The following is a 207,136-nucleotide window of genomic DNA, read 5'->3' as shown; positions in this document are numbered from 1 at the left end:
AATCCACCTGGTCCCGCTTCTTCCGTTCATTGCAACTGGCAGACACTCCAGTGTGCAAAAGTACTTTTCTTCACACAAAGGTCATCAGCCCGGGTCCATTAGGCACCCGACCATCCGTCCTTTGGACCTATTCAGAATGACCATATCAGCAGCTTACATCCCAAAGAAGGGATTGGCGCAGGATGCCGGACATGGTCGTCCGCGACTCAAATACACAACAGGGCAAATGTGCTGGCAGCATCATCTGCAAACCGAAAGGCGGACTTTTTGTATGTCCGTCCACACGCCCCCAAAATCAAACATAGTACGCTTTCGCGTGTGTTTGAGACCGAAGCCTGTCCCCCATGCGACCTGAATCGCACTCCCTTGGTAGCAAGTTGTCTGGGTCGCCTACAACACATCTTCAAACTTGACTCGGTGTTTCTTGGAAAAGAATCTATCTGCCAATTTTGAGACTCCGTACCAAACGAAAAAGGCGACGCAGTGCGCCGCCTTTTTTATCAACTGATTAGCCGATAACAGATCGGTGATCGCCGCCGTTATGCCAGCGCTTTGACCCGTGCCGACAAACGCGACATTTTCCGTGACGCTGTGTTTTTGTGGAAAACGCCCTTGGTAACACCACGCATAAGCTCTGGCTGGGCAGCTTTCAGCGCTGCAACTGATGCATCTTTGTCACCAGATTCGATCGCTTCTTCTACTTTGCGCAGATAGGTGCGGATGCGCGAACGACGTGCTTTGTTGACCGCAAAACGCTTTTCGTTCTGGCGCGCGCGCTTTTTGGATTGTGGTGTATTTGCCATGAGTCTCAACCTTCGGGTTCATAATTTCGATTCTGGCGCGTGACGCCAAACCCGTGCCGGATGTCCGGTAAGGTGATTCTAGCCAGAGCGGGCTGCACGCGCATGTATGGTGCGGGCTATAGTCCAAGCCGCCCGGGTTTGCAAACCATAGATTATTTGTCGCGAAACTGTGCTTCGCGCTTTTCAAGGAAGGCGGACATGCCTTCTTTTTGATCCTCGGTCGCAAAGAGCGCATGGAACGCGCGACGTTCAAACAACAGGCCCTCGCGCAGGGGCACCTCATAGGCGCGATTAACGGCCTCTTTGACAACCATCACGGCAACCATGGATTTTTCAGCGATCTTGCCTGCTGCACCCAACGCCTCATCCATCAGCTTCTTGACAGGTACAACGCGCGAAACCAGCCCTGAACGCTCTGCTTCGGTTGCGTCCATGAACCGACCCGTCAGGTTCATATCCATCGCTTTGGATTTGCCGACCAGCCGTGTCAGCCGCTGCGTGCCACCAATGCCCGCGACCACGCCAAGATTGATCTCGGGTTGACCAAATTTTGCGGTCTCTGAGCAGATTATAAAGTCGCACATCATCGCCAGTTCGCACCCACCGCCCAGCGCATAACCTGATACTGCCGCAATGATCGGCTTGCGAACGCGCATGATCTGATCCGTTTCGGGGGTAAAGAGGTCGCCCGTGAACGCTTCGACAAATGTCTTGTCACGCATCATCGCAATGTCTGCCCCGGCGGCAAACGCCTTTTCAGATCCGGTAATGACGATGCAACGCACCTTTTCATTTTCCTGAGCAGCTTTCAAAGCGGCAGCCAATTCCGTCATCAACTGGTCATTCAGCGCATTCAGCGCGTCAGGCCTGTTCAGGGTGATCAGGGCCACGTGGTTGTCCACGTCTACGATGATTGTTTCATAAGCCATCAAGTATGCTCTCGTTTGTTGCGCTCAGACCGTTGTGCATATCACGGGTTCACCCCGTTTCAAGTCATCTTTGACATGTCGGGCAATAGAAGGACGAGCGCCCTGATTGCACGATACGTCCTATGACATTGCCGCAGTCTGGTGTTCGGCATGCCTGGCCCTCACGTCCATAGACATCGAAACGGTGTTGGAAGTAGCCCAGTTCGCCATCCGCCTGTCGAAAATCCCGCAACGATGATCCCCCCGCCTCGATCGCCTCTGACAATACCTGTCGAATGATCGGGACCAAAGCGGCGACCCGCCCCGCTGAAATGCGTCCGGCCTTGCGGGCAGGGCTGATGCCTGCGCGGTAAAGCGTTTCACAGACATAGATATTTCCCAACCCCGCAATAATGCGCTGATCCAGCAGCGCCGATTTGATTGGCATGTTCCGTCCCTTGAGCGCCGCAATCAAATGCGCCTCGTGAAAGTCGTTGCCAAGCGGTTCTGGCCCCAAAACAGCAAGCAGTTTGTGCTGATCCGCTGTGGCCGTGTCCATCAGGTCCATCGCACCAAAGCGACGGGGGTCGTTAAAGGTGATCCGCGCGCCATTGGACATGTGAAAAACAACATGGTCGTGTTTTTCAGGGCTGGGGTGATCGTGGACAAATTTTCCCAGCGGATCGCCAGAAATCAGCATACGCCCTGACATGCCCAGATGGATCAGCAATGATTCTCCTGACGCCAGATCGGCCAGAATATATTTGGAACGTCTGCGCAGCCGCTCAACCTTTTGCCCGTTCAGGCGTTCAGCCATGCGTTCAGGGAACGGCCAGCGCAGGTCTGGCCGGTTCACATCAGCGCGCGCAATCACGGCATTTTCCATGACGGGGGCCAATCCGCAACGGACTGTTTCTACTTCGGGAAGTTCGGGCATCAGGTCCTGACGTTCATGTCCTCTAGATCTGACATGAATGTAAGGAAGGTGTGGATGCCGACAAGGTGTTTCTGCAAGGACATCTTTCCGTCGGCAAATTTCAGGACGTAGAGGTAATGCCCATTGTCGCGGATGGTGATGAAATCCTCCCAGGCATAATGCTTTTGCTGAAACAGCCAGTTGGGTGCAGTGATGCCTTGGTCATCATACCGCGCCTCATAGGCAGAAATGTACATCACCGTGTAAAAAATTATCGCCGTCATCATGATGGCCCCCAAACCGCTGAGCATCGGTTGAAAGATCGTGCAGCCCCAGAGACAGAACAGAATAAACCCGCCCGAGCCAAGGCTGATGATGCGCAAACCCTGTGTTGGCCGCATCACAACAGTACCAAGTGTCATGTGCACTGGCCTATCCATGCCGATATTTGCGATCCTGCTGGTGACAGGATCCAAATTGACAATGCCCATGCGGCCCGTCTCGGTCAATTTGATGTCAGGATACGAGCGATTGCAGGAGATGCGCCGACGAATATGCGTCACAACGATCACAGTGAGGATCGCAAGCGCCCCAACCGACATTCCAAAAAGAACAATCCATGTCAGAAAGCCCATATTGTTCTAGCCCCTGCGTCATAATGAGGATTTGTTTCTTGGCGCTGGGCAATATAACCCCAAATGGACCACAGTGAGGCAGGAAGGTGTCATGGACACGGATAAGACAACGCATTTTGGTGCCCAGACCGTTCTGGAAAGCGAAAAGGCGGGCAAGGTCAAATCGCTGTTTGGCGATGTGGCCAGCAAATATGACATCATGAATGATGTGATGAGTGTCGGCATTCACCGCATCTGGAAAGAGGCGATGATGGATTGGCTTGCGCCGCGCGCAGGTCAAAAGCTTTTGGATGTTGCGGGCGGTACTGGGGATGTTTCCTTCAAATTCCTCAAGCGCGCGGGCAGTGGCCATGCAACCGTGCTTGATCTGACCGAACAGATGCTTGTTGAGGGCCGCCAGCGCGCCGAAGCTGACAGCCTCTCAGACAGTCTGGATTGGGTCGTGGGCGATGCAATGGCATTGCCGTTCGCCGATAACACCTTTGACGTTTACACAATCAGCTTTGGCATCCGAAATGTGACCAGGCCGCAAGAAGCGCTGAACGAAGCGTTTCGTGTGCTACGGCCCGGTGGACGTCTGATGGTTCTTGAATTCAGCCAACTGCCGAACCCGATGATGCAAAAAGCCTATGATCTATATAGCTTTAATGTGATCCCCCGCATGGGTCAGATGATCGCGAATGACCGTGACAGCTATCAATATCTGGTTGAATCCATACGGAACTTTCCAGATCAGGAAACCTTTTTGAGCATGGTGCGTGATGCAGGTTTTGAGCAAGCGAAGTATCGTAATATGACGATGGGTATTGCCGCACTGCATTCGGGTTGGAAGCTGTAATATGCGCGGCCCGCACAATATTTGGCGTCTGATCCGCACTGGCGCAACACTGGAACGCACCGGGGCGATGAATGTCGTGCTTGATGCGTTTGAGGCAACACCGGCGCTGCGTTTTGTTGCACGGGGGCTGGGCCTGCCATTCAAATGGTTGGGCTACAAAGGCGATCCGACAATGCCGCCCGCGACGCGCGCGTTAACGGCACTTGGTCCCGCATACATCAAGTTTGGACAGGTGCTTTCGACCCGACCTGATGTTGTTGGCGACGAACTGGCCGTTCAGCTGCGGGTGCTACAGGACAAACTGCCGCCTTTTTCTATCGAAGAAGCGAAGGCGGAGGTCGAGCGTGAACTGGGCGAACCGGTTTCTGCCATCTTCTCCGAATTCAGCGAATCCGTTGCGGCGGCGTCGATTGCGCAGGTTCACAAAGCGCGGTTGATTGATTCAGGCGAAGAGGTCGCTGTAAAAGTTCTGCGCCCCGGCATTGAGCGCGCGTTTCGCAAGGACGTGGATGCCTTTTACCTTGCCGCCCGGATGGTCGAGGTTTTCTCACCCGGCTCGCGCCGCCTGCGCCCGACGGAAGTGATTGAACACTTTGACGGTGTGGTGCGCGGCGAGCTCGATCTGAGACTGGAAAGTGCTGCGGCTTCGGAATTTGCGGCCAACACCAAGAACGACGAAGGCTTTCAACTGCCGGACATCAAGTGGAACCACTCAGCGCGGCGGGTGATGACGTTGGGCTGGGCCGATGGGGCCGCGATGGGGGACAACGCCGCAATTGATGCGGCTGGGCATGACCGCGTTGACCTGTCGAAACGGGTACTACACCTGTTCCTGAATCACGCGCTGCGCGACGGGTATTTCCACGCGGATATGCATCAGGGCAACATGAAAGTCGCGGCAAACGGCGATATTATTGCCTATGATTTCGGGATCATGGGCCACATCGACGAATACACGCGCCGGGTCTACGCCGAGATCCTCTATGGGTTTATCCGTCGCGATTACATGCGCGTTGCAAAAGTCCACTTTGAGGCCGGATATGTGCCAGCCGACAAAGATGTTGATGAATTCGCCCGCGCATTACGCGCAGTAGGTGAGCCGATCTTTGGCATGGACGCGACGCATATTTCGATGGCACGCTTGCTAAGCTATCTCTTTGAAGTGACAGAGAGATTTGGCATGGAAACCCGGACCGAACTGATCTTGTTGCAACGCACAATGGTGGTGGTCGAAGGGGTTGCGCGGTCTCTCAACCCGCATATCAACATTTGGGAAGTCGCAAGCCCCATCGTCACGGATTATATCACCAAATCGATCGGCCCACGGGCCATTCTGACCGATCTGAAAAGCACGGCCATGGTATTGGCACGGTTTGGTCCACGTTTGCCTGGCCTGGTTGAAAGCGCACTGCTGCGGCAAAGCAATGAAGCCTTGCCCAAGCACCGCCCCTTCTGGCGTTGGGTCGCATTGTCGCTGATGATCGGCGCGACCTTTGGGGCTGTGGTGGTGATGGTGCTGGACCGGATCGGTTAAAGACGCTCAATCGCAAGGGCGATGCCCTGTCCGCCGCCAATGCACATGGTGATCAACGCGCGTTTGCCGCCGGTCCGCTCCAATTCATAAAGCGCCTTGACCGTGATGATCGCCCCGGTCGCCCCCACCGGATGGCCAAGCGCAATGGCACCACCATTCGGGTTGACGCGGGCCGGGTCAAATCCAAGGTTTTTGGTGACGGCACAGGCTTGCGATGCAAAAGCTTCGTTGCTTTCGATCACATCAAAATCATCGACGGTCAGGCCTGTTCTGGACAGCAGATTTTGCACGGCTGGCACCGGCCCGATGCCCATCACCTCCGGGCGGACGCCCGCATGCGCATAGCCAATGATGCGGGCGCGGGGTTTCAGGCCCGCTTTTTCTGCAGCATCCGACGTTGCCAGCACCAAAGCTGCGGCACCGTCGTTGATGCCGCTGGCATTCCCAGCCGTGACGGTCCCGTCCTTTTGGAAAACCGTGCGCAAGCCGGCCAATGCGTCAATCGTGGTGGTTTTGGGGTGTTCGTCGGTATCAAACGGCACCATGTCCCGTTTCACACGCACCTCAACAGGCACGATCTGTTCCTTGAAATATCCCGCCTCAATCGCTGCAGCAGCGCGGTTCTGGCTTTCCAGCGCAAAGGCGTCCTGATCCGCACGGCTGATGCCATGCTCTGCCGCAACATTTTCCGCCGTTACCCCCATGTGACCCGTGCCAAATGGACAGTTCAGCGTACCCAGCATCATGTCGAGCGTGCGCACATCGCCCATTTTCTGACCCCACCGCGCATCTGGCATGATGTAGGGCGACCGAGACATGTTTTCCGCCCCCCCTGCCAAGGCAAAGTCCGCATCACCCAGCATGAGGTTCTGAACGGCCGATACGATGGCCTGAACGCCGGATCCACACAAACGGTTCACATTCATTGCGGGCACTTCATCCGGGACACCTGCCTGCCGTGCGGCGACGCGGCTGAGATACATGTCGCGCGGCTCTGTGTTGATGACATTGCCAAAGACCACATGCCCGATCTGTGCCGGATCAACACCGGCCCGCGCCATCGCCTCGCGGGCAACGGCTGTACCAAGATCCGTCGGGGGTGTACCCGCAAGCGCACCGCCGAATGTACCAATGGCCGTACGCGCGCCACCCAGAATAACGATATCTTTGGTCATGGTGATCTCCTGTTGCTATTCATAGACTATGCGATGCCAAGCAGAAGAAGTCAGCCCAAACGTCCCGTCAATCCAGGTGCTGGTATCTGGATTTGTCAAAAATCCGTCATACAAGACAATTTCCTCTATTTCGGAAATCTGTCCGGCATGCTAGATCCCCCGCACCAAGGAGTGTGATTCATGACCCAAACCTATCTCAGCCACATCACTGAAACCCTCGCCGGAATCGAAGCCGAAGGGATGATGAAGCGTGAGCGTCTGATCACTTCGCCCCAAGGCGGTGAGATCACCGTCGGGGATCGGGACGTGATCAACCTTTGCGCAAACAATTACCTTGGGTTGGCGGATCACCCTGAGCTTATCAAAGCCGCCAAAGCCGCGATGGACCCCCGCGGTTTTGGAATGGCCTCCGTCCGCTTTATCTGTGGGACGCAGGACATCCACCGCGAGTTGGAACAAAAGTTGGCGGCCTTCCTCGGCAAAGACGATTCGATCCTGTTTGCGGCCTGTTTTGACGCCAACGGCGGGCTGTTTGAACCGCTTTTTGGACCCGAAGACGCGATTGTGTCTGACGCACTAAACCACGCGTCGATCATTGACGGTATCCGCCTTTGTAAGGCCAAGCGGTATCGCTATGCCAACAGCGATATGGATGATCTGGAAGCGCAGCTTATCAAGGCCCGCGATGACGGCGCGCGGTTTACCCTGATTGCGACGGATGGGGTATTCAGCATGGATGGCTATCTGGCCAAACTGCCCGAGATTGTTGCGCTGGCCGAGAAATATGAAGCGCTGGTGATGGTGGACGATTGCCACTCAACCGGGTTCCTGGGGCCCAAGGGCGAAGGCACCCCAGCCCATCACGGTGTTGACGTGGATATCCTGACCGGGACATTGGGCAAGGCGCTGGGCGGTGCAATCGGTGGATATATCGCGGGGCCGCAGCCGGTGATTGATCTGCTGCGCCAACGGGCGCGGCCCTATTTGTTTTCAAACTCCCTGCCGCCGTCGATTGTGATGGCGGGCATCAAAGCGTTGGAACTGGTTGAACAGGGCGACGACCTGCGGACACGGTTGTTTGAGAACACCAAATATTGGCGTGCGGGTCTGGAGGCACTTGGGTTTGACCTGTTGCCCGGCGAACACCCGATTGTGCCTGTCATGCTGGGTGAGGCACAGTTGGCGCAGGATATGGCTGCGCGACTGTTTGAAGAAGGCGTTTATGTCAGCGGGTTTTTCTTTCCGGTGGTGCCGCGCGGACAAGCCCGGATCAGAACGCAAATGAACGCGGCATTGAACCGGGATGAATTGGACCGAGCGTTAAAAGCGTTTGAGGTGGCTGGCAAAGCATGTGGGGTGTTGAAATGACGACCAACGAAATGAAAGCACTGTCAAAGCTGCACGCCCGCGAGGGATTGTGGATGGTCCAAGCGCCGGTGCCGGAAATCGGCCCCGACGACGTGCTGATCAAGATCAACAAGACCGGTATTTGCGGGACGGATATTCACATCTGGAACTGGGACGAGTGGGCCAAGAAAACAGTGCCTGTTCCGATGATTACCGGGCATGAATTTGCGGGTCAGATTGTTGAATTGGGCCGCAATGTCGAAGGGCTGGAGATTGGCCAGCGGTGTTCCGGCGAAGGACATCTGATCGGAAAAAAATCCCGTCAGAGCCGCGCAGGCAAATTTCACCTCGACCCGGCCACACGGGGCATTGGCGTCAATGAACAAGGGGCCTTTGCGCAATATCTGAAGCTACCCGCGTTTAATGTGGTGCCCTTGCCAGATGAAATTTCCGATGACATCGGTGCGATCCTTGATCCCTTGGGCAACGCCGTGCACACCGCGCTAAGTTTTGATCTGGTGGGCGAAGATGTTTTGATCACCGGTGCCGGGCCGATTGGCATCATGGCTGCTGCAGTGGCGCGGCACGTGGGCGCGCGGCATGTGGTGATTACGGATGTGAATCCCGACCGCCTTGCGCTGGCTGAGAAGGTGACGGACGTGATCCCCGTCAATGTCGCCTCTGAGGAACTGCGCGATGTGTTCCCAAAGCTGAAGATGAAACAGGGCTTTGACGTCGGATTGGAAATGTCCGGCAACCAGCGCGCATTGGATCAAATGGTGGATGCGATGACCATGGGCGGCCGTATTGCGATGTTGGGTATTCCGCCCGGCAAATCACCCGTCGACTGGAGCGCGATCGTGTTCAAAGCCATCACAATCAAAGGTGTCTATGGGCGCGAGATTTTTGAAACCTGGTACAAGATGATTGCCATGCTTGAGAATGGTTTGGATGTGTCCAAGATCATTACCCACCGTTTTGCGGTCGATGATTTTGAGGCTGGGTTTGCTGCGATGAAATCGGGACAATCGGGCAAAGTTGTTCTGGACTGGACGTAAGTCTGATCCGACAGATGAACCATCTGAGGTTCTGCCGCGTTAGGGACCATGATCAAACGCATTATTCATTCTTTTGCCTGGCGCACAGAGTACATATTGGACCGTTTGCGCGGCCAGAACGATAAACGGCGCATCATTGAACCCTATATCGGCTACGCGACTCCTGACAATTTGGTGGTTCGCGGACGGGTGCTTGCGGCACTTAGACGAAACAAGCCGCTGCCCACACAATCGGTTTGGGTCAATTTTCGTCAGATGGTGTCGCTGTTTTTGACCGATGAAGTGGCTGGTGTCGAGGTGTCGGCCCAGGGCGTCACAGCCCTGACAGACGATGAAGGCTATTTCAGCCTGATGCTTCCGCGTTGGACCGCTGAGGGCTGGATCGATATCGAAACGTCAATCGAGGGTCGGACAGGCGTGACCACCTGTCCTGTGCTGGCAACACGTCAAGATGCAGAGTTTGCGGTGATTTCTGACGTTGATGATACGATGTTGGAAACGGGGGCCTATTCACTGGTACGCAACCTTTGGACCTCGCTGACCGGCAATCTGCTGACCCGCCGCATTTTCCCCGACGCGGTCAGGTTTATCGCGGCGCTGTCCGACAGCGGCCGCAATCCGGTCTATTACGTCAGCTCCAGCCCTTGGAACCTTCATCATTTCCTGACCGGAATATTCGAACGCGCAGGGCTGACACGCGGACCGATGTTCTTGCGGGATCTGGGGCTGAGTAAGACACAATTCATAACTGGCACCCACGGCGACCACAAAGGCGGCAGCATTGATATTCTGATGGCCGCCAATCCTGACCTGACATTCGTCTTGGTGGGCGACACAGGGCAGCACGACGCCTTCGTTTACCGCGATGCCATTGCCCGTCATCCCGGACGCATCCGCGCGGTTGTGCTACGCGAACCGGGGCCGGGGCCAGACGCCAAAAGCGCTGCCGCGATGAAGGAGATCGCAGCATCAGGAACAGCATTGTATCATGCGCCGGATTTTACGGGTTTTGCAGAAAAGATTATCGCGATCTAGGTCAGCGTCATCGGGGGAAAGAATGTGTCTGCGCGCGGCAAGGGCATGCTGTCTTGGGATCCGGTTATTCCGGTGCGAGCGGCATGCGCCCCGAAGCAGTCAAAGCCCAACACTTAACCCCCTCAAAAACCGCAGCAGTCAGGGGTTCGCCATAACCCGCGCCGGTATCCAGGTTGACGCGATTGCCATAGTGGGTTGGATGATCGATGGGCGTATGACCATGCACGATCAGCTTGGGATGTGGTTTTTCATGTTTATGAAACTCCTGCCTGATCCAAAGCAGGTTTTCTTCTTTCTGTTTGCTCAGGGGGACACCGGGGACAATTCCGGCATGGACAAGAAACAGATCTTTGGTCTGGTATGACAACTCCAGTCCTGCGAGAAAATCCAGATGGCTTTGCGGGACCACGGCAAGCGCTTCGGCCTGCACGTCTTTGTTACGGCGGCCTCTGAAGGCGTCAACGCCGTAGGATTGCATCGTCGTGTCGCCGCCCAGCCGCTGATGCAGCCAATAAAGTTCAACCATCAGATAAGGATCATTGCGCAATGGCTTTTGCATGAACCATTCGAACATGCGGTCGTGGTTGCCCTTAAGAAAGGTCCAGTTGCGCGATTTTGCCTGTCCCTCGACCAACAGATCCATGACGCCGCGGCTGTCCGGCCCTCGGTCGGTATAATCGCCCAGAAAGATGATTTGCGCATCCTTGCCGCCATCTTTCTCGATGAGGTCCAGCACGCGGTGAAGCTCGGCCAGCTGACCATGAATGTCGCCGATGGCATAAAGGGGCTGTGAGATGGGAACGTTCCTCATGTTGCGCCCGCCCCACCGGGGGCGAACGCAGGTTGTTTAACATCGCTGTCCGGGTCAGGCCACGTCGAATTGCAGTGGTTTGACCTGGGTAAACATGCCGGTGTCCTGCAGTTTCTTTATGACCGGCGCGGGAACCTCTGCATCGACATAAAGCAGGGCAATCGCCTCGCCCTTCACAGCGGCGCGGCCAAGGGTAAAGTTGGCGATGTTCACGCCGTTCTCGCCCATTGTCTGACCCAAGGTCCCGATGATGCCGGGCACGTCCTCGTTGGTGGTATAAAGCATATGTTCGCCTACTTCGGCGTCGATCTGGATGCCTTTGATCTGGATGAACCGTGGCTTGCCGTCCGAAAAGACAGTCCCGGCAATCGACCTTTCACGCTTGTCTGTCACCACTGTCACCTTGATGTAGCCGTCAAAAACACCAGACTTATCTTGATTGGTCGTGCTGATCTGGATGCCTTTCTCGCGGGCAACAACGGGTGCGCTGACCATGTTCACATCCGGGTTGGCCCGTTTCATGATACCCGCGACCACACCGCAATTCAGGGCGTTGAGGTTCATCTCAGCGACGCAGCCATCATAAAGGATGTTGATCGCTTTGATCGGCTCATCCGTCATCTGCCCGATGAATGCGCCAAGATGCCCTGACAGCTTGAGCCATGGACCCATGACCTTGGCTTCTTCTGCCGTCACCGACGGCATGTTGAGTGCGTTGCTCACGGCACCTGTCAGCAGATAGTCAGACATTTGGTCAGCGACCTGCAGGGCCACATTTTCTTGTGCTTCGGTCGTGGCCGCGCCCAAATGGGGGGTGCAGACAACGTTTGGCAAATTGAAAAGCGGGTTCTCGGTTGCGGGCTCTACCGCAAAGACATCGAAAGCTGCCCCAGCAACATGGCCAGATTTCAAAAGATCCGCGAGCGCCTGTTCGTCCACCAGACCGCCACGGGCGCAGTTGATAATCCGCACGCCTTTCTTGGTTTTCTCAAGGGCCTCACGGCTGAGGATGTTGGCGGTTTGATCGGTAAACGGGACATGCAGCGTGATGAAATCAGCGCGCTCAAGCAACGCGTCAAGTGTGACCTTTTCGACACCCATTTTCTCGGCTTTTTCTTCGCCGAGGAAAGGATCATAGGCGATAACCTTCATTTTAAGGCCGCGGGCGCGGTCACAGACGATACCGCCAATGTTGCCTGCGCCAATCACACCAAGGGTTTTTCCGGTCAGTTCAACCCCCATAAATTTCGACTTTTCCCACTTGCCAGCGTGGGTCGATGCAGAGGCTTCGGGAATTTGGCGGGCGACGGCAAACATCATCGCGATGGCGTGTTCGGCGGTGGTGATCATATTGCCAAAAGGTGTGTTCATGACGATCACACCCTTTTTGGATGCGGCGTCTTTGTCGATGTTATCAGTGCCAATTCCCGCGCGGCCAATCACCTTGAGGTTTGGCGCATTGGCGAGAATCTTTTCGGTCACTTTGGTGGCGGAACGGATGGCGAGGCCATCGTAGTTGCCGATCACTTCGGCCAGCTTGTCCTTGTCCTTACCCAAGTCAGGCTGGAAGTCGACGTCGATGCCGCGGTCTTTGAAAATCTGTACGGCAGCGGCGCTGAGTTTGTCGGAGATGAGTACTTTGGGGGCCATTTTTTGGTCCTTTTGAATGTCGGTATTACGTCGGTATTGCGTCGGTATGTGAGGTTCGCTCAGCCCGCGTTAATCTCGGTCTCGAATGCCCATGCCAGCCAAGGCAGCATCGCGGCGATATCTGAGGTTTCCACAGTCCCGCCACACCAGATGCGAAGACCCGGAGGCGCGTCACGGTAAGCGCCGATATCAAGCGCGACGTTCTCATCCGCCAGCCGCTTTGCAACCGCTTTGGCAAAGGCGGTCCCGTCGGCGATGCGGTCATCTGTGAACTTCAGGCACACGGATGTATTGGAGCGGGTCGCTGGATCCGTTGCCAGAAAATCGATCCAATCGTGATCCGCGACAAAGTCGGCAATCGCTTTGGCATTGGCATCTGCGCGCGCGATCAATCCCTTCAGGCCGCCTACGGATTTGGCCCAGTCCAAGGCGACAAGGTAATCCTCAACGCAGAGCATCGAAGGCGTGTTGATGGTCTCACCCTTGAAGATGCCTTCGATCAGTTTGCCGCCTTTGGTCAGACGGAAAATCTTGGGCAGGGGCCATGCGGGGGTATAGGTTTCGAGCCGCTCAACCGCGCGGGGCGACAGGATCAGCATGCCATGCGCCGCTTCACCGCCCAACACCTTTTGCCAGGAGAAGGTTGTCACATCCAGTTTGTCCCACGGCAGGTCCATCGCAAAGGCAGCCGATGTCGCATCACAGAGCGTCAGGCCCTCACGGTTCGCCGGGATTGTATCGCCCGTTGCCATGCGCACGCCGGAGGTGGTGCCGTTCCATGTAAAACAAACGTCATTGTCATAGTTCAGCGCCGCCATATCGACGATGTCGCCATACTCAGCGGTGTGCACCTGTGCGTCGATCTTAAGCTGTTTGATCACATCTGTGACCCAGCCTGCGCCAAAGCTTTCCCATGCGACCATTTCAGCAGGACGTTCGCCCAGCATTGACCACATTGCCATCTCAAACGCGCCTGTGTCGGACGCCGGCACAATGCCAATGCGGTAATCTGTCGGTACGCCGAGGATGTCGCGGGTGGTTTCAATCGCCTCAAGCAGCTTGGCCTTGCCGGGGGCGGCACGGTGGCTGCGGCCCAAGGGTGCGTCGCTGAGCTTGTTGAGATCAAATGTGGGGATTTTGGCACAAGGGCCAGAAGAAAAACGCGGATTTGCCGGCCGCGTGGCCGGAAGTGTCGTGCTCATGTCTGCTATCCTTACAGATAAATGCCCTTCGTTGGGGAAGGGTGTCCCGCTGATGGAGATACGGGCGCGCGTGGTCTGGCACAAGCGGCAAAACGCAGCTAGAACGCCGCTTCAGTCATTTTTTGCGACATCTTTGGCGCGGATAGGAAACCTTGCTGATGTTTACCGTTGTTTTGCTTACCTCCCCAATGAACGCGGCCCTCGACCCGGCGCTGGTCGAAAGCCTGCGCAACGCCTGGGGCGGGGGCGATGCCATCTGGTTGGCCCCTGACGAGGCCGCTGAATTTGTCGTTGACCAGGTGCCCGGCAACCGGTGGGAGGTTTGGAAAGACTGTCAGGCGATCGGTGTTGATATGGTGGTGATGCCCACCGAGGGACGCCGAAAAAAGATGCTTTTGGCGGACATGGACAGCACAATGATCCAGCAGGAATGTATTGACGAACTGGCGGATGAGGCGGGCGTCGGGCCCCGCGTCAAGGACATCACGGCAAGGGCGATGAACGGCGAGCTGGATTTTGACGGTGCGCTGCGCGAACGTGTGGGTCTGCTGGCGGGGCTGGACGTGGGTGTGATCGACAAGGTGTTGGCCGAGCGGATCACCCTGATGCCGGGGGGCAAAGCCCTGTTGGCGACCATGAAGGCCCAGGGCAGCCATGCGGCGCTGGTTTCTGGCGGGTTCACCGCGTTCACCGCGCAGGTCGCGGCGGAGTTGGGGTTTCATGAAAACCGGGCCAATACCTTGTTGGTGTCAGACGGCTTTTTGACGGGCGAAGTTGGACTGCCGATCCTTGGCAAACAGGCCAAGGTGGATGCCTTGGCCGAAATCACGAAAAGATTGGGAATACAGGAATCCGATGTCATCGCCGTGGGTGACGGGGCAAACGATCTGGGCATGTTGCACCGGGCCGGATTGGGTGTGGCGCTGCATGCCAAGCCGGTGGTCGCGGCGGAATGTGATGTGCGGATCAATTTCGGTGATTTGACAGCGTTGTTGTTTGTACAGGGGTATCGCAAGGCCGAGTTCGCCGCGTGACGCGGCGACCGGCTGGGGGCTGCAGGCCCCCAGACCCCCCTGGAGTATTTTTGGCGAAAAGAAGCTGGGGCAAGGGGTCGTGGAATTTCGGTCTTTACTTAATTAACAATATTGTTAAATTATAGATATGACCCAGCTTGCTGCCACCTTTGCCGCGCTGTCTGACCGGACCCGTCTTGCGGTGGTAGAGCGGCTCATGGCGCAGGGCGAATTGGCTGCGGGTGATCTGGTGGCGCATGTAGAGATGACGGCACCGGCCGTGTCGCGGCACCTGAAGGTTCTGCGCAAGGCAGGGGTCATTCAACAGCGTGTGGCGGGGACGAAGCGGTATTATTCGGTTCAGCCTGATGCGCTGAAGGCTATTTCAGACTGGACCATTTCGCATCGTGCGTTTTGGGAAGCGGGGCTTGACCGGCTTGATGCGCTATTGGCGCAGGACGGGGGGACAGAGGATGGCTGACATCCGGCTTGAACGCGAATTTGCGGCCAGTCCGGCGCGGTTGTTCGAAGTGATTTCATCGCATGCCATGCTGATCCAATGGTGGGGGCATGACGGGATGACCTTGCCCGAAGAACAGCTTGATTTCAGTAAGCCTGGCCCGTGGTACGCCGTGATGTTGAGCGGCGAGGGCAATCGGTTCAAGATGTCCGGGCAGGTGACGCGGGTCGATCAAGGTCACAGTATCGGGTTCACCTGGGGTTGGCATGACGATGGCGACCAGCGCGGTGCGGAAAGCCATGTGACATTTACCGTGGTCGAAACCGGGATTGGCTCAAAGTTGATCATTGATCACCGTGAACTGCCTACCGAGGAAGTGGCTGCGCGCCATTCGGCAGGGTGGAACGGGCCGCTAACCCGGCTTGCGCGGTTTCTTGGTTGAGAATTTCAAACCCAGCAGAGGAGAAGATCATGCCAGAATTCATGTTTGCCTATCATGGTGGTGCCATGCCTGAGACACCGGAGGAAGGGGCCAAAGCCATGGCCGCATGGGAGGCCTGGATGAAGGGCCTTGGTGACAAGATGGTGAACCCAGGCAATCCGGTTGGCATGTCCAAGACGGTCAGCGCCAAGGGTGTCGAAGACAATGGCGGTTCAAACCCGTTATCCGGGTTCACCATCGTAAGGGCGGCGGATATCGACGAGGCCTGCAAAATGGCGGCTGGATGTCCAATGGTTGCGGACGGAACCGGGACCGCAGAGGTCGCGCCTATCGTCGAAATGTAACCCCAAACGGGCCCGTGATTACATCAGGCCTGCCGCCGGTTTGATCATGCCTGTCTGAATGCCACGGCAGTTTGTGATCGGCGCATTCATCCGCTTGAGTGCGGCAGGGTGATAGGCATCCAGCGCGCCCAATCTGACCAGCAGGGCGGTGATCGCACATTCAGCGGCGCGGGTGGTGCCGCAGGCGGCCTTGAGGGCGATGCCAAGTTTGCGCTCTGGCAGAATGGCGGTAAAATACCCTTCGGCCCCTGTTTTCAGGGCAACTTTGCCGTCCATGGCGCGCATCAGTTCAGTGCAGGCGCGGGTTTCGCCCGCGACCAGTTCGGGGTGCAGGCGCATCGCCTGATGCAGCCGTGCTTCGGCGGACCCTTCGGGTGCTGCTGCGAAATGGGCCATGGCGCGGGCCATGCCGTGCAGGGTGCTGGCGTGGTTAGGGGCGGAACAGCCGTCGATGCCATAGCCCGGTGAGGTTTCTTGCGTCACGGTTTCGAACGCGTCGAGACAGGCGCGTTGTACGGGGTGTTTAATGTCAACATAGTCAGCATCGCCCCCAAGGTGCTGATTAAGGGTCAGAAACCCGGCATGTTTGCCAGAGCAATTGTTGTGGATCTGGCAGGGGCTTTCGTCTGATTTGATCAGGGCCACATCGGCCGCGCGGGAATACGGAATATGAGCACCGCAGCGGAAATCATCGTCCCCCAGACCCAGCGTCTTGAGCCAGGTGCCGACACGGTCCGTGTGGATCTTGTCCCCCTGATGTGACGCGCAGGCCAGGGCCAAATGTTCGGTGCCAAGACCTGCCTTATCTGCGGCACCGGAAGTGATCAGAGGCAGCGCTTGAATCATCTTTGAGGATGATCGTGGCAGGACCACTGCATCAGGATTTCCCCATGCCTGGACGATTTGACCGGTGTCATCACAGATGACCGCATGCCCGGAATGAACGCTTTCAAGGAAGGGGCCACGCCAGATTTCGGTGAAAGGGGCTGGATTGACCATGAATTGTTCCTTCTATTGCGCTTTTTGTGGGCGAAAACCTGCCAATCAGGCTTTCGCTGGTCGCGTGTTTGACGTTATTATGATTGTTGTCGGAAAGAATACAGGCACTTGCAAGAGAACAACCATGATAAGGGTTGCCGACGGGTGTTTGGGACAAAGATTGAGGTTAAGGACGGCTGGAGGCTGTAAAGATGGGAATTTTGAAATCGCTGGGGTTGGCAACAGGTGTTGCCGCGCTTTTGGCAAGCGGCGTTTCGGCGCAGGAACAGAGTAACAACAGAGTTGCGGCAAAGACCGATTGGAGCGTTTTTGTCGAGGACAATCCGACGGAATGCTGGGGTGTTTCGACGCCCAAGGAAACTGTGAACTCACGCGATGGGCGCGTGGTTGCAGTGAACCGGGGTCAGACGTTGTTGATGGTATTTTACCGTCCCTCGGCCGGTGCCAAAGGTCAGGTGGCCTTTACCGGCGGCTATCCTTTTGCGTCTGGGTCGACCGTCAACATGAACATCTCAGGCAACACGTTTGAATTGTTCACCGAAGGCGAATGGGCATGGCCTGCGACCGCCGAGGACGACAACAAGATCATCACAGCGATGAAGCGCGGTTCTGATGCAATCCTGACGGGCCGGTCCGGTCGGGGCACACAGACCAAGGACAGCTTTTCATTGCTGGGGTTCACGGCAGCTGTGGAAGATGCGGCCAAACGCTGCGGCGGCTGATCCTTTTTTGAAAAACTGGCAAAGCAGCCCTGCACTTGCGGGGCTGTTTGCTTTTGATTTGGTGGCCAAACCCTATATAGAGGCACATCGCCGCTCGTTGGAGAATCGCTTATGTCCGCGCCCATAACCCAAGACGTTCACACCATCCCGCGCAAATTGCCGGAAGGGCCTGCGAACCTTGTCGGGATGACCCGCGATGCAATGCGCGATGCGTTGATTGCGATGGGCACGCCGGAAAAGCAGGCCAAGATGCGGGTCGGACAGATCTGGCAATGGATCTATCAGTGGGGCGTGCGCGATTTTGAGGCCATGACCAACCTGTCCAAGTCGTTTCGGGCCGAATTGGCTGAGAACTTTGTCATTGCCGTACCCGACGTCGTGACCAAACAAGTGAGCGAGGATGGCACGCGCAAGTATTTGGTGCAGATCGCGGGCGGTCACGAGGTTGAGGTTGTCTATATCCCCGAAGACGGGCGTGGTACTCTTTGTGTCTCAAGTCAGGTGGGTTGTACGCTGACCTGTTCTTTCTGTCATACCGGCACCCAAAAATTGGTCCGTAACCTGACGGCGGCAGAAATCATTGGTCAGGTGATGGTGGCACGGGACGATCTGGATGAATGGCCCCAAACCGGCACGCGGACCTATGAGGCGCGGTTGCTGTCCAACATTGTGCTGATGGGCATGGGCGAGCCGCTTTATAATTTTGAAAATGTGCGCGATGCGATGAAAATCGCGATGGACCCTGAGGGCATACAATTGTCGCGCCGCCGGATCACGCTCAGCACATCTGGCGTGGTTCCTGAGATTGCGCGCACGGCTCAGGAGATCGGGTGCCAGTTGGCAGTGTCGTTCCATGCAACAACCGATGAGGTCCGCGATACGCTGGTCCCGATCAACAAACGCTGGAACATCGCGGAACTGCTGAGCGCCCTGCGCGAGTACCCCAAAGTCAGCAATTCGGAACGGATCACATTCGAATATGTCATGCTGGACGGGGTGAACGACAGCGATGCAGATGCGCACCGGTTGGTCGATCTGATCCGTGGGATCCCGGCCAAGATCAACCTGATCCCGTTCAACGAATGGCCCGGCGCGCCCTATAAGCGGTCGTCGAACAACCGCATTCGGGCATTTTCGGAAATTATCTATAAAGCGGGTTATGCCAGCCCGGTCCGCAAGCCACGCGGCGAGGACATCATGGCGGCCTGTGGTCAGCTGAAATCAGCCACGGAGCGTGCACGCAAATCACGCAAGCAGATTGAGGCAGAGGCAGGGGTGACCCGGTGAGCCGTGACGCCTGAAATCTACCTTGTCGCGGCGGACCTGCCCGGAAGCCTCTTCATCATGCCCTGCCCGAATGGGGATGACCTGCACAGCGACATCAAGGCCTATCGGGCCCAAGGGGTTGATACGGTGGTCTCCATGCTGGCGCTCAAAGAGGCCGAGATGTTGGGGCTTGCGGCGGAACGTGTGGCCTGTGAAGGCGCGGGCCTTGCGTTCATCTCGTCCCCCATCAAGGATTTTGGCCTGCCCGAAATTTTGGTTTTTGACCCGCTGGTCCGGCGCATTGCGGATATGCTGCTGGATGGAAAATTTGTCGCGGTGCATTGCCGTGCGGGCATCGGCCGTTCTGGCATGGTAACGGCGGCAACGCTCGTCGCGCTGGGCAGTGATAGCGGGCTGGCCATAAAGCAAATTGCCCGTGCACGGGGTGCTTTGATCCCTGATACGATGGAACAGGGCAGGTTCATCGCAGAATATGAACAACGCATCAGACCGTGACATCAGGTAAGATCGAACAAAACGTGTATTCTGACACTCTGAAGCGCCGCGCAATCTGAGATTTCGTCGATGTGAGGTCAGTCTGTCAGACCATTTCCTGATGCGGAAACAAGTGCGAAACCCAAGGGCTGATTGCCAGGTTGCCAGAGGATATTGACGAGAAGGGGCCAATGTCGCCCGACGCTCGCGTCAGGACGTTCTGTGATTTGTACAAGACGTCAAAGTCAGCTTCCCCACTACGTGTCTGATTTGCACTGTATAGATCAGGTGCATCCATGCATTTGGTCCCTGACCTATGGTCCATTGAATGTGAAAATATACAAAGCACCCTTGCAGAGGCGCGCATTGCGCTTTCAATACTGCGATACGCATGGCGGGAAATTCACATGAGACTGGTTACTTACAATATTCAATATGGCTTTGGCGTGGATGGACGTTATGATCTGGGTCGCATCGCAGATGTTATTGACGGCGCTGACATTATCGCTTTGCAGGAAGTTGAGCGGAACTGGGCGCGCACAGGCTTTGATGATCAGCCGGAAATTCTGTCCAAGCTTTTGCCAGAGTACCACTACGTCTATGGCCCTGCATTTGACATGGATGCCAGCACCGTTGGCCAAGGACGTGTGATCAACCGACGCCGGCAGTTTGGAACAATGATACTGTCGCGGACGCCAATTGTCTGGTCCCGCCTTCACCTGCTGCCAATGCGCCGCGTCCTTAACCCGCTCAATACTCAAAACGCGGCACTGGAATGTATGGTCCGAACCGCATGGGGGCCAATTCGTTTCTTGTCGGTTCACCTTGCCCATATCGGTGTGGAAGAGCGGCTTGATCAGATAGAATTTTTGCTGGAACGCCACCGCCGCATCCCTTTTGAGGGTGGCCCCTGGAGTGGTGTTGACTATGAACCCCACCGGAACTGGACGCAGGGTGAAACCGAGCCGGATTGCCCATTGGCCGCCATTTGGATGGGCGATTTCAATTCAGAACCGGGCAGTGCGGAATATCTCCGCATCGTCGGCGACGCACCATATCATGAAAACGTCGCGTATCATGATGGTTTCGTCGATGCCGCTATTGCCGCAGGTCACCCTGCGCAGGCGCTTCATACCCATGTCAAAGAGATCGGCGGAAAGCTTCAAAAACGGCAACTGGATCATTGTTTTGTCGGCGGAATGCTGGCCTCGCGCGTGCAAAGCGTGCGGGTCGATAACGATGAGACCGCATCGGACCATCACCCGATGTTTGTCGAACTGGATTTAAGCTAACCGTTTTCTGCGAGACTTTCGACCGTCTCGGCGGACGGTTTCAGCGCGATGGCTGATGCGTGCATGTAGCGACAGGGGGCCCCGTGCACCCGGGGCCCCGGTGCAATCAACCTTTGTGGTGGACCTCTTGCAGGCCATAGACAGGCGTGTCGATGCCTTCCATCCGCGCCTTGATTTGCAGGGACAGGAACTGCGAATAGTGGCGCGACTGGTGCAGGTTGCCGCCATGGAACCAAAGCGCCTCTTGCTGGGTCGGCTTCCACATATTGCGCTGTTCACCTTCCCACGGGCCGGGATCCTTGGGCGTGTCAGAACCAAGACCCCAGCATTTGCCGACCTTATCAGCGGTCGCTTTGTCAACGATGTCAGCGACCCAGCCATTCATTGAACCATAGCCCGTGGCATAGACGATCACATCGGCCTCCAGCTTGGTGCCGTCATCAAGGATCACACCGTCTTCGACGACCTCGGTGACCTGCCCGTGGGCAAGTTTGATCTTGCCGTCAATGATCAGCTGGCTGGCACCCACATCAATGTAATAGCCCGAGCCGCGGCGCAGATATTTCATGAACAGCCCGGAGCCATCCGAGCCCCAGTCAAGCTGGAAGCCTGCCTTTTCCAGCCCTGCATAGAAATCGGCATCCACCTCTTTGATCTTGTCATAGACGGGGATCTGAAACTCGTGGAGGATAGCGTAAGGCAGCGAAGCAAAAATCATATCGGCCTTGTTGGTGGTCATGCCAGAGGCCACCGCACGTTCAGAATAGAGATCGCCGATGCCGATCTCCATCAGCGGTTCAGAGCGCACGATATGGGTTGTCGAACGCTGCACCATGGTGACATCCACATCGTTTTCCCACAGCGCCGCACAGATGTCGTGGGCGGAATTGTTGGAGCCAATGACCACTGCCTTCTTGCCTTTATAGGCATCGGGCCCCGGGTGTTGGGACGAATGGTGCTGGTCACCCTTGAAGGTGTCCATACCCGGCAGTTTGGGCATGTTGGCCTTGGCGGACATGCCGGTGGCAAAGACCAGATGCTTGGGCTTGAGGATAACTTTTTTGCCATCGCGGTTGACGGTGACGGTCCATTCCTTTTTGGCCTCGTCAAAGCTGGCGCTCTCGCAGGTGGTGCGCGTCCAGTAATTGAGCTCCATGATCTTTGTATACATCTCAAGCCAGTCGCCAAGCTTGTCCTTGGGCGCGAACACCGGCCAGTTGGGCGGAAAGGGCAGATAGGGCAGATGGTCATACCACACCGGATCATGCAGACAGAGAGACTTGTAGCGGTTGCGCCAGCTGTCGCCGGGGCGGTCGTTTTTTTCGATGATGATCGTCGGAACGCCAAGCTGGCGCAGCCGCGCGCCGAGCGCGATGCCGCCCTGACCGCCGCCGATGATGACGGTATAGGGTTGGGTTTCGTAGCCAAGCTCTGCGGTCTCTTTTTCGCGCTCTTCCTTCCAGGTGGGGCGGTGTTTTCCTGCGCCGTGTTTGGCCCCCATGGGGCGGTCCATGCCAAGCGGTTCTTCGTGACCCTTGAGTTCGACCATCGACGTCAGCAGCGTCCAGATCAACCCGTCACGCAGGCGGATCAATCCGTACCCGCGCGCCACAGCGGTCTCAAAGCTGATCCAGGCCGTGGTGATGCCGCCATCCTCGGTGGCGACTTCTCCGTCGGCGATACGCCAGCCTTCAGGTTCAACGGAGGACAGTTGCGACGTCAGCATATCGGCAATCGCCTCTTTACTCTCCAGTGTTTTGATATTCCAGGTAAAGGTCACCAGATCGCGCCAATAACAATCATCTGTAAAAAGATTTGCCGCGGCCGCGGCATCGCCTGCGATCATCGCCTCATTAAGCGCTCCAAGAACCTGTTCCACCTGGGCGTCTGCATTGGTATCAAGCATCTTATCCTCCCGATCTCACTATTCAATTATGTTGCGGATACGTCTTAAATTTTCAGCAATCCTAAGCGGCGGTGTTGGATTTTGGCAAGCTTGGGGTCAAATACCTTGTCTCAGGGCTCATGATTTGAATGTCCTGGCCCATGTCACAACCCCGCGTCTTTGACTTTCTGAACGGTTCCGGTGGCGGAAAAGCGACCGCGCCTATGCGTCGCTCGCGGGTGCTTTGACCCGGAAGACTGCCAGATAAAGTGCCGGAACAAAGACCAGAGTGATCACTGTGCCGGCGATGATACCCCCCATCATCGCATAGGCCATCGGCCCCCAGAAAATCTGTCGCGAAATCGGGATCAGCGCAAGGCTGGCGGCAGCGGCGGTCAACAGGATTGGTCGCGCGCGACTGTCCGACGCCTCGAATACCGCATCCCACTGGCTGCGCCCGGCGCGGCACAGCTCTTCGATCTCATGCACCAGAATGATCGAATTGCGGATCAGGATGCCGACCAGCGCCAACACCCCCAGGATCGCCACAAAGCCCAACGGCGCACCGGAAGGCACCAGCGCGGCCACCACACCGATCAGGCCCAGAGGTGCGACGCAAAGCACAACAAACGTCAGACGGAATCCCTGCATCTGCACCATGATCAGCGACAGCATGATCAACATCATCAATGGCACCACGGCGGCAATCGGGCCCTGACTGTCCGCACTGGATTCAACAGTGCCGCCCACAACGACGCTGTAGCCAAAGGGCAGGGCGGCGCGAAAATCGGCGATCTTGTCAGCCAGATCGTTTGCAATGGTGTCTGGCTGATCATCGGTGGCAATGGCGGCCTTGACGGTGATCGTTGGCATCCGGTCACGTTGATGGATCACGGGTTGTTCGGTGCCGAAATCAAAGGTGGCAACGGCACGCAGCGGAATGACCGCGCCGTCGGTTGCGTTCAGTTGCAAGTTCGCCAGCGCCTCTACCGATGTGCGGTCATCGGGCGCGCCACGCGCCACAATATCCACAAGGTACGTGGCATCGCGCAGCTGCGTGATCTGGGTGCCATCATAGATCGCGTTTAACGCGCCCGCGATGTCGGCGGCGGAAATGCCCAGTTGTCGTGCCTTGTCTTGCAGGATGTTGACCCGGATCACCCGCGCCGGTTCGTTCCAGTCCATCACAATGCTGGTCAATCGGTCATCTGTGGCCATAAGCGCAGCAAGGTCGCGCGCGGTATCGCGTACCACGTCGGTGTCCGGTCCGCTCAGACGGTATTGCACCGGACGTCCCACCGGCGGCCCGATCTCAAGCAGCTTGACGTAGATGTCGGTCCCGGGAAACTCCTGTGCGGCAATCTCTCTGAGTTGGGTGCGCAGGGCATCGCGGTCCTGAACTGAGGGGGTTTGAATAACGATCTGTCCGGTATTGGCCCCGGGTGTCAGAACATTGAACGACAGCAAGAACCGTGGCGCACCACGCCCGACATAGGAAGACCAGAACAGCACATGGTCGTTGCCTTCCAGATGGCGCTCCATGCGGTCCATTTGCGTTTGCGTGGCGGTGATAGACGCGTTTTGCGGCAAGGTGAAATCCACCAGCAACTCGGGTCGGTCAGAGTTGGGGAAGAACTGGTTCTCGACAAAACGCATTCCCCAGATGGCCCCGCCAAAGACCACAACGGTGGCCATGATGGTCAGCCAGCGAAAACGCATGGCGCTGTGTAAGATGCGGTGAAATCCACGGCGCAGACGGCCCGGCCCGGCATCGTGCGCTTTCATCTTGGCAGGCAGCAGCGTGACCCCTAAAAGCGGCGCAAAAAGCACCGCAACGATCCAGGAGATCAGCAGCGAAACAGCAATCACCACAAAGAGCGAGAACGTGAATTCCCCCGCCGCCGATGTGTTCAGCCCGATCGGGATAAAACCTGCGACAGTGATCAGCGTGCCGGTCAGCATCGGTGCCGCGATCGAGGTCCACGCATAGGACGCGGCGCGCGTCAGTGTTTCGCCCTTTTCAAGCTGGGAGATCATCGTTTCAATCGCGATCATCGCGTCATCGACCAAAAGGCCAAGCGCAATGATCAGCGCTCCAAGCGATATCCGCTGCAGGGTGATGCCGTAGTAGTCGAGGATCACAAAGGTAATCGCCAGCACCAAGGGAATGGTGATGGTCACAACCAGACCCGCTCGCACGCCCAGACTGATAAAGCTGACCGCAAGCACGATCAGCACCGCCTCGATCAGTGCCTGTATGAAATGTCCCACCGCCTCGTCCACCACATGGGGTTGATCGGCGACCTGATGAATGGTGATCCCAATTGGCATATCGGCCTGCGCCAGTGTCATCACCGCCGTCAACTCAGCGCCGAAATCGATGATATTGGCCCCTTTGCGCATCCCTACCGACAGGCCCATGGCTTCGGTGCCGTTATAGCGGAACATGGTCGAGGGCGGATCGACATACCCGCGCTTGATGTCGGCCACATCCGTCAGGCGAAAGAACCGCTCACCCACACGCAGATTGATGTCTTCAAGGCTTTCGGTGCCCTCAAACTGGCCGCCGACCCGCACAAGGACCTGTTCATCACCGGCGTCGATGACCCCGGATGGAATAATTGCATTCTGTGCTGACAGGGTGTTCAGCACCGCCTGTTGGTTCAGCCCAAGTGCCGCCAGCCGCTCGGTCGAAAACTCAAGATAAATGGTCTCTTCCCGAACGCCAAAAATCTCGACCTTGCCGGCATCATCCAGCGCCTGAACGGCGCGCCGCACCCGTTCGACGTAATCGCGCATTTCCCGTGGGGAATAGCCGTCGGAGGTGAAAGCGTAGATATTGCCAAACACGTCGCCAAAGTTGTCATTGAACTGAAAGCCCGCAAATTCCTGTGGAAACTCGCCCCTGATGTCGCCCATATAATTGCGCACGGTCTGCCAGATACGGGGCAATTGATCGGCCTTTGTTGTGGGCAGCAGTTCGACATAGACAATCGCAAGCCCCGGCCCAGTGACGGACCGGGTGAAATCCAGCGATTCGAGATCTTCGAGCTTTTTCTCAATCCGGTCAGTGACTTGTCGCAATGTTTCCGTCGTGGAGGCACCGGGCAGGGCGGCCTGAATGATCATCGTCTTGATCGAGAAATCAGGATCTTCCTCGCGCCCGATATTCACATAGGAAAGCGCCCCGGCCACCAAAGAAATGATCATTAGAAACCAAACGAATGACCGGTGCTTGAGTGCCCAGTCGGACAGGTTGAACGATTTCATGGCAATGCGACCTGCGGGCCAACGACTTGCCCGTCCTTCAACGAATGAATGCCTTTCAGCACGACTTCATCCCCGACCTTGAGGCCCTGTGCGACGCGGATGCGGCCGCCGAAATCCTCGCCCAGTGTTACGGGGCGGGCGTGGACGGTGTTGGTGCTGCGGTCCACAACCCAGATGTGCGGTGCTGTTTCAGGGGTCAAAATCGCGCTGCGCGGCAGGCTCAGCACGCCATCGGCCTGTGCGTCGGGCGTCACCACCGCCAATGCCCCCAATCTGAAACCGTCGGCTGCGGACTGATCCAGCGACAGGTGCAGGCGGCGGGTGCGGGTGCTGCGTTCGGCAACTGGATCAATCCGCGTCAGCACGGCGGTGGCAGTCATGCCGGGAATGGCGATCAGTTCAGCCGTAAAAGGCGCGCCGATGTCAAAGTTCGCCACATCCTGCTCACTCAGGTCGATCACGACCTCGCGGCCACGGGCCCCGGCCAGCGTCACAATCACCTCGCCCGCTGCCAGTGTCGCCCCGGCTTCGGCATGCACGCTGGTGATGACGCCATCCTGCGGGGCACGCAGCGCGGCGTAATTGCGGATTTCACGCGCACTGGCAAGCGAGGCAAGCGCCTGATCGTGGCGTGCCTGTGCAGCGGTCAATGCGCGGTCGGTGTCTTCGAGGCGGGTGGCAGCATCGACGCCACGTCCGGCCAGTTGCTTGGCCCGGTTCTGCGCATCGGTTGCAGATCGCAGATTGGCCACCGCGACAGCGACACCTGCCTCGGCGGCGCGCACATCGGCGTCAAAATCTTCCGGGTCAAGCTGCGCAAGCAGATCACCACCGATGACAATATCGCCGGTATCCACCAGCCGCGCGGCAAGTGTGCCATGCACAGGAAACCCCAGATCGATCTCGGTCTTGGCAGCAACAACCCCGACAAAGCTGGCGCGGGCCGACGCCGACAGGCTGACAATATCCGAGATGACCGGCCGCGGCGTGTCGATTTGGGGCAGGCCTTTTGGCCCGCCCGTGTTTTCGGCAGCCCCAAGCGGCAGAGCGGTCACAAGCAGGATTGGTGCGAGCAGCAGCAGTTTCACTTTGTGGGCTCCTGATAGGTGACAGTCCGGCCAGGATAGAGCAATTGCGCCCCGTCGGTGACGACGATAGTGCCTTCCTCCAGCCCGGCCTTCAAAATCATGCGGGCTGTCTCGAAACGGTCAATATCGACCTGCTGCAGCGAGACAGTTCGCGTTTCGGGATTGACCACCCAGACGGCGGGCCCGTCCTTGGTGGCTGACATCGCGGTAAAGGGCAGGGCCATCCGGTCATCGACCTGCAGCCGCACGGTACCGCGCACGGCATCGCCATAGCTGGCACCCGCCGGGGCATCCTGAACGCTCACAGTCACCTCAACCGTGCCTGTTGAGGCATCGACCAGCGGCGAGACCTCGCGTACTGTTCCGGAAAAGCCAGCGTCGGTGGAATCGAGCAGATCAAGCTGGATCGTCTCGGAATGTGTTTCGCTTGTTAACAATGCCTCTGGCACATCAAATATCGCATCAAGGTCGGTTCCAAGCGCCAGTTTGACAACCGGTTGTGCCGCGCCCAGAACCTGACCCGGTTCGCCCATCCGGTCCGTGACTTCGGCGGCGGCGGGGGCCAGCAAAACGGTATCGTCCAGCGCCTTGCGCGCCTGATCGAAATCAGCCTGCGCCTGTGCCAGCACCCCTTCTGAGATGGTCAGCGCATCTTCGGCTGCGTCGCGGGCGATGCGGGTTGTGGCACCGCGTTCGATCAAGGCATTCTGGCGCACAAGGTCTGCCTGGGCCTGACGGAAATCAGCCTGCGCCGTTGCAACACCTGCCTCTGCCGCACGCAGGGCTTGTTCCTGTCGCACCGATTCCATTCGCGCCAGCACCGCCCCGGCGGCAACCTTGTCGCCCTGTTCAACATCGACGCTGGCAAGCCGACCGCCTGCGGGAAATGATGCGGTCAGCGTGTTGCGGGCCACGATTTCGCCAATGAGGGCATTAACGCGCACATCTTCCACGCTTTGGGCGACGACGACGTTCACGGCCAGCGGTGTCTCAGCATAGACAGGCAGGGAAAAGATGAGGCTGGCAAATAACGTCCGTCCGGAAATCATCATAAACCTCATCGGGAAATTGGTCGGAACAGTAAAGGGCCACAACGCGGCAACCGCAAGAGCCCGGCGGAATGTGAAGGGTAGTTCTATAATACGTAAACTAAACTAATCAGTTCACTTTGGCCAGATGCTTTCTGCGCCGAGTAGTTCAGGCACGCCTGTTACGGATGCATGAACGCCACAACAAAGTGTCAGTTTCAAACCCATTTTGCCGCCGCTCATGCCAGGATCATCTCAATTGTGCCGGTTGGGTCGATTGCCGGGTGGAAAAAATGGCCGGTTCAAACTTGCCTCACATGCTTCGGCAAATTCATCAGTCTGGCCCTTTGGTTTAATCGCTAGACATACCGCCGGATTCTCGCGAACATGTGTTTCTCGCGAGGAAAAATGATCTGGCGCGTAATTCTGTCTGCCAGCGGCCCGGGCATCGGGTCTGTCATAAGCAGGCTGCCAACTAGAGGGAATACTATGAAACTTTCACGTCGTATCTTTATGAGTGGCGTCGCTGCAGCACCGCTGCTGCATTTGACCACCTTGCCCGCCTTTGCTGCAGAGCGGGTGTTTTTCGGTATCGCAACCGGTGGCACCGGGGGTACTTATTATCCTTTGGGTGGCATGCTGGCGCAGCTGATCTCGAACACGGCGGAAATCCCAGATACCAAACTGTCGGCTACCGCCGAGACCGGTAATGCATCTGTCGCCAACGCGCAGCTTCTTGGCCGTGCCGAAATCGAATCTGCCTTTGTCGCGGCGGATATTCTGGACGCCGCCTATAAGGGCGTGAACCAGTTCGAGGGAGAAAAGGCCGAGAGCATCCGCGCCATCGGCGCACTTTACCCCGAGACGGTTCAGCTTGTTGTGCGCGCCGATTCAGGGATCGAGACATTCGCGGACCTCAAGGGCAAGACCATCTCTTCGGGCTCTCCGGGGTCCGGCCAATGGCAGTTGCTGGGTGACCTGATGATCGCGCATGGCATGACCCGCGAAGACGTCACCGAAGACTTTTCGTCGTTCTCGCAGTCGGTGGACAAGATCAAGGACGGCAACCTCGACGCCTCTTTGATCACCGCAGGTTCGCCCACGTCGTCGGTCACTGATCTGGCCAACGGTCATGACATCCGCATCGTGCCTTTGAACGGGCCCGCGATTGTGAAATTGCAGGAAACTCAGCCGTATTACGCGAATGCGATCCTCGCAGGCGGTACCTACAAGGGTCAGGACAATGATGTTGAAACGCTCGCCGTGCGGGCGATCTGGGCAACCCATGCGGATGTGCCGGACGACATCATCTATGCGGTGACCAAGGCGCTTTACGAGAACACTGAAACTTTGGGTAACGTGCACCCGAAGGGTAAGGAAATCTCGCTTGAAAAGGCATTGGAAAGCGTGTCGGTGCCACTGCATCCGGGTGCCGAGAAATATTATGTGGAGAAAGGCATCAAGTGATGTCGACACATGGCACTTTTGGTGCCTTTGGGGTGGCCTTTTTGGCCATCCTGACCTTGCCTGACGCGGCCCGTTCGGACCCCTCTTTGTGCCTGAACAGCCATCCGTCGAACGAGATAGTGAAGACCTATCCGCTTGACCCCGGCGGGACCTTTGCATTGGGGTTCATCCATTCCGTCTCGCGCACACCTGTTGTGGATACCTACGAGATCGCTGCAGGGCAAATCATCCAGACGGCGGAAATTTTCAAAGCGCACGGCGCTGGCCTGCCGTCCACGACAAATGAGATGCACGCAACCGGATGGCGGCACGAGAATGGCCATTTCATCCTTGACCTTGAACGTCCCATCGGTGCGATGATTGTGCGGGTTCAGCCCGAATACGAAAATACCCTGCATATCAATGGCCAATCTATTGCGCTTGCATCACTGGGTCATGTCGCCCTTCGGATCGCGGCCTGTGAACCTTCGGAGTAATTATGTCTGACACAACGCACACCGCAGCTCCTGATGATCGCGAACTGACACCCGATGAAATCGAAGCGCTGGTGCGTGAATACGATTCAGAATCGAATTTTCGCGACCTTAAGGGCGCGGTTGCCTGGCTTGTCACGATCGCTTGCGTCACGCTGTCGCTCTTTCATGTCTACACCGCTGGTTTTGGTCTGCTGAACGAAGTCACGCACCGCACCATCCATCTGACCTTTGTGATGGGGCTGGTGTTTCTGGTTTTTCCACGCCGCCGCGCCGAACCAACGCGCCGCCTGTGGATTGACAGTGCAATTTTCGGGGCCTTTTACCTCTACATCATTTACGATCTGGTAAGGGCGCTTCCGCCCACCGCGCTCACCTATGCCTTCGCCGCTGCTATGGTGTTGTTGACCGTGCTGACCCTGCCCATCAAGGGGCGCGGGTTGCCGGGCAGTAAGGTCGCGTTGCGGGACTGGCTTTTTGCCATCCTCGGTGCCGGTTTCTCGCTTTACCTGGTGGTCTTCTTTCGCGATGTGTTCATTGAAAACGTGGGGTCACCGCGCCCGCAGGAATACATGATGGGCTTTATCGCCATCGTCATGACGCTTGAGGCGACGCGCCGCACCATGGGACCGACGCTTGCCTTCATCGGCGTGTTCTGCATCATTTATGCTATGTTTGGCCCCTACATGCCCGGCATCATGGGCCACCGTGGTTACAACATCCTGCGCATCATCAACCATCTTTATGTCGGTACCGAAGGCATCTATGGCGTCGCCGTCGGTGTTGTGGCGACCTACGTTTTCCATTTCGTACTGTTCGGTATTCTTGCCCAGATGAGCGGTCTGGGCCAACTTTTCATCGACCTTGCCACAATCGTCGCGGGCCGTGCGTCGGGCGGCAGTGCAAAGGTGTCTGTAGTGTCTTCGGGCTTTTTTGGCATGATCTCTGGCTCTCCGATCGCCAATACGGTGACGACAGGGGCGTTCACAATTCCACTGATGAAGAAATCCGGATTTACGCCCCGTTTCGCGGGTGCCATCGAAGCGTCGGCATCCTGCGGCGGGCAGGTCACGCCCCCGATCATGGGGGCCTCGGCCTTTGTGATGACCGAAATGCTGGGCGTGCCGTATAACGAGATCATCCTGATCGCCATCATCCCCGCCGCCTTTCATTATCTGGCGATCATGTTGATGGTCCATCTCGAGGCCAAGCGCCTTGGCCTGGCTGGATTGTCCGCCGACAAAATCCCTCAATTCAAGGCGGTGTTGCGCAAATCATGGCATTTGTTCGTGCCGTTGGGTGTCATGGTGGCGTTGCTGTTGATGCAATACACGCCGTTTTTGGCGGCCTTCTGGGGCATCATCCTGACAATCGTGTTTTCCTATGTGCCGCTGCTGATGCGGGCGGTTGGCAATACGTCGATGGATATGGATACCGTGCTGACCCCACCGCGCCTTGTGCGCGGGTTTGAGGATGGTGCGAAATTTGCGCTCGCCATCGGGGCCGCCTGCGCGTGCGTCGGTTTTCTTCTTGGGATCACGACGCTGACCGGACTGGGGTTTAAGTTCTCCGCTGCGGTGGTGGAACTGGCCTATGATCTGGCGGGCTTCATGACCGCGATAGATTTTACCGGACTGTTGAATGAAAAAAGCATGGCGCTGTTCTTTGGTCTCGTATTCGTCGCAATCGCCTGTATTATCATGGGCGCGGGCATCCCGACGACACCGACTTACATCATCCTTGCCTCTATCGCGGCCCCCGCGCTGATGGAATTCGATATCCCGCTCATCGCCACGCATTTCTTTGTGTTTTACTTCGGCGTTCTGGCCGATGTGACACCGCCGGTTGCTCTTGCTGCCTATGCCGCGGCTGGCCTCGCGCGCTCTGACCCGATGCAGACCGGCATGACGGCATTTCGACTGTCCATGGGCAAGGCGCTGGTGCCGTTCATGTTCATTTACGCACCCAGCTTGCTGTTCGTTGACTTTTCGCTCATCGAATTTGTTGCCGCGCTGATCAGTGGGATTGTCTGTATTATTGCGCTTTCTGCCGCCTATATCGGCTTTTTCAAAGCACCTCTGAACGTGCTGGACAAAGTTGCACTGACCATTGGGGGACTGCTGCTTATCTCGACCTCGTGGCTGGCAATGGCCATCGGCAGTGCGCTGGTCCTGGCGATCCTTCTGCGCAACACCCAAAAGGAGATGCCAGCGCTGAGTTGACGGGCCAGATGCCGATCCTTGAGGGCTGAACAGGAGCGACCAGATGCGCATTCTAAGAGCCGCCGACCTGATAGAGGTGCCTTGGAAAAATGGTGGCGGCACGACGCGCGAAATTGCCACCGGCATCACAGATCAACATGTTGTCTGGAGGATAAGCCGCGCGGATGTTGCACAAGACGGTGCCTTTTCAGACTTTACCGGATTTATCCGCATACTGACTGTGGTTTCTGGGGGTGATATGGTGTTGGAGCACGCAAACGGTACGCTGGATGCAGAATTGTGGAATCCATTGCGATTTGATGGAAGCCTGAGGATCAACTCACGCCTCACAAAAGGCCCTTTGACCGATCTGAACTTGATGTTTGATCCGACCTTTTGCGAAGGGGACGTAATCCTGCGCAGGGGGCCATTTGAACAGGTCATTTTGCGCCCCGCATCCGGCATTGTCGCGTTTCATGTGCTGTCAGGTGGTCCAACGATGAATGCGGCGCAACTGACCACTGGCGATACCGCATTTTTTGATGAAGCAGATGCGGCACTGAGCCTGGGCGATGGGGACGCCATGCTTGAAATAAGACTTCGCTATCTGGACCAGAGTGACGACGTTAAGCTCTGCATTGGCAAGCGCTAAGGCGATGCTCTCTCGTTGCGACCAAAAGACGCCTGTTTGGCAAATCGTGATCCTAAAACATTGGACATCACGATAGAATTGCCCTCTTGCTAATGGCAACACTGGGAGGATGAATGATGGCACTTACGGCAATAATTGAGGCGCATGGCGGACCAGAGCAATTCAAATTGGTGGACGTCGAAGTTGGTGAACCGGGGAAAGGTGAGGTCCGCATCGCGCACAAAGCGGTCGGTCTGAATTTCATCGATGTGTACCAGCGTACCGGGCTTTATCCGATGCAATTGCCCCATGCGATGGGCATGGAAGCCGCAGGTGTGATTGAAGCCGTGGGCGAGGGGGTGACCCATCTGAAAGTCGGTGATCGTGCTGCCTATGCGTCGAACCCCCCGGGTGCCTACACTGAGGCACGTGTGATGCCTGCCGCTCAGGTCTGTCCGCTGCCCGATGGTATCTCTTTCGAGGAAGGGGCCGCGATGATGCTCAAGGGCATGACGGTGGAATATCTCTTTCACCGCACCACGCCGTTGAAGTCAGGGGATACGGTATTGTTTCATGCGGCGGCCGGTGGCGTGGGCCTTTTGGCCTGCCAATGGGCGCGCTCCGAAGGGATCACCCTGATCGGCACTGCGGGAACGGACGAGAAATGCCAGCTCGCGTTGGATCATGGCGCAACTTATTGCCTGAACTACCGCAGTGGTGATTGGGTGGCGCAAGTGCGCAGTCTGACCGGCGACAAAGGTGTCGATGTGGTGATGGACGCGGTCGGCAAGGACACGTTCGACGGATCGCTCGAATCCCTGAAGCCGCTTGGCATGATGATCAGTTTCGGAAATGCATCTGGGCCGGTGCCGCCCTTCGACGTTGGCATTCTTGGGAAAAAAGGGTCGCTGAAAATAACCCGTCCAACACTGTTCACCCATATTGGTGACCACGCAACCTGTCAGGCGATGGCAAAACACCTTAGCGAAAAAGTGCTGGCCGGAGACGTGAAGATCAACATCGGGCAGCGGTTCGCCCTGCGAGATGTGGCAAAAGCGCATGAAGCCTTGGAGGCGCGCAAGACAACTGGATCCACTGTGCTGGAAATTTAGGGCACCGCGGAATGCCGCGATCGGTCATGCCCGCCCTCTGTTGGCAATTTCAGGTGTGGGTCCCGGCAAAAACATCAGCGAACTGATCGCGCAGAATATTCTTTTGTAACTTGCCCATGGTGTTGCGCGGGAACGCATCCATCACGACAAGTTTCTTGGGCTGTTTGAACCGTGCAAGTTGTTTGCCCAATGCGGCCATGATATTGTCGGTTGAAAGATCGGCACCAGGTTCAGCCACCAGCAACCCGATTACGCTTTCACCAAAGTCCGGGTGCGGCACACCGATAACAGCGCTTTCCAGCACACCGGGTTGGTCGTCCAGGATCAGCTCAATCTCTTTGGGATAGATGTTGTAGCCGCCAGAGATGATCAGGTCTTTGTTGCGTCCGACAATCGTCACATAGCCATCGGCGTCGATCAGGCCCAGATCACCAGTGATAAAGAAACCATCGCTGCGCAGCTCTTCAGCCGTCTTTTCGGGCATCTGCCAATACCCTTTGAACACGTTTGGCCCGCGTACTTCGATCTGGCCAATCTCGCCTTGCGCGACCTTTTCACCGGTTGCAGGATCGGTGATTTTGAGATCCACGCCGGGAAGCGGAAAGCCGACCGTCCCGGCGCGACGTTCACCATCATAGGGGTTCGAGGTGTTCATATTGGTCTCGGTCATGCCATATCGTTCAAGGATGCGGTGACCGGTACGCTTTTCAAACCGGACATGTGTTTCGGCCAGCAAAGGCGCGGAACCGGACACAAAAAGCCGCATATGCGCGGTCAGTTCGGCGGTAAATCTTTCGTCGTCAAGCAGCCGCGTGTAAAAGGTTGGCACGCCCATCATCGTGGTGGCCTTTGGCATATGGGCGATCATCTGATCCACATCCAATTTGGGCAAAAAGATCATTGACCCACCCGCCAACAGTGTCGTGTTGGTGGCCACAAAAAGCCCGTGGGTGTGAAAGATCGGCAAAGCATGCAGCAAGACATCAGCATCGGTGAACCGCCAATAATCTGCCAGCGTCTGCGCGTTAGACAGCAGATTGGCCTGCGTCAGCATCGCCCCTTTGGATCGGCCTGTGGTGCCTGAGGTATACAAGAACGCCGCGAGGTCGTCGGCAGTGCGGCTAACGGTTTCAAATGTATCGGGCAGGCCTGCGGACATATCGATAAAGCTGCCTGTGCCATCTGGATTGAGGGTCTTAAGCGTTGCGCCATAAGCGTCGGTAACCGGGGTGAGTGCTGCTTTGGCCTTGTCCGTTGCCAGCACAAGCTTTGCGCCGGAATTGCCGATGAAATAGTCCAGTTCTGCCGCTGTATACCCGGTGTTGAGCGGTAAAAAGATGACGCCGGTTTGAACGCAGGCGGCATAGACGGCCAAGGCCTCGGGCGACTTTTCAACCTGTGCCGCCAACCGATCGCCGGGTGCCAAGCCCAGCGTCGTTATCGCCTGGGCATAGCGCGCTGCCATGCGCAGAAAGGCATCATGGGTCAGCGTCGGTGCATTTGCCAAATGCAGGAAGGGTGTCGATTTTCCAGCATGGCACCCAAACAGAGCATCATAAAGCAGATTGGCCATAGCACTTCCCAGTTTGTCAGGCGTTCGTTTCCAGGCGCTGTTAGTTATCGCCTTGCGCGTCAAAGAGCGCAATGCAGAAGAATATGCCACCTTCAGGCTGGTCCCTAAGGAGGTTCACCATCGTCGCCGCCAGATTGCGCCCTGCGGTTCGGTGCCGCCCATTTGGCCGCATTGCCTCAAACAGGTCGCGGCGCTGTTGCGTGGACCCGAACCGGCACCTGTCCTCAACTAAAGTGACGCCGCGAGCAGTTGTTGTGAATAGGGCTGGACCGCTTTCATAGCCCGAAGCGCGTCCACGCCTAGAATCTCGACGATTTCACCGTCTTTCATGACGGCAAGCCGATCACACATATGTCCGACGACGGATAGATCATGTGACACCATCAAATAGGTCAAATCCCGATCTGCCCTCAGATCCGCCAGCAAATTCAGGATTTCGGCCTGCACCGACACATCCAATGCGGACGTCGGTTCATCCAGAAGCAGCAGACTGGGTTCCGGTGCAAGCGCGCGGGCAATTGCCACACGCTGACGCTGACCACCAGACAATTGATGGGGATAGCGGAAGCGAAACTTCTGACCCAGCCCCACATCGTCGAGCAATTTCACCACGCGACCATCTATGTCTTTGAACCCGTGCAGGTGCAGCGTTTCGCCCAGAACCTGATCAACGGAATGACGCGGGTGCAGCGAGGCGTAGGGGTCCTGAAACACCATTTGCACGGTTTTGAAAAAGGCCTTGGGCCGCTTCTTACCTATGGTCTGACCTTCAACAGAGATTGCGCCCGACCAATTTGGCGCAAGACCGGTTATGGCGCGCAGTATCGTCGATTTGCCTGACCCGCTTTCACCGACAAGTCCGAAACTTTCGCCCAGACCTACGTCGAAAGTGGCACCTTTCACCGCGTCGACACGGTCGCGGTTTCGGCCAAACCAGACGTTCAAATCACGGATTTCGAGCATGTTCATATGCGGCCACTCACGCTTGGGGTGACAGACCATTCCGGGTCACGCTGCAACACGTCCAACCGGTCTCTTGGTGCGTCCAGCCGTGGAAGCGAGTTTAGCAGACCACGGGTATAGGGGTGCTTTGCCTCATGCAGTTTGTCAGCGTCGCAAACCTCGACAATGCGGCCCGAATACATGATCAGCACCCGGTCGCAGAAATCAGCCACGAGATTCAAATCATGGCTAATAAAGATCAGGCCCATCCCGCGCTCTTTCACCAGCTTGTCCATGATGTCGAGCACCTGACGTTGCACAGACACATCCAAGGCGCTGGTCGGTTCATCAGCGATCAGGATTTCCGGGTTCGGGATCAGCATCATGGCAATCATGATCCGTTGCCCCATGCCGCCAGACATTTCGTGAGGATAGGCGCGCATCACCCGCTCGGCGTCACGGATTGACACAGCTTCGAGCATTTCAAGCGACTTGTTGTAGGCGTCGGATTTTGACGCAGAGTTATGCAACCGGTAGGCCTCGATGATCTGGTCGCCGATGGTCATCACCGGATTGAGCGAGAATTTGGGGTCCTGCATCACCATGCTGATGCGTTGTCCGCGCACCGCCCGCATCTCTTTTTCAGACTTCTGGAGGAGGTCCACACCGTCAAGGCTGATCTGATCCGCCTCGACAATACCGGGGGGGCGGATCAGGCGTAAAATGGCGCGTCCGGTCATTGATTTGCCCGAACCGCTTTCGCCGACGATACCAAGACGTTCCCTGCCCAAGGTAAAGGACACACCGCGCACTGCGTCGAATACGCCGTGGCGTGAAGGAAATTTCACCCAAAGGTTCTGCACATCCAGAAGCGTTTGCATCATTCACCTGCCTTGGGGTCAAGGACGTCACGCAACCCGTCGCCCAATAAATTGAAAGCCAGCGAAACCGTAAAGATCGCCAGCCCCGGCACAGTCGCAACCCACCAGTGATCCAAAATAAAGCGCCGCCCCTCAGAGATCATCGCGCCCCATTCCGGGCTGGGCGGTTGCGCGCCAAGGCCAAGGAAACCCAATCCGGCAGCGGCAAGGATAATGCCCGCCATGTCCAGCGTGACCCTGACAATAAGCGACGAGATACACAGCGGCCAGATGTGTTTGGTGATGATCCTGAGCGCCCCCGCACCCTGCAATTTGATCGCACTGATATAATCAGACGACCGGATTGTCAGCGTTTCCGCACGTGCAATGCGGGCGTAAGGGGGCCAGGCCGTCAGCGAGATTGCAAGCACTGCATTTTCGATCCCGGCCCCAAGGGCGGCAACGAACGCCAGTGCCAGAACCAGACGCGGGAAGGCCAGGAAAATGTCGGTGATGCGCATCAAAACCGTATCAGTCCAGCCGCCGACATAGCCCGAAACGGTGCCCACCAGAAGACCGGCAATTGGCGCGATCAAGGCCACAAGGGCGACAATATATAGCGTGATCCGCGCACCATAGATCAGTCTGGACAGAATATCGCGCCCAAGGCTGTCCGTGCCAAAGACATGCCCGTCCGTCCACAGCGGCGCGAGCCGGTTGCCCAGGTCTTGGACGAAGGGGTCATGCGGTGCGAGGATTGGGGCGGCGGCGGCGATCAGGACCAAGGCAACAAGTATCCCCAATCCAATCATCGCCATCGTATTTGACTTGAACGACAGCCAGCCCTGATAAAGCGCCGACAGCTTGGCGTGGCGTCGGGATGTAGGCGTCTCGGTGACCAACCATTGGTGCAAAGTCTGTGTGTCGGCCATTATTTCGCCCTCGGATCGAAGACCTTGTAGAGCAGGTCAGAGAAGATATTGAGCAGGATGAAAATGAGACCAACAACGACCGTGCCACCCAAGACCGCATTCATGTCCGCACTCAGCAGGGCGGTGGTGATATAGCTGCCAATGCCCGGCCAGGAAAAGATGATTTCCGTCAGCACCGAGCCTTCGAGCAGGTTCGCGTAGCTCAACGCAATCACGGTGATCAGTTGCACGCGAATATTCTTGAAAGCGTGCTTCCAGACGACATCCCATTCAGACATGCCTTTGACCCGCGCGGTAGTGATATATTCCGCGCTGAGTTGTTCCAGCATGAACGACCGCGTCATGCGGCTGACGTAGGCCAGTGAATAGTAACCCAGCAGCGACGCGGGCAGTACGATGTGCGAAAAGGCATCTTTGAAGACATCCCAGTTTCCGTCCAGTGCGGCGTCAACAAGGATCATGCCCGTCACACTTGGCACCACATCGACGTAAAAAATGCCAACGCGTCCCGGTCCACCAACCCACCCCAGAATGCCATAAAAAACCAGAAGGCCCATCAGGCCCAACCAGAAGATAGGCATGGAATACCCAACCAGCGCCACAACGCGGGCGATCTGATCTATCCAGGAGCCTTTGCGCACAGCCGCCAGCACACCCAAGGGCACGCCAAGCACAACGCCAAAGATTATCCCAAGTGTCGCGAGTTCCAAGGTGGCGGGAAAGACGCGCGCGATGTCCTCTGAGACGGGGCGTGCATTCAAAAGCGAGGTGCCAAAATCCAGATGCAGCACATCCCAGAGATAGTAGAAAAATTGCACGACAAGCGGCTTGTCCAGCCCCAGCTGAAAGTAGACCGCGTCATAAGTTGATTGTGATGCCCGCTCGCCCACGATGGCCAGTACCGGGTCGATCGGCATGACGCGACCGATGACGAATGTGATGAACAAAAGGCCAAGCATGGTGACCGCGACAGAGCCTGCTGTCAGCAGCGTCGTGCGCAAGAACGGCCAAACCTGCTCTGACAGAGGCGCCCGCGTGGGGCGCCTCTGATTGTTGTCCTCCGAAAGGGCCACTTACTTGGTGACCTGCCAGTAAGCAGCCGATGTCACAGCCTGACCAGTGGACCAGTTGGTCACATTGTCACGCAACGCGGACTGCTCAATCTGTTGGAACATGATCACAAAAGGAGAGATTTCCCGGAATTCTGCCTGAATATCCAGATACATCTGCACCCGTTTGTCGCGATCTCCTTCGGTCACTGCCGCGTCGACTTTTTCGGTCAGACCGCCCGCGTCCCAACCCGTACGCCAAGCCAGAAGGCCTGTTGCATTGGCTTCGTCCGAGTTGTCGGGGTTATAGGCAAAGGTGCCGGCATTGGTCTGTGGATCGGGATAGTCCGGTCCCCAGGCCCCCAGATACACATCCAGTTCCCGCGCACGATACCGCGCAAGGATCTGCTTGGCGGTACCCACGGTGATGTTCACCTTGATGCCTGCCAATGCAGCAGCGTTTTGGAAGGATTGACCAATCTCGATGCGTTCCTGCGCCTCACGGACGCCGATTTCGACCTCAAGGTTTTCCACGCCCGCCGCTGCCAAAAGTTCTTTGGCTTTTTCGATGTTATACGAAAACGGGTTTTCCTCGGATGCGCCCAGATATGTCGCGGGCAGGAAGTTCTGGTGAATGGTGTACTGACCCTTGAGGAAGCTGTCGCGCATGCCTTCGTAATCGATCAGGTATTTGAACGCCTGACGGACTTCGGGTTTCGACAGCACGGGATGTTTCTGGTTCAGCGCCAGATACATCAGACGGCCTTTCAACTCATCCGTGATCTTCACCCCATCCGCTGCGCTTGCGCCTGCGATGTCTTCTGGGTTCAGGTTACGCGCGATGTCGATGTCGCCGCGCTCCAACAGCAGACGCTGGGACGCGCTTTCGATGACATGACGGACGATCACACGCTCCATCGCCGGGGCACCGCCGTAGTAGTCGGGGTTCGACGACAGTGTCACGCTTTCATTGGGCTTCCAGCCGTCCAGCTTGTAAGGACCAGAGCCTGCTGAATTGGTTTTCAGCCAAGTGTTGCCCATATCGCCATCAACTTCGTTGGCCATCGTGACCTCTTTGTCGACGATGCCGCCAATGGTGGCCGTCAGGCAGTTCAGCACAAAGGACGTCGCATATTTCTTGTCCGTGGTGATCATCAGCTTGTTGCCGTCGGCCCTGATGGTCTCGGCCACATTCTCAGGCGTAAATCCGAATTGTGTCAGGATGAACGCTGGCGTCTTGTTCAGGATGACGGCGCGCTGCAACGAGAAAGCGGCATCTTCTGCCCGCACCGGATTGCCCGAATGGAACGAGACACCATCGCGCATCGTGAAGGTGATCGTCTTGCCATCTTCAGAGACTTCCCAGCTTTCTGCCAGATCAGGTTTATAGCCTGCGGCCAAATCCAGCGGGTCGAGATTGACCAACCTGTTATAGACATTGCGGCTGATGTCGGAGCCGGCAAACTCAAAGCTCTCTGCCGGGTCCAGCGTCGTCACATCGTCGATGCGGTGCGCGATCACCAGCATGTTTGCCGGTGTCTCAGCATGAGCTGAGAACGACGTCACGCTGACCGCCAGGCCAATCGCAACGCTCGTCAGTAGTCTGTTAAATGCATTCATCGTAAGAACCTCTCCTGTTCCGTTTCAATTATATCTACGTGCGTCTTGGCGGGTCATTCGCCCCAGGTTTTCTTAAGCACACGCAGCCAGTTCCCGTGGCATAGCTTGGCCATCAACGCGTTGTCATAGCCGTGCCTTGCCATTGCTTGCCTCAATTTAGGCAAAGATGCACAAGAGGTAAGCGCCTCCGGTACAATCGCCCCGTCATAGTCTGAGCCCAGGCCCACACGGTCTTCTCCCAGATGCTCGATCAGGTGATCGAGATGCCTGATCATCTGTTCCAACGGCACTTCCGCAACCATACGCCCATCGTCACGCAGGAAAGCGACCGCAAAATTCAGCCCAACCATGCCATCACTTTCGCGGATCGCAGCAAGCTGTTTGTCGGTCAGGTTGCGGCTGTGCGGGCAGATCGCATGTGCATTTGAATGGGTCGCGACCAGCGGTTTGCTGGAATGTCGCGCCACATCCCAAAACCCTGCCTCATTCAGATGCGACAAGTCCACCATTATCCCCAATTCATCGCACCGCTGGATCAGCCGCAAACCGTGATCCGTCAGCCCGCTGCCGATGTCAGGTGTGCTTGGATAGCGAAAGGGCACGCCGTGCCCGAAAATCGTGGATCTGCTCCAAACCGGACCGATGGAGCGCAGACCAGCCTGATACAGGACCTCAAGTGTATTGAGATCTGCATCAATCGCTTCTGCGCCTTCGATGTGAAAGATCGCGGCGATTTTTCCGGTTTTCAGCGTCTCTTCAATGTCCCGTGTTGTGCGGCAGATCGTCAGCGCATTGCGTTTTTCCAGATCAAACAGGATTGCAGCCTGAGACATGACCACCGGAAACGCGTCCTCCCAGTCAATCGGTTCAGGCAGAGGGAGATCGTAGGACGGTTTGACCATCTCGTTGAACTTGAAATCGAGATCGGCAGGAGATGGCACATAGACCGCAAAGAACCCGCCAGCAAATCCGCCAGTTTTTGCGGAGGGGACATCAATTGCGCCATCCCGCCCGGTCACAAAGCTTTCTGCCGCTTTTGCACCGCCATCGCGGTACAGTTTCAAAAGTACATCGTTATGGCCATCGAATATGGCAGGTGATGTCGGATCACTCACGTCGCTTTTGCCCCCAGAAATATCAAATCAGCTTATCCCATAAATTCTCATGGACCAGCCTCAATGACTTGATATTATCTCATACTATGATGATACTTATGTAGAGGCTTGGATGGGCACCAAAATATGGCATAGCCTGCCGGAATATCAGGCCCTGCGCGCACTGATGGAAAGTGGAACAACGTCAAAGGCGGCCGTTCGGCTGGGTCTTTCGCAATCCGCAATCAGCCGGTCCATCGCGAGCCTTGAGACCCGAACCGGTCGGACATTGTTCGAACGCGATGGGGGCAGGCTGCGTCCTACGAACGAGGCCGCGCAGATGAATCGGCGTCTGGACCCCTTGTTTGAAGCGTTGGATCGCATTGATGGGCCACCGGAAGTGGCGCGGGAAACGTTGCGCATTATCGCGCCACCGACCTATGCGCATCGCTTTCTGGTCCACCACATTGCGACCTTTCTCAAACTCAACCCTCACTTTTTTGTCAGCCTTGAGGTGGCACCCTCTGAGGACGTCATTCGCGGCATACTTGACCAGCGTTTTGATCTTGGCGTTACGGGTGTGGAATTGTCCCGTGACGGCGTGAAATTAACACCCTACCGCAGATCCAGCGCTGTCTGCGCCATGGCGAGCGATCATCCATTGGCCGGCCGTGATGAAATCCACCCCATGGATTTGGATGGTCAGGCGCTGATTGCACTGACCCACCGACACGCCCGTCGCGCACAGCTTGAGAAAGTTTTGCATGGCAGCGGTGTCACATCTCATATCGTGGCCGAGGTATCGACGTCGGTTGCTGCCGTAGATCTGGCCAAGGAAGGGCTTGGCATTGCGATCGTCAATCCCTTTCCGATTGTGCAGTATCGATCAGAGGGCGTTGCGTTCCGTTCGTTTGCATCGCCAATCGAATATCGGAGCTATTTCGCGACACCCGATCATGGTCCGACATCCAGCATGGCCCGGTCGTTCATGCGCCACCTGAGATTACATACCGCGAAAGATTTCTTTTCAGAAAAGGCCTGAAAGATGTCGTCGCAATCGTCTGCCCTTGTTTGCAGATAGCGCTGAACCGTCGGATACAAATTTGATTTAGGCGCAAGGGGAAAAATACGTAATTCAGGTCATTTTAGGAATTTCGTGCCGAGGTAGATCCGACGCCGGCACTCAAAAACCTCACCGTGGCGCGCGCGTTATCCCAAAATGGAGGCTAAACACCCGGCTTTTGTCATTTCTTGCGCCGCAGAAATTTGAGGCCGGACCAATCCCCATCGACGGCACAGACTTTGACATCAACCCAACCCGTCGGCAGAACAACCTCGCGAAGGCCATCTTCGGTCAAGTCGACAAAAAGTTTGGACGATTTCTTGGGCCAGGATATCCAGACCATCCCGCCTTCTTTGGTACTGTCCAGCGCGTGTTGGATGCCATCCTCAAGATCGGCGCGGGTATCGCAGAAAAGATGCACCATATCGGCCTTGGTTGCGTTTTGAACAAAAGCCACCCCATCGACGCCAGCCACCAGTGTTAGGTAATTTTCGGGCGCATTGACCAGCAAACAGGTCATGCCGGGCTTCAGACCAAGTTTCTGAAACAAGGGTTTGCCAGAATAGCCAAATTGCTCTGTCTTTGTGCCTTTATCTGTCACTGGCTTGCTCCGGGATATCTTTGTGTCAGGCGCGTGTGTCGGATCCATTAACTCTCGCGCAACAGCAGTTCTGAGACAGCGTCGGCTACAAGGAATTCCATCATGCGGCGCGATCCTTTCAAACACCAAAAAGTCTTAGGCCGATTAACGCAACAGATCTCTTTCTACTTTCTGGCACCGACGGCACCGTAATGCGCCCAAATCAGCGTCCGGGAATTTGATCTCGTGCTGTGGGTGTTTCCCAGTTTTCGATCAGCTCCATTGCTTCGGCGGCCGTTTCGACGAAACGAAACAGGTCGAGGTCTTCGACCGAAATGGTGCCTGCGTCTGCCAGCGCATCCCAGTTGATGATCTTTTCCCAAAAAGCGCGGCCAAAGAGCAAGAACGGAACGCGTTGCATCCGTCCGGTTTGGATTAGGGTGAGGGATTCAAACATTTCATCCAAGGTCCCAAAACCACCGGGAAAGACACAGATCGCCTTGGCGCGCATCAGGAAATGCATCTTGCGAATACCAAAGTAGTGAAAGTTGAAACAAAGGTCAGGCGTGACATATTCATTTGGGGCTTGCTCGAACGGCAGCACAATGTTCAGCCCGATAGATTCCCCACCGGCATCCATAGCCCCGCGATTGCCAGCCTCCATCACACCGGGCCCGCCACCGGTTACGATGACGCCTTCCTTCCCGCCGTTTTCCATTGATTTTAGCGTCATCAGCCGGGCGAATTCGCGCGTCTCGTCATAGAAATGCGATAGCTCGGCCAAAGTTTCGGTGCGCGCCATCGCCTTTTGTGACGGCTCCGGAATGCGTGCTCCGCCAAACAGGACGATGGTTGATTTGATGCCATGCGCATCCAGGCCCATTTCTGGCTTCAGCAGTTCCAGCTGCAGTCGAACGGGGCGTAATTCGTCCCGGCACATGAATTCGCCATCGGTAAAGGCGAGCCGATATGCGGGCGCGCGGGTCTGTGCGGTATCAGGGGCTTCGGCAGCGGCGGTGCGGTCTGTGTGCGCGTCACGCAAGGGGTGACGGCGGTTGGCGTCGTTCATGGGTATCTCCGGTTATACGTTGGGTCCAAAGTGGCCCGGTTGTGCGGAACATGCAACGGGTCTGCGTCATTCACACCTGCTTCGTGCTTTTGAAAAAAGCGGTGATGTCGCCACCATCCGAGCGGGAATGATTGCGCCAACCCAAGCTGAGCGTTATAGCGCGGTAACAGATATTTAGCAGTCGGAGACGAACCCCATGTCCAACGCCCAACTCGAGACCGCAATTGAAGCCGCATGGGATACCCGTGACCAGATCACCTCAGCCACAACAGGTGAGACGCGCGATGCGATTGAGGACACGCTGAATGCCCTCGATTCAGGCAAGCTGCGCGTGGCGGAAAAGCAACCGGATGGCAATTGGCATGTGAACCAATGGGCCAAAAAGGCTGTACTCTTGGGGTTTCGGATCAAAGACATGGAACACCAGGAAGGCGGTGCACAGGGTGCCGGTTGGTGGGACAAGGTTGACAGCAAGTTCAAGGGCTGGGGCGATAACCAGTGGAAAGCCGCAGGTTTTCGTGCCGTGCCGAACTGCGTCGTACGCAAATCCGCATTTATCGCGCCGGGCGTTGTTTTGATGCCATCTTTCGTGAACATTGGTGCCTATGTCGACAGCGGCACCATGGTCGACACCTGGGCCACTGTCGGCAGCTGTGCACAGATCGGTAAGAACGTGCACCTGTCTGGTGGTGTTGGCATTGGCGGCGTGTTGGAGCCGATGCAGGCCGGACCAACAATCATCGAAGACAATTGTTTCATTGGTGCGCGGTCCGAAGTGGTCGAAGGCTGCATCGTGCGTGAAGGCTCCGTTTTGGGCATGGGTGTGTTCATTGGCCAATCCACCAAGATTGTGGATCGTGAAACCGGTGAAGTGATGTACGGTGAAGTCCCATCAGGATCGGTTGTGGTTGCTGGATCAATGCCGTCAAAGAACGGTGTGCATCTGTACTGTGCCGTGATCGTGAAGCGTGTTGATGAACGCACCCGGTCCAAGACCAGCATCAATGAGTTGTTGCGCGATTAAGAGTGTATCTCGACGGCGGGAACCAAATGCCATGTTGCGCAGTTTAACAGGCTGAGGGCCAACGTCGGCCGGACATCTAAGGGAATAAAAATGGGTATCGGAATTATCGGAGCCATCATCGTAGGTGGCCTTGCGGGGTGGATCGCCAGCATGATCATGAAGGCGGACACTGGCCTGATCGCAAACATCGGCCTGGGTATTGTGGGCGCGGTGGTCCTGAACTTCATTTTGGGGCTGTTTGACATTTATGCCGCTGACGCATGGATGCCACAACTATTGGTCGGATTGGTCGGTGCGTGCCTCGTCATCTGGGCATGGCGCGCAATACGCGGGCGCGGCTGACCCTTTTCAAGGTCGCATGGACACGCTAGGGCTGCTGCGAATTTATTTGCGGCAGCTTTTTCATGTCTGACACCAAGAAACCCAAAAAACCGTCTCGCCAGCAGGTCTATACGCTGTTGGTTGAGATCGGACGCAAGGACGGCGATGGCCTGCCTGAAAATGCGACCGGCGCTGCGCTGATGTGTTTTGCGTCTGGCGTGGATGAGGCAGAAGCCGTGCGCGAGACGGTTGCGATCCTAAAGCAGGCGGATACCAACCCGTTGGATGTCACCGGCTATGGCACCTTGGCTGATCGCGAGGCCGAGGGACACGAGATTGACGATGAAGAACGCGGCCTGATGCAGCGCGCGCTGGAAGAGAATTCCGTGATCGTCGCGCAGATGACGCCGTTTTTTGACTGAGAATATTTCGGCCCGAAGGACACACTCTGCCCGCATAGTTAAATTCCACCCGTGATTGGCGGGATTTCAGCCTTTTTCTGGATCAATTCGCCCGATAGTATCGCGAAGTTCTAGCTCAAACCCGACCTATATAGTTGCTTTTGCCAAGGTCGACCTCGCGGGGCTTCGCCGCCGTTCGAGTACCTCAAATGAATGCCTGCATTGGAGACCCCTAGCCTGCAAACCGGACTAGAGCAGTTGTTTTGCGCGCTCTTGCAGGGCAGGGACGACATTTGCTTCGAACCATGGGTTTGTCTTTAGCCACCTGTTATTTCTAGGGCTCGGGTGGGGCAAGATGAGTTGTTTTGGCCAGATATCGCCCCATGATCTTACCGCATCTGTCACAGTACGCCCGAAATATTCTGGCAAGTGCCAGTCAATGGCGTATCGACCAATAACCAGCGTTAGCTCGATGCCGACTAGCATCTCCAAGATGCTGTCCCGCCACGCAGGCGCACATTCGGCACGCGGAGGCAGATCGCCACCCTTCCCTGTGCCGGGGAAACAGAACCCCATGGGTAGAATTGCGATCTTTGAAGCGTCGTAAAATGTGCCTCGACTGACCCCCAACCAACGCCTTAACCGGTCGCCCGATGGATCGTCGAAAGGAATGTTTTTTTGGTGTGTTATGCGCCCTGGTGCTTGCCCAACAATCAAAAGCTTTGCCGTTGAACTGATTTGAAGGATCGGGCGCGGACCAAGCGGCAGGTCTTTGCAGATCTTGCACGCACGCACATTCTTCAGAAGTATCTTAGTAGATGGCTGTTTGGCCATGCCTAGCCCTCAAATTCATTGGGCCGCACCATGCGCGCGGCCCTTTGCAATTGCCAGGACCTACGGGGCAATAGCGGTTTGATCTTCGGGCTGGTGCAATCCAACCACCGCCAGAACGGTGAGACCGAGGACCATGTAGTACCCGAAGTCCACTCCTGTGAAGCCAAGAAAGAAAGGCGCGGCCACAAAGGTCAGCCCGACCAAGGCATCCACTGTTAAATGGAGGCTGTAGGGCAGAACCCGAACAATACCCAGATGATGATCTGTCAGTGCGGTCAAGACAAAGGCGGCAACGCCCGTAACAACCGACAGCCAAAAGGCCAATGGGGCCGTTTCACCCAGCCCGAACAGGAATGGCATGGCGATCAGACCGAGGGCGACAGGGTAATCGAGATAAGCGTGGATCGATTTGGTGATGAAGCGTGGGAACATGATTTCGTCTTTCTCTAGCTGGTGCTGATATTCAGCGTTGATAGAGAAAATCTAGTCTCGGAGAATGTATCCATCCATGTCCACCCATCCAAGATGCCGTGCAGATCGTTCAGGAATTGGAACGAGCGGGCATTTTTAGCTTGCGAAACTCTGCTGGGGTCTGGCCTGTCTCTTTCTTAAAGGCCCGCGTGAAGGCGCTGTCTGAGGCATACCCCGCGCTTTCGGCTGCATCCGTCAGCGAACACCCCAATTGATGCAAGACTTTCTTGGCGATTTCCATCCGCCATCCGGTCACATATTCCATTGGTGACATCTGCATGAGTTTTTGAAATTGAACCGCAAAGCTTGTGCGCGACATACCGGCTGCATTGGCCAGGGCCTCAACGGTCCAGCGCTCTGCCGGGGATTTGTGAAAGGCGTCCAACGCGCGGCTTAGCTGCTTGTCGGAAAACGCACCCAAAGCCCAGTCGTCAGCATCCCGACTTTCGATGAAGCTACGGATCGCCTGCGCCAGGATCGCCTCAGACATCTTCAGCGCGATCAGGTCACCGCCCATTTTGCGCCCGCCGGCCTCATCGCCAATAACGCGCAACGAGGCCTCCATCCATTTTCCGGCGGTTTCACCATAGTTCTTAAGGTGGATGATTGGTGGAAGGCGCTCCATCAAAACATGTTTTGCGTGAGGTTCGAACGAGAAATGTCCACAGATTAGCTGCGTATCACGGTCATCATCATCGCCGCCGTAAACCAACACACCGTTTCCGTTATAGCCAGACTGCTCAATCACCGTTTCAAGCGGCAGGGCCGCGTGCCGCGTTTCGGGCGCGCAGTAGAGCTTGTGGGAGGCCCCATGAGGTATGATGACAAGGTCACCTTGTTCCAGACATACCGGTTTTTTCGCGCCTTCAACTTCGACCAGGCAATTGCCCCGATGGGCGAAATGAAAGCGCGCAACATTTTCGAATTGGGGCACTTCGATGCCCCAGGGAGATGTCAGGGACGTGCGGAAATACAGCGAACCGCGCATGGACAGGTTGGTGAGGATGTCACTCAGAAGATCAAGCATGGATTGAACATACACCACTTGTAATAACTGTACAGATATCTGAACGATCTGCACGAAAATTGGGATGAATGAGCATGTATTGAACGGATCATTTGGGGGTACTCAATTCCTATCGAAACATACAATGGAGTTCCCAAAATGAAGAAATTGCTTCCCGCACTCGCCGTCACATTGGCCATGACAGGTGCTCAGGCATCTGCACAAGAGGTCGCTGACATGAGCGACCTTGAATACGCCCATATTGCCTATACCGCTGACAACATCGATATTCGTTATGCGTATCTGGCGCTGGCGCTCTCGGCCAATCCTGACATCCACGCGTTCGCCAACACAATGATCCGTGACCACTCGGCTGTAAACGAAGCGGCCCTTGGCCTGCTGGACAAGCTGGGGGCGTCGGCGCAGGACAATGCGTTCAGCCAAACACTGAATGGAAATGCAGAAAAGATCATTGATGGCATTGTCCAGCTGCGTGGCGCAGAGTTTGACGCAGCCTATGCCGCCAATGAGCTGGCCTATCACCAAGCCGTGAACGATCTGGTTGAGAATACAATGATCCCCAATATCGACAACGCCGAAGTCAAGGCACTGTTCGAGCAGGGGCTTGGCATTTTCAAGGCCCATGAAGCGCATGCTGAAATGATGGTAAAGGCGCTGCAGTAATGGCAAAATCATACCCACGCCGGGACGTGATTGGCGGGGCGGCTGCATCAGCAGTCGTCCTGACCACATCTCCCCTTTTTGCCGCTGAGCCAATTGCGCATGACATTGCGATCAAGGCGTTGAAATTTGAACCGGATGTGGTGCAGGTTCATGTCGGCGACACGATCCGTTGGACGAACCATGATCTGGCACTGCATACGGCAACCGCAGATGAGTTTGGCTGGGACACGGCAGAAATCGCAAAGAATGAAACTGCGGAAATCACCGTTATTGACGGTATGGAAAACACTTATTTCTGTATTTTTCACCCGCATATGAAGGGTTCAATTGAAATTTTATAGCTGGAAAAAATAGACCTCCAACTTCGACAGTTCGGTGAACCTACAGGGCGTGCAAGCAGGTTATCGAATGTCCTGGAAAATGCTTGCCCATTCTGTTGGAAACCCTCGAAAAATTTTCCGACAGCGTGAACGCCACTATTAGCCGTGCGGAGAGGACATCAAGTTTTCAATTTGTAGGAGCGGACATTCGCAAAGGGCCCGGCATCGGTTACAATGGTCTCAAAAGGAGCCATCGGCTCACAAGGACAGATACCTAGGTACAATTCGGTGATTTGTTCATTTTATGAACCCTTTTGAAACTCTTTGGTGCGCCTCCTTATGAGCATTTAGGTCGGCTATGCGGGACAAAGTGTGAATTCGCTGCAACCGCCCCAATGAACGCTTTCGAGCGGACGACCAAACGGATCGTTTTGGCAAGTAACGGCAACCTGCGGGTTTGGGTGAAACCATGCCGCTATGGGCAAAAGGCCGTCAAACTGATAGTTTCGCTGGAATTTCAGATAGATTGAGGCTTTCCATATGGCAATTCACCGAAACGATTTTCCGCAACTTGACGGCGGCCTTTATGTGGCCTCCACTGGCATGGAAACCGACCTCATATTCAACCAAGGTGTCGATCTGCCGGGGTTTGCCTCTTATCCATTGCTGGAGTCTAAAGCGGGACGCGCTCAGCTGAATGGCTACTACCGTGATATGATCGCAGTTGGAAAAGAACACGGTATCGGCGTTATCCTCGAAAGCCCGACATGGGTTGCCAACAGGGATCGCGGTGCGACCATTGGTTACTCACCCGAACAACTGGTTGACCTGAACAAGCAGGCCATAGCCCACATGAGCGAAGCGAGAGACACGTTTGGCGATCTGCCAACGCTGATCAGCGCCAATGTCGGACCACGCGCCGATGCATACGCGCCAAGCGAACAAATGAGCGCAGAGGAAGCCGAAACATATCATACAGAGCAAATCGCAGCGCTGGCAGAAACGGAGGTGGACGTGATCAGTGGATACACACTTGCCTACCCTGCTGAAGCCGTCGGAATTGTACGCGCAGCCAAGCGCTTTGGCCTCCCGGTGATCATTGCATTCACGGTTGAGACCGACGGGCACTTGCCGACAGGAGCCTCACTTAAAGAGGCGATCACTCAAGTGGACGCGGAAGCGGACGGTTATGCTGCATACTTTATGATCAATTGCGCGCATCCTGATCACTTTGAAAACGTGTTGTCCGATGATCCCTGGATGCAACGTTTGCGTGGGATCGTCGCCAATGCGTCGCGATGCAGCCATGCACAGTTGGATGAAGCCGAAGAGCTTGACGATGGCGATCCGGTTGAACTCGGGCAACAGCTTGCGGAAATTCGGCGCAGATTCCCACAGATCAGCGTTCTTGGAGGATGCTGCGGGACAGATATGCGCCACATGTCTAGCATTGCGAGATCTGCAAAAATCGCCGAAGCAGACCTTCGCTGCGCCACGGAAAATCGGTAAAGTGGGCTCGGAGCGGTCATCTGACGATTTTTGTCGGATGACTGGTTCGCGATGGATAGCAGACCTTGCAATGGCCGTTTCCATTCCCCCATCCCACATGACACCAAGATTTATCGAAACCGCCACAAGATTGAGAACTTGTTTGGGCGGTTGAAGGATTGGCGCAGGGTCGCGACCCGCTATGATAGATGCCCTGTCATCTTCATGTCTGCCATCGCCCTGGCGGCCACGGTAGTGTTTTTGTTATGAGACCAGAGCTACGCAGGATCAAAATAACGGCCTCTCAAACAAGAGGGGCCGCTTGGGCGCTATATCACAAAATCAATTGCGGATTGCGCTTTGGCTGCGGCGGTGAAAATGGCCTTCTTGTCACTCTTCAGAACAGGCAACCAGTTGCCCAGGTATTGTGCATGATCTTCGCGTGGGGATGAGGAGATACCGAGCCTGGCGCAGAAGAACGCAGAGCCGATCTCGGCCACAAGTTCTTCCATTGCGTAGGCTGCATCTCCGAACCTGTTGCGCAAATCCCGATCGCATCGGGACGGATGCCCTGTCCAGTGCGTCAGTTCATGCAGCAACACTGCATAGTAGTTTTCGCTGCGCGTGCCAGAGACGGTGTCAAAGAACCGGCTACTCTCAGGCATGGTGATCTGGTCTTCGGTGGGGCTGTAATATGCTTGTGCACCAGCCTCCCGAATATCCACACGGGTCTTTGCGATCATCGCATCAATCGCCGTGATACGTTCAACGGGCTCGGCAGAATCCGATAGCGTGGGCAGGTCGTACCCGTCCACCTGATCGGCATTGAAGACATTGAAATACTTCAACACGCGGTAGATCTCATCTTCACCATCGGCGCTCTCTCTCGTCACTTGTTTGTAGACGATGACAGGGGTAGATTTCTGCCCCTTCTGTACTGACGCGCCTTTTTCGCGCCACTGCCGATACGTGCCCCAAGTGCCGGTTGCGAACCCGTGCACCTGTGCCGTGATCCAGAGATTGATGATGTTTACACCGCTGTATTCACCGCCAGAAGCGATGTTACTCGGCACCGTATTTGTGCCAGTTCGGTTCCAGGGCATGATTGGCTTCTCAGGATCAGCCTCGATGGAAGACACCAACGCATTGGTGACTTCCGCGTATATATCGCGTGCCATTGCAGTCTCCGATTTTTGTGGGGAACACCTGCACATATGATACCATTTCGGGGGAAATCGCGCCATTCCGCCAAGCGGCTCAACAATGAAGCAACACATTGTAGTTAATGTAGAAAACCTACGAAATGGCTGACCCTTTTTTCACTCATAGAACCCTTAAGGCTCTGGTTGGATCGATGTCCGAAAGATGTGAGGCACATCCAACGTATGGCGACGAATTACTGAGATTGCAGCCAATAACGTGCCGAGAGCATCACGGTGAGACTGGTCGGGCCATACGACTTAGCCGTCGACAATTAGAACCGCCATCGAGAGCGCCTCGAAGTAAATTGCATTCACGGGTTCCGCTTCCCATATTTTGGGCGTTTTCGGCAGCCAGGGGGTGATTGCAGGAAAACGTTTGGCCAAGGCCAGGGCTTCGTCATATTTGTTGGGAAACTGCTGGTTGCGTTGAACCAGATGATGCGGGGTGGCGCTGTCGGTCAATTCCTGCACCAGGGCATTTAGGATATCTAGTGAGCTCCCGGATTTGCGCGTTGGCTTGAACGGATCCTCGGTCACCACAATATCTGGCTCAAAACGGGCCACAGCTCTGCGCAACAGGGATCGGCCCTTGGGCGCTGACAGGCTCGCCGCCCGTGAGCACTGCCAATCCTTCAACTTGCCATCGATCAGAAATATGTAAGCCACTTTGCCGGAGGCAACGGCGACACTGAGAATGCGCTTTCGGTCAGTCGTCATAGACCTCGCTGTGATCTTCTTCCAAACGTGCTCTCAGACCGTCCAATGTCCGTTTCCTGTTGGTGGCGGGCCCATAATGGGACTGCGGCTCTGGCAGGTCTGAGAGGTGACAAAAGACATCTGCTTTGACCTCATCAAATATCCCGGCAAAGAGACTTTCAAAGCTGCGGCCATAGATCATCGACAAGGTGCAGATGTCACGCACGCTTGGACGCTGGCGGCCATTCTCAAGATTTGAGATTTTGGTTTTGTTGACGCCCATGAGATGAGCGCAGTCGACCTGTCTGAGCCCCGAATTTCGTCGGGCCGCCCTCAGGTCGAGGGTGAATTCCTGGATCATAAAAATGAACTTATGTGAAGCTGGTATATCCCCAGTTTACAGCAAGTAGAAAAATCGCAAAGCCCCGACCGGATTCAAAAACGGCAACCATCCCAATCTGTCTTACCTACTCCGATCACTCATGGCGTTCGGTTTGGTATCGGAATGGTGAAACCATTCCGAACGCCAGGAATCAGAGCAGGCAGTGGTTCTAGAGCGTTAAGGTTTTCAGAGGAAATCTTAGTCGATTGCAGGGCAAATGCTACAGGTATTGCGGCCAATGGACCGCAACAGGCACAACGCATGCCACCAGCAAAGATGACTCTTTGCCAAAGACTCGGTAGAATGTGTAACGGAGCCAAACGGCGGGCAGGCCGCCTGAACAGCTTCAAATCTTCCTCGTCAATGTCCGCGATCCGAATTACCGTCCTTGCACCTAAGCCGGTGTTTTCGACACCTTCATGAGCCAGTATTCTGGACCCATGACTGAAGAACAACGCTTTGAACAATTCATTGAGCTGTGCAAACGCATCTTCGAGCGCATGGAGCGCGAAGGGTCGTGGCCCTGGCCGGAGGAAGAGATCGACAAGCCGCCCAAAGAAGGCGGCACTATTACCAGTGAATAACGAAAACCACATATGACCACATGTTTTGGATACACCCGCGTATCCACCGCCAAACAAGGCGAAGGGGTTTCCCTGGAGGTCCAGAAGGAAGAAATTACCCGCTACGCTGAAAAGCACGGGCTGACGATATCGCGCTGGTTTGAAGAAAAAGAAACCGCAGCCAAATCCGGGCGACCGGTCTTCAATGCCATCATGCGCGATCTCAATAATCACAAGGCTGATGGGCTGATCGTCCACAAGATTGACCGCTCTGCGCGCAACTTTCGCGACTGGGCAAGAATCGGCGAATTATCAGATCAGGGCGTTGCCATCCATTTCGTCACGGAGAGTCTGGATTTCCAATCCCGTGGTGGCAGGCTCACAGCAGACATTCAGGCGGTGATTGCATCTGATTATATCCGTAACCTGCGAGAAGAGGCGAAGAAGGGGCTTCGCGGCCGCCTCAAGCAGGGGCTTTACCCGTTTCGTGCACCAATCGGTTATCTCGATCAGGGTCGAGGTAAAGCCAAGATCCCAGACCCTGAGAAAGCGCCGCTGATCCAAGAGATGTTCGATCTCTACAGGACCGGCAATCACGGCATTCGTTCTCTACATGCTGAGATGAGCACGCGTGGGCTCAGAAACCACAGCGGTGGCGTATTATCCCGCCATGGGATTGAAACCATTCTCTCAAACCCCTTCTACACCGGCATAATCCGGATAAAGGAGACCGGAGATACCTATGACGGCATTCATGAGCCGCTGATATCCACATCTTTGTTTCAGCGGGTTCAGGAAATGAAGGCCGGAAAATGTGGAAAGAAGACCACCCGGCACATGCATACATATCGGGGCTTGTTCAAATGCGGGTTGTGTTCGTTGGCGATGATCGCCGAACGTCAGAAAGGGCATGTGTATTATCGTTGCCACACGCCGGATTGTCCGACCAAGGGCATCCGAGAAGAAACGATCGAACAGGCCGCCCTTGCTGAGTTTGACAGAAGCACCATTCGCCCAAAACCCTTTGCCGAATTGGTTGAAGTGCTGGAGGCTTGGAAAGTTGGCCGGCAAGATCAGCACGACGAAGCTGCGTCGCTCAAGATGCAGCTTGGCAAACTTGAGGCGCGTCTAGATACCTTGATGGACGCGCTGATTGAAGGTCTCATCGACAAAGAGGCCTATTCCAGAAAGAAGGCGGGCCTCAACTTCGATATTCGGCGCATCAAGGAAAGCCAAAAAGACAGTGCCGGAATAGAGGCTGAGCAAATCTATCTTGAGAAATTCCTCGAACTGGTAAAAAACCTTGCCCCGCTTTACCAGATCGCAAATTCGGAGGAAAAACGCCTGTTCGTCAGTTTGGCGACCTCGAACCGCACAGTCGTCTCAAAGTCAGTATATTTTGAGCCATCAAATTGGCTTGGGGCAGCCCAATCTATCTTAGCTGACCCTGTTGGTGCACCATGTCGACCCACTTCTCGAACCTCCCCTGACACACTGTTACGACAACTTGATACTTTGGCTGAAACGCTGCGTGAACCAACGGTCAAGGAGTTGGTGGCTCAGCTGAGCGATATTATGGGCCGGTATAATGGGACCGAGAAGTGAGATCATTGGATGATACGGTGCAGAAAGGTTCAGTCAAACACCCCCTGAGTTGCATTTGCGGCAATCACAAAGCGGTACAGATTTTGGAAAATCGGAACCGACGTTAAGCGGCTAGAAGGCCCGAGGACGTGGTGAATATGTCAAATCGATATGCACGGCGTAGGTTTTCGGTATTGAAAGTAAAAGCCTGTCCCAATTGGGACAGGCCTGCCACTCAAAACAACGCCATCTGCTCCTCATCGGGGTCGCCAATCCCATAGATGTGCCGGGCCATGGCAAGGGTTGTTGCGCCCGAATAGAGTGGTTTCTCTATATGGTGGTTCACAAGATGCCACCCGCCCCAAATCTTCAGGCCGGCCGCCTGACGTGCGACGTCCAGACGGCCCGGCCCGCAACTGCCACCGAAGATTCCGAGGACGTGGCCAAGAGCGGATGTCAGCACTGCGTCCGACATCCCTTTGGCAACCTCTTCCGCATACCATTTGGGTAGAGCGCGTGTGGCAATCCTGAACTCCTCTTCCTTATCGGCTTGGGATAGCGGGCGTAGTTCGCGCACCGTCAATACTCGCTCGCCCGCATGATGGTCAGGACCCGATGGGTGATATCCGGGTTCGCCTTGTCCGGTGAATGTGCGCTCAAGGTCAGATCGAAATAATCAATCTTCCAAAATAGCTTTTCGCCATTGAGGATGATTGCGCCGAAATCATGCTCGCCATGCGGGTCGTTTTCCCCGTTGAACTGGTCAAAATCAGCGACGGCTCGTCTTGCTTTGATCAGGTACTCTTCACCCCTGTTTTTGAGGCCTGCTGTCACCACGACAGTCACATGCTCCCCGTGACCTTGTCTGACGGCATCATTAAGCCGCACGATGCGGTTCAGGCGGAACTCTTTGTCGAGCTTCCAGAAAGGTGCGGCTTCAGACCCGCAGTCATCGCAGACGTAAGTGTCACAGATCGTTTTGAGGGTCCATGTGCGGGTTAGCAGGCTCCAACAGGTCTCACCATCGCGAACGATATGGGTTTGACCACAATCACTGCAGACCGGGTAGACCCCGACAAAACCCTCGATTGTTGCCTCAGCAATTTGTCCCATAATAATCTCCTTCTCGTAGGGTGGCCGCCCGAAACCATTTCAGGCGCACCCCTCGACAGGAGATGTGCGGAACCAAAGATCTGATCTGACCTCAGGATATCAAAGGCCCGACATCCACAAAGTCCCCCTAAGGTGCAGATACGACAACCGCCGGATTGAAACGGGAGGCAGTGTAGTGTGCTAAGCGGGCATACCTCACACTGAAGGCATGACTTGGAACCGAGACAGCGTCACCACAATCGGGACCGCCTACAGTCGCTATGGGAACAGGTCCTTTGGCATCCGCCTCGTGGATCGACTTCAGCATATCTACATCCTGGGTCAGACCGGCACTGGAAAATCCACTTTGTTGGGCAACCTGATGCGCCAGGATCTGCACCAGGGCCACGGGTTTTGCCTGATTGATCCGCACGGCGATCTGGCCCAGCAGATTGCACAAGTTTCACCTCCCGATGCCATCATCTGGAATATTGCCGATCCCGACTGCCCTTTTGGCTACAACCCGATGACACGGGCGTCGGAAAAGTTCCGGCCCCTGATCGCATCTGGCTTGATTGATACGCTTAAAAAGCAATGGGCCGATGCCTGGGGGGCGAGAATGGAGCACCTTTTGCGCTATTCAGTCTTGGCGCTGCTGGATCAGCCAAGGACCGATGTCCGCGACATCATGCGGATGTTTCTAGATGATGGGTTTCGCAAAGAGATCCTGAGGCAAGTTACCGACAAACAGGTTCGCCTCTTCTGGCAGAAGGAATTCCCGGCGATGAATTATAAGAATGCCGCCGATGGCGTGGCCCCAATTGCCAACAAGCTTGGCGCGTTTCTGGCCCATCCTGTGGTGCGTCGCGCTTTATGTGAGCCCGAAACCCCATTGCGGCTGCGCAAGATCATGGATGAGGGGCAAATCCTGATCGTCAATCTCACCAAAGGTCAGCTTGGAAGCGACACTTCAAACGTGCTGGGCGGAATGATAACATCCGGTTTGGCACATGCCGCCTACAGCCGACACAATGTCCCGGAGCCAGAGCGCCGCCCGTTTTTCCTCTACGTTGATGAGTTTCATTCGTTCACCACCGATGCGATGGTCGAAATGTTGTCTGAGCTGCGCAAATACGGCCTGTCGCTCACCCTCGCCAATCAGTATTTCGGGCAGATTGAGGGCGATGTATTGGATTCAATCCTCGGCAATGTCGGCACGGTGATTGCGTTTCGCACCAGCCCGATGGATGCACCACGCCTCACCCGGCACTTTGATGGAGTCGAGCCGCGCGATCTTATCGCGATGCCAAACTATAGGATGATGGTGAGGCTGATGGTCAACGGAGAGCGGTCGAAGGCGTTTACCGCGTGGGGTACTTGAGAAGGGTTGTGCAGGCCGGATCGCACAGCGCCACCATTTGATGGAATGCATTTTAGCTTCTCGATGGTTCGAAGGCCGACTTCAGTTGGAGCGAGCAGTATATGCTTTGAGGGAAGGGGACGTATTGGTCATCGCGGAATTGGATAGGGTGACACCACAATGCTAGCACTGATTGCGAAAACCTGCGACAAGTACCCGGGTGCGATTTGTTTAGAATTCGCAGATAATCGCTTATGTTAGGTCGTCATCGTCGAGAGTTTGTTTACTATTTTCTGCAAGCCGCGCACATATCGGTGGTCAATTTAATCGTTTCGCGGTAGCGAGGTCGCTCGCTACTGCCCTTTCACCTTCACACAGCAGCGTTGCAACCTCAGATCCCAAAGGGAGCTCTGAAACATCTCCGAAATGATGCGCGCAGGGTGCCTGCTTTGTCAAAAATCAACATACTTGGTGTACCGCGCATCTGAAAATGCTTCCATTGTTTTTGGCAGTGAACTTGTTCCAGGGGCATCTACGCCCACAGGAAAGGTGATCCGGTACTCTTGCAGAACCGCAGCCAGTGACACTGGTGTCATTGCGTCGTGATGTTAAAAAACTGTCTGCAGCCCAATGATAGCCACAGACTGTTCTGGGAAAGATTGCCGTACTTTCTGAGCCAAATGCAGACCGTGCAGTACACAACCCGGGCATAACATTTGGAATGCCTCGACAACTACAACAACTTTGCCCAGAAGTGAGGCAAGAGTGATGTCCTGGTCCGTGTTGAACCATCGTGAAACCTGAAGTTCTGGTGTGGTCATCGCACGGCATCCCGATTCCAAAGGTGATCTGCCCGGTCTGCCTGTGGGCACGCTGCTGCGTATCTTGCCAAATCACGCATGTGCACCAGCGGCGCAGCACAGCCATTATCATGTTGTCCCGTTAACGCCTGATGCGCCACTGATGCTGTGGTGCCGCTTTGGCGGCTGGTGAGTGCAAAGGCTGTGACCACCGCTGGCCTCGTTTGATCAGCGGCAGTCCCTAGCCCCTATTCGTCGTAAGCAGCATCAACGATGATCTCGACCTTCAGTTCTGCACGCGCCAGTTTGGCCTCGCCGCAAGCGCGGGCTGGGGCATGACCCGCTGGCACCCAAGCATTCCAAATCTCGTTCAGCCCGTCGAAATCCGCCATATCCGCCAGCCAAATCGTGGCGCGCAGCATCCGTTCGCGGGACGAGCCAGCCTTGATCAGCAGCGCCTCGAGGCGGCTCAGACACTCGATTGTCTGATCTTGTATCGTTGGACCTTCGCCAACTTGTCCTGTGATATAAGCAATACCACGGTGTTTGACGATCTTCGAGGATCGTGCCCCTGTTTCAATACGCTCAATCATATCCGGTCCTTGTTGCTGTTGAATGCCGCGCCTGTGCGCTCAGGCGCTTTTGACCTTGGTGCGGCGCTGATGTCCATAAAAACCTCGTGGGCCAACCCGGACGCAAGCAAGGGATGTCGGTTAAGTCCTTAGATATCCGATTTCAGCCACTTCATGAAAAACTGCGCCATGCAATCAATGCCCGCGACAATCTGGTATATGCTTTGGGAAATGATCATTGAGATCGAAGCCGATAGGGTAGGAAACTGGCCGTGCATAAGGAATTCCTCCGGTTGGTTGTTTGATGAATGTGTCTGCACTTCACTAGCCGTTTGACAGGCCACTCGACAAACTGCGTTTTCTAATCTTATAGTTAAGACAATCTAACATATGTTTCGGACCGAAGGCTTTATGCGCAGGCTACCGCCGCTCAAATCTCTTCAAGCATTTGAAGCCGCCGCCAGATGGTTGAGTTTTTCTAAGGCAGCTGACGAGCTTTTCGTGACCCCTGCAGCCATCAGCCAGCAGATAAAGCAACTTGAAGGCTTTCTTGGCATTCCGCTTTTCCACCGGATGACGCGGTCGGTCCGCCTGACTGAGGAAGCCAAGACAGTGCTGCCACTGGTAACCGAAGGGTTTGACAATCTGGCAGAAGCTGTCGACAGGCTGAAGCTTGAGGAAAAGTCAGGTATTCTGACCGTCAGCACTGTTCCTACATTTGCGGTTAAATGGCTGGTGCATCATCTTACCGGCTTTTCCGAGAAACACCCCGACATTGACGTCCGGCTGGACGCGTCACTAGATACCCGAGATTTTAATCGTGACGGAATTGATGTCAGCATACGCCTTGGGGCGGGTGAGTATCGAGGTCTTCATGTCAGCAAGATTTTTGATGAAGAGGTGAGCCCGGTTTGCAGTCCAAAGCTATTGGAAGGATCATTTCCATTGACTAGCCTGAAAGACCTAAAATCGCATCGTTTGCTACATGTTGATTGGGGATCGCTGACCAGCCAGTCGCCTGATTGGCAGATGTGGGCGCAGGCGGCGGGTTTGGACGACGTTTCAGTCAATCGCGGTCCGCGTTTCACTGTCGAAAACATGGCGATCGAAGCAGCAATCAACGGGGATGGTGTTGCATTGGTCAGCCACTCTGCGGTCGTCGAGGATTTAAAAGCCGGTCGCCTTGTCAGGCCATTTGATTTGACCGTCCAAAGTGATCTTGCCTATTGGCTTGTGTGTCCACATGCGCATTTGCGTAAGGCCAAAGTCAGCGCATTTTGTGATTGGTTGTTGGCAGAAGCAAATCAAACTCCAGTTTGAAGTGTTGGGCTTTGCGAGTGGTCTCACACCAAAGCGCTCTGCTGAAGTTCATGGTATGTTGCGAAGCGGGCCTCTACAAGTTCTAGAAATCGGTGCGCCATTCGAGAAGGCTTTCGAACAGCTGGAAGCAAAAGATCATACCGAAACGGTTGCTGCGGTTGATCAGCCCCACCTAAGTGGTCCAGTTTGAATGTTAGTGCATGATCGGCCTGGGTTCCATCGGAACGATGACCTTGGGGGCCGGTGATCCGGGACGCAGACCGCAAGGGGCTGATGCAGATCAGCAAGGAATTGGGTGATCTGAGCGCGCAGGCGCGTGACGGCAAGCTGAAAGGCCCCGACATGCAGGGCGCGACGTTCACCATTTCGTCGCTTGGCGGCATTGGCGGCACGTCGTTCACCCCAATCGTAAACGCGCCCGAGGCTGCAATTCTGGGCCTCACCCGATCCAAGATGGCCCCGGTCTGGGACGGCGAAGCGTTTCAGCCGCGCAACATGCAGCCCTTGTCACTGGCGTATGATCACCGTGCCATCGATGGCGCGCTGGCCGCACGGTTCTGTGCGACGCTGAAACACCTGCTCGGCGATGTGCGCCGGCTGATGTTGTAAGGGAGCGCTGATCATGGACTTCAAAGTTCCCGATATTGGCGATTTCGACGCAGTGCCGGTTGTTGGCATTCTGGTTTCGGTTGGTGACACCGTCGCTGTCGAAGACCCGTTGGTCGAATTGGAAAGCGACAAGGCGACAATGGAAGTGCCATCCCCGGCAGCGGGTGTGGTCAAGGAAATCAGGGTTGCGATGGGTGACAAGGTTTCTGAGGGCACCGTAATTGTGGTGCTTGAGGGGGCCGAAGCGGCGGAGGCACCAAAGACGGAAGCTGCGGCACCCGCACCTGCGGCGGCCCCGACAGCAACAGCGGCTACAGGCACCGCAACTGGTCCCGGCGATATCCACGCCGAAGTGGTTGTGCTTGGCTCTGGCCCCGGCGGTTACACGGCGGCCTTCCGTGCCGCCGACCTTGGCAAGAATGTCGTGTTGATCGAGAAATACCCGACCCTTGGCGGTGTTTGTTTGAATGTGGGCTGTATCCCGTCCAAGGCGCTGTTGCATGTCGCCAAGGTGTTGACCGAAGCCGATGAAATGTTGGCCCATGGTGTGACATTTGCCAAACCCAAGATTGATCTGGACGCCCTGCGCGGTTGAAAGGACGGGGTTTTGGGGCAGCTTACCGGCGGTCTTGACGGGTTGGCAAAGGCGCGCAAGGTCACGACCGTGCGCGGCACGGGTAAATTCACCGAGCCGAACATGATTGAGGTCACGGGTGATGACGGCACCAAGACGGTCAGCTTTGAACAATGCATCATCGCGGCAGGATCCGAACCGGTTGAATTGCCGTTCATTCCGCATGATGACCCGCGTGTGTTGGACAGCACCGGCGCGCTGGAACTGAGCGATATTCCAAAGCGCATGCTGATTCTTGGCGGCGGTATCATTGGGCTTGAAATGGCCTGTGTCTATGACGCGCTGGGGGCCAGGATCACGGTTGTTGAATTCATGGACCAACTGATGCCGGGCGCGGACAAGGACATGGTGAAACCGCTGCAAACGCGGATTGCCAAACGGTATGAAAATATCTTTCTCAAAACCAAAGTCACCGCGATCGAGGCTCAAAAAAAGGGCCTTAAGGTCACGTTTGAGGACGATAAAGGTGAGACCAGCACCGACACGTTCGACAAGGTTCTGGTATCGGTTGGCAGACGCCCCAATGGCAAGCTGATCAACGCAGAGGCCGCTGGTGTGGCCGTGGATGACCGTGGCTTTATCGCTGTGGACAAGCAGCAACGCACAGGCGTGCCGCATATCTTTGCCATTGGCGATGTGGTCGGTCAGCCGATGCTGGCCCACAAAGCAGTGCACGAAGGCAAGGTCGCCGCAGAAGTCTGTGCCGGTCAAAAGCGCGCCTTTGATGCGCTGTTGATCCCGTCGGTGGCCTATACCGATCCCGAAGTTGCATGGGTGGGTATCACTGAGACTGAAGCCAAGGCCAAGGGTCTGAAGGTCGGCAAGGGGGTCTTTCCCTGGGCTGCATCGGGCCGCGCATTGTCCAACGCGCGCTCTGAAGGCATGACCAAGGTGCTGTTTGATCCGGCAGACGACCGCGTGGTCGGCGCGGCCATCGTTGGCACCAATGCCGGTGATCTGATCGCCGAGGTGGCGCTGACCATCGAGATGGGTTGCGACGCGACTGATCTGGGCCACACGATCCACCCACACCCGACACTGTCAGAAACGGTGAATTTTGCCGCTGAGATGTTTGAAGGCACAATCACTGATTTGATGCCGCCCAAGAAACGGCATTGATTTTTCAGATCATCAAAGTACGGATGAAAAAGCGCGCCTCTGCAGGGCGCGCTTTTCTATTTTGAGATGCTGAATAAGAGAATCATGCCCGGCATCCATCCGGTGAAAACGCCGCAAAATAACGTGAAATATGCTGTCTGTTTGAGGATTGGCATCTGCACGGTGAGCAACAAGAAATACATGAACCACAGCACAGCCCATGCCGCCCAGCACAGGCCGAGCCAAATGAACATAAACCCGGTTCCCTGTGCTAAAGTAGAAGCTGCCATAGGGATGACTGTTATCGCGACGATCAGGCAAAACCAGCCTAGGCCCCGACCATCGCACCCTGTAATTCTATTGTAGGCCACCCAAAGATAGGTGATGGCAAACAAAAGCACCATTGCAGCACTTCGAACATCCCCGACTGCCTGGGCAAAGAGTGCAGCATGTAACGCCACCAGAAATGAAATCCCTGCAACGCAAAGGTTTATTAGGATGATTTCCCGATCGTCGATGCGGCCTCTAAGCCAGAGTCCGTTGAGTATCAGGACCACGCCTACATAGAGCAATGGCAAGCCAAGCATCATGGGCCTTTTTCCAGTAACTTTTGTGCCCCAAGTGGTCTTGGTATAGAAACCGAGGTGCCCGGAGGGTGATTCAAATCTGTCCGTGTCGTTTTTTAGCCGTAGCTAGAGACGTCCGATCCGGCGAGTGCCGCAATATTGAGCAGCCCCCGTGCCGTGACGCCGGGTGTGACGATATGAGCGCGGTTTCCCATCCCCATCAAAATCGGCCCAACCTCTAGCCCGCCCGCAACCGCTTTGAGCAGATTACGTGCGGCCCCTGCGGCATCGGTATTGGCATAGATCAAGACATTTGCTTTTCCTGCGAGGCGATTGCCGGGGAAAAGCCGTTCCCTGAGATCAGGATCAAGCGCCGCATCGGTGTGCATTTCGCCCTCATAATTAAAGTCAAGGTTTTGTGCGTCGAGGATATCCATCGCGGCGCGCATCACCCGGCCAGACGCACATTCGCGGTTGCCGAATTGCGAACCCGAACACAGCGCAATCTGTGGTTTGATCCCAAAGCGGCGCACGTGACGTGCGGCGGAAATAGTGGTTTCCACCAATGTTTCAGGCGTCTGTTCGGTGTTGATATGCGTGTCCGCAATAAACAGCGGCCCAGCGTCGAGGATCATCAGCGACAGGGCTGCAACGGGGTGCAGACCATCCCCGGCCAGCATTTGCTGCACATATTTGAGGTGCCATAAATATTGGCCAAACGTGCCGCAGATCAGGCTGTCCGCGTCGCCGCGCGCCACCATCACGGCGGCAATCGCGGTTGTGTTGGTCCGCAAGACGGCCTTGGCGATATCAGGGGAGACGCCACGACGTTCCATCCTTTGCTGGTAGGTCTGCCAATAGTCGCGATACCGATCATCACTTTCGGGGTTCACAATCTCAAAATCGCGCCCCGGTTTGATCTTGAGGCCCGCGCGGTCGATGCGGGTTTCAATGATTTCAGGACGTCCAATCAGGATGGGTGTGTCCACGCTGTCTTCGATCATGGTTTGGGCGGCGTGAATCACCCGGTTATCCTCACCTTCTGCAAAGACGATTTTGCGCTTGGATTGCCGAGCGGCGGCGAACACCTGACGCATGATCAATGATGATCGGAACACCTGTGCCTCAAGCGTGCGTTTGTAGGCCTCCAGATCAATCGGCTTCTGCGCTACGCCTGACTCCATCGCGGCCTTGGCGACGGCCAGCGCAATTGTCGGCAGCAGGCGTGGATCAAACGGTTTGGGGATCAGGTATTCGGGACCGAAGGTCAGCGTTTCACCTTGATAGACGACGCCCACCTCGGCTGAGGTTGTTGCACGCGCAAGGTACGCGATGGCATCGACGCAGGCCAGCTTCATCTCGTCATTGATATCGCTGGCAGCCACATCAAGCGCACCGCGAAAGATGAACGGGAAACACAGCACATTGTTGACCTGATTGGGAAAGTCAGAGCGGCCTGTGGCCATCATTGCGCCGGGTGATGCGGTGCGCGCATCGTCAGGCTTGATCTCCGGCGTGGGGTTGGCCAGGGCAAAGATGATCGGATTTGGGGCCATGGCACTGACCAGATCAGCGGGCAACAGTCCCGGACCAGATAACCCTAGAAACAGGTCCGCACCCTTGAGTGCTTCATGCAGCGTCAGGTTTTCGTCAGCATTGGCAAAATCCATCTGCTCAGGGCACAGATTGGTGCGTCCTGGATGTAGAACCCCGTCTTTGTCAAACAGCGTGGTGGCCGTGACAGGCACACCCATCTTGCGCAGCATCGTGTGACAGGCGATCCCGGCAGCCCCGGCACCCAATCCAACCACCCGAATGTCCTCGGGCTTTTTCCCCGCAATATGCAGCGCGTTGGTCGCTGCCGCAGCCACCACAATCGCGGTGCCATGCTGATCATCATGGAATACGGGGATGTTCATCCGCTCACGGCAAATCCGCTCAACAATAAAACAATCGGGGGCTTTAATATCCTCCAGATTGACAGCACCAAAGGTTGGCTCAAGCTTGCAGACCAGATCGGCCAACGCATGCGGATCAGGTTCGTTGACTTCGATGTCAAAGCAATCGACGCCTGCAAACTTCTTGAACAGGACCGCTTTGCCCTCCATCACTGGCTTGCTGGCCTGAGCGCCGATGTTGCCCAGACCGAGGACGGCGGTGCCGTTGCTGATTACAGCGACCAGATTACCCTTGGCAGTATAGCGCACTGCGTCCAACGGGTTGGCGGCGATTTGAGTGCAGGCCTCGGCCACACCGGGGGAATAGGCACGCGCCAGATCACGTCCTGTGGCCATCGGTTTTGTTGGCCGTATCTCCAACTTGCCAGGGCGCGGAAACTCATGATAATCCAGCGCGGCTTGCCGTTCCATGTCAGCCGTCGTTGTATCGTGTGGCATATGTATTCTTCCCTTCTAATTCGTGCGTGCGGCAAGTCTGCGCGCCATATCAATCATGCGAGCTGAAAAGCCCCATTCGTTGTCGTACCAACCAAAGACCCGCAGTTGTTTGCTCGCTACCATCTGTGTTTCTGGCAGTGCAAGGATCAGCGAATCTACGCGCGCGCGCATATCACGCGACACGCAATCATCCTGCGTCGCGCCGATGACGCCGCCACGTTTCACGATCGATTCCAAGAACGTGTTTATTGACGGTCCAACAGGTGATGATAGCTGGAGCGTGGCATCAATCGCAGAGACGCTCAGGCTGGGAACACGCACAGCTGCAACGCTTGTCAACTTACCAACCTGCGGCAGCACTTTTAGAAGCTCTTTCATTGCGCTGGTGGTGGTTGGTACCATAGATTCCGCGCCCGCCCGGCTGCGCGCCAGGCTACCGCGCGGCGCGTCAACCAACGGTTGGCTGTTGGTATAGCAATGGATGGTGGTCACATGAGCGCGTTCAATACCCAACTTCAGGTCGATTGCACGCAGCAGTGGTGCGATCGCATTTGTCGTGCAAGACGAATTTGACACGATGCGCGCTTCTCCCAAAGTCTGGTCATTCGCGCCAAGAACAATAGTAGAATCGGCGAATTCTGAGGGACCAGAAATGAGCACCGCCCTCGCCCCTGCATTCAGCCCACGCTCTGCCACGTCGCGAGATTTGATCTGACCGGTGCACTCCAAAACAACATCCGCGCTTGAGAAATAAGCGCTGGACAGAAATGGCGATGAAGAAAATGGAATGAGCCTGTCGCCCACCAGCAATCCTGTCTTATCCGCAACAACATCGCAGGGCAGTGGGCCGAAAGTGCTGTCATATTTGAACAGATACGCGCAAGTTTCACGCGGGGCGATGTCATTGATCAGCACGATATCGATATCGTCATGGCCCGGCTGGGTCAGTATCTGGCGTAGAATAGTCCGCCCGATCCTTCCAAACCCATTGATGACGATCCGCATTTGTCTGTCCTTTGGCACATAGCGCGCGTTAGCGGCCTTTGATGTAATCGAGTACTGCTGCCGCGTTGGCAGCCGGGTCTGTGATGTTTTCGAACAGGTGTTCGATTTTTCCGTCCTGCACGATCAACGTCAGGTGGTGCTGTAAGGTCATGTTCGCAGCTTCAAAAAACGGCAGATTCAGCGCATTCTTTAACTTGAGGTCCGCATCTGACAGGAGGACAAACGGAAGACGATGCCGTTCTATAACTTCGGCCTGATAGGTTGAGGTTTGCGTAGACAGACCAAAGACTTGGGCGACACCCGCGTCCGTCAATTCGGCATGATGATCGCGAAATCCACACGACTGTGGCGTACAACCCTTGGCCCCAGGAATATCGGACCAACCCGCAATGGCATTGCCATCCGGCGGACTGGTGCGGGGGTAGATATAGATGACCGTTAGCCCCACAAGGCCAGACATTGCCACATCACGCCCGTCAGAAGGCAGCAGCGTGACGTCAGGCAGATGTTGCCCAACCAAGGCCTGAGTCATTAGAAATCAACCTCAATTGCGACACCTTTCTTGACGGCCAGATCGACAACGCTTGCCGCCACTGCAAGGTCCTGAAGGCCAACCCCTGTGCCATCGAACAAAGTGATCTCGTCATCTGAAGTGCGGCCCTTATGCGTGCCATTGATCACAGCACCCAACTGGTGCACGTCGCTTTCTTTGATCAGACCTTCGGCAATTGCATGTTGCGCTTCACCGATGCTGATGGATTGCGCCACTTCATCGGTAAACACGGTTGAACGGGCCAACAATGCGGCTTCGACCTCTTGCTTGCCTTTGGTGTCGGTGCCCATGCAGGCGATATGGGTACCAGCGGAAATGTGCTCGGCCATGATGGTGGGCGCGAAGGTGGACGTGATTGAAATAACCGCGTCAGCCTCTGTCATGCCCTCAAGCTCGACCGCTTCAAATGGCAGCCCGGCCTCATTGGCGATTTTCTCGATATTGGGCAGCATTTCAGGGTGATAGTTCCAGCCAATGACTTTCTCGAACTGGCGTTGCTCCAGCGCGGCGCGCAGTTGGAATGTGGCTTGGTGGCCCGCGCCAACCATGCCCATGACCTTTGCGTCTTTGCGTGCCAGATGTTTGATCGACACCGAAGACGCCGCCGCAGTGCGCAAGGCCGTCAGCAGGTTGCCACCGACAATAGCACGGACCATGCCGGTGTCCGGATCAAACAGAAAAATCGTGGACTGGTGGTTGATTGCCCCGTGCTTTTCGAGGTTGTTGGGCCAGTAGCCGCCCGCCTTGAGGCCCAGAGTCATGCCCGCTTTGTCGAACCCGCCTTTGAAGCCATAGAGCGCGTCTTCGTGGCCAATGGCTTCACGGATGACCGGAAAGTTGTACGCATCTTTGGATGCCATCGCGGCAAAAACACTTTCGACGGCATCAAAGGCGGCGTCTCGGGTCATTAGGGCGGCAATCTCGCGTTCGGGGACGATCAACATGGGAGTTCTCCTTTAAATACATGCGCCCGCGCGCGCCGACAGGGAAGGCGGGCGCGCGGGCGTCTTGCACTCCGGCTACCGAAAAGCTGCCGGAGAGATCTGATCAATATGCTTTGCCGCGTGCAGAGACAGGCCAGACGGTTTCGACTTTGCCGTTACGCACGCCGACATACCAATCATGCACGTTACAGGTCGGGTCACAGTGACCGGGTACCAATTTCAGCTTGTCGTTGACCTTGAGCGCGCCGTTTGGATCACCGACAACCCCATGTTCGTCAGAGCACTTGAGGTATTCAACATCTGTGCGACCAAAGACAACTGGCAGACCGCTGTCGACAGATTGAGCCTTTAGGCCCGCGTCAACGATGGCTTTGTCCTTTTTGGAGTGGCTCATTACGGTGGTCAGGATGAACAATGCGTTCTCCCATTCTCCATCGTCGATGCGCTTGCCATTCTCATCCAGAATCCGGCCATAATCCGCGTCCATGAAAGCGTATGATCCACACTGCAACTCATTATAGACGTTGGATGCGCTCTCGAAGTAATACGAGCCGGTTCCGCCACCGCCAACGATGTCACATTCAAGACCGTTGCTTTTCAAGCCGTTCACGGCATCGCCAACTTGGGCGATTGCCGCATCCAGTTTTACCTTGCGATCTGCATAAAGATCCATGTGCTGCATTGCGCCCTGATATGCTTGGATTCCAGCGAATTTTAGGCCTGCCGCACTGTCGATCATCTTCGCAATGTTCACAACGTCTTGCGTTGTGTTTACGCCGCAACGGCCCGCGCCGCAGTCGATCTCAACCAGTGCTTCAATTTGTGTGCCAGCCGCAACAGCGGCTTCTGACAGAGCTTTTACGTTTTCAGGATCGTCCACACAGACCAGAACACGGCAGCCAAACTTTGGCATTTCGGCGAGGCGTTTGATTTTGGCAGGCTCTGTCACCTGATTGGACACCATCACATCTTTGATGCCACCGCGGGCGAAAACCTCGGCCTCGGATACTTTCTGACAGCACACACCGATGGCGGCACCCAGGTCTTGTTGCAGCTTTAACACGTCTACGGATTTGTGCATTTTGCCGTGGGCGCGGTGACGCATCCCATGTGCTTTGGCGTAGTCACCCATCTTTTTGACATTCCGCTCAAGCGCGTCCAGATCAAGGATCAGGCAAGGCGTTTGAATGTCTGCTTCATCCATGCCTGGCTTGGCAGGAATGTCGAAACCGACTTCGAATTCTTCGAGATTTACATGCGTTTTCATAGCTTGGTTTCCCTTTACTTAAGCCAAGGCAGCAGGTCGAGATCGACATTGCCGCCTGTGATGATGATGCCGACTCGCTTGCCAGCGAACCGTTCTTTGTTTTTCAGAATGGTGGCGAGGGGGACCGAAGAACTAGCCTCTGCCACGATACGCAGATGTTTCCAAGTGAGTTTCATCGCATCTATAATTTCTTGCTCGGAGGCAGTGAGTATGTCGCTCACGTGTTTGGACACGAAATGCCAGGTAAGATCCTTCAAAGGTACCAGCAGACCGTCCGCAATCGTCTTGGGCGCGTCGTCCGCGATGATGTAACCTGCCTTGAAGCTGCGGTAGGCGTCGTCGGCCTGTTCTGGCTCTGCTGCGATTATCTGCGTTTCAGGTGCCTGATGTGACAGGGTCAGACAGGTGCCTGAAATCATGCCGCCGCCACCGATGGGGGCCATTACGATTTCGAGGCCATCGGTTTGCTCCATGAATTCACGCGCGCAGGTGCCTTGGCCCGCAATCACGCGCGGATCATTGTAGGGATGCACAAAATCTCCACCCGTGGCGGCCTGAACCTTCGCAAAGGTTTCTTCGCGCGAGGTTGTAGACGGCTCGCATTCGGTGATCTTGCCACCGTATCGCGCCACGGTGTCTTTCTTGGCCTGAGGGGCGGTGCTTGGCATGACTACGTTGCACGGAATACCCCGGCGGCTGGCTGCATAGCTGAGGCAAGACGCGTGGTTGCCCGAAGAATGTGTTGCAACACCCAGTTTTGCCTGCTCGTCGCTAAGCCCGAATACCGCGTTGCTGGCTCCGCGCACCTTGAAGGCACCCGGTGTCTGGAAGTTCTCACATTTGAAGAACAGTTGCGCGCCTGTCAGCTCATTCAAATATTCGGAGGTCCGCACAGGCGTGCGGGAGATATAGTGCTCGATACGCTCATGCGCTTCCAGCATGTCTTGGTAGGTTGGAATATACATCGGTTGCGTCCTTGTTCAGGCGGCGTTCTTGAGTGCTGCAGCAGGGTTTGTGCGGTAGAATTCTTGTGCAGCCGCAACGCCAGAGCCAAGTTTGATGTCCATCCCAAGATCGACCATGCACATCTCAGCTGTGGCCAACCCGCTCAGCATCATCACATCTGTCAGACTACCGAGGTGGCCGATGCGGAACACTTTGCCAGCAACTTCGCCCAGACCCACACCGAATGCCACGCCGTAAACTTCGGCCGCATGGGTGACGATATCTGTCGCGTTGAATCCTTCGGGTGTGCGGATCGCTGACACTGTATCAGAATATACGTCTGGTGAGACGGCACAGAGCTCCAAGCCCCAAGCAGATATTGCATGGCGCACGCCAGTTGCGATCCGAGTATGACGCGCGATCACATTGTCCAGACCTTCGTCCAGCAGCATTTCGAGCGACAGCTTTAGGCCGTTCATCAGGCCCACAGGGGGCGTGTAGGGAAACGCGTTGGCGTCATAGCCTTTCTGCATGTCTTTGATGTCAAAAAAAGTACGTGGCAGATCGGCGGTCTTGGATGCCTCTACAGCCTTGTCCGAGAAGCCAACAATCGCCAGACCCGCAGGCAACATAAAGCCTTTCTGGCTGCCGGTCACGGCAACATCGACGCCCCATTCGTCAAAACGGAAATCCATTGACGCGATCGAGCTGACCCCGTCGACAAACAACAGCGCAGGGTGATTGGTTGCATCCAATGCGGCACGCACGGCGGCGATGTCTGATTTCACGCCAGTCGCTGTTTCATTGTGGGTGGCCAGAACCGCTTTGATCTTATGGCTGGTGTCGCCTTTCAGGATCTCTGCGTATTTGTCAGCGGGAATACCGTGACCCCACGGTGTTTCAACAACCTGTACATCCAACCCATGGCGCTGACACATGTCGATCCAACGGTGGCTGAACATGCCGTTTCGTGCGGCCAGAACTTTGTCGCCTTTGGAAAGGGTGTTCGTCAGCGTTGTTTCCCAACCGCCTGTTCCGGTGGAAGGGAAGATAAATATATGAGCCGTCTCAGACTTCAGAACCTGGCGCACGCCATCAAGGCAAGGGTGCAGAATTTTGCCAAATGTGGGTGAACGGTGGTCAATGGTCGGCATGTAGCAGGCTTGGCGGATTGCCTCAGGCATGTTTGTCGGGCCAGGAATGAAAACGGGGTTCTGGAAGCTCATGATCGTCTCCTTGTGAGTGTTAAGATCAACTTAGAGGTCTGCTTGAACTCAGGATACTTTTTTGAAAACATTTTTCATTTATGAAATGGTTGGAAAAACCTCATATTGTCAGACCCTTATATTTTTCATATAGTGAATAGGTCTTTCGCATAAAATGGAACGCATCTTATGGATTCTCAGAACAGTGCTAAAAAGAGTTCTCGAAAGTCCCGTGGCAGGCCCCGTGACTGGGACGACAAGACTGCCCAGAATACCATAAAATCTCTAGATCGAGCGATGGGGGTTTTTGAGTTCTTGAGCGAGGCACAAGGCAAAGCTCTCTCCACTCTGGCTTCTGATTTAGGAGAGTCCCCCGCAACGGTCTATCGGATCTTAGTCACACTCGAGGGCAGGGGGCTGGTTGAGTTTGATCAGATGGATCAAGTTTGGCATGTTGGACCGCGCGCCTTTATTATTGGCGCTCGATTTCTCAAACGCACCTCACTGGTGGAACGTGCACGCCCGATCATGCGACACCTGATGGAGGCTACAGGAGAGACCGCGAACCTGGGGATTGAGCAGAACGGCTACGTGTTGTTCGTCAGCCAGGTCGAAACCCACGCCAGCATCCGAGCGTTCTTCCCACCAGGGACATTGTCGCGGCTGCATGCGTCGGGCATTGGCAAGGCGCTGCTGGCGCAGATGGACATACCGCGCATCGACAAGCTTTTGTCTGCAGCACCGATGGAACAGTTCACAGAATTTACCCTGACTGACCGTGACGCCTTAATGGCCGACCTGTCCGAGACCCGCGCGCGCGGTTATGCCATCGATGGCGAAGAGCGCAATATCGGCATGCGATGTATCGCGGCCCCGGTTTTTGATATCCACGGCGAGGCGGTGGCAGGCATATCCGTGTCCGGCCCGACATCACGTGTTGGAACAGATCAGATTGCCGAATTTAGCAAGGAGGTCGTGGCCGCCGCACAAGAGTTATCGGCAGCAATTGGCGGCGGTGATGCCAAACGCTAATCCGAAATGGTGCTACAGTTTACCGACAGGACGCAGGGCCATTTGGCGGTTCACGTTTTTGTACAGCAGATAGCGGAAACGCCCCGGCCCGCCCGCATAACAGGCCTGCGGGCAAAACGCGCGAAGCCATATGTAGTCGCCCGCCTCAACCTCAACCCAATCAGCAATCAAACGGTAGGCAGCCTTACCTTCTAAGACATACAGCCCGTGTTCCATCACATGGGTTTCCAGAAACGGGATCACTGCGCCTGGTTCAAACGTCACCACGGTGACATGCATGTCATGGCGCATATCGCCGGGATCAACAAAGCGCGTTGTTGCCCATTTGCCGTCCGTGCCGGGCATCACCGTGGGTGCGATGTCTTGTTCGTTGGCGATGATCACTTCAGGGCAAGCAAGCCCCTCAACGGCCTCATAGGCCTTTCTGATCCAGTGAAACCGGAGCATGTCGTTGCTGCTATTGCGCAGGGTCCACCCTGAATTCGGCGGCAGATATATCCGCCCTGTGCCAGTTCGTGGGTCTTGCCGCCCACGGTGAGGGTTGCGGTGCCTTCGACAACAAACAGCACACCTTGGGCCACCGGATCGGTTTCTGCGCGATCATCTGAACCATATGTCCACACGCAATGTAATCTTACTACTAAACCTGGATCAGCTTTAGCGGTTAATAAGTGGGAATGTTGTTAATGCAACATTCCCCATTTAGGACATTTCCGATTGTTCTATCATTCTGAGAGGTAATTGTCTGACTAAGCTCTAATCTGAGCGTGTTGCTCAATGGTAAAAGGTGGTTGCATTTAATCGTTGTTCCGTATGGCGCACTCTCTACGGACTGCCCGTAGAATTACGGATTGGCGTTTGTTGCTCCACCTGCGATTAGTACGAATGGCAGTATCAAACTCAAACAACATCTGGCGGTATCTGTGGTTTTGGGCCCTTGCGGTAAGTTTAGTGCTTTGCGGATTGGCGTTGTTCGAACGGCAGAGTTTGGTTCGCGAACTGACCGATAAAAGTGTAACGCTACATCGTCTGGCCTCCCAACGCGCGGATCAGCATGATGCCCATTTGACGTCACTGTCTGCAATTTTTGTGGCAGGCGGGGTCAAGCGTCAGGATTTGTTGTTAGATGTGGCAGCAACAATCATGCGGTTTTATCCGCGCATTACATCCGTGAATGTGATCCCGTTCGATCCGTCAGAACCAGTCATTCAAACACTTCCGGGTCTTGCCGCTGAAGAAGCATCGCTAATTGCTGCGATGGCAAGAAGATCAACAGGTGCTTTGCAGATACAGCAAATGCCGACAATGCCAAACCACTATCTGCTCGTAAAACGCACTCCCAACTCTGATGCGGCACGCCACGGATTGGCATTAGCGATTGACGCCGGCGCACTGGTTGCGACCGATGATCCGTTTTGGCAAAAGGCCTCTGTTGCGCTCCGCCTTGTCACACCAGACGGTCAGAATGCGTTGGTTGGTCAACTGTCACTGGACGAGGCGGGGTTCTCAAAGCCACTTGGAAGCGTGTCACAGCCTTTGAATTTTGAAACTTCGCTCGCAATCTCTCTCGCTGATGTCTTGCCATTGGGAAAAGCACTGGCCGCAATTGTGTTGGTCACAGCATTGATTTTTCTATCAGCACATGGCCTCAAGCAACGCGCGCGTGCAAAAGATGCTGAAAGCCGTGCAAAGTTGAGCGCACAAGAAACGCGGTTGGCCCATGCGTCGCGCGTCAATGCCATGGGCGAAATGGCCAGCGGCATGGCGCATGAATTGGCGCAACCGTTAACCGCAATTCTCAGTCAAGCGCAGGCGGGACGGCATTTGGCGCGACGCGGGGACGTTGCGCGTTTGGGCGCTGTTCTGGATGATACGGTGTCTCAGGCGCAACGGGCTGCTGACATCCTCGACCGGCTCAGGCGTTGGAGTAAACCAAACCGTACACCATCAAAATCCTGCCCACTTCATGATGCAGCACAAAGCGTGCAACGCCTATTGGCATTGGAGGCCAAATCCAAAGGAGCGACGATTACGTTGTTGCTGCATGACGGTCCACTCTTTATTGATGCCGACCCTGTTGAGCTGGAGCAGGTTGTCTTCAACCTCGTGCGCAATGCGCTTGATGCCACGGATCGCGCGCGGATCACCATCCGAACAGATGTGGAGGGTCGGATAGCAATCTTGGATGTCACCGACAATGGACCAGGCGTTTCTGATGAAATCATAACACGTATTTTCGAGCCGTTCGTCACGGGCAAGCCGGATGGGACAGGGCTTGGACTGGCGCTATGTCAGCGTTTGATCGAAGAAATGAACGGCGAGATTGCGCTATTAAGCGATGCGGCAGAGACAACGTTCCGACTATCTCTGCCAATTTCGACCAAGATGGTGACGTCATGAGCAACAACGTTTACCTGGTTGATGATGATGAGGCCGTCCGCAGCGCGCTGACTCTTCTGCTCGAAACCGTTGGGCTAGATGTGCGGAGCTTTGCCTCTCCCGAAGTTTTCTTAAATCAAGCCGCGGGTCTCGTGCCGGGGTGTCTCATCCTTGATATTCGGATGCCCGCAATCTCAGGCCTAAAGCTTCAGGAGAAATTGAACGATAGAGGCATTTCTTGGCCCACCGTCGTCATTAGCGGGCATGGAGATATTGAGGCGTGCCGGCGGGCGTTTCGCAATGGTGCGATCGATTTCCTCAGCAAACCCGTTGACGAACAAGATTTGATCGATGCGATCCAAAAAGGACATTTGGAACTCGAGGCACAACAGCAGATTTCAGCAGAACGTGCTGAGGCCTTGGCTTTGGTCAAGCACCTCTCTGTTCGTGAACAAGAAGTCCTGGAGATGATCGCGAAGGGTCTGACCACGAAGCAGATCGCTGAGGCGCTAAGCCTGTCTCCGCGCACGGTCGAAAGCCACCGCGCCGCCATCGCCGCCAAGGCGGGCACGTCTTCGGCGGCTGAACTCACGCGGTATTGGCTGGACGCACGGGCAGGTCAGTAGAACTACGGACACCTTTGCGGAGGCTACGAATGTTGCAACCTACTGGCTCTCTTTAGACAGGGTCTATCAGTCAAACAAAAGGAAATACCCGATGATCCGCACATTCACCCTTGCCGCCGCACTTGTTACCCCTGTCGCTACTTTTGCACAGGATTTGCCAACGGCACCTTACCTTCCCCTCAAAATGGCAACGCAAGCGGCTGAAGCCGCTGTCGAAGCTTGCTCTGCTGAGGGCCATAACGTCAGCGTTGCGATTGTCGCCCGCAGTGGCGTGACCAAAGCTATACTGCGTGCCGACAACGCAGGCCCACACACCGTTGGCTCAAGCACTGGTAAAGCATTTACTTCCGCAAGCATGGGCCGTGACACAACCGTTTTGGCAGGGTTCATTGGAGCGAAACCAGAAAACGACGGACTACGCGATATGGACAGCCGTCTTGTTATCCAAGCTGGCGGTTTGCCTATCAAGATTGGTGGCGCATTGGTCGGTGGCATCGGTGTCGGCGGTGCGCCATCGGGTGCGATTGACGAGACCTGCGCCCGTGCAGGTCTTGACGCGATCGGTGCTGAGTAAACTAAGAATGACCTGCCCCTTACCAAGGGGTGGGTCGCTGCATTTGAAAGGTGAATACCATGCTTCGTTCTTTGATCATCGCTGCTTCAGTCGCGTTCTGTGGCACGGCCCACTCCCAAACCGCCCCGTCGGCATCCGACATTGCCTCCTACTCCGGGCTTCATCGTGCGGCCCACGAAGGACAGGTAGACGAGATCAATCGCTTAATAGCAGCAGGGGCCGACCTGAACGCCCGTGATCGCGTGGGGCGAACTCCAGTGCATGTCGCTGCTTTTGCCTCGCATGATGACGCCATCGCGGCGCTTGCCAAGGGTGGTGCGGACATGAACGCGTTGGAAAACCGCGTCTACGATGTATTGACAATCGCCGCAGTCGCCAATGACCCTGAGCTGGTCTCTTTGGCCTTGGATCTCGGCAACAAGCCAGACCTGATCACAAGTATTTACGACGGCACCGCGCTGATTGCTGCGGCACACTTGGGTCATCATGACGTCGTGGCCCGGCTTGTCGCGGGTGGCGCGCCGCTGGACCACGTCAATAACCTTGCCTGGACAGCGTTGATCGAAGCGGTGGTTCTGGGCGATGGCGGGCCAGATCACATCAAAACAGTCCAAATCCTTGTTGAAGCCGGTGCGGATAAAACCATCGGTGATCGTGACGGCGTAACCCCACTCCAGCATGCAACTGCACGTGGTTACACAGATATAACGATGCTTTTGAGATAACCTTTGGCCCTATTTGACGACGCAACTGGCCCGTCGCAGACACCCATCGGTAACATCTTTCGAGAAGCCAAAGCAGCCGTTCGCCGCTCACGCCCCAATAGTGTACTGGAGGCTGCCGCATTGCATCCCTGCCGATGGAGGCGCTTCCATCTAGGGTATAGGGCAGATTTCTCTATCCACTTCTGATTACAATCTCGTCAAACATGAAATTCAATATATGAATAGCTTAGCTCTGGATCACGCGGCAGAGTTCGCGGCATTCTCCAAGCCGCGCAAAACCGCGTCTCCAGTTCGTTCAAGATGTACGCGCCATACACTAAAAGCGGCTTTCGGATTTCGAGAGCGTAGCGCTTCCATCAATAAGTCATGCTCGTTCATAGCTTCTTGCCATCGGACTTGATCCAAAATCGCCAGATAACGCCCACGGCTTGCTCGCAACATAAGGCGTTTGTGTGTGATGTTAATCACTTCACTTCCAGACAGTTCGACAATTGTCTCGTGAATGTCTGAATTCAACAGAAAATATGCATCTCTCTCGCCAGCATCATAGTGACGTTTCATACGACTATGCTTCGTTTCTAGCTTCTTGAGATCACTATCTGATATCTGTTTTGCCGTATTTTCTGCAGCCAGCGCCTCAATGACCGCGATGACATCGAAAAGTTCTTTTACTTCTTGTGGCTCGAGCGGCTTGACGCGTGCACCGCGGTGGACTGGGCTATCGACCAGACCGTCGAGCGTGAGGGTTTTGATAGCCTCACGGATCGGAGTTCTAGATACCCCAAGGATTTCACTCAGTTCCTTTTCTATCAACCTTTCGCCTGTCTTTAGCTCGCCGGTGACAATCATTTCACGCAATGCGTCAACAACATGATCATGAAGTGAAGCCTTGAGTATTCGTTGTTTACCATTTGATTTTACTGTCATTTAGCTTGTCTCATCGACTGTGACCCATATCTATTTCCTCTTTGAACCCACGCTACACTGGACGGGGCAGGATAGTCTATTCTTTACATGTTGCATATTGCATGCAATCATACGATCACGAATCCTCATGCCCGCTGATACCAGCGGCATCTGAAAATCAGAATGGGGACCGAAGAAGTTCCATCTGTCTGAATTAGAATCAAAACCAACGCGGGATATTCAAATGATCAATCTTTCGAAACTTATGTCTATCGCGATCCTAACAGGGTCACTTGGAGTAGGCGGGACGGTGTATGCAGATACCATTCGCCTAAGCACAACAGTTGCCGACACATCGAACTGGGTCGCAGCGGCCAATAAATTTAAAGAGCTCGTTGAGGAGCGCAGCGACGGTGCACACACAGTCGAGGTTTATCCAAGCGGAGTACTCGTGGGCGGAAACGACCGTGTCGAGCTAGAAATGGCGCAGGCCGGAGCTGTGGACATCATCATGAAATCCACACCTTGGCTCAGCCAGATCAATGGCGATTTCATGGTCGTCTCAATGCCTTGGATCTTTCCCGACGCCGAAACTGCAATGGCAGTAATGGACGGTGCTGTCGGTCAACGCTTATCAGCAAACCTGAAGGCGACCGGCATTGAACCGCTTGGCTGGGGATCTGGCAGTTTCTTCCAGCTCTACACGAACCCTGGACCCATCAATACCGTCGAGGACATAAAAGGCGTAAAGATCCGCACACCGGGTCTGGACCTCTATTTAGACTCTTGGTCAGCTCTTGGTTCGATCCCTGTGGCAATGAGCTTTGCCGAAGTGTTCACAGCACTTCAGGCCGGAGCAATCGATGGTGGAATTTCACCAATTCCGCTGATTTATGCTTCGCGGTTCTTTGAAGTAAGCAAGAACATCGCCGAAATCAACTTTTCATTCGAAGCGATTGGCATGCTTGGCAGTACAGCCGCATTAGCACGCTTTTCGGCTGAAGATCAGGATCTGATCCGGAAGGCTGGTTATGATGCCATGGTCTACCAACGCGAACTGGCAGCAAGTCAAGAAGCCGAACTAGCGGACAAAATGCGGGCTGACGGCGTAACCATCCAAACGCCGTCACCTGAAGCTCTGGCCGAATTTAAGGCCCTTGTTGCACCGGTCTACGACGACTTCCGTGCCAAGATCGGCGAAGAACTCGTCTCGGAAGTAGAGGCCGAAGTGGCCAAACTCTCCAACTGACGAACCTTGGTGCCGCAGCGAACCTCCCTCGTTGCGGCACCATTTTTAAAGCAAAGGATCACGCCATGCCACCTCTACTAGTCGCCCTGGACACTTGGTTGGACCGCATTGAGAAGTTTATCGTGGTTTTTCTGATCGGTGGTATCGTGCTGTTAGTCTTTTCCGGGGCTCTTTCCCGATATGTTTTCAGCTATTCGATCGCTTGGTCTGAAGAGCTGGCGCGGTTCTTTTTTCTCTGGGGCGCGCTGTTCGGAGCCGCTGCAGCCTGCAAATATGGCCAGCATGGCGGTATCCCGCTGCTGGTCGACAAGTTTCCACCGGCGGCACAACGCTGGGTCGAACGGCTGGTACTTGTCGGGATGCTGGGGTTTCTAGGCTTTCTCGCTTGGCAAAGCTTTGGCACGACCAGCAAGGCACTTTCGTCTGGCCAAATAAGCATGACCACAAAAATTCCGATATGGGCGGTGAACATGGGCATGGCCATCGCGTTTTCCCTGGCGCTGTTGCGGACAATACAAGGCTACTTTTTGGGCGCGTTCCGCATCGACAAGCCCGTGGTCGAATAGCGCAATAGCTGACTCCCGCTGAAAATAGGATCAATCTCATGGATTTTCTGACCAACCCGGCCGTCATCGGCCTATTCCTTTTCTTCGGACTTCTAGCACTGAACTTTCCAGTCTTTGCCGCCATCGGATGGGCTGCACTCGCAGCTTTCGTAGTGTTCGAAGCAGGCCCGTTGAGTGTGATGCCCTACATTTTCTCGGGCTCTCTCGACAGTTTTCCTCTATTGGCAACACCACTTTTCATTGTGGCTGGCAACATGATCACGCGCACTGGTATCGCGACCAAGTTGGTACGTGTGGCAGAATTGATCGTAGGGCCATTACCGGGGGGCTTGGCTCTTACTGTGTTGGTTACCGGAGCGGTGCTCGCGTCGATGTCCGGTTCCAATATCGCAACTGTCGCCGCGTTGAGCTTTCTTGTTAAACCCATGGCCGAACGCGGCTATCCTCGCGGCTTTGCCGTGGCCTGCGTTGCGGCAGGTTGCACCTTTGGCGTAGTCATTCCGCCAAGCATCGGCTTCATCATCTATGGTGTCGTTACGGAAACTTCGATCCCAAAGCTCTTCGCGGCTGGCGTTGGCCCGGGGATGGTGATGCTGACGATACTTGGTGCTTATGTCTTGTTTATTTCGTGGCTTCGCGGCTATGCAGGCGTCGCAAACGAAGCGCGAACAGTGGCAAATTTTTTTGATGCCGTGAAAGACGCTTTCTGGGGCTTGATGGCACCAGTGATCATTCTGGGCGGCATTTACACTGGCATTTTCACGGCGACCGAAGCAGCAGCTGTGGCTGTGGTCTATCTGTTTATCATTGACCGATTGGTCTATCACTCGATCAAGATTTCGGATTTGCCCGATGTCCTGTTCGACAGCGGGCGGACCATTGGGGTGATTGCCCTGATCATTGCGACGTCGGCTGTCTACGGTTGGATTATGCAGACCCAAGGCTTGGCTGGACGGCTAAACGAGACGGTCATGTGGTTGTCGGGCGGTAACCCGGTGCTGATTCTGCTCTGCTTCAATATCATCCTATTAGTAGTAGGGGCATTTCTCGAGCCCATAGCAGCGATGTACCTGCTGGTGCCGCTCTTTAAGCCTACGCTAGAGATGATCGGGTTCGATCTAGTACATTTCGGCGCGGTCCTTACCGTGAATCTGTCAATGGCGCATCTGACGCCGCCTGTCGGCGTCGGGTTATATTTGGCGGCTCAGCTGGGAGGAGTGCCGTTTGCAAAAGCTGCGCGCTACGCCATCCCATTTGTCATTTTGGAATTCCTAATCGTTCTGATCGTTACCTACGTCAAACCGATTGCGATGTTCCTGCCTTCACTCATGTAATTCAGAACGAGAGTTTCAATGCGCATATTGTTAATCAATCCAAATACGACACAAGAACTGACCGACAGGCTTGAAGCCGCCGCACGTGGCGTCATGTCGGAAGGCACGGAACTTGTCGCGGTGACTGCGCCAACTGGTGTCCCCTACATTTCTACGCGGGCAGAAGCGCAGATTGGAGGCGTTCAGGTATTGGAAATTTTGGCAGAGCGTCATCAGGACTTTGATGCCGCAATTGTCGCTGCTTTCGGTGATCCCGGGCTAGGAGCGGCACGGGAATTGTTCGACATTCCCGTCGTCGGTCTGGCTGAGGCGGGGATGTTAACAGCATGCATGCTAGGGGGTAAGTTCTCCATCGTCACTTTTGCGCAAGCTTTGGGGCCATGGTACCATGAATGCGTTGCGTGGCATGGATTGCAGGGACGCTGTGCCGGAGTCTATATGCTGAACGGAGCCTTTTCTTCGATCAATGCGGTGCAGGACGAAAAAGCCGATCTTTTGGTTGATCTGGCCAGACAGGCCATTGATGCCGGCGATACTGATACAGTTGTGCTGGCCGGGGCACCTCTTGCGGGATTGGCAACTCGAGTGCGCGACCAGATTCCTGTACCCATAATTGATTGCGCCGAAGCCGCAATGAAGCAGGCCGAGGCATTGGCTGCACTGCGCCCACGAGGGGCCGAGGCGGGCAGCTTCAAACGGCCAGCGGGGAAACCGTCCTTCGGTCTGGCAACAGCGTTGGCGGCACGAATTGGAGGAGAATGATGTGGTTGAAATGAGCACAATGTGGAAATTGGGCATTACTGATCTTGCAGCCGCCTTTCGCGCAGGCAGTGCGGATCCTGTCTCGGTCGCCGCCGAGTATCGCGCACGGATTACAAGAATTGACCCAGAACTCAACTGCTATGTGGCACTTAATCCTAACCTCGAGAAGGAAGCCGCTGAGAGTGCTGCGCGTTTCCAAAAAAGTGTGCCTCGCTCGGCTTTAGAAGGCGTACCGATTGCGGTCAAAGACAACCTTGTGGTGAGCGGAATGCCCGCAAGCTGGGGGAGCGCGGTTTTTGCCGACCGAGGCAACTGCGAGACTGATGAGCTGCCAATTGCACGGTTGCGCGCCGCTGGAGCGATAATTTTAGGAAAGACTAATACGCCAGAATTCGCCGTTGAAGGGTATACCAACAACCGGCTGTTCGGCACCACTGGAAATGCGTGGAACTCCAAACTCACTCCCGGCGGATCATCTGGTGGATCTGTTTCAGCAGTGGCCGCAGGGATGGCGGCGGCGGCCATCGGAACTGATGGTGGCGGATCGATACGACGTCCGGCTGGATATACAGGGCTCTGTGGCCTGAAGCCTACGATTGGTGCCGTGCCGCGTTCGGGCGGGTTGCCACAAGTGCTGCTGGATTTCGAAGTCGCTGGTGGTATGGCCCGCAGCGCAGCTGATCTTCGACTTCTGCATGATGTCATGGCAGGTCCGGACCGCGCTGACCCGATGTCGCGCCGCCGCGCTGAACCGCCAATGCCGCGAGAAAATCTGCGCGTACTTTACGTACCATTGTTGGGTGAGAACCCCTGCGATCCGGGCATCCTGTCGCGCTGTGCCGATGCTGTCGATGTCCTGCGAAAAATGGGGCACACGGTGACCGAGGGCCACATTCCTTTTGAGCTGGATGCGCTAAATGCGTTCTGGTCCAAATTCGGGCAGGTCGGGCTGGCAAGTATGCGGGATGCGATTCCAGAAATGGCGACAAAGGCCTCGCAGAAGTACCTTGATATGGCGGATCAGGGAGCCGCCGTGCCGGCTTCTGAGTTTTATGGCGCGCTTGATCAAGTGCGCGAGCTTCGCGCCGCCGCTTCGATCTTTTTTGCCGATTGGGATGCCATTATGATTCCGTCTGCGGCTGCGCAGCCTTGGGCTGCCGATCAACCCTATCCGCTAACGATCGACGGCCAGGAGGTTGGCCCGCGCGGCCACGCCATCTATACAGGTTGGGTCAATGCCGCTGGTTTGCCTGCCATAAATCTACCGGCTCAACGCCATGACGACGGGATGCCGGTCGGGTTTCAGCTGATTGGTGATATGTTTGCCGAGGATCTGCTGCTTGGGTTGGGTGCTGATTATGAAGCCCTGAACGGCGGATGGGTTTGGCCGGAGTGGCTGACCAATGACTAATCCAATCTCAACGGAAGTTGCCCGCGCGTTTTTGTCTGTAAGGCAGGGCGCAAAAAGTCTGTCACGCGAATGGGCGGCAGACAAAGCGTTGACGCCATCCCAAGCTTATGAGGTCCAGTCGCTGGTGGCCGCAGAACTTGGTCCTGTTGGTGGCTTCAAGTTCGCGCAACGCTCCGGACAACCTGCGATCATGGCACCAATTCAGCGCGCCGATATTCTAGTATCCGGTGCAAAATTTCCTGCATCGGGTTCGCCTGTCGGTATTGAACTTGAGGTTGGCTTTCGTCTGAATGCTGCACTACCATCGATTGATGCACCAGATTTTAAGGAGCTTCTGCGCGCGTGCGTCAGCCCTGTGGCTGTAATCGAAACAGTGCAAACTCGCCTCGCTGATCTGGACACCGTGCCGGCAGTTCTGAAACTCGCTGATCACCAAACGAACGGCGGGCTGATCGTGGGCGATCCTGCCAAGGTTTGGGACGGATCACCGTTTGGAACCGTTGATGCATATTTGACGTTTGACGATGAGGTGGTGCTAGATGGCAGAACTAACTTGCCGTTCGGCCCCGCCTTTGATTGCCTTGTCGCGCTTGCTCGGATGGTGGGTGATCATTGTGGTGGGCTAAATGCAGGCCACATAGTCATCACTGGTTCACTGAACGGGTTGCCTTGGCTGCCCCCCGGCACCAGAGTACGGGGAAGCATCGAAGGTATCGGATCTGTCGCTGTCGACTTGGAATAGATTTAGCGCGGAATTCCTGGCATGCCACATTCCAAAAACACTCCGCGACCAGGCTGCGACTGCAATTGTGCGTCCCGCACCACGATATCACCTCTTGAAATGACGGTCTCTGGCCAGCCGGTGATCTTGCGGCCTTCGTAGGGCGTGTAGTCGACATTGTGGTGCAAAATATCGTTAGTGATCGTCACCTCTCGCGATGGGTCCCAAATAACAATGTCTGCATCTGAACCTATAGCGATGGTACCCTTGCGCGGGTAAAGCCCGTATAGCTTGGCCGCATTGGTTGCAGTAAGTTCGACAAAGCGGTTAAGCGAAATACGTCCCTTACCAACCCCTTCCGAGAACAGCAAAGGCATGCGAGTTTCAACGCCGGGTATGCCATTTGGCACATGTACGAACGAGGCATCCGTGCCGTGCGCTTTCTTCCCCTTGGGACCATCGTACCGGAATGGTGCGTGATCAGATGAGAATATCTGAAACGTTCCGTTTTTCAGACCACGCCAGACATGTTCCTGATTGGCCGCATCACGCGGCGGTGGGGAACAGATATGCTTGGCTCCCTCAAAGCCGTCCAAGTCGAGGTTGGCGGCGGTTAGAAACAGGTATTGCGGACAGGTTTCAGCATAGATTGATAAACCTTTAGTCTGTGCAGCCGCGATCTGCTCCATTGCTTCCTGCCCCGAGACATGCACCACCAGCAGCGGCACGTCGACAATCTCGGCCAGCGAAATCGCCCGGTGCGTGGCCTCACGCTCGGCAATGGCCGGACGCGCATCGGCATGATATTTAGGCGCGGTTTTTCCAGCGAGTTCCAGTTTTTCGGTCAGCCAGGCAATGGCATCAGAGTTTTCAGCGTGCACCATCGTCATGGCCCCTTCGCGGCGCGCAAGCGCTAGGACGTCAAGGATTTGGCGATCATGGAGTTTGAGATCGTCATAAGTAGTGTAGATCTTGAAAGAGGTATAACCGTCGCGGATCAACGCAGGCAGCTCTTGACCAAGCACCTGTTCCGTGGGGTCAGTCACGATCAGGTGGAAAGCATAGTCGATCACAGGCTTGCCAGCGGCGCGGGCATGATAATCGTCGACCGCCGCGCGCAGGGACTGGCCCTTTTGTTGACAGGCAAATGGAATAACCGTGGTTGTGCCGCCAAAGGCAGCTGAACGGGTGCCTGAGGCAAAGTCATCGGCCATCTCGGAGCCGTCCGACATGGGCTGATCAAAATGACAATGAGCATCGATACCGCCGGGTAAAATCAGCTTGCCTGTGGCGTCTATTTCGTCGGCGCCAGCTCTAAGGTGCTGGCCAAGTGTTACGATGCGACCACCAGAGATACCTATATCGGCGGTGAAGTCGTCGCTGGCGGTAGCGATGCGCCCATTGCGGATCACTAGGTCAAAGTCAGTCATGGTAGGCTCCGAGTTGATGAAGGACGGCGCAGTGACACGCCATCCAATTTTCTGTGGGGCAGGGGGTTACGGCCCATACATCGTTTGTGGCAGCCAGGTCACGATTGCGGGGAAGGCGATCAGCAGACCGGTGAACGCGATCATTATGATCACATATGGGAAGGCACCACGAACAACATCCATGAAGGGCCCATTATCACCGCGAACGCCGTGTACCACGTATAGATTCATGCCCACAGGGGGAGTGATCATGCCAAGTTCGCACATCAAAATGATGAAAATACCAAACCACAATGGATCAACCCCGGCAGCGACGACAACCGGCACCGCAATAGGGATGGTCAGAACCATCATCGAAAGGACGTCCATGAACATGCCCAGGATGATATAAAACACGATCAGGATGATCAGCAGCACGGTCGTTGAAATGCCAAGTGACGTCACATATTCAGTCATTGTTTGTGCGACACCAGTCAGCGACAGTGTCACATTAAGAATGAACGCCGCCAAAATGATCATGAGTACCATGCCTGTAGTTTTTGCCGTGTTCATGAAGCAACGGTTGAAGAAATCGAGGCTTAGATGTCCGTCCAGCCCCGCCATGATCAATGCTGCAACCACACCAAGGGCTGCTGATTCCGTGGGAGTGGCGATCCCGGCGTAGATTGAGCCCATGACGATACCAAAGATAATCGCTGGTGGGATCAAGGCGGTGAGGGCACGCAGTTTGACACCAATGGGAATGATATTGGTCGCAGGCTGGTGATCGGACAAGTTGCTGATCGCGATATAGATCATGAAGCATGCTGTTAGCAGCAGGCCGGGAATGATGCCTGCAATGAAAAGCTGGCCGATCGATGTTTCTGACATTGAGCCGTAGATCAGCATGTTAACACTCGGTGGAATTAGAATACCGAGGGTACCACCTGCAGCAATTGAACCCAATGACTTGGCCTGGTCATAGCCACGTTCGTTCAACGCAGGTGTGGCAACCGTTCCGATGGTTGCCGCGGTTGCAACTGAAGAACCGGACGTCGCCGCAAACAGTGCACAGCAACCGATGTTAGTATGAAGCAATCCACCCGGCAGCCTGTCCAGCCAGATTGCCAACGCACCGTACATTCGATCCGCCATGCCAGATCGCAACATGACCTCGCCCAAAAGAATGAAGAGGGGAATCGCAGTCAACAGGTTCTCGTTCATCACTGACCACATAACTGGGCCGGTGCTGTCCAGCAGGGGCCAGCCAAACGTTAGCACGCCCCCAAAAGCTCCCATAATTGCCATGATGACGGCGATAGGAAGGCCCAGCATCATGATTGCGAGCATGACAAGAAAGGAGAGAAAAATTACGGTAACAGTCATGGCTCAATTCCTCGCCTTGAGATCGTCGAGCTCTTCTTTGAGTTCTTCCATCACGCTTTTTGTATGATATTCGTCGTTCAGCCTATCTATTTCTCCGGAAAACAGCAGACGTGTTGCCGCGATGGCAGTCCAAACACTTATGCCAGTGAAAATCAGCATTGCTCCGTACCAAACACTTTGCGGCCAAATCATCGGTGTTGCCCATGCGGTCGGTGCGACGCTCCCGTATTCAACTGTGTCACGAACCACAAGCCAGCAATAGCGGGCTAAGAATAGGCCAAAAATGGCTAGCGAGACATAGGCAACCCAGTTCAGAAACGCCTGCAGGCGAGGACTGAATCTACCATGCAATAGATCGATGCGAATATGTCCGCGCTCGATCAATGCCACTGAGAAACTAAGCGCGCCGCCAACCGCAAGTACGTAGCCGCCCAATTCGTCGGCCCCCTGGAAAGAATAATTGAAGATCTTTCGGCTGACAGTTTCCAGAGCGACAAAGCCAGACAGCGCGACCAGCAGGATGCCAAAAAGCCAACTGACAATATGTGAGAACGTGTTCATTTTATTCCTCCCCGAGGGTGAGACGTGCGGCGGGTAATCCCGCCGCACGTCAGAGTGATTTTTAGGGTTTCATACCGAAGCGTGGTCCAACTGTTTCAAGCCAGGATGAAGAACATGTTGGGTTTTTTTCGTCACAGATTGCCTTCCAGGCCGGGAAAGACAGGTCTTTCACTGCGCCTTGAACCGTAGCGATATCCTCGTCCGACACTGGCACATTGACGAGATTATAGGGCTTGTTCAGCTCGCAAGGGGTCTCACCTACATTGCAGCGCATTGAATCGTCGAACAACTCTTCAGAGTATTCCCAGATGTCGTCGATATGGGCGTCAAAGGCGGCTTGGATTTTCCCCTGATCCTCTGCGGAAAACTTATTCCAGGCATCGAGGTTCATACCATAGCCTTGAATCGCGACCTGAAAGGCCACCGGTAGTACGTGAGTAGTTACTTCAGGCCACGCGGCAGAGTTCGCTGAACTGGGCCCAGTAATCGCGCAATCAACAACGCCGCGCGCCAGCGACTGGTGTACATCTGCAAAGCCGATCGGCACTGGGGTGCCACCAAGCGTCTCGATAAAGTTGGCCAGATTCTGATCGTAGGTACGCACTTTCAGGCCGCTGACATCTTTCAGGCTTTCAATCGGGTGGTTGCAGAACAGAACCTGCGGCCCAAACGGCCAAAGACCTAAGAGTTTAGTATTGAATTGTGCCTGCAACCGCGCATCGACAGCGGGTGAAAACGCTTTAATGGTTTTCCGGCCTTCTTCAAAGGTTGGGTTTTGCCCTACGAGATCGAGTCCTAGAAGGATTGGTTCGTCGCGGCTGACCTGCTGATTGCGCAGCGAAATAATGTCAAACAGCCCACTTTTCAGGATGCGAAGCTCTTCGGCACCTTTGATGCCGGTTTGGTCCAAAGTCTGGAAACTCACGGCGATATCAAGGCCAGTGCGCTCGGCAAATTCAGCAAAAAACGGACCCTCTAGATTTTTCTGGATCAATCCGGTTGCGCCGGGCTGACCGAGAGCCTTAAGATTGGTGGTTTCAGCCACTGCCGGTATGGCCGTCATGGCGACGCCAATCAGCGCCCCAAAACAGGTATTTCTCAGGTTAGTGCTAAGCATAGAATTCTCCTTGGTTGCAGACAAAATTTAGCTGTTCCGCCGAGAGCCTTCTCTCGGCGGTGGTGGTCTTTTCGTTCGTGTTTAGGATTAAATCGCGGTGCGGGACTGCTCTTCAATCAGGGTCTGACGCAGAACCGCGCCGGTACGGGTTACATGACGATGCACCAATGCACCGGCGGAAACGGCATCGCGCCGCTCGATAGCTTCCATGAAACTCTCGTGTTCAATCATCGCTTCATCCCAGCGCGCACGCGAAAACAATGCTACGTAGCGTCCGCGTCGCGCCCGGGCCATCAATGTGAAATGAGTCTCTCTAAGCACTGAACTAGCAGATTTTTCGACCAAAAAACTGTGGATCTCAAAATCTGCCTGAAAACACTCTCGTAGTTCATCTCGCCGATAGAGATGTAACATTCGGTCATGCATTCGTCGTAGTCGTGCGCGGTCGGTGATGCTCATGCGCTCAACTGCTAACGTCACTGCCAACCGCTCCAAGTCTGAAACAACTTCGAACAAATCAGTAACCTCGTGCGCTGTCATCACGGTCACATACACACCTCGGCCGGGCCGTACCCACAGCAAGTTTTCAGCCTCTAGCAGCTTAAAGGCTTCGCGAAGCGGCGTACGGGATATCCGAAACGCATCACAGTATTCGGCTTCGTCCAAGCGATCACCTGGTGCAAGATCGCCTCCAATTATCGCTTCCCGAAGTGCATGAGCAGCTTCTAGATGCAAGGACGTCTTACGTATGGGGCGTGAATCAAATGCGGTCATGTGGCTCTCCTATAAGGATCATCCGCCGAAACGAGTAAAAAGTAAACAATAAGTAATTGTTATAAAACATACCATTAGATCATTATTGCATGCAATATAACAATCATATAGCATTCAAAATTGAAGCGATTCCATTGAAATGAAAGGGCAGAAAGTGACAAACAGAACACTAATAGGAGTTCTAACTCCATCATCAAACACTGTGTTGGAGCCGTTGACGTCAGCGATGCTTGCAGGGGTGGAAAACGTCTCGGCGCATTTCGGTCGGTTTCGGGTGACCGAAATATCAACCAGCGAAAACTCCGACGCTCAGTTTCGATTGGAACCGCAGCTCGCCGCTGCCGATCTTTTAGCCGACGCACATGTAGACGCTATCGTCTGGAGTGGGACGTCAGCTAGCTGGCTGGGCTTTGACAAGGATCTTGACATGTGCCGCGCCATTGAGGACCGAACCGGGATCAAGGCAGGATCGGCGGTTCTGGCTATTAACGAATTGTTCGCGGGGATTGAGGCACGAACCTTCGGCCTTGTCAGCCCTTATGTAGGGGAAATTCAGGATATGATCGTAGAGAACTACGCCACTGCCGGGCTGAACTGCGTTGCTGAAAGGCACCTGAACGAAACAGTAAATTTCAACTTTTCCAATTTTTCTGAAGCCGAAATAGAAACGATGATCCGGGAGGTGGCAGAGGCCAAGCCCGATGCCATTACCGTGATGTGTACCAACATGCGCGGGGCGCGGATCGTACCGCAACTGGAACAAGAGCTTGGCATTCCAATTTTTGATTCAACCGCTGCTGCTCTGTGGTCAGGCATGCGCCTTTCAGGATCGGATCCGGCAGCTGTCAATGGTTGGGGCCGGGTCTTTGATCTTTAGCTTGATGAAGTGATCGGTCGAGTACAGAACTGGCGCATCGTTGCAGCACCTCACTTACAAGCTGCGAAACCTTCGGCAATACGCGAGCCGAACTTACGACCAGCGAAATTGTTTGTGCTGCGGCTGTAGCGTCCGCAAGCGGAATAAAGATCAATTTTCCGGTCGCAACTTCGTTGGCAACATCGAATTCGGAAGTGATGGCGACGTGTTGACCTCGGCGCACCATCTGTTTGAGCAGCTGCAGCGAGTTTGTCGAGACTGGTTGGCGGCTTTCGTGAATAAACCATTCATGGTCTGCCTCAATGAGTTGTCGGATCAGTAAGGCTTGGCTTTGCAGAACAAAAGGATACTCAGTAACTTGCTGGAGCGAGACCAGAGTTTCGTTTGCTAGTGGATGTGTAGGTGAAACAGCACAGCCGAGTGGCAAAGATTCCGACCAGAGCGTTCGGATGTTTCGGTGGGATTTGACGTTGAAGGCGAACGCGATATCCACGGCCCCTAGGTTCAGGGCACGCACCGCATCTGTTGGCGTCATCACATCAATTTCGAGCTGAACAAGTGGAAAATCATTCTCCACCTCTTCGATGAACCCAGGCAAAAGCCCATTGACGAGGCTGTCCATTACAGCAATCCGGACATGCCCTAGATCGATACCTTGCATCTGCTGAATTTCGCTCCAAAGATCGTTCTCATCATTTCGCCATCTGCGCGCGAGTACCACCAACATATCGCCAGCCTTAGTTAACGTCATACCCGAAGGGTGCCGGTCGAAAAGCCGCATGTCGGCTGCTTCTTCAAGCAGTAAAACTTGCCGGTCTATGGCAGATGCGGAGATTCCTAGGCTTCGGGAAGCACCTTGAATGGAGCCGTTTACAGCAACAGCATCCAGATACAGCAGGGATCTTGGCAACAAATTCAAGGGCATCAGTCTGGACTCCATTTCTGATCAGTACGCTTTCTAAGAGCATACACAAAATTAGAACGACAGGATGAGTTTATTGCGATTTTGTTACACGTGACGCTGCTTTAGCCTTTGGGAGAATCAGCTAGGGATTAAGATGGTATGGCGCTCGACCTGCAGGAAATAAATGAGGCGGACGAAGCTGAGTTCGTCGTTCTGGCTGAGTTTCTTGTAGAGAATTCACCTTGGGTGCTGACCAAAATTGCGCGGCATCGGCCCTTCGTTTCGGCAAGCGCACTTTGCGATGCGATTGAAACGGAAATCCGCGTGGCAAGCTCCGCTGATCAACTTCGCTTGTTTCTTGCACATCCCGAACTGGCCGGTGCCGAAGCGCAGGCTGGGACAATGACCACCGAATCTACCGGCGAGCAGGGACGGTTAGGGCTGACCTCGCTTAGCGCGGCAGAACATTCACGTCTAAAAAGTTTCAACGCAGAATATCTTGATCGTTTTGGATTTCCCTTCATCGTCGCATTGCGGCACCAAACTGATCGCGCTGCTGTGTTCGAGCTATTCGAGCGGCGACTGCGAAATACAGTAGATGAGGAAATACAAAACACCATCAGCGAAATAATGCACGTTGTCCGGGGCCGTGCTGACCGGATCAAGTTTAACCGCAACTGAGACTTCTGAAATAAAGCCTAATCGCATTCGTGACTAGGTGCACAACCAATAATCACTGGGAGAACGACAATGAACAAGATCAATATCGCTTTAGCGTCAATAGCGATCTCGCTGACCGCAGTCAGCGCGTCCGCCGAAAAGATCCGCGTAGCGGGGAACTTTGCCAATGAGCATTCGTCTAGTCTGGCGATGCAGGTATTCAAAGATGAGGTCACCAGCCTTACCAATGGTGAGCTTGAAGTCGATATCTTCCCTGCACAACAACTTGGTGGAGCCGCCGAAAACGTTCAGGCTGTGAAGCTTGGAGCAGTCGAATTAATCTGGGTCGGCACCGCGTATCTGACGCGCACGGTTCCGGAACTCGAAGTGATTGGCTTGCCATTTCAATTCCCGGATCGCGAAACAGCTTTCAAGGTTGTCGACGGACCGGTGGGTGCAAAACTGGACGAGTATTTGGCCAAAGAGTCGCTAGTTTCGCTTGGCTACATGGAGCTTGGCTTTCGCCAATTAACCAACAATGTCCGTCCGATCGAAGCGGCCGCCGATATCGACGGGCTGAAAATCCGGTTGCAACCGAACGAAACTCACTTGGCGACCTTCCGTGCTTTGGGCGCAAACCCAGTGGCGATGGATGTTAAGGAACTGTATTCTGCTTTGGAACAGGGCGTAATCGACGGTCAGGAGAACCCTTTCGCGATCATACACGTGGCGCGTTATCCCGAAGTGCAGAAATACGTGTCCAACACTGGCCATTTCTTTGACTTCATTTCAGTTGTTGCCAACACTGACCGCCTTGCAAAGCTGAGCCCGGAGCATCAGGAAGCCGTCCGCTCAGCGATGGATACTGCGGTTGCATTCCAACGTGAGCTTGCTGCCAAGCAAGACGGTGAGGCGCTTGAAAAACTGACCGCCGAGGGCATGACCTACACCGCTGTCTCTCCTGAATTTGCAGCTGAACTTCGCGAAAAGACGTCCAGTGTCGCAGCTTCTGTCCGTGAAAAAATCGATGCCGACCTGTTTTCCCTAGTCGAAGCGGAAACAGCCAAGGCAATGAACTAGGCCGGTAGATAGGACAGGGGAAACTCATGGAACGCCTGTTGAACACCATACTATCGCGCGTCGATTTCGTCGCGCGATATGTATTGCTCGGATGCATGAGCGTCATGATCGCTGTTGTCGCAAGTCAGGTTTTCATACGCTACGTGCTGAACAGCTCAATCGATTGGGCCGACGAAGTGTCTCGCCTTGCCTTTATCTGGTCGATCTTCATCGCCATTCCCTTGGGCATACGCGAGGGTGCCCATGTGGGCATTGACATTCTGACCACAAGGCTACCGTCCGCGCTGGCGCGGCACGTCAACCGGGCCATGCTAACACTGGCTTTCGTACTGATGTGCGTGGTGACTTACCAATCCGCGATCGTGGCGTATCAGACTTGGTCTGAGAGGTTGGGTGCGATCAATATTTCGTCCAGCTATTTCTTTGTAGCTATCATTATTGGCTCCGCTCACGCGGCGCTGCACCTCCTTCACCTCGTGCTGCATCCGTTGGATGCGCGCGGTCCCGACTATCCCATTGATTAAAGGCACGAAAATATGAGCCTTATTGTCATCGTGCTATTCTTGCTGTTTGCCGCCTTTGGCATGCCACTGGCATTTTCACTCGGCGTCTCTGCTCTGGGGGGGCTGATCCTTTCGGGGTTCGATTTAAGCATTCTACCGCCCCGGATCATGAATTCAGTTAACTCGTTTCCACTGATGTCGATCCCACTTTTCATGGTGACTGGTGAATTGATGCTCAAGGCTGGCATCATGGAACGACTGGTGGATTTCGCCAACGCCTTCGTTGGCCGAATGCGCGGCGGACTGGCGCAGGTGGCTCTGTTGTCGGGTGCTGGTCTCGCCTCTGTCTCGGGGGCTGCCGTGGCCGATGCCAGCGCGCTGTCTGCCACGCTGGTTCCATCGTTGAAAAAACAATATGGGCTTGGTTTTTCAACTGGTATTGTTGCCGCTGCCGCAAACCTCGGCCCGATCATCCCGCCATCGGGTGCCATGATCGTTTACGCATTTATGGCTGGATCAAGCGTCTCGGTAGGCGGGATGTTTATGTCGGGTGTCATCCCAGGCCTGATACTGGTCTGTGTACTGATGGCCCTTGTATGGTTGATTTCGTATATGCGCGACTACCCGTTGGTTGGCGAAGACGTGAGCATTGGCAACATCTTTTTCCAACTGCGCCGATCCTTCGTCGTCTTCATGATGCCAGTCGTTGTTATAGGCGGTATCGTCGGTGGTGCGTTCACACCAACAGAAGGAGCCGCCGTAGGTGTAGTATATGCTTTGCTGTTGGGCTTTTTCGTCACTCGCAAACTACAGGTCCGCGACTTGCCGGAGGTACTACTTCAGGCAGCCAAGACATCAGCCATCGTTGGCGCGATGATTGCCTATGCCTCCACAGTGACCTTTCTGTTCACTATCGACCTTTTGCCAATGAAGCTGGCGAGCCTTATGAACAACCTTACCGACAGCCCACTTATCTTCTTGGTTCTTGTTGCGGTGATGCTGATCGTTGTGGGGATGTTTCTAGAATCGAACGCCGCTTATATTATGTTGGTCCCATTGTTTCACCCAATCGCAATCTCCTACGGCATCGACCCGTTGCATTTTGGCTTTCTATTCGTATTCAACCTTGTGATCGGCATGCTAACGCCACCCGTAGGGGTCGTTCTATTTGTGGTCTGCGGGATTACCGGCGTAAAAATGGGCGAACTGGTGCGCGAAAGCTGGCCGTTCATCATCGCGATGTATGTGCTGCTAATCGTCTGTATGTTTGTACCTGGCATCGTGACTTGGTTGCCCCATTCATTAGGGTATTGAGCAGCCCTCTTGCCCAGAGGTTTTGAACATCTTCGTCGTCTCTTTACTTGTAACAAAAAACCACGTCAGAGGAGGACAATCGAAATTAAAATCTCACAACTCGACCGCCGAGGCTTCTTTGCCCGATTAGGCATTGGTGCAGCCGGGCTAGTGGCCTTCAAGGCAGTGACCGGGCACGCCCCATTTGCATCAAAAGCCTATGCCGCGAGCGATGCTACTGGTGGGCAGTTGACACTTCATGCAATCGACACCTATTTCGGCCAGACGCGTGCCGACCTGAAAATCGACCTATCGATCCAGAACAACTCAGGCGAATACGAACTGATCAAGAGCGTCATGACTGTAGAACGCGGGCGCACTGAAAATCCTGTTCTGGAGCCAAGTGAGCTGAAAAACGGTCGGTATGAACTTTTGCTGCATCTGGATGAATACTTTGGTCGATTGGCCTCGGATATCCCAAGCCCTCCGTTTCTGGGAAAGGTTCCGATCCGATTTGGCGTTTATGATGCATCGCAAAACTTCCATGTCCCGATTCTCTTCAGCCCGTGGAATTACTCCTACTACCGTGGAAGCTGAGCACCTGCGGGATCGAAAAACAATGAAAGGAACAACCAATGGCTGGCACTACAACCCACGTTCTCGATAACGAAACCGGAAACCCAGGTGCAGGTATGCGCATTGATTTCTCGGTTTTTGAAGATGGAGCATATCGGCTCGTAAAAACTGTGCACACCAATGATGAAGGTCGCACCGAAGGGATGATCCTTACGCCTGAGGAGACGAAGGTCGGGCAATATGAACTGTTGTTCCACGTTGATGATTACTACCGTGCCAAAGGCACTGATCTGCCTGACCCGCCTTTTATGGAAAAAGTACCGGTGCGCTTTTCAGTTTTCGACACTCAACGGCATTTTCACGTCCCTATGCTGTGTACGCCGTGGACCTGCACAACCTATCGTGGCAGCTGATCTTGTCTCTTGTTGGCAGCATATGCGTTCCATTTTTTTGCTACCGCCCCAAATGAGCACGCGCTTGAGGAAGAACTGCCAGAACTGAACTGCGACGACTATCCAAACGCACGGCAATCGAGGGAATGATGATAACACCAGATCTTTTTGCCGAACTTCTGACGCGCGCGATTGCAACAGCGGTAATTGTCGTCGGCATCACGATTACTGTGGAACGTGTTGGACCGGCCATCGGCGGCGCGCTTGGGGGCCTGCCAATCGTGATTGGACCTGGGTTTTATTTTCTCATTCAAGAGCAGAGCACAACGTTCACGATCAGCGCGGCGACATCGTCCCTAATCGCCCTGACCGCATCGCAAGCTTTCCTGATCGGCTATGTCGCGATTGCCCGGCGCTCACAGGCGGCGATTGTTATCGCAAGTCTTTGCTGGCTTCTGGCAGCGCTGATTCTGGCCGACGTCCCTCAGTCACCTTGGATCGGCCTCGTCCTGTTTCTTACAGCGACTGGAACCGCCAGGTTTGTGGCGAACCGTTTTCAACGCCCATATACCAGAACACATGCACGCGGGGGTCTAACCGCTTTGCTTGCAAGGGGTGTCGCCGCTGGGCTTCTGGTCGCGTTCGTGACCGTAGCTGCGGAAAAGCTCGGGCCGGTCTCGGCGGGATTCCTGATGACCTATCCAATCGCCATGACCGTCATTGCAATCACGGTCCATCAACGATCCGGGGCGGATGTCGTAATCGCCACCTTGCGATCAATCATGTACGGTATCGGAAGCCTTGCGGCCTTCACATTCACCCTAGCCGTCACGCTGGTGCCCTTCGGATCGGTTTGGACCTTTGTTGCATCCCTTGTCGCGGGCGTTGCCGTGACGTTCAGCTTGACCTTGCGGTCAGCTCGGTTGATTTGATCGGCGCGATAATGACCAATCGTGTTCATCCGGAATGTGCAGTGCGGTTGGCACGCGTGATCATAAAATAAGATGAAAGACCAGCGCCTTTGCTGGGCGCTTTGACTTCATTGTCTACTCAAATGCCCCATCCAAGTTTCTGCCCCTAATCTACTTATCTTATTGTCTTTGATCTAAAGATGCCGCTCCACGTCCATATCTTTAGAGCGTTTCAAGCATCTACAATAGCTCTCTCGACCAAGGAAATTCCGGTATTTTCGCTTGCATAAGCACCTATCTTAGATGTTTTCAAACCAACGCTGACAAGTGCTTCCGCCATAGCAACGGCACTACTAATCCCATCTATGACGGGCACACCAAACTTGGCTGTTAAGCTGTCCGTAAAACTTGCCATACCTGAACAACCAAGCACAATTGCTTCTGCTCCATCATTTTTTAACGCGCCTGAAATTTCAGCCTCAATTCTGGCACGGGCGGCGTCAGGATCGGATTCAAGAGCAAGCACAGGTACTTCAGAAGCGCGAATACTTGAGCAGCGCGTTACCAGCCCATATTTTGCAAGGTTGTCAGTGATGCCCACGATAGATCGCGAGAGCGTTGTGACGACGGAAAAACGGCATGCGATCATACTGGCGGCATGGAATGAAGATTCTCCGATGCCAATGACCGGACCGTCCATGATGCAGCGTAGTGCGTCCAGACCTGTATCATCAAAACAGGCCACAACAGTCGCGTCAGCATCTTTATGCTGATCAGCGATGGTCAAGATTCCGTCGAGACTACGCGCGATGTCCAAGAATCCCTGGATACTGGCGGGACCACTGTCGGGCTGAACAGTTACAACACGCGTTTCAGGTCGTGAAATGCGCTGCGCGACGTCATCAATCGCCTGCGTCATGCTTGCAGTTGTATTGGGGTTAATGACGAGTAGTTTCATTGCGCCTCCTTTCCGCCAATTGCGCGGTTTGCGCGCCAGAGCAATTGTGGTTCTGCCAATAAGTGGGCGAGGCCTGCGTCTTGGATAGCGCGGTCTGACGCTTCGGCTGCCTCATCCAGAACGGTAGCGGGGTCAAGGGTTTGCGAGACGCGTCCACGCAACACTAACTGACCATCGACTATGACGGTATCAACGTCAGCGGCAGTCGCAAAATGAGTCAGTTTGTGCAGGGGCATACTGGGCGGGTAGAGGTGTGGCTTGCGCAAATCGACAAACACCACATCGGCCTTCTTGCCGATTTCTAGTGATCCAATTTCTTGATCCATTCCAAGCGCGCGGGCTGCGTCGATTGTCGCCATTTCCAGCACCTTACCGGGTGGCATCCAACTGGGGTCAGCGAAATGGCGGCGGTGATAGTGCATGCATTGGGCCATATGTCTGAACATGTCATACCCCCGGTCTGGCGCTGCGGCGTCTGATCCAAGAGCGACGTTTACGCCCTCACCGATAAGTTCTGGTACGGGGCAACGGCCCAATATTGACATGATGGCACTGGGGTTGTGGACAATATGCGCTCCGGTTCTTTTCAGTGCTGTGATGTCAGCTTCAGTCAAATCCACCGAATGGGACAACAGCGCATGGGGCCCAAGGACTCCCAGCCCCTCTGTGTAAGCAATGGTACCGTCGCGGTGCCCGTCTTGGGTAAACAGAGCACTATTCCGCAAGCAAAGATCGGCGACAGCTTCTGACATCTTTCGGATTTCGGGCTCAGGCACGGATTCACGCTCAGGCCGAGCATAGACCGGCATGATGGCACAAATGCCCGTCCGTGCAGTCAGCATGCCATTGCGGCGCACCATCAGGTCTTCGCTAACCTCCATCTGACGAGCAAAGCTGATGGTGGTATCGTTACCTTCTGGCCCACGGTATGCGCGCGGAAAGGGTGGGCGGCCCGGCCCCACGGCCAACATAGTGCGCAGACCACTTTCGCGCGTCACGTCACAGTGGGCATCGCCAAACGCAGGATCGTCGGTGCGGTAAATATCCGCGCCGCCGCCCAAGAGTGTCAGGCAGGTCGTAACGCCAGACATCAGCCGTTCCAACTGTGTTAATCGCGCTTCAGCTTGCCAAAAAGAAACGTCGGAGTGGCGGGAATAGATTGCTTCGCAGGCACCAAACCAAGCGTCAATATCGCAAGGGGCCAAGGACCGAACCAGCCCGTGACCGGCGTGGGAGTGGCAGTCAATCAACCCCGGTATCGCGGCCATCCCACGTGCATCAATGATCTCGGTGGCCGTGTCTGCTAACGCAGCCAGCTCTGCATCCGTACCAAGTGCCGTGATACGGTCTGCGGTGATCGCAAGGGTACCATCCTCGATTACGCGACGATCAGGATCGACGGTGACGAGCGTGGCGTGACGGATAAGTATGTCGGTCATTGTGCCGCACTCCGAATGGGAAAGCTGGGGGCGAAAATCGCGTCGACGGGCGGATGGCCAAAGGTTCGGTCTGGATATTGCGCCTTCATTCCATCAAACTGCGCCTGTGCCTGTTCGCGCATCGCCGAATGATCCACACCAGAAATTTCACCGTCTCGCATTACGATGCGTCCGTCGATCACGACGGTGTGCACGTCCCTTCCTGATCCGTTGAGCAGGATCGTCTGGATCGGGTCGATAATCTGGCCCATGGCCGGATCATCCAGCGCAATCACGGTCATATCCGCTCGCGCACCCGCCGAGAGATGCCCCAGATCATCGCGGCCAAGTGCGCGCGCACCACCCAGTGTGGCTGCAGTGTAGAGGTCGGCAGACGATACGTCAGCACCATCCCCTGCCAATCGCGCTGTTATTAGGCCAACCTGCATATTTGCGATCATGTCGGGTGGATGCGTGTCTGTTCCCATGCCGATTGTGATGCCCCGATCTCTGTAGCGCGCATAGCTCTGCAAGCTGCTGCCACCCCGCGCCATCACCAAAGGGCAGTGGGCAAGTGCTGCACCGCTATCTGCAAGAATATCAAGGTCAGGGGCGTTGTGCGTGATGCCATTTGCACCGGAGATATATGTCAGATGGGGAAGAATGGCGCGCGGGCTAAGAAAACCGAGGCTGTCCAGCAATTGCGGTGGGCTGATCCCGTGCATCTCGACAACGCTGTTGTATTCGAAGGCCGACTGGCAGCAATGCAGCCGCACAGGCACGTCCAATTCGCGCACAACCTTTGCTGTCTCTCTGAGCAGTCCAGCGGTGCAGGTTTCGATGCGGTCAGGGGCAAGCATCGTGCGAACCAACCCGTCCGACGTGTTCTCGAATGTCTCGCAAAAACGGCGCGCTTCTGCCAATCCTGCCAAGCCGCGGGCTTCGTCAAAGTGAAAGGCGATGTCGCCTGCGCCTTTGACGTAGGTATTGCCGCTGCGATAGGCGGGACCAAGATAGACGCGCAGGCCAAGGTCGGCCGCTGCTTCGGCGGCACCTGTAAATTCGTCCCATGTCTCGCCCCATTCGCGATAGAACAAGGAGGCGATAGGCAGTGCCGTTGTGATGCCGTTGGCGATCAGTCGAGTAAAGGCATAGCGTTTCTGCCATCGCAATTCCTCGGACGTGTACATTTCGCGCGGACCAGCCTGCATGTAGCTTTTCGGCCAAATACGCCCTTTTTGCCATGCGGGTTGATTGTCCAGCCCCAGCACGGTGGTATCGAGATCAGACAGCGCATCAAGGTCGATGAACCCTGGTCCGATCAGGGCCGCGCCGTAGTCGATACGTTGCGACACCTCGCCTGGAAAGCCATGTCCAACAAAGAGGATCTCGCCATCTTCAAAAACGACTTCGCCCCGGGGCAGCAGCACATGCGCACCCTTTTCATGGCCGACGACCCAATCTGCGGTCATCAAGGTGCGGCCCGTTTCACGCTTGCTCATCATGGCGACTCCGTCAAAGCGGTGCCGTCACGTGCCACCACGCGGCCTTCCTTGAGCACCAGCCGTCGCGGGGGATGCGAGACTACTGCGTGGGTCACGCTTTCGGCGTCCACCAGCACAAGATCGGCGATGCAGCCTGTTTCGATCCCGTAATCCTTCAATGCCATGACGTGAGCACCGCCATAGGTGCAACACCACAGCGCATGTTCGACATCCGGATCGGCGCGAAGATTGTTACGTAGGCCTAGCAGCATGGCGCGTTCCAACATGTCTGCATTGCCGTATGGCCCCCATGTGTCACGAATGCCGTCTGACCCTGCGCAAAGCGTCACGCCAGCCGTACGTAAGTCTTCGGCCAGTGGCACCGGACGGGACGGGGTGGCAACGGTGGCAATGTGAATACGGGCGTCAGCGAGGCGTGCAACCAGTGCGCGGGCGCGATCACGGTCGGGCATGCCAAGACAAAACGCATGACTGATTGTCACATGGCCCTGCATCCCGTGCGCCAGCGTGCGATCAAGGATCATCTCCATGCTGAAGGCACCCAGTTCACCGGGTTCGTGCAGGTGTATGTCAATCGGCTTGCCATATTTTTCGGCCAACGCAAAAACGGCATCGAGTTGCCCCTTTGGGTCTGCATCAATCCCGCAGGGATCCAGCCCGCCAACGACGTCAGCCCCTATCTGCATTGCCTGCTCCATGAGGTCCAGCGTGCCTGGGCGGCTCATCAAACCTGACTGGGGAAATGCGACTGTTTCAATCTCTATTTGACCGGACAACAATTCGGCGGTTTGCAATACGCCTTCCAGACCCGAAATACCCACTTCGGTATCAATGTCCACGTGACTGCGGATCGCTGTGGAGCCATGACCTAGTGACAAAAGCGCTTGGCGCATGGACTGGCGATGGGGCTCGATATTCCATTCCTTGCGCAATCTGCGCTCGGTGTCGATTTTGTCACGCAGGTTGGGTCCCGCCTGATGTTCTCGCCACCCCATACCCCAAAGGGATTTGTCGAGATGGGTATGTGCCTCAACCAGCCCTGGCAACAGGATTGCGCCGCCGCCATCCTCAACCGCAACTGTAGTGGACTGATTGGGCGCGATGGTGGCGATCCGACCGTTTTCGATCAGAACATCAATGACGGCACCACCCCAGGGGCGGACATTGCGCAGCAAGAGTGGATCGGTTTTCATTTTCTCAACTCCCGGTCTTAAGTTCTTCGGAGGCTTTGAGCACAAATTGCCTGTCGCAGACGACATAGTTGTCCGCATGCAAACGGGCGACAGGCTGGTAAGCTTCAGGGCGGACATATCGCCCCTGATCATCAAGACATTCGTTGCGGACATGCATCTGGATAACCTCGCCAAGCACAATGGCGCGACGTGGATAATCGATGATCTGACTGAGACGGCATTCCATCGCTGCGGGTGCCTCGGCAACGCGAGAAGGGGCAACTTTCAGAGAAGGCGCATGGGTCAGCCCGGTCAGGGCAACCTCGTCTACCGCGTCAGGAAAGCCGATGCCGCAATCCACCATGGCCTGTGCCAGTGGCATGTCGCAAAGGCTGATAACAAATTCACCATCGCGACGGATATTGCGCAGTGTCTCTTTTTCGGTCCCGTCAGGTTTCGCCTGCATGCCCAGAATGACGATCGGGGGATCCTGAGAGAAGACGTTAAAAAAGCTCATTGGGGCCGCGTTGGGTGTGCCGGTCGCCCCCCGGGTAGAAACCAAGGCGATCGGGCGCGGAGCCACGAAGCTGCATAAAAGACGGTAGCGGTCTTCTGGTGCAAGTTGTTCGAAGTCGAAGTCCATCAAGCGCTGCCTCGCGTTGGTTCGGGCATTGTGGATGATTTGTTTCCATACACATCGGTGACAGCGTGACAGGCGACCACCCGACCGTTACCGCGCTGTATCGTTACGGGCGACGTGGCGCGGCATATATCGGTTGCCAAAGGACAGCGGGGGTTGAACGAACAGCCCGCAGGTGGGTTGATGGGATTTGGCACTTCACCAGTGACGGCAACGCGGTCACGACGGTTCATTGTAATGTCGGGCACCGTATCCATCAGCAATTTGGTATAGGGGTGTTCGGGCGAGGAGAAAATCTGGTCTGCCGGACCCGCCTCAACCAACCGGCCGAGATACATCACGCCCACATAATCTGACATGAAATCTACGACGGCCAAATCATGACTGATGAACAGATACGTCAGGCCCAGTTCATCTTGCAAATCGCGCATCAGATTGAGAATTTGTGATTGTACAGACACGTCCAAGGCAGATGTCGGTTCATCACATACCAGAAAATCCGGCTTGGAAGAGATGGCCCGGGCAATCGAGATACGTTGACGCTGGCCGCCTGAAAACTCATGGGGAAACTTTTCACCGTCTTGCGCAGAAAGGCCGACCAATTCCAGCAGGCGGCCAACCTCGGCGCGCTCCTCAGGGCGGCTTGAGATGATCCCAAAACTACGCAGGGGTTCGGCTATTATGTCTCGTACGCGCCAGCGTGGATTGAGGCTGGCGTAGGGATCTTGAAAGATCATCTGGATGCGGCGGCGGTACACGCCGCGATCTGCGGCCTTTAGGTCGGTCAGATCTTTTCCGTCAAAGCGGATCGTGCCCGCCGTTGACCGATGCAGGCCTACGACTAACTTGGCCACTGTGGATTTACCACAGCCACTTTCACCAACAAGACTGAAGGTCTTTCCGCGTGGAATTTCGATATTCAGCCCGTCGACTGCACGCAAATGGCGGGTCTGCGCACGCTCAATGATCCGGTTAAGCCAGGGGGCCGACAGATCGAACGTCTTGCCGACGTTTTCTACCGACAGCAGAGGTTTGTCTATTTCTTGAATGGCGTTCATGCCAGTTCCTCCTGAAACAGGTGACAGGCGACCTGTCCATCACCGACGGGCTGTGATTTGGGCTTTTGTCGGCGGCAGATATCCATCGCGTTGGGGCAACGCGGATTGAAGGCGCAGCCATCTGGTAGGGCCGTCAAACGCGGCATTGCCCCTTCGATCTGCGTCAGGCGGTGCGCATTGCTGCCGATGCGCGGGATGGATTGCATGAGGCCCGCTGTATAGGGATGCCGGGGATCTTTAACGACCCTTTCCACGGGTCCGATTTCGACCACGCGGCCTGAATACATTACCGCAACACGGTCGGCCGTTTCAGCAATTACACCCATGTCATGCGTTACAAGGATTACGGCTGCGCCATGATCGCGGCACATTTTGCGCAGCAATTCAAGAATTTGAGATTGGATGGACACATCAAGCGCCGTTGTGGGTTCATCCGCGATCACCAGCGCCGGATTTGCGCAAAGGGCGAGAGCGATCACCACGCGCTGACGCATGCCGCCTGAAAACTCGTGTGGGTATTGATCCACCCGGGCTTCAGGTGCAGGGATACCGACCTCGGCCAACAGGTCGATGGCACGGGTCCGTGCGGCGTCGCGGCTCAACGGCAGATGGGTTCGGATCGTCTGGATCAACTGCTTTCCCACGGTCATCAGCGGGTTCAGGCTGGTCAACGGGTCTTGGAAGATTGCACCAATCTTGCGCCCTCGCAGGCACCGCATGTCATCCTTGCTGAGGGTATCGATCCGCTGGCCTTCAAAGTGAATTTCACCGCGATCAATGCGGCCGGGGCGTTCCAGCAGTCCGGTAATGGCTGTCCCGGTCAGGGACTTTCCGGCACCGCTTTCGCCTACCATGCCAAGGATCTCGCCAGGTGCCAGATCAAAAGTAATGCCGTCAACCGCACGCAACGGACCGTGGCGTGTATCAAAGCAAATTGACAGATCACGCACGCTCAAAAGTGGTTCGGTACCTCTGGTCACAGTCATTTCGTGGCTCCTTATCAGCGTAGTTTCGGGTTCAGAGCGTCGCGCAGCCAGTCACCCAACAGATTGACCGCCAGCACAAGCACTACGAGCGTCAATGAGGGGAAAATCACGACCCACCAAACGCCAGAGAAGAGATATTCGTTGCCAACCCGGATCAGTGTTCCGAGCGAAGGGTTGGTCGGAGGCATGCCGACCCCGAGGAAGGACAATGTCGCCTCGATCAAGATCGCCATCGCAAGGTTGATGGTGGCGATTACCAGAACAGGACCCATTACGTTGGGGAGTATATGACTGAACATGATCGCGAAGGGTCGCCGTCCCACTAGCTGTGCCGCGTAGACATATTCGCGCTTGCGTTCGACCATGGTGGAGCTGCGCACTGTGCGAGCGTATTGAACCCATGTTGTGATGGTGATTGCGAAAACCAGTACGACCAATGCGGCACTGTCGTGCATTTCACGCGGCAGGGCACCTCTGGCAATACCGCTGATCAATAAAGCAACAAGGATCGTTGGGAAGCTCAGCATGACATCGGCAATGCGCATGAAAAACGCATCAATTGCACCACCGAAATATCCGCTGACTAAGCCGATGATGATGCCGATCACCATGGCGAACGCCACGCTAACAAAGCCTACAAAAAGCGAGATGCGAGAGCCGTAGAGGATGGCGGACAAGACATCGCGCCCCTGATTGTCGGTGCCCAAAACAAAGCGAGGATCGCCGCCCTCAACCCAGACCGGAGGCAGCTCACTGTCCCAGAGGCTTAATGTGGTCACATCGAATGGCGTGTGTGGCGCGATCCAAGGGGCCAATAGTGCCGCCAGCACGATGAGAGCGGTGACAATGGCGGCTGTTACAGTGATGCGTGAGGTTCGAAAACGGTAGTACAGATCGCTTTCCAGAAAGATCGAAAGGCGCGATTGTGGATAGGATTCCATAGACATTTCGTGTCTCCCTTAGGCGCTTGCGGACAGGCGTGGATCGATGGCGAAGTAGAGCAGATCGACAATCATGTTGATTGCGACAAACACCAAAGCGACCATCACGAGGTAGGCGGACATGACCGGGATATCGGCAAAGCTGACGGCCTGGATAAACAACAGGCCCATTCCGGGCCATTGAAAGACCGTTTCAGTAATGATGGCAAAGGCGATCATGGAGCCAAGTTGAAGCCCCACGATGGTGATCACCGGCATCAGGGTGTTCCCAAGCGCATGGCCGAAGTGGACGGCCCGGTTCGTTAGACCGCGCGCGCGGGCAAAGCGTACGAAATCCGAGCGCAGGACTTCCATCATTTCGGCCCGGACCAGGCGCATGATCAAGGTGACCTGAAACAATCCGAGCATAACAGCAGGCAGGATCAGCGATTTGAGGCCAGTCCAAGTTAGAAAGCCAGTACTCCACCAGCCGAGTTGAACTGTGTCGCCGCGGCCAAAGGAGGGCAACCAGTTCAACCAGACCGAAAAGACGAGGATCAACAGGATTCCTGTTACAAAAGTTGGTACAGAAATACCGATTAACGATACGGTTTGAAGAAGGTTCGAGATCACGCCTTTTGGATGCAGGGCGGTATAGATCCCCATCGGTACGCCCAACAACAAAGCAAAGACGGCGGCGGCAAGAACCAGTTCGAGTGTCGCGGGCAGGCGTTCTGCGATCATTTCGGCAACGGGACGTTTATTGCGGTAGGAAATTCCAAAGTCGCCCTGAACAGCACCTGTAACAAAACGCGCAAATTGGACAGTCACGGATTGGTCCAGACCAAGCTGTTCGCGTAATTCGGTGCGTTGCTCCGACGTTGCGTTCTCAGGCAACATGCTGTTCACAGGATCGCCAATGAAGCGAAACATGGTGAAGGCAATGAGCGCGACAGCGAGCATGACCAAAACCGATTGGATTAGACGCCGCAGGACAAAAGCGATCATGGTGGGCTCCTATTTGCCGGAAAACAATGAAGACGAATGAGGGGTGGGGGCCCCGCGCAACAGGGAGAGAATGCGCGGGACCACAAGCCTTAATTGACTTTGGCGTACCAAAGCCGTGGCTTGTTATCTGCTGTCAGCGGGATGCTGACTCCGCTGCGTACGGCCCAGGCAAGGGGCTGCTGGTGTAACGGGATCATCGCCACCTCATCGCGCGCGATTCTCAACGCTTCTGTCATCATCGCGGTGCGCTTGGCCGGATCAAGTTCGATTGCGACCTTGGCCGTCAGCGCGTCGATTTCGGCGTTTGAGTAGCCACCGGGGTTCCAGGCACCCATCACGTCGCCTGGTGTGTGCAGCAACGCAGACATGACGCTATACGAATCCAGCATCGGCAGCGTCGCCCAGCCCACCATGTAGATGTCAGACCCACCCGCCAGAACTTTCTCGAAGTGCTTGGATTTGGTCTGTGCATTCAACCGTGCCTTGACGCCCAGACGCGACCACATGGAGGTGATGGCCTGACAAATTTCCTCGTCATTGACATAGCGGTCATTGGGGCAGTCAAAACCAACCTCAAATCCGTCCGCATATCCAGCATCTGCGAGCAATGCCTTCGCTTTTTCAAGGTCAACGGCTGGGCGGGTATCCTCAGCTTCGTCAAAACCCGGTACGGGCGGCGCAACAAGAAGGCCGGTGTTTCGAGACAGGTCACGCATGATCTTTTTGCGGATCAGATCGATGTCAATGGCACGCCACAGCGCCTCTCGGACACGCTGGTCTTGAAGCGGGTTGACGTCGGTCAGGTTGGAATCGAGCAATTTATCATGCTGGTTCATGCCCAACATGATCGTGCGCAGCTCTGGGGCAACTATGACGTCGGCACCTTCTGATCTCTCGATCCGACCAAGGTCTTGAAGTGGCGCGGGCGTAATGAAGTCCAATTCGCCCGACAGCAACGCAGCAATCCGTGTGGCGTCTGATCCGATCGGGCTGAATTCGATCCGCGTCAGATTGTGCTGCGGTTCATCCCACCACCCTTCATTAACGGTGAGTACGGTGCGGGCGTCGGGCTGGCGGCTTTCCAATATGAACGGCCCTGTGCCATTCGAATTGGCAACAGCATAGTTCTCACGACCACTGCGTATGTCGGCTGGCAGCAAGGCGTCATGTTCGGCCATCCATTCTTGGTCAAGGATCAGCATGTTCGTCAGGTAATTAAGCACAATCGGATCAGGTCCGTTCAGCACAAGATCAACGGTGTAATCATCGACCTTTTCAATCGACTTCAGGCCGGGAATGTTGCTTTTGACTGGCGAGCTTTCGTGGCTTGCCCGCTGAAGCGATGCAACAACGTCATCCGCGTTGAACGGGTTGCCGTTGTGAAAACTCACACCTTCGCGCAGTGTAAAGCGCAGACGGGTTGGTTCAACATACTCCCAAGATGTCGCCAGTGCCGGTTCGACCTGAAGGTCTTGGTTGTAGCGCACCAGTCCCTCATAAACATGGTTCAGAAAGCCGATTGTATTGCTTTCAGTCATCGAATGCGGGTCCATCGCGGCAATGTCTGTCGAATCCGCCATACGCAGCGTATTCGCCAGGGCCGCCCCAGATACACCAATAGCAAGTGCGGTCGCCGCAACGCTGAGTTTCAGGGAAGAGTAAAAGGTCATGAGACGCTCCATGTTGGTTGGTTAGGATCGCGACGCTACTTTCTGCGTCTTCTTCGTAAGCTGGCATGATTGTGTGCAATAAGCAATAAAAATCGTGTACAATCAGCGTGTGCGCAATTGTATGCAGTTTTCTTTTAAGATTTTTCGCTATATGAATATGCAGTTAAAGTGTGATGGTGGTCATGGGAGCGCGTGAGATGAACAAGGCTTTTTCGGAAAATCCGCAGGCGAACAGTAAGAAAAGTCTTAAGGGTGAAGCGCAGGTTGACCGAATCTATGCGCATGTTTTTGATGCGATTGTGGATCATCGACTGCAACCGGGAACCCACCTCAAGGAAGATGAGCTTTGCGAGCTTTTTGGCATCGGCCGTACCCGCCTGCGAAAGGTTCTTTCGCGGCTCGCGGCTGATCATGTCGTTGAATTGGTCGTCAACCGCGGTGCCTTTGTCGCTCGCCCCTCGGTAGACGAAGCGCGCGAAGTTTTTCGTGCGCGCCGCCTGATCGAAGGTGACCTGACCCGCCGTGCTGCTGAACGGCGTGACACTGGTATGAAGGCCGCACTCGAACAGCATATGCACTGCGAACACGAAGCGCGTGAAGCCGGTGACACCAGTCGGGTCATACGCCGCTGCGGCAGGTATCATCAGGTTTTGGCCGATCAGGCAGATAGCCCGATTATGGCGCGTTTTGTTCGTGAGCTGATCGCGCGTTCATCGCTCATTATCGCTGTCTACGAAGCCAAGGCCCCTAGCGAATGCGAGATCGATGAGCATCGTTTGCTTTCCGATCTGGTGGTTTCTGGCAAAGCGGATGAAGCTGTCGAACTCATGAACACGCATTTGCAGGGCATCGAAGATCGGTTGCTGCTTAAGGCCAGCCACAAAGAGCAGAACGGACTTATCAGCAGTCTTGGTTCATTTTCTCCCTAAAATCTATTTCAGCTAAATTTGCTAACAATTTTCTTGGCGTCGTAGACAACATAGTATCAAGAGCAGAACTGTGGCTTCTTGGTCTTGTCGCGGTTTAAAGCATTTCTAGCAAAACCTGAATCGTGAGGGGACTGTTGCGTTAACTGAGCAGGTCTTTTGCAGAGCGTGGCTGCTGTAAGTCAAGCGGCCAGTCCGAATAGGTTGTTTACGAAAGCGATCTCCCCTCGAACACCTGGTGGTCTGCTGTCAATATGCCCGTTCTTGATTGTCCTGATTGTCTCCATCCCTCGTAATGTTACCTTCGCTGATTGCAGAGATCGGAAGCTTTGCCGGTATCCAAGGAGCCGTTTCAAAGCGGCGTGATCACTCTCGACGCGGTTGTTGAGATATTTGCGATCAATATGTGTGATGTAGTCGAAGTGTGGATCATAGTGGTGGTTTATCTCACGGATCACCTTCCGATAGGTTTGGGCCTTGTCCGTGCAGATTGAGACAGGACGATGGAGGCGTACGCGTTCAATAGCTTTGATTAGAAAGACTTTGGCAGCCTTAGCATCACGCCTGGCAGTGAGTTTAAAATCCACCAACCGTCCATCTGCATCAATTGCGCGCCAAAGATAGCGCCATTTCCCACCTACCCGAAGATATGTTTCATCAACATGCCAATTCAGGCTTGCGCGGCTAAGATGTTTCTCGGTGCGCTGGGATAGCTCCGGTCCAAATTTCTGCACCCAACGGAACACAGTTGATCTATCCACGTCCACACCACGTTCAGCTAGCAGATCAGCCACATCCTGATAGGAAAGTGGATATCGCAGGTACATCCGTACAGCACACAGAATGATCGCGGCAGGAAAACGACGGCGCTTGAATGGTTGTTTGCTCGGCATAACGGGATCCTCCGCACCAAAACTCACAAAATCACATGGTTAATGCAACAGTCCCTTTCGATCTTGTTGCCCCTCGACAATGGCCCTCGAGCTGGACGCACTTGTGCGTATATACGGAAAGCCAGCTTGCATTGTCAGCGACAACGCAACTGCCTGAGCACCGGGTAACTGGCGTGAAACCGTTGGTACGCCGCCTCATATTGCGCCGATACATCCTGCCGCGGGTGGATTGTTTTTTGAACCAATGGCGGCGTCATGACCTTTTTCGGATCGGCCCCTGTGACCCCACAAATCGCCAACCTTGCGGCGCCCAGTGCGGCACCGAATTCGCCCTGCGCGGGCAGATCAACAGGAAGGTCGAGAATGGTCGCCAACAACTCGACCCAATGGGGTGACCGTGCGCCACCGCCGATGGCCAGCACGCGGTCCAGCCTGGCACCCGTCGATTTCAGTGCCTCCAGACTGTCGCGCAAGGCAAAGCTGACCCCTTCCATCACACTGCGCACCAGCGCTGCGCGGTCCGTGCCGATGTCGAGGCCCAGAAATGCGCCGCGAATGGAGCTGTCGTTATGCGGGGTCCGTTCGCCGGACAAATAGGGCAGAAACCGCACCTGCTGCGGTTCGCCAATGTGATCATCCAGCGCACCTGCCAGGTCCCCTGCCGGTGTTTCCAGAATGCCCGACAACCAGTTCAGGCTGTCCGTGGCCGCCAGAATGACCCCCATCTGATACCAGGCATCGGGAATGGCATGGCAAAACGTATGAACGGCAGAGGCGGGCATCGGCGCAAAACTGTCGCGGGCGGCCAACAGCACACCCGAGGTGCCGAGCGAGACGAACCCCTGCCCTTCGTGCAGCGCGCCAACACCGCAAGCCGCCGCTGCGTTGTCGGCACCACCGCCGACAACCTGCACGCCCTTCGGCAACCCCAGCTGAGCGGCGCGGCTGTCATCAACCGTGCCTGCCACCTGGCTGCCCTCAACTAAATCAGGCATCTGGTCGCGGCGCATGCCGGATGCGGTCAACAACACGTCGGACCAGGCACGTGCACCCACATCCAGCCATGAGGTGCCAGCAGCATCGGACATTTCTGAGACCGCCCGCCCGATTAACCAATATGACAGGTAATCCTTGGGCAGCAGTACCTTTGCGATCAAGGCAAACACCTGTGGTTCATGTGTCGCCACCCACATGCATTTGGGGGCCGTAAAGCCGGGAAATACAATATTGCCAGACAATGCGCGCACCTGCGGGTCAGCATCAAGATGCGCGGCTTCTGCATGACTGCGGGTGTCATTCCACAAGATACATGGCCGCAGCACCGCGCCTTTTTCATCAATCAGCGTCGCACCGTGCATATGCCCTGAAATGCCGATGCCCCGCAGCTTCGACACTGCATCTGCATGATCTGCGCGCAACGCGGCAAGGGTTGTGGCAAGCGCATCCAACCAGTGTTGCGGGTCCTGTTCGCTCCATCCCGGATGCGGGTGGCTCACGCTATAATGCGCCTCTGCCGCGCCGATGGTGGTGCCGGTTTCGTCGACCAGCAGTGCCCGCAGGCCAGATGTACCAAGGTCCAATCCTAGAAACACATGCGTCCCCTCTCTCGAATTTTGGTTGATGTTAGCGCTAATATCAGGTGCCGCCAAATCGATAAAAACGATGCGCGTTGCGGTACATCACTTTTTCCAAAACACTCGGATCATCATCCACCTGCCCGATCACAAAATTGAGCAGATCAGGATAGGTCAGATGCAGGCTGTCAACTGGAAAGTTGCTGCCAAACATCACCCGATCCGGGCCAAACATCCGCAGTGTGTCTTGGGTCAACCGCACCGCTTTTCCCGCCAGTTCGCTGCGGAAATACATCGCATAGCCGGACAGTTTGACACAGACATGGGGCAAGTGCGCCAGCGCGCGCATACCGCTCGACCATCTGGTCAGCCCTGCATCGCTCAGGTCATGGGGCGACCCAATATGGTCGATAACAACGGAAACATCAGGATGCTGGGCCAGGAAATCTGCGGCCTCAGGCATCTGTTCTGGATAGAGCTGCAGATCAAAACTGAGCCCGTGATCAGCCAGCAGTGCATATTGCCCCCGCCAGGTCAGATCTGCCAGCAGGTTGGTTGCCGCAAAGCTGATGTCAGGCCTGTCCGGCAGGTGGGCAATGATCTGGCGAATGCCGCGCAGATTGGCATGGGCCAGATGCCCGGAAAGCTGATCGGCAAAATCTCCGGCAGCCAAATCTGCAAAACCGACGATCATGATCGGATGCCCGGATGCGTCGCTGATGCCTTGGATAAACGCGGTCTCTGCAATCGGGTTGGGCAGTTTCGGATCGCATTGCACATGCACGGACCCGGCGAGGGTGCGTGGGTCCGGCTCCGCCAGAAATTCGTCAATCAGGTAATCACGCTGAATCGGTGTCGGGTCACCAAACGGTTTCATCGCGCCAAGATTGCGCAGCCAAACATAACCAACCTGCCCCGGATCACTTTGCGGTGCCCAAAGATGGTGATGGGCGTCGATGATCGGAAAAGTATCCGCTTTCGTGTTCATGATTGCCCCCAATCCGCCAACGCCTGCGATACCCTGTCCAACCCTTTGGCAAGGTTCACTGATGCGCCGCCACCCACACCCAGGCGAATGTGCCCCGGCTGATCATAGGCACTGCCGGGCAGCAAAAACGTGCGGTATGGGTCGGCCAGCAAGACCTTGGCGAATTCATCACTGTCGATGCCATCTGGCAACCGCGCCAACCCGATCAACCCGGCACGTGGACTGACCCAACTCAATCCCTCTTGGTCCGCGACCCACCTGTCCATCTGCACCAAATTCGCCGCCCCCTCGCGCCGCGCTTTATCCATCGCGGGGCCATAGCGATCGGGGCGCAAGGCCACCTCGGCGATCACCTCGCCCAAGATATTCATAATCTCTGAGGCGTTTTCGCGCAGGATTACCGCATCCATCACCATCTGCGCATCAGGACAGATCAACCACCCGGTGCGCAGTCCTTGCAGGCCGAGGGCCTTGCTGACTGACCCGGTCGTGATGCCGCGCGCATACATGCCCGCCACCGAGGCGCTGCGTGGCCCGTCCCATTCAAGGCCCGCATAAACCTCATCTATCAAAAGCCACGCACCGACACTGTCGGCAATCCGCACCAGTTCGGCAATGTCATCAGCGTTTAACAAATCACCGGTTGGATTGTTGGGGTTTGAGATAAAGATCATTCTGGTCTGCGCCGATACGCTGGCCGCCACCCGGTCCAGCGGCAAGCGCCAGGCGTCCGCCTCCTGCCGCTCAACCTTGACCACATGCGCGCCGATGGCCTTGGCCAAGACCTCGGCTTGCGGCCAGCCGGGCGTTTCGATCACAATCTCATCGCCTGGCTGTACCAATTGCATGATTGCCAGATAGTTCGCCTCTGCCGCACCCGCAGTGATCAAAACGTCCGAAGGTGTGCACATGGCGCTCAACCCCGCTTGCGCCAACACATGATCGCGCAGTTCCGGCAGCCCGCGAAAATCCCGGTTGTTCCAGTCCAGCGACAGATTGGGGTCCAGATCATTCAGGTAATCGGCCAACACAGGCGAGCCGGACAGCGAAAAACCGACAATCGCCTCGGGTGCGGCATTGGTGGTTTCAAGCAGATACTCAAACAGCCTGTGTATCTTGACTTTCATCGCGGTCCCCCGGCTAACTCCCCCTGAAAGGGGCTGCGCCCATGAGAAACCAAGTGACGCTAAAGGGCAAACCGAAACGCCTTGCCGTGCTGGATTACGGGCTCTTTGAGGTCCACGCTGGACCGCGCACGATTGGCATTTGCGGGACGTTGATCGAAACCGACGTGGGCGAAGTTGTGCTGATCGACACCGGGTTTCCGCAAAAATATGCAGTGGATGCCGACGCCGCAACACGCGAGGACGAGCTGGGCAGTTTTGGGCGCGTCCTGTCAGTTACACCCGACAACATGCCGGGGCCGCAGCTGGCCAAGCTTGGGCTGCGCAAGTCTGATGTGACTTTGATGATCCAAAGCCATACGCACATTGATCACGTCGGCGACATGGCAGGCTACCCCCAGGCACCAATTTTGATGTCAGCCGATGAACGCGCCCTGCCCCGCCCGCTTTACTGGTCGGGCAAGCAGGCACTGGAATGGCCCGACCGCGACTATCATCTGATCGACAAGGACATAACGCTTGGCCCTGATTTCGAGATCCTGCATTGCCCCGGTCATGCGCCGGGCCAATTGGCGTTTATGGTGCGTCTGCCACATACCGGTTGGGTTCTGCTGACCTCAGACGCGATCAGCCGTGCATCCGAAATCGACGAGAAATTTGCCGGCTCTTGGGATGTGGATCAGGCAATCTATCACGCAGACCGGTTGATGGCCTTGGCCAAAGAACGGGATGCTCTGGTGATTTATGGGCACGGCCCCGAACAATGGCCCGACCTGAAAAAGGCACCTGACTGGTTTACGTGAACGGGCCTAATACCCCTGAAACAGGAAATCCAAAGCGCGGGTGATCTGATCGCCGTGCTCTGCGAAATTTCTGATCGGCGGGCGCAACGCGGCCTTTGGCACTGCACCCATGAGATGCGTTGCCATCACAAACATTTTGCCATCCATATCGAACGCGGGATGAAGCGAACGTACCGCGTTTGGCACAGCGGCTTGCGGCAATACGGGCACCATCATTCGGGTGGATTGCACATCCAGCAGATCGGTTTGCACGTCCAGCAAATATTCGCCTTCGACCTGCGTCGGATGCAGATTGTATTTAGACATTGAACATGCGGTACTTTTCCAGCGGCAGACCGTTCACCTCGGCCCATTCATTCCAGGCCTCAAGCGACGCCGCATTTTCGCGCTTCCACGCCTCGCCCTTGGCCTTGCGCACCGCATCATTCACACCTTCTTCGGCGGCACGGCTGATGTTCACGCCAAGTGCCTTGGCATCTTTCAACAGCTCGGAATCGAGCGATACATTTGTTGCTTTGCGCAATGATGTCTGCTTGTTCATATCATCCTCAGTCCATGCGCATTCAGTATGCGCATAAAGGAAAACATCGTCAACGCACATCGCGCCCCTGGTTCAGGATGATCACATTCCCGCTGGATATATCGCCCGCAGGAGACACCAGAAATCCAACCCAATCGGCAATTTCACTGGGCAGCATCGCCCGACCATGCGGCATCTGCGCTACCGCTTTGGCAAGGGTTTCTGCGCTCAGCACACCAAACAAAGGTGTTTCGGTCATGGCGGGGGCAATGGAATTCACCGCAATCTTGTCTTTGGCATAGCGCCGCGCGAGGTCTTTTGTGAGCGTGTCCAGCGCCGCCTTGGACGCCCGGTAATGCGGCGGGTCAAAGACATCAAAATTATAGGCTCCATTGGACGAGATATTGACGATCTTGCGCACGCCTTCACGCCCCGTCATCAACTTGATCACCGCCTGACAACAATGAAATGCCCCTGAAAAATTCAGCTGCATTTGTTGTTCAAACTCTTCGGCGGGGATGTTGGGAAATTCAGACATGAAACAGGTGCCGGCATTGTTCACCAAGACATCAATGCCACCATGCGCCGCGCCAATGTCTTCAAATGCCCTGGTGATGGCGGCGACATCCATCAAGTCTGTCACGATCCCTTCGAACCCATCTGCTGCCATGTCGGACAATCCGGCAGCATCGACATCCAGCCCGACAACATGCAGACCATCGGCCATCAACCGCGCCACAATCGCGCGTCCCATGCCTCCGGCGGCCCCTGTCACCACTGCAACCTTATCCATATTATCCCCCGATGCCTGTGGCCATTTGTCTGCGCCCGCGTTATTTCGGTATATATGTAAACGCACATATCTCGCCAAGCAAGGAGTGCATCATGCCGATCCGCCCTGCCCGCCGCATCACTGAAACCTCACCGAAAGATTTTGGGATGTTTGCCAAAGCGTCCCGGATGTCAGGCGATCTCATTCACCTCGAACTTGGTATGCCCGCCGAAGATACGCCGCAACACATCAAAGATGCGACCATCGCGGCCCTTCAGGACGGGGCGGTGCATTACTCTGATCTGCAGGGCCTGCCCGATTTGCGCCGCGCCATTGCCGACAAACTGCGCCGCCAGAACAACATCGACGTCACGCCAGACGAAATCATCGTGACCAACGGGCTGACCCAGGCGTCTTTTGCCGCATTCATGGCCTTTCTTGATGAGGGCGACGAATGTCTGCTCTTGGCCCCCTATTACCCCCAGCACATTGGCAAGGCCGAACTTGCCGGTGCCCGCGTCACCATCGCGCCATTGGATGCGGCCAACGGATTTTCAATCAACTCCGCCTTGATAGAGCCACATATCACCCCAGCGACCCGTGCCATCGCCCTGATCAACCCGTGCAACCCCACCGGCCGCGTCTATTCCCGCGGTGAACTGCAACAGCTTGCCGATCTTGCGCAAAAACACGACCTGCTGGTGCTGTCCGACGAGGTGTACGAAGAGATCACCTATGACGGGGCTCAACACATCTCAATCGCGTCACTGCCGGGCATGAAAGAACGCACCATCACGATGTGCGCCTTTACCAAATCCCACGCGATGGACGGCTGGCGGCTGGGCTATATCGCCGCTGACGCCGCCCTGATTGGCCCTTGCATGAAGATCACCACAAACGAAGTCACCCATGTGAACACCTTTGTCCAGCATGGGGCGCTGGCCGCCTTGACCGGCGATCCGACCGTCCTCAGGGACATGGTAGCACGGGATCAGGCGCGGCGTGATATGGTGGTGGCGCGGCTGAACCAGATGCCCGGCGTAAGCTGCGCCCCGGTTGAGGGGACAATCTATGCCTTTCCCAACATTACCGCCACCGGGCTCAGTGCGCAGGACTGTGCAGATCAACTGCTTGCCGAAACCGGCGTGGTGGTCGAGGCCGGCAGTTTCTACGGCCCGGCCGGGGAAGGCCATCTGCGGGTGTGTTTCGGCTGTGCCGAACTTGACGTATTGACCGAGGCGATGGACCGCATGCAGCGGTTTTTCAACGCCCTCTAAGTCACTGCATGCAGCGCCGCACACAAATGTTCCACATGGCGCAATTCGGTCACGGCACCGGGCGACAGACGCAGGATCTGACCCCGGCAATCTGCCAGCACGCCGTGTTTTGCCAGCTGGGCAATGACCGCGCTTGTGTCTGTGGCGTCTGGCATTTTCAACATCACGGACCCGCCCCGCTCCGCTTCGGCGTGTGGGGTGGCAAGGGTTAGGCCAGCCCTGCCCGCCTCTTCGATGATCATCACCGTCATTTCGCGGTTGCGGACCAGTAAATCGGTTTGTGCCGCATGCCACCGCAACGCCGGCACAGACCCCAGACAGGCCAGCACGGACGGGGTGCCGTGTTCCAGCCGACGGGCATCGGGCGCATAGTCAAATGCATCCAAATCCCACGAAAACGGATTGTCCTGACTGAACCAGCCCCGCAATTCCGGCTTTACCTCTTTCAGCAGATCGGCACGCATCTGAATGATGCCGGCCCCCGGTGTCCCGCAAAGCCATTTGAGCGAGGATGCCACCACAAAATCGACCGGATATTGCGCCAGTGAAAATGGAATGATGCCAATTCCCTGCGTCAGGTCCACACCGACCAGTGACCCCATTTTGGCCCCATGTGCCGTCAGTGCCGCCAGATCGCAGCGGTGCGATGATGTGGACGTCACCCAGGTCAGCAAGGCCAGCCCAACATCCGGGCCCCATGCCGCGATCATGTCCTCATCCCGCACCCAGAATTCGCCTTCACGGATCGGGACGGTGTGCAGCGTGAACCCCATCCGCGCCGCCAACCCATTCAGCAAGAAATGCAGCGACGGAAAACAATCCGCCGCGATCAGGACCCGACGGTCCCGCAACCGATTTTCTGGCAGGCCGCCGAGGATCGAAAACAATCCTGTTGTCACATTTTCGGCGCTGGTGACCGTGCCGCCCGGCGCGTCCAGCAAGGCGCGCCACAGGTCGATGAATTCCATGCGTTTGGTCAGAACTTTTGGCCATTGGACGTCATCCATCGCCCCCCAAATTTGGGAAAATTCGCCCAGAGCGGCAGTCATATCTTCCGCCTTTCCGGGATACTGGCCGATGGAATGATACAGAAAATAGCCGGGGTCAGCCTGGGTCATGATAAGTCTCTAAATTGAGTTATTCTGCACATAGGTCTTAAAAAACGCGAGGTAGGCCTTGTCTGGCTCACGGGCGGGCGGCTTGCCACCGGCCCAAGCCCGCCACTCGCCTTCAACGAAATAGATATCATAACCCGGAAACCGAAGCTTTGCCGTCTCGTAAGTCTCCGACCGCAACGCAGCACCCTTGGCATCCAGCCAACCGGGGCGTGGCCGCACCGCATCCGCTTTGGCTGTCACCCGCTCCTTGCGGCCGACTTTTGAGAATTGCAATTCCCGCTCCACCTCAGCCTCGCCGCCCGCATCCTTGCGCCACCAGCGCAGCTCAACATGGGTGACGCGGTGCCCGGTCTTGATCGGCTCGACCTCCACACTCCTTCGCAGATCGCATCTTGCAATGACATGTGTTACAAGCTTTTCGACGGCATCCAACGTCGTTTCCAGAAGCTGGTTGTAGATCGGTCGATCCGCGAGTGTGTGTGTGGTGACCTCAACCAGGCCCAACGACGCTCCCGGCTTTACCAAGGACTTTGCCTTTTGCCGCGCGTCAATTGTCCTATAGGTCGGGCTCATCTTACCTCCGTCTTACCCACACAACTTACTTTTGTTTTTGTCTAAATGTAAGTTAGCCAATTGAAGCTGATCCATCTATCACCCAGATTGTAACGGTATTCACCCACTCCCCGATGCCGGATGTGAGCGCGCTACAACCGGGACTATGCCTTACTCACCGATGAAGACGATCGCGTTATCTGGTTTTGGCCAAAATGCCAGAGGCCGTGCTCAACGCTTTTGCCAGCAAGCGCGACATACGCGAACGCCATGCGCGGGATCTAAAACCCTTGCTGAGCAATCCAAAACAAGCCGAAGCTTTGCTGGCAGAGGCCAATATCTGGCCAAAACCCAGGCCCGCGCGGCCCAGGGGCAGGGCGGTTATGTGGATGCGACCGAGGTGTTCAAACGGCTCAAGGCGGCTGCGAACCCCAAGGTGGCCAAGCCAAAGGTCAGGGGTGCGCAGCTTTTTGACCGCTCAACAGGCGAACGCGGATTATCGATCCGCAAGCGGGGCAAAACCTATCTGGCCGAGTTTGATGCGGATCTGAGCGAAGCATCCCTGCGCGCCGCCTTCGATCGCTTTCTCAAACAGCGCAAGACCTGAGTTGCCCAAGGGCAATTCTTTGATTTCTCTTTTTATATCAATGGCTAAGCTGTTTTTCGTATTGGCGTATTGGCGTGTTGGCGGTGGAGCTGATTGATTGGGTAAAGCGTTCGCTACGCTCTTCGGGCTTAGCTTGAAAGCACTTAACCCACTGAAATAATATATATTTCCGATGAATTGCCCATGGGCAATCAATCCCACGGCTGATGGGGGTCTGGCAGGGGGATCGCTGCCAGGAGTTCTTTGGTATACTCCGCCTGAGGCGCATCGAACAACGTCGCGGTTTCTGCCTTTTCCACGATTGCCCCATTTTGCAGAACGATGACCCGGTCACAAAGGCGCCGGATCACCGACAGATCGTGGCTGATGAAGGCAAGCGTCAGGCCAAGCTCCTGGACCAGATCTTCGAGGACTTTAAGCACCTGCGCCTGCGACGAGACATCCAGCCCCGAGACGATTTCATCCGCGAGGATAAAGTCAGGGCGCAACGCAATTGCGCGGGCGATGCCCACCCGCTGCCGCTGTCCCCCTGACAATTCATGCGGATACCGCTGCGCAAAACTACGGGGCAGTCCGACCAGATCAAGGGCGTCGTCCACCCGCCCGCGCGGCCCCTCAAAACCATGCAGCCGCAAAGGACCGGCAATGATACCCCCGACACGACGGCGCGGATTGAGCGAGGACATCGGGTCTTGAAACACCATCTGAAACCGTTTCCGCAAGTGCCGCAGATCGTCTTCGGGCGCATGGGTAATGTCGGTGCCATCAAAGAGGATTTGTCCGGTGGTGGGCTCCAGCAGGCGCAGCATCGCCCGTCCAAGGGTCGATTTGCCGGACCCGGACCCGCCGACAATGCCCAGAACCGCGCCTTTCGGCACCTCAAAGGACAGCCCCTTGAGGATATTGATACGCGGTGCCGCCCCAATAAGGGGTTTGCGCGTCATGTCAGGCAGCGACAGATGCAGGTTGTTGATCTGATACATCATATGCGGTGCCTGATGTCGTGCTCTGCAACGTCCTGTTCCACCCGGTCGATGACCCTCTGTGGGACGGGTGTCAGGCTGCGGGTGGGGTCGGTATAGGTGGGCGTCGCCGCCAGCAAGGCCGCTGAATAGGGATGGATAGGCGACATGAAGAACCGATGCATGTGCGCGTCTTCGACAACCTTGCCCGCATAAAGCACCGAAAGCGTGTCACAGACTTTGGACACCACGCCAAGGTCATGGGTCACGAACAAAAGTGCGGTTCCATGGCGGTCCTGCATCTCAGCAATCAGGCGCAGGATCTGTTTTTGCACGGTCACATCAAGCGCGGTTGTGGGTTCGTCAGCGATGATCAGTTTCGGTTCTGCCGCAAAGGCAGAGGCGATGAGGATGCGCTGCCGCATCCCGCCGGACAACTCATGCGGATAATTGCGCATGACACGGTCCGGGTCGCGGATTTGCACCTCGTCCAGAAGTTCCAGCGCACGGGCCTGCGCGTCTGTCTTTGACCATCCCAGAATATCCACCAACCGGCGGGTGATTTGCGGGCCAATGCGGCGCGACGGGTTCAGCGCGGTCAGCGGGTCCTGCGGGATCAAGGCCGCCGTGGCCCCGATGCGCCTGCGCCGCACCGTTGACGGCAAGGTCAGCAGATCCACACCGTCGAGCCATATCTGACCGTTTGTAACTTCCAATGCGCGGGGCAGGGTGCCCAGAATGGCCTTGCCGATCATCGACTTGCCAGCACCGGATTCACCCACCAGCCCATGCACCTGACCCGCAGCCACGTTCAGCGACATATCCCGCAAAATCCGCCCGCCGCCGCGCAGGGCGACACTCAGATTGCGGATGGACAGATAGGCGTTCATCGCAGCACCGGATCAAAGCGGTCTTTCAACCCTTCGCCCAATTGCGAAAAGCTGAGCACTGTCAGGAACAGGGTGATCAGCGGAAACACCAGAACCCACCACGCCTGATGCACCGATGTGCGCCCTTCAGATATCATGCCGCCCCATGTCGGGCTGTCGGTTGAGATCGACAGGTTTACGAATGACAGGATTGCTTCGACAATGACCGCGATGCCCATTTCAAGGGTCAGCAAGGCGATGATGGTGGGCAGGACGTTGGGCAGAATCTCGGTGATCATTGTGCCGAACCGGGTGCGCCCGGCGACCCGCGCGGACTCCACATAATCCATCGCGGATTGCGACAGGGCCTCGGCGCGGATGACGCGGGCAAAACGCGTCCAGTCAATAATGACAATGGCGATGATGATAGAGGTCAGACCGGTTCCCAGAACAGCGATCAACAAGATCGCAAAGAGCACGGGGGGAAAGGCCATCCAGATATCGACGAACCGGCTGATGATCCGATCCGGCCAGCCGCGATAAAAGCCCGCGATCAAGCCCAGTGTCGCCCCGATGATGCAGGTGAGTGTCCCCGCGACCACCGCCACGATCAGGGCCAAGCGCGCCCCATAGAGTATGCGGGACAGCACGTCGCGCCCCAACGAATCGGTGCCGAGCCAAAAACCCGGCTCTGTACCGCGTTCCCAGAACGGGGGCAGGCGGCCCATGAACAAATCCTGGGCAAGGGGGTCTTGGGGTGCGATCAGCGGCGCGCAGAGCGCTGCCAGAACCAACAGGGTCAGCCAGCCACCCGAAAGCCAGAGGCGCAGACCAACGGGGCGGCGCACGTCGCCACGCGCATCATGCATGACGCAACCTCGGGTTCAGCACGGTATAAAGCATGTCGACGGCCAAATTCACCAGGGTAAAGATGAGCGCGAACAGAATGACGATGCCCTGAATGAGCGGCAAATCACGGTTGATCACCGCATCGATTGCCATGTTGCCCAGACCCTCATAGCTGAACAGCCGTTCGATAATCACAGTGCCGCCGATCAGAAAGGTGAACTGTACGCCCACAAGCGTCAGCGTTGGCAGGATCGCATTGGGAAGTGCCTCATGGGTGATGACGCGCCCTTCGGCGTACCCCTTGGTGCGCGCAAGGGTGACATAATCGAGGTGCATGGTTTCTTTCAGGGACTGTTTCAAAAGCTGCGCGATGATCGCGGCCAGTGGAATAGCAAGGGCAAGGGCAGGCATGAACATATGCCCGATCAGGTCGCCGATAACGTCAAAGCGCAGGCGGGCAATCGCCTCGAACAGATAAAAATTCGTAGTGAAATCAATGTTTAAGCTTGGTGATATCCGACCTGAGATGTGAAAAATCGGCCAAAGCACCCCAAAAAGTAAGATTAAGACCAAACCCCACAGGAAATCCGGGATCGACAGGGCCATGCCAGCAGAAACATCTATCGCCCCCTCCGCCTTGGTGTCCCGGAACCGTGTACCAAAGAGCGCCATGGCACCCCCCATCAGCACCGCGATGGTCAGCGCCACGATGCTTAATTCCAACGTCGCGGGCAGGCGGTTCAGGACAAGTGTCGACACCGGCTGGCGCAGAGAGATTGAGGTGCCGAAATCACCCTGAATGACACCGCCGATCCAGATGACGAACTGCTCAAAAATGGATTTATCAAAGCCGTATTGTGTCTCTAACCTTGCGATATCGGCTTCAGTGGCCCCGGGGGGCAGCATCATCGCAATGGGGTTGCCGGGGACCACACGGATCACGACAAAAACGATCACCGCCACGCCAAAAAGCGTGATGGCGGTGCTGATCAGCCGCATAAAGATCGTGCGCAAAAGGGGCATGGGAATCCAGACAAAAAGGCAGGGCCAATTCAACGGCCCCGCCAGTTCAACAAAGCTGTGTCAGCTGCGCGTCATCAGGTGCGGCAACAGCGCACCAGAGCGGTGAGGCACGACCGCGACACCGGATACGTGCAGAATGGGTTGCACATATTGCAGCAAGGGGATGACCTCGGCTTCTTCGGCGATATGACGGTCAACTTCTTTCCAGCCGGCAATGCGCTTGGCCTCATCCTTTTCACCCCAAAGTGGCAGGATCGCGTTGAACGTATCCTCACCATCCCAGACGGAATGCGGCGAAGGCCCGAACATCGCAAACCCGGTCGAGGTGGTCGGATCGCCGACCGAGTTGCCCCAGTTGTAAAACGCAGCGGGGGCCAGCGTATCGGCCGCGCGCAGCTCATAGTGTTTGGCGATCTCATAGACTTCGATCTCTGCCTCAATCCCGACCTTGCGCCACAGACCGACGATGGCCTGTATCATTTCGTAATCCTTGGGCTTGAATCCCTTGGTGGTCTGGATCGTGAATTTGACTGGGTTATCAGGGCCATAGCCGGAAGCGGCCAGCAATTCGACGGATTTTTCAGGGTCATATCCAACCTTGATGGTATCGTCGAAAGCCACATAGTCTGGGGTCTGCAAAGTATCGATCGGGACGCCGTATCCTGACAGCAAGCGGTCAACGATCAGCTGCTTGTCGATGGCATGGGCCGCGGCCTTGCGCACATTGGGGTCGGTCATCACCTCAATATCATTGAGGAAAATCATGCCGATATCTGAGATGGGTTCAGCCACCCCCTGAATGCCGTCCTTGGCCTTGAGGCGGTCGAATTCTTCGTAAGGCACTTCCAATGTCACGTGGCTGTTGCCTGATTCCAGTTCGGCGACACGGCTGGCGGCATCGGTAACGAATTTGATCGTCACGGTTTTGAACGCAGGTGCACCGCCCCAGTAGTTTTCATTGGCTTTGAGCCTGACAAAGGCGTTGCGTTCGAATTTTTCGACCATATAGGGGCCGGTGCCAATCGGCGCGGCTTCAAACCCCTCTGCGCCGACTTCTTCGTAGTATTTCTTGGGCAGGACATAGCCGGTCAGAAAGGACATCCACTTAAAGAATGTCGGTTCATATTCCTTGACGTCTGCGGTCACACGGTTGCCGTCAGCTGTGATGTTTTCAACCTTGCCCCAGATGAATTGGATGGGGTTGCCGGTTTCCGCATTGGCCGCGCGGGTCAGGGACCAAGCAACATCCTCGGCGGTAAAGGGATCGCCGTTGTGCCACGTCACGCCTTCGCGCACGTCCATCCAGATCTGGGTTTGATCGTCGTTCCAGCCGTGCCCGGTGATAAGACCCTCACCAAAGGTAAGGTCGGGGTTCTGTGGAATATAGAGGTCAAAAACCGACTGATAGAAGCCTTGGATCGTTGGGTTGACCGCTGAAGGGCCCACAGTCGGGTCCCAGCTTGGCAGGTTGACGTTATAGGCGATGACAAGCTCGTCAATCTCCTGGGCAAAGCTGGGAAGGCCAAAGGTGGCCAGCGTCGCAGCGGCAACCGAGGTTTTCAGCAGGTTTCTTCTGGATAGTGACATGTGATTTCTCCCTTTTTTGTTCATTTTCCGGCTAGTTTTTTTGCAAGCAGGGTGCCGGGCCCTGCGCCTGTTCCGCCACCGGGCCATACGGCGGCCCCGGTATGATAAAGATTGCGAATGGGGGTCGTCCCGTCTGCATACCCGCGTGCGGGACGGTTCATGAAATGCTGGTGCAAATGATGGCTGCCACAAACCTGATCGCCGCCGACAAGATTGGGATTATCAGTCTCTAACATGAGCGGTGTGACAATATGCTGGCCGAGGATTTTCTTACGCGTGCCGGGGGCATAACCCTCTAGGATGTCCAGCGCACGGTCTGCAAAGGGCGTTGCGGCCTTGGTCCAGCTTTTTGCCTTTATCTTGCCCGCCGCGTCGCCTTTGATGGTGCCGGGGGCCATGCGGATTTGCAGCCAGAGGACGTGTTTGCCGTCCGGTGCGCGCGTGGGATCAACGACGGTTGGTTGGCCGCAGACGATCACCGGCTCATCCGGTAACAGACCGGCCTTGGCTTGCGCATAGGTGCGCGCCATCTGATCCATCGACGGCGCGATATGGACATAGGCAAATTGTTTCAGCTCGGGTGCCTTCCAATCCGGTAAGGCATCCATCGCAAGATGGATCATCATGGTGCCGGGGGCGTGTTGAAAGCCCTGCATCGCCGCCTCGTGCCGGGCGTCGCCGGTGCCGCCGGTCAGTTTCAGCAAAGCGGCTGGGGTGACATTGGCAATCACCGCCTTTTGCGCCCCGACAAAGCGGCCATCGGCCAGTGTGATCCCGGTGGCGCGGCCCCCGGCCTGTTCAATACCCGTAACGGGCGTGCCGCATTCAATGGATCCGCCGTGCGCCTCTAACATCTTTACCATTGCGTTGATTGCGGTGTCGGCACCGCCCTGGCCCAGGACCATGCCAAAGGCCTGACCGGCCATCGCCTCCAGATACGGGAACAGCGCACCGCCAGCGATGTCTGGGGCGAAATCAAGGTGCATGCCCCATGCTGCAAGGGTTGCTTTAATATGGTCGGATTCAAACGTCTGGTCGAGCCATGCACGTGGCGACATCATCAGGAACCGCGCAAGATCAAGCGTGCCGCCGCCGCCCTTCCTGCGCCATGTATTCCAGCCCAGCGACGACAGGGCGCGCCTGTTCATCGGGCTGCCCAGCAGGCCAAAGATGGTTTCAGCCTCGGACGGAAAGTCAGTTGTAAGCTTGGTCCAAGCTTTCGCATCCGCCTCAGAAAAGGCGCGCACACGATCAGTGGTCAGTGCCACATCGTTTGATATGCCCAGCCAACGACCATCAGGAAACACGCTGGCAAATGGATTGCCTGTCGGCGCAAAGGCCAGACCGTGCTCTGCCAGCTCTTTGCCGTGTTGCGTGTGAAAGGCGGACCCGGCAAACAGCGACAGGTTCATCGCCGCCCAATCGTGCCGAAAGCCGGGCAGGGTATACGCCCCCGTTTTGACCGCACCCCCGGGTTCGGCTGCTTGTTCATAGACCGCAACTTTCCAGCCGTGGCTGGCCAAATGACAGGCGCATGCAAGGCTGTTGTGCCCTGCACCGATGATAATTGCGTCTGGGTCAGTTGTCATTCGTGTCGCGTCCCCCGACAAAGATAATTGCAAACGCATATAAATTTGTCTAGCATTGATTCATCAACTTTAGCGCGAGGCACATCGCGCAGTTTTCAGGGAGATATCGATATGAGCGCTGCGAACGTCGTAAAGAATTTAGGGGCGATGCTGGCCTCTGGTGGCATCGAAGTGGTGGATTGTTCAGGGGTGCTTGGCCCCAAAACGCCGATTTTGCAGTTGCCGCCGGACTTTGCCAAGAACACGCCGAAGGTCGAGATTCACAAGATTTCCGAATACGATAATGACGGGCCGTTTTTTGCATGGAACTGGCTGGTGTTGGGCGAACATTCCGGCACCCATTTTGATGCGCCGCACCATTGGATCACCGGCAAGGATTACGCGGACGGCTATACTGACAAGCTGGACGTGCAGCGCCTGATTGCGCCTGTGAACGTCATTGATTGCTCTGAGCAGACGCAGGAGGATGCGGATTATCTGTTGACCGCCAAGGGCATCAAGGAATGGGAAGAGCAATACGGCGAAATTGGTGAAGGCGAATGGGTCGTCATGCGCACCGATTGGGACAGCCGGGTCGATGACGAAGCCGCGTTTTTGAACGCCGACGACAGCGGGCCACATTCGCCGGGGCCAACGCCCGATGCCATTGAATACCTGTTGTCGAAAAAAATCGTCGGCTGGGGAACCCAGTGCATTGGCACAGATGCGGGACAGGCGGGGGGCATGGACCCACCGTATCCTGCGCATAACCTGCTGCACCGCGACAACTGCTTTGGTCTGGCAAGCCTTGCCAATCTCGACAAGCTGCCTGCCAAGGGTGCGATCCTGATTGCCGCACCTCTCAAGATTGAAAACGGGACAGGCAGCCCGATCAGGGCGCTGGCGCTGGTTCCAAAAGGCTAAGGCCCGGTGGCGACGTTTGATCATCTGATAATCGGGTCGGGCATCAACGCGTTGGTGGCCGCCGCATTGTTGTCGCGCAAAGGTGACAGCGTGCTGGTGATTGAACGAGAGGACCGGATCGGCGGGTGCATGTACACTTCTGATGCGGTGACGTTGCCGGGGTATCATCACGATGTGATGGCGACGACGTTTGTGCTGTTTTTGACCGGGCCCGCGCATGGGGCGTTGGGCGATGATCTGGCGGCGCATGGGTTGGAGTTCTGCCATTCCGAACACCCTACAGCCGTGCTGCGCCCTGATGGGTCGGCGTTGGCTTTGTCGATGGACAGGGCCGCGAACGTCGCCACATTCAATCAAAGTGGGGCAGGGGACGGGGATCAGCACGCAGCGGATGTGGGCGGTGTTGAACAGGACGCTGATTTTCTGTTTGCGCTCTTGGGTCAACCGCTCTGGTCGGCAGGCACGGGTTGGTTGTTGGCAAAACAGGCGTGGAAAAGGGGGCTAAACGGTCTCAAGACATGGTTTGGTGAGGCGTTGGAACCTGCGCGCGGCTGGCTGGAAACCCGGTATGACAGCGCAGATGTTCAGGCGCTCTGGGCCCCGTGGGTGTTGCATGTCGGTTTGACACCCGAAGCCAGCTATGGCGGGCAGATGTCCCGCGTGATCGCCTTTGCGCTGGAGGCGGCAGGCGCACCGATTGTCAAAGGCGGGGCAGGGCAGGCGGCAGCAGCGTTCCGGTCGCTGATCGAGGCGCATGGCGGCGTCATTCGCACCGGCATTGAGGCGCGCAAGATCATGGTCGATGGCGGCAAGGTACATGGCGTCATCACCACGGATGATGAACAAATCTATGCCAAGAATGTGATCGCCAGCACGGCACCAGGGCAGCTCTATGAAGGGTTGCTGGGTGATCAATCGCCGCCGCAAACCGCCAAGAAATTTCGCCATGGGCGCGGCAATTTCCAACTGCACTATGCGCTGGACGGGCCGATCGAATGGGCCGCTGACGGGTTGGCGGATGTCGCACTGATCCATCTCGCTGATGGGGTCGATTCAGTCTCTAAATCCTGCAATGAAGCAGAGCGCGGCATGTTACCTGAGGTACCGACGATCTGTGTGGGCCAGCCGCATGCGTTGGACCCAAGCCGGTGCCCGGAGGGTAAAGCGGTGCTTTGGCTGCAAATTCCTGACGCGCCGATGCAGATCAAAGGCGATGCCGGGGGCAAGATCAAAACCACGCCGGAATGGACCGAGAAAACCCGCGAGGCCTTTGCCGACCGGATTGAGGCGATCCTGAAAAATCACATTCGCAATTTTGACGAAATCAAGCTCAAACGCCGGGCCTATTCGCCCGCCGATCTTGCTGCGATGAACGTCAATCTGGTGGGCGGCGATCCTTATGGAGGGGCCTGTGCACTGGACCAGTTTTTCGTCTGGCGGCCTGTCGCCGGGCAGGTGAACAACACCACACCCGTCAAAGGGCTGTACCATATTGGTGCCTCAACCCATCCCGGTCCGGGGCTTGGAGGCGGGTCCGGGTTCAACGTGGCCAATGCCCTTGGCGCGTCGAAAAAATCCAAAGGGGCAGGCGCATGAACGAATCCGCAGAGATCCCGACAGCGGCGGCAATACGACTGGCCGAAATGGGCCTTGAGAATTTTGCGCCCTACCTGATGAACCGGATTATGGGGCGCTATAATGCAGCATTGCAGACGGAAATGGCAGCACTTGGGTTGACCACCCCGCAGATGCGGTCACTGGCGGTGTTGTCAACAATCGACGGCATCTTGATCCGTGAATTGGCCGTCTATGCTGTGGTGCAACAATCGACCCTAAGCAGGGCGTTAGACGCGCTTGACCGCGATGGTCTGATCCGCCGCGAAACTGATGAAATCGACAGCCGGGCCACCCGCGTGTTCCTGACCGACAGCGGGCGCGAGACCTATGAACGGCTGTGGCCGCATATGTCGCTGGCCTATGAAGCGATGTTCAAGGGCATTGATGAAGCCCAGAAACGCGCCTTTGTCGGCACCTTGAAAACGATGCTGCGCAACATTCGCAAGCACGACTTTTAGGAAGGGCAGGGATGGCAGAGCGTTCGTTCAAAGCCGAGGTTGAACACCTGCGCAAGGGGGCCGGTGACGTGTTCACCGGCGAAGGCATTCTCGCGATCACCAAGGCATTGCTGGAAAACGGTGTGGGCTATGTCGGTGGGTATCAGGGCGCGCCAATTTCGCATCTGATGGACGTTCTGGCCGATGCACAGGATCTGATGGGCGAATTGGGCGTGCGGTTTGAGGCAAATGCGTCAGAAGCAGCAGCAGCGGCGATGTTGGCCGCATCCGTGCATTACCCAATACGCGGCGCGGTCACCTTCAAAGGCCCGGTTGGGGTCAATGTGGCGTCAGATGCCTTGGCCAACCTGTCATCATCGGGTGTGAATGGCGGTGCGTTGGTGATTGTCGGCGAGGATTACGGCGAAGGGTCCAGCATCATGCAGGAACGCAGCCATGCCTTTGCGATGAAATCGCAGTTCTGGATGCTGGACCCGCGTCCAAACCTGCCCAGCATCACCAAAGCGGTCAAAGACGGGTTCGAGCTGAGCGAGGCGAGCAATACGCCGGTGATGTTGATGGTGCGGATTAGGTCGTGCCATGTGACGGGCAGTTTCATCTGCCGTGACAACGTGCCGCCGCCTCTGACCGTCAAACAGGCGATCGCCAATCCACAAAGCGACTTTAACCGCGTGGTACTGCCGCCAATGAGCTATCTGCATGAGCAGGACAAGATCAAGAACCGCTGGCCTGCCGCAGAGAAATTCATCGTTGAAAAAAAGCTGAACGAGGTGTTTGGGCCGAAGAAAGCCAAGCTTGGCATTGTTGTGCAGGGGGGGATGTACAACGGTCTGATCCGCGCGCTGCAGCGGCTTGGACTGGCGGACATTTTCGGCAATGCCGATGTGCCGCTTTATGTGCTGAATGTGACTTATCCCCTTGTCAGAGACGAATTCGATGCGTTTTGCGAGGGCAAGGATCATCTGTTGGTGGTGGAAGAAGGGCAACCGGACCACATTGAACAACACCTCGGCTCGTTTCTGTATAAAGCGGGTCGGCGGCTAAAGCTTTATGGTAAAGACGTATTGCCGATGGCCGGGGAATACACAGGTCAGGTCATGTTGGATGGGGTGACGGGTTTCCTGAAAGCCGCCGCACCCGAGATGTTGCCGGGCAACGTGCGCGCGCCAAATGACGCGCCGCCCAAGATCCCGGATCTGTCCAAAACGGTGCCCATTCGTCCGCCGGGGTTCTGCACAGGTTGTCCTGAGCGGCCGATTTTTGCAGCGATGAAACTGACCGAACAAGAGTTGGGCAAACATCAGATCACTGGCGATATCGGCTGCCATTTGTTTGCGTCACTGCCACCGTTCGAGATTGGCGGAGCCACCATGGGTTATGGCCTTGGGCCTGCGTCAAACGCGGCGTTTGATGGCGGCGGGGAACGGCGGGCGATTTCGATCCTTGGGGATGGCGGATTTTGGCACAATGGGTTGAGTTCCTCGATCGGGAACATGGTGTTTAACAAATCCGATTCCGTGGCGGTGATTGTCGACAATTATTATTCCGCGGCCACTGGTGGGCAGGATGTTCTGTCGTCGCGGGCAGAAAATGCCACCAAGAATACTGGCAATCCAATATCTGCGGCGCTCAAGGGTGTTGGGGTGGAATGGATCCGTCAGATTGATCACACCTATGATGTGGCCAAGGTCAGGGCGGTGCTGCGCGAGGCGCTGACGACGGAATTCAAGGGACCAAAGGTGATTGTCGCCTCGTCCGAATGTATGCTGAACAAGCAACGGCGGGAAAAGCCGATCAGAACGGCGGCGATCAAAGAGGGGCGGCGCGTGGATGTGCCGCGCTTTGGTGTGGATGCGGATGTCTGTACGGGCGATCACGCGTGTATCCGGTTGTCGGGCTGTCCGTCATTGTCGCTCAAGCGGCTTGATGATCCGCTGCGCGATGATCCGGTGGCGCATATTGATCAGACCTGTGTGGGCTGTGGAAATTGTGGTGAGGTGGCGGATGCCGCCGTGCTCTGCCCCTCGTTTTATCGGGCCGATGTGGTGCATAATCCCGGCGGATTTGAGACATGGCGGGCAGGGCTGCGCGCCAGGGTCATTGGCTGGTTGCAAACGCGCCGGGATGCCAGACGCCTGCGGCTGGAGGAGATGGTGCCGTGAATGTGGCGCTTTCCCAAAAAACACCGGATGCACGGGTGGGCCAGATCATCAAGCTGGCGGTGATGGCCGTTGGCGGGCAGGGCGGTGGCGTGCTGACCGGGTGGATTGAAGCGCTGGCGCGGGCGCAGGGCTATGCGGTGCAGGCGACATCAGTGGCAGGGGTTGCGCAACGCACGGGCGCGACGATCTATTATCTTGAGATGACGCCGGCGAGTGATCAGCAACCGGTCTTTGCACTGGCCCCGTCCGCGGGTGATGTGGATATCCTGATCGCGGCCGAGATGATGGAGGTCGGTCGCGCCGTGATGCGCGGGTTTGTCACGCCGGACCGGACCACGTTGATCGGGTCGACGCACCGGGCGCTGGCCGTGTCAGAAAAATCGGCACCGGGTGACGGAATTGCGGATGCAGAAGAGGTACGCGCCGCCGCCGAAATCGCCTCACAGAGACTGATTTTGGCAGATATGGACAGGCTCGCTGTTGATCAGGGGTCGGTGATTTCCGCGTCTTTGTTCGGGGCATTGGCCGGGTCGGGTGCCTTGCCTTTTGCACGCGCCGCGTTTGAGGATGCGATCCGCGCCGGGGGCAAAGGCATTGACGCGTCGCTCAGGGCGTTTGCGGTTGGGTTCGACGCGGCAGAGCGGGGGGTGGCCCCGGCGGATCAGGTCGCAAAATCAGCCCTGCCTGCCCTCAAAGGGCCTGCGCGTCAGATGCAGGAATGGCAGCAACTGCTGAAGCGGGCAGAGGCAATGCCGGGTCCGGTGCAGGCAATGGTAAAAGCAGGATTGCACAAGGTGGTCGATTTTCAGGATGGCGCATATGGGGCCGCCTATCTGGACCGCCTGGACAGCATCCTTGCGCGTGACGATGCAGCGCGGGAATGGACGCTGTCCGCGACAGCGGCGAAATATATCGCCAATGCGATGGCCTATGACGACATCATCCGGGTGGCAGATCTGAAAACACGCGGGCCGCGGTTTGAGCGGATCAAAAAGGAAATGGGCGCGCAGGAGGATCAGCTGGTCCAACTCACTGAATATTTCCATCCCCGTGCCGAGGAAATTGCCGGCATGTTGCCCGCTAAAATGGGTGCACGTGTTGAGGCAAACCCAAAGCGGATGGCCCAATTGGATCGGTGGTTTGGCAAAGGCAGGCGGTTGCGCACAGATACCTTGCCTGCGTTTTTGAGTTTGCATGTGGTGGGCGGCCTCAAGGGCTATCGGTTGCGCACGCGCCGTCATGCGGTGGAACTGGCGCATTTGGAGGCGTGGTTAAGCCGAAGTCTGGCACCGCTTGAGCGTGATTATGCGCTGAGTGTTGAGCTGCTGAAATGTCGGCGGCTGGTCAAAGGGTATTCGGACACCCATGCACGGGGGTTGTCAAAGTTTGACAGCGTGATGAATGCCGCTGACCTGTTGAAGGGCCGCAGCGACGCTGCCGATTGGGTGGACCGGTTGGTCAAAGCCGCGTTGCAAGACCCGGACGGCAAGGCGCTGGCCGGCGCAATCGAGACCGTGCGCAGCTTTGCCTAAATCCCTTCAGGCGTCTTGTCTGACCTTTTGCCGTTGCTGGCCCAGCCCCTCAATCGACAGTTCCATCACGTCACCGACGTTCAGGAAAACCGGTTCCGGCTTCATGCCACTGCCAATACCCGGTGGGGTGCCTGTGCTGATCACGTCACCGGGATGCAGGGTCATCAGCCCGCTGAGGTGTTCGATGATTTCCGCCACGCTGAAAATCATCGTTGCGGTGTTCCCGGTCTGCATCCGTTTGCCGTTTACATCCAATGACATGGCCAGGTTTTGTGGGTCAGGGATTTCATCGCGGGTGACAAGCCAGGGGCCTGTGGGGCCAAAGGTGTCGCACGATTTTCCCTTGGTCCATTGCCCACTCAGATGCGCCTGAAAATGACGTTCGGTGACGTCATTGATCACACAGTATCCTGCCACATAATCCAGCGCGTTTACGGCGCTGACGTATTTTGCGGTGGCACCGATCACGACACCCAGTTCAACCTCCCAATCGGCCTGGGTTGCGCCGCGCGGGATGACCACATCGTCATTGGGACCGACGATGGCGGAGTTCGCCTTGATGAACAGGATAGGATGCTTGGGTATTTCCATCCCCATTTCAGCGGCATGATCGGAATAGTTCAGACCAATGCACAGGAATTTGCCGATGTTGCCAACACAAGCCCCGATGCGGGGATTGCCAGTGACCGCGGGCAATGTTGCAGGGTCAATCGCGCGAAGGCGTTTTAGCGTGGTATCATTCAAGGTCGCGCCGGTGATGTCATCCAGATGACCGGACAGATCACGCAGGGTATCGCCGTCCATCAGTCCGGGCTTTTCCGCGCCCATTTCTCCAAAACGTACAAGTTTCATTTGGGCTTTCCTTTTTGTAATTCAGTGATTGTCGCGCGGCATGTGTTTGCGTGCAATGTCCTGGAATTGGTCGGCACCTTCAAGGGTCATCCCCTGATCAAACCGCCCGACCTTTTCGCGAAACAGCATCTGCCAGGGCGATTGGTTATCTGGAACGCCATAGCCACCAGCGGCTGCCAGATCACGGGCGCGGGTCGCGAGTTCATCAAGCGGCACCAGCATGTCAGCGGTGCAGGTGTTCAGATCGATGCGCACCATGTCGCCGGTTTGCAAAAGCGCCAGCCCGCCGCCATCCGCCGCCTCAGGTGACGCGTTCAGGATTGAAGGGCTGCCTGAGGTGCCCGATTGCCGCCCGTCCCCGATGCAAGGCAGCGCCTCGACCCCCTGTTTCAAAAGATAGGCAGGGGGGCGCATGTTCACCACCTCGGCACCGCCGGGATATCCCTTTGGCCCCGCACCGCGCATGAACAAGATGCACTTTGCGTCGATCTTTTCGGCAGGATCATCAATGCGGTGATGAAAATCCTCTGGCCCATCAAACACGATTGCGCGCCCTTCAAAAGCATTGGGATCATCGGGGTTCGATAGATACGCCTGGCGGAAGTTGGGCGAAATGACAGAGGTTTTCATGATCGCGCTGTCAAAGAGATTGCCCGTGAGGTTGATGAACCCGGCCTGCGTTTTCAGCGGGTCGGAAACCGGTTTGATCACCTTGGTGTCCTCGGACCGTTTATCGGCACAATTGTCGCCCATGGTCTGACCGTTTGCCGTCATGGCACCCGGATGTGGCAGCAATCCGGCGGCGATCAATTCGCCCACGACCGCGGGCACGCCGCCTGCGTGTTGGTAATCCTCGCCCAGGTATTCCCCAGCGGGCTGCAGGTTCACCAGTAGCGGCACGTCATGGCCAATCTTTTGCCAGTCGTCATTATCAAGCGGCACACCAAGGTGCCGGGCAATGCCGTTCAGATGGATCGGGGCATTGGTGGACCCGCCGATCGCAGAGTTGATCACGATGGCGTTTTCAAACGCTTCCCGGGTCATGATGTCGGTGGGGCGCAGGTCCTCCCACACCATATCGACAATGCGTTTGCCGGTTTCATAGCTGATCTGCCCACGTTCACGGTAAGGGGCGGGAATTGCCGCAGAGCCGGGCAATTGCATGCCCAGGGCCTCGGCCAGCGAATTCATCGTGGTTGCGGTGCCCATGGTGTTGCAATAGCCAACCGAAGGTGCCGAGGATGCGACCAGCTCCATAAACCCGTCGTCGTCAATTTCGCCCGCAGCCAGCATTTCGCGGGCTTTCCAGACGATGGTGCCGGACCCGGTGCGTTCGCCACGGAACCAACCGTTCAGCATCGGACCAACCGACAGGGCGATGGCGGGAATATTCACCGTTGCTGCGGCCATCAACAGGGCCGGGGTTGTCTTGTCACAGCCGATGTTCAGCACGACACCGTCCAGAGGATAGCCGAACAACGTCTCAACCAGTGACAGATAGGCAAGGTTTCGGTCCAGCATCGCAGTGGGGCGTTTACCGGTTTCCTGAATGGGATGCACAGGCACTTCGATACAGGTGCCGCCCGCCGCGATGATGCCGTCACGCACGCGCTTGGTCAGTTCAAGGTGATGACGGTTACACGGGGACAGGTCGCTGCCCGTTTGAGCGATGCCAATGATTGGCTTGCCCGACTGCAATTCGCCGCGCGTTAACCCATAGTTCAGATAGCGCTCAAGATAGAGCGCGGTCATTTCGGGGTTATCGGGGTTCATGAACCATTTGCGCGAGCGCAGGTCTTCGATCTGGATCCGTTTTCTGGATGTGCTCTTGTCGTTCATTGGCCTGACCAACCTCCGTCAATGATATGTGGATGCCCAGTGGTAAAGGCGCTTTCGTCGCTGGCAAGATAAACGACCAGCGCTGCGATTTCTTCTGCTGAGGCGACGCGGCCCATCGGCTGACGTGCCACAAATTGTTTCAGGGCAGCGTCCTTGCTGCCCAACTCTTTGCCCAGGGCGTCAACCCGGTCTTGCCAGCTTGGTGAATCAACCGTGCCGGGGCAGATGCAGTTGCACCTGATGCCTTTGTGGACGTAATCAACCGCGACCGATTTGGTCAGCCCGATCACCGCCGCCTTGGTGGTGCCATAGATGAACCTGTTGGGTGCGCCAATGATGGATGACGCGGCGGATGACATGTTGATGATTGACCCTGTCCCACGGCGCAGCATGCCGGGCAATGCCGCGCGGATGGTGCGCAGCATGGAGCCCAGGTTCAGATCAAGGGCAAAGTCCCAATCGGCGTCCGTCGCATCAAGAACAGTGCCGTGATGCACAAAGCCGGCGCAGTTAAAAAGCACGTCCGGGTCTGCGCGGGCCACCCCCTGCGCCACGCTGTCATCACAGCAGACATCAAGGGCAAAGGTGTCGACCCCTTCCAGTGTGCTGAGCGCATCCATGTTGACATCCGTGGCGAAAACCTGTGCCCCTTCGGCGGCCATGGCCAACGCGCTTGCACGGCCAATGCCCTGCCCCGCAGCCGTCACCAGAACGCGTTTTCCGCTTAATCGTCCTGACGTCATGCCGCTGTCGCCCCTTTCGCATGGCGGGCCAGATGGTCCGCGATTTTGCCCCGTGTTGCGGCGGCATCCCCTGACAATGCAGCCTGCAATATCTGTTGATGATGGCGGATGTTGTCGGTGATAAATTCAAAGCTGAGGTCTGCAAGCATGACCTGTTGCCTGAACCGCGCATAGACCTGCGCATGCATGGATATCAGCGTGTCAGAACCGCAGGCAGAGATCAGTGTCTCGTGAAATTCCCATTCCGCGCGGGTCCACAGATCAACCAGATCCGATGGATCCTTGCTGGCGTGGATGCGGCAATCGATATGGCTGAGCTGATGATGTGCCGCTGTCAGGCGCGCCTCCCAGGCGACGCCGCCAAATTGCATGGACAGTATGGCCCCTTCACCTTCGAGCAGAACACGCAGATGGGTGAGTTCCGCCAAAAGCGGGGCGGATCGTTCCGGCACCCGAAACCCACGCTGTTCCTGAAAAGTGACAAGGCCAACTGTGGAAAGACGAAACAGAACCTCGCGCACTGTGCTGGCAGAACACCCAAGATCGACGCGCAGCTGTTCGGCGCGCAGCTTTGTCCCATGGGCGTATCTGTTGGTGATCAGCCCATAGTGCAGCGTTTCATAGATGTCGTTGTCTTGGGACATGCAGGTGATCATCCGGGAAGTGGTCACAGGGGTGATAAGACGAAAAGTTCTGGGATAATACTGTAATTTCAAAACTGCCTCAAATTTCGAGATTATTGGAGTATTGCGTTGGTTTGGTAAGGAATATGGATGCGAAAGTGTGAGCGATAGTGAACCGCATCTCTTGTTGGAGCGGTCGCAGATGAACTACACGTTGTTACCCGCGCGGGTTATCTTTGCGGGATCCGCAAAACTATATTCAGGTATTTGATGAATCATCAGGGTACATGAACGACGTACACCTGATCGCCACAAAGACAATCGACTTGTGGTAGCAGAAACTGCTGAGCCCGCGATCGTTGGCAAACTAGTATGGTAGATTCGTTAGCAGCGCGCTCAATTGAACACATGCGGTCTCACAGACGATTCAGAAAACTCTCGTACTCTTGCATGGCTGCCAGCATCTCTTCCCTGTATCCATGCCTATTATACACCCCAGCCACACCACCAAACGATCCGCTTTGATGGTTCAGCATTTTCTCAGTCACATGAATCGGTACACCCAGACGCGCCATGTTTGAAGAAAATGTTCGCCTGAGATCATGCAAGGTGAAGTGATCAATCCCAAGTACCTTGTCGAGCTTGTTTTTTACCCGTCGAAATCCATTGAATGGACGGGATGCATCCCTACCTGGAAACACGTATGTACCCACACCCGAGCGCGTTTCGATGAAATGAAGAGCCGTCTTTGGCAAGGGGAGCGTGTGAGCGCGATGGTTCTTGGTTCTGTCCCCGGAGAGCACAAGGCATCCCTGATCGATTTCATCCCATCGAAGATTTCCAATTTCGCTTTTCCTCTGCCCGGTCAAGATGAGCAGCGCCACAAGATCATTGAACAGATCCCGGTTCTTCGTAACATGCCGGTATAGCACCCGAAGCTCATCATCATTGAGCACCCGATCCCGCGAGCGCAGGCGAGCGGGTTTCTTCTCCGCCCCAATTGGGTTGTGGGGCAAATATTGATTACGCACACACCAGTTTAGAAACACCTTCATGGCGGTAAAAGCATAATTCTGATTGGTTGGCGTAGATCGCAGTTCCTCCAATTTCGCAAAGATATCTGACCGCTCAATATCAGCGAGGTGTTTCGCGAAAGCGAAGAATTTCAGGTGACGGCGATATTCTCGTACCGTCAGTGGACGAAGCCGACTTTCGCAATCCGTCAGAAAGCGCGCAACTGCCTGATCGTAGGTAATCGTGACATCCTGGTGTTTGCCAAATGAGGCTTCCGACAAAAACAGCCGAGCCGACTGTCTGGCGTTCTGGAGGGTCAGAGACGGATATCGGCCAAGAGTTTTGAGCCGCCTCTTTTCGCCGAACATGACCACGAATGACTTGCACTTGGGTGAGCATCGAAGGCCAAATCCTGGAGTGGCTTGATCCCAATAGGTCACCTGACCATGAGGCGGGTGAGTCAGTTTCTTAATCGCCATATCGGTGAGATGAGTCTTCATTCTAGTCTCTTTCTAGTCACATAGATCGAAGGTATAAGGAGGGTGCTCTATGTTCAAGTATGATTGTGAAGAACGTAAATTATACTATATATTACAAAGAGGTAATAGCTGATATGTTCAGGTAAGCTATACTATAAGAATCCGTCTCATAATAACTTTTAATCAGTAGGTCGCCGTTACAAAACCCACGCTGGACTGCTGCGCGATTACTAGCAACACAGCGGCACAAATCGTGACTGGTCCAAGTTCGAGCGGAGGATGAGTGCGGTTCGGTGAGTTGGGCCAAACCGATATCCTCCAGAATTATTCCGTCGTAGAGTCTCGCTCCAAAATTTCAGCAACACGGGAGACATCATCGAGAGTTTTGGTTTTTACTTGGCTGATCAAATCCATGGCTTCCGGTGTTGCTATGATCGCTGCGATCCTTTGTTTTTGCCTCTGGACGGATATTTCATGAAGTGGTGCCAAGTCCGGATCGTTCATCAATTGCTCAAGCTCACGCGTGAAGCGAGGTAGGTTCCTTTGGGCGGTGATGTCCTGACAAGAATTCCAATCCATTCGTACCCAGTATTCGGCCCCTTTTTCCTTTTTCTCAGGAGCCATCCTTTCATGTTTGACCAGGAATGCGTGCAATGATCGCAGAGGATAGTGATTAAGTTGAACCAAATCGTATCCGACAGTCTTTTTATCGGAACGCCATCCGCTCTTTGCCCGCTCCTTTGTAATATCCTGGCCTGATCCGTTCACCCAGAAAACCTCATTTAGAAGTTTTTTGGGAAGGCTGCCGGGCCGGTGTGTGCTGAGGGACTGATAGGCGTCAATATTGCGCGTAGCGGTTTTGAACCCCCAGGCAGTATACGGTTTGGGGAGATAGGACGGTGCACATCTGTCAAATTGTGCGATGGTTGGTTGATCGTAGTATTCTTCTAAACCCGCTGATCCAAAAATGCGCTGTGTCATAGCGATGTTGGTGACATTTTCAGGCAACGCCTTAACGAGACAGTCAAAGGTTCCGTTCCCGGTTCGGATGTTAATGAACTCATCCGCATCAATATGTACGATCCAGTCAGCTTCATACACTGCTGGCCTGACCATCACATCCTGCAACGCTGTCGATTGTGGTGACTTGCCCGACCAGTCGTCGTTGTTCACATGCGTAACGATGCCATGCTTTTCCAATTGTTGGAGCATCTCGTCCGTTCCATCGGAACAATCGTTGGTGAAAATCAGGAAATGATCAAACCCGATCGCCCGATGATAGGCGATCCATTCCAGCAAGAATGGGCCTTCGTCCTTCATCAAAGCGATGATGAGATTTCCCGTCCAACCTTCCTCCGGTTTCTTTGGGGGCACATGTTCAAATGGTGGTTGGGCCGCGGTTTCATCAAAGCCAACAAGATCGTTTCGTGGCACAAAGCGCCCGCCAAGCGCGTCTGAACCAGTTGTTTTGGGCGATGGTTCTGACTTCTTTGACGGTGTTGAGACGGTTAACTTTCGGTCATGTCCGGGGACCGGTGTGTCCGGTTTTGCCTTTTCAGGGATGGCGCTTGTTTTTCCCTCGTGGCCAAAAAGAGAGGGTTCGGTGATAAAGTCAGGTGTCAGGAATTTGGACAACTTTTCGGGTTCGTCCTGTTCTATGTCGTAGACAATGAAATGTTGCCCGGTTTCTTTAAAGAATGCAGGGACCTCGACATGATGTTTGTCCCACATGGCCGACCATGCTTCGACCGTTTCCTCCATTGAGGTCAATCCCAAGCCCTGCCGGTATCGCTCACCATAGTTTTGGGTTGTTCCGTGGTTCAGTCTGCTTTTGATCCAACGGTCTTTGCTGCGCGTGTTCAGAATGAAATAGGAGCGCGGATAGTAGGCGGCGAAGGAGCGATAAAAGGTGCAGGCTTCGATCACATCCGTCTTTTTGACAGATTGCATGTCGGTATATGCCGTCCACTTGTCCCAGCCCTTGAGAGGCGGTTGTCCGGAAGAGACGTTTTCACTGATCCCGCGCGCCAGGTCACCACGTTTGAAGTGCACTGATTTGATGCCATTTCTCTCAAAAAAATCATAGAAAGATCGGGTTCCACATTTGTTGAAACCAATCTGGAAAATTCTGGGTTTTATCGTGTCGAACCTGAGCCCATCCACCTCAAAGCGCATTCTCGTAACCTTTCCGTGTGCATTCTGTTTTTGGGAATTATGAGTGGTTGATTGCTTTCATACAACAGCTGATGTCCGGGAATTTTGCTAGGTCTCGCCTATCTTTCAATACGGGAAAGTCTTATGAAATGAGGCACTTCCTAAGTTCTTTAGGGTGACGCAGACACTGCTTTGTCTTGACGCGCGGGGATCGGAAAGGGGGGAAAAAACTGGCATTATGACCGATTTCTCGCTATAGGTGATCCAAAGAAAAGCCTCCGGAAGAGATGCTACGCAGTGCAGGTAACGCTACCGATGAACGTCAATGAAGCGGCTATGCAGCCGCCGAATCCCACTGACTTGCAGAATTGGGCCCATCAGATCCGCGAATTAGATGGCGCATATGTGGTACCTTCTGTTCACAGAGGGCTGGTTCAGGAATGTGGCGTTTTCGACCGTGACAAGAGCTACTGCCACGATACTGTGCTGTGGCGAGGGAAACCACTCATGACCCTCCCCAAGGTTTTGGATTTGTCGGCCCCCAAGGACGTATTGGAAGGCACCTATCTTTGGGGTGGCGTCCTCCATGATCATTTTGGGCATTTTCTAGTGGAAACGCTTGGTCGCATCTGGGGGTATGGCGAGATTCCAGGCAAGATCGACGGTGTGCTGTTCTTAAGGAAACGCCCATATGCGTCGTCGGATGGCAAAGCTGTCAGATGGCATACGGCTGAAAACCCATTCTTATCGCGTTTTCAAGACCAGATATTTACCCATCTTGGGATCAAGGCCCCAATCGGCATTGTGAGCGCCCTAACGGAAGTGACGAAACTTTGGGTGCCGGGGCAGGGGTTTGGGATGTCGCGCATGACAACCGGTACCCCTAAATTCAGAGCCTTCATTAAAGAAAATTTTGCACAAAACATTTCGCCGGAAGGACCCGAACGGCTCTATATTTCGCGCTCAGCCTTTGGTGCGCGGCGTGGTGGAATAATCGGTGAGACGGTCGTTGAGGAGCAGCTAAAGAAAAGCAGGTACACCATATTTCACCCGCAACAGGAAGACGTCGAAACGCAGATCGCGCGATACAAAGCAGCACGCGAGATTGTCGCCCCTGATGGATCCGCCCTGCATCTTCTTGCGATGGTTGCCAGGCCAGATCAGAAAATTGCGATGATCAAGCGGCGCAGTTCATCCGCCGCTGGCGGGATCGAAAATCATCTGGCATCGTTTTCCGGTACGCGCCCGCTGGTAATAGATGCAATTGGCGAAAATTGGATTAGATCAGACAGGAAGCGCGTTGACCGGTTTTCATTGGCGACACTTGATCTGCCGGCATTAGGCAAACAACTGGCTGATGCGGGCATGGCAACAAATAAGGGGTGGAAAGAAACCAGTGAAGCCACCCAACGCCGCTATCTCAAAGATCTCGAAAAGAGCAGTAAATTCACCTTCCGCCCCCAATCCAAACCTGCTCCAGACGCTCTGCCAAAAGGGATCGTCGCCAGTTGCCATGGTATCCAAGTGCCCAAATCCTTTGCCACCGACCCCAAATGGTTGGTTCGAAAGATAAACAACGGGCGATATGAAAAAGAGGAAATTGCGGGCGCTCTACATCTTGTCAAGTCAACGGACCGGGTCCTGGAATGTGGGGCCGGCATTGGGATTGTCGGCACAACGATCGCGCATAATTGTAAACCTCAGAAGGTGCTTTCCTTTGAAGCAAACCCGAATTTGATCCCTGTGATTGAGGCGACCTACAAGCACAATAAGGTGGATCACACCATTTCGGTGACCAATGGCGCACTTCTAAGCGGCAATGACGTTCCTGAAAGTGTCACATTCAATGTCTCCAAGCGCTTTGCATTTTCATCATTAGACACCCCAAAACGTGAACTGTCTGAGCAAATTACAGTGCCAGCGTATGATTATGCAGCCGTGAAAGCGGATTTCGCTCCCACAGTTCTGTTAATGGATATTGAAGGTGGAGAGCTTGATTTCCTTGAAGGCGCTGATTTGTCAGGGATCAATGTGGTGGTCATGGAGTTCCATCCAGATGTCTATGGTATGGATGGGATGTCGCGTTGTAAGCAGCTTCTGAGACAATCTGGCCTTGATCCAGTGCCCCGAAAATCATCAGAATTTGTCTGGGCGGCGCAGAGAAACAATTAAGAGAGGGCGAGCAATGGACATCTCGACCATGCCAAGAATGCAAAACGGTTTCTGTTGAAGCAAGAACTTGAGATAATTCAGGCAAAGGAACCTTTGCGGATGGCCTGCTGGCGCGGGACATCGGACAAGCTGGTTGTTGTTCTAAGTGGTGTGGGGCAGAACCCCGATGAATACCCTCCTTTTGAGTTTTTCAAATCCGCGACAGAAGATCAGAAAAACCATGCCCTCTTCATCAGCGACAAGAGCCGGAGTTGGCTGAACGGTGATGGTGTAAGTGCCCAAATAATTGATCGGATCGGGGCGTTCGCCAAGGAGGTGGGAACTTCTGACATTCACTTGTTGGGCAATTCCATGGGGGGGACGATGGCCTTGCTTCTCAAAGATTTGGTTGGGGCAAAGACCGTGTTGGCAATTGTGCCGCAATATTCAGTCTCACCGGATGTTATGCCGGAAGAAAAGCGGTGGAGAAAATACAGAAAGAACATCAAAACCTATGACTTCCCAGAGGTCAGGCTGCGAAGAACGGAAGGTCAAACCGTTTTCATCGTTCATGGGGATACGCCCGGGGAATTGCTACATGCACAGAAATTCTCTCAGTTTCATGGATTGCGCCATTATATCGTTCAAGACCAAGGCCATAACCTAAGCAGGAAGCTGAAACGCAAGCAGCAATTGTCCGATATAATCAGTGCTGCGATAAACGGCAGACCTTACAGGTTCAGACGCTTGATGCGGCGAAATGGCGCTGTTTTCAGGCAGGATTTTGACTCCGGTCACCTTGTGCAACCTTCTTCGTCAAACGCCGCGGATGCGTTGGTGTCAGCGGTGACGCCAAAATAGTGATCTATACGATCAAGGAGATCATTCGCGCCATATCTCGACCAGATCGCACTGTCATATCTGTCCGATACGCAGTGAGCTTGGCGCTGATGTCCATCAACTCCCGTTCCTCAGCTGTCGAGAGACGGTCGAGCGTCGCTTCAATTGAGTGGTCAGAGACGAGCATCGGAAACCGGTAGCAGGATTCAGAATAGCGATCCATGATCATCGGAACACCAAAGCCAACCGACATAGATGTGGTCGAAGTTATTTTGATCGTTTGATATTGTGCAAAACCATCTGCGATCAACGGGTGGAAGAACGTTGCCGAACGAAAGCAATTAAAAACATCTTCATGCGGCACTTCATTGTTCGCACCCGCAGGCAAGATCGTGATCTTATGGCTCAATTTATTTTCTGCGATAGCGTCTGCAACCAGATCCCGAGAGTCACCGCTGGACGGAAACTCAAAGACAAGATTTTCCCATCGCGCAGGATCGGCAGACAATGCATCAATCAGTCCAAGGTAGTTCCGCGATCGCAACGTCAAGTTGCCCGGAACAACAACTTTGCGTGGGGTCGACACGTGATAATCTTGCGGTGTGTCGGTGAGCACATAGGGGGCAAGGAACCCAAATTTATCTATGTATTTCCCATCGGTACGCGCGTTCAATGCGGACGTCACATGCATTCCCAAGGTCATGAATACAAAATCAGGCCGCCCCAATAGATCAGTGAATTTGGGGTTTTTCATGAATTGGTCGACATTGTGTATCAGCGCAATGACCGGCTTGCCGCATCGTTTCGCCCAGTTCGCGACCTTGGGTCGGTTTAATGTATTTACGATGACGAAATCTATGTCGTCTGCCAACTCGCGATCCCAATCAACCGCTTCTGCGTCCTGATCCGGCGACAAAGAATGATATCGAATATCTGCAATGCCCCCCTGAACAAGCTGAAAGATGTCACCGCGGACCCGCTTAATCCTGCGGTTCAGCAGAACTGTGGGTCGATAGCCTGCAAAATTACATGCCGCGATGACTGAAGGAAGCACCTCTTCATGACGAGGTTCAAACTGAACGATCAAGCATTTCCGCATCATCTCGACTTCTTCCAGTTCTTTTGTGACCTGGGCTGTGGTCTAGCAAGCCGCTGTTAACTTAACCAGTATCTTCGGTTCAAAATCTGGACGGTGTCTTTGGTTTGCGCTGCAATCTATTTGAGCACCCGACCCGGCCCCCAAAGGCTCCATCATTCACAACGAGAATGTGATTTCATCCCGGGGCGCGTGCGCGGGTGGGTTAATGTAGCAAGGCCAAAGCGGGGGATTAAACGCACCAGCCCATAAATATGGATATGTCTAAATCAATGAACTCAGGGTTCAGAGCGGTGCGGTGTAAGAGGCGGGCTGGTTCACGATCGCTGCATGCCATTGTCCGCTCAGGGTCGATTGATGCGCAAGGCACTGCGACAGAGCCAACAGAAACTAGCTATCGACGACTTTTCGCAAGAAAACCAGCGCACAGATCAGAGCGACAAACGACAGCAGAACAACCGACCCAACGGACGCGGCAAACCCTGCCTGTGCCAGCAAAGCAACTGCTGCAACGCCTCCAAGCCTTGCGAATGTGATATCGAGGCTTGTGCAGATGGCGCTCAGACTTTGCGGAGCGAATTGCAGGACCAATTGGGTTGATGGCGCATTGCTGCAGGCAAATCCAGCCCCAACCAATGCAGCGGATAAAGTGAGCCATCCTATTCCATGGTAGAAGTATACGACCAGAAAGCTGGCCGCGATCAGGAACGGTGCCGCCAGAACGATAATCCGCACATGGTAGCTGTCCACCCAATTTCGCAGGAGCGTTCCGACGATTGAAAATGAGAGCCAAATCGCAGCCAGGATGAGGCCAATCGAATTCACACTGTAGTCAATATCTGCCAACCAGAGCGGTAGTCTGAACAGGAAAAAGGTGATGGCACCATATGTACAGAAGATGTAGCCGAAGACGAGCCAGACATCGCCTGTGCCAAACAGCAAACCCAGATTTGGTAACTTCTGGGCGCTGGGCATAAATTTCCCGGCTTCCGTTTTCACAGACAAGATCAGCGCGACGCCTGCGAGAACTGCGAATAGAACAAATACCGATTGCCAACCGGTGGATGTGATCGTCTGGCTAAGGGCCAGAGGGGCAAAAGTCGCCACGTACCCTGTTAAACTGCCCCATATGATTAGGATCTTACCCGGTCGATGCGGCAACGTTCTGGTGAGGAGAAGCGGGACCAATGGCGAGAAAATACCACCCCCAAAACCCTGCAGAACGCGACCTGCAATCAGCATCTCGAAGTTCGCTGCATATGCAACGATGGCTGCCCCCAAGGCGAACATCACGACGCCGGTAGCAAATACTCTTTTGATGTTGAAAGCATCCCCGATCAAGCCTCCAACGATGACACCAAGTGCCACCGAGATACCATAGGAGTTGAAGACCCAGGCAACGTGGCTGAGCGTCAAATCATAAAATGTCTGAATTGCTGGAAGAACCAGCGGAACCAAAGTCAATTCCATCACGAAAGCAATGCTTGCGGCAATCGAACTGATGATCGTTCTGCGTGACGCCAAGGTCATCGCAAAACGCTGTTTTTTCGGTTCAATGCAAGCACTGTCTGACATTGATCTTATCGACATCCGTTGGAAATCATTAAATGCCATCAAGCAACGACACCAATTGGTCTTACCATCAAACTTTGTGCAGCATTATGGCGATCATGTGACATTTCTCCGGGTTGGATCTCCAGGAAGTGCATGATCTCTTCCGTGTTCATCCAGACAAGTGCGTCTTCATCGGTCACTTGATTGTCAGGTCCAAGCCATACACCGGGTTCGCAGTGGGTATAGCCGTAGCGAGCCTGGATTCCTTTGTACGACAATGTTGTCGGTACAAAGCCGAACACATAGTCAGGCACCCAGGTCTTCAGCGCCATTTCCAGAACGAAGCGCGAAAGAAGAGGTGTTAAGCCCAGCTTTCTATGCCCGCCATCACCAGCCTTCAGCCAGAAATCACCGTGATAGCAGACTTTTCCAGTGATCTTATGCAGGGCTTGGGGTCGAGAATAATAGGTGCGATCCGGATCAGGTGTTGAGTTTGGCGTCATGTACTTGTGCCGGTGCATGTCCATGTGCTGGCCAAGTGTTACGCCTGACAAATCCAACAGTCTTATTGCCTGCGTGTGAACCAGCTCGTCGGTTTCATTAAATCCGCAAACCCAGAATGCGTTGGACTGATCGACGTAAGAACAAGTAACATCGAACATCGGATACAGTCCTGATCGGTCTTTCTGTAAGTTCCGTATCCTTCGGTAAGCCGCAAAGTCGTCTCCGATCTCAACACGCATCCCTGCTTCTTCAAGCTTCTTGATAATGCCCGAGACGCTATTGATCGTGTTGTATAGGCCGAGTGCTGACATTAGCTTTCCCTTGTATTGACCTACTCGGCCTTAACAGAATTTTTCATTTAAATGGGGTACTTGCCCCACATTTATATTTAACACAAAGACCAACTAAAGTTCGAAGTCCATGACAAGTTCCTGCGGTACGCCAGGAACATCCACAGACTCAAGAGCATCGATTTCGATATCGTTCGTGATTAGAACCAGAACGCCAAGACCTGGAGTCCCATCAGGAAAGACGCAGCCCATCAACAAGCGTTGAAAACTGACCGGTATCACCTCGTCGCTGTCTTCTTTCGGAAGATAGGCATAAAGGTGATCAAGGCGAACACCCCCTTCGCCGTAGATGCGTGAATAAGCCCCAGAGATGAATTCATTGAAATCATCGCCAACGTTGTCTTCCTGCATCAGTTTTCCGATGGCGCTTTTTGACCAAGCCCATCCAAACCATTTTGCATAAGCTGAACTCTTGCCCACTTCGACAAAAACCCAACCGTTCACGCCCTTTCTGTAGATCACCAGATAGGGCCTGACGTCGGCCATCGCAGGATCTTCGATTTGCGTTTGAGCCATCCCCCAGGCACCAAGGGCGGTCTTCATAATGGGCAGGCCGTTGGAGGCCAGCCGAAACATAGGCTGCTGCTGGGAAAAAAACTCACGTCCGTCAGGGTCGAGATAGCTGCTCACTTCCAGCCATTGCGAACTTTGCTTGGTGACCTGAGACTGGCCCGACCAGGTTTCGATGTGCCTTAATATGGTCTCAGCGTCTGCAACTGACGCCTTTCCAAAAGGTGTCATCGAATATTCGCGATTTTCAACTACAAATAGTGGCTGTCCCTTGATCCTTTCGAGGTCATTGATGTGCCGTCGCACAGTCTGTCTCGTTGTTTTCAGTTCGTCGCATGCCTTAGTTAAATTCAAAGTTTTGCTTAAAGTTATAAAAGCGCGCAACATAGCTACAGTTACGCCACCACTGTCTTTGGACTGATACAAACTCTATCTCCGCACGTTTAATAACAAAAAAATGAGCAACCAATAATCTTTTGGTCGGTCATTGACTGACATGAATACTTTGAAATTACCATAAATAACACCTTACCTTTCAACAAGGTTCACTTATTGCGAGAAGTGCGCTTTTTTGGCAATCCTCACCCAGCCTGATTTGAAGTCGTTACTCTTGGACAGGCGAATACTGACTGCTGATGCGGTTTTTGCGTTTGTGATGATGGCAGATGCTTTCTGTCGTTCATAATCACGATGGGTCGGCTTCCTGCGGTAGGGCGGATTCTAGGCTGAATCAGGCCATTATGTCTCATTCTGGACCCTATTCAATCACCTATAGGTTGCATTACCGATCAGAGATTTAAGACGGGGATGAATGGTCAGGCCATCCCACTGCGATAGCTCAAGAGAAATTGAACAGATGGATCAAGATCGGCAAAAAGGTGCCATTTTTCGAACATAATATCGGTCTATTACCTACCCAAATCGAAGAAAGGAATCGAATTGAACTGCGATATCAAAAAACTGTTCGATCTCTCCGAGATGGCTGCCAGCCCACCACCGGGCGCTCAGAACGTTCGCCGTGGGGCGATTGTGAAGGGACCAGGTGGGAATTGGGTCCCATGCGCCATCAAGATTGCGCCGGGGACATTTTATTCAGGCCTCTTCCAGGTCGGACCCGGACAGCGACAGGTTTGCATTCCAGATGTAACCATGTCCTGCGCTGATGCCGCCTTGTTGCGGGCGATTACATTGGCGTCTTTTGCTGCAGCGTAGATAATCGGCATCCTTTTGTATCGATCCTCTTTTGGACGGTCCTCCTAATCCGGTATCAGGCTGGCGGACCCTCATCCGCATTAGATTGCCGGCATTAACTGTTTTCCGTCTGCCTTGCGTCCAGTTCAGACAAATCCAACCCGCGCTCGACCGCAAAGGCCCGAGTTGCGCGCAGGTTATCTGCGGCACCCATCAGGTGATTGGCAACGGAGCGCAGCAGGCTCGTCGCTACTGCGGCGTCGTTCTCAATGACAGCCAATAGTTCGTTGGCACCGATCCGCAGAAACACACTGTCTTCGATAGCTATCAGGTTCAGGGGGCGTTTTTGATTTTGAATCACAGCCAGATCACCGATCAACCGTCCGGGTTTGATTTCTGAAATAAGAATGTTCTGACTTTCCGCGTCAGGCCAATACAACCCTGCCAAACCCTTTACGCACAAATACGCCGCGTCTGCGTCTTGCTGAGCCTCAAAGATCACTTGTCCAGCTTTGGTCTTGTACCATTGGCTGCTAAAGGCGAGCAATCGTTGTTGTTTTTGGTCGAGACCAGCAAAAAGTTCGGTCTGAGCCACAATTCGCAACTTGCGATTCAGGTCTTGCCGCGCATCTTCATCGCCGGGGTCTTCGTCGCGTGCGCCACCGTCGATCCGGCCGTCCTTGATCTCTACGATCAAGTCATAAGCTTCGGGATTTAGGAATTCTCTTTCAATGAATATTTTCGTCGTATCAGGCATCAGATCGCTGATCCGATCACGCATCTGCGAACGTGCATTTTCATCATGGCTGGCCAGCGCATTCCCCAGGATCAGAATATCCGGTTTCTTGATCCCGGCACGGCTAAAGGCGATCCGCTCACGAAATACCGCTGGCAGATTTTCCCCGCCTTGCGAGGTCACGAGGTCAAAAACTGATTGAGCGGCCAGTCGCCTGACCCCATTCTCGTTCAGCACTTCGACGGCGATGTCTTCAACCTGTTTTTCCCGCGCCCCGGCCATGCTTGAGACTCGACCAAAGATCGCATTGCCAAGAACGGACATCACCGGGATGTATTTCAGCGGGTCGATGGTTTCAAACATCCCGTCAAGTTCCGCCACGATCTGTTGGGCTTTGTGCTTTCTGATTTCCAGAACACGTTCTTTGAAAGACGCGCTGAAAGCGGGGCCGATCTGTTCTGCCGAAAACGCAAATGGCACCGTCAGCATCAACGCGAAATCGTCAGGCGGCAAACCTGCATCCCCAACCTCGCGCCGTTTTGTCGTTATGGCACTAAGGCGATGATACAATTCATCGTCCATATTGAGACGCCGAAACAGCGGATGATCGGTGCCGTCATTACCAAAGGTCGCTGTCAGCCCTTCAATGACACCGACCGAGATCTGCGCAAGTTCATCCACAATCCCGTTTTCTGCCAACATTTCGACAAAGCCGGCTTCTTTTGACAGCGTTTCCTGCGTCAAAAACCGAGTGGGCAACGCATATAAAAGATTGCTTGCCAGCGGAGAAACCGGATTGAATTTTTCGGGATCAAAAGCATACACTATGTCGTCGAGCCCGGCCTTGCTGAGGCGGCGGGCAATCTCTGGCCGCATCTTCACAATTGCATCGACAAGCTCAGGCTGCGCGTCTGGTTCAAGACGGGATCGGAGCGCGCGTCGCACCATAAAATCATCGATGCCCATGGCCTCGACAAGTTGAAACCACCATTCGCGGATATCGTCGGACGTTTCAAATCCGGCAAGTTTGGGATCAACCCAATCGACGTCGAACGGATCGACACTGTTGCCTGAGCGCGCGGATTCTTCTTGGCGGCGCACCACGGCATAGGCTGTTTCAAGGGCAGCAGCAGGCGCGCTTTTGAACGGCATCAACAGGTTTTCGCCAAGCGTCCCCTGAAATATCTGGGGTTTTGAATGGGCGTACCCGATGCTGTTGGCGACCACAGCCTGATGTAGTTCATTCAATTCATGCCCGGCGATCCGCACTTTTCCACGGTGGGGAATAACCTCTCGCGTCAGAACATCTGCAAAGGCCAAAGCCGCGGTTTCACTATTCGTCTTTATGGCAACGCGTGCGCCCTGAGGAATCACGAGATTGATATCTTCCAAAACCGGGTGCCCCTCATCATCAAACACCGTCACATCATCTAATTCTATGTCGCCTTTCAGGTCGGGGAATGTGTCGGGTGCACCCTCAAACAATGCGTCATCGACCAAAGTCTTGGGGGCGAATTTTTCAGTAACAACTTCCCAGCGCAGCGCCATATCCTGTGTCTGGTTGTAATAGGCGAGAAGCTCTTTCCAGGGCGACGACAAATCCTTGTACGCCGCCAATGCAGCAACAAGCGCGCCCACGGTAATCTGCCCTGTGATCGCAAGATATCCGCCGACCGAATAGAAAAAGAACGGGGTCAATTGGTTGATGAAGTTGTTCAGGAACTTCATGAAGAACTTCTTTTGGTAGATCTCCAGCCGAATGCCAAACAGGCTTCCCAACCGGTCCGAAAACAATGACATCCTATGACGAAGTCCGCCGTTGGTCCGAATATCGCTCACTCCGACAGCGGTCTCACCAATGTCGGCGGCCAGTCTGCGCACTTCCTGAATCCTGGCCTTGTTGAGTTGGTTGATCTGGCGCTGCAGCTTTGGGATGATCCAGGCTTGCAGGGGGATCAACGCGACGGATGCCAAACCGAACCAGAAGCTCTGTGCAAACAGGAATACCAGAATGGTCATCATCTGCCCGGCCTGAAACACCGGCTGCGACAGCATATCCCCCATGAGGCCGCCCATGGGCTCTGCTTCGGATGTCACCATCGATACCAATTCACCCTGGCTGGTTGTGCGAAAAAACGGGCGCGGAAACCGCAGGAGGCGCGTCAGAAGCTGAAATCGAAACCGTCGAAGCAGGCGTTCTGCCAGCACACCTTTCATGGTGTTCAGCTTCATTTTAAGAAGCCCGTTCGCCAGCACAGCCAGCAAGAAGCCAATGCAAAGCACCATCAAGAATTGGATCTGGCTCAGCGTAATGCCCAGCACCGTTACATCGTTGCCGGACCCGCCGATTGCGTCATTAATGATCCGCTTGGGCAATTCCAATGAAACATAAAGCAAGGGGAACGTCAGCAGAGTAACGCCCAGCAAGACAAGCTGATCGCGCTTTGAATATTTCCAGATGAACTGAAAAAGGCTCTTATCCATGCTTGTTTTGTCCTCGAATTGCGGAGGCAATCAGCACTCCAGACTCCGATGTTAGGAGTCTGACTGAGCATCAGCAAGGCAGCTGCACTGTCGAGACATCTTGTCTGAGTGTGGGCTGCCAGCAGAAACCGCAGCAACTGATTTAAGAGCCGAGGTCGCAATAAGGCCAGGCGGATTGGGCTCGAATGCCTTAAAATGTATCGTATTCAGGCAGGGGCCATGGCTTTTTGATGAACATCGGCCTTCTACTTCGCCGGCGTTCGGGGCTGCTGTCATGCCATTTCAAGGTGTGGAATGTGAGTTCCCCTGCAACCAAAGGCTAATTTCTAGAGTGCAGGCATCAACTTGCGGATCGGCTCGGATCAACTTTCACGAAACGCCTTGGTGAAGTAATCGGTCAGCGGCTTGGTAAGATAGCTCAGCGGCGTCCGCTCTTCGGTTTGCACAAATACCTGAACCGGCATACCGGGCACGATGTCCTTGTTTCCCAGCGTCTTCAGATCATCCTGCTCTGGGGCCACGATCGCCTCATAATAGTCCTTTCCAGTTGCGTCGTCGGTGAACACATCGGCCGATACCGTTGTCACGTGGCCACGGACTTCGGGGGTCGAGCGTTGGTTGAACGCCGAGAACCGCAGCGAGACGTCCTGCCCAACACGGACCTGATCAATGCTCGCGGCATCAATGCGGGCGGAAACGATCAGTTTATGTTCCATCGGGATCACGTACATGATCGGTTCTGCGGGCTGAATGACGGATTTCAGAGCAAAGACCGTCGATCCGTAGACTATGCCGCTGACGGGCGAACGAATGTCCATCCGTGACAGCGTTTCGAGTTTTGAAAAGCGCCGCTCGGCCAGCTCAACCTCCTGTGGTGCAAGTTCTCGCAGATTTTCGACAGCTTCTTCGCGGCGCTGGTTTTGCAGTTTCAGCTTTTCGATCATCAGCTTCGCGATCTCGCCGTTAAGTTGGGCGACCTGCGCCTGAAGCTGCCCAACCTGACCGGTCAGTCCGGCGGTTTCGCTCTTCAACCGCGAAACACGAGAAGATTCGACCAGCTTCTTGTTGAGCAGATTTTGCGCATTCCCCAGCTCCTCTGAGAGCAGATTGTTTTGTTCTGACAAGGCCTCTAATTGCGCTTCTGTTCCGGTGATCTGGTTGCGGATCTGCGCGATCTGCTCGGCGATTAGCTGCTTTTCGGTCACAAGCGCCGCGCTGCGCTCTTCAAACAGGCGTTGTTGGCCTTCGATTTGAGAGGCTGAGTCGGGCGTTTTTGCAGCCAGTTGCTGCAGGTCGTCTGGAAGGGTGATCGTATCAGTACCGTCCCGCTCGGCCACCAGCCGGGCCTTGTGGGCCATAGCTTCAAGCAGTTGGTTTTCGATGACTGTCAGTTCGGAGCGGATCAGTTTGTCGTCAAGCCGGATCAGAACATCGCCGGCCTCAATCCGGTCCCCGTCGCGGGTAAGGATTTCACCGACAACGCCGCCAGTCGGATGCTGGATCACCTGCCGGTGGGTTTCGACCTCGATCACACCTGAGGACACGACCGCCCCGGCAATTCTGGATTGAATTCCCCAAACCCACACCATGCCGATCAGCAAAGCCAGCGTTACATATCCAATCGCCAGAGGCAGTCTGGCGCGCCATGCGCTCTTGATTTCTGCTGGTCTCATTTTGCCACCGCCATAGGTAAAAGTTTCTGTGTTGTGTCTGCTTTTCGCAGCAATTTCTTTAGGATGTCGTCACGCGGGCCAGAGGCAACAATGCGTCCTTCGTCAAGAACGATCAGCCGGTCGCAAGTCGACAGAGCCTGCGGGCGATGCGTCATTATGACGACGGCGCGGTTGTCGGCCCTGAATTCCCGCATCGCCTGATTGAGAGCGAGAGAGCCCTCAGCATCAAGTGAAGAGTTTGGTTCATCCAGAATGAGCAGAACAGGATCGTTGTAGAGCGCGCGCGCCAGAGCGATCCGCTGGCGTTGCCCGCCAGAAATGCGGCCCTCGATATAGGAAATCCGCGTCTGATATCCATCTGGAAGCTCCAATATGAAATCATGGGCATTGGCCTTCTTGGCGGCGGCAATGACCTTGTCGCTGTCGGGTTCGACTTCCATCCGTGCGATATTTTCGGCGACTGTTCCGTCGAACAACGTCACGTTCTGCGGCAGGTATCCGATATAACTGGCCAGATCGCCCTGCCGGAACTGCCGCGTCGCTGCGCCACCGATCCGCAGTTCTCCGGCGGTGGGACGTTGTAGCCCCACGATCATTTCAGCAAGCGTTGACTTGCCAGCCCCGCTTTTGCCGACGACGCCAAGGATCTGACCCGGCCCAAGATCAAAACTGATCTGCTTTAGGGTCGCTGTTCGTGACAACGGCGGGTGGACGGTGATGCCACGGGCTGCCAGGCTTGCCGTGGGACGACCAAGTACCAGCTTGTCCGGCTCTACCGGGTGATCGTTCAAAAGTTCGGCAAGCAGCCGCCAACTGGCGCTGGCGTGCTGGATTATTTGCCATTGCCCCAGGATCTGCTCGATTGGGGCAAGCGCGCGGCCCATGAGGATCGAACTGGCAACGATGGCCCCGGCGGACAGTTCTCCGCGCAGGGTTAAAAGTGCGCCTGCCGCAAGGATCGCCGATTGCAGGAACAACCGGAAAGATTTCGTCGAAGCCGTAAATAGGCCGGACCAGTCGCTTGATTTCGCCGCCGTCGCCAATGCGCGGCCCCGAAGCTCTTGCCAGCGCCGCCGGATCGAAACGTCCATGCCCTGTGCAAGGATGAGCCGCGCGTGAGTTGAGGCCGTATCGGCAAGCCCGTGCGCGGCAAGCGAGGTTGATTGTGCCTCTTCCGCGCGGGTCCGCGTCAGTCGGTTGTTGAGCATGGTAAAGGTGGCCAGAACCAATGCGCCGGCGACAGCAATCCATCCAAGTGTCGGGTGAAAAACGAAGATGGCGAATATGAACAAGGGTGCCCACGGTAGGTCAAAAATCGACAGCATCGCGGGTGAGGACAGCAATTTCTGCACCGTTTCAAGATGCCTCAGCCCATGCGACTTTTGACCGGTCTGCCCGCCCGCGCCCGAGGATTTGAGCACCGCGCCGAAGACCCGTTCATCCAGCAGCACCTGAAACCGTGACGCGAACCGGACAAGCACGCGCCCGCGGGCATAGTCGAGCAAGCCAAGGAAAAGGTAGAGCATCCCGACCAGCAGAAACAGCGCCAAGAGCGTTTCTTCTGATCGCGACGCAAGCACCCGATCATAAATCTGCAGCATGAACAGAGGACCGGTCAGCAAAAGCAGATTGGTGAAAACACTGAAAATAAAGATTGGGATCAACAGGCTGATGCCTGAATGCCATGCTAATTTCAGCTCGCGCAGCCCTTGATGTTTCTTGGTCATGTGCTTCCTTTCGCGGTGTGATTTCCTGCACTCCGCTGAACTGCCATAGGAAAATTTGCCCGCTCCCCGGCGCGGTAATGCGCCGGGGAGCGGGCCAGATCAGGTGGCATCCAGTTCGGTCAGAGCCAAAAAGGGGCGCCAATCCATAGCCCTAGGCCATTTCATCGTGTGTGGTGTCAGCCTGCGTCTGTGAGCAGCCGTCGAACATGTCGTTGATCTGCTGCAGGAACGTATCCATGTCGAACGCACAGGCCCCCGCATCGCTGTCACTGGTTTCGTCCGCGTTGACGACGGTGCTCACCATCTCCGCATCATCAGGGCCTTCTGCCTTGACCCAATCGTCGGCGTCGATGCTGATCAGGAACTCACTGCCGTCAAAGTTCGTAAAGATATCGCCGAAATCAAAGCCGCACCCGTCGGCGGCCAGCATGTCGTCATCGTCCGTGACGTCATCTGTATCGCCGTCCGACGGTGTGTCATCGGTATCGACAACATCTGTTACCTCGTTGTCCGCAGGCGTATCGCCACCCTCTTCTGCAACTGTGTCGTCTTCGACAGGCATTTCGGTGTCGTCTTCTGCAACGGTGTCACCCTCCTTGGGCGCGTCGTCTTCGCCAACGACATCTTCCTGATCTGGCTTGTCTGAGTCTTCGTCGGTGTTGCCAGCGCCGACCACGTCTTCGTCGGCAGGGACATCATTGTCACCACCTTCGCCCGGATCAGTCACGTCCACCACGTCTTCGACAGGTGTGTCGACAGTTTCGCCTTCGGTGGGTTGATCAGTGTCGGCGACTTCGTCGTTGCCCGGCATGTCATCACCGGATGTTGGAGTGACCGGATCCGGTGCCGGAGTGACCGAATCCGGTGTCGCCGTATTGTCCGCATCACTGGCAGCAAAGTTTTGCGTCACAAAGACCGAGTCAAAAGTTGATCCGTTGTCGGTGAAATCGCCACGTTCGATTCCAATGCCGATTTGCTTGAAGTCAGGATTCAGGATGTTCGCCCGGTGGCCGGGGCTATTCATCAGTCCGTTGTGAAGGTCCACGACATCATCGGACAGTCCCGGCTCCCCGCGTTCGCTTTGAAAGGCGATGTTTTCACCGGAACTCCAGTTACCTTCGAATTTGTATCCGGCGTCGGCCATCCGGTCCTGCGCGCTCGATCCTCCCTTGCCAGTATGTGAGAAATTGTCCGCATCGATCATCCAGCTGCTATGATCCTCGCTTGAATCATTGAGCTTGTCCGCAAAAGTCAGGGGTGCCAACCCAGCGGTTGCCCTTTCGGAGTTGATAAGCTGAAGCATCTGTATTTCGAGATTGTTAGCGACTGACATAGTGTCATTCCTTTATTTAGAGACCGCCATTTGGCTGCCCGGTAGGTTTCAATTTGTCTGCCCCAACGCCACCTGCGAACCGGCATAGGTTTCCCGGTTCCGGTCCGACGTCGAACCAGAGCATTCATGGTAGACCCCCCAGCAGGATCAGTTCTTTTATTGCGCTACCACAATAGGTTAGCAGCACAATCCGCAACCGGACCAAGTACTGTCCAGCTGACATTCGCCACGTTACCGATGCTCGGATTGGGGTCAACGCCGCGCCCGGAACCTGTCATTCGCAAGCTTAAACTGGCCGGATTTGATCAGCCGTAAGCGGCAAATTGCGGAAAAAAACCTGTCCGGCTGCAAACCGCTTGGGCGCTTTGCCCGATAAGGCAACATCTCGCCCGGAAATTCCGGCTTTCCAATTTCAGATCCCGCAATTCGGAGCCAATGGCCTTGGGCCTGCTGCGCTGGATTCGGTTCACGATGGGAAAGACACATCCGCAGATTTGCGGCTGCGGATGTTGTCACCCGTCCAGCGATGGCGAACACGTCCTTGCAGAGACAACTGAATCTCCACATTGCTTGAACTCTGGGAACAACTGGGCTTTCACAAGGGACCGAAATGGTTGCGTTGGTGCGGTTGATGAACGAGATTGCAAGATCATGGTGAAGGGAGATTGCGATATGATGATCTATGGTTTGAGCACCTGCGCAATTTGCCAAAAGGCCCTCAAGGCACTGGAGGCTGAGGGCAGGGACGTCAGCTTCCGTGATGTCCGGGCCGACCCTCTGAGTGAGGCAGAACTGGCTGACCTCATAACAGAATTCGGGGATCGGTTGGTGGATCGAAAATCAAACGACTACCGTGCGCTTAATAACTGGCTGAAAAATTCAGAGGCAGAGGCACAGATATCGGCCCAACCCAAGGTGATGGCCCGCCCGGTGATACGTGACCAAGGCAGGTTCTATTTAGGGTGGGATGAGACGGTTCAAAAAGCATTGCTTTCGGGCTGATATCCTGAATCACGTGGTCATGGTGAACGCCCAGAAACCCACCACGACGTTGCCTTTTTACGGCCTGTTAGTGATGCATCGCAAGCAGCCGCGGCATCTTGACACTGATCAATGGCGGTTCGGGGAACGGACCTAGACTGCTGTCAGCCCTTCAAGATGCACGAGGCCCACATGACAGAGCATGACAAGCCTTCCAGGTCAGTCGACCAGAATGCTTTTGTGGCAGCGAAACTGCGCGGAGTTGCGAAAATGCTGGATCTGCAGTGCGCCGCACCGTTTTGCACGCGCGCCTATCACGAGGCTGCAATCTACGTCGCATCCGATCCGAGAGGTTTATGCGCAAAGGCGGCGGCGCGTGCTGCGCGGGCAGGAACCGGCCTGTGCGCGGTTCTATGTTGTGTGAAAACAAGGAGCGATCATGCGCAATCCCTTTTTTCAATGGTCAATTAGAAACCTTGCTTTGCTGCTGCTGTTGGTGCTGGCAGAGCCACACACCGCCACGGCAGACAGTTTTCAGGCGCAGCTTGACCGGGCGGGGATTGCCTACCGCGTGCCTCAGAGCGGCAAGGCGATATTGGTTAACATCCCCGCATTCGAACTGATCGCGTTTCAGGATGGCGCACCGGTCTTGCGCAGCCGGGTCATTGTGGGCGCACCGTGGCACCGCACGCCGCGCCTCAGCACGCATGTTTCAACCGTGCGGTTCCGCCCAACCTGGCGGCCAACCCCGTCAATGATTGCCAGCGGTGAATACCGTGATTATGTCAGACCGCCTGGGCGGAAAAATCCGCTGGGGCTTGCCGCGGTGCGGCTGGGGCCGGGATTGCTGGTCTATCTGCATGACACCAACCGGCGCGAGCTGTTTGCAGAGGAAAACCGCGCGCTGTCGCATGGCTGCGTGCGGGTGCAACAGTGGGATTGGCTGGTGTCCTTTGTGCTTGATATGGAGATCGACCGCGTTCATCAGTTGGCAAATGGCAGGCGCACTTTTGACGCGCCCGCACAGCCGATCCCGGTTGAGCTGGGCTATTACACGCGCTTTCCTGATGCGGCAGGCCAGATTGTGCGTCACGCCGATATCTATGGCCTGCAGGCCGGGTCAGTCGCGCCTGCACCAGCGACCCAAAAGCTGGCGTTGGCCTGTGCGGAGCCGGGTCTTGCTGATTGAAAGACGTCAGATTTCGGCCACGCCAATCATGTAGTTTTCGCCGTAGGTCCTGGCGCATTTCGGACAGGTGGTGTAGAAAAAGAAAACCCGTCTGACGGTTTTGCCCATCGCGGTTGCGGCCACTTCCATGTCATGTTCGAAATCCTTGGCACGCCGATAGGGCCCCTCAAAGACACGGGTGAAAAAGTTACCCGAAAGCGTGGTCATCTCTTCGCCCTCAACGTCGCGCTCGACTGCAAAGAAATGCTCCGCCTCCCAGGGGGACAGATCGCTGCTGAGGACAATTTCGGTTTCCGGATCGGCGGCCCCGGCTTCTTCAATGTGCTGTTGCACGCGTGTAAAGACCTGGCCCATATTCCAGGGAATATGCATCGCACTGCGTGTGGTGGCGCGGACGAACTTCTTGTTTTCGAAGTGTAAAGTCTGGTTGTCCCAGCCCTGTGGCTTGAAGCGGGGACAGCAGCAGGTGGCGTCTTCACTGACATCGTAGCGCGGAAAGGCGTTGGTTTGCATGTGATTTCTCCTCATTCAAAAGGGGGTGGGACGTAGTGTGTGACTTGGCAGCGGCGGGGTGGGGCATTGTTGCTGACCCTAGCCGTGGGCCAGTGGTTCCATGTCCAGCCGAAAGTCCTCGGCGATGGTGTAAAGCGTTTTGTTGGGCACCTCGTACCAGTCTTCGTTCAGGGTCACCGGTTCGGAGGCGATTTCGACAGATTGATAGGCGGTCCTGGGGTTGTGATGCACATGCGGTTTGCCGCAGATCGGGCAGTCAAAGAGATGGTCGCGCACCAAATAATGCAGCGAGCGATTGAAGCGCGATCCGATCACGTGTTCACCGTCCGTCAGCACAATGTTGAGCCCCACACGCGCCTTGGGATTAATCCGTTCGGACCATTTGATGATCTGTTCCAGCCCCTGTCCCACCACGGTTTTAAGACCCCGCTCGGGGTGGCGCAGAAACAGGCTCAGCAGATAGCGGAATACATGTTCGCTATCGGTGGTGCCCGCAATTTCGCTGCGGTGGAGCGGGTCCATGTGTTCAAGTATCAACGGGCGGACAAGGTCAAAATTGGGCACGGTACCGTTGTGGGCAAAAATCCATTTTCCGTGATGAAACGGGTGGGTATTTTCCATGCTGGTGCCGCCAACGGTGGCGCGGCGGACATGGGCAACCACGGTGCGGGCGTAGATGCGCGCCGCATTGCGTGCGAAATGCTCGCCATGAAAGGCCGCCCAAGTCTGCTTTTCAAGCAGCGGCAGGCCGTTGTTGTAATCCGCGACGCCCCAGCCGTGGCCATGGGCATAGCCCTGCATGTCGCCCTTACTTTGCTGCATCAGGGCGTTCTGGGCCTTGACCAATCCGCATTCCACGCGCGTGGGTTCATTGGCATGCATGGCATAGAGACGGCACATTCTGTTGCTCCTGTATTTGGGTAGACGCAGAATAGCGGCTCAGTACGGGCCGGCATGATCTGGATCAGTTCGGAGCAAGGATGCTGGGTTATTTTCGCGAAACTGTGGTTTTGGGAAAGGGTGTGCATGTCTGACACGCTAGAGAAGGGCGATATTGCGGATCGGCTGCTGGCGGATGAGCCTGCATTGCTGTCGTCACTGGATTTCGGTCCGTTGGTGGCGCAGGGCAGTGGGGCGGGTCCGTCCCTGCTGATCGGGGACCCCTCCGAGATCAGCCTGATGCGGTCCGCGCGCAATTCATTTCTGGATCATCGTATGGCGCATCTCGCAAAACCGGGCGACGTGGTTCTGGTGCGCAAGCGGGACCCCCGGTTTGAAATCTACCTCAAGGATTTCCGTGGTCTGGATGGCATCACTTTTTTGGAGGCGGATACGGCCAGTGCCGACCCGGTGGCGAAACAGGCTTTCACGTCAGAGCCGCTGTTGAAAAAGTTGGCGGATGTGGCAAAGCAACATGGTGGTCTGACGATAACGTCCTATCTGACAACCGGGACGATCTGGCATCTTGCACAGTGCATTGCAGCGCGGGCAGGGTGCGTTGTTCATGTCAACGGGCCCGCGCCGCGTATCAGCGCACGGGTCAATGACAAACTGTGGTTTGCGCAATTGGTTAAGGCCGTCATTGGTACCTGCGCGGTGCCGCCCACGATGTCCGCCTTTGGCCCAAAAGCCGCCGCCGCGCAGATCCTGCACCTCAGCAAACACGGAGAGCAAGTGATCGTTAAGGTTCCCGACAGCGCAGGGTCGGCAGGCAACATCCGGCTGGACCGGGACACGCTGGCCACCCTCACGGCTGCGCAGGTCGAGGCATTGCTGATGGACCGGCTGCACAGCACTGGCTGGGATGACAGCTACCCGATCCTGGTGGGTGTCTGGGATTCTCATGTGACGTGCAGCCCCTCGGTGCAACTGTGGATTCCGCTGAATGGAGAGGGCGCGCCCGAAGCGCATGGGGTGTTCGAGCAGAGAGTTTTTGGCGCTGCGGCGGCTTTTGTTGGGGCGACGCGCTCAACCCTTCCAGAAGAGGTGCAGGATATTCTGGTGACACAGGCGCTGCAGATCTCGCATGTGCTGCAGCGCCTTGGCTACTACGGTAGGTGCAGTTTTGATGCAGTCCTGTGCGCTGGTGATCCGGTCTCGATCCACTGGATTGAATGCAACGGCCGGTGGAGCGGGGTTTCGATTCCGCTGGCGATCCTGAATTCGTTAGACACCGAACATGTCTCAGAAGGCATGATGATCATTCAGGAAAAAATCCCCGGTGGCCCTATTGAAACTGCGCAGGCGATAAGAGCCTTGCGCGGGCTGCTTTACCGGGGGAAACCGTTTGAGGGGGGATCGATCCTTTTGTCACCCCCCGGCAATGCCGACGCTTCATCGGCAAACGTGCTGAGTTTTGCAGGCACGCAGTGCGAGGTCGCCTTGCTGGGCCAAAAGGTGCTTGATGCGCTGAGAGGGATCGCTCTGACGCATCCGGTGAGGCAGGGTTCATGAGGATCAATCCTGACCGGAGTGTTGCGCCAGGTAAGTCGCCAGCGCGTCAAAGCTGCCCATCTGGTCATAGTCGGCTTCGGGCATGTCCATGCCATAACGCTCAGACAGCGCTGTGACGAGCTTCAGAAAATCCATCGAATCGATGTCAAATTCCTCGCGCAGATCGCCGGTTTGGTCGATCTGCGTCACGTCAATGTCCGGGGCGATGCGGCGCAATGCCTCGGCAACAGCGGTTTGATGAGGTGTCATTTGTTCAGCCCTTCGAGATGTTGCAGGTGCTTGTCGATGGCCCGCAGGAAAAGCGCCCCGCGATGCCCGTCACTGACCCTGTGATCGGCCGAAAGCGTACAGGTACAGCCAAGCCGCGCAGCAACTTTTCCGTCGTGCACCATTGGGCAGAGGCGCGGCGTGCCAAGCCCGACAATGGCGACTTGCGGCGGGTAGATCACGCCAAACAGCTGATCGACCCCGCGCTCGCCCATATTGGTCAGTGTGATTGTCGCCTCGGACAGTTCGCGCGCCCTGAAACGCCCCTCACGCACTCGCGTGACCAAATCGCGCAGGTCTGACATCAGCCCGTCGAGGGGGCGGGATTGTGTGTCAAACAAAGCAGGGGCCACCAGCCCGCCACTGCGGATATGAATCGCTATACCAAGGTGGACCGCGTCTTTGGGGGTGAAGATGCCATCGGCGTAGTGGCCGTTGAATTCGGGGAATTTGGCAAGTGCCTTGGCTGTGGCCTTGGCAAAAAGCGCGCTCATCAAAAGCCTGTCGGCAGGCGGGCGGTCGGCGTTTTCACGGCGCAGGAACTGGTCAGCGGCGGTCAGGTCGATCTGGTGGGACAGGTAATAATGCGGGATCTCGCGTTTGGCCCGCGACATTGCGGCGGCGATGGCACTGCGCATGTCTGGCGTAGCAGCGGTGGTGCCCGGGCCAGCAGTGGCGGTGTCCGTATCAGAAAATCCTTCCACATCCGCGCGGGTGATGATGCCGTCTGCCCCGGCGGAGACCTTTGAGATATCAATGCCCTTTTGACTTGCGAGCCGCCGTGCTGCGGGCGAGGCGCGCAGGCCCTGTTGCGGGGTCTCGGTCGCAGGTGTGGGCTGTGTTTGCGGCACCACCTGCGGTGCAGGATCTGCCGGGGTTTCTTCCGGGATGGACATTTTGGGGGAGGCTGGTTGAGTCGGCACAGGGGCCTCTGGAACCGCCAACGCTGCCTCACCGGGCGCGCGGATCAGCGCCAGCGGCGCGCCAACCGGCACCTGCGTGCCGATCTCGACCAGCCAGTCTTGCAGTAGCCCGTCCTCGAACGCTTCAATTTCGATCACGCCTTTCTGGGTTTCCACAGCCGCGATGACATCACCGTGACGGACCGGCTCACCCGCCGCGATCAGCTGTTCAACCAACGTTCCGGCCTCCATGTCCGCACCCAGTGAAGGCATGACAAAGATGCTCATGGTTTGGCCTGCATCAGTGCTTTCGCGGCGGCGATGATTTTGTCACTTTGCGGAAGTGCGGCCTGTTCCAAATGCTGCGCATAGGGGATTGGGACTTCTTCGCTGCAGACCCGCGCAAGCGGCGCATCGAGGTCAAAAAACGCCTCCTCCGCCAGTCGCATCCCGATTTCGGCGGCAAGGCTGCCGGATTTCCAGCCTTCATCGACAATCAGGGCGCGGCGTGTCTTGCGCACGGATTTCAGGATCGTGTCCATATCCAGCGGGCGCAGGCTGCGCAGGTCGATCACATCAGCAGAAATTCCATCATAGCCAAGGGCCTGCGCTGCACTCAACGCTTTGGGCAGCGATCCGCCATAGGTGATGATGCTGAGGTCATGACCCACATGGCGCAGCGTGGCATGGCTGATGTCAACCGGGCCAGCGTTTTCCGCCAGCGCACCTTCGGTATTGTAAAGCATCACGTTTTCAAAGATCAGCACCGGATCGGGGTCTTGCAGGGCCGTCCAGAGCATGCCGCGCGCATCCGCAACGGTGGCCGGTGCCAGCACGCGCAGGCCCGGAATATGGGCATACCACCCCTCAAGGCTGTGCGAATGCTGTGCTGCGAGCTGTTTGCCGGCACCAGTGGCCATGCGGATCACCAGCGGCACGCCAAACTGATTGTTGGACATATGTCGCATGGTTGCAGCGGTGTTCAGGATCTGATCCAGCGCCAGAAGGGAGAAGTTGACCGTCATCAACTCGACAATCGGGCGCATGCCAGCCATGGCCGCCCCGATGCCTGCGCCGGTGAAGCCGGATTCTGACAGCGGCGTGTCGCGGATGCGGTCCGGCCCGAATTGATCAAGCAACCCCTTGCTGACCGCATAACATCCGCCATATCGACCGACGTCCTCGCCCATCAGGAAAACGCGGTCATCGCGGGTCATCGCATCAATGATGCCAGCACGTGCTGCGTCACGGTAGGTGCTGGTCCTCAGTGTGCCCGGTTCGATCAGGTCGGGCGGAGCAGGCCGGTCTGTCGCGGTGACATAGCGGGTCAGCGTTTCGACGGGTTCATCGTTTGCGGCTTCGGCAAAGGCGACGGCCTCTGTGATTTCTGCGTCGACTTCGGTGATGATCTGCGCAACCTCTTCGGGGTGCATAAGCCGTGCCTCTTCCAGCCAGTTCTGAAACCGCACGATCGGGCCACGCTTGCGCCATTCTGCCACTTCTTCCTTGGAACGGTAAAGCTGTGCGTCAAACATGGAGTGGGGCCTGAACCGGTAGGTCTGGCATTCAAGGAAAAAGGGTTTCCCGGTGTCTGTGATGGATTTGAGCGCGCGCCGGGCGGCGGCTTCTACGGCGACAATATCCATGCCATCCGCCTGTTCGGCCACCATATTGTAGCTGCGGGCCTTGGCACAGACTTCCGTTTGGGATTCAGTGATGCCGATGGCAGAACCCATGGCATAGCCGTTGTTTTCGCAGACAAACAGCACTGGCAAATTCCAGAGCGCGGCCAGATTCATGCTCTCGTGAAACTCTCCTTCAGCCACGGCCCCTTCGCCAAAGAAACAGACGGTTACGCCCTCGCTTTGGGACATCTGATCAGCCAGCCCCAATCCCACCGCCATGGGCAGCCCGCCGCCCACAATCGCATTGCCGCCATAAAAGTTGTGGTCCTTGCTGAACAGATGCATCGACCCACCGCGCCCACCGGCGCACCCTTCGGCCTTTCCATACATTTCCGCCAGCACCGTCCCCATCGGCACACCCCGCGCCAGCGCGTGGCCGTGTTCACGGTAGGTGGCGACAATCCGGTCTTTCGGATCCAGCAGCGGAATGATCCCTGCAGCGATGGCTTCCTCGCCGTCGTAGAGGTGCAGAAAGCCGCGGATTTTCTCCTGCGTATAAAGCTCTGCGCATTTGTCCTCAAAGCGGCGAATGCGGATCATACCCCTGAGCAGCGCGCGGACGTGAGCGTGATCAAGGCTGGGTTTGAGGTTTGTGACGGTCATGATTCATCGCTCTCCAGGGTTGAGATGTCGCCCTCAGGCAGACCCAGTTCGCGCGCCTTGAGCAGGCGGCGCATGATCTTGCCACTGCGGGTCTTGGGCAGGTTTTCGCGAAATACGATCTCCTTGGGGGCCACTGCAGGGCCAAGGCGTTTGCGGGCATGGCCGAGCAGTTCAAGGCGCAACTCTTCGCCCGGTTTAATACCGGGTTTGAGCGCGACATAGGCTTTGACAAGTTCACCCACGGTGTCATCGGGGATACCGATCACGCCAACTTCGGCGACGCTGTCATGTTCCATCAGCGCGCTTTCAACCTCGAAGGGGCCAATCAGATGGCCTGCGCTTTTTATCAGATCGTTGCTGCGCCCGACAAACCAAAAATACCCGTCCGCGTCGCGCATGGCGAGGTCACCGGACAGATACCAGCCATCGCGAAAGCACTTATCGTACCGGGCTTGCTCATGCAGATAGCCGCGCATCATCGAGGGCCAGCCGGGACGCAGCGCGAGTTCTCCCATGGCAAGCGGCGCGCTGACTTCGCGCACACCTTCATCGCTGACCTCGACAATACCCGCCTCGATCCCCGGCAAGGGTTTACCCATCGATCCCGGTTTGATGTCCATGGAGGCAAAGTTGGCGATCATGATGCCGCCGGTTTCGGTTTGCCACCAATTGTCATGGAAGGGCAGGCCAAAGGCCTCCTGCCCCCAGACCACAGCCTCGGGGTTGAGCGGCTCACCGACGCTGGCCATGAAACGCAGGGCGGGGAAGCTGTGCGCGCGGGCGAGATCGGTGCCCGCTTTCATCAGCATTCGGATCGCCGTAGGGGCGGTGTACCAGATGTTCACAGCCTCGCGGTCGAGCGTGTCATACCAGCGATGCACGTCAAATTCGGCCTCGTCCACGATCATTGTGACACGGTTCGTGAGGGGGGCAATGATGCCGTAGGATGTGCCGGTGACCCAACCGGGATCGGCAGTACACCAGTACGTATCCTCGGGTTGTAAATCGAGCGCATAGCGCCCGGTAATATGATGGGCGACAACGGCGTCATGAACATGCACCACCCCTTTGGGTTTGCCCGTGGTGCCGGAGGTGAAATGCAGCAAGGCAGGTTCTTCGGGGTCCATCGCGGCCATCTTGAAACTGTCGGAGGCCGCATCCATAAGCGGGGCCAGATGCAGTGCGTCCTCGACTGCGTCATCGGTCAGAAACACGCAACGCAGGGCCGGCAGGTGGTCCCGCAGCGGTGCAACCTTGCGTTCATAGAGACGTCTGGAGGTGATCAGGGCGTTGGCACCGCCGATCTCCATCCGAGCGCGGATCGGCTCCGGCCCGAAGGCTGAAAAAAGGGGGCAGAACACAGCACCAGCCTTCAGCGTGCCAAGAGCGGCGATGTAAAGTTCAGGCACCCGGCCCAGCAGCGAATAGACCTTGTCGCCCCGCGAAACCCCCTGCGCCTGCAGGACATTGGCAAAACGGTTGGTCAGTTCCTGCAATTCGCCGTAGGTGTAATCTGCGCGAAACCCTGACTTGGTGATCCATCGCAGCGCGGTCTGGCCGCCGTTTCCGGCACTGACATGCCGGTCAATCGCCTCGTGGCAGATATTGAGCTTGCCATCGGGCAATCCGCTTATCTCTTTTCGGGCATCTTCCCAAGTAAAGCCCGCGCGGGTTGCTGGATAGTCATGCAGGTTGGCGTCGCTGTGGGCTCTGTCGTCTTTCGTGATCCGATCATTTGTCATGCGCACCCCATTTCAACTGACTCCGATTGGGAAAAGCATAAGAACTTTGTGTTTGCGGCGGCTGATCAAGATCAATCCGCAGTGGGGAATCCGCTGATATGTCCTGTCAAAGGACAATCACATGAGGAGAATACCATGGAAGATGTCGAACGCCTTTTGAAAGGAACAGTCGAAGAATTGGATAAATTGCTGAACGCCAAGAATGTTTTGGGCGACCCGATTGAGCGCGAAGGATCAACCGTTATTCCAATTGTCAGCTATGGCTTCGGATTTGGGGCTGGGGGCAACTCGGGTGGTAAATCCGGAGCGGGCAGCGGCACCGGGGCAGGCGGCGGGATCAAACCACTGGGCGCGATCATCTTTGATGATCACGGTGCTCGGGTGGAGGCTGTCAAAGGGGCTGTCACGAATGTGGCCGAAGTTGTGGGGCAGGCAGTCACGCTTGCCATGGATCGTGGGAAAAAGCCTGAGAAGGCAAAGGACGCCTGAGCGTCATGTCTGTGGTGCTGATCATTTTGGGGGCCACGTTTGCGCTGTTGCTTGTTCTGGTGATGGTGCTGCTGAGTTTGCCGGTTTTGATGGACTTCCGGCTCAGCCGACATCAGGCCCTGCGGTTTTTGCTGAGCGCGCGACCTTTAGGGGGCCATGGCCCCCGCATCACGATCCTTGACAGCAACCGGCCGCGAAAACCCAAACCCGCCCAAAAAAACAACGAGGCACCCGAGAAGTCGAAGAAACGCCGCACCGGAATGCGGGTGCTCTTTGGGTCAGAGGCCCTGCGCCTTGTCGCATCCCTGCTGCGCCTCATTCATTTTGAGCGGCTGCGCGCAGAGGCTGTCTTTGGTCTGGGCGATCCGGCGGACACCGGGCAGATTTTCGGCCTTTTGACACCAGTGATATATGGGACGGGTTCATGCATTCGCCTTGAACCCGTCTTTGATGGCCCCTGTCTGGAAGGCTTTTGCGAGGCGACCTTCAGGGTCAGACCCATTGCGCTGGCTTTGCCGTTGTTGCGTTTTGTTTGGCAGGTCTTTGGGCCAGCGCGATGAGGTATGTGCTGGACAAGATGTTTGTGACGGCTGCCGGGCCGGTTGGCGTTATATCCGGCATCAAGGTCGGGTGTCACGGTGGCAGAGCGGGCCTTGCTTTTCATGGGACAAAACAGCCGGTTTTCATCCTGATCAGGACCGGTCCAGAGCGGCACCTCCAATCCTACAAGGCCGATGGCGCACAGGCGTTGTCACAGGATATCAGGGCGCTTTGCCCCGGTCTGCTGGAACGGTTTCTGGAGGACAGCACAGGCTTTTAGATCATGCGGCCACCTTAGGGTGACCGCATAGGTTGGCAGGCTCGAGAGCTTAGCTCTTGGTCTCTTTTTTGTCTGCTTCCTCTCGGACAATCTCTACCTTCACCTTGGCAAAGAATGCCGCGATGACGCCGATCAGAGCCAAAATGGGTGCTGCAAGTGCAATTGCGCCGCCCGCCACGGCCCCAACCGTCAATGGAATATCGACTGCGATGTCGCCGTCAGGCTCCTTTATGCGAATGCGGCGCACGGAGGCCTCTGCTGCAAGGCCTTCAACCTTCTCCTTGAGCTTGTCGCCGGAAACTTCGATTTCTTCCACCCAGGATCGGCCTTCCTTCTGTGTCTTTGGAGAGTCGCTTGTCATGATCTGTACCTCAGGTTGTTTCGGATGGGCGGATCATATGGTCAGCGCCGGGGGTCGGCATGATCTGAATCAAAACGGAGGATTACACCATAATCCGCGCGCTGAACCGCCTAAGGGCCATCCATGCGATTGAGAGTGAGAAATAATCATGCCGGGTGAGGACGGGATTGAGGCGCTGCGCCACGCGTGACGTCTCACCGCAGGGCAAAGAGGATCAGTGCTGCGATCAGGATCAGCGTCACCAGCCTGACCGTAGTGCTGATCCGCTCTTCCTGTGTCTGCGCCTTGAGCCATTTAATCATACTGGAACCGCTCCATCAGAATGCGCGACGCGGGCACGCCGCGCGTCATCAATGCCGTTTCAACACTGCTGAGCATGACCGGCGGACCGCAAAGCACAAAGACCCCGGTTTCAAAGAGGCCCTCTCCCAGAACCCGGTCCAGCAGTGCCGCATCGATATAGCCCGTTTCGCCTCGCCATCCGTCCTCGGGCTCATATAAGACATGTACAACTTCTGCCCGCCCGTGGCCCTGCAACGCGTCCAGTTCATCACGGAACACGATCTGATCCGCCGTGCGGTTGCCATAGATCAGCACCGCGTTACGCGCATCCTGTTCCAGGGTCATCTTGCGCAGGATGCTCAACATCGGCGCAATCCCGACGCCTCCGGCAATCAGCACCACATCCGGTTCGGTGCGCCCTTCGATGGTCAAAGACCCATAGGCGCTGTCGATATAGGCGCGGTCCCCGACGCTGACCTGATCTAGCGCGCCGGTGAAATCCCCCAGCTCTTTGATCACAAATCCTATTTCGGGATCATCTGTGGGGGCGGAGCTGATCGAAAATGGGTTTTCATTCAGCGAAAACGGCGAATGGCCGACATTAAGCCAGACAAATTGCCCCGCTTGAAAGGATACGCCTGCGTGGCCCTCCGGCGTGATGCGCAGATCCCATTGCCGGGGGGTCAGCCGCTCTATGCGCGACACACGCCAGCCATGGCGCGCCTGATAGATCGGTTTCAAGACATAGACATAGATCAGCGCCAGCACTGCCAGCCCGGTCAGGATGCGCCATGTCCAGATCAGCGGCGGCTCCTCACTGTAGCGTCCGGCGGCTTCTGCATGGAGCAGCAGCAGCCCAACGATCAGCAGCGCGCCAAACCCGTGCAGGATGCGCCAGCGTTCGTATCTGTACCCCAAAGCATCCCGGTGGATCGATGCCAGCACAAAGGCGGGCAGCAGAACAAAGGCAAGGATGCCCGGCAACAGCGCCCAGAAATCCGTTGTCACGGTCAGTTCACGGCTCGTGTCCCATGGCCGCTCAGGGCCAGGCAGAAAGTCATAGAGAAACGGGTGCAGCAGGGCAAAGGCCAGCGCTGCTCGGCCAATCAGTTGGTGAAACCGGATGGTGATGTCCAAACCCAACGTATTTGACAGGGTCCGGAACCGCCCCGAGAGCACAAATTCCACCAGAATGATCGCAAATGCCAGCAGGCCCAGTCCCGAGGCCAGCTCGTTCCGGATCGACCGGGCGGGGAAGGCCATCAACCAACTCAGCGCAAGCGGCAGGCACACTAATCCCAGATAAGCCAGACACCACAGGGCAGGGCGCAGCATATCAGCGACCCGACAAGAGGGGCCGTAGGGCAGGGGTGTCGCGCCCTTGTATTGCTGTCATCCTGTGGTCTCCTGTCCGGCTTGCGATAAGAACCAGCATTCCACATTTGGGCACCGCGGGTTTTGATATCGATCACTTCGACTGGTTAAGATCAGAGTAACTCTTATTCAGCTTTGTGTTGAGAGTTTAGTATGACCGCCGACACCCCATTGCCGCGCACAGATGAACGTTCCTGCCGCCAGCGATGTGGTATATCATCGCCTTGCTGGCCGTTGCCGCGATCAACATCTGGAAATTTTCCGATACCAAAACGCCTCCGCGTGAGGCGCGCCTAGCACTCTATGCGGGGGTCAATCTGACGGCGCTGGCCATTCACGCAAGGGGCCTGTGAGGTTTTGCATGAAAGCGTGGACTCGTCATGCGCTGCATGATCGCTGCGTTTGTGATCAGGGGTCGGGGCACTGCCCAAGGATGGCTCCTTTGTCAGCTGCCCACAAGGGACGCACCAATCAAAAGGGCCAGACATAGCACAGCACCCAGAATGGGAAACACGATGGAGACTTTGAACGCACCGGGTGGTGTCGGGATTTTTTTGATTTTGAACCACACCAGAGCAAGATTAATCGTTAAAAATATCGCAAGTATCACTTCGGAGGAGGTCTCTGCCAATGTATCCAGCGGGGTAAAGATCGCCAGCACCAACACAATCGCCGTCACAATCACCGTTGCCCTCAGGGGGGTCTGCGTGAGTGGGGAAACCGCCCCGATCCATGCGGGCAGCCGCCCTTCCTGCGCCATGCCATAGGCCACGCGGGCGGCCATGATCAGGATGATCACAACACCGTTCATCGTTGCGATAATGGCTACCAGCGTGATTGCCAGTGGCGGCAGCCCCGTCAGCCGTTCAAACAGCAGGCTGACCGGCGCCGATGTTGCACCAAATTCCTCAACCGAAATGTTTTGCGCCGCCACGAAAGACACCAGAATATAAAGCACGGTGACCGTCAACAAAGTGATGCCAATGGCCCAGGGCATGATCTTGGCGGGATTTTTGGCTTCTTCCACAAGGTTGACCACATCGTCAAAGCCGATGAAGGCGAAAAATGCGATCATGCTGGCGGCAAGAACGCCCGACATCGCGGGCAAGTCCGTTGGTGACGGCAGAAGAGCAGGGGGCAGGGCGTTGAGGCTACCGGGGTCATTGGCCAGCCCAAAATAGATGATGACCAGAAGGCCCAGAACCTCGACCAGCGTCATGGCCCCTGCAATGGCAACGGATTCCCGAATGCCCCAGGCCGCAATCATGGCCATCAGCAGCACGATGCAGATCACCAACAGTTCCCTTGGCAGGGCGATCAGCTCTGCGACATAACCCGCAGAACCCACCGCAATGGCCGCCGCTGCGATCATCGCTTCGGCGAGGACCGCAAGCCCCACGACAACAGTCAACCAGCCAATGCCAAAGGCGTGTTCGACATAGACAGCTTCACCCGCCGCGCGTGGCACCCGGCCCGAGAGCTCCGCAAAAGAGGCGGCTGTGAAGCCCATGACAATTGCGGAAATCAGAAAGGCGGCGGGCGCATAAGACCCGGCGCGCACAATCGTCTCGCCGACCAGAACATAGATGCCCGCCCCAATGGTGACACCCAACCCATAAAGGACGAGGCCCGTAAGGCCGATCGACCGTTTAAGATGCACGGTCTGTTCAGATGCGTTGTCCATTTTCCCCCTAAGCGGTGTAATTGTCCGCGTTATTCCTCAGACTAGTGCTGCCGCGTCCGGCCAACCTTGATTTGTGTCAACGCGTCTGATGTGGACGGGGTACCGGATTATCATGGCCCTGATCTCTATCTCTGGTTCTCAAGTCAGCCCGAGCAGCGTGTCCTTCGCCAGTTTTATCCGGTCAGCGTTGCTGTGTCCGTTCTTGTACTTCTTCTGATCCGTCTCGATCAAAATACCTTCGTCCAGGAAATCCTTGATCGTCCACTTAACGGTTCTTTAGCCAAGCTCGGTATGGCACTGGGTCGTGCCCTAGGAGCACCAGATGCCCGACCGGTCATCGCTCGCCTTGTCGGCCAGAAACATGATGATCTGCGTGCGTGGAGCATTCTTTTGCGACGCGCCAGCTTATTGGAGGGCGTCAAAAGGCGAAAACCCCACGGAATTTTTTACAGATTTTGAACAGGAAATCGGTCATTTCAGCCGACATCGGCCTGCAGCCCAGCCCAAGTTCCTGAACGCTCCTGCACAAAGCCCTGTAAATAAGCCATATTTTTGGTGACCCCGGCAGGATTCGAACCTGCAACCTGCCCCTTAGGAGGGGGCTGCTCTATCCAGTTGAGCCACGGGACCGCCTTGTCCTGATTAGAATACCTTTGGGCAGTTGTCATGACCCGATCTATCAAATCGCGACAGATGCTTGATACCGGGGTCTGACCTGCGCTACGTTGAGTCAACAATTCAGGATTACCATAGTGACAAGACCAAAGCAGCGCCCGCTGACGCTCCGCGATGTATCTGATGCCTGTGGCGTTTCTGAAATGACCGTCAGCCGGGTTTTGCGAAAACGCGGCGATGTGTCTGAGGCGACGCGTGACCGCGTGCTCGCGGCCGCAAAGTCGCTTGGGTATGTGCCCAATCAGATCGCAGGATCGCTCGCCTCGCAGCGTGTCAATCTGGTTGCGGTCATTATACCATCGCTTAGCAACATGGTTTTTCCCGAAGTCCTGAATGGCGTTAATCAGGTGTTCGAGGACACCCCGTTGCAGCCTGTTGTTGGCGTAACCGACTATATGCCGGAAAAAGAAGAACGCGTGCTTTATGAGATGTTATCCTGGCGGCCTTCCGGCGTGATCATTGCTGGCTTGGAGCATTCTGACGCGACCCGTGCAATGCTGCGTAATGCGGGGATTCCAGTGGTCGAGATTATGGATGTTGATGGTACGCCAGTTGATGCGATGGTGGGTATTTCGCATCGGCGCGCGGGACGTCAGATGGCGGATGCGATCCTGAAAGAAGGCTATGAACGCATTGGGTTCATGGGCACTAAAATGCCGCTGGACCACCGTGCGCGCAAACGGTTCGAAGGGTTCACGGAGGGCCTTGCCAAGGCTGGCATCGAGATCGAGGACCGTGTCTTTTATTCTGGCGGTTCAGCGCTGGCCAAGGGCCGAGAAATGACCCAGGAAATGCTCGAACGATCGCCTGACCTGGATTTTCTATATTATTCAAATGACATGATCGGCGCGGGTGGATTGTTATATCTGCTTGATCAGGGCATCGATATTCCTGAGCAAATCGGGCTTGCCGGATTTAATGGCGTGGAATTGTTGCAAGGTCTGCCCCGACAACTGGCCACGATGGATGCTTGCCGGATCGAGATTGGTCAGGCCGCTGCACATATCATTCTCAACAGCACCTCCGATACCCCTGATCCTGATTTTGCCAATCAGGTGACCTTGAAACCAATCCTATCATTCGGGGATACCCTGCGCCGCAACCGCAGAAAATGACACCAGCGGTACTGAGTAACAAAGATGCGCGGCGGATATTTCTGGACCGGCATCGTCTGTCCGAGACGCCGCAGGGGCCTGCATCTGGGTCTGAATTGCTGGGCCTCATCGAATCTCTCGGATTTGTTCAACTCGACAGCATCAACACCGTCGCCCGCGCCCACGATCTGATCCTGTTTTCGCGACGCCCGCGATATCGGCCTAAAGCGTTAAAAGCACTTTATGAACGGGACGGGAGGCTATTTGAGCATTGGACGCATGATGCGGCCGTGATCCCGCTGGCGTTCTACCCAAACTGGCATCTGCGCCGACAACGCGATGCGGAACGGCTCAAGGCGCGCTGGCAGCAGGATCGACGTGCAGGGTTCGAGGCGCAATTCCAAACAATCCTTGATCAGATCCGCGAATATGGCCCAGTCAGCTCTTCGGACGTTGGCAAGGGCGAAGCCCGTGGATCAGGGGGATGGTGGGACTGGCACCCCTCCAAAACCGCGCTGGAATATCTTTGGCGCAGCGGTGCGTTGTGTGTGGTCGGGCGGGAAGGTTTCCAGAAACGCTATGATCTGACGGAGCGGGTTTTGGAGGCGCATCTGTGTGATCCATCCCAGGCACCCGACGTCGAACAAACAATCAACTGGTGTTGTGATCAGGCATTGGCGCGTCTTGGTTTTGCGACGCACGGGGAATTGGCCGCCTTTTGGGCGCATATCACACCTGCGGAAGCACGTGATTGGTGTGAAGCCGAAAAGCGCGCTGGCCGGCTTGAGCAGATCATGATTACCGGTGCGGACGGCAGCATGAAGATCTGCTACGCCCGTCCGGGAATTGGTGAAGATTCTGCTATCGAAGTGGCACCAACCAACCGCTTGCGGGTGCTCAGCCCCTTTGATCCCGCGCTGCGGGACCGCAAACGCGCCGAACGGCTGTTTGGGTTTAACTACCGGGTTGAGATGTTTGTCCCCGCTCCGCAACGTACCTTTGGCTATTATGTCTTTCCCATCTTGCAAGGTGACAGGCTGATTGCGCGCGTGGATATGAAAGCGTTCCGCGACGCGGATACATTGCGTGTAAAAGCTCTTTGGCCAGAGCAAAAAGTTCGATGGAGCAATGCAAAACAACGCGCGTTCGAGGCGGAGCTGGGGCGGCTGACCCATTTGGCGGGCGTCAACGAGGTTACATTTGATGATGGGTGGTTGCGCGATCCTGCCTAGCGCAGAACCAGCTCGGACAAATCCGCTGCTGCTTGCCTGAACAACTCTAGGTGTTGCTCCAAATCCGAAAGCGTCACCCGTTGGGTCGGGGCATGAACCGACAGCGTCGACATCAGCCGACCATGGTTGTCATGGATTGGGACCGCAATTGCGACCATACCATCCATAAATTCTTCATTATCAGTTGAGTAGCCCCGCTCGCGGGTCAGCTCGATCTCTTCCAAAAGCGTCTGCGGATCAGTCATGGATTTCGTTGTATGCTGGTCCAGAATCGCCGCCGACAGGTACTTTGCCAAATGACGGGGGGCGAGGGACGACAGGTACATTTTTCCGCTGGCAGTACAATGAAACGGTACCGTCGTTCCAATAGGTAACTGAATACGCAACGGCCATTTTGTCTCAACACGGTCAAGGTAAACCATACCATCCCGGTCTGGCGTGGCGATGTTGCAGGTTTCGCCCACATCTTCGGTCAGCGCATTAAGAACCGCCAATCGCACGGTTCGCACCCGAGAGGAGGACAGCACGTTGACTGACATCTTCCGCAATCGTTGTCCGGCAGAATAAGATCGCCCGTCGATATCCCGCTGCAAAAAACCTTCTTCTTCAAGGCGATGAAACAACCTGTGTATTGTCGGTTTAGGCAGCCCCAGAACTTCGTTTGCGGCGGTCGGGGTTAGCGGTACCCCGACCCTCGCAATTTCTTCCAGCAGAAACAGCAATCTCAGATTTGTCGGTATGGTGGTATCTGACCTGCCGGCATCTGCCATGTTTCTACACCTTCGAAATAAATCACTGCAGCAGCCATAAGGCCAATTGCGGTGTCAACGCTACTAAAAACCATACACTGATCAGGGCGATGAGATACGGCACTATATATCGAAGCAGGCGGAAATACGGCACACCTGTTACGCCACTCGCCACATAGAGGTTCAAACCATAGGGCGGTGTGATGAAGCCAATTGACGCACCAACGAGGAAAATCACCGCAAAGTGGATCGGATCAACACCGACCGACGCAGCAATTGGCGCAAGGATCGGTGCTAGAATGATCGTCACTGGAAGGCTTTCCAAGATCATCCCGGCCACAAAAACAATCGCCATCGACGTGAACAGCACGGCATAATACCCACCCATTCCGGTTACGAAATCGCCGATGAATTCCTTGGCACCCAATGCTGACATGACTTGCTGCATCGCGACTGACACCGCAATAAGAGGCACCAGAATACCGGTGATCTGTGCGGATCGGGTCACAATTTTTGGCACCTGAAGCAGCGTGAACCCTTCAACCACAAACATGGACATCATGTTTTTTTCCGTCACAGGCGTGTCTTTGTCGCCCCCCATGATCTTGTTGAGCGGATGGCAAATCATGCCGACGATGATACAGAAACCCACTGTCACCCCGGCCGCTTCTGTCGGAGAGAATTTGCCCGAATAAATGCCCCAAAGCACCAGACCGATCGCAAAGAAGCCCAACCAGGCACCGATTGCCGTTTTGATGACACGAGAGATGGACAGTTTGATCAGATACCCCCAGCCATTCAATGTGCAGATGATAAACGCCGCCGTCATCATCGCCAGAACCATCAGGCTACCCGGAACGATGCCCGCAACGAACAGTTCCGAAATGGAGAGGTTCATTAAGAACCCATAAACAATGAAGATGATCGACGGTGGAATGATGATCCCGACCGTACCGCCCGCCGCAGCGGTTGCCGCAGAGAACCGTTCGTCATAGCCACCTTTGACCATTTCAGGGTGCAACATGGAACCGATGGTTGCCGTCGTGGCCGAGTTGGACCCTGAGATCGCAGCGAACAACCCGCAGGCGGCAATTGCGGCCATGGCAAGACCACCACGCAGCCATCCGAGACATGCATAGGCAAAGTCCGATAATCGTCTGGCAATACCTGACTGGTTAATCAAATCCCCGGTCAGGATGAACAATGGCATCGCAAGAAGGGCAAAGCCCTTGTTGAACACATTCAGCAATTCGTTGCCTGTGTTGTCCAGTTGCAGCCCGATCACAAAACTACAGCCAATCACCCAGTAAAAGATGACCAACAGCACTGGCGTGCCAAGCATAAAGACAACCGTTACGCCCAGGGAAATTAGGGTAATCCACGATGCATCAGACATCACGCTTCTCCGCCAATGACAGCTTGTTTAATGATTTCCTGACCGGTCCGGTAGTTGTGCCAGTCTTCCAGCCAGTTGCCGACAACGCGGCCTGACATCAGGGTAAAGGCCAGTGGCACGGTCACGTAGAACCACCACTTCATGGTATCATCCACGCCGTCGACGAGTTGGAAGTTGTCGGCGGAATAGGCTGTGAACCGCAAGGATGTGGTGATCGCGATCCAGCAAAAGCCCAGCCACAAAAGCGCATCCATTGTCAGCGCGGCCATCTGCGCAGGAGGAGACATCTTGCTGCGAAATTCGCTAAAGCTAAGGTGGGTGCGCAGTTTGACGTTATAAGAGCATCCAAACCACGCCATGATCATAAACAGGAACGGTGGCACTGTGGTTGATCCCGCCCATTGGCGCGAAAACCAAAAGCGGTCGATCACGCCCCAAAAGATGATGCCAGCGATCATCAGATAGGCGACAACCGAAATGCCCCGCTCAAGATGGCGATCGACAAAAGGTAGGGCCTTGTAAAAAAGGTTCGCCAGAATGCCGCCGATAATGGTGACAAAAAAGCAGAACAACCACATCCCATCCGCGTTAAAAGCGTCCTTCATTTTCCATGCGCTGCCGGAAAACAGTGCAGAAAACACTTCTGCTACTTCGGCCCATATCGACATCAAGGCATCCCCCCCTTGTTTGAAACGGCTCGTCTCAAGACCCTATGCTGCGCTATCTGCAGCTTTTGGTCGATCCAAAAAGCGTTTTTTGCTAAAGAAAAGCCGACCCGCCTGCGCAGGTCGACCTTTGATTTACGAAGCTTCTATCAGCCTTTCCACCAGCGGCGAGGCTCAACGTTTTCTGCCAACGTATCTTTCGGAATCTGCCGTGCGATGTCGTAGATTTCCTGATACGTGTCGCGGCCACCGGACCACGCATTGAGGCGCTCGCGCCAGTCTTCCCACAGCTGTGGCTGGAATTCTGGCGAACACATTTCCTCGGCCATTTTGATCTGATCATCGGCAAGGAATGCGTTACGCACCCCGTTTTGTGCAAAGATCGTTCCGGGCAATTGTGGATCAGAGTGTCCAACGGTGTTAACCAGCGCCGCTTCGTTCGCCGCTTGCACGTGAACCTGCGCCAGATAGGACGATTCCATCACCGCATCCTGCAAGGCACCATCAAGGCTGTCGAACGCTTTGACAGACATCGCCGTATGCTCTGTGCCGCAGAAGAATTTCAGGTCAACCGACTGTGAAACCACTGGCGACATATTCGCATAAGCAACCGCAGATGCCCAAGTTTCCGCACCATCAATGAGGCCCTGCTTCAGACCATCAAGTGTTTCTTCCCACGCCACAGGCACTGGGTTCAGGTTCAGCGCTTCCATCGCGATGCGGCCCAGTTGAGTCCCTGTAACGCGGTTCTTGGTCCCAAACATTTCCTCAAGCGTCGTGATGGTTGGCGCATCCTTGTACTTCAGGCCCATCTGGATGCCGCGCAGTTCGCAGTGGCTGAACAGGAATTTGAGGCCGTGGCGCTTTTCGTAGGGGTCCCGCAACAAAGGAACTGATTCGGGGGAATAGAGGAAGTGATACTGTGCCGCGCGTGACGGGAACATGTAGGCATAGTCCAACACGTTCAGATACGGTGCACCACCCGCAGAGTTCTGCGTAGAGGCAGCATAGATATCGACAATGCCCTGCTGCGTTTTCTCAACGCAAGAGGTCTGGCCACAGATCTGGTTATCGCCGATGAACTCAACCCGGATTTCGCCGTCTGTGCGGCTTTCCAGATCGCGGGCAAATTCCAATGCGCCAGCACGTTCAATCAACAGGTTACGGGCATTAAAGCCGGACGCACCGAATTTGAAAGTGAACTTTGCTTCCTTGGCGAAACGCTTTTCATAAGTCGATTCCGCAGCACTTGCGAGATTTGCGAGGCTCATCGCCCCACCAAAACCGCCCGCAGCCAGCAAGGTCGAACTCATTCCATAACGCCCTGCGACCCGGAATAGATCGCGGCGTGAAATGCCTTTCAGTTTCCGTTGTAAACTCATTTTGGTTCCTCCCAGTTGAGTAGTTTTTTAATTAATGAGACTTATTGTTTCAAAAAAGACTAGTATGGTTTTGTGCTTCTGTATAGAATTTTCTTCAAGCAACTGGGGGAAAGTTGAAATGGAAGCAGATTTCATCGTAATTGGCGCAGGTTCTGCAGGATGTGTTGTAGCAAATCGGCTCAGCGCAGATCCGAAAAACAAGGTGATTCTGTTGGAAGCGGGGGGTCGCGATCTGAACCCGTGGATCCATATTCCAGTTGGATATTTCAAAACGATCCACAATCCAAAGGTTGACTGGTGTTATAAAACTGAACCTGATCCGGGGCTGAACGGTCGATCAATTGAGTGGCCCCGCGGCAAGGTTCTGGGCGGATCATCTTCGCTGAACGGATTGCTCTATGTGCGTGGGCAACCACAAGACTATGACCGCTGGCGTCAGATGGGGAATACGGGATGGGGGTGGGACGATGTGTTGCCCCTGTTCAAACGTGCGGAAAAGAACGAACGCGGGGCTGATGAATTTCATGGCGATCAAGGGCCGCTTTCCGTCAGCAATATGCGCATCCAGCGGCCCATCACCGATGCCTGGGTCGCAGCTGCACAAGCGGCGGGGTACAAATTCAATCCCGATTACAATGGTGCAGATCAGGAAGGCGTTGGTTTCTTTCAATTGACCTCAAAGAATGGCCGCCGGTGCAGCGCCGCTGTGGCCTATCTGAATCCGGTAAAAAGCCGTGAGAACCTCAAGATCATCACCCACGCCCAAGTGGATAAATTGGTCATCAAAGACAAACGGGCAACGGCAGTGACCTACACTGACCGAAGCGGCAACGTGCACACGATTACAGCCGGACGCGAGATCATCTTGTGTGGCGGTGCGATCAATTCGCCGCAGCTCTTGATGTTATCGGGCATTGGCGAAGCGGCCCAGTTGGCAGAACATGGAATTGAGGTGCAACAGGACCTCACAGGCGTTGGCAAGAACATGCAGGACCACCTACAAGCGCGATTGGTCTATAAGTGTAATGAACCGACCCTGAATGATGAAGTTAGCAGCCTTTATGGTCAGGCCCGGATTGCCCTGAAGTACGCGATGTTCCGGTCTGGACCGATGACCATGGCAGCCAGCCTTGCCACTGGCTTTATGAGAACCCGAGATGATCTGGAGACCCCTGACATTCAGTTTCATGTGCAGCCCCTGTCTGCGGAAAACCCCGGCAAGGGTGCGGACAAGTTTTCGGCCTTTACCATGTCGGTCTGTCAGTTGCGTCCAGAAAGCCGGGGTGAAATCAGGTTGGGCAGTGCTGAACCGCGTGCATACCCAAAGATCATTCCAAATTACCTCGCCACCGAAACGGATTGCCGGACTGTTGTGGCGGGCGTCAATATCGCGCGAAAAATTGCACGTCATGCGCCTTTGACGTCAAAGATTTCACAAGAATACCGTCCGCATGCGAGCCTTGACATGGATGACTACGATGCGACGCTTGACTGGGCGCGCAACAATACGGCGTCGATTTATCACCCGACGGGGACCTGTAAGATGGGTCAGGGCAGGGACGCAGTTGTTGACGCGCGTCTGCGGGTTCATGGCATCGCGGGGTTGCGTGTGGCCGATTGCTCAATCATGCCAGAGATCGTTTCAGGCAACACAAATGCGCCAGCGATCATGATCGGAGAGAAAGCCAGCGATCTGATCCTGGAAGATCTGCAGGGCTAAAAGACGCGCGGCCGCAGACCAGCGTGGAACCAACTGAGATACGTAAATATTGAATAGACGGGCCGCCCCGTTGCTTGCTCAATATCCGGTGCATAGGGCACCATATTGGTGCATTCCAAAACGATTGCACCTACATTGGGGTGGTCCGCGATCAATTGTTGGGCCGCGCGTATCATGTCCTGTCTGGCATCAGAAACATCCAGTGTTGTCAGATTGCCAAGAATAGATTTTGAAAAGCTGCTGCCATCGGTCCCTTGCACAGGACAGTGTGGCGGCGCGCCTGCGGCCTCCAGATGTGCGAGCGTCAGCGTTGCGGCTGAGATTGTCAGAATGCCGACCATCTGATCGGATGGGAGCATCGCCTGAACCTGAGCGACCTGTTCAAGCGCTGACGCAGCAACCGGGACCTTGAGTGCTGTCGACAGTCGCGGGCGGATCAAAGCTAGAAATCCACAGGTGGTGGCAATGCCGGTGCAGCCCGAAGCAACCAAATCACGACCTGTTTCAATGAAGGCCTGCACAAATGGTTCGACGTCGTCGCATACAATCGCACTGGGTGTTGCGCCGGGAACCACCGCATACCGCACGGGGAACGGCCAGGTGTCCGGGTTCCCGACATCCCCAAGGATACGCGGAAACTGCGTATCGAGCATTAAAATACCCAATCTGGCGTGATCCTCTTGGCGCATCTCACTATCCATTCCTTGCTCAGTCAGCCTGCCGCTGATTGAGAGTCGCATCAAGCGCAACTATCCTTACAATAACAATTTACAAACATTTTGTTGACGATTTGTATTTTTGTGCAAGTATACCGGAAAGGAATCAAGCCGTGACACATCCATTAGATATACTGGAATTAGATATGCTGGCGGCCTCATGACGCGACACGTCGTTGTCATTGGTGCGGGAATTGTTGGAGTTTCCACTGCCATATGGCTGCGCAGGGCCGGTGCGGATGTTACTTTGGTTGACCGCGCAAAGCCAGGGACCGGAACATCGCATGGCAACGCCGGCGTGCTTGCCGCCTGTTCGATGGTGCCGGTCACGGCCCCCGGCCTGGCCCGAAAAGCGCCCGGTATGCTTTTGGACCGTGATTTTCCGTTGTTCCTGCGCTGGTCCTATCTGCCCCGACTTCTGCCATGGCTCCGACGTTACATGAGCAACGCGAACGATGCCGACACCCGCCGGATCGCCAAGGGATTGATCCCCATCGTTTCGGACAGTGTCGAGCAACACAAAAGCCTATGTGCTGAATTGGGACTGGGGGATTGGGTCACTGAAAGCGACTATTGCTTTGCTTACCATGACCGTGCTGCATTTGATGCGGAGCGCTACACTTGGGCGCTTCGGTCTGATGCGGGTTTTGTGCCCGAAATCATCGAAGGCGGGGCAGTGCATGAATATGAACCTTCTTTTGGGCCTGACATCACTTTGGTGGCCTGCCTGAAAGAACATGGATTCATCCGTGACCCCGGCGGCTATGTTCAGGCGCTGGCAAAGGCGTTCACCGAACGTGGTGGAAAGATCATACAGGCAGACGTAGAGGATTTTGATCTGAGCGGTGGCTTGGTCAAGGGCGTGCACACAACACAAGGCACAATTGCCTGCGATGATGTGGTGCTTGCCACGGGTGTCTGGTCAAAACCACTGATGCAAAAACTTGGGTTGAACGTGCCCTTGGAGGCGGAGCGTGGATACCACATTGTGTTTGAAGGGGCATCGGGCGGCCCCTCGCGTCCGTTCATGATCGCCAGTGGAAAATTTGTCGCAACGCCTATGGCACAGGGGTTGCGGTGTGCCGGTATTGTCGAATTTGGCGGGCTGGATGCAGGCCCCTCAAAGGCACCGCTCGACCTGTTGCGCAGACAAGTAAAACGGACCTTTCCACAACTGACTGCAAGCAATGAAATCGAATGGCTGGGGCATCGACCCGCCCCCAGTGACAGCCTTCCCCTGATCGGGGAGGTTGGACAATCTCGGGTCTTTACTGCCTTCGGGCATCACCACATCGGGTTGACGGGCGGGCCAAAAACGGGCCGACTGGTCGCCGGATTGATCACGGGTCAGCCAACCAACACCGACCTGACCGCGTATCACCCGCAACGCTTTGGCGCTGCATAAAACCAACTGGGAGAAGATCAATGAAACGAACTGCAAAACTAATGACGGGTGTGGCAACGGCGGCACTTGCGTTGACAACCGCAATTCCTGCATTCGCGGCCGAAAAGTGGGACATGCCGATGGCGTATTCGGCATCCAACTTTCACTCTGAGAACGGAGTGACATTTGCCCAATGCGTCACCGATGGCACAAGCGGCGAAATTGAGATCACGGTTCATCCCGGCGGATCGCTTTTTGCTGGTGCAGACATCAAACGGGCCATCCAGACCGGTCAGGTACAGATTGGCGAGCGTCTGTTGTCAGGCCACCAGAACGAAAGCGCCGTCTTCGGCTTTGACAGCATCCCGTTCCTTGCGCCGTCTTTCGATGACAGCGGCAAACTGTGGGAAGCAGCCAAGCCCAAAGTCGAAGCGGTATTGGAAGAGCAGAATCTGCACCTGCTTTATAACGTGCCATGGCCGCCACAGGGCCTCTACTTCAAGAAAGAAGTGAATTCCGTCGCAGACATGGCAGGCGTAAAATTCCGGTCCTACAACAACACCACGGCACGTTTGGCGGAATTGACCGGCATGGCCCCGGTTACAATTGAGGCCGCAGAAGTCAGCCAGGCCTTTGCCACTGGGGTCGCGGAATCGATGATTTCATCAGGTGCCACCGGCTATGACCAAAAAGTCTGGGAAAGCCTGACGCATTATTATGAAGTCGATGCATGGCTGCCGCGCAACTATGTGATGGTGAATGCCGATGTCTGGAGCGGTGTTTCTGACGCCAACAAAGAGATCATCAATACCTGCGCCACCGAGGCTGAGGCACGCGGCTTGCAGGCGTCCAAGGACTACACCCAGTTCACCTATGACGGTCTGCGCGAAGGTGGCATGGCAGTTGGTCCCGCCGGCGAAGAGCTGATGTCTGGCCTGCGCGAAGTGGGTGCTACCATGACGGCAGAATGGCTTGAAGCCGCCGGAGATGACGGCAAAGCGATTGTCGATGACTTCAAAGCGATGAAGTAATCCCAGAACCAAATGGCGGCGCGGAACACAGCGCCGCCATTTTCAATTGATCCATGCGGGGGGGCGGGACGATGACATTGCTGCGCAAATTTCTTGATTTTATCTATGTTGCTGCGGGGGCCATTGCGGCGCTTTGTCTGGTCACCATTCTGCTGCTGATCGTGGCACAAATGGTCGCGCGCTGGACGGGTGCGGTCTTTCCGGGTGCGGCAAGTTATGCAGGCTACGCGATGGCCGGTGCCAGTTTCCTTGCCTTTGCCAATGCATTGAACCGGGGTGCGCACATCCGCGTTTCGATCTTGCTTAATTCACTTTCAGTCGGGCCAAAACGCCTGCTTGAAATCTGGTGCTTTGGCCTTGCGGCGGCAATTTCGGCCTATTTCACCTATTACGCCTATTGGTTTGTCTATTGGTCGTGGAAATTCAAAGAGATCAGCCAGGATCAAGATGCGACGCAACTTTGGATACCGCAATCTGTGATGGTCCTTGGTGGTGCAATCCTGACCGTCGCCCTGATCGACAATCTTGTTTCCGTCATCGTCAAAGGTGATCACCGGATCACCCGGGACCTTGTCGATCAAAGTTTTGGGGAATGATGCCATGACCGAGATTTATGCCATCATCCTTTTCCTCTTTGTCCTCTTCTTCCTGCTTGGCACCGGCGTCTGGGTCGGGCTTGCCCTGATGGGTGTTGCCTGGGTCGGGATGGAGCTTTTCACCACACGCCCTGTCGGTGACGCCATGATCACCACGATCTGGGCGTCCTCCTCCAGCTGGACGTTAACCGCGCTGCCGCTGTTCATCTGGATGGGCGAGATCCTGTATCGAACCCGGTTAAGCGAGGACATGTTCAAAGGGCTGTCCCCTTGGCTGGCGCGGTTGCCGGGTGGCCTGGTGCATACCAACATTGTCGGATGTACCGTGTTTGCCGCCGTCTCCGGCTCCTCCGCCGCGACGTTGACGACCGTGGGCAAGATGTCGATTCCTGAGCTGCGCAGTCGGAACTATCCCGAGAAAATGATCATCGGTACTTTGGCGGGTGCTGCAACCCTGGGTCTGATGATCCCACCGTCGTTGGCGCTGATTGTCTATGGCGTCACGGTAAATGAAAGCATCACCAAACTGTTCTTTGCCGGCGTGATGCCGGGTCTCGTGCTGGCGGCGATGTTCATGGGCTACCTCGCCATCTACAGTTGGACTTCCAAGGATTGGAAACCCCTTGTTGAACCGGCCATGTCATTCGCAGAAAAGCTGCGCAATTCGCGGTTCCTGATCCCGGTTTTCGCCCTGATCACCGTTGTCATCGGGTCTATGTACCTTGGCTTTGCCACCGCAACCGAAGCGGCTGCCATCGGTGTAATCGGTTCATTGACGCTCGCGCTTTTTCAGGGGTCGCTGAACTGGTTCAGTTTCCGCGACAGCCTGATGGGTGCAATGCGCACCTCTGCGATGATCGCACTGATCCTGGCCGGCGCTGCATTTTTGAAACTTTCAATGGGGTTCACCGGCCTGCCCCGCGCCTTGGCGGAAATGATTGCTGAGATGGGCCTGACCCGGTTTCAGCTGCTGATGGCTTTGCTGGTGTTTTATATCGTGCTGGGCATGTTTTTGGATGGAATTTCTGTGATCGTGCTGACAATCGCAGTGGTGGAGCCCTTGGTGCGTGATGCAGGCATCGACCTGATCTGGTTCGGTATTTTTGTGGTTATTGTGATCGAAATGGCTCAAATCACGCCGCCGATTGGGTTCAACCTCTTTGTGCTGCAAGGCATGACAGATCACGAGATGGGCTATATCACCCGCGCCGCGCTCCCGATGTTTGCGATCATGGTGTTGATGGTGTTCCTGCTGATCTGGTTCCCGGAAATTGCGACTTGGTTGCCCGACAACCTGCGCAAGGGGCCGGTGTAGGGGTGACAGGCCATGCATCGCTTCCTTTGGCTTGCGTCCACCCATGCGCGACTGTGCCTGATCGCGGGACTGGCGGCGGGGCTGCTGTTGCCGGGACTGGCGCGCGCGCTGGTGCCCTGGTTGCCGCATATGGTGGCGGCGCTGCTGACCATCACGGCCCTGCGCATCGGACACCGCGCCGCAATGGGGGCCGCACGCGATCTGCGCTGGGGACTGGCCGCCGTTGCGGTGTTGCAACTGGCGGTGCCCTTGGTGCTGCTTTTCGTGCTGACAGTGTTTGGGTTGCAGGATACCCCTGCGACCCTCGCCATCGTTCTGGCCAGCGCCGCCCCTGCCATCACCGGCAGCGTCAATCTGGCGCTCATTTTACGTCTGGATGGCGGACGCATGATGCAAATTCTGGTTCTTGGGACGGCGGCGTTCCCGCTGACCATTCTGCCAGTTCTGACAGTGCTCCCACAGCTTGGCCCAGCGTCCGAAGTGATCTTGTCCGCGCTGAAATTGCTGGTCGTCATACTGATTTCGACAACACTGGGGTTCTGCCTGCGCGCGTGGATATTTCCCCGCCCCACCGTGGGCCAAGTCAAGGCGCTGGATGGGGCGTCCGTTTTGGCGTTTTCCTTTATCGTTGTTGGCCTGATGGCGGCCCTCAACCCTGCGCTGCGCAGCGATCCTATGGCAGTGGCCAAATGGGCGATGCTTGCCTTCGCCATCAGCTATGTTCTGCAGGCACTTTCGCTAATCGTCCTGCGCCGCACGACCTTGCGTCCGGTCGCGGGCCCACTGGCAATCGGCGCTGGCAATCGCAATATTGCACTGTTCCTTGTGGCACTTCCTGCGGATGTTCTGGCCCCTCTGATGGTCTTTATTGGGTGTTGGCAACTGCCAATGTACCTGACACCGATCCTGTTGCCCCGTCTTTATGCAAAGGCTCTATCCAATGACTGATTGGCCAAAAATTCGCACTGTTGGGCTGTCTGGCATCCTCGTCAGTTTCGCCGATAAACTGTCCGAACCTGCCAACCGCGCGGCACTGGCATTTCGTGCGGCAATTGATGGCCAGAACTGGCCCGAGGTGTCAGAAACCAGTACATCCCTTGTCTCGGCATTCTTGCAGGTTGACCTTGCCGCCACACCGTTTGAGGCGATGAAAGAGCGTCTCATCGACCTCATCAAGCAGCAAGACTGGTTTGCAGCGCCATTGCCTGAAGGGCGTACATTATGGCATGTGCCGACGGTCTATGGCACTGATCTGGCCCCACAGTTGGAAGAGGCCGCCGAGGTCGCAGGCGTTGACCCTGACACGGCGATCAAACAGCTTTCCCAAGCGCGCGTACGGGTGTTGACCATCGGCTTTGCGCCTGGTCAGCCCTATTTGGGCGAGTTGAGCGAGACCTGGAACATTCCCAGACAACAAAAACTGACCCAGGCCGTGCCCGCAGGCGCGTTGGTTGTGGCGGTGCGTCAACTGGTTGTGTTTACCAATGTGACACCAACAGGCTGGCGGCACGTTGGGCAGACCGCGTTTAAAACATTCCGGCCTGACGCCGCGCGCCCTTTTGCCCTGTCGCCCGGTGACGAAATGATGTTTCCGGCAATATCTGAGGCAGAGCTGAAGGATATCAAAGACAAGGACACATCCGGCAATGGCGGTGCCGAGATGGAGGTTCTGACATGACCGCAACATTGACGATCCTTCAGGCCGGCCCGGCCCTCAGTTTGCAAGATCTTGGGCGGCCCGGGTATCTTGCTCAAGGGCTAACGCGCGGAGGAGCTTCTGATCCGACAGCCCTTTATGAAGGGGCTGCTTTGCTGCGCCAACCAGTTGGTGGTGCCGCGATTGAGATGGCCGGAACCGGCGGCAGTTTCAGGTCCGACACTGACATTCGCATCGCCATGACGGGGGCCAAGATGGCGGCCAATATTGACGGTGAATCGCTGATCTGGAACGCCAGCCATCTGTTGCCCGCCGGGGCCACCCTGACAATCGGCGGCGCACAGAATGGCAGTTATGGCTATTTCCATGTTGGCGGTGGATTTGCTACCGAGCCACAGATGGGGTCCCGTGCCAGCCACCTGAGCGCGGGATTGGGTCAAGCACTCAAGAGCGGTGATACCCTGCCTGTTGGCAAGGACGGCGGCAAAGACATCGGTATGACCCTTCCCGCCGACACCCGCTTTGGCGGTGGTGTTGTCCGCGTTGTTGCATCAATGCAAACGGAGGCGTTCGCGCCGGAAACCCGGGAAAGGTTTATCCAGACCCCGTTCAAACGGGACAGCCGTGCCAACCGGATGGGGGTCCGCATGGACCATGACGGGACGGGATTTTCAACCGACGGTCAGCTCAGCATCGTATCCGAGGTGATTGTGCCGGGTGACATCCAGATTACCGGTGATGGTGCCCCGTTTGTGCTGATGTGCGAATGCCAGACCACGGGGGGCTATCCGCGTATCGGCACCGTGATCCCCTGCGACCTGCCGCGCATTGCGCAGGCGCAGACCGGGGCGGCGATCCGCTTTGAATTCATTGAGATGGATCAGGCGGTCGCGCTCCAATCCCGCTATCTCAAGGAACTTAAGAGCCTTGCGTCGTCTGTAGTGCCATTGGTCCGTGACCTGGCAAACATCCGTGATCTGCTTAGCTATCAACTGGTTGGCGGTGTTGTCTCTGCTGATGCGGACCCATTCCAAGAGGAGGTTTGAAATGACGTATGTGGACCTGAATGCCGACATGGGAGAAAGCTTTGGCCCATGGAAGATGGGCGACGATGCTGCCCTGTTGAATATTGTGACTTCGGCCAATATCGCCTGTGGCGGACATGCGGGCGACGCGGATGTGATGGCCGCCACCATGACGCTTGCACATCAAAACGGGGTGGGGATTGGCGCGCATCCGGGATTTATGGATCTGGTTGGATTTGGGCGCAACCGGATGTCGGTGCCGCGCGCGACGTTGCAAAACCAAATCCGCTATCAGGTTGCCGCAAGCATCGGCATGGCCAAATCCGTGGGTGCAAAAGTGCGGCATTTGAAACTGCATGGTGCCATCGGTAACATGACATCCGAAGACGAAACCATGGCGCGCGACCTGTTCGAAGCGGCGCTGAGCGTGGACCCAGACCTGATCATCATGGTTCTGGCGGCCACGGCACAACAGCGCGCTGCGCAATCATTGGGATGTGCATGGGCCAGCGAAATTTTCGCCGACCGGGCCTATAACGATGATGCGACACTGGTGGACAGATCAAAGCCCGGTGCGGTGATCCATGATGCAGCACTTGCCGGAAAACGCATGGTCGAAATGGTCCAGGCGCGCGCGATCATCACGGAAAGCGGCAAGCATATTCCCACACCGATTGACACGATTTGCATGCATGGGGACACGCCCGAAGCAGTTCAAATCGCCGGGTCCGTGCGCAGGGATCTTGAGGCGGCAGGGATCACAGTGCGCCAGTTCGAGGGGCATTGATCTGGCACGTTACCCATTATGCAATGCGCATTTGCGCTGACTGCCTAAAGGCTTTCCTCAAGAGCTGCGAGAATAGCGTCACCCATCTGGCTTGTGCTGATTGGCGTGCCGCCTTCTTCGCCCATCAAATCTGCGGTGCGGGCCCCATCTGACAGGACTTTCTCTATCGCGGCTTCGACCCGTGCCGCTTCGTCGCCCTGGTCAAAGGAATAGCGCAAGGCCATGGCAAAGCTGAGGATACAGGCAATCGGGTTTGCTTTTCCCTGACCCGCGATATCGGGCGCTGATCCGTGCACCGGTTCATAGAGTGCCTTGGGCCGGCCATCCGCATTTGGCGCGCCAAGACTGGCAGAGGGCAGCATCCCCAGCGATCCGGTCAGCATCGCCGCACAATCGGACAGGATGTCGCCAAAAAGATTGTCGGTCAGGATCACATCAAATTGCTTGGGCGCACGCACCAGCTGCATCGCGCCGTTGTCTGCATACATATGGCTCAATTCGACATCAGGATAATCCGCATCGTGCACGCGCTGTACAACCTCGCGCCACAATATCCCGGATTCCATCACGTTCGCTTTTTCCATTGAGCAGACTTTGTTGCCGCGACGGCGCGCCAGTTCAAAGGCAGATCGCGCAACGCGGTCAATCTCCGATTCGGTATAGCGCTGGGTGTTGATGCCAACCCGTTCGTTACCTTCTTCAAATATCCCACGCGGTTCGCCGAAATAAACGCCAGAAGTCAGTTCACGCACGATCATGATATCAAGACCTGCAACGATATCCTTTTTGAGCGAAGAGAAATCGGCAAGTGCGTCGAAACATTGGGCAGGGCGCAAGTTCGAAAAGAGGTCCATCTCTTTGCGCAGGCGCAGCAATCCGCGTTCCGGTTTTACGCTGAAATCCAGAACGTCATATTTTGGCCCACCAACAGCGCCCAGCAATACCGCATCTGCGGCCAACGCCTTGGCCATTGTGTCATCGTGAAGCGGCGTGCCGTGCTTGTCATAGGCAGCGCCACCAACCAGATCATGTTCGATATTGAACGGCAGATCACGCTTTTCCCCAAACCAGTCGATCACGCGTGTGACCTGTTCCATGACTTCGGGTCCGATGCCGTCACCGGCGAGGATAAGCAAGGTTGGGTTGGCCATGGGTCGCTCCTGAAAAAACTGTCAGATGCGGCGTAGCGTGACGCGGCCAGAGGGTCAAGAACGCCTAGGGTTTCTTGAGCGCGACCCAGACCAGACTGTGACGGCTGGCCGCCTCATTTAGCGGAGCAACCTGCGCGTCGACGATGGCCCAGTCGCGCGATGGCAAAACATAATCGACGCGCATTTTCCCGGTCTGGGGCCATGCAACTGTTGTCGAGGCAGGTGCAGGGTCCTGAAGGGCAGGATGATCGAGTATGTTCTGGATCGCTATGGACCGGCCGTCGCCACGATCCGGATCCAGGTTCGCATCTCCCATCAGGATAAATGCCTCATTTGGTGCAGGGCCAAATGCCCCACCGAGAAAATGAGACCAAAATGCTACCTCATCGTGATTTCGTCTTCCATTGCGGTCTTCTGGCCCGTCAAAGACTGGTGGTGAGGCATGAAAGGTCAAAATGTGAAATCGTCCCATTTCAGGATGGTCGATGGGCAGCACCCAATGCCCGTTTGTTGACAAGCGCTGGATCTCATGTGCGGCCGCGCTTGGAAATGGGCCGGATTGTGTCATCGGATACAGGTTGTCGGGCAGTTCTTTCCACAGGACTATGGAATAATCCTGTACCATGGAGGTGTCGATCGGATGCCGTGACAGGACAGCCATGCTGCCTTGTCCAAAGAACCGTCCGTACCCCTGGGCATCGCCGGGGCCGCCCGGATCGCCATCACCATCAAGATCGATATCCGTTTGCAGTCCCGCATTTGGCGGTGCCGCGAAATGATATGGATAGTCCAGCCCGCGCTCCTTTAGTCCGTTTGCGAATGCACCGAGAGCTGCGTTTTTTAAGTCGTAATCGAACCCTTGCAAGGCAATCACGTCAGGCCGCGCTGCGATGATCGTATCCATCACTGCCAGTATCTGAACATCGGAACCCTTGAGAATATCGCGCAGCAGTATTCCCGGACCCTTGCGCGACAATTCAGTGTTAAATGTCGCAACGCGCAGTGTTTCTGCGATGGCGGGTAAAGCAGTCGACATCGCGACTGCGACAGCGATCAAGCGGTTTGAAAACCATCCTCGCCTTCGGCGCTTGCATAGGCACGGCGGCGTTTGTCCTCGATCATGTCTGCAATTTTCGCCATGGCGATGCCCCGCATGATCATGCTTGCAGGAAGGAAGGCCCATGCGCTTATTGTCCAGATCATTGTTTGCGGATTGCTCAGTGTGATTGGGTCTACCAGATCAGAGGCCGCTTTGACCACAGCGGGAATAATGAAAGGCAGCAGAAAGCCAAGCGCGATGTTAATGCGGGCGTCACGCTGCAAGCGATACAAGACATCGCCGCCACCGGTTGGATCAAACAACGGCAGGTTGACCCAGACGTTAAAGGCACCGCGGCGTGTCGGCCAACCAAGGATGCGGACCAAGACCAAAAAGGCAGTCATAGCCGTCAAAGAGATGAGGTAGGCCAGACCTGCAGACGTACGCACTGAACGGACGATCGCCAGATCCGACCCTTCCGGTAACATCAGGACGACAAGCCGGACCGGAGAATAGGGAAAATCAATCGCATTGCCGACAATCGTTCCGATAGAGGTCAATGCGCCGGTCATCATCGTTGGCTCCGTCTGGCCTTTGATGATCGCCGACAGCATAACCACAGTCAAAAACAATGCGGTAAAACGCAGGCGGTTAAAGGGCGGGGCGTCGCGAAATTCAACAATGCTGGGAAGCGTGGAGTTGTATTCAACGAAGGTCAAAAAGGCGGCGAGGAGTGCAACCAATACAGTTACTTGGCTTGAATCAGACGCAACATCAGGCAGCATGAGGGCCGGCGTTGCAATCAGCAGAGCAACCAAAAGGCCACGCAAAGTGGCACCTGTCATCCGTCCAATCAAATCTCTGCCCTTCCAAACTGGCCAGCCACGATGCTTTGTCGCGCGCTTGTTCCAACTTGTTGCTTCCGGGTCCCGGAGCGCTGCCTCATTCTTGCCCAATTTGTGCCTTCTTTCGCCTTATTCCTCAAGACCGTTTGTTAAGAAGACTTAAGAGGTGCGGCATTTTGAAGGCGAGGGTGGTGCGTTCTTGCATCATCTTGGTGGCAAGAAAGTGGCGCATTCAACATCTTGTGGGTGCAATCACTGCACCCACAAGACGCGCGAAACCTGCGCGTGAGGCTATAGGATTTGGTTGAGCGAAGCTCTGCCGTGCGGTCAGACCCAGGGCCGACTTTGAGCCGCTGTCGCCTCGAACGTGTCGATGGAAGCCGCCTTTTCCATGGTCAGACCGATATCATCCAAGCCATTCATCAAGCAGTGCTTTTTGAACGCGTCGACCTCGAAGGCAAAGACATCGCCGTCGGATGTTGTGACGGTCTGCGTTTCAAGATCGATTGTGATCCGGGCGTTAGCGCCTTTCTCAGCGTCTTTCATCACAAGATCAACCTGATCTTGTGGCAGGGCAATCGGCAGGATGCCGTTCTTGAAACAGTTGTTGTAAAAGATGTCAGCAAAGCTGGGGGCGATCACGCAGCGGATGCCAAAATCCTTGATCGCCCAAGGCGCGTGTTCGCGTGATGACCCGCAGCCAAAGTTGTCGCCTGCGACCAAAATCTCAGCTTCGCGATATTGTGGCTTGTTCAGGACAAAATCGGGCAGTTCATCGCCATTGTCATCATAGCGCATTTCGTCAAACAGATTTACGCCCAAGCCTGAACGCTTGATCGTTTTCAGAAATTGTTTGGGAATGATCATATCGGTGTCGATGTTGATCATCGGCATAGGCGCGGCAATGCCGGTAAGTGTGTCGAACTTGTCCATTACATCATCTCCCGAACGTCTGTGAGCTTGCCTGTGATTGCTGCTGCTGCTGCCATTGCGGGTGACATCAGATGTGTGCGTCCGCCCCGGCCTTGACGGCCTTCAAAGTTGCGGTTGGACGTTGCAGCACAGCGTTCCCCGGGCGACAGTTGGTCGGGGTTCATTGCAAGACACATGGAACAGCCCGCCAGACGCCATTCAAAACCGGCGTCTTTGAAGATATCAGCAAGGCCTTCCTCTTCGGCCTGCGCACGCACAAGGCCGGAACCGGGCACGATCATCGCGCGCAGCCCTTCTTTGACTTTCTTGCCCTTCAGGATTGCAGCGGCGGCGCGCAGATCCTCGATACGGCCATTGGTGCAGGACCCGATGAACACAGTGTCGATTTCGACATCGGTCAATGGCGTCCCCGCCGTTAGCCCCATGTAATCAAGTGATCGTTGCGCTGCGTCGACCTTGCCGCCTTTAAAGTCAGATGCGGCCGGTACATTCGCCGTGATCGGCAACACATCTTCGGGTGAGGTGCCCCAGGTAACGACTGGCGCGATGTCCTCGCCTTTGAGGGTGACAACCTTGTCCCAGTGCGCATCGTCATCAGAATAAAGGGTTTTCCACCAGTTAAGTGCGGCCTCCCATTGGGCACCTTTCGGGGCGTGGGGACGGCCTTTGCAATATTCAAACGTTTTTTCATCCGGTGCGATCAGGCCTGCGCGCGCGCCGCCTTCGATTGCCATGTTGCAGACGGTCATCCGCCCTTCCATGCTCAGATCGCGGATCGCTTCGCCACAATATTCTATGACATAGCCGGTGCCGCCTGCAGTGCCCGTCTCTCCGATAACCGAAAGCGTGATGTCCTTGGCTGTCACGCCGGGGCGCAGTTTCCCGGTGATCTCAACTTTCATGTTCTTGCCCTTGCGCTGGATCAGCGTCTGGGTGGCCAGAACGTGTTCAACCTCTGATGTGCCGATGCCATGCGCCAAGGCACCAAAAGCACCATGGGTCGCGGTGTGGCTGTCGCCGCACACAACGGTCATGCCCGGAAGGGTCCAGCCCTGTTCCGGACCCACGATATGCACGATGCCCTGACGTACATCGGACACAGGATAATAGTGCAGGCCGAATTCTTTGGCATTGGTATCCAGCGCCTCGACCTGAATACGGCTGTCTTCGGTCATGGTCTTCGCGTTGGCGCGGTCCAGCGTGGTTGGCACATTATGGTCCGGCACGGCGATGGTCTTGTCCGGCGCGCGCACGGTGCGTCCGGTCATCCGCAGCCCTTCAAAGGCTTGCGGGCTGGTGACTTCATGCACCAGATGGCGGTCAATATAAAGCAGGCACGTGCCGTCCTCGGCCTCGTGCGCGACGTGCGCATCCCAGATTTTATCGTAAAGCGTCTTGGGGGACATGATGGTCCTCTCCCGTATGAGTTTGAATGGGGTGGTGGCGATGTTGGGCCGCTTTTACAGGCAGGCGCGCACAGTATGGGTTGCCCCAAAGAAGCGTTCGCGCAGCCGCGCGCGGTCGTCCAGATCAAACACCTGTATCATGCGCCAAGGGAATACAGCGCCAGTTTGAGTCTATCAAGGGCCGAATGACAGGCATGGCGGGCCGCGCGCATGTGCTGATTGCTTGCCGCCTGAGTACCATTGTGCAATTTTGGTGCAGTTCCCAGTTAGGCACCGCGATGAATCCCGACATTGACCCGTTTACAGAGTTTCTGGCCTCACTGCAGGCACAGTTTTCAGGCGTCACAGTATTCGTACAAAGCATCGTCACGCCGGGATGGCGGCAAAACCAGATTATCATCCTGATTGCGCTTGCCTCGATTGCATGGGTGCTGCACCGGGTTTCTGGTAACTTGCTTGAAAACTATGTGCGGTCCCGCGAGGGCTGGGCGAAATGGAAGCTGCGCATGGTTGTGCAGGTCAAGCGGCGTCTTGGCCTGATGTGGTTCGCGTTGATGGCCGGTTCGATTTATCTGGTCATGCAGAATATTACCTGGCCATCACGGTCTTATCTGATCGGATTGGCGGCGACGTTGGCCGCGGTTTGGGTTGGCATTGCCTATGCGGCGCGGCTTGTGCGTAACCGATTTATGCGGCGCATGGTGATGTGGGGATTGTGGATATATGCCACATTCTATTTCCTGAACATCGCCGATGAGGTTTCCGCGTTTTTGGATCGTTTGGCAATTGAGGTCGGTGATTTCCGCCTGTCTGTTCTCACGATCATCACCGCGGCAGTGGTCATTGGTGTGCTTTTTACCGGTGCGAGGCTTGTCAGCACAACCACATCGGCCCGTATTCGCAAGAATGAAGACATCAGCCCTTCGATGCAGGTGTTGGCCGTCAAAGGTGTGCAGGTTCTGCTTTATGGCTTTGCCTTCTTCATGGGCGTCAAGGCGGTCGGCATTGATCTGACGGGGCTTGCGGTTCTGTCAGGTGCGATTGGTGTTGGCCTTGGTTTTGGTCTGCAAAAGGTGGTGTCAAACCTCGTTTCAGGCGTCATCATCCTGATCGACAAATCGATCAAACCCGGTGATGTGATCAGCCTTGGGGATACCTTTGGATGGATACAGACGTTGGGTGCGCGCTATGCCTCTGTGGTGACGCGGGATGGCAAGGAATACCTTATTCCTAACGAAGATCTGATCACCGGACAGGTGGTTAACTGGTCGCACTCCAATGATTTTGTCCGTCTCGATATCTATTTTGGCACGGCTTATGGGGATGATCCGCATGTTGTGCGCAAACTTGCGGTTGATGCCGCCAAAGGCGTTGACCGGGTGCTCAGTTTCAAGGCTCCGGTCTGTCACATTGTGGGGTTTGGCGACAGCAGCGTGGATTATATTCTGCGGTTCTGGATCAAGGATCCTACCGGAGGGCTGACCAACATTCGCGGAAACGTCTATCTGGCCCTTTGGGACACCTTCAAAGAACACGATATCTCAATCCCATTCCCACAGCGCGAAGTGTTGATGCTGGAAGATAGCAAATTGGCGCTGTCGCGCGGGACGCATATTCCCGCGCCTGAATAGCGGTTCCAAAGTCGGATTTGCCCTGTTGGGTTCGTGCCCTACCTTTTCATGACGCATTGGGGCAAAAGGTGACAAATGACGGTGGATCGACCAGTTGTCCTGATTTTGGGAAGCGGGCCAAATGTGACCGCAGCGGCACACTGGCCTAACGCATGGTTCGATCACATCGTTGCCATCAACAACGCGTGGCGCGTGCGCCCGGATTGGAACGCCCTCGTCTTTCCCGAAGATTTCCCGCCAAGTCGTTTGCCGAAAAAAGTGGACGGGGTCCAAACATTGGTTGAGGCATCTGATTTTGTGCCCGCGCAGAACAAATTCGGAGGATTTGTACATGCGGGGGCAACGATGGCCTTTACCACGGCGTATTGGGCGCTTGCCACGTTGCGGCCAAAAGTGATGGCTTTCATGGGCTGCGATATGGTGTATCCGACCAACGGTCCCACACATTTTTATGGTTCAGGTACAGCAGATCCTTTGCGCCAGGACATCACGCTAACGGATCTGGGTGCCAAATCGGCGCGCCTCGCTGTTATTGCTGCAGAACGGGATTGTGCCTGTGTAAACCTATCCGAAGACGCTTCAGCACTGCTGTTCCCCCGTGCTGCGCCGGATGGCCTGCGCAGGCGGATTGTCAGCCTCGATCTTGATCGCGCCAGATATCAGGCAATACGTGAGAAAGAAGATGCGCTGGGCTATCAGACGCCGACGGGTCGATATGCCCATTATGAGGACAATGTTGATCGTGACGCCATGGCAGATATTGATCTGCATTGGCGGGAACTCTTTTCACAGCATTTCCCAAACTGATCCGCTGTGGCGCAAAAGCGCCTACAGATTTTCCGCCACGGGACGTCATTGAATTGTCATACTTGGATGGCTAGTTTAGAGGCATCCTTCAGACCAGAGTCTGAACCTATCCCTAGCGCCAAGGGTCCGACGGCGCGACATAAGGAGGACGATGTCCTGTCAATCCAAGTTAACGCAGTCACCACTGCGGACACCGGCGCAGCGCTGATGGCTGCTTTAGGTGATACATCCACCAGCGATGCACTGCTGGCGAGCATTCTCAAAACTCTTGACGAAGACAAAGCCGAGGACATCGTGCAGATTGATCTGCGCGGAAAAACGGCTATCGGCGACTATATGGTCATCTGTTCTGGGCGTTCGACCCGTCAAGTGTCATCCATCGCTGAAAAACTTGCGCAGCACGTCAAGGACGAGTTTGATCGCGTCCCGAAAACGGAAGGCAAAGATGTGGGCGATTGGGTGCTGATCGACACAGGCGATGTCATTGTCCATGTGTTCCGGCCAGAGGTGCGCGAATTCTATCAATTGGAAAAGATGTGGTTGGGTGGCGATACACCCCCAGCCCCTAACTGATCTAGGATCGGGTTGGCGCGATGCGCGTTCACATTTGCGCGGTGGGTCGGCTTAGGGCCGGCCCCGAGAAATCCTTGATCGATGATTATCTGACGCGGTTCGACCGCACCGGGCGTGGCCTTGGTCTTGGCCCGGTACGTGTTGTTGAAGTAGAGGATAAAAAGGGTGGCGGTATGGCTGCCGAGGCGACGCTACTTGATCGCGCCATTCCGGATGGATCGCTCATCTGCGTATTGGATGAACGTGGCAAGGTCGAAAAGTCGCCGGAATTCGCGGCCCGGTTGGGTGGTTGGCGCGATGCGGGCCGAGGTGATTTGGCATTTGTCATCGGCGGTGCGGATGGCATCGACACTGCGTTGCGGCACCGTGCCGATCATGCGCTGTCCTTTGGCAAAATGGTTTGGCCGCACATGCTGGTGCGCGTCATGCTGTCCGAACAATTGTACCGTGCCGCATCAATCCTGTCGGGCGGTCCGTACCACCGCACTTAGTTCAGCGCAGCTTGATTTTCTTGATCGGGGATGACCAGCCACCGATGGTATCGCTGGCCTGTATGCCTACTTCTGTTACATCAGCGGGGATGCGAATACCGGAAAGCGACCGCGTGAAGGGTTGTTCATTGACATGCGGATGGGCCAGATTGCGCACGCCCAATTCCTTGCCGCTGTTGTCCAAAATACGCCAGGCGTTTGCATAGTCGTCCCAGCCCGTGTCCTTGTGGGACAGGGTGACATCAAATTTCCAGACGTCGCCGGCTTTTGAGACGTTCACGTTGCTCACGACAGGTGCATCCGCCAAGGCAGGTGTTGTCAGGATCGCAAGTGTCGCAACAAGATATTTCAGCATGATTCCACCGATTGAACGAAAAGCATATATACACCAAGTTGCTATTTTTCCAATAGAATTTCGCGCGATTGTGATGCGAACTCTCTGCGCCAAATGACAAACAATGTTATGAATGCGCCGATAATCAAGGGCACTGCACCTGCGAGCCATGCGACGCTGGCCAAGGCAAAATAGAGCGATCTGAGGCCACGGTTGAAGCTTCGGGCGGCTGTGATGTTCAGTTCGGCAGCCTTTGACGCCATTTTTACTGAATCCTGATGATTTGGATCATTCGGGACCGCTGCCATAACAACAGAACAATAACCGAACAGCCGGTTTGACCATGCAAATTTCAAGAATGCATTTGTCAAAAATACCGCAACAACAAACAGTTTTATTTCCCAGACGATGGCGGGATGCATTTCAAAGGTCAGATCCTCGGCAACCCCTGCCAATTGTTCTGCGTTGCCGATCAGTGCGAGCGTCCCGCCGATCGCAATAACGCTGGTTGAGGCAAAAAATGAGGTGCCCTGACGCAGCGCAGCGACTGTTTGTGCGTCAAAAATGCGTGGTTCACGGGTGATCATCTGACGCATCCATTCACGACGGTATTCGGCCATGATCTTGGACACAGATGGTTTTGACGCCGCAGAGTGTTCGACACGCCAGCCAACGAAGGCCCAAAGGACAAAGATGATTCCGACGGCAGCGAAATCAAGCGGGTGAAAGAGTGCAACGCGGTCCAACCAGATCATGCTATGCTCTTACTCTGACAGGTTTGATCTTGCCAGTCACATAAATTGGTAATATTAGTTTACCAAAATGGAGGTTTGCCATGGAAATGCCGATTCCCAATGCTGATATTCTGGCTCGGAAAGCACGGGTGGTTGCACGGTTGCAAGAGGTGTTGCCGATTGACGCAGTGATCCATGATGAACGCGAGACACGCGCATATGAATGCGACGCGCTGACGGCCTATCGGTGTCCCCCATTGGTTGCCGTTCTGCCCAGCACCACAGCAGAGGTTTCGGACGTCCTGCGCATCTGTTTTCAAGAAGGCGTGCCCGTGGTGCCGCGCGGGTCAGGGACGTCGTTGGCCGGAGGCGCATTGCCCACGGCAGATTGCGTGATCCTGGGCGTGGCACGAATGAATGACGTTCTGGAAACGGATTACGACAATCGGATTATCCGGGTTCAAACCGGGCGAACCAACCTTAGCGTGACCGGGGCTGTGGAAGAGAACGGGTTTTTCTATGCCCCTGATCCGTCAAGCCAGCTGGCCTGTGCAATTGCTGGGAATATTGCAATGAATTCGGGTGGCGCGCATTGTCTGAAATACGGTGTGACGACGAACAACCTGATGGGCGTCACCATGGTGATGATGGACGGCGAGGTCATTGAGGTTGGTGGGGGGCATCTGGATGCCGGCGGCCTGGACCTATTGGGACTGATCTGTGGATCAGAGGGACAATTGGGCGTCGTGACCGAAGCAACCTTGCGGATTTTACCCAAGCCCGAAGGTGCGCGGCCGGTGTTGATGGGATTTGATGACAACGAGGTTGCGGGGGCCTGTGTGTCCGACATCATCAAGGCCGGTGTTTTACCCGTTGCGATCGAATTTATGGACCGTCCGTGTATCGAGGCAACAGAAGCGTTTGCCAAGGCAGGCTATCCCATGTGTGAAGCGCTGTTGATCGTCGAGGTTGAAGGATCGGATGCAGAGATTGATCATCAATTGTCGCTTATCATGGACATTGCACGTCGGCATAATCCGGTTGAACTGCGCGAAAGCAAATCCGCCGAAGAAAGCGCCAAAATATGGCTGGGCCGCAAATCTGCCTTTGGGGCGATGGGTCAGATCAACGATTACATGTGTCTGGATGGAACGATCCCTGTGTCGTCGCTGCCGATGGTATTGCGGCGGATCGGTGAGATGTCAGAGCAGTATGGGCTGAAGGTTGGCAATGTTTTTCATGCGGGGGATGGCAACATGCATCCGCTGATCCTGTTTGATGCAAACAAACCCGGTGATCTGGAACTTTGCGAGGCATTTGGGGCGGACATTCTGAAGCTTTGCGTTGAAGCAGGCGGCTGTCTGACGGGTGAACATGGTGTCGGCATCGAAAAGCGCGATTTGATGCACGTGCAATATGCGGCCCCGGATCTGGAGGCGCAGATGGCGGTGAAGGATGTGTTTGACCCGGCATGGTTGCTGAATCCGGCCAAGGTATTTCCATTGGACGCGTCTGAGCAGCGGCGCAGTCTGGCGGCATTGGCTGCTGAGTGATCGTGTTGCCGCCCCGGAAGCAAATGGATGAAGGCCACAGCCTGTAATTCCCTGACAAATTATTAAGGCCAATAAGACCTATGAAACCTTCGAACGAAAATGAATTGGCGCAAATGGTTGCCGATGCTGGTGGACCGCTTAGCATTCGTGGTGGCGGAACTAGAGGTATGGCCGGGCCAGGTGAGGTTATGAATGTGGCCGGCCTGACAGGCATCACACTTTACGAACCGGGGGCGTTGACCATGGTGGCGCAGGCAGGGACCCCAGTTGCGGTTATTGAAAAGGCATTGGCCAAGGAAAATCAGCGATTGGCCTTTGAACCGATGGATCATCGTAGCCTTTTGGGAACCAAGGGAAAGCCAACGATTGGCGGCGTTTTCGCGGCAAATGTCAGTGGGCCAAGGCGCATCGCAGTAGGTGCCGCGCGCGATTTCCTGCTGGGGGTCCGGTTTGTTGATGGCCGGGGTGATGTGATCAAGAACGGGGGCCGGGTGATGAAAAATGTCACGGGCTATGATCTGGTCAAGCTTATGGCCGGATCATTTGGAACTTTGGGCGTGCTGAGTGAAGTGTCGCTAAAAGTGTTGCCCCGGCCAGAAACCGAGGCAACATTGGTCCTTCACGGATTGTCGGATGCAAACGCTGTGCAAGCCCTGTCGCAGGCAATGGGCAGCCCGTTCGAGGTCACTGGGGCCGCGCATGACCCGGCAACTACCCGAACCATGTTTCGGATCGAGGGGTTCGAAGCATCGGTGGCGTACCGTATTGATAGATTGCGTGACCTTTTATCCGCACATGGTGCACAGACCGAGGTGCTGGCCGCAGAAGCGACAAGCACGTTGTGGGCCGATTTGCGCGATGTGAACGCGTTTCAGCAAGCTCAGGGTGATGTATGGCGCGTGTCATGCAAGCCATCTGACGGCCCCTCTCTGGCCAGACGCGCAGAAGCAGAAGCACATTATTTCGACTGGGCTGGTGGCCTGATCTGGTTGCGTATGGCACCGGAAAGCGACCTGCGGGACAGGCTGGGCAACTTTGGTGGCCACGCAACCTTGGTCAGAGGGACAGCAGAAACGCGTCAGAGGTTGGGCGTCTTCCAACCGGAAGCAGCGGGTGTCGCACGGATCGCCGCCGGGTTGCGGGCTCGATTCGACCCCAAGGGCCTGTTCAATGCGGGCTTGATGGATGCCGCAGCATGACGGTCACTCTGATTGCGTTATGCACTGTTGCCTTATGTCTAAGGTCTAAAGGTGAACTTGATCATCACAATCGCACCGCTTTTTCTTGTGTAGGTCTTTGACCCAAACCCCCCGGAGAGACCATGCAAACGACTTTTACCTCAACGCAGCTGAAAGACCCGGCAATTGAGCGCAGCAACGAGATTTTGCGATCCTGCGTGCATTGCGGGTTTTGTACTGCGACTTGTCCCACCTATCAGGTGCTGGGCGATGAATTGGACAGTCCGCGGGGTCGGATTTATCTGATCAAGGACATGCTGGAAAATGACCGTGACCCGGATGCCAAAACGGTCAAGCATATCGACCGCTGCCTGTCGTGTTTGGCCTGCATGACCACCTGTCCCTCGGGTGTGCACTATATGCATTTGGTGGACCATGCGCGTGATTATATTGAACGCAGATACAAACGGCCCTTTAGTGACCGCGCCCTGCGATGGATTTTGGCGCGCATTTTGCCATATCCCATGCGGTTTCGGGTCGCCTTGTTAGGGGCCAAGATTGGCCGCCCCTTTGCGCGATTGATGCCTGATGCGCGATTGCGCGCAATGCTGGAAATGGCCCCAAAAGTCATTCCCCCCGTCAGTCGCAATGACGATCCACAGACGTTCGCCTCATCAGGTGTTCGCAAAAAACGCATCGCACTGATGACGGGGTGTGCACAAAAGGCGCTGAACACCGATATCAATGATGCCACGATCAGATTGCTGACACGGCTTGGTTGCGAGGTGGTCGTGGCAAAGGGGGCAGGATGCTGTGGTGCGTTGACCCACCACATGGGCAAGACCAGTGAAAGTCATCAAACAGCAGCCAAAAACATCAGGGCATGGTGTGCAGAGATGGACAATGGCGGTCTTGACGCAATTGTGATCAACACGTCTGGTTGTGGTACCACGGTCAAGGATTACGGGCATATGTTCCGAAACGAACCTTTGGCCAAGGACGCGGCACGTGTTTCAGCGATTGCAAAAGATGTCTCAGAAGTTCTGATGGATTTAGAGGCGCCAAAAGCCAGCAATGCCCACGACGGTATGGTTGTGGCTTACCATGCGGCATGTTCGCTGCAACATGGCCAGCAAATCAAGACCTACCCCAAAGATCTCTTGCGAAATGCAGGGTTTACTGTGGTTGAACCCAGTGATTCCCATCTGTGCTGTGGGTCGGCGGGGACCTATAATTTGATGCAGCCGGACATTTCCAAACAGCTGAAGGAGCGCAAAGTGCGCACGCTTGAGGCAAAGAACCCCGATGTGATTGCGGCAGGCAATATTGGATGTATGATGCAGATCGGATCGGCGGCATCGGTGCCGATTGTTCATACGGTTGAATTGCTGGATTGGGCGGCAGGGGGGCCAAAACCACCCGCACTTGACGGTTCAAATATGGCCGATACGGATATCCCCCGTTTGCGTTAGTAAATCGCCCTAATTTCGCCGTAAGTCACCTATAGTGCCTATTTAAATGAAATTGTGAGGTGATGAGTTGCGGCGTTGGATGGCCCTTTCTTTGATGGCAACGGTCATTACGACCGTCGCCATCGCGCAAGATGCGAATTTGCGACGGCTTGATTCAGGCATCGAGGCCCACGCGTGGGAGGCCGTTGGCAGACTGGATATTGCCGGATCGGGCTTTTGCACTGGTGCCCTGATTGCGCCACGACTTGTCTTAACCGCCGCCCACTGTCTTTTTGACAGCGAAACAAGACAACAAATTGATCATAGCGACGTGCAATTCCTTGCCGGTTGGCGAAATGGCCGTGCGGGTGCTTACCGTGATGTTCGCCGCGCTGTGGTGCACCCGGATTATGTCTATGACGGTGCAGTATCTGCTGAACGGGTGCGCAATGATCTGGCATTGCTCGAACTCGAGCGACCGATCCAAAACACAACAATTGTGCCTTTTGCGACTGCGGCTCTTCCGCGGCCGGGTGATTCCGTTGGCGTCGTGAGCTATGCCCGCGACCGATCAGAAGCGCCGTCATTGCAAGAAGTCTGCACCGTTCTGGCCAAACAGGAAGGCATGTTGGTGACGTCCTGTTCCGTTGATTTTGGATCAAGTGGTGCACCGATATTCACCTTCCAGTATGGCGAGCCGCAGATCGTCTCGGTCGTGTCGGCCAAGGCCATTGTGGACGGAAAAGACGTATCACTCGGTACTGACCTCGCAGCGCCACTGGCATTGCTGCAAGCAGAATTGATTGCCGGCAAAGGTGTGTTTCTGGAACCCGGACCAGGCAGCAAGCGGATCGTTGTGGGTCAAACTGGCCGCGATACGGGCGCGAAATTTGTAAAGCCATGAGGGTGCTGGAACGCATAACCGCCACACTGGCGCTCAGCACCATTCTGCTTGTGCCCCCCGGTTTGGCTGAATCGACCAAGCTGCGAAAACTGGGTACGCAGAATGACGCGCTGGCGTGGCAATCAATTGGACGCCTCGACATCGGCAAAGACGGATATTGCACCGGCACGTTGATTACTCCTGATTTGGTGCTGACCGCGGCACATTGTGTTTATCAAAGATCAAATGGCGCGCTGGTCAAAGCCGAGAAACTCACTTTTCAGGCGGGGCTCACAAACGGGCAGGCGGCAGCACGTCGCGCCGTTGCGCAGATTGAAGCGCATCAGGGCTATGACCCTCATTCCGCCTATAGCCTGGAAAATGTCCGCCATGATATCGCGCTCGTCCGATTGGCCGATCCGATCCCGACACATGAGCTTGACCCCTTCGCAGTATTTTCGAGTTCTCTGCCCCGAGGGTCGGTGAGCGTGGTTTCTTACGGGCAAGGACGGTCTGACGCATTGTCGCGACAGGACCAGTGTGAGGTCCTTGGCCGCCAGCAGGGGTTGATCGCTTTCGACTGCGATGTGACCCACGGGTCCAGCGGCGCGCCTGTGTTCACCCATCTCAATGGCCGGGGTCAGATTGTATCGGTCATTTCGGGTGGTGGCATTGTTGACGGCAAAAACGTGACCCTTGGCATGGAATTGCCGCCGCTGATATCTGATCTAAAGCGGCAGATGTATGCCAATAAATCGGCCCCTGTCGCGCAAGTGCGCAGGTTGGGCGCAGGCCAAAAACGGTCCTCGACCGGTGCGAAATTCGTCACCGCGAAAGGGTCTTGAAACCCCCGACCATCCTTCCCACATCAATGGTGTCAAGGTGCCTGTCTAGGGCCTTGGCGGACTAAGAACGGGTCTGTCCAATGGTGGAAGGCCCATATGTTTGATCGCTCAAAGATGAGGATGACACTATGCGTAGTTTTGATTTTGCACCACTTTACCGTTCCAGCGTTGGCTTTGACCAAATCGCCAATATGATGGACCGTGTGTTGACCAATGACGGTTCCACACCAAGCTATCCCCCTTACAATATCGAAAAACTTGATGACGATGCTTACCGCATCTCTATCGCTGTTGCTGGATTTTCGGATGCGGATCTGTCCGTTGAAGTCCGTGAAAAGGCGCTGATCGTTTCGGCCCGGAAGACGGACGAAGCAGAAGGGCGCAAATACCTGCACCGTGGTATTGCCACCCGTGCGTTTGAACGCCGGTTCCACCTTGCTGACCACGTCCATGTGACAGGTGCCGCGCATGCGGACGGCATGTTGCACATTGAACTGGAGCGGCAGGTACCAGAGGCTTTGAAGCCCCGCCAGATTCAGATCGCATCAGACAATAAAGCGATCGAAAAAGATGTGGTTGACGCCAAAGCAGTCAACTAAGGTCTGATCCCCCTCAGACTTTTAAGGCCCGGAGCGTTGCTTCGGGCCTTTTGGTTTTACTTCAGGTTCCTGTTCGGTCTTTGGCACTGCGGCCTAGACCCTACCATCAAACCCGCTAGAAGGGGCATGACACTGCCAAAGGCATCCCGCACATGACCCCTGTTACCCTCAAGTCGCTGACGGACATAGCTGATCTTGGCGTGGACACCATCATCGACGTGCGTGCCCCGTCCGAATTTGCAGAGGACCATGTGCCCGGTGCGATCAATCTGCCGGTCTTGTCCGATGACGAACGTGCCCAAGTTGGCACGGTTTATGCGCAGGTGTCGCCGTTTGATGCGCGCAAGATTGGCGGGGCCATGGTGGCCCAGAACACTGCCAGCCACCTGCGCGGCCCCCTGGCTGAGAAACAAGGGGACTGGAAACCGCTGATCTATTGTTGGCGGGGCGGTCAGCGGTCCGGTGCCTTTGCAACTATTCTGACTCAGGTGGGGTGGCGGGTCTCGCTGCTCAACGGCGGCTATCGCAGTTATCGGCGTCTGGTTGTTGGCATGCTTTATGACACGCCTTTGCCACACCGGATTACCTTGATCCAAGGGGGGACAGGGACAGCCAAAACACGTCTGTTGCAGCATCTCAAACAAGCGGGTGCGCAGATGCTTGATCTGGAAGGCCTCGCACAGCACCGTGGGTCTCTTTTCGGTGCAGTGGCCGGCGGGCAGCCCTCGCAAAAGATGTTTGAATCTCGTCTGGCGGCGGCGCTGAACACATTTGACCCAACCAAGACGACCTGGATCGAAGCGGAAAGCAGCAAGGTTGGGGCGCGGTCTGTCCCACCCTCATTGTGGACCGCGATGTGTGCGGCACCTCGGATCGAAATCCGTGCACCGTTGTCTGCACGCGCTGCTTACCTTTGCAGGGCCTATGCTGATCTGACTGAAGACAGGGCCAATTTGCATGCGCAGATTGACCGCCTGCGCCCGTACCACGTTGGCGATACGATTGCACAATGGCAAGCATATGCAGACGCAGGGGATTGGCAGAAACTGGCGGAAAACCTGATCGCAG

The 207,136-nt window shown here is 55.7% G+C and carries 196 protein-coding genes, 1 tRNA gene and 4 pseudogenes (1 of these 201 only partly in view); 93 read left to right on the top strand and 108 right to left on the bottom strand.

All coding sequences use genetic code 11. From position 1 onward, the window contains the following. Positions 1-539: 539 nt before the first annotated feature. The 4 genes from rpsT to C1J02_RS20725 all read right to left on the bottom strand — a co-directional run bounded on the left by rpsT (position 540) and on the right by C1J02_RS20725 (position 3,262). Positions 540-803, bottom strand: a complete 264-nt coding sequence (rpsT, locus tag C1J02_RS20740) for a 30S ribosomal protein S20 (protein WP_114880263.1) — start codon at positions 801-803, stop codon at positions 540-542. A 152-nt stretch (positions 804-955) separates the two neighbouring features. Beyond that, positions 956-1,732 (bottom strand): enoyl-CoA hydratase, encoded by a 777-nt coding sequence (locus C1J02_RS20735; protein WP_114880262.1) that lies wholly within the window; start codon positions 1,730-1,732, stop codon positions 956-958. Between the two features lie 64 nt (positions 1,733-1,796). Beyond that, positions 1,797-2,648, bottom strand: a complete 852-nt coding sequence (gene mutM, locus C1J02_RS20730; RefSeq protein WP_114880261.1) for a bifunctional DNA-formamidopyrimidine glycosylase/DNA-(apurinic or apyrimidinic site) lyase — start codon at positions 2,646-2,648, stop codon at positions 1,797-1,799. Continuing rightward, positions 2,648-3,262 carry a hypothetical protein gene (locus tag C1J02_RS20725; protein WP_114880260.1) on the bottom strand — a complete coding sequence of 205 codons (615 nt, stop codon included), beginning with the start codon at positions 3,260-3,262 and terminating at the stop codon, positions 2,648-2,650. The genes mutM and C1J02_RS20725 overlap by 1 nt, the downstream gene beginning before the upstream one ends. Positions 3,263-3,353: 91 nt before the next feature. Between C1J02_RS20725 and ubiE the strand changes: the two genes are divergently transcribed. After that, positions 3,354-4,100: a bifunctional demethylmenaquinone methyltransferase/2-methoxy-6-polyprenyl-1,4-benzoquinol methylase UbiE gene (ubiE, locus tag C1J02_RS20720; protein WP_114880259.1), complete on the top strand. Its 747-nt coding sequence runs from the start codon at positions 3,354-3,356 to the stop codon at positions 4,098-4,100. Between the two features lies 1 nt (position 4,101). Beyond that, positions 4,102-5,634, top strand: a complete 1,533-nt coding sequence (gene ubiB, locus C1J02_RS20715) for a 2-polyprenylphenol 6-hydroxylase (protein WP_114880258.1) — start codon at positions 4,102-4,104, stop codon at positions 5,632-5,634. Here ubiB and C1J02_RS20710 read toward each other — a convergent pair. After that, a complete protein-coding gene (locus C1J02_RS20710; RefSeq protein ID WP_114880257.1) occupies positions 5,631-6,809 on the bottom strand; it encodes an acetyl-CoA C-acyltransferase family protein in 1,179 nt (392 codons plus the stop codon). The genes ubiB and C1J02_RS20710 overlap by 4 nt on opposite strands. Positions 6,810-6,989: 180 nt before the next feature. Here C1J02_RS20710 and C1J02_RS20705 point away from each other — a divergent pair, with 180 nt between their 5' ends. The 3 genes from C1J02_RS20705 to C1J02_RS20695 are packed head-to-tail and all read left to right on the top strand — an operon-like array spanning position 6,990 to position 10,249. Next, positions 6,990-8,177, top strand: coding sequence for a glycine C-acetyltransferase (locus C1J02_RS20705; protein ID WP_114880256.1), 1,188 nt, complete (start codon positions 6,990-6,992; stop codon positions 8,175-8,177). Further along, positions 8,174-9,214: an L-threonine 3-dehydrogenase gene (tdh, locus tag C1J02_RS20700; RefSeq protein WP_114880762.1), complete on the top strand. Its 1,041-nt coding sequence runs from the start codon at positions 8,174-8,176 to the stop codon at positions 9,212-9,214. Before C1J02_RS20705 ends, tdh begins: the two co-directional genes overlap by 4 nt. A 48-nt stretch (positions 9,215-9,262) precedes the next feature. After that, positions 9,263-10,249, top strand: a complete 987-nt coding sequence (locus tag C1J02_RS20695; protein WP_114880255.1) for a phosphatase domain-containing protein — start codon at positions 9,263-9,265, stop codon at positions 10,247-10,249. A 64-nt stretch (positions 10,250-10,313) separates the two neighbouring features. Here the strand turns inward: C1J02_RS20695 and C1J02_RS20690 are convergent, their stop codons facing one another. The 3 genes from C1J02_RS20690 to C1J02_RS20680 are packed head-to-tail and all read right to left on the bottom strand — an operon-like array spanning position 10,314 to position 13,912. After that, positions 10,314-11,060: a metallophosphoesterase family protein gene (locus tag C1J02_RS20690; RefSeq protein WP_114880254.1), complete on the bottom strand. Its 747-nt coding sequence runs from the start codon at positions 11,058-11,060 to the stop codon at positions 10,314-10,316. 54 nt (positions 11,061-11,114) lie between these two features. Further along, entirely contained in the window at positions 11,115-12,710 is a 1,596-nt protein-coding gene (gene serA, locus C1J02_RS20685) for a phosphoglycerate dehydrogenase (RefSeq protein ID WP_114880253.1), read from the bottom strand. Between the two features lie 59 nt (positions 12,711-12,769). Further along, complete coding sequence (locus tag C1J02_RS20680) at positions 12,770-13,912, bottom strand: phosphoserine transaminase (RefSeq protein WP_114880252.1); 1,143 nt, start codon at positions 13,910-13,912, stop codon at positions 12,770-12,772. Between the two features lie 158 nt (positions 13,913-14,070). Between C1J02_RS20680 and serB the strand changes: the two genes are divergently transcribed. The 4 genes from serB to C1J02_RS20660 all read left to right on the top strand — a co-directional run bounded on the left by serB (position 14,071) and on the right by C1J02_RS20660 (position 16,171). After that, a complete protein-coding gene (gene serB / locus C1J02_RS20675) occupies positions 14,071-14,946 on the top strand; it encodes a phosphoserine phosphatase SerB (protein WP_114880251.1) in 876 nt (291 codons plus the stop codon). 127 nt (positions 14,947-15,073) lie between these two features. Beyond that, positions 15,074-15,406, top strand: coding sequence for a helix-turn-helix transcriptional regulator (locus tag C1J02_RS20670; RefSeq protein ID WP_114880250.1), 333 nt, complete (start codon positions 15,074-15,076; stop codon positions 15,404-15,406). Then, entirely contained in the window at positions 15,399-15,827 is a 429-nt protein-coding gene (locus tag C1J02_RS20665; protein ID WP_114880249.1) for an SRPBCC domain-containing protein, read from the top strand. The genes C1J02_RS20670 and C1J02_RS20665 overlap by 8 nt, the downstream gene beginning before the upstream one ends. A gap of 29 nt (positions 15,828-15,856) precedes the next feature. Continuing rightward, entirely contained in the window at positions 15,857-16,171 is a 315-nt protein-coding gene (locus tag C1J02_RS20660) for a YciI family protein (RefSeq protein WP_114880248.1), read from the top strand. An 18-nt stretch (positions 16,172-16,189) separates the two neighbouring features. Here the strand turns inward: C1J02_RS20660 and C1J02_RS20655 are convergent, their stop codons facing one another. Beyond that, on the bottom strand, positions 16,190-17,170 hold the full coding sequence (locus C1J02_RS20655) for an asparaginase (protein ID WP_114880247.1): 981 nt from the start codon (positions 17,168-17,170) through the stop codon (positions 16,190-16,192). 191 nt (positions 17,171-17,361) lie between these two features. Here C1J02_RS20655 and C1J02_RS20650 point away from each other — a divergent pair, with 191 nt between their 5' ends. From C1J02_RS20650 to C1J02_RS20630, 4 genes are all read left to right on the top strand, one after another. Continuing rightward, positions 17,362-17,892, top strand: coding sequence for an invasion associated locus B family protein (locus C1J02_RS20650; RefSeq protein WP_114880246.1), 531 nt, complete (start codon positions 17,362-17,364; stop codon positions 17,890-17,892). A gap of 111 nt (positions 17,893-18,003) precedes the next feature. Beyond that, the gene (gene rlmN, locus C1J02_RS20645; protein ID WP_114880245.1) at positions 18,004-19,179 is read left to right on the top strand and encodes a 23S rRNA (adenine(2503)-C(2))-methyltransferase RlmN; all 1,176 of its coding nucleotides are present in this window, start codon (positions 18,004-18,006) and stop codon (positions 19,177-19,179) included. Positions 19,180-19,182: 3 nt separating this feature from the next. Beyond that, positions 19,183-19,674 (top strand): dual specificity protein phosphatase family protein, encoded by a 492-nt coding sequence (locus tag C1J02_RS20640; protein ID WP_114880244.1) that lies wholly within the window; start codon positions 19,183-19,185, stop codon positions 19,672-19,674. Positions 19,675-20,060: 386 nt separating this feature from the next. Beyond that, positions 20,061-20,945 carry an endonuclease/exonuclease/phosphatase family protein gene (locus C1J02_RS20630; RefSeq protein WP_114880761.1) on the top strand — a complete coding sequence of 295 codons (885 nt, stop codon included), beginning with the start codon at positions 20,061-20,063 and terminating at the stop codon, positions 20,943-20,945. A 106-nt stretch (positions 20,946-21,051) separates the two neighbouring features. Here C1J02_RS20630 and C1J02_RS20625 read toward each other — a convergent pair whose 3' ends face one another. From C1J02_RS20625 to C1J02_RS20610, 4 genes are all read right to left on the bottom strand, one after another. Beyond that, on the bottom strand, positions 21,052-22,851 hold the full coding sequence (locus C1J02_RS20625; protein WP_114880242.1) for an NAD(P)/FAD-dependent oxidoreductase: 1,800 nt from the start codon (positions 22,849-22,851) through the stop codon (positions 21,052-21,054). A gap of 201 nt (positions 22,852-23,052) precedes the next feature. Further along, complete coding sequence (locus C1J02_RS20620) at positions 23,053-26,100, bottom strand: efflux RND transporter permease subunit (protein ID WP_114880241.1); 3,048 nt, start codon at positions 26,098-26,100, stop codon at positions 23,053-23,055. Continuing rightward, entirely contained in the window at positions 26,097-27,188 is a 1,092-nt protein-coding gene (locus C1J02_RS20615; protein ID WP_162798397.1) for an efflux RND transporter periplasmic adaptor subunit, read from the bottom strand. Before C1J02_RS20615 ends, C1J02_RS20620 begins: the two co-directional genes overlap by 4 nt. Further along, a complete protein-coding gene (locus tag C1J02_RS20610; protein ID WP_162798396.1) occupies positions 27,185-28,240 on the bottom strand; it encodes an efflux RND transporter periplasmic adaptor subunit in 1,056 nt (351 codons plus the stop codon). Before C1J02_RS20610 ends, C1J02_RS20615 begins: the two co-directional genes overlap by 4 nt. A gap of 465 nt (positions 28,241-28,705) precedes the next feature. On the opposite strand from C1J02_RS20610, the gene C1J02_RS20605 reads away from it, so the two are divergent. From C1J02_RS20605 to C1J02_RS20585, 5 genes are all read left to right on the top strand, one after another. Continuing rightward, positions 28,706-29,683 carry a TAXI family TRAP transporter solute-binding subunit gene (locus C1J02_RS20605; protein WP_114880238.1) on the top strand — a complete coding sequence of 326 codons (978 nt, stop codon included), beginning with the start codon at positions 28,706-28,708 and terminating at the stop codon, positions 29,681-29,683. Further along, positions 29,683-30,159 carry a DUF1850 domain-containing protein gene (locus tag C1J02_RS20600; RefSeq protein WP_114880237.1) on the top strand — a complete coding sequence of 159 codons (477 nt, stop codon included), beginning with the start codon at positions 29,683-29,685 and terminating at the stop codon, positions 30,157-30,159. Before C1J02_RS20605 ends, C1J02_RS20600 begins: the two co-directional genes overlap by 1 nt. Before the next feature lie 2 nt (positions 30,160-30,161). After that, entirely contained in the window at positions 30,162-32,378 is a 2,217-nt protein-coding gene (locus tag C1J02_RS20595; protein WP_114880236.1) for a TRAP transporter permease, read from the top strand. A gap of 43 nt (positions 32,379-32,421) precedes the next feature. Next, positions 32,422-33,009, top strand: coding sequence for a HutD family protein (locus tag C1J02_RS20590; protein ID WP_114880235.1), 588 nt, complete (start codon positions 32,422-32,424; stop codon positions 33,007-33,009). A gap of 116 nt (positions 33,010-33,125) precedes the next feature. Next, a complete protein-coding gene (locus C1J02_RS20585; RefSeq protein ID WP_114880760.1) occupies positions 33,126-34,100 on the top strand; it encodes a quinone oxidoreductase in 975 nt (324 codons plus the stop codon). A 49-nt stretch (positions 34,101-34,149) separates the two neighbouring features. On the opposite strand, the gene C1J02_RS20580 is transcribed toward C1J02_RS20585, so the two are convergent. The 7 genes from C1J02_RS20580 to C1J02_RS20545 all read right to left on the bottom strand — a co-directional run bounded on the left by C1J02_RS20580 (position 34,150) and on the right by C1J02_RS20545 (position 42,191). Continuing rightward, the gene (locus tag C1J02_RS20580; protein ID WP_114880234.1) at positions 34,150-35,673 is read right to left on the bottom strand and encodes a malonyl-CoA synthase; all 1,524 of its coding nucleotides are present in this window, start codon (positions 35,671-35,673) and stop codon (positions 34,150-34,152) included. A 228-nt stretch (positions 35,674-35,901) separates the two neighbouring features. Further along, positions 35,902-36,642: an ABC transporter ATP-binding protein gene (locus C1J02_RS20570; protein ID WP_114880232.1), complete on the bottom strand. Its 741-nt coding sequence runs from the start codon at positions 36,640-36,642 to the stop codon at positions 35,902-35,904. Further along, positions 36,639-37,496 carry an ABC transporter ATP-binding protein gene (locus C1J02_RS20565; protein WP_114880759.1) on the bottom strand — a complete coding sequence of 286 codons (858 nt, stop codon included), beginning with the start codon at positions 37,494-37,496 and terminating at the stop codon, positions 36,639-36,641. Before C1J02_RS20565 ends, C1J02_RS20570 begins: the two co-directional genes overlap by 4 nt. Beyond that, positions 37,496-38,407, bottom strand: a complete 912-nt coding sequence (locus C1J02_RS20560) for an ABC transporter permease (RefSeq protein ID WP_205389839.1) — start codon at positions 38,405-38,407, stop codon at positions 37,496-37,498. The genes C1J02_RS20565 and C1J02_RS20560 overlap by 1 nt, the downstream gene beginning before the upstream one ends. Further along, entirely contained in the window at positions 38,407-39,408 is a 1,002-nt protein-coding gene (locus C1J02_RS20555; protein WP_114880758.1) for an ABC transporter permease, read from the bottom strand. Before C1J02_RS20555 ends, C1J02_RS20560 begins: the two co-directional genes overlap by 1 nt. A 72-nt stretch (positions 39,409-39,480) precedes the next feature. Then, complete coding sequence (locus C1J02_RS20550) at positions 39,481-41,076, bottom strand: ABC transporter substrate-binding protein (RefSeq protein WP_114880230.1); 1,596 nt, start codon at positions 41,074-41,076, stop codon at positions 39,481-39,483. Between the two features lie 53 nt (positions 41,077-41,129). Then, positions 41,130-42,191 (bottom strand): dipeptidase, encoded by a 1,062-nt coding sequence (locus C1J02_RS20545; RefSeq protein WP_114880229.1) that lies wholly within the window; start codon positions 42,189-42,191, stop codon positions 41,130-41,132. Positions 42,192-42,303: 112 nt separating this feature from the next. On the opposite strand from C1J02_RS20545, the gene C1J02_RS20540 reads away from it, so the two are divergent. Beyond that, a complete protein-coding gene (locus C1J02_RS20540; protein ID WP_114880228.1) occupies positions 42,304-43,212 on the top strand; it encodes a LysR family transcriptional regulator in 909 nt (302 codons plus the stop codon). Positions 43,213-43,414: 202 nt separating this feature from the next. Here C1J02_RS20540 and C1J02_RS20535 read toward each other — a convergent pair whose 3' ends face one another. Then, positions 43,415-43,834 (bottom strand): DUF3052 family protein, encoded by a 420-nt coding sequence (locus C1J02_RS20535; protein ID WP_162798395.1) that lies wholly within the window; start codon positions 43,832-43,834, stop codon positions 43,415-43,417. Between the two features lie 202 nt (positions 43,835-44,036). Continuing rightward, positions 44,037-44,882 (bottom strand): TIGR00730 family Rossman fold protein, encoded by an 846-nt coding sequence (locus C1J02_RS20530; protein ID WP_114880227.1) that lies wholly within the window; start codon positions 44,880-44,882, stop codon positions 44,037-44,039. Between the two features lie 196 nt (positions 44,883-45,078). On the opposite strand from C1J02_RS20530, the gene dapD reads away from it, so the two are divergent. The 3 genes from dapD to C1J02_RS20515 all read left to right on the top strand — a co-directional run bounded on the left by dapD (position 45,079) and on the right by C1J02_RS20515 (position 46,649). Then, positions 45,079-45,906, top strand: a complete 828-nt coding sequence (dapD, locus tag C1J02_RS20525) for a 2,3,4,5-tetrahydropyridine-2,6-dicarboxylate N-succinyltransferase (RefSeq protein ID WP_114880226.1) — start codon at positions 45,079-45,081, stop codon at positions 45,904-45,906. Positions 45,907-45,996: 90 nt separating this feature from the next. After that, positions 45,997-46,248: a GlsB/YeaQ/YmgE family stress response membrane protein gene (locus C1J02_RS20520; protein ID WP_114880225.1), complete on the top strand. Its 252-nt coding sequence runs from the start codon at positions 45,997-45,999 to the stop codon at positions 46,246-46,248. 62 nt (positions 46,249-46,310) lie between these two features. Further along, a complete protein-coding gene (locus C1J02_RS20515) occupies positions 46,311-46,649 on the top strand; it encodes a hypothetical protein (protein ID WP_114880224.1) in 339 nt (112 codons plus the stop codon). Positions 46,650-46,877: 228 nt separating this feature from the next. On the opposite strand, the gene C1J02_RS20510 is transcribed toward C1J02_RS20515, so the two are convergent. From C1J02_RS20510 to C1J02_RS20500, 3 genes are all read right to left on the bottom strand, one after another. Next, on the bottom strand, positions 46,878-47,462 hold the full coding sequence (locus C1J02_RS20510) for a uracil-DNA glycosylase family protein (RefSeq protein ID WP_114880223.1): 585 nt from the start codon (positions 47,460-47,462) through the stop codon (positions 46,878-46,880). Between the two features lie 60 nt (positions 47,463-47,522). Further along, entirely contained in the window at positions 47,523-47,894 is a 372-nt protein-coding gene (locus tag C1J02_RS20505) for a hypothetical protein (protein WP_114880222.1), read from the bottom strand. 109 nt (positions 47,895-48,003) lie between these two features. After that, the gene (locus C1J02_RS20500; protein ID WP_114880221.1) at positions 48,004-48,960 is read right to left on the bottom strand and encodes an AraC family transcriptional regulator; all 957 of its coding nucleotides are present in this window, start codon (positions 48,958-48,960) and stop codon (positions 48,004-48,006) included. A 138-nt stretch (positions 48,961-49,098) separates the two neighbouring features. Here C1J02_RS20500 and C1J02_RS20495 point away from each other — a divergent pair, with 138 nt between their 5' ends. The 4 genes and pseudogenes from C1J02_RS20495 to C1J02_RS20480 form a co-directional block, all read left to right on the top strand. Next, a complete protein-coding gene (locus C1J02_RS20495; protein WP_114880220.1) occupies positions 49,099-49,623 on the top strand; it encodes a DUF4142 domain-containing protein in 525 nt (174 codons plus the stop codon). Beyond that, positions 49,623-49,964 (top strand): cupredoxin domain-containing protein, encoded by a 342-nt coding sequence (locus tag C1J02_RS20490; protein WP_114880219.1) that lies wholly within the window; start codon positions 49,623-49,625, stop codon positions 49,962-49,964. The genes C1J02_RS20495 and C1J02_RS20490 overlap by 1 nt, the downstream gene beginning before the upstream one ends. A 519-nt stretch (positions 49,965-50,483) precedes the next feature. Continuing rightward, a complete protein-coding gene (locus C1J02_RS20485; protein ID WP_114880218.1) occupies positions 50,484-51,452 on the top strand; it encodes a homocysteine S-methyltransferase family protein in 969 nt (322 codons plus the stop codon). 90 nt (positions 51,453-51,542) lie between these two features. After that, positions 51,543-51,701 (top strand): annotated as a pseudogene (locus tag C1J02_RS20480) (transposase); the annotation flags it as partial. Positions 51,702-51,760: 59 nt separating this feature from the next. On the opposite strand, the gene C1J02_RS20475 reads toward C1J02_RS20480, so the two are convergent. The 3 genes from C1J02_RS20475 to C1J02_RS20465 all read right to left on the bottom strand — a co-directional run bounded on the left by C1J02_RS20475 (position 51,761) and on the right by C1J02_RS20465 (position 53,690). Continuing rightward, the gene (locus C1J02_RS20475; RefSeq protein WP_205389837.1) at positions 51,761-52,609 is read right to left on the bottom strand and encodes an ArdC family protein; all 849 of its coding nucleotides are present in this window, start codon (positions 52,607-52,609) and stop codon (positions 51,761-51,763) included. A 282-nt stretch (positions 52,610-52,891) separates the two neighbouring features. Then, a complete protein-coding gene (locus tag C1J02_RS20470) occupies positions 52,892-53,350 on the bottom strand; it encodes a hypothetical protein (RefSeq protein ID WP_114880216.1) in 459 nt (152 codons plus the stop codon). Beyond that, the gene (locus C1J02_RS20465) at positions 53,340-53,690 is read right to left on the bottom strand and encodes a helix-turn-helix transcriptional regulator (RefSeq protein ID WP_114880215.1); all 351 of its coding nucleotides are present in this window, start codon (positions 53,688-53,690) and stop codon (positions 53,340-53,342) included. Before C1J02_RS20465 ends, C1J02_RS20470 begins: the two co-directional genes overlap by 11 nt. Before the next feature lie 461 nt (positions 53,691-54,151). Here C1J02_RS20465 and C1J02_RS21005 point away from each other — a divergent pair, with 461 nt between their 5' ends. Together C1J02_RS21005 and C1J02_RS20460 are read left to right on the top strand one after the other, a co-directional pair. Continuing rightward, positions 54,152-54,295: a hypothetical protein gene (locus C1J02_RS21005; RefSeq protein ID WP_162798200.1), complete on the top strand. Its 144-nt coding sequence runs from the start codon at positions 54,152-54,154 to the stop codon at positions 54,293-54,295. Positions 54,296-54,307: 12 nt separating this feature from the next. After that, positions 54,308-55,879, top strand: coding sequence for a recombinase family protein (locus tag C1J02_RS20460; RefSeq protein ID WP_114880214.1), 1,572 nt, complete (start codon positions 54,308-54,310; stop codon positions 55,877-55,879). Between the two features lie 214 nt (positions 55,880-56,093). Here the strand turns inward: C1J02_RS20460 and C1J02_RS20455 are convergent, their stop codons facing one another. Both C1J02_RS20455 and C1J02_RS20450 read right to left on the bottom strand, forming a co-directional pair. Further along, a complete protein-coding gene (locus tag C1J02_RS20455; protein WP_114880213.1) occupies positions 56,094-56,435 on the bottom strand; it encodes a hypothetical protein in 342 nt (113 codons plus the stop codon). 2 nt (positions 56,436-56,437) lie between these two features. Continuing rightward, positions 56,438-56,971, bottom strand: coding sequence for a DUF3768 domain-containing protein (locus C1J02_RS20450; protein ID WP_114880212.1), 534 nt, complete (start codon positions 56,969-56,971; stop codon positions 56,438-56,440). A 208-nt stretch (positions 56,972-57,179) separates the two neighbouring features. On the opposite strand from C1J02_RS20450, the gene C1J02_RS20445 reads away from it, so the two are divergent. Together C1J02_RS20445 and C1J02_RS20430 are read left to right on the top strand one after the other, a co-directional pair. Next, on the top strand, positions 57,180-58,331 hold the full coding sequence (locus C1J02_RS20445; protein WP_114880211.1) for a type IV secretory system conjugative DNA transfer family protein: 1,152 nt from the start codon (positions 57,180-57,182) through the stop codon (positions 58,329-58,331). Positions 58,332-59,123: 792 nt separating this feature from the next. Further along, entirely contained in the window at positions 59,124-59,303 is a 180-nt protein-coding gene (locus tag C1J02_RS20430) for a hypothetical protein (RefSeq protein WP_114880210.1), read from the top strand. A gap of 55 nt (positions 59,304-59,358) precedes the next feature. Here C1J02_RS20430 and C1J02_RS20425 read toward each other — a convergent pair whose 3' ends face one another. Then, positions 59,359-59,703 carry a RidA family protein gene (locus C1J02_RS20425; protein WP_114880209.1) on the bottom strand — a complete coding sequence of 115 codons (345 nt, stop codon included), beginning with the start codon at positions 59,701-59,703 and terminating at the stop codon, positions 59,359-59,361. A gap of 369 nt (positions 59,704-60,072) precedes the next feature. Here C1J02_RS20425 and C1J02_RS20420 point away from each other — a divergent pair, with 369 nt between their 5' ends. The 3 genes and pseudogenes from C1J02_RS20420 to lpdA all read left to right on the top strand — a co-directional run bounded on the left by C1J02_RS20420 (position 60,073) and on the right by lpdA (position 63,364). Further along, positions 60,073-61,002, top strand: coding sequence for a transcriptional regulator GcvA (locus C1J02_RS20420; RefSeq protein WP_205389836.1), 930 nt, complete (start codon positions 60,073-60,075; stop codon positions 61,000-61,002). Between the two features lie 240 nt (positions 61,003-61,242). Continuing rightward, positions 61,243-61,611 (top strand): annotated as a pseudogene (locus C1J02_RS20415) (2-oxo acid dehydrogenase subunit E2); the annotation flags it as partial. 13 nt (positions 61,612-61,624) lie between these two features. Beyond that, positions 61,625-63,364, top strand: a pseudogene (lpdA, locus tag C1J02_RS20410) (dihydrolipoyl dehydrogenase). 56 nt (positions 63,365-63,420) lie between these two features. Here the strand turns inward: lpdA and C1J02_RS20405 are convergent. From C1J02_RS20405 to bhcA, 8 genes are all read right to left on the bottom strand, one after another. Next, positions 63,421-63,933: an AmiS/UreI family transporter gene (locus C1J02_RS20405; RefSeq protein ID WP_114880208.1), complete on the bottom strand. Its 513-nt coding sequence runs from the start codon at positions 63,931-63,933 to the stop codon at positions 63,421-63,423. A gap of 92 nt (positions 63,934-64,025) precedes the next feature. After that, on the bottom strand, positions 64,026-66,305 hold the full coding sequence (locus C1J02_RS20400) for an NADP-dependent malic enzyme (protein WP_114880207.1): 2,280 nt from the start codon (positions 66,303-66,305) through the stop codon (positions 64,026-64,028). A gap of 15 nt (positions 66,306-66,320) precedes the next feature. After that, a complete protein-coding gene (locus C1J02_RS20395; RefSeq protein WP_114880206.1) occupies positions 66,321-67,310 on the bottom strand; it encodes a type I glyceraldehyde-3-phosphate dehydrogenase in 990 nt (329 codons plus the stop codon). A 28-nt stretch (positions 67,311-67,338) separates the two neighbouring features. Continuing rightward, positions 67,339-67,842 (bottom strand): peroxiredoxin, encoded by a 504-nt coding sequence (locus C1J02_RS20390; protein ID WP_114880205.1) that lies wholly within the window; start codon positions 67,840-67,842, stop codon positions 67,339-67,341. Continuing rightward, positions 67,842-68,807 (bottom strand): iminosuccinate reductase BhcD, encoded by a 966-nt coding sequence (gene bhcD / locus C1J02_RS20385; protein ID WP_114880204.1) that lies wholly within the window; start codon positions 68,805-68,807, stop codon positions 67,842-67,844. Before bhcD ends, C1J02_RS20390 begins: the two co-directional genes overlap by 1 nt. Positions 68,808-68,910: 103 nt before the next feature. Continuing rightward, positions 68,911-70,074 (bottom strand): 3-hydroxy-D-aspartate aldolase BhcC, encoded by a 1,164-nt coding sequence (gene bhcC / locus C1J02_RS20380; RefSeq protein ID WP_114880203.1) that lies wholly within the window; start codon positions 70,072-70,074, stop codon positions 68,911-68,913. A gap of 14 nt (positions 70,075-70,088) precedes the next feature. After that, positions 70,089-71,039, bottom strand: a complete 951-nt coding sequence (bhcB, locus tag C1J02_RS20375; protein ID WP_114880202.1) for a beta-hydroxyaspartate dehydratase BhcB — start codon at positions 71,037-71,039, stop codon at positions 70,089-70,091. Between the two features lie 15 nt (positions 71,040-71,054). Further along, positions 71,055-72,245 carry an L-aspartate--glyoxylate aminotransferase BhcA gene (gene bhcA / locus C1J02_RS20370; protein ID WP_114880201.1) on the bottom strand — a complete coding sequence of 397 codons (1,191 nt, stop codon included), beginning with the start codon at positions 72,243-72,245 and terminating at the stop codon, positions 71,055-71,057. Positions 72,246-72,413: 168 nt separating this feature from the next. Between bhcA and bhcR the strand changes: the two genes are divergently transcribed. Next, the gene (gene bhcR / locus C1J02_RS20365) at positions 72,414-73,256 is read left to right on the top strand and encodes an HTH-type transcriptional regulator BhcR (RefSeq protein ID WP_114880200.1); all 843 of its coding nucleotides are present in this window, start codon (positions 72,414-72,416) and stop codon (positions 73,254-73,256) included. A gap of 12 nt (positions 73,257-73,268) precedes the next feature. On the opposite strand, the pseudogene C1J02_RS20360 reads toward bhcR, so the two are convergent. After that, positions 73,269-73,855 (bottom strand): annotated as a pseudogene (locus tag C1J02_RS20360) ((S)-ureidoglycine aminohydrolase); the annotation flags it as partial. Positions 73,856-74,141: 286 nt separating this feature from the next. On the opposite strand from C1J02_RS20360, the gene C1J02_RS20355 reads away from it, so the two are divergent. The 4 genes from C1J02_RS20355 (at position 74,142) to C1J02_RS20340 (ending at position 77,560) form a co-directional block, all read left to right on the top strand. Then, entirely contained in the window at positions 74,142-75,656 is a 1,515-nt protein-coding gene (locus tag C1J02_RS20355) for a sensor histidine kinase (protein WP_254693170.1), read from the top strand. Next, positions 75,653-76,261, top strand: a complete 609-nt coding sequence (locus C1J02_RS20350) for a response regulator transcription factor (protein WP_114880199.1) — start codon at positions 75,653-75,655, stop codon at positions 76,259-76,261. Before C1J02_RS20355 ends, C1J02_RS20350 begins: the two co-directional genes overlap by 4 nt. A 91-nt stretch (positions 76,262-76,352) precedes the next feature. After that, the gene (locus C1J02_RS20345) at positions 76,353-76,835 is read left to right on the top strand and encodes a heme-binding protein (protein ID WP_114880198.1); all 483 of its coding nucleotides are present in this window, start codon (positions 76,353-76,355) and stop codon (positions 76,833-76,835) included. 59 nt (positions 76,836-76,894) lie between these two features. Further along, positions 76,895-77,560: an ankyrin repeat domain-containing protein gene (locus C1J02_RS20340; protein ID WP_114880197.1), complete on the top strand. Its 666-nt coding sequence runs from the start codon at positions 76,895-76,897 to the stop codon at positions 77,558-77,560. A gap of 237 nt (positions 77,561-77,797) precedes the next feature. Here C1J02_RS20340 and C1J02_RS20335 read toward each other — a convergent pair whose 3' ends face one another. Continuing rightward, positions 77,798-78,487 (bottom strand): GntR family transcriptional regulator, encoded by a 690-nt coding sequence (locus tag C1J02_RS20335; RefSeq protein WP_114880196.1) that lies wholly within the window; start codon positions 78,485-78,487, stop codon positions 77,798-77,800. A 223-nt stretch (positions 78,488-78,710) separates the two neighbouring features. Between C1J02_RS20335 and C1J02_RS20330 the strand changes: the two genes are divergently transcribed. The 6 genes from C1J02_RS20330 (at position 78,711) to C1J02_RS20305 (ending at position 84,530) form a co-directional block, all read left to right on the top strand. Continuing rightward, entirely contained in the window at positions 78,711-79,715 is a 1,005-nt protein-coding gene (locus tag C1J02_RS20330; protein ID WP_114880195.1) for a TRAP transporter substrate-binding protein, read from the top strand. A 65-nt stretch (positions 79,716-79,780) separates the two neighbouring features. Further along, the gene (locus C1J02_RS20325) at positions 79,781-80,281 is read left to right on the top strand and encodes a TRAP transporter small permease (RefSeq protein ID WP_114880194.1); all 501 of its coding nucleotides are present in this window, start codon (positions 79,781-79,783) and stop codon (positions 80,279-80,281) included. A gap of 38 nt (positions 80,282-80,319) precedes the next feature. Continuing rightward, complete coding sequence (locus tag C1J02_RS20320; protein ID WP_114880193.1) at positions 80,320-81,615, top strand: TRAP transporter large permease; 1,296 nt, start codon at positions 80,320-80,322, stop codon at positions 81,613-81,615. Between the two features lie 18 nt (positions 81,616-81,633). Next, positions 81,634-82,377, top strand: coding sequence for an aspartate/glutamate racemase family protein (locus tag C1J02_RS20315; RefSeq protein ID WP_114880192.1), 744 nt, complete (start codon positions 81,634-81,636; stop codon positions 82,375-82,377). Between the two features lie 10 nt (positions 82,378-82,387). Then, on the top strand, positions 82,388-83,788 hold the full coding sequence (locus C1J02_RS20310; RefSeq protein WP_114880753.1) for an amidase: 1,401 nt from the start codon (positions 82,388-82,390) through the stop codon (positions 83,786-83,788). After that, entirely contained in the window at positions 83,781-84,530 is a 750-nt protein-coding gene (locus C1J02_RS20305; protein WP_114880191.1) for a 2-keto-4-pentenoate hydratase, read from the top strand. Before C1J02_RS20310 ends, C1J02_RS20305 begins: the two co-directional genes overlap by 8 nt. A gap of 2 nt (positions 84,531-84,532) precedes the next feature. On the opposite strand, the gene hydA is transcribed toward C1J02_RS20305, so the two are convergent. The 5 genes from hydA to C1J02_RS20280 form a co-directional block, all read right to left on the bottom strand. After that, positions 84,533-85,939: a dihydropyrimidinase gene (gene hydA, locus C1J02_RS20300; RefSeq protein WP_114880190.1), complete on the bottom strand. Its 1,407-nt coding sequence runs from the start codon at positions 85,937-85,939 to the stop codon at positions 84,533-84,535. A 66-nt stretch (positions 85,940-86,005) separates the two neighbouring features. Continuing rightward, on the bottom strand, positions 86,006-87,304 hold the full coding sequence (locus C1J02_RS20295; protein WP_114880189.1) for a TRAP transporter large permease: 1,299 nt from the start codon (positions 87,302-87,304) through the stop codon (positions 86,006-86,008). A gap of 3 nt (positions 87,305-87,307) precedes the next feature. Beyond that, positions 87,308-87,865, bottom strand: a complete 558-nt coding sequence (locus C1J02_RS20290) for a TRAP transporter small permease subunit (RefSeq protein ID WP_114880188.1) — start codon at positions 87,863-87,865, stop codon at positions 87,308-87,310. Positions 87,866-87,926: 61 nt separating this feature from the next. After that, positions 87,927-88,982 (bottom strand): TRAP transporter substrate-binding protein, encoded by a 1,056-nt coding sequence (locus tag C1J02_RS20285; RefSeq protein WP_114880187.1) that lies wholly within the window; start codon positions 88,980-88,982, stop codon positions 87,927-87,929. Between the two features lie 87 nt (positions 88,983-89,069). After that, positions 89,070-89,756 (bottom strand): GntR family transcriptional regulator, encoded by a 687-nt coding sequence (locus C1J02_RS20280; RefSeq protein ID WP_114880186.1) that lies wholly within the window; start codon positions 89,754-89,756, stop codon positions 89,070-89,072. A 154-nt stretch (positions 89,757-89,910) separates the two neighbouring features. Here C1J02_RS20280 and C1J02_RS20275 point away from each other — a divergent pair, with 154 nt between their 5' ends. Next, positions 89,911-90,633 (top strand): aspartate/glutamate racemase family protein, encoded by a 723-nt coding sequence (locus tag C1J02_RS20275; RefSeq protein ID WP_114880752.1) that lies wholly within the window; start codon positions 89,911-89,913, stop codon positions 90,631-90,633. Here the strand turns inward: C1J02_RS20275 and C1J02_RS20270 are convergent. After that, positions 90,602-91,558 carry a LysR family transcriptional regulator gene (locus C1J02_RS20270; protein ID WP_162798394.1) on the bottom strand — a complete coding sequence of 319 codons (957 nt, stop codon included), beginning with the start codon at positions 91,556-91,558 and terminating at the stop codon, positions 90,602-90,604. The two genes, C1J02_RS20275 and C1J02_RS20270, sit on opposite strands and share 32 nt — an antisense overlap. 138 nt (positions 91,559-91,696) lie before the next feature. On the opposite strand from C1J02_RS20270, the gene uraD reads away from it, so the two are divergent. From uraD to C1J02_RS20235, 7 genes are all read left to right on the top strand, one after another. After that, complete coding sequence (gene uraD / locus C1J02_RS20265) at positions 91,697-92,218, top strand: 2-oxo-4-hydroxy-4-carboxy-5-ureidoimidazoline decarboxylase (protein ID WP_114880184.1); 522 nt, start codon at positions 91,697-91,699, stop codon at positions 92,216-92,218. Positions 92,219-92,287: 69 nt separating this feature from the next. Then, entirely contained in the window at positions 92,288-93,277 is a 990-nt protein-coding gene (locus tag C1J02_RS20260; protein WP_114880183.1) for a TRAP transporter substrate-binding protein, read from the top strand. A gap of 26 nt (positions 93,278-93,303) precedes the next feature. Continuing rightward, positions 93,304-93,801 (top strand): TRAP transporter small permease, encoded by a 498-nt coding sequence (locus C1J02_RS20255; RefSeq protein WP_114880182.1) that lies wholly within the window; start codon positions 93,304-93,306, stop codon positions 93,799-93,801. A 39-nt stretch (positions 93,802-93,840) separates the two neighbouring features. After that, entirely contained in the window at positions 93,841-95,094 is a 1,254-nt protein-coding gene (locus tag C1J02_RS20250) for a TRAP transporter large permease (protein ID WP_205389834.1), read from the top strand. A gap of 9 nt (positions 95,095-95,103) precedes the next feature. Then, entirely contained in the window at positions 95,104-95,670 is a 567-nt protein-coding gene (locus C1J02_RS20245; RefSeq protein ID WP_114880180.1) for a hydroxyisourate hydrolase, read from the top strand. 38 nt (positions 95,671-95,708) lie between these two features. After that, a complete protein-coding gene (gene uraH, locus C1J02_RS20240; RefSeq protein ID WP_114880179.1) occupies positions 95,709-96,062 on the top strand; it encodes a hydroxyisourate hydrolase in 354 nt (117 codons plus the stop codon). A 125-nt stretch (positions 96,063-96,187) separates the two neighbouring features. Beyond that, positions 96,188-96,973, top strand: a complete 786-nt coding sequence (locus C1J02_RS20235; protein ID WP_114880178.1) for a hypothetical protein — start codon at positions 96,188-96,190, stop codon at positions 96,971-96,973. 211 nt (positions 96,974-97,184) lie between these two features. Here the strand turns inward: C1J02_RS20235 and C1J02_RS20230 are convergent, their stop codons facing one another. The 10 genes from C1J02_RS20230 to C1J02_RS20185 form a co-directional block, all read right to left on the bottom strand. Beyond that, complete coding sequence (locus tag C1J02_RS20230) at positions 97,185-97,910, bottom strand: aspartate/glutamate racemase family protein (protein ID WP_114880177.1); 726 nt, start codon at positions 97,908-97,910, stop codon at positions 97,185-97,187. Beyond that, positions 97,907-99,349 carry an amidohydrolase family protein gene (locus tag C1J02_RS20225; RefSeq protein ID WP_114880176.1) on the bottom strand — a complete coding sequence of 481 codons (1,443 nt, stop codon included), beginning with the start codon at positions 99,347-99,349 and terminating at the stop codon, positions 97,907-97,909. The genes C1J02_RS20230 and C1J02_RS20225 overlap by 4 nt, the downstream gene beginning before the upstream one ends. Then, positions 99,346-100,833 (bottom strand): amidohydrolase family protein, encoded by a 1,488-nt coding sequence (locus C1J02_RS20220; RefSeq protein ID WP_254693169.1) that lies wholly within the window; start codon positions 100,831-100,833, stop codon positions 99,346-99,348. The genes C1J02_RS20225 and C1J02_RS20220 overlap by 4 nt, the downstream gene beginning before the upstream one ends. Then, positions 100,830-102,026, bottom strand: a complete 1,197-nt coding sequence (locus C1J02_RS20215) for an amidohydrolase family protein (RefSeq protein WP_114880174.1) — start codon at positions 102,024-102,026, stop codon at positions 100,830-100,832. The genes C1J02_RS20220 and C1J02_RS20215 overlap by 4 nt, the downstream gene beginning before the upstream one ends. 4 nt (positions 102,027-102,030) lie before the next feature. Continuing rightward, positions 102,031-102,648, bottom strand: a complete 618-nt coding sequence (locus C1J02_RS20210) for a flavin reductase family protein (RefSeq protein WP_114880173.1) — start codon at positions 102,646-102,648, stop codon at positions 102,031-102,033. Further along, positions 102,648-103,703, bottom strand: coding sequence for an ABC transporter ATP-binding protein (locus tag C1J02_RS20205; RefSeq protein ID WP_114880172.1), 1,056 nt, complete (start codon positions 103,701-103,703; stop codon positions 102,648-102,650). The genes C1J02_RS20210 and C1J02_RS20205 overlap by 1 nt, the downstream gene beginning before the upstream one ends. Beyond that, positions 103,700-104,689, bottom strand: coding sequence for an ABC transporter ATP-binding protein (locus C1J02_RS20200; RefSeq protein ID WP_114880171.1), 990 nt, complete (start codon positions 104,687-104,689; stop codon positions 103,700-103,702). The genes C1J02_RS20205 and C1J02_RS20200 overlap by 4 nt, the downstream gene beginning before the upstream one ends. A 14-nt stretch (positions 104,690-104,703) precedes the next feature. Continuing rightward, the gene (locus C1J02_RS20195; protein ID WP_205389833.1) at positions 104,704-105,636 is read right to left on the bottom strand and encodes an ABC transporter permease; all 933 of its coding nucleotides are present in this window, start codon (positions 105,634-105,636) and stop codon (positions 104,704-104,706) included. Positions 105,637-105,648: 12 nt separating this feature from the next. After that, positions 105,649-106,617, bottom strand: coding sequence for an ABC transporter permease (locus C1J02_RS20190; protein WP_114880169.1), 969 nt, complete (start codon positions 106,615-106,617; stop codon positions 105,649-105,651). 89 nt (positions 106,618-106,706) lie between these two features. After that, entirely contained in the window at positions 106,707-108,287 is a 1,581-nt protein-coding gene (locus C1J02_RS20185) for an ABC transporter substrate-binding protein (RefSeq protein ID WP_114880168.1), read from the bottom strand. 197 nt (positions 108,288-108,484) lie between these two features. Between C1J02_RS20185 and C1J02_RS20180 the strand changes: the two genes are divergently transcribed. Continuing rightward, positions 108,485-109,216: a GntR family transcriptional regulator gene (locus tag C1J02_RS20180; RefSeq protein ID WP_162798393.1), complete on the top strand. Its 732-nt coding sequence runs from the start codon at positions 108,485-108,487 to the stop codon at positions 109,214-109,216. Positions 109,217-109,395: 179 nt separating this feature from the next. On the opposite strand, the gene C1J02_RS20175 is transcribed toward C1J02_RS20180, so the two are convergent. The 4 genes from C1J02_RS20175 to C1J02_RS20160 all read right to left on the bottom strand — a co-directional run bounded on the left by C1J02_RS20175 (position 109,396) and on the right by C1J02_RS20160 (position 113,795). Beyond that, entirely contained in the window at positions 109,396-110,106 is a 711-nt protein-coding gene (locus C1J02_RS20175; RefSeq protein ID WP_114880166.1) for an IS6 family transposase, read from the bottom strand. Between the two features lie 134 nt (positions 110,107-110,240). Beyond that, positions 110,241-111,698 carry a xylulokinase gene (xylB, locus tag C1J02_RS20170; RefSeq protein ID WP_114880165.1) on the bottom strand — a complete coding sequence of 486 codons (1,458 nt, stop codon included), beginning with the start codon at positions 111,696-111,698 and terminating at the stop codon, positions 110,241-110,243. Between the two features lie 43 nt (positions 111,699-111,741). Beyond that, positions 111,742-112,668: an amidohydrolase gene (locus tag C1J02_RS20165; RefSeq protein ID WP_114880164.1), complete on the bottom strand. Its 927-nt coding sequence runs from the start codon at positions 112,666-112,668 to the stop codon at positions 111,742-111,744. After that, on the bottom strand, positions 112,665-113,795 hold the full coding sequence (locus C1J02_RS20160; protein ID WP_114880163.1) for a pyridoxal phosphate-dependent aminotransferase: 1,131 nt from the start codon (positions 113,793-113,795) through the stop codon (positions 112,665-112,667). Before C1J02_RS20160 ends, C1J02_RS20165 begins: the two co-directional genes overlap by 4 nt. A 41-nt stretch (positions 113,796-113,836) precedes the next feature. Here C1J02_RS20160 and C1J02_RS20155 point away from each other — a divergent pair, with 41 nt between their 5' ends. Beyond that, a complete protein-coding gene (locus C1J02_RS20155; RefSeq protein ID WP_114880162.1) occupies positions 113,837-114,595 on the top strand; it encodes an MBL fold metallo-hydrolase in 759 nt (252 codons plus the stop codon). Between the two features lie 6 nt (positions 114,596-114,601). Here the strand turns inward: C1J02_RS20155 and C1J02_RS20150 are convergent, their stop codons facing one another. Genes C1J02_RS20150 through C1J02_RS20140 form a run of 3 tightly spaced genes read right to left on the bottom strand, consistent with a single transcriptional unit; the run spans position 114,602 to position 115,908 of the window. After that, a complete protein-coding gene (locus C1J02_RS20150) occupies positions 114,602-114,901 on the bottom strand; it encodes a CcdB family protein (protein ID WP_114880161.1) in 300 nt (99 codons plus the stop codon). Beyond that, positions 114,894-115,136: a type II toxin-antitoxin system CcdA family antitoxin gene (locus C1J02_RS20145; protein ID WP_114880751.1), complete on the bottom strand. Its 243-nt coding sequence runs from the start codon at positions 115,134-115,136 to the stop codon at positions 114,894-114,896. The genes C1J02_RS20150 and C1J02_RS20145 overlap by 8 nt, the downstream gene beginning before the upstream one ends. 49 nt (positions 115,137-115,185) lie before the next feature. Next, positions 115,186-115,908 (bottom strand): SDR family NAD(P)-dependent oxidoreductase, encoded by a 723-nt coding sequence (locus tag C1J02_RS20140; protein ID WP_114880160.1) that lies wholly within the window; start codon positions 115,906-115,908, stop codon positions 115,186-115,188. Positions 115,909-116,000: 92 nt separating this feature from the next. Here C1J02_RS20140 and C1J02_RS20135 point away from each other — a divergent pair, with 92 nt between their 5' ends. Continuing rightward, entirely contained in the window at positions 116,001-117,164 is a 1,164-nt protein-coding gene (locus tag C1J02_RS20135; RefSeq protein WP_114880750.1) for a pyridoxal phosphate-dependent aminotransferase, read from the top strand. Here the strand turns inward: C1J02_RS20135 and C1J02_RS20130 are convergent. Both C1J02_RS20130 and C1J02_RS20125 read right to left on the bottom strand, forming a co-directional pair. Further along, positions 117,161-118,282, bottom strand: a complete 1,122-nt coding sequence (locus C1J02_RS20130) for an aminotransferase class V-fold PLP-dependent enzyme (protein ID WP_114880159.1) — start codon at positions 118,280-118,282, stop codon at positions 117,161-117,163. The genes C1J02_RS20135 and C1J02_RS20130 overlap by 4 nt on opposite strands. A 9-nt stretch (positions 118,283-118,291) precedes the next feature. Continuing rightward, a complete protein-coding gene (locus tag C1J02_RS20125; protein ID WP_114880158.1) occupies positions 118,292-118,855 on the bottom strand; it encodes a hypothetical protein in 564 nt (187 codons plus the stop codon). Between the two features lie 364 nt (positions 118,856-119,219). On the opposite strand from C1J02_RS20125, the gene C1J02_RS21000 reads away from it, so the two are divergent. Continuing rightward, the gene (locus C1J02_RS21000) at positions 119,220-119,441 is read left to right on the top strand and encodes a hypothetical protein (protein WP_162798392.1); all 222 of its coding nucleotides are present in this window, start codon (positions 119,220-119,222) and stop codon (positions 119,439-119,441) included. A gap of 191 nt (positions 119,442-119,632) precedes the next feature. Here C1J02_RS21000 and C1J02_RS20115 read toward each other — a convergent pair whose 3' ends face one another. Genes C1J02_RS20115 through C1J02_RS20090 form a run of 6 tightly spaced genes read right to left on the bottom strand, consistent with a single transcriptional unit; the run spans position 119,633 to position 126,320 of the window. Then, complete coding sequence (locus C1J02_RS20115) at positions 119,633-120,427, bottom strand: ATP-binding cassette domain-containing protein (protein ID WP_254693168.1); 795 nt, start codon at positions 120,425-120,427, stop codon at positions 119,633-119,635. Further along, positions 120,424-121,293, bottom strand: coding sequence for an ABC transporter ATP-binding protein (locus C1J02_RS20110; protein ID WP_114880155.1), 870 nt, complete (start codon positions 121,291-121,293; stop codon positions 120,424-120,426). The genes C1J02_RS20115 and C1J02_RS20110 overlap by 4 nt, the downstream gene beginning before the upstream one ends. Then, a complete protein-coding gene (locus C1J02_RS20105) occupies positions 121,290-122,141 on the bottom strand; it encodes an ABC transporter permease (RefSeq protein ID WP_114880154.1) in 852 nt (283 codons plus the stop codon). The genes C1J02_RS20110 and C1J02_RS20105 overlap by 4 nt, the downstream gene beginning before the upstream one ends. Then, on the bottom strand, positions 122,134-123,144 hold the full coding sequence (locus C1J02_RS20100) for an ABC transporter permease (RefSeq protein WP_162798391.1): 1,011 nt from the start codon (positions 123,142-123,144) through the stop codon (positions 122,134-122,136). Before C1J02_RS20100 ends, C1J02_RS20105 begins: the two co-directional genes overlap by 8 nt. A 60-nt stretch (positions 123,145-123,204) precedes the next feature. After that, positions 123,205-124,731, bottom strand: coding sequence for an ABC transporter substrate-binding protein (locus tag C1J02_RS20095; RefSeq protein WP_114880748.1), 1,527 nt, complete (start codon positions 124,729-124,731; stop codon positions 123,205-123,207). A gap of 20 nt (positions 124,732-124,751) precedes the next feature. Then, the gene (locus C1J02_RS20090; protein ID WP_114880153.1) at positions 124,752-126,320 is read right to left on the bottom strand and encodes an NAD(P)/FAD-dependent oxidoreductase; all 1,569 of its coding nucleotides are present in this window, start codon (positions 126,318-126,320) and stop codon (positions 124,752-124,754) included. Positions 126,321-126,431: 111 nt separating this feature from the next. On the opposite strand from C1J02_RS20090, the gene C1J02_RS20085 reads away from it, so the two are divergent. From C1J02_RS20085 to C1J02_RS20065, 5 genes are read left to right on the top strand one after another with little or no spacing between them, the layout of a single operon-like run. Next, positions 126,432-127,223, top strand: coding sequence for a cyclase family protein (locus C1J02_RS20085; protein ID WP_114880152.1), 792 nt, complete (start codon positions 126,432-126,434; stop codon positions 127,221-127,223). 6 nt (positions 127,224-127,229) lie between these two features. Then, a complete protein-coding gene (locus C1J02_RS20080; protein WP_114880151.1) occupies positions 127,230-128,819 on the top strand; it encodes an NAD(P)/FAD-dependent oxidoreductase in 1,590 nt (529 codons plus the stop codon). Then, entirely contained in the window at positions 128,816-129,298 is a 483-nt protein-coding gene (locus C1J02_RS20075) for a MarR family winged helix-turn-helix transcriptional regulator (RefSeq protein WP_114880150.1), read from the top strand. Before C1J02_RS20080 ends, C1J02_RS20075 begins: the two co-directional genes overlap by 4 nt. 11 nt (positions 129,299-129,309) lie before the next feature. Further along, a complete protein-coding gene (locus tag C1J02_RS20070) occupies positions 129,310-131,460 on the top strand; it encodes an indolepyruvate ferredoxin oxidoreductase subunit alpha (protein ID WP_114880149.1) in 2,151 nt (716 codons plus the stop codon). Continuing rightward, positions 131,457-132,992 (top strand): indolepyruvate oxidoreductase subunit beta family protein, encoded by a 1,536-nt coding sequence (locus C1J02_RS20065; RefSeq protein WP_302622758.1) that lies wholly within the window; start codon positions 131,457-131,459, stop codon positions 132,990-132,992. The genes C1J02_RS20070 and C1J02_RS20065 overlap by 4 nt, the downstream gene beginning before the upstream one ends. A gap of 6 nt (positions 132,993-132,998) precedes the next feature. Here C1J02_RS20065 and C1J02_RS20060 read toward each other — a convergent pair whose 3' ends face one another. From C1J02_RS20060 to C1J02_RS20035, 6 genes are all read right to left on the bottom strand, one after another. Next, the gene (locus C1J02_RS20060) at positions 132,999-133,844 is read right to left on the bottom strand and encodes a fumarylacetoacetate hydrolase family protein (RefSeq protein WP_114880147.1); all 846 of its coding nucleotides are present in this window, start codon (positions 133,842-133,844) and stop codon (positions 132,999-133,001) included. Positions 133,845-133,865: 21 nt separating this feature from the next. Then, positions 133,866-135,683: an IlvD/Edd family dehydratase gene (locus C1J02_RS20055; RefSeq protein WP_114880146.1), complete on the bottom strand. Its 1,818-nt coding sequence runs from the start codon at positions 135,681-135,683 to the stop codon at positions 133,866-133,868. Further along, the gene (locus tag C1J02_RS20050) at positions 135,680-136,426 is read right to left on the bottom strand and encodes an SDR family oxidoreductase (RefSeq protein ID WP_114880145.1); all 747 of its coding nucleotides are present in this window, start codon (positions 136,424-136,426) and stop codon (positions 135,680-135,682) included. Before C1J02_RS20050 ends, C1J02_RS20055 begins: the two co-directional genes overlap by 4 nt. Continuing rightward, positions 136,423-137,070 (bottom strand): GntR family transcriptional regulator, encoded by a 648-nt coding sequence (locus C1J02_RS20045; protein WP_114880747.1) that lies wholly within the window; start codon positions 137,068-137,070, stop codon positions 136,423-136,425. The genes C1J02_RS20050 and C1J02_RS20045 overlap by 4 nt, the downstream gene beginning before the upstream one ends. Before the next feature lie 395 nt (positions 137,071-137,465). Continuing rightward, complete coding sequence (locus C1J02_RS20040; protein WP_114880144.1) at positions 137,466-138,563, bottom strand: site-specific integrase; 1,098 nt, start codon at positions 138,561-138,563, stop codon at positions 137,466-137,468. 303 nt (positions 138,564-138,866) lie between these two features. Further along, positions 138,867-140,717 (bottom strand): glycosyltransferase family 2 protein, encoded by a 1,851-nt coding sequence (locus C1J02_RS20035; RefSeq protein ID WP_114880143.1) that lies wholly within the window; start codon positions 140,715-140,717, stop codon positions 138,867-138,869. Positions 140,718-141,011: 294 nt separating this feature from the next. On the opposite strand from C1J02_RS20035, the gene C1J02_RS20030 reads away from it, so the two are divergent. After that, complete coding sequence (locus C1J02_RS20030; protein WP_114880142.1) at positions 141,012-142,868, top strand: FkbM family methyltransferase; 1,857 nt, start codon at positions 141,012-141,014, stop codon at positions 142,866-142,868. A 54-nt stretch (positions 142,869-142,922) separates the two neighbouring features. Beyond that, positions 142,923-143,708 (top strand): alpha/beta hydrolase, encoded by a 786-nt coding sequence (locus C1J02_RS20025; RefSeq protein WP_114880141.1) that lies wholly within the window; start codon positions 142,923-142,925, stop codon positions 143,706-143,708. A 4-nt stretch (positions 143,709-143,712) separates the two neighbouring features. On the opposite strand, the gene C1J02_RS20020 is transcribed toward C1J02_RS20025, so the two are convergent. The 8 genes from C1J02_RS20020 to C1J02_RS19980 all read right to left on the bottom strand — a co-directional run bounded on the left by C1J02_RS20020 (position 143,713) and on the right by C1J02_RS19980 (position 156,845). After that, positions 143,713-144,789, bottom strand: a complete 1,077-nt coding sequence (locus tag C1J02_RS20020; protein ID WP_114880140.1) for a hypothetical protein — start codon at positions 144,787-144,789, stop codon at positions 143,713-143,715. A 384-nt stretch (positions 144,790-145,173) separates the two neighbouring features. Then, a complete protein-coding gene (locus C1J02_RS20015) occupies positions 145,174-146,373 on the bottom strand; it encodes an MFS transporter (protein WP_254693167.1) in 1,200 nt (399 codons plus the stop codon). A gap of 23 nt (positions 146,374-146,396) precedes the next feature. Then, positions 146,397-147,152: a hypothetical protein gene (locus C1J02_RS20010; protein WP_114880139.1), complete on the bottom strand. Its 756-nt coding sequence runs from the start codon at positions 147,150-147,152 to the stop codon at positions 146,397-146,399. A 93-nt stretch (positions 147,153-147,245) separates the two neighbouring features. Then, positions 147,246-148,127 (bottom strand): LysR family transcriptional regulator, encoded by an 882-nt coding sequence (locus C1J02_RS20005; RefSeq protein WP_162798390.1) that lies wholly within the window; start codon positions 148,125-148,127, stop codon positions 147,246-147,248. 880 nt (positions 148,128-149,007) lie between these two features. After that, a complete protein-coding gene (locus C1J02_RS19995; RefSeq protein WP_114880137.1) occupies positions 149,008-152,112 on the bottom strand; it encodes an ABC transporter transmembrane domain-containing protein in 3,105 nt (1,034 codons plus the stop codon). 362 nt (positions 152,113-152,474) lie between these two features. Further along, positions 152,475-153,785, bottom strand: a complete 1,311-nt coding sequence (locus C1J02_RS19990; protein WP_114880136.1) for an HlyD family type I secretion periplasmic adaptor subunit — start codon at positions 153,783-153,785, stop codon at positions 152,475-152,477. After that, complete coding sequence (locus C1J02_RS19985; protein ID WP_114880135.1) at positions 153,782-155,512, bottom strand: type I secretion system permease/ATPase; 1,731 nt, start codon at positions 155,510-155,512, stop codon at positions 153,782-153,784. Before C1J02_RS19985 ends, C1J02_RS19990 begins: the two co-directional genes overlap by 4 nt. A 151-nt stretch (positions 155,513-155,663) precedes the next feature. Further along, positions 155,664-156,845 (bottom strand): CAP domain-containing protein, encoded by a 1,182-nt coding sequence (locus C1J02_RS19980; protein WP_114880134.1) that lies wholly within the window; start codon positions 156,843-156,845, stop codon positions 155,664-155,666. A 672-nt stretch (positions 156,846-157,517) separates the two neighbouring features. Here C1J02_RS19980 and C1J02_RS19975 point away from each other — a divergent pair. Both C1J02_RS19975 and C1J02_RS19970 read left to right on the top strand, forming a co-directional pair. After that, entirely contained in the window at positions 157,518-157,847 is a 330-nt protein-coding gene (locus C1J02_RS19975) for an arsenate reductase family protein (RefSeq protein ID WP_114880744.1), read from the top strand. A 418-nt stretch (positions 157,848-158,265) separates the two neighbouring features. After that, entirely contained in the window at positions 158,266-159,015 is a 750-nt protein-coding gene (locus C1J02_RS19970; protein WP_114880133.1) for a L,D-transpeptidase family protein, read from the top strand. A 6-nt stretch (positions 159,016-159,021) separates the two neighbouring features. Here C1J02_RS19970 and C1J02_RS19965 read toward each other — a convergent pair whose 3' ends face one another. Further along, complete coding sequence (locus tag C1J02_RS19965; protein ID WP_114880132.1) at positions 159,022-159,528, bottom strand: hydrolase; 507 nt, start codon at positions 159,526-159,528, stop codon at positions 159,022-159,024. Positions 159,529-159,606: 78 nt separating this feature from the next. Next, positions 159,607-160,428 carry a class II glutamine amidotransferase gene (locus C1J02_RS19960; protein ID WP_114880131.1) on the bottom strand — a complete coding sequence of 274 codons (822 nt, stop codon included), beginning with the start codon at positions 160,426-160,428 and terminating at the stop codon, positions 159,607-159,609. A gap of 126 nt (positions 160,429-160,554) precedes the next feature. Between C1J02_RS19960 and C1J02_RS19955 the strand changes: the two genes are divergently transcribed. Next, positions 160,555-161,982, top strand: coding sequence for a hypothetical protein (locus C1J02_RS19955; protein WP_162798389.1), 1,428 nt, complete (start codon positions 160,555-160,557; stop codon positions 161,980-161,982). A 3-nt stretch (positions 161,983-161,985) separates the two neighbouring features. Here the strand turns inward: C1J02_RS19955 and C1J02_RS19950 are convergent, their stop codons facing one another. From C1J02_RS19950 to acsA, 4 genes are read right to left on the bottom strand one after another with little or no spacing between them, the layout of a single operon-like run. Continuing rightward, entirely contained in the window at positions 161,986-162,231 is a 246-nt protein-coding gene (locus C1J02_RS19950) for an acyl carrier protein (RefSeq protein WP_114880129.1), read from the bottom strand. Next, entirely contained in the window at positions 162,228-163,439 is a 1,212-nt protein-coding gene (locus C1J02_RS19945; protein WP_114880128.1) for a dihydrolipoamide acetyltransferase family protein, read from the bottom strand. The genes C1J02_RS19950 and C1J02_RS19945 overlap by 4 nt, the downstream gene beginning before the upstream one ends. Then, positions 163,436-165,439: a pyruvate dehydrogenase (acetyl-transferring) E1 component subunit alpha gene (gene pdhA, locus C1J02_RS19940; protein ID WP_114880127.1), complete on the bottom strand. Its 2,004-nt coding sequence runs from the start codon at positions 165,437-165,439 to the stop codon at positions 163,436-163,438. Before pdhA ends, C1J02_RS19945 begins: the two co-directional genes overlap by 4 nt. After that, positions 165,436-167,181, bottom strand: coding sequence for an acetate--CoA ligase (gene acsA, locus C1J02_RS19935; RefSeq protein ID WP_114880126.1), 1,746 nt, complete (start codon positions 167,179-167,181; stop codon positions 165,436-165,438). The genes pdhA and acsA overlap by 4 nt, the downstream gene beginning before the upstream one ends. Positions 167,182-167,316: 135 nt before the next feature. On the opposite strand from acsA, the gene C1J02_RS20995 reads away from it, so the two are divergent. From C1J02_RS20995 to C1J02_RS19920, 3 genes are read left to right on the top strand one after another with little or no spacing between them, the layout of a single operon-like run. After that, the gene (locus C1J02_RS20995; protein ID WP_162798388.1) at positions 167,317-167,670 is read left to right on the top strand and encodes a GerW family sporulation protein; all 354 of its coding nucleotides are present in this window, start codon (positions 167,317-167,319) and stop codon (positions 167,668-167,670) included. Positions 167,671-167,675: 5 nt separating this feature from the next. Beyond that, positions 167,676-168,230: a DUF2953 domain-containing protein gene (locus C1J02_RS19925; protein ID WP_114880125.1), complete on the top strand. Its 555-nt coding sequence runs from the start codon at positions 167,676-167,678 to the stop codon at positions 168,228-168,230. Continuing rightward, the gene (locus C1J02_RS19920) at positions 168,227-168,490 is read left to right on the top strand and encodes a hypothetical protein (protein WP_114880124.1); all 264 of its coding nucleotides are present in this window, start codon (positions 168,227-168,229) and stop codon (positions 168,488-168,490) included. The genes C1J02_RS19925 and C1J02_RS19920 overlap by 4 nt, the downstream gene beginning before the upstream one ends. A 49-nt stretch (positions 168,491-168,539) precedes the next feature. On the opposite strand, the gene C1J02_RS19915 is transcribed toward C1J02_RS19920, so the two are convergent. Then, positions 168,540-168,851, bottom strand: a complete 312-nt coding sequence (locus C1J02_RS19915; protein ID WP_114880123.1) for a DUF4342 domain-containing protein — start codon at positions 168,849-168,851, stop codon at positions 168,540-168,542. 294 nt (positions 168,852-169,145) lie between these two features. Then, the gene (locus C1J02_RS19910) at positions 169,146-170,468 is read right to left on the bottom strand and encodes a ferric reductase-like transmembrane domain-containing protein (RefSeq protein WP_114880122.1); all 1,323 of its coding nucleotides are present in this window, start codon (positions 170,466-170,468) and stop codon (positions 169,146-169,148) included. Positions 170,469-170,713: 245 nt separating this feature from the next. Between C1J02_RS19910 and C1J02_RS20990 the strand changes: the two genes are divergently transcribed. Next, positions 170,714-170,860: a hypothetical protein gene (locus C1J02_RS20990; RefSeq protein ID WP_162798387.1), complete on the top strand. Its 147-nt coding sequence runs from the start codon at positions 170,714-170,716 to the stop codon at positions 170,858-170,860. A gap of 92 nt (positions 170,861-170,952) precedes the next feature. Here the strand turns inward: C1J02_RS20990 and C1J02_RS19905 are convergent, their stop codons facing one another. After that, a complete protein-coding gene (locus tag C1J02_RS19905; protein ID WP_114880121.1) occupies positions 170,953-172,191 on the bottom strand; it encodes an APC family permease in 1,239 nt (412 codons plus the stop codon). 90 nt (positions 172,192-172,281) lie between these two features. On the opposite strand from C1J02_RS19905, the gene C1J02_RS20985 reads away from it, so the two are divergent. After that, positions 172,282-172,650, top strand: coding sequence for a hypothetical protein (locus tag C1J02_RS20985; protein WP_162798386.1), 369 nt, complete (start codon positions 172,282-172,284; stop codon positions 172,648-172,650). Between the two features lie 94 nt (positions 172,651-172,744). On the opposite strand, the gene C1J02_RS19895 is transcribed toward C1J02_RS20985, so the two are convergent. Further along, a tRNA-Arg gene (locus tag C1J02_RS19895) sits at positions 172,745-172,821 on the bottom strand. A 122-nt stretch (positions 172,822-172,943) separates the two neighbouring features. Between C1J02_RS19895 and C1J02_RS19890 the strand changes: the two genes are divergently transcribed. Further along, entirely contained in the window at positions 172,944-173,981 is a 1,038-nt protein-coding gene (locus C1J02_RS19890) for a LacI family DNA-binding transcriptional regulator (RefSeq protein ID WP_114880120.1), read from the top strand. Then, entirely contained in the window at positions 173,978-175,192 is a 1,215-nt protein-coding gene (locus tag C1J02_RS19885; RefSeq protein ID WP_114880119.1) for a winged helix-turn-helix domain-containing protein, read from the top strand. The genes C1J02_RS19890 and C1J02_RS19885 overlap by 4 nt, the downstream gene beginning before the upstream one ends. On the opposite strand, the gene C1J02_RS19880 is transcribed toward C1J02_RS19885, so the two are convergent. From C1J02_RS19880 to C1J02_RS19865, 4 genes are all read right to left on the bottom strand, one after another. Beyond that, on the bottom strand, positions 175,189-175,962 hold the full coding sequence (locus C1J02_RS19880; RefSeq protein WP_114880118.1) for an IclR family transcriptional regulator: 774 nt from the start codon (positions 175,960-175,962) through the stop codon (positions 175,189-175,191). The genes C1J02_RS19885 and C1J02_RS19880 overlap by 4 nt on opposite strands. A gap of 22 nt (positions 175,963-175,984) precedes the next feature. Beyond that, a complete protein-coding gene (locus tag C1J02_RS19875) occupies positions 175,985-177,337 on the bottom strand; it encodes a TRAP transporter large permease (protein WP_114880117.1) in 1,353 nt (450 codons plus the stop codon). Continuing rightward, positions 177,337-178,005, bottom strand: a complete 669-nt coding sequence (locus C1J02_RS19870; protein WP_114880116.1) for a TRAP transporter small permease — start codon at positions 178,003-178,005, stop codon at positions 177,337-177,339. The genes C1J02_RS19875 and C1J02_RS19870 overlap by 1 nt, the downstream gene beginning before the upstream one ends. Before the next feature lie 146 nt (positions 178,006-178,151). After that, entirely contained in the window at positions 178,152-179,384 is a 1,233-nt protein-coding gene (locus tag C1J02_RS19865) for a TRAP transporter substrate-binding protein (RefSeq protein WP_114880115.1), read from the bottom strand. A 118-nt stretch (positions 179,385-179,502) separates the two neighbouring features. Here C1J02_RS19865 and C1J02_RS19860 point away from each other — a divergent pair, with 118 nt between their 5' ends. Beyond that, entirely contained in the window at positions 179,503-181,104 is a 1,602-nt protein-coding gene (locus C1J02_RS19860) for a GMC family oxidoreductase (RefSeq protein ID WP_114880114.1), read from the top strand. On the opposite strand, the gene C1J02_RS19855 is transcribed toward C1J02_RS19860, so the two are convergent. Then, entirely contained in the window at positions 181,101-181,805 is a 705-nt protein-coding gene (locus C1J02_RS19855) for an aspartate/glutamate racemase family protein (protein ID WP_254693166.1), read from the bottom strand. The genes C1J02_RS19860 and C1J02_RS19855 overlap by 4 nt on opposite strands. 175 nt (positions 181,806-181,980) lie before the next feature. Here C1J02_RS19855 and C1J02_RS19850 point away from each other — a divergent pair, with 175 nt between their 5' ends. The 8 genes from C1J02_RS19850 to pxpA all read left to right on the top strand — a co-directional run bounded on the left by C1J02_RS19850 (position 181,981) and on the right by pxpA (position 189,615). Beyond that, positions 181,981-183,225, top strand: a complete 1,245-nt coding sequence (locus tag C1J02_RS19850; protein WP_114880113.1) for an FAD-binding oxidoreductase — start codon at positions 181,981-181,983, stop codon at positions 183,223-183,225. Positions 183,226-183,245: 20 nt separating this feature from the next. Then, positions 183,246-184,235 (top strand): TRAP transporter substrate-binding protein, encoded by a 990-nt coding sequence (locus C1J02_RS19845; protein WP_114880112.1) that lies wholly within the window; start codon positions 183,246-183,248, stop codon positions 184,233-184,235. A 71-nt stretch (positions 184,236-184,306) separates the two neighbouring features. After that, complete coding sequence (locus C1J02_RS19840) at positions 184,307-184,831, top strand: TRAP transporter small permease (RefSeq protein WP_114880111.1); 525 nt, start codon at positions 184,307-184,309, stop codon at positions 184,829-184,831. A gap of 4 nt (positions 184,832-184,835) precedes the next feature. Further along, complete coding sequence (locus C1J02_RS19835; RefSeq protein WP_114880110.1) at positions 184,836-186,146, top strand: TRAP transporter large permease; 1,311 nt, start codon at positions 184,836-184,838, stop codon at positions 186,144-186,146. A 12-nt stretch (positions 186,147-186,158) separates the two neighbouring features. Next, the gene (locus tag C1J02_RS19830) at positions 186,159-187,094 is read left to right on the top strand and encodes a hypothetical protein (RefSeq protein ID WP_114880109.1); all 936 of its coding nucleotides are present in this window, start codon (positions 186,159-186,161) and stop codon (positions 187,092-187,094) included. Next, the gene (locus tag C1J02_RS19825) at positions 187,087-187,824 is read left to right on the top strand and encodes an allophanate hydrolase subunit 1 (RefSeq protein ID WP_114880108.1); all 738 of its coding nucleotides are present in this window, start codon (positions 187,087-187,089) and stop codon (positions 187,822-187,824) included. Before C1J02_RS19830 ends, C1J02_RS19825 begins: the two co-directional genes overlap by 8 nt. Then, entirely contained in the window at positions 187,821-188,849 is a 1,029-nt protein-coding gene (locus tag C1J02_RS19820; RefSeq protein WP_114880107.1) for a biotin-dependent carboxyltransferase family protein, read from the top strand. Before C1J02_RS19825 ends, C1J02_RS19820 begins: the two co-directional genes overlap by 4 nt. Before the next feature lies 1 nt (position 188,850). Beyond that, complete coding sequence (gene pxpA / locus C1J02_RS19815) at positions 188,851-189,615, top strand: LamB/YcsF family protein (protein WP_114880106.1); 765 nt, start codon at positions 188,851-188,853, stop codon at positions 189,613-189,615. A 44-nt stretch (positions 189,616-189,659) separates the two neighbouring features. On the opposite strand, the gene leuB is transcribed toward pxpA, so the two are convergent. The 5 genes from leuB to leuC form a co-directional block, all read right to left on the bottom strand. Further along, positions 189,660-190,766, bottom strand: a complete 1,107-nt coding sequence (gene leuB, locus C1J02_RS19810; protein WP_114880105.1) for a 3-isopropylmalate dehydrogenase — start codon at positions 190,764-190,766, stop codon at positions 189,660-189,662. Between the two features lie 64 nt (positions 190,767-190,830). Continuing rightward, complete coding sequence (locus tag C1J02_RS19805; protein ID WP_205389832.1) at positions 190,831-191,802, bottom strand: endonuclease/exonuclease/phosphatase family protein; 972 nt, start codon at positions 191,800-191,802, stop codon at positions 190,831-190,833. A gap of 17 nt (positions 191,803-191,819) precedes the next feature. Beyond that, the gene (locus C1J02_RS19800) at positions 191,820-192,662 is read right to left on the bottom strand and encodes a hypothetical protein (protein ID WP_114880740.1); all 843 of its coding nucleotides are present in this window, start codon (positions 192,660-192,662) and stop codon (positions 191,820-191,822) included. 315 nt (positions 192,663-192,977) lie between these two features. Further along, positions 192,978-193,583 (bottom strand): 3-isopropylmalate dehydratase small subunit, encoded by a 606-nt coding sequence (gene leuD, locus C1J02_RS19795; RefSeq protein ID WP_114880104.1) that lies wholly within the window; start codon positions 193,581-193,583, stop codon positions 192,978-192,980. Beyond that, the gene (gene leuC / locus C1J02_RS19790) at positions 193,583-194,989 is read right to left on the bottom strand and encodes a 3-isopropylmalate dehydratase large subunit (protein WP_114880103.1); all 1,407 of its coding nucleotides are present in this window, start codon (positions 194,987-194,989) and stop codon (positions 193,583-193,585) included. The genes leuD and leuC overlap by 1 nt, the downstream gene beginning before the upstream one ends. A gap of 278 nt (positions 194,990-195,267) precedes the next feature. On the opposite strand from leuC, the gene C1J02_RS19785 reads away from it, so the two are divergent. From C1J02_RS19785 to rlmH, 4 genes are all read left to right on the top strand, one after another. Continuing rightward, complete coding sequence (locus C1J02_RS19785; protein WP_114880739.1) at positions 195,268-196,620, top strand: mechanosensitive ion channel family protein; 1,353 nt, start codon at positions 195,268-195,270, stop codon at positions 196,618-196,620. A 75-nt stretch (positions 196,621-196,695) separates the two neighbouring features. After that, positions 196,696-197,427 (top strand): hypothetical protein, encoded by a 732-nt coding sequence (locus C1J02_RS19780; RefSeq protein ID WP_114880102.1) that lies wholly within the window; start codon positions 196,696-196,698, stop codon positions 197,425-197,427. A gap of 207 nt (positions 197,428-197,634) precedes the next feature. Continuing rightward, positions 197,635-198,000: a ribosome silencing factor gene (rsfS, locus tag C1J02_RS19775; RefSeq protein ID WP_114880101.1), complete on the top strand. Its 366-nt coding sequence runs from the start codon at positions 197,635-197,637 to the stop codon at positions 197,998-198,000. A gap of 20 nt (positions 198,001-198,020) precedes the next feature. Beyond that, the gene (gene rlmH, locus C1J02_RS19770; protein ID WP_114880100.1) at positions 198,021-198,491 is read left to right on the top strand and encodes a 23S rRNA (pseudouridine(1915)-N(3))-methyltransferase RlmH; all 471 of its coding nucleotides are present in this window, start codon (positions 198,021-198,023) and stop codon (positions 198,489-198,491) included. 1 nt (position 198,492) lies between these two features. Here rlmH and C1J02_RS19765 read toward each other — a convergent pair whose 3' ends face one another. Beyond that, entirely contained in the window at positions 198,493-198,846 is a 354-nt protein-coding gene (locus C1J02_RS19765) for a hypothetical protein (RefSeq protein WP_114880099.1), read from the bottom strand. Positions 198,847-198,887: 41 nt separating this feature from the next. Further along, positions 198,888-199,580 carry a DUF599 domain-containing protein gene (locus tag C1J02_RS19760; RefSeq protein WP_114880098.1) on the bottom strand — a complete coding sequence of 231 codons (693 nt, stop codon included), beginning with the start codon at positions 199,578-199,580 and terminating at the stop codon, positions 198,888-198,890. A gap of 80 nt (positions 199,581-199,660) precedes the next feature. Here C1J02_RS19760 and C1J02_RS19755 point away from each other — a divergent pair, with 80 nt between their 5' ends. The 7 genes from C1J02_RS19755 to mnmH all read left to right on the top strand — a co-directional run. Further along, entirely contained in the window at positions 199,661-201,112 is a 1,452-nt protein-coding gene (locus tag C1J02_RS19755) for an FAD-linked oxidase C-terminal domain-containing protein (RefSeq protein ID WP_114880097.1), read from the top strand. An 80-nt stretch (positions 201,113-201,192) separates the two neighbouring features. Beyond that, complete coding sequence (locus tag C1J02_RS19750) at positions 201,193-202,311, top strand: FAD-binding protein (protein ID WP_114880096.1); 1,119 nt, start codon at positions 201,193-201,195, stop codon at positions 202,309-202,311. A 122-nt stretch (positions 202,312-202,433) separates the two neighbouring features. Beyond that, the gene (gene glcF, locus C1J02_RS19745; RefSeq protein WP_114880095.1) at positions 202,434-203,762 is read left to right on the top strand and encodes a glycolate oxidase subunit GlcF; all 1,329 of its coding nucleotides are present in this window, start codon (positions 202,434-202,436) and stop codon (positions 203,760-203,762) included. Positions 203,763-203,841: 79 nt separating this feature from the next. Then, complete coding sequence (locus C1J02_RS19740) at positions 203,842-204,645, top strand: serine protease (RefSeq protein ID WP_254693165.1); 804 nt, start codon at positions 203,842-203,844, stop codon at positions 204,643-204,645. Between the two features lie 2 nt (positions 204,646-204,647). Next, positions 204,648-205,469 (top strand): serine protease, encoded by an 822-nt coding sequence (locus tag C1J02_RS19735; protein ID WP_254693164.1) that lies wholly within the window; start codon positions 204,648-204,650, stop codon positions 205,467-205,469. Positions 205,470-205,597: 128 nt separating this feature from the next. Next, positions 205,598-206,068, top strand: coding sequence for an Hsp20 family protein (locus C1J02_RS19730; protein ID WP_114880093.1), 471 nt, complete (start codon positions 205,598-205,600; stop codon positions 206,066-206,068). A gap of 152 nt (positions 206,069-206,220) precedes the next feature. After that, a protein-coding gene (mnmH, locus tag C1J02_RS19725; RefSeq protein WP_114880092.1) for a tRNA 2-selenouridine(34) synthase MnmH crosses the window boundary here: on the top strand, positions 206,221-207,136 show its 5' portion. Its footprint extends 131 nt past the window's final position; only the first 916 of its 1,047 coding nucleotides appear in the window; it begins with the start codon at positions 206,221-206,223; its stop codon lies off the right edge, out of view.

The sequence above is a fragment of the Sulfitobacter sp. SK011 genome, from assembly GCF_003352065.1.
GTDB lineage: Bacteria > Pseudomonadota > Alphaproteobacteria > Rhodobacterales > Rhodobacteraceae > Sulfitobacter.
Note: the sequence above shows the minus strand (reverse complement) of the source record. Positions and strands in the feature narration are given on the sequence as shown.

Bases quoted from the DNA above. Each gene is read 5' to 3' on its own strand.
- C1J02_RS19825 (WP_114880108.1), top strand. From the start codon at position 187,087: ATGACTGATTGGCCAAAAATTCGCACTGTTGGGCTGTCTGGCATCCTC.
- C1J02_RS20280 (WP_114880186.1), bottom strand. From the start codon at position 89,756: ATGACCGCATTTGATTCACGCCCCATACGTAAGACGTCCTTGCATCTA.
- C1J02_RS20315 (WP_114880192.1), top strand. From the start codon at position 81,634: ATGCGCATATTGTTAATCAATCCAAATACGACACAAGAACTGACCGAC.
- C1J02_RS20625 (WP_114880242.1), bottom strand. From the start codon at position 22,851: ATGCTTGATACCAATGCAGACGCCCAGGTGGAACAGGTTCTTGGAGCG.
- C1J02_RS20335 (WP_114880196.1), bottom strand. From the start codon at position 78,487: ATGACAGTAAAATCAAATGGTAAACAACGAATACTCAAGGCTTCACTT.
- C1J02_RS20225 (WP_114880176.1), bottom strand. From the start codon at position 99,349: ATGACCGACATACTTATCCGTCACGCCACGCTCGTCACCGTCGATCCT.
- C1J02_RS20710 (WP_114880257.1), bottom strand. From the start codon at position 6,809: ATGACCAAAGATATCGTTATTCTGGGTGGCGCGCGTACGGCCATTGGT.
- C1J02_RS20515 (WP_114880224.1), top strand. From the start codon at position 46,311: ATGTCTGACACCAAGAAACCCAAAAAACCGTCTCGCCAGCAGGTCTAT.
- C1J02_RS20445 (WP_114880211.1), top strand. From the start codon at position 57,180: ATGACTTGGAACCGAGACAGCGTCACCACAATCGGGACCGCCTACAGT.
- bhcD (WP_114880204.1), bottom strand. From the start codon at position 68,807: ATGTTGATCGTCCCCGAACGCGAGATTGCCGCCCTAATGACCCGAGAC.
- C1J02_RS20330 (WP_114880195.1), top strand. From the start codon at position 78,711: ATGATCAATCTTTCGAAACTTATGTCTATCGCGATCCTAACAGGGTCA.
- C1J02_RS20040 (WP_114880144.1), bottom strand. From the start codon at position 138,563: ATGAAGACTCATCTCACCGATATGGCGATTAAGAAACTGACTCACCCG.
- glcF (WP_114880095.1), top strand. From the start codon at position 202,434: ATGCAAACGACTTTTACCTCAACGCAGCTGAAAGACCCGGCAATTGAG.
- C1J02_RS20510 (WP_114880223.1), bottom strand. From the start codon at position 47,462: ATGGCCAAACAGCCATCTACTAAGATACTTCTGAAGAATGTGCGTGCG.
- C1J02_RS20530 (WP_114880227.1), bottom strand. From the start codon at position 44,882: ATGAACGACGCCAACCGCCGTCACCCCTTGCGTGACGCGCACACAGAC.
- C1J02_RS20400 (WP_114880207.1), bottom strand. From the start codon at position 66,305: ATGCCACACGATACAACGACGGCTGACATGGAACGGCAAGCCGCGCTG.
- C1J02_RS20175 (WP_114880166.1), bottom strand. From the start codon at position 110,106: ATGCCGAGCAAACAACCATTCAAGCGCCGTCGTTTTCCTGCCGCGATC.
- C1J02_RS20605 (WP_114880238.1), top strand. From the start codon at position 28,706: ATGAAACTTTCACGTCGTATCTTTATGAGTGGCGTCGCTGCAGCACCG.
- rlmH (WP_114880100.1), top strand. From the start codon at position 198,021: ATGCGCGTTCACATTTGCGCGGTGGGTCGGCTTAGGGCCGGCCCCGAG.
- C1J02_RS20690 (WP_114880254.1), bottom strand. From the start codon at position 11,060: ATGAGGAACGTTCCCATCTCACAGCCCCTTTATGCCATCGGCGACATT.
- C1J02_RS19915 (WP_114880123.1), bottom strand. From the start codon at position 168,851: ATGACAAGCGACTCTCCAAAGACACAGAAGGAAGGCCGATCCTGGGTG.
- C1J02_RS20035 (WP_114880143.1), bottom strand. From the start codon at position 140,717: ATGCGCTTTGAGGTGGATGGGCTCAGGTTCGACACGATAAAACCCAGA.
- C1J02_RS20195 (WP_205389833.1), bottom strand. From the start codon at position 105,636: ATGTCTATGGAATCCTATCCACAATCGCGCCTTTCGATCTTTCTGGAA.
- C1J02_RS19970 (WP_114880133.1), top strand. From the start codon at position 158,266: ATGCGCAATCCCTTTTTTCAATGGTCAATTAGAAACCTTGCTTTGCTG.
- C1J02_RS20660 (WP_114880248.1), top strand. From the start codon at position 15,857: ATGCCAGAATTCATGTTTGCCTATCATGGTGGTGCCATGCCTGAGACA.
- C1J02_RS19925 (WP_114880125.1), top strand. From the start codon at position 167,676: ATGTCTGTGGTGCTGATCATTTTGGGGGCCACGTTTGCGCTGTTGCTT.
- C1J02_RS20735 (WP_114880262.1), bottom strand. From the start codon at position 1,732: ATGGCTTATGAAACAATCATCGTAGACGTGGACAACCACGTGGCCCTG.
- C1J02_RS19765 (WP_114880099.1), bottom strand. From the start codon at position 198,846: ATGCTGAAATATCTTGTTGCGACACTTGCGATCCTGACAACACCTGCC.
- C1J02_RS19750 (WP_114880096.1), top strand. From the start codon at position 201,193: ATGAAACCTTCGAACGAAAATGAATTGGCGCAAATGGTTGCCGATGCT.
- C1J02_RS20405 (WP_114880208.1), bottom strand. From the start codon at position 63,933: ATGATGCTTGGCTTGCCATTGCTCTATGTAGGCGTGGTCCTGATACTC.
- uraH (WP_114880179.1), top strand. From the start codon at position 95,709: ATGGCTGGCACTACAACCCACGTTCTCGATAACGAAACCGGAAACCCA.
- C1J02_RS19760 (WP_114880098.1), bottom strand. From the start codon at position 199,580: ATGATCTGGTTGGACCGCGTTGCACTCTTTCACCCGCTTGATTTCGCT.
- bhcR (WP_114880200.1), top strand. From the start codon at position 72,414: ATGGATTCTCAGAACAGTGCTAAAAAGAGTTCTCGAAAGTCCCGTGGC.
- C1J02_RS20425 (WP_114880209.1), bottom strand. From the start codon at position 59,703: ATGATTGAGCGTATTGAAACAGGGGCACGATCCTCGAAGATCGTCAAA.
- C1J02_RS20215 (WP_114880174.1), bottom strand. From the start codon at position 102,026: ATGAAAACCGATCCACTCTTGCTGCGCAATGTCCGCCCCTGGGGTGGT.
- C1J02_RS20520 (WP_114880225.1), top strand. From the start codon at position 45,997: ATGGGTATCGGAATTATCGGAGCCATCATCGTAGGTGGCCTTGCGGGG.
- C1J02_RS19755 (WP_114880097.1), top strand. From the start codon at position 199,661: ATGGAAATGCCGATTCCCAATGCTGATATTCTGGCTCGGAAAGCACGG.
- C1J02_RS19835 (WP_114880110.1), top strand. From the start codon at position 184,836: ATGACCGAGATTTATGCCATCATCCTTTTCCTCTTTGTCCTCTTCTTC.
- pxpA (WP_114880106.1), top strand. From the start codon at position 188,851: ATGACGTATGTGGACCTGAATGCCGACATGGGAGAAAGCTTTGGCCCA.
- C1J02_RS20565 (WP_114880759.1), bottom strand. From the start codon at position 37,496: ATGCAAACGCTTCTGGATGTGCAGAACCTTTGGGTGAAATTTCCTTCA.
- C1J02_RS19905 (WP_114880121.1), bottom strand. From the start codon at position 172,191: ATGGACAACGCATCTGAACAGACCGTGCATCTTAAACGGTCGATCGGC.
- C1J02_RS19780 (WP_114880102.1), top strand. From the start codon at position 196,696: ATGACGGTGGATCGACCAGTTGTCCTGATTTTGGGAAGCGGGCCAAAT.
- ubiE (WP_114880259.1), top strand. From the start codon at position 3,354: ATGGACACGGATAAGACAACGCATTTTGGTGCCCAGACCGTTCTGGAA.
- C1J02_RS20190 (WP_114880169.1), bottom strand. From the start codon at position 106,617: ATGATCGCTTTTGTCCTGCGGCGTCTAATCCAATCGGTTTTGGTCATG.
- leuD (WP_114880104.1), bottom strand. From the start codon at position 193,583: ATGGACAAGTTCGACACACTTACCGGCATTGCCGCGCCTATGCCGATG.
- rpsT (WP_114880263.1), bottom strand. From the start codon at position 803: ATGGCAAATACACCACAATCCAAAAAGCGCGCGCGCCAGAACGAAAAG.
- C1J02_RS20085 (WP_114880152.1), top strand. From the start codon at position 126,432: ATGAGCGCTGCGAACGTCGTAAAGAATTTAGGGGCGATGCTGGCCTCT.
- C1J02_RS20210 (WP_114880173.1), bottom strand. From the start codon at position 102,648: ATGGACTTCGACTTCGAACAACTTGCACCAGAAGACCGCTACCGTCTT.
- C1J02_RS20540 (WP_114880228.1), top strand. From the start codon at position 42,304: ATGGGCACCAAAATATGGCATAGCCTGCCGGAATATCAGGCCCTGCGC.
- C1J02_RS20470 (WP_114880216.1), bottom strand. From the start codon at position 53,350: ATGACGACTGACCGAAAGCGCATTCTCAGTGTCGCCGTTGCCTCCGGC.
- C1J02_RS20500 (WP_114880221.1), bottom strand. From the start codon at position 48,960: ATGCTTGATCTTCTGAGTGACATCCTCACCAACCTGTCCATGCGCGGT.
- C1J02_RS21005 (WP_162798200.1), top strand. From the start codon at position 54,152: ATGACTGAAGAACAACGCTTTGAACAATTCATTGAGCTGTGCAAACGC.
- C1J02_RS19785 (WP_114880739.1), top strand. From the start codon at position 195,268: ATGAATCCCGACATTGACCCGTTTACAGAGTTTCTGGCCTCACTGCAG.
- C1J02_RS20235 (WP_114880178.1), top strand. From the start codon at position 96,188: ATGATGATAACACCAGATCTTTTTGCCGAACTTCTGACGCGCGCGATT.
- C1J02_RS20345 (WP_114880198.1), top strand. From the start codon at position 76,353: ATGATCCGCACATTCACCCTTGCCGCCGCACTTGTTACCCCTGTCGCT.
- C1J02_RS20725 (WP_114880260.1), bottom strand. From the start codon at position 3,262: ATGGGCTTTCTGACATGGATTGTTCTTTTTGGAATGTCGGTTGGGGCG.
- C1J02_RS20570 (WP_114880232.1), bottom strand. From the start codon at position 36,642: ATGAACATGCTCGAAATCCGTGATTTGAACGTCTGGTTTGGCCGAAAC.
- C1J02_RS20585 (WP_114880760.1), top strand. From the start codon at position 33,126: ATGGCACTTACGGCAATAATTGAGGCGCATGGCGGACCAGAGCAATTC.
- C1J02_RS20620 (WP_114880241.1), bottom strand. From the start codon at position 26,100: ATGAAATCGTTCAACCTGTCCGACTGGGCACTCAAGCACCGGTCATTC.
- C1J02_RS19840 (WP_114880111.1), top strand. From the start codon at position 184,307: ATGACATTGCTGCGCAAATTTCTTGATTTTATCTATGTTGCTGCGGGG.
- uraD (WP_114880184.1), top strand. From the start codon at position 91,697: ATGGCGCTCGACCTGCAGGAAATAAATGAGGCGGACGAAGCTGAGTTC.
- C1J02_RS20130 (WP_114880159.1), bottom strand. From the start codon at position 118,282: ATGACCCAGGCTGACCCCGGCTATTTTCTGTATCATTCCATCGGCCAG.
- C1J02_RS20105 (WP_114880154.1), bottom strand. From the start codon at position 122,141: ATGCATGATGCGCGTGGCGACGTGCGCCGCCCCGTTGGTCTGCGCCTC.
- C1J02_RS19845 (WP_114880112.1), top strand. From the start codon at position 183,246: ATGAAACGAACTGCAAAACTAATGACGGGTGTGGCAACGGCGGCACTT.
- C1J02_RS20580 (WP_114880234.1), bottom strand. From the start codon at position 35,673: ATGGCCAATCTGCTTTATGATGCTCTGTTTGGGTGCCATGCTGGAAAA.
- dapD (WP_114880226.1), top strand. From the start codon at position 45,079: ATGTCCAACGCCCAACTCGAGACCGCAATTGAAGCCGCATGGGATACC.
- C1J02_RS20610 (WP_162798396.1), bottom strand. From the start codon at position 28,240: ATGATGATTTCCGGACGGACGTTATTTGCCAGCCTCATCTTTTCCCTG.
- pdhA (WP_114880127.1), bottom strand. From the start codon at position 165,439: ATGACCGTCACAAACCTCAAACCCAGCCTTGATCACGCTCACGTCCGC.
- C1J02_RS20140 (WP_114880160.1), bottom strand. From the start codon at position 115,908: ATGGATAAGGTTGCAGTGGTGACAGGGGCCGCCGGAGGCATGGGACGC.
- C1J02_RS20090 (WP_114880153.1), bottom strand. From the start codon at position 126,320: ATGACAACTGACCCAGACGCAATTATCATCGGTGCAGGGCACAACAGC.
- C1J02_RS20075 (WP_114880150.1), top strand. From the start codon at position 128,816: ATGAACGAATCCGCAGAGATCCCGACAGCGGCGGCAATACGACTGGCC.
- C1J02_RS20460 (WP_114880214.1), top strand. From the start codon at position 54,308: ATGACCACATGTTTTGGATACACCCGCGTATCCACCGCCAAACAAGGC.
- C1J02_RS19995 (WP_114880137.1), bottom strand. From the start codon at position 152,112: ATGGATAAGAGCCTTTTTCAGTTCATCTGGAAATATTCAAAGCGCGAT.
- C1J02_RS20260 (WP_114880183.1), top strand. From the start codon at position 92,288: ATGAACAAGATCAATATCGCTTTAGCGTCAATAGCGATCTCGCTGACC.
- C1J02_RS20560 (WP_205389839.1), bottom strand. From the start codon at position 38,407: ATGGCCGACACACAGACTTTGCACCAATGGTTGGTCACCGAGACGCCT.
- C1J02_RS20475 (WP_205389837.1), bottom strand. From the start codon at position 52,609: ATGGCACGCGATATATACGCGGAAGTCACCAATGCGTTGGTGTCTTCC.
- C1J02_RS20050 (WP_114880145.1), bottom strand. From the start codon at position 136,426: ATGACGTCAGGACGATTAAGCGGAAAACGCGTTCTGGTGACGGCTGCG.
- C1J02_RS20020 (WP_114880140.1), bottom strand. From the start codon at position 144,789: ATGATGCGGAAATGCTTGATCGTTCAGTTTGAACCTCGTCATGAAGAG.
- C1J02_RS19860 (WP_114880114.1), top strand. From the start codon at position 179,503: ATGGAAGCAGATTTCATCGTAATTGGCGCAGGTTCTGCAGGATGTGTT.
- C1J02_RS19870 (WP_114880116.1), bottom strand. From the start codon at position 178,005: ATGTCGATATGGGCCGAAGTAGCAGAAGTGTTTTCTGCACTGTTTTCC.
- C1J02_RS20590 (WP_114880235.1), top strand. From the start codon at position 32,422: ATGCGCATTCTAAGAGCCGCCGACCTGATAGAGGTGCCTTGGAAAAAT.
- C1J02_RS20145 (WP_114880751.1), bottom strand. From the start codon at position 115,136: ATGAACAAGCAGACATCATTGCGCAAAGCAACAAATGTATCGCTCGAT.
- leuC (WP_114880103.1), bottom strand. From the start codon at position 194,989: ATGTCCCCCAAGACGCTTTACGATAAAATCTGGGATGCGCACGTCGCG.
- C1J02_RS20125 (WP_114880158.1), bottom strand. From the start codon at position 118,855: ATGAGCCCGACCTATAGGACAATTGACGCGCGGCAAAAGGCAAAGTCC.
- C1J02_RS20420 (WP_205389836.1), top strand. From the start codon at position 60,073: ATGTTTCGGACCGAAGGCTTTATGCGCAGGCTACCGCCGCTCAAATCT.
- rsfS (WP_114880101.1), top strand. From the start codon at position 197,635: ATGGCTGCTTTAGGTGATACATCCACCAGCGATGCACTGCTGGCGAGC.
- C1J02_RS19830 (WP_114880109.1), top strand. From the start codon at position 186,159: ATGCATCGCTTCCTTTGGCTTGCGTCCACCCATGCGCGACTGTGCCTG.
- bhcB (WP_114880202.1), bottom strand. From the start codon at position 71,039: ATGTATATTCCAACCTACCAAGACATGCTGGAAGCGCATGAGCGTATC.
- C1J02_RS20060 (WP_114880147.1), bottom strand. From the start codon at position 133,844: ATGAAACTTGTACGTTTTGGAGAAATGGGCGCGGAAAAGCCCGGACTG.
- C1J02_RS20160 (WP_114880163.1), bottom strand. From the start codon at position 113,795: ATGAAAGTCAAGATACACAGGCTGTTTGAGTATCTGCTTGAAACCACC.
- C1J02_RS20655 (WP_114880247.1), bottom strand. From the start codon at position 17,170: ATGGTCAATCCAGCCCCTTTCACCGAAATCTGGCGTGGCCCCTTCCTT.
- C1J02_RS19820 (WP_114880107.1), top strand. From the start codon at position 187,821: ATGACCGCAACATTGACGATCCTTCAGGCCGGCCCGGCCCTCAGTTTG.
- C1J02_RS20100 (WP_162798391.1), bottom strand. From the start codon at position 123,144: ATGCCCCTTTTGCGCACGATCTTTATGCGGCTGATCAGCACCGCCATC.
- C1J02_RS20095 (WP_114880748.1), bottom strand. From the start codon at position 124,731: ATGTCACTATCCAGAAGAAACCTGCTGAAAACCTCGGTTGCCGCTGCG.
- C1J02_RS20165 (WP_114880164.1), bottom strand. From the start codon at position 112,668: ATGAACACGAAAGCGGATACTTTTCCGATCATCGACGCCCATCACCAT.
- C1J02_RS20320 (WP_114880193.1), top strand. From the start codon at position 80,320: ATGGATTTTCTGACCAACCCGGCCGTCATCGGCCTATTCCTTTTCTTC.
- C1J02_RS19740 (WP_254693165.1), top strand. From the start codon at position 203,842: ATGGCCCTTTCTTTGATGGCAACGGTCATTACGACCGTCGCCATCGCG.
- acsA (WP_114880126.1), bottom strand. From the start codon at position 167,181: ATGACAAATGATCGGATCACGAAAGACGACAGAGCCCACAGCGACGCC.
- C1J02_RS19805 (WP_205389832.1), bottom strand. From the start codon at position 191,802: ATGTCGACTGCTTTACCCGCCATCGCAGAAACACTGCGCGTTGCGACA.
- C1J02_RS20155 (WP_114880162.1), top strand. From the start codon at position 113,837: ATGAGAAACCAAGTGACGCTAAAGGGCAAACCGAAACGCCTTGCCGTG.
- C1J02_RS20305 (WP_114880191.1), top strand. From the start codon at position 83,781: ATGACTAATCCAATCTCAACGGAAGTTGCCCGCGCGTTTTTGTCTGTA.
- C1J02_RS19945 (WP_114880128.1), bottom strand. From the start codon at position 163,439: ATGAGCATCTTTGTCATGCCTTCACTGGGTGCGGACATGGAGGCCGGA.
- C1J02_RS19920 (WP_114880124.1), top strand. From the start codon at position 168,227: ATGAGGTATGTGCTGGACAAGATGTTTGTGACGGCTGCCGGGCCGGTT.
- C1J02_RS20045 (WP_114880747.1), bottom strand. From the start codon at position 137,070: ATGTCCCAAGACAACGACATCTATGAAACGCTGCACTATGGGCTGATC.
- C1J02_RS20355 (WP_254693170.1), top strand. From the start codon at position 74,142: ATGGCAGTATCAAACTCAAACAACATCTGGCGGTATCTGTGGTTTTGG.
- C1J02_RS20200 (WP_114880171.1), bottom strand. From the start codon at position 104,689: ATGACTGTGACCAGAGGTACCGAACCACTTTTGAGCGTGCGTGATCTG.
- C1J02_RS19975 (WP_114880744.1), top strand. From the start codon at position 157,518: ATGATGATCTATGGTTTGAGCACCTGCGCAATTTGCCAAAAGGCCCTC.
- C1J02_RS19885 (WP_114880119.1), top strand. From the start codon at position 173,978: ATGACACCAGCGGTACTGAGTAACAAAGATGCGCGGCGGATATTTCTG.
- leuB (WP_114880105.1), bottom strand. From the start codon at position 190,766: ATGGCCAACCCAACCTTGCTTATCCTCGCCGGTGACGGCATCGGACCC.
- C1J02_RS20135 (WP_114880750.1), top strand. From the start codon at position 116,001: ATGCCGATCCGCCCTGCCCGCCGCATCACTGAAACCTCACCGAAAGAT.
- C1J02_RS19850 (WP_114880113.1), top strand. From the start codon at position 181,981: ATGACGCGACACGTCGTTGTCATTGGTGCGGGAATTGTTGGAGTTTCC.
- C1J02_RS20255 (WP_114880182.1), top strand. From the start codon at position 93,304: ATGGAACGCCTGTTGAACACCATACTATCGCGCGTCGATTTCGTCGCG.
- C1J02_RS20295 (WP_114880189.1), bottom strand. From the start codon at position 87,304: ATGACTGTTACCGTAATTTTTCTCTCCTTTCTTGTCATGCTCGCAATC.
- C1J02_RS19990 (WP_114880136.1), bottom strand. From the start codon at position 153,785: ATGAGACCAGCAGAAATCAAGAGCGCATGGCGCGCCAGACTGCCTCTG.
- ubiB (WP_114880258.1), top strand. From the start codon at position 4,102: ATGCGCGGCCCGCACAATATTTGGCGTCTGATCCGCACTGGCGCAACA.
- C1J02_RS20205 (WP_114880172.1), bottom strand. From the start codon at position 103,703: ATGAACGCCATTCAAGAAATAGACAAACCTCTGCTGTCGGTAGAAAAC.
- C1J02_RS19960 (WP_114880131.1), bottom strand. From the start codon at position 160,428: ATGTGCCGTCTCTATGCCATGCATGCCAATGAACCCACGCGCGTGGAA.
- C1J02_RS19965 (WP_114880132.1), bottom strand. From the start codon at position 159,528: ATGCAAACCAACGCCTTTCCGCGCTACGATGTCAGTGAAGACGCCACC.
- rlmN (WP_114880245.1), top strand. From the start codon at position 18,004: ATGTCCGCGCCCATAACCCAAGACGTTCACACCATCCCGCGCAAATTG.
- C1J02_RS19875 (WP_114880117.1), bottom strand. From the start codon at position 177,337: ATGTCTGATGCATCGTGGATTACCCTAATTTCCCTGGGCGTAACGGTT.
- serA (WP_114880253.1), bottom strand. From the start codon at position 12,710: ATGGCCCCCAAAGTACTCATCTCCGACAAACTCAGCGCCGCTGCCGTA.
- C1J02_RS20665 (WP_114880249.1), top strand. From the start codon at position 15,399: ATGGCTGACATCCGGCTTGAACGCGAATTTGCGGCCAGTCCGGCGCGG.
- C1J02_RS20015 (WP_254693167.1), bottom strand. From the start codon at position 146,373: ATGTCGATAAGATCAATGTCAGACAGTGCTTGCATTGAACCGAAAAAA.
- C1J02_RS20180 (WP_162798393.1), top strand. From the start codon at position 108,485: ATGAACAAGGCTTTTTCGGAAAATCCGCAGGCGAACAGTAAGAAAAGT.
- C1J02_RS20465 (WP_114880215.1), bottom strand. From the start codon at position 53,690: ATGATCCAGGAATTCACCCTCGACCTGAGGGCGGCCCGACGAAATTCG.
- C1J02_RS20650 (WP_114880246.1), top strand. From the start codon at position 17,362: ATGGGAATTTTGAAATCGCTGGGGTTGGCAACAGGTGTTGCCGCGCTT.
- C1J02_RS20270 (WP_162798394.1), bottom strand. From the start codon at position 91,558: ATGCCCTTGAATTTGTTGCCAAGATCCCTGCTGTATCTGGATGCTGTT.
- C1J02_RS20285 (WP_114880187.1), bottom strand. From the start codon at position 88,982: ATGCTTAGCACTAACCTGAGAAATACCTGTTTTGGGGCGCTGATTGGC.
- C1J02_RS19955 (WP_162798389.1), top strand. From the start codon at position 160,555: ATGTCTGACACGCTAGAGAAGGGCGATATTGCGGATCGGCTGCTGGCG.
- C1J02_RS20705 (WP_114880256.1), top strand. From the start codon at position 6,990: ATGACCCAAACCTATCTCAGCCACATCACTGAAACCCTCGCCGGAATC.
- C1J02_RS19985 (WP_114880135.1), bottom strand. From the start codon at position 155,512: ATGACCAAGAAACATCAAGGGCTGCGCGAGCTGAAATTAGCATGGCAT.
- C1J02_RS20390 (WP_114880205.1), bottom strand. From the start codon at position 67,842: ATGACTCAGGCCTTGGTTGGGCAACATCTGCCTGACGTCACGCTGCTG.
- C1J02_RS20550 (WP_114880230.1), bottom strand. From the start codon at position 41,076: ATGAATGCATTTAACAGACTACTGACGAGCGTTGCGATTGGCCTGGCG.
- C1J02_RS20695 (WP_114880255.1), top strand. From the start codon at position 9,263: ATGATCAAACGCATTATTCATTCTTTTGCCTGGCGCACAGAGTACATA.
- C1J02_RS19910 (WP_114880122.1), bottom strand. From the start codon at position 170,468: ATGCTGCGCCCTGCCCTGTGGTGTCTGGCTTATCTGGGATTAGTGTGC.
- C1J02_RS20990 (WP_162798387.1), top strand. From the start codon at position 170,714: ATGTGGTATATCATCGCCTTGCTGGCCGTTGCCGCGATCAACATCTGG.
- C1J02_RS20230 (WP_114880177.1), bottom strand. From the start codon at position 97,910: ATGAAACTACTCGTCATTAACCCCAATACAACTGCAAGCATGACGCAG.
- hydA (WP_114880190.1), bottom strand. From the start codon at position 85,939: ATGACTGACTTTGACCTAGTGATCCGCAATGGGCGCATCGCTACCGCC.
- C1J02_RS19865 (WP_114880115.1), bottom strand. From the start codon at position 179,384: ATGAGTTTACAACGGAAACTGAAAGGCATTTCACGCCGCGATCTATTC.
- bhcC (WP_114880203.1), bottom strand. From the start codon at position 70,074: ATGAAAACGCATGTAAATCTCGAAGAATTCGAAGTCGGTTTCGACATT.
- C1J02_RS20340 (WP_114880197.1), top strand. From the start codon at position 76,895: ATGCTTCGTTCTTTGATCATCGCTGCTTCAGTCGCGTTCTGTGGCACG.
- C1J02_RS20495 (WP_114880220.1), top strand. From the start codon at position 49,099: ATGAAGAAATTGCTTCCCGCACTCGCCGTCACATTGGCCATGACAGGT.
- C1J02_RS20310 (WP_114880753.1), top strand. From the start codon at position 82,388: ATGAGCACAATGTGGAAATTGGGCATTACTGATCTTGCAGCCGCCTTT.
- C1J02_RS20680 (WP_114880252.1), bottom strand. From the start codon at position 13,912: ATGAGCACGACACTTCCGGCCACGCGGCCGGCAAATCCGCGTTTTTCT.
- C1J02_RS20395 (WP_114880206.1), bottom strand. From the start codon at position 67,310: ATGCGGATCGTCATCAATGGGTTTGGAAGGATCGGGCGGACTATTCTA.
- C1J02_RS20070 (WP_114880149.1), top strand. From the start codon at position 129,310: ATGGCAGAGCGTTCGTTCAAAGCCGAGGTTGAACACCTGCGCAAGGGG.
- C1J02_RS20010 (WP_114880139.1), bottom strand. From the start codon at position 147,152: ATGTCAGCACTCGGCCTATACAACACGATCAATAGCGTCTCGGGCATT.
- C1J02_RS20630 (WP_114880761.1), top strand. From the start codon at position 20,061: ATGAGACTGGTTACTTACAATATTCAATATGGCTTTGGCGTGGATGGA.
- C1J02_RS19880 (WP_114880118.1), bottom strand. From the start codon at position 175,962: ATGGCAGATGCCGGCAGGTCAGATACCACCATACCGACAAATCTGAGA.
- C1J02_RS20350 (WP_114880199.1), top strand. From the start codon at position 75,653: ATGAGCAACAACGTTTACCTGGTTGATGATGATGAGGCCGTCCGCAGC.
- C1J02_RS20450 (WP_114880212.1), bottom strand. From the start codon at position 56,971: ATGGGACAAATTGCTGAGGCAACAATCGAGGGTTTTGTCGGGGTCTAC.
- C1J02_RS19950 (WP_114880129.1), bottom strand. From the start codon at position 162,231: ATGACACCTCATCAAACCGCTGTTGCCGAGGCATTGCGCCGCATCGCC.
- bhcA (WP_114880201.1), bottom strand. From the start codon at position 72,245: ATGAGCTTCCAGAACCCCGTTTTCATTCCTGGCCCGACAAACATGCCT.
- C1J02_RS20995 (WP_162798388.1), top strand. From the start codon at position 167,317: ATGGAAGATGTCGAACGCCTTTTGAAAGGAACAGTCGAAGAATTGGAT.
- C1J02_RS19730 (WP_114880093.1), top strand. From the start codon at position 205,598: ATGCGTAGTTTTGATTTTGCACCACTTTACCGTTCCAGCGTTGGCTTT.
- C1J02_RS20055 (WP_114880146.1), bottom strand. From the start codon at position 135,683: ATGAACGACAAGAGCACATCCAGAAAACGGATCCAGATCGAAGACCTG.
- C1J02_RS20185 (WP_114880168.1), bottom strand. From the start codon at position 108,287: ATGACCTTTTACTCTTCCCTGAAACTCAGCGTTGCGGCGACCGCACTT.
- C1J02_RS20490 (WP_114880219.1), top strand. From the start codon at position 49,623: ATGGCAAAATCATACCCACGCCGGGACGTGATTGGCGGGGCGGCTGCA.
- C1J02_RS20670 (WP_114880250.1), top strand. From the start codon at position 15,074: ATGACCCAGCTTGCTGCCACCTTTGCCGCGCTGTCTGACCGGACCCGT.
- C1J02_RS20600 (WP_114880237.1), top strand. From the start codon at position 29,683: ATGTCGACACATGGCACTTTTGGTGCCTTTGGGGTGGCCTTTTTGGCC.
- C1J02_RS20030 (WP_114880142.1), top strand. From the start codon at position 141,012: ATGAACGTCAATGAAGCGGCTATGCAGCCGCCGAATCCCACTGACTTG.
- serB (WP_114880251.1), top strand. From the start codon at position 14,071: ATGTTTACCGTTGTTTTGCTTACCTCCCCAATGAACGCGGCCCTCGAC.
- C1J02_RS20115 (WP_254693168.1), bottom strand. From the start codon at position 120,427: ATGATGTATCAGATCAACAACCTGCATCTGTCGCTGCCTGACATGACG.
- C1J02_RS20150 (WP_114880161.1), bottom strand. From the start codon at position 114,901: ATGTCTAAATACAATCTGCATCCGACGCAGGTCGAAGGCGAATATTTG.
- C1J02_RS20220 (WP_254693169.1), bottom strand. From the start codon at position 100,833: ATGATGAGCAAGCGTGAAACGGGCCGCACCTTGATGACCGCAGATTGG.
- C1J02_RS20505 (WP_114880222.1), bottom strand. From the start codon at position 47,894: ATGTTCCCACGCTTCATCACCAAATCGATCCACGCTTATCTCGATTAC.
- C1J02_RS20290 (WP_114880188.1), bottom strand. From the start codon at position 87,865: ATGAACACGTTCTCACATATTGTCAGTTGGCTTTTTGGCATCCTGCTG.
- mutM (WP_114880261.1), bottom strand. From the start codon at position 2,648: ATGCCCGAACTTCCCGAAGTAGAAACAGTCCGTTGCGGATTGGCCCCC.
- C1J02_RS20595 (WP_114880236.1), top strand. From the start codon at position 30,162: ATGTCTGACACAACGCACACCGCAGCTCCTGATGATCGCGAACTGACA.
- C1J02_RS19855 (WP_254693166.1), bottom strand. From the start codon at position 181,805: ATGGATAGTGAGATGCGCCAAGAGGATCACGCCAGATTGGGTATTTTA.
- tdh (WP_114880762.1), top strand. From the start codon at position 8,174: ATGACGACCAACGAAATGAAAGCACTGTCAAAGCTGCACGCCCGCGAG.
- C1J02_RS19980 (WP_114880134.1), bottom strand. From the start codon at position 156,845: ATGTCAGTCGCTAACAATCTCGAAATACAGATGCTTCAGCTTATCAAC.
- C1J02_RS20485 (WP_114880218.1), top strand. From the start codon at position 50,484: ATGGCAATTCACCGAAACGATTTTCCGCAACTTGACGGCGGCCTTTAT.
- C1J02_RS20110 (WP_114880155.1), bottom strand. From the start codon at position 121,293: ATGAACGCCTATCTGTCCATCCGCAATCTGAGTGTCGCCCTGCGCGGC.
- C1J02_RS20325 (WP_114880194.1), top strand. From the start codon at position 79,781: ATGCCACCTCTACTAGTCGCCCTGGACACTTGGTTGGACCGCATTGAG.